At 53.3% G+C, this 230,686-nt stretch carries 210 protein-coding genes, 5 pseudogenes and 7 riboswitches (2 of these 222 running past the window's edge); of the genes and pseudogenes, 43 read left to right on the forward strand and 172 right to left on the reverse strand.

All coding sequences use genetic code 11. The annotated features are described in order from the left end of the window. The 10 genes and pseudogenes from MGLY_RS16080 to MGLY_RS16120 form a co-directional block, all read right to left on the reverse strand. Nucleotides 1-778, reverse strand: the 5' portion of a protein-coding gene (locus MGLY_RS16080; RefSeq protein ID WP_156275558.1) for a type II secretion system F family protein. It extends 146 nt beyond the left edge of the window; 778 of the gene's 924 nt are visible here — the first part of the coding sequence; it begins with the start codon at nt 776-778; the stop codon falls past the left edge of the window. Nucleotides 779-789: 11 nt separating this feature from the next. Beyond that, nucleotides 790-1,569, reverse strand: coding sequence for a type II secretion system F family protein (locus MGLY_RS16085; protein WP_211661939.1), 780 nt, complete (start codon nt 1,567-1,569; stop codon nt 790-792). A 201-nt stretch (nt 1,570-1,770) separates the two neighbouring features. Then, entirely contained in the window at nt 1,771-3,129 is a 1,359-nt protein-coding gene (locus tag MGLY_RS16090) for a TadA family conjugal transfer-associated ATPase (protein ID WP_156275560.1), read from the reverse strand. A gap of 141 nt (nt 3,130-3,270) precedes the next feature. Next, nucleotides 3,271-4,491, reverse strand: a complete 1,221-nt coding sequence (locus MGLY_RS16095) for a CpaE/TadZ family protein (protein WP_156275562.1) — start codon at nt 4,489-4,491, stop codon at nt 3,271-3,273. Between the two features lie 88 nt (nt 4,492-4,579). Beyond that, nucleotides 4,580-5,308 (reverse strand): Flp pilus assembly protein CpaB, encoded by a 729-nt coding sequence (cpaB, locus tag MGLY_RS16100; RefSeq protein ID WP_156275564.1) that lies wholly within the window; start codon nt 5,306-5,308, stop codon nt 4,580-4,582. Between the two features lie 16 nt (nt 5,309-5,324). Next, nucleotides 5,325-6,266, reverse strand: coding sequence for a pilus assembly protein TadG-related protein (locus MGLY_RS16105; protein ID WP_156275566.1), 942 nt, complete (start codon nt 6,264-6,266; stop codon nt 5,325-5,327). Nucleotides 6,267-6,272: 6 nt separating this feature from the next. Continuing rightward, nucleotides 6,273-6,509, reverse strand: coding sequence for a hypothetical protein (locus tag MGLY_RS18365; RefSeq protein ID WP_246187363.1), 237 nt, complete (start codon nt 6,507-6,509; stop codon nt 6,273-6,275). Nucleotides 6,510-6,521: 12 nt separating this feature from the next. Then, nucleotides 6,522-6,680: pseudogene (locus MGLY_RS18910) on the reverse strand (TadE/TadG family type IV pilus assembly protein); the annotation flags it as partial. Beyond that, a complete protein-coding gene (locus MGLY_RS16115) occupies nt 6,677-7,189 on the reverse strand; it encodes an A24 family peptidase (RefSeq protein ID WP_170291140.1) in 513 nt (170 codons plus the stop codon). The gene MGLY_RS16115 and the pseudogene MGLY_RS18910, both read right to left, overlap by 4 nt. A gap of 84 nt (nt 7,190-7,273) precedes the next feature. Then, nucleotides 7,274-7,450, reverse strand: coding sequence for a Flp family type IVb pilin (locus MGLY_RS16120; protein ID WP_083476437.1), 177 nt, complete (start codon nt 7,448-7,450; stop codon nt 7,274-7,276). A gap of 238 nt (nt 7,451-7,688) precedes the next feature. Here MGLY_RS16120 and MGLY_RS16125 point away from each other — a divergent pair, with 238 nt between their 5' ends. From MGLY_RS16125 to mqnC, 5 genes are read left to right on the forward strand one after another with little or no spacing between them, the layout of a single operon-like run. Beyond that, nucleotides 7,689-8,321 carry a TetR/AcrR family transcriptional regulator gene (locus MGLY_RS16125; RefSeq protein WP_156275572.1) on the forward strand — a complete coding sequence of 211 codons (633 nt, stop codon included), beginning with the start codon at nt 7,689-7,691 and terminating at the stop codon, nt 8,319-8,321. Beyond that, the gene (locus MGLY_RS16130; protein ID WP_156275574.1) at nt 8,314-9,171 is read left to right on the forward strand and encodes an MTAP family purine nucleoside phosphorylase; all 858 of its coding nucleotides are present in this window, start codon (nt 8,314-8,316) and stop codon (nt 9,169-9,171) included. Before MGLY_RS16125 ends, MGLY_RS16130 begins: the two co-directional genes overlap by 8 nt. Before the next feature lie 32 nt (nt 9,172-9,203). Then, entirely contained in the window at nt 9,204-10,322 is a 1,119-nt protein-coding gene (gene mqnE / locus MGLY_RS16135) for an aminofutalosine synthase MqnE (protein ID WP_156275576.1), read from the forward strand. A 13-nt stretch (nt 10,323-10,335) separates the two neighbouring features. Beyond that, on the forward strand, nt 10,336-11,202 hold the full coding sequence (locus MGLY_RS16140) for a menaquinone biosynthetic enzyme MqnA/MqnD family protein (RefSeq protein ID WP_246187364.1): 867 nt from the start codon (nt 10,336-10,338) through the stop codon (nt 11,200-11,202). Beyond that, nucleotides 11,171-12,241: a cyclic dehypoxanthinyl futalosine synthase gene (mqnC, locus tag MGLY_RS16145; protein ID WP_156275581.1), complete on the forward strand. Its 1,071-nt coding sequence runs from the start codon at nt 11,171-11,173 to the stop codon at nt 12,239-12,241. The genes MGLY_RS16140 and mqnC overlap by 32 nt, the downstream gene beginning before the upstream one ends. A gap of 140 nt (nt 12,242-12,381) precedes the next feature. Here the strand turns inward: mqnC and MGLY_RS16150 are convergent, their stop codons facing one another. The 4 genes from MGLY_RS16150 to MGLY_RS16165 all read right to left on the reverse strand — a co-directional run bounded on the left by MGLY_RS16150 (nt 12,382) and on the right by MGLY_RS16165 (nt 16,654). Then, nucleotides 12,382-13,188: a DNA adenine methylase gene (locus MGLY_RS16150; protein WP_156275583.1), complete on the reverse strand. Its 807-nt coding sequence runs from the start codon at nt 13,186-13,188 to the stop codon at nt 12,382-12,384. 175 nt (nt 13,189-13,363) lie between these two features. Continuing rightward, nucleotides 13,364-13,588, reverse strand: a complete 225-nt coding sequence (locus MGLY_RS16155; protein ID WP_211661941.1) for a hypothetical protein — start codon at nt 13,586-13,588, stop codon at nt 13,364-13,366. 58 nt (nt 13,589-13,646) lie between these two features. Beyond that, nucleotides 13,647-14,924: a Ger(x)C family spore germination protein gene (locus MGLY_RS16160; RefSeq protein ID WP_170291141.1), complete on the reverse strand. Its 1,278-nt coding sequence runs from the start codon at nt 14,922-14,924 to the stop codon at nt 13,647-13,649. Nucleotides 14,925-14,986: 62 nt separating this feature from the next. Continuing rightward, nucleotides 14,987-16,654 carry a spore germination protein gene (locus MGLY_RS16165; RefSeq protein ID WP_156275587.1) on the reverse strand — a complete coding sequence of 556 codons (1,668 nt, stop codon included), beginning with the start codon at nt 16,652-16,654 and terminating at the stop codon, nt 14,987-14,989. Between the two features lie 236 nt (nt 16,655-16,890). Between MGLY_RS16165 and MGLY_RS16170 the strand changes: the two genes are divergently transcribed. The 3 genes from MGLY_RS16170 to mntR all read left to right on the forward strand — a co-directional run bounded on the left by MGLY_RS16170 (nt 16,891) and on the right by mntR (nt 18,900). Further along, nucleotides 16,891-17,982, forward strand: a complete 1,092-nt coding sequence (locus MGLY_RS16170; protein WP_156275591.1) for a GerAB/ArcD/ProY family transporter — start codon at nt 16,891-16,893, stop codon at nt 17,980-17,982. Nucleotides 17,983-18,046: 64 nt separating this feature from the next. Continuing rightward, nucleotides 18,047-18,298: an alpha/beta-type small acid-soluble spore protein gene (locus tag MGLY_RS16175; protein ID WP_156275593.1), complete on the forward strand. Its 252-nt coding sequence runs from the start codon at nt 18,047-18,049 to the stop codon at nt 18,296-18,298. 128 nt (nt 18,299-18,426) lie between these two features. Beyond that, on the forward strand, nt 18,427-18,900 hold the full coding sequence (gene mntR / locus MGLY_RS16180) for a transcriptional regulator MntR (protein ID WP_156275595.1): 474 nt from the start codon (nt 18,427-18,429) through the stop codon (nt 18,898-18,900). Nucleotides 18,901-18,906: 6 nt separating this feature from the next. Here mntR and MGLY_RS18065 read toward each other — a convergent pair whose 3' ends face one another. From MGLY_RS18065 to MGLY_RS16290, 22 genes are all read right to left on the reverse strand, one after another. Then, nucleotides 18,907-20,307 carry a nucleoside recognition domain-containing protein gene (locus MGLY_RS18065; RefSeq protein ID WP_156275597.1) on the reverse strand — a complete coding sequence of 467 codons (1,401 nt, stop codon included), beginning with the start codon at nt 20,305-20,307 and terminating at the stop codon, nt 18,907-18,909. Nucleotides 20,308-20,319: 12 nt separating this feature from the next. Next, nucleotides 20,320-21,138 carry a FeoB small GTPase domain-containing protein gene (locus MGLY_RS18070; RefSeq protein ID WP_156275599.1) on the reverse strand — a complete coding sequence of 273 codons (819 nt, stop codon included), beginning with the start codon at nt 21,136-21,138 and terminating at the stop codon, nt 20,320-20,322. 15 nt (nt 21,139-21,153) lie between these two features. Continuing rightward, entirely contained in the window at nt 21,154-21,390 is a 237-nt protein-coding gene (locus tag MGLY_RS16195; protein ID WP_156275601.1) for a FeoA family protein, read from the reverse strand. A 330-nt stretch (nt 21,391-21,720) separates the two neighbouring features. Beyond that, entirely contained in the window at nt 21,721-21,990 is a 270-nt protein-coding gene (locus MGLY_RS16200; RefSeq protein ID WP_156275603.1) for a putative Se/S carrier protein, read from the reverse strand. Then, nucleotides 21,983-23,134 (reverse strand): aminotransferase class V-fold PLP-dependent enzyme, encoded by a 1,152-nt coding sequence (locus MGLY_RS16205; protein WP_156275605.1) that lies wholly within the window; start codon nt 23,132-23,134, stop codon nt 21,983-21,985. The genes MGLY_RS16200 and MGLY_RS16205 overlap by 8 nt, the downstream gene beginning before the upstream one ends. Before the next feature lie 208 nt (nt 23,135-23,342). Further along, on the reverse strand, nt 23,343-23,888 hold the full coding sequence (locus tag MGLY_RS16210; RefSeq protein WP_156275607.1) for a Uma2 family endonuclease: 546 nt from the start codon (nt 23,886-23,888) through the stop codon (nt 23,343-23,345). A gap of 79 nt (nt 23,889-23,967) precedes the next feature. Further along, nucleotides 23,968-24,708, reverse strand: coding sequence for an ABC transporter permease (locus tag MGLY_RS16215; protein WP_246187365.1), 741 nt, complete (start codon nt 24,706-24,708; stop codon nt 23,968-23,970). After that, a complete protein-coding gene (locus MGLY_RS16220; protein ID WP_156275609.1) occupies nt 24,701-25,540 on the reverse strand; it encodes an ABC transporter ATP-binding protein in 840 nt (279 codons plus the stop codon). The genes MGLY_RS16215 and MGLY_RS16220 overlap by 8 nt, the downstream gene beginning before the upstream one ends. Next, nucleotides 25,537-26,565: a magnesium chelatase ATPase subunit I gene (locus MGLY_RS16225; RefSeq protein ID WP_246187366.1), complete on the reverse strand. Its 1,029-nt coding sequence runs from the start codon at nt 26,563-26,565 to the stop codon at nt 25,537-25,539. Before MGLY_RS16225 ends, MGLY_RS16220 begins: the two co-directional genes overlap by 4 nt. Nucleotides 26,566-26,612: 47 nt before the next feature. Continuing rightward, entirely contained in the window at nt 26,613-28,622 is a 2,010-nt protein-coding gene (locus MGLY_RS16230) for a putative cobaltochelatase (protein WP_156276565.1), read from the reverse strand. An 88-nt stretch (nt 28,623-28,710) separates the two neighbouring features. After that, the gene (locus tag MGLY_RS16235; protein WP_156275613.1) at nt 28,711-29,811 is read right to left on the reverse strand and encodes a radical SAM/SPASM domain-containing protein; all 1,101 of its coding nucleotides are present in this window, start codon (nt 29,809-29,811) and stop codon (nt 28,711-28,713) included. A gap of 13 nt (nt 29,812-29,824) precedes the next feature. After that, nucleotides 29,825-33,580 (reverse strand): cobaltochelatase subunit CobN, encoded by a 3,756-nt coding sequence (cobN, locus tag MGLY_RS16240; protein ID WP_156275615.1) that lies wholly within the window; start codon nt 33,578-33,580, stop codon nt 29,825-29,827. 18 nt (nt 33,581-33,598) lie between these two features. Further along, entirely contained in the window at nt 33,599-34,384 is a 786-nt protein-coding gene (locus MGLY_RS16245; RefSeq protein ID WP_156275617.1) for an ABC transporter ATP-binding protein, read from the reverse strand. Further along, nucleotides 34,381-35,490 carry a FecCD family ABC transporter permease gene (locus tag MGLY_RS16250; RefSeq protein ID WP_170291142.1) on the reverse strand — a complete coding sequence of 370 codons (1,110 nt, stop codon included), beginning with the start codon at nt 35,488-35,490 and terminating at the stop codon, nt 34,381-34,383. The genes MGLY_RS16245 and MGLY_RS16250 overlap by 4 nt, the downstream gene beginning before the upstream one ends. Before the next feature lie 89 nt (nt 35,491-35,579). After that, on the reverse strand, nt 35,580-36,626 hold the full coding sequence (locus tag MGLY_RS16255) for an ABC transporter substrate-binding protein (RefSeq protein ID WP_156275622.1): 1,047 nt from the start codon (nt 36,624-36,626) through the stop codon (nt 35,580-35,582). A 358-nt stretch (nt 36,627-36,984) separates the two neighbouring features. Next, nucleotides 36,985-37,166, reverse strand: a riboswitch (cobalamin riboswitch). 59 nt (nt 37,167-37,225) lie between these two features. Further along, nucleotides 37,226-38,155, reverse strand: coding sequence for an ABC transporter ATP-binding protein (locus tag MGLY_RS16260; RefSeq protein ID WP_156275624.1), 930 nt, complete (start codon nt 38,153-38,155; stop codon nt 37,226-37,228). Continuing rightward, the gene (locus MGLY_RS16265) at nt 38,142-39,092 is read right to left on the reverse strand and encodes an ABC transporter ATP-binding protein (RefSeq protein WP_156275626.1); all 951 of its coding nucleotides are present in this window, start codon (nt 39,090-39,092) and stop codon (nt 38,142-38,144) included. Before MGLY_RS16265 ends, MGLY_RS16260 begins: the two co-directional genes overlap by 14 nt. Before the next feature lie 13 nt (nt 39,093-39,105). Further along, the gene (locus MGLY_RS16270; protein ID WP_156275628.1) at nt 39,106-39,939 is read right to left on the reverse strand and encodes an ABC transporter permease; all 834 of its coding nucleotides are present in this window, start codon (nt 39,937-39,939) and stop codon (nt 39,106-39,108) included. Beyond that, a complete protein-coding gene (gene nikB, locus MGLY_RS16275; protein ID WP_156276567.1) occupies nt 39,936-40,874 on the reverse strand; it encodes a nickel ABC transporter permease in 939 nt (312 codons plus the stop codon). The genes MGLY_RS16270 and nikB overlap by 4 nt, the downstream gene beginning before the upstream one ends. Next, nucleotides 40,874-42,232 carry an ABC transporter substrate-binding protein gene (locus MGLY_RS16280; protein WP_211661943.1) on the reverse strand — a complete coding sequence of 453 codons (1,359 nt, stop codon included), beginning with the start codon at nt 42,230-42,232 and terminating at the stop codon, nt 40,874-40,876. Before MGLY_RS16280 ends, nikB begins: the two co-directional genes overlap by 1 nt. 341 nt (nt 42,233-42,573) lie before the next feature. Then, nucleotides 42,574-42,767, reverse strand: a riboswitch (cobalamin riboswitch). A gap of 262 nt (nt 42,768-43,029) precedes the next feature. Beyond that, nucleotides 43,030-44,460 carry an ISLre2 family transposase gene (locus tag MGLY_RS16285; protein ID WP_156272057.1) on the reverse strand — a complete coding sequence of 477 codons (1,431 nt, stop codon included), beginning with the start codon at nt 44,458-44,460 and terminating at the stop codon, nt 43,030-43,032. 342 nt (nt 44,461-44,802) lie between these two features. Beyond that, the gene (locus MGLY_RS16290) at nt 44,803-45,759 is read right to left on the reverse strand and encodes a hypothetical protein (RefSeq protein WP_156275632.1); all 957 of its coding nucleotides are present in this window, start codon (nt 45,757-45,759) and stop codon (nt 44,803-44,805) included. 58 nt (nt 45,760-45,817) lie between these two features. On the opposite strand from MGLY_RS16290, the gene MGLY_RS16295 reads away from it, so the two are divergent. Next, nucleotides 45,818-47,248, forward strand: coding sequence for an ISLre2 family transposase (locus MGLY_RS16295; RefSeq protein ID WP_156272057.1), 1,431 nt, complete (start codon nt 45,818-45,820; stop codon nt 47,246-47,248). 97 nt (nt 47,249-47,345) lie between these two features. On the opposite strand, the gene MGLY_RS16300 is transcribed toward MGLY_RS16295, so the two are convergent. Both MGLY_RS16300 and MGLY_RS16305 read right to left on the reverse strand, forming a co-directional pair. After that, nucleotides 47,346-47,951, reverse strand: coding sequence for a transposase family protein (locus tag MGLY_RS16300; protein ID WP_211661945.1), 606 nt, complete (start codon nt 47,949-47,951; stop codon nt 47,346-47,348). Between the two features lie 2 nt (nt 47,952-47,953). Further along, nucleotides 47,954-48,868 (reverse strand): Druantia anti-phage system protein DruA, encoded by a 915-nt coding sequence (locus MGLY_RS16305; RefSeq protein ID WP_156275634.1) that lies wholly within the window; start codon nt 48,866-48,868, stop codon nt 47,954-47,956. A gap of 422 nt (nt 48,869-49,290) precedes the next feature. On the opposite strand from MGLY_RS16305, the gene MGLY_RS16310 reads away from it, so the two are divergent. The 5 genes from MGLY_RS16310 (at nt 49,291) to MGLY_RS16330 (ending at nt 53,764) form a co-directional block, all read left to right on the forward strand. Then, nucleotides 49,291-49,959: a class I SAM-dependent methyltransferase gene (locus MGLY_RS16310; protein ID WP_156275636.1), complete on the forward strand. Its 669-nt coding sequence runs from the start codon at nt 49,291-49,293 to the stop codon at nt 49,957-49,959. Then, entirely contained in the window at nt 49,946-50,626 is a 681-nt protein-coding gene (locus MGLY_RS16315) for a DUF4198 domain-containing protein (protein WP_156275638.1), read from the forward strand. The genes MGLY_RS16310 and MGLY_RS16315 overlap by 14 nt, the downstream gene beginning before the upstream one ends. 146 nt (nt 50,627-50,772) lie before the next feature. Further along, complete coding sequence (locus MGLY_RS16320) at nt 50,773-51,774, forward strand: FecCD family ABC transporter permease (protein WP_246187513.1); 1,002 nt, start codon at nt 50,773-50,775, stop codon at nt 51,772-51,774. Nucleotides 51,775-51,997: 223 nt separating this feature from the next. Beyond that, a complete protein-coding gene (locus MGLY_RS16325; protein WP_170291144.1) occupies nt 51,998-52,894 on the forward strand; it encodes an ABC transporter substrate-binding protein in 897 nt (298 codons plus the stop codon). 66 nt (nt 52,895-52,960) lie between these two features. Continuing rightward, the gene (locus MGLY_RS16330) at nt 52,961-53,764 is read left to right on the forward strand and encodes an ABC transporter ATP-binding protein (RefSeq protein WP_156275648.1); all 804 of its coding nucleotides are present in this window, start codon (nt 52,961-52,963) and stop codon (nt 53,762-53,764) included. Between the two features lie 134 nt (nt 53,765-53,898). On the opposite strand, the gene MGLY_RS16335 is transcribed toward MGLY_RS16330, so the two are convergent. The 27 genes from MGLY_RS16335 to MGLY_RS16465 all read right to left on the reverse strand — a co-directional run bounded on the left by MGLY_RS16335 (nt 53,899) and on the right by MGLY_RS16465 (nt 83,954). Further along, a complete protein-coding gene (locus tag MGLY_RS16335) occupies nt 53,899-55,008 on the reverse strand; it encodes an adenosylcobinamide amidohydrolase (RefSeq protein ID WP_156275650.1) in 1,110 nt (369 codons plus the stop codon). Further along, nucleotides 54,995-55,729 carry an ECF transporter S component gene (locus MGLY_RS16340; RefSeq protein WP_246187368.1) on the reverse strand — a complete coding sequence of 245 codons (735 nt, stop codon included), beginning with the start codon at nt 55,727-55,729 and terminating at the stop codon, nt 54,995-54,997. The genes MGLY_RS16335 and MGLY_RS16340 overlap by 14 nt, the downstream gene beginning before the upstream one ends. Before the next feature lie 63 nt (nt 55,730-55,792). Further along, nucleotides 55,793-57,511, reverse strand: a complete 1,719-nt coding sequence (locus MGLY_RS16345) for an ABC transporter ATP-binding protein (RefSeq protein ID WP_156275654.1) — start codon at nt 57,509-57,511, stop codon at nt 55,793-55,795. After that, entirely contained in the window at nt 57,484-58,413 is a 930-nt protein-coding gene (locus MGLY_RS16350) for an energy-coupling factor transporter transmembrane component T (RefSeq protein WP_156275657.1), read from the reverse strand. Before MGLY_RS16350 ends, MGLY_RS16345 begins: the two co-directional genes overlap by 28 nt. A 29-nt stretch (nt 58,414-58,442) precedes the next feature. After that, nucleotides 58,443-59,840 (reverse strand): stalk domain-containing protein, encoded by a 1,398-nt coding sequence (locus MGLY_RS16355; protein ID WP_156275659.1) that lies wholly within the window; start codon nt 59,838-59,840, stop codon nt 58,443-58,445. 24 nt (nt 59,841-59,864) lie between these two features. Further along, on the reverse strand, nt 59,865-60,632 hold the full coding sequence (locus MGLY_RS16360; RefSeq protein ID WP_156275661.1) for a DUF4430 domain-containing protein: 768 nt from the start codon (nt 60,630-60,632) through the stop codon (nt 59,865-59,867). A 132-nt stretch (nt 60,633-60,764) separates the two neighbouring features. Then, nucleotides 60,765-64,538, reverse strand: coding sequence for an S-layer homology domain-containing protein (locus tag MGLY_RS16365; RefSeq protein WP_170291145.1), 3,774 nt, complete (start codon nt 64,536-64,538; stop codon nt 60,765-60,767). A 387-nt stretch (nt 64,539-64,925) separates the two neighbouring features. Continuing rightward, nucleotides 64,926-65,126, reverse strand: a riboswitch (cobalamin riboswitch). 128 nt (nt 65,127-65,254) lie between these two features. Next, a complete protein-coding gene (locus MGLY_RS16370; protein WP_156275663.1) occupies nt 65,255-66,181 on the reverse strand; it encodes an ATP-binding protein in 927 nt (308 codons plus the stop codon). Further along, nucleotides 66,159-67,025 carry an ATP-binding protein gene (locus MGLY_RS16375; RefSeq protein WP_156275665.1) on the reverse strand — a complete coding sequence of 289 codons (867 nt, stop codon included), beginning with the start codon at nt 67,023-67,025 and terminating at the stop codon, nt 66,159-66,161. Before MGLY_RS16375 ends, MGLY_RS16370 begins: the two co-directional genes overlap by 23 nt. Nucleotides 67,026-67,040: 15 nt before the next feature. After that, nucleotides 67,041-67,211, reverse strand: coding sequence for a 4Fe-4S binding protein (locus tag MGLY_RS16380; protein ID WP_156275669.1), 171 nt, complete (start codon nt 67,209-67,211; stop codon nt 67,041-67,043). 20 nt (nt 67,212-67,231) lie between these two features. Then, a complete protein-coding gene (locus MGLY_RS16385; protein WP_156275671.1) occupies nt 67,232-67,594 on the reverse strand; it encodes a NifB/NifX family molybdenum-iron cluster-binding protein in 363 nt (120 codons plus the stop codon). After that, complete coding sequence (locus MGLY_RS16390; protein WP_156275673.1) at nt 67,588-67,971, reverse strand: NifB/NifX family molybdenum-iron cluster-binding protein; 384 nt, start codon at nt 67,969-67,971, stop codon at nt 67,588-67,590. The genes MGLY_RS16385 and MGLY_RS16390 overlap by 7 nt, the downstream gene beginning before the upstream one ends. Nucleotides 67,972-68,103: 132 nt before the next feature. Beyond that, nucleotides 68,104-68,505, reverse strand: a complete 402-nt coding sequence (locus MGLY_RS16395) for a DUF5320 domain-containing protein (protein WP_156275675.1) — start codon at nt 68,503-68,505, stop codon at nt 68,104-68,106. Between the two features lie 184 nt (nt 68,506-68,689). Then, nucleotides 68,690-69,445, reverse strand: a complete 756-nt coding sequence (locus MGLY_RS16400) for an ABC transporter ATP-binding protein (protein ID WP_156275677.1) — start codon at nt 69,443-69,445, stop codon at nt 68,690-68,692. Next, the gene (locus MGLY_RS16405; protein ID WP_156275679.1) at nt 69,442-70,515 is read right to left on the reverse strand and encodes a FecCD family ABC transporter permease; all 1,074 of its coding nucleotides are present in this window, start codon (nt 70,513-70,515) and stop codon (nt 69,442-69,444) included. Before MGLY_RS16405 ends, MGLY_RS16400 begins: the two co-directional genes overlap by 4 nt. A 40-nt stretch (nt 70,516-70,555) precedes the next feature. Continuing rightward, nucleotides 70,556-71,662, reverse strand: coding sequence for an iron ABC transporter substrate-binding protein (locus MGLY_RS16410; protein ID WP_156275681.1), 1,107 nt, complete (start codon nt 71,660-71,662; stop codon nt 70,556-70,558). Nucleotides 71,663-71,711: 49 nt separating this feature from the next. Then, the gene (locus MGLY_RS16415; RefSeq protein WP_156275683.1) at nt 71,712-72,332 is read right to left on the reverse strand and encodes an FmdE family protein; all 621 of its coding nucleotides are present in this window, start codon (nt 72,330-72,332) and stop codon (nt 71,712-71,714) included. Between the two features lie 280 nt (nt 72,333-72,612). Next, complete coding sequence (locus MGLY_RS16420) at nt 72,613-73,635, reverse strand: ADP-ribosylglycohydrolase family protein (protein WP_156275685.1); 1,023 nt, start codon at nt 73,633-73,635, stop codon at nt 72,613-72,615. Further along, complete coding sequence (locus tag MGLY_RS16425; RefSeq protein WP_170291146.1) at nt 73,628-74,584, reverse strand: carbohydrate kinase family protein; 957 nt, start codon at nt 74,582-74,584, stop codon at nt 73,628-73,630. The genes MGLY_RS16420 and MGLY_RS16425 overlap by 8 nt, the downstream gene beginning before the upstream one ends. Nucleotides 74,585-74,738: 154 nt before the next feature. After that, a complete protein-coding gene (locus tag MGLY_RS16430; protein WP_170291147.1) occupies nt 74,739-75,779 on the reverse strand; it encodes an alcohol dehydrogenase catalytic domain-containing protein in 1,041 nt (346 codons plus the stop codon). Between the two features lie 123 nt (nt 75,780-75,902). Continuing rightward, nucleotides 75,903-76,568 carry a class I fructose-bisphosphate aldolase gene (locus MGLY_RS16435; protein ID WP_170291148.1) on the reverse strand — a complete coding sequence of 222 codons (666 nt, stop codon included), beginning with the start codon at nt 76,566-76,568 and terminating at the stop codon, nt 75,903-75,905. 32 nt (nt 76,569-76,600) lie between these two features. Continuing rightward, nucleotides 76,601-77,674 (reverse strand): diacylglycerol kinase family protein, encoded by a 1,074-nt coding sequence (locus tag MGLY_RS16440; RefSeq protein WP_156275697.1) that lies wholly within the window; start codon nt 77,672-77,674, stop codon nt 76,601-76,603. Then, nucleotides 77,671-78,627: a sugar-binding transcriptional regulator gene (locus MGLY_RS16445; RefSeq protein WP_170291149.1), complete on the reverse strand. Its 957-nt coding sequence runs from the start codon at nt 78,625-78,627 to the stop codon at nt 77,671-77,673. Before MGLY_RS16445 ends, MGLY_RS16440 begins: the two co-directional genes overlap by 4 nt. A gap of 275 nt (nt 78,628-78,902) precedes the next feature. Continuing rightward, nucleotides 78,903-80,159, reverse strand: coding sequence for an MBL fold metallo-hydrolase (locus tag MGLY_RS16450; protein WP_156275701.1), 1,257 nt, complete (start codon nt 80,157-80,159; stop codon nt 78,903-78,905). Nucleotides 80,160-80,414: 255 nt separating this feature from the next. Then, nucleotides 80,415-81,644 (reverse strand): 2,3-bisphosphoglycerate-independent phosphoglycerate mutase, encoded by a 1,230-nt coding sequence (apgM, locus tag MGLY_RS16455; protein ID WP_246187515.1) that lies wholly within the window; start codon nt 81,642-81,644, stop codon nt 80,415-80,417. Between the two features lie 43 nt (nt 81,645-81,687). Beyond that, nucleotides 81,688-82,452 (reverse strand): hypothetical protein, encoded by a 765-nt coding sequence (locus MGLY_RS16460; RefSeq protein ID WP_156275705.1) that lies wholly within the window; start codon nt 82,450-82,452, stop codon nt 81,688-81,690. A 26-nt stretch (nt 82,453-82,478) separates the two neighbouring features. Then, on the reverse strand, nt 82,479-83,954 hold the full coding sequence (locus MGLY_RS16465) for an SLC13 family permease (RefSeq protein WP_211661946.1): 1,476 nt from the start codon (nt 83,952-83,954) through the stop codon (nt 82,479-82,481). A gap of 254 nt (nt 83,955-84,208) precedes the next feature. Here MGLY_RS16465 and MGLY_RS16470 point away from each other — a divergent pair, with 254 nt between their 5' ends. Beyond that, nucleotides 84,209-85,429 (forward strand): ISL3 family transposase, encoded by a 1,221-nt coding sequence (locus MGLY_RS16470; protein WP_156273076.1) that lies wholly within the window; start codon nt 84,209-84,211, stop codon nt 85,427-85,429. A gap of 142 nt (nt 85,430-85,571) precedes the next feature. Then, on the forward strand, nt 85,572-86,501 hold the full coding sequence (locus tag MGLY_RS16475; RefSeq protein ID WP_156275709.1) for a LysR family transcriptional regulator: 930 nt from the start codon (nt 85,572-85,574) through the stop codon (nt 86,499-86,501). On the opposite strand, the gene MGLY_RS16480 is transcribed toward MGLY_RS16475, so the two are convergent. Further along, nucleotides 86,434-86,778: an FmdE family protein gene (locus tag MGLY_RS16480; protein ID WP_156275712.1), complete on the reverse strand. Its 345-nt coding sequence runs from the start codon at nt 86,776-86,778 to the stop codon at nt 86,434-86,436. The two genes, MGLY_RS16475 and MGLY_RS16480, sit on opposite strands and share 68 nt — an antisense overlap. Nucleotides 86,779-87,023: 245 nt before the next feature. Here MGLY_RS16480 and MGLY_RS16485 point away from each other — a divergent pair, with 245 nt between their 5' ends. The 5 genes from MGLY_RS16485 (at nt 87,024) to MGLY_RS18920 (ending at nt 90,515) form a co-directional block, all read left to right on the forward strand. After that, entirely contained in the window at nt 87,024-87,494 is a 471-nt protein-coding gene (locus MGLY_RS16485; RefSeq protein ID WP_156275714.1) for a hypothetical protein, read from the forward strand. Further along, nucleotides 87,488-88,108, forward strand: coding sequence for an accessory gene regulator ArgB-like protein (locus tag MGLY_RS16490; protein ID WP_170291150.1), 621 nt, complete (start codon nt 87,488-87,490; stop codon nt 88,106-88,108). The genes MGLY_RS16485 and MGLY_RS16490 overlap by 7 nt, the downstream gene beginning before the upstream one ends. Before the next feature lie 18 nt (nt 88,109-88,126). Continuing rightward, nucleotides 88,127-88,258 (forward strand): cyclic lactone autoinducer peptide, encoded by a 132-nt coding sequence (locus tag MGLY_RS18915; protein ID WP_156275718.1) that lies wholly within the window; start codon nt 88,127-88,129, stop codon nt 88,256-88,258. 138 nt (nt 88,259-88,396) lie between these two features. Then, nucleotides 88,397-90,070, forward strand: coding sequence for a bifunctional diguanylate cyclase/phosphohydrolase (locus MGLY_RS16500; RefSeq protein ID WP_156275723.1), 1,674 nt, complete (start codon nt 88,397-88,399; stop codon nt 90,068-90,070). Beyond that, nucleotides 90,045-90,515 carry a protease complex subunit PrcB family protein gene (locus MGLY_RS18920; protein WP_156275725.1) on the forward strand — a complete coding sequence of 157 codons (471 nt, stop codon included), beginning with the start codon at nt 90,045-90,047 and terminating at the stop codon, nt 90,513-90,515. The genes MGLY_RS16500 and MGLY_RS18920 overlap by 26 nt, the downstream gene beginning before the upstream one ends. On the opposite strand, the gene MGLY_RS16510 is transcribed toward MGLY_RS18920, so the two are convergent. The 6 genes from MGLY_RS16510 to MGLY_RS16535 form a co-directional block, all read right to left on the reverse strand. After that, on the reverse strand, nt 90,507-91,718 hold the full coding sequence (locus MGLY_RS16510) for a S8 family peptidase (protein WP_156275727.1): 1,212 nt from the start codon (nt 91,716-91,718) through the stop codon (nt 90,507-90,509). The genes MGLY_RS18920 and MGLY_RS16510 overlap by 9 nt on opposite strands. Before the next feature lie 92 nt (nt 91,719-91,810). Next, nucleotides 91,811-93,802 (reverse strand): 4-alpha-glucanotransferase, encoded by a 1,992-nt coding sequence (malQ, locus tag MGLY_RS16515; RefSeq protein WP_246187369.1) that lies wholly within the window; start codon nt 93,800-93,802, stop codon nt 91,811-91,813. Nucleotides 93,803-93,922: 120 nt separating this feature from the next. Beyond that, nucleotides 93,923-94,279 carry a CBS domain-containing protein gene (locus tag MGLY_RS16520; RefSeq protein WP_156275731.1) on the reverse strand — a complete coding sequence of 119 codons (357 nt, stop codon included), beginning with the start codon at nt 94,277-94,279 and terminating at the stop codon, nt 93,923-93,925. A gap of 31 nt (nt 94,280-94,310) precedes the next feature. Continuing rightward, entirely contained in the window at nt 94,311-96,866 is a 2,556-nt protein-coding gene (gene glgP, locus MGLY_RS16525) for an alpha-glucan family phosphorylase (protein WP_156275733.1), read from the reverse strand. Between the two features lie 60 nt (nt 96,867-96,926). Beyond that, on the reverse strand, nt 96,927-99,737 hold the full coding sequence (locus MGLY_RS16530) for a 1,4-alpha-glucan branching protein domain-containing protein (RefSeq protein WP_156275735.1): 2,811 nt from the start codon (nt 99,735-99,737) through the stop codon (nt 96,927-96,929). A 117-nt stretch (nt 99,738-99,854) separates the two neighbouring features. Further along, complete coding sequence (locus tag MGLY_RS16535) at nt 99,855-100,307, reverse strand: DUF4912 domain-containing protein (protein WP_156275737.1); 453 nt, start codon at nt 100,305-100,307, stop codon at nt 99,855-99,857. A 236-nt stretch (nt 100,308-100,543) separates the two neighbouring features. On the opposite strand from MGLY_RS16535, the gene MGLY_RS16540 reads away from it, so the two are divergent. Beyond that, entirely contained in the window at nt 100,544-102,304 is a 1,761-nt protein-coding gene (locus MGLY_RS16540; protein WP_156275741.1) for an alpha amylase N-terminal ig-like domain-containing protein, read from the forward strand. A gap of 15 nt (nt 102,305-102,319) precedes the next feature. Here the strand turns inward: MGLY_RS16540 and MGLY_RS16545 are convergent, their stop codons facing one another. The 8 genes from MGLY_RS16545 to MGLY_RS18635 all read right to left on the reverse strand — a co-directional run bounded on the left by MGLY_RS16545 (nt 102,320) and on the right by MGLY_RS18635 (nt 109,531). Further along, nucleotides 102,320-102,739, reverse strand: a complete 420-nt coding sequence (locus MGLY_RS16545) for a Fur family transcriptional regulator (protein WP_156275743.1) — start codon at nt 102,737-102,739, stop codon at nt 102,320-102,322. Then, on the reverse strand, nt 102,730-103,515 hold the full coding sequence (locus MGLY_RS16550) for a metal ABC transporter permease (protein WP_211661952.1): 786 nt from the start codon (nt 103,513-103,515) through the stop codon (nt 102,730-102,732). The genes MGLY_RS16545 and MGLY_RS16550 overlap by 10 nt, the downstream gene beginning before the upstream one ends. Before the next feature lie 10 nt (nt 103,516-103,525). After that, nucleotides 103,526-104,287, reverse strand: a complete 762-nt coding sequence (locus MGLY_RS16555; RefSeq protein ID WP_156275747.1) for a metal ABC transporter ATP-binding protein — start codon at nt 104,285-104,287, stop codon at nt 103,526-103,528. A 61-nt stretch (nt 104,288-104,348) separates the two neighbouring features. After that, a complete protein-coding gene (locus tag MGLY_RS16560) occupies nt 104,349-105,254 on the reverse strand; it encodes a metal ABC transporter substrate-binding protein (protein WP_156275749.1) in 906 nt (301 codons plus the stop codon). A gap of 123 nt (nt 105,255-105,377) precedes the next feature. Then, nucleotides 105,378-105,800: a Fur family transcriptional regulator gene (locus MGLY_RS16565; RefSeq protein ID WP_156275751.1), complete on the reverse strand. Its 423-nt coding sequence runs from the start codon at nt 105,798-105,800 to the stop codon at nt 105,378-105,380. Nucleotides 105,801-105,804: 4 nt separating this feature from the next. Beyond that, nucleotides 105,805-106,182, reverse strand: coding sequence for an iron-sulfur cluster assembly scaffold protein (locus MGLY_RS16570; protein WP_156275753.1), 378 nt, complete (start codon nt 106,180-106,182; stop codon nt 105,805-105,807). A gap of 124 nt (nt 106,183-106,306) precedes the next feature. Continuing rightward, nucleotides 106,307-107,575 (reverse strand): L-serine ammonia-lyase, iron-sulfur-dependent, subunit alpha, encoded by a 1,269-nt coding sequence (locus MGLY_RS16575; RefSeq protein WP_156275755.1) that lies wholly within the window; start codon nt 107,573-107,575, stop codon nt 106,307-106,309. Nucleotides 107,576-107,788: 213 nt separating this feature from the next. Further along, nucleotides 107,789-109,531, reverse strand: coding sequence for a sigma-54 interaction domain-containing protein (locus tag MGLY_RS18635; protein ID WP_156275757.1), 1,743 nt, complete (start codon nt 109,529-109,531; stop codon nt 107,789-107,791). 291 nt (nt 109,532-109,822) lie between these two features. Here MGLY_RS18635 and kdpF point away from each other — a divergent pair, with 291 nt between their 5' ends. From kdpF to MGLY_RS16610, 6 genes are read left to right on the forward strand one after another with little or no spacing between them, the layout of a single operon-like run. After that, nucleotides 109,823-109,909, forward strand: a complete 87-nt coding sequence (gene kdpF, locus MGLY_RS18925; protein ID WP_422880118.1) for a K(+)-transporting ATPase subunit F — start codon at nt 109,823-109,825, stop codon at nt 109,907-109,909. Continuing rightward, nucleotides 109,909-111,615 (forward strand): potassium-transporting ATPase subunit KdpA, encoded by a 1,707-nt coding sequence (gene kdpA, locus MGLY_RS16590; RefSeq protein WP_156275761.1) that lies wholly within the window; start codon nt 109,909-109,911, stop codon nt 111,613-111,615. Before kdpF ends, kdpA begins: the two co-directional genes overlap by 1 nt. Before the next feature lie 17 nt (nt 111,616-111,632). Further along, on the forward strand, nt 111,633-113,696 hold the full coding sequence (gene kdpB / locus MGLY_RS16595; protein WP_156275763.1) for a potassium-transporting ATPase subunit KdpB: 2,064 nt from the start codon (nt 111,633-111,635) through the stop codon (nt 113,694-113,696). 35 nt (nt 113,697-113,731) lie between these two features. Continuing rightward, the gene (gene kdpC / locus MGLY_RS16600; RefSeq protein ID WP_156275765.1) at nt 113,732-114,310 is read left to right on the forward strand and encodes a potassium-transporting ATPase subunit KdpC; all 579 of its coding nucleotides are present in this window, start codon (nt 113,732-113,734) and stop codon (nt 114,308-114,310) included. A gap of 24 nt (nt 114,311-114,334) precedes the next feature. Beyond that, nucleotides 114,335-117,052: a sensor histidine kinase gene (locus tag MGLY_RS16605; protein ID WP_156275767.1), complete on the forward strand. Its 2,718-nt coding sequence runs from the start codon at nt 114,335-114,337 to the stop codon at nt 117,050-117,052. After that, complete coding sequence (locus tag MGLY_RS16610) at nt 117,042-117,752, forward strand: response regulator (protein WP_246187370.1); 711 nt, start codon at nt 117,042-117,044, stop codon at nt 117,750-117,752. Before MGLY_RS16605 ends, MGLY_RS16610 begins: the two co-directional genes overlap by 11 nt. 95 nt (nt 117,753-117,847) lie before the next feature. On the opposite strand, the gene MGLY_RS16615 is transcribed toward MGLY_RS16610, so the two are convergent. The 21 genes and pseudogenes from MGLY_RS16615 to MGLY_RS16715 form a co-directional block, all read right to left on the reverse strand. Beyond that, nucleotides 117,848-118,585, reverse strand: a complete 738-nt coding sequence (locus tag MGLY_RS16615) for a DUF364 domain-containing protein (protein ID WP_156275771.1) — start codon at nt 118,583-118,585, stop codon at nt 117,848-117,850. Between the two features lie 24 nt (nt 118,586-118,609). Next, nucleotides 118,610-119,698 (reverse strand): radical SAM protein, encoded by a 1,089-nt coding sequence (locus MGLY_RS16620; protein ID WP_156275773.1) that lies wholly within the window; start codon nt 119,696-119,698, stop codon nt 118,610-118,612. A 56-nt stretch (nt 119,699-119,754) separates the two neighbouring features. Beyond that, nucleotides 119,755-120,597 (reverse strand): MBL fold metallo-hydrolase, encoded by an 843-nt coding sequence (locus MGLY_RS16625; RefSeq protein WP_156275775.1) that lies wholly within the window; start codon nt 120,595-120,597, stop codon nt 119,755-119,757. 94 nt (nt 120,598-120,691) lie between these two features. Next, entirely contained in the window at nt 120,692-120,916 is a 225-nt protein-coding gene (locus MGLY_RS18930) for an FmdB family zinc ribbon protein (RefSeq protein WP_156275777.1), read from the reverse strand. 391 nt (nt 120,917-121,307) lie between these two features. Then, nucleotides 121,308-121,742 (reverse strand): MOSC domain-containing protein, encoded by a 435-nt coding sequence (locus tag MGLY_RS16635; RefSeq protein ID WP_156275779.1) that lies wholly within the window; start codon nt 121,740-121,742, stop codon nt 121,308-121,310. Nucleotides 121,743-121,957: 215 nt separating this feature from the next. Further along, nucleotides 121,958-122,587, reverse strand: a complete 630-nt coding sequence (locus tag MGLY_RS16640) for a DUF1847 domain-containing protein (protein WP_156275781.1) — start codon at nt 122,585-122,587, stop codon at nt 121,958-121,960. Between the two features lie 17 nt (nt 122,588-122,604). Beyond that, nucleotides 122,605-123,765, reverse strand: a complete 1,161-nt coding sequence (locus MGLY_RS16645; RefSeq protein ID WP_156276574.1) for an MFS transporter — start codon at nt 123,763-123,765, stop codon at nt 122,605-122,607. Between the two features lie 39 nt (nt 123,766-123,804). Continuing rightward, nucleotides 123,805-124,287 (reverse strand): ECF transporter S component, encoded by a 483-nt coding sequence (locus tag MGLY_RS16650; RefSeq protein WP_156275783.1) that lies wholly within the window; start codon nt 124,285-124,287, stop codon nt 123,805-123,807. A 188-nt stretch (nt 124,288-124,475) separates the two neighbouring features. Further along, the gene (locus MGLY_RS16655; RefSeq protein ID WP_156271235.1) at nt 124,476-125,714 is read right to left on the reverse strand and encodes an IS110 family RNA-guided transposase; all 1,239 of its coding nucleotides are present in this window, start codon (nt 125,712-125,714) and stop codon (nt 124,476-124,478) included. Nucleotides 125,715-126,154: 440 nt separating this feature from the next. Then, complete coding sequence (locus MGLY_RS16660; RefSeq protein WP_170291152.1) at nt 126,155-127,078, reverse strand: radical SAM protein; 924 nt, start codon at nt 127,076-127,078, stop codon at nt 126,155-126,157. Nucleotides 127,079-127,101: 23 nt separating this feature from the next. Beyond that, complete coding sequence (locus MGLY_RS16665; RefSeq protein ID WP_141262678.1) at nt 127,102-127,386, reverse strand: DUF4405 domain-containing protein; 285 nt, start codon at nt 127,384-127,386, stop codon at nt 127,102-127,104. 207 nt (nt 127,387-127,593) lie between these two features. Beyond that, nucleotides 127,594-128,937 carry an NAD(P)/FAD-dependent oxidoreductase gene (locus tag MGLY_RS16670; RefSeq protein ID WP_156275787.1) on the reverse strand — a complete coding sequence of 448 codons (1,344 nt, stop codon included), beginning with the start codon at nt 128,935-128,937 and terminating at the stop codon, nt 127,594-127,596. A gap of 295 nt (nt 128,938-129,232) precedes the next feature. Then, nucleotides 129,233-129,499: a metal-sensitive transcriptional regulator gene (locus MGLY_RS16675; RefSeq protein WP_156275789.1), complete on the reverse strand. Its 267-nt coding sequence runs from the start codon at nt 129,497-129,499 to the stop codon at nt 129,233-129,235. Between the two features lie 346 nt (nt 129,500-129,845). Next, nucleotides 129,846-131,276, reverse strand: coding sequence for an ISLre2 family transposase (locus tag MGLY_RS16680; protein ID WP_156272057.1), 1,431 nt, complete (start codon nt 131,274-131,276; stop codon nt 129,846-129,848). A gap of 180 nt (nt 131,277-131,456) precedes the next feature. Next, the gene (locus tag MGLY_RS16685; protein WP_156275791.1) at nt 131,457-132,077 is read right to left on the reverse strand and encodes an HD-GYP domain-containing protein; all 621 of its coding nucleotides are present in this window, start codon (nt 132,075-132,077) and stop codon (nt 131,457-131,459) included. A gap of 25 nt (nt 132,078-132,102) precedes the next feature. Then, nucleotides 132,103-132,387, reverse strand: coding sequence for a DUF2325 domain-containing protein (locus tag MGLY_RS16690; protein ID WP_156275793.1), 285 nt, complete (start codon nt 132,385-132,387; stop codon nt 132,103-132,105). Between the two features lie 334 nt (nt 132,388-132,721). Continuing rightward, complete coding sequence (feoB, locus tag MGLY_RS16695) at nt 132,722-134,773, reverse strand: ferrous iron transport protein B (RefSeq protein ID WP_156275795.1); 2,052 nt, start codon at nt 134,771-134,773, stop codon at nt 132,722-132,724. A 300-nt stretch (nt 134,774-135,073) separates the two neighbouring features. Continuing rightward, nucleotides 135,074-135,331 carry a FeoA family protein gene (locus MGLY_RS16700; protein ID WP_156275797.1) on the reverse strand — a complete coding sequence of 86 codons (258 nt, stop codon included), beginning with the start codon at nt 135,329-135,331 and terminating at the stop codon, nt 135,074-135,076. Nucleotides 135,332-135,350: 19 nt separating this feature from the next. Next, entirely contained in the window at nt 135,351-135,605 is a 255-nt protein-coding gene (locus MGLY_RS16705; RefSeq protein ID WP_156275799.1) for a FeoA family protein, read from the reverse strand. A 402-nt stretch (nt 135,606-136,007) separates the two neighbouring features. Then, nucleotides 136,008-137,254 (reverse strand): annotated as a pseudogene (locus tag MGLY_RS16710) (IS110 family RNA-guided transposase). A 711-nt stretch (nt 137,255-137,965) separates the two neighbouring features. Continuing rightward, nucleotides 137,966-139,621, reverse strand: a complete 1,656-nt coding sequence (locus MGLY_RS16715) for a transposase (protein ID WP_156275801.1) — start codon at nt 139,619-139,621, stop codon at nt 137,966-137,968. Between the two features lie 393 nt (nt 139,622-140,014). Between MGLY_RS16715 and MGLY_RS16720 the strand changes: the two genes are divergently transcribed. Then, nucleotides 140,015-140,221 (forward strand): type II toxin-antitoxin system HicB family antitoxin, encoded by a 207-nt coding sequence (locus MGLY_RS16720; protein ID WP_156275803.1) that lies wholly within the window; start codon nt 140,015-140,017, stop codon nt 140,219-140,221. Beyond that, a complete protein-coding gene (locus MGLY_RS16725) occupies nt 140,221-140,442 on the forward strand; it encodes a type II toxin-antitoxin system HicA family toxin (protein ID WP_156275805.1) in 222 nt (73 codons plus the stop codon). Before MGLY_RS16720 ends, MGLY_RS16725 begins: the two co-directional genes overlap by 1 nt. Nucleotides 140,443-140,447: 5 nt before the next feature. Here MGLY_RS16725 and MGLY_RS16730 read toward each other — a convergent pair whose 3' ends face one another. The 30 genes and pseudogenes from MGLY_RS16730 to MGLY_RS16870 all read right to left on the reverse strand — a co-directional run bounded on the left by MGLY_RS16730 (nt 140,448) and on the right by MGLY_RS16870 (nt 169,008). Further along, the gene (locus MGLY_RS16730) at nt 140,448-140,837 is read right to left on the reverse strand and encodes a type II toxin-antitoxin system VapC family toxin (RefSeq protein ID WP_156275807.1); all 390 of its coding nucleotides are present in this window, start codon (nt 140,835-140,837) and stop codon (nt 140,448-140,450) included. An 8-nt stretch (nt 140,838-140,845) separates the two neighbouring features. After that, nucleotides 140,846-141,910 (reverse strand): ABC transporter ATP-binding protein, encoded by a 1,065-nt coding sequence (locus MGLY_RS16735; protein ID WP_156275809.1) that lies wholly within the window; start codon nt 141,908-141,910, stop codon nt 140,846-140,848. Beyond that, the gene (locus MGLY_RS16740) at nt 141,907-142,704 is read right to left on the reverse strand and encodes an ABC transporter permease (RefSeq protein WP_156275811.1); all 798 of its coding nucleotides are present in this window, start codon (nt 142,702-142,704) and stop codon (nt 141,907-141,909) included. The genes MGLY_RS16735 and MGLY_RS16740 overlap by 4 nt, the downstream gene beginning before the upstream one ends. Nucleotides 142,705-142,721: 17 nt before the next feature. After that, a complete protein-coding gene (gene modA, locus MGLY_RS16745) occupies nt 142,722-143,549 on the reverse strand; it encodes a molybdate ABC transporter substrate-binding protein (protein ID WP_170291153.1) in 828 nt (275 codons plus the stop codon). A gap of 27 nt (nt 143,550-143,576) precedes the next feature. Then, on the reverse strand, nt 143,577-144,305 hold the full coding sequence (locus MGLY_RS16750; protein ID WP_156275815.1) for a Rossmann-like domain-containing protein: 729 nt from the start codon (nt 144,303-144,305) through the stop codon (nt 143,577-143,579). Nucleotides 144,306-144,398: 93 nt separating this feature from the next. Next, nucleotides 144,399-144,534: riboswitch (molybdenum cofactor riboswitch) on the reverse strand. A 94-nt stretch (nt 144,535-144,628) separates the two neighbouring features. Next, nucleotides 144,629-145,300, reverse strand: a complete 672-nt coding sequence (locus tag MGLY_RS16755) for a response regulator (protein ID WP_156275817.1) — start codon at nt 145,298-145,300, stop codon at nt 144,629-144,631. Nucleotides 145,301-145,302: 2 nt separating this feature from the next. After that, entirely contained in the window at nt 145,303-145,425 is a 123-nt protein-coding gene (locus MGLY_RS18935) for an ATP-binding protein (protein ID WP_156275819.1), read from the reverse strand. A 21-nt stretch (nt 145,426-145,446) separates the two neighbouring features. After that, entirely contained in the window at nt 145,447-145,986 is a 540-nt protein-coding gene (locus tag MGLY_RS16765; RefSeq protein ID WP_156275821.1) for a sensor histidine kinase, read from the reverse strand. A 68-nt stretch (nt 145,987-146,054) separates the two neighbouring features. Then, nucleotides 146,055-146,762, reverse strand: a pseudogene (gene ltrA, locus MGLY_RS16770) (group II intron reverse transcriptase/maturase); the annotation flags it as partial. 637 nt (nt 146,763-147,399) lie between these two features. Continuing rightward, nucleotides 147,400-148,785 carry a sigma-54 interaction domain-containing protein gene (locus tag MGLY_RS16775; protein ID WP_340674049.1) on the reverse strand — a complete coding sequence of 462 codons (1,386 nt, stop codon included), beginning with the start codon at nt 148,783-148,785 and terminating at the stop codon, nt 147,400-147,402. Beyond that, nucleotides 148,704-148,952, reverse strand: coding sequence for an ACT domain-containing protein (locus MGLY_RS18075; protein WP_211661957.1), 249 nt, complete (start codon nt 148,950-148,952; stop codon nt 148,704-148,706). The genes MGLY_RS16775 and MGLY_RS18075 overlap by 82 nt, the downstream gene beginning before the upstream one ends. Nucleotides 148,953-149,138: 186 nt before the next feature. Then, a complete protein-coding gene (locus tag MGLY_RS16780) occupies nt 149,139-151,040 on the reverse strand; it encodes an aldehyde ferredoxin oxidoreductase family protein (protein WP_156275823.1) in 1,902 nt (633 codons plus the stop codon). A gap of 83 nt (nt 151,041-151,123) precedes the next feature. Next, complete coding sequence (locus tag MGLY_RS16785; protein ID WP_156275825.1) at nt 151,124-152,440, reverse strand: NAD(P)/FAD-dependent oxidoreductase; 1,317 nt, start codon at nt 152,438-152,440, stop codon at nt 151,124-151,126. Nucleotides 152,441-152,446: 6 nt separating this feature from the next. Further along, entirely contained in the window at nt 152,447-154,393 is a 1,947-nt protein-coding gene (locus MGLY_RS16790; RefSeq protein WP_156275827.1) for an aldehyde ferredoxin oxidoreductase family protein, read from the reverse strand. Further along, nucleotides 154,386-154,784: a 4Fe-4S dicluster domain-containing protein gene (locus MGLY_RS16795; RefSeq protein WP_156275829.1), complete on the reverse strand. Its 399-nt coding sequence runs from the start codon at nt 154,782-154,784 to the stop codon at nt 154,386-154,388. Before MGLY_RS16795 ends, MGLY_RS16790 begins: the two co-directional genes overlap by 8 nt. Nucleotides 154,785-154,811: 27 nt before the next feature. After that, nucleotides 154,812-154,931 (reverse strand): annotated as a pseudogene (locus MGLY_RS18940) (4Fe-4S binding protein); the annotation flags it as partial. Between the two features lie 29 nt (nt 154,932-154,960). Continuing rightward, entirely contained in the window at nt 154,961-155,269 is a 309-nt protein-coding gene (locus MGLY_RS16805) for a MoaD/ThiS family protein (RefSeq protein WP_109206430.1), read from the reverse strand. Nucleotides 155,270-155,283: 14 nt separating this feature from the next. Continuing rightward, the gene (locus MGLY_RS16810; RefSeq protein ID WP_156275831.1) at nt 155,284-156,021 is read right to left on the reverse strand and encodes a GntR family transcriptional regulator; all 738 of its coding nucleotides are present in this window, start codon (nt 156,019-156,021) and stop codon (nt 155,284-155,286) included. A gap of 218 nt (nt 156,022-156,239) precedes the next feature. Next, on the reverse strand, nt 156,240-158,036 hold the full coding sequence (locus tag MGLY_RS16815; RefSeq protein ID WP_211661958.1) for a radical SAM protein: 1,797 nt from the start codon (nt 158,034-158,036) through the stop codon (nt 156,240-156,242). Next, nucleotides 158,027-158,662, reverse strand: coding sequence for a class I SAM-dependent methyltransferase (locus MGLY_RS16820; RefSeq protein WP_170291155.1), 636 nt, complete (start codon nt 158,660-158,662; stop codon nt 158,027-158,029). Before MGLY_RS16820 ends, MGLY_RS16815 begins: the two co-directional genes overlap by 10 nt. 56 nt (nt 158,663-158,718) lie before the next feature. Beyond that, the gene (locus tag MGLY_RS16825; protein ID WP_156275833.1) at nt 158,719-159,846 is read right to left on the reverse strand and encodes an ABC transporter substrate-binding protein; all 1,128 of its coding nucleotides are present in this window, start codon (nt 159,844-159,846) and stop codon (nt 158,719-158,721) included. Then, entirely contained in the window at nt 159,840-160,661 is an 822-nt protein-coding gene (locus MGLY_RS16830) for an ABC transporter ATP-binding protein (RefSeq protein ID WP_156275837.1), read from the reverse strand. The genes MGLY_RS16825 and MGLY_RS16830 overlap by 7 nt, the downstream gene beginning before the upstream one ends. After that, nucleotides 160,658-161,707, reverse strand: coding sequence for a FecCD family ABC transporter permease (locus MGLY_RS16835; RefSeq protein WP_156276580.1), 1,050 nt, complete (start codon nt 161,705-161,707; stop codon nt 160,658-160,660). The genes MGLY_RS16830 and MGLY_RS16835 overlap by 4 nt, the downstream gene beginning before the upstream one ends. After that, nucleotides 161,673-162,518 (reverse strand): DUF364 domain-containing protein, encoded by an 846-nt coding sequence (locus tag MGLY_RS16840; RefSeq protein ID WP_156275839.1) that lies wholly within the window; start codon nt 162,516-162,518, stop codon nt 161,673-161,675. The genes MGLY_RS16835 and MGLY_RS16840 overlap by 35 nt, the downstream gene beginning before the upstream one ends. 116 nt (nt 162,519-162,634) lie before the next feature. Beyond that, nucleotides 162,635-162,772: riboswitch (molybdenum cofactor riboswitch) on the reverse strand. A gap of 88 nt (nt 162,773-162,860) precedes the next feature. Then, the gene (locus MGLY_RS16845; RefSeq protein ID WP_170291156.1) at nt 162,861-163,103 is read right to left on the reverse strand and encodes a type II toxin-antitoxin system VapC family toxin; all 243 of its coding nucleotides are present in this window, start codon (nt 163,101-163,103) and stop codon (nt 162,861-162,863) included. Then, the gene (locus MGLY_RS16850; protein WP_156275843.1) at nt 163,091-163,333 is read right to left on the reverse strand and encodes a ribbon-helix-helix domain-containing protein; all 243 of its coding nucleotides are present in this window, start codon (nt 163,331-163,333) and stop codon (nt 163,091-163,093) included. Before MGLY_RS16850 ends, MGLY_RS16845 begins: the two co-directional genes overlap by 13 nt. 160 nt (nt 163,334-163,493) lie before the next feature. Continuing rightward, a pseudogene (locus MGLY_RS16855) lies at nt 163,494-164,740 on the reverse strand (IS110 family RNA-guided transposase). Between the two features lie 407 nt (nt 164,741-165,147). Then, nucleotides 165,148-166,566, reverse strand: a complete 1,419-nt coding sequence (locus MGLY_RS16860) for an Nramp family divalent metal transporter (RefSeq protein ID WP_156275845.1) — start codon at nt 166,564-166,566, stop codon at nt 165,148-165,150. An 83-nt stretch (nt 166,567-166,649) separates the two neighbouring features. Continuing rightward, nucleotides 166,650-167,870 carry an ISL3 family transposase gene (locus tag MGLY_RS16865; RefSeq protein WP_156273076.1) on the reverse strand — a complete coding sequence of 407 codons (1,221 nt, stop codon included), beginning with the start codon at nt 167,868-167,870 and terminating at the stop codon, nt 166,650-166,652. A 301-nt stretch (nt 167,871-168,171) separates the two neighbouring features. Then, nucleotides 168,172-169,008 carry an MBL fold metallo-hydrolase gene (locus tag MGLY_RS16870; RefSeq protein WP_156275847.1) on the reverse strand — a complete coding sequence of 279 codons (837 nt, stop codon included), beginning with the start codon at nt 169,006-169,008 and terminating at the stop codon, nt 168,172-168,174. Between the two features lie 194 nt (nt 169,009-169,202). Here MGLY_RS16870 and MGLY_RS16875 point away from each other — a divergent pair, with 194 nt between their 5' ends. Then, nucleotides 169,203-170,390, forward strand: a complete 1,188-nt coding sequence (locus MGLY_RS16875) for a CdaR family transcriptional regulator (protein WP_156275849.1) — start codon at nt 169,203-169,205, stop codon at nt 170,388-170,390. Between the two features lie 129 nt (nt 170,391-170,519). On the opposite strand, the gene MGLY_RS16880 is transcribed toward MGLY_RS16875, so the two are convergent. From MGLY_RS16880 to MGLY_RS16995, 24 genes are all read right to left on the reverse strand, one after another. Next, nucleotides 170,520-170,738, reverse strand: coding sequence for a sulfurtransferase TusA family protein (locus MGLY_RS16880; protein ID WP_156275851.1), 219 nt, complete (start codon nt 170,736-170,738; stop codon nt 170,520-170,522). A 28-nt stretch (nt 170,739-170,766) separates the two neighbouring features. Further along, the gene (locus tag MGLY_RS16885) at nt 170,767-171,645 is read right to left on the reverse strand and encodes an NAD(P)H-hydrate dehydratase (protein WP_156276582.1); all 879 of its coding nucleotides are present in this window, start codon (nt 171,643-171,645) and stop codon (nt 170,767-170,769) included. Continuing rightward, entirely contained in the window at nt 171,645-172,199 is a 555-nt protein-coding gene (locus tag MGLY_RS16890) for a putative Se/S carrier protein (protein ID WP_170291157.1), read from the reverse strand. The genes MGLY_RS16885 and MGLY_RS16890 overlap by 1 nt, the downstream gene beginning before the upstream one ends. A 23-nt stretch (nt 172,200-172,222) precedes the next feature. Further along, nucleotides 172,223-173,284: a YedE family putative selenium transporter gene (gene yedE / locus MGLY_RS16895; RefSeq protein WP_156275853.1), complete on the reverse strand. Its 1,062-nt coding sequence runs from the start codon at nt 173,282-173,284 to the stop codon at nt 172,223-172,225. A 336-nt stretch (nt 173,285-173,620) separates the two neighbouring features. Beyond that, on the reverse strand, nt 173,621-174,226 hold the full coding sequence (locus tag MGLY_RS16900; protein WP_156275855.1) for a class I SAM-dependent methyltransferase: 606 nt from the start codon (nt 174,224-174,226) through the stop codon (nt 173,621-173,623). Between the two features lie 39 nt (nt 174,227-174,265). Next, the gene (locus MGLY_RS16905; protein WP_170291158.1) at nt 174,266-175,090 is read right to left on the reverse strand and encodes a metal ABC transporter permease; all 825 of its coding nucleotides are present in this window, start codon (nt 175,088-175,090) and stop codon (nt 174,266-174,268) included. 92 nt (nt 175,091-175,182) lie between these two features. Continuing rightward, nucleotides 175,183-175,908: a metal ABC transporter ATP-binding protein gene (locus MGLY_RS16910; protein WP_156275857.1), complete on the reverse strand. Its 726-nt coding sequence runs from the start codon at nt 175,906-175,908 to the stop codon at nt 175,183-175,185. 12 nt (nt 175,909-175,920) lie between these two features. After that, complete coding sequence (locus MGLY_RS16915; RefSeq protein WP_156275859.1) at nt 175,921-176,775, reverse strand: metal ABC transporter substrate-binding protein; 855 nt, start codon at nt 176,773-176,775, stop codon at nt 175,921-175,923. A gap of 232 nt (nt 176,776-177,007) precedes the next feature. After that, complete coding sequence (locus tag MGLY_RS16920; protein WP_156275861.1) at nt 177,008-177,181, reverse strand: hypothetical protein; 174 nt, start codon at nt 177,179-177,181, stop codon at nt 177,008-177,010. A gap of 25 nt (nt 177,182-177,206) precedes the next feature. Next, nucleotides 177,207-178,730 carry an HD domain-containing phosphohydrolase gene (locus MGLY_RS16925; RefSeq protein WP_156275864.1) on the reverse strand — a complete coding sequence of 508 codons (1,524 nt, stop codon included), beginning with the start codon at nt 178,728-178,730 and terminating at the stop codon, nt 177,207-177,209. Continuing rightward, the gene (locus MGLY_RS16930; protein ID WP_156275866.1) at nt 178,699-179,106 is read right to left on the reverse strand and encodes a response regulator; all 408 of its coding nucleotides are present in this window, start codon (nt 179,104-179,106) and stop codon (nt 178,699-178,701) included. Before MGLY_RS16930 ends, MGLY_RS16925 begins: the two co-directional genes overlap by 32 nt. 41 nt (nt 179,107-179,147) lie before the next feature. After that, the gene (locus MGLY_RS16935) at nt 179,148-180,587 is read right to left on the reverse strand and encodes a sensor histidine kinase (protein ID WP_156275869.1); all 1,440 of its coding nucleotides are present in this window, start codon (nt 180,585-180,587) and stop codon (nt 179,148-179,150) included. Between the two features lie 348 nt (nt 180,588-180,935). Continuing rightward, nucleotides 180,936-181,502 carry a PepSY domain-containing protein gene (locus MGLY_RS16940; protein ID WP_156275872.1) on the reverse strand — a complete coding sequence of 189 codons (567 nt, stop codon included), beginning with the start codon at nt 181,500-181,502 and terminating at the stop codon, nt 180,936-180,938. 121 nt (nt 181,503-181,623) lie between these two features. Then, entirely contained in the window at nt 181,624-182,166 is a 543-nt protein-coding gene (locus MGLY_RS16945; RefSeq protein ID WP_156275874.1) for a phosphatase PAP2 family protein, read from the reverse strand. Nucleotides 182,167-182,256: 90 nt separating this feature from the next. Further along, a complete protein-coding gene (locus MGLY_RS16950; RefSeq protein ID WP_156275876.1) occupies nt 182,257-183,636 on the reverse strand; it encodes a sensor histidine kinase in 1,380 nt (459 codons plus the stop codon). Nucleotides 183,637-183,673: 37 nt separating this feature from the next. Next, complete coding sequence (locus tag MGLY_RS16955; protein ID WP_156275878.1) at nt 183,674-184,354, reverse strand: response regulator transcription factor; 681 nt, start codon at nt 184,352-184,354, stop codon at nt 183,674-183,676. A 140-nt stretch (nt 184,355-184,494) separates the two neighbouring features. Beyond that, entirely contained in the window at nt 184,495-184,860 is a 366-nt protein-coding gene (locus MGLY_RS16960) for a response regulator (RefSeq protein WP_156275880.1), read from the reverse strand. A gap of 739 nt (nt 184,861-185,599) precedes the next feature. Further along, nucleotides 185,600-186,856, reverse strand: coding sequence for a double-cubane-cluster-containing anaerobic reductase (locus MGLY_RS16965; protein WP_156276586.1), 1,257 nt, complete (start codon nt 186,854-186,856; stop codon nt 185,600-185,602). Nucleotides 186,857-187,122: 266 nt separating this feature from the next. Further along, nucleotides 187,123-188,382 carry a group II intron reverse transcriptase/maturase gene (gene ltrA, locus MGLY_RS16970; protein ID WP_277997837.1) on the reverse strand — a complete coding sequence of 420 codons (1,260 nt, stop codon included), beginning with the start codon at nt 188,380-188,382 and terminating at the stop codon, nt 187,123-187,125. A gap of 616 nt (nt 188,383-188,998) precedes the next feature. Further along, nucleotides 188,999-190,018, reverse strand: a complete 1,020-nt coding sequence (locus MGLY_RS16975; protein ID WP_156275882.1) for an acyl-CoA dehydratase activase — start codon at nt 190,016-190,018, stop codon at nt 188,999-189,001. A 5-nt stretch (nt 190,019-190,023) separates the two neighbouring features. Beyond that, nucleotides 190,024-192,183: an acyl-CoA dehydratase activase-related protein gene (locus MGLY_RS16980; protein ID WP_170291159.1), complete on the reverse strand. Its 2,160-nt coding sequence runs from the start codon at nt 192,181-192,183 to the stop codon at nt 190,024-190,026. 166 nt (nt 192,184-192,349) lie between these two features. Next, nucleotides 192,350-193,045, reverse strand: coding sequence for an anaerobic ribonucleoside-triphosphate reductase activating protein (locus MGLY_RS16985; protein ID WP_156275884.1), 696 nt, complete (start codon nt 193,043-193,045; stop codon nt 192,350-192,352). A gap of 21 nt (nt 193,046-193,066) precedes the next feature. Next, the gene (locus MGLY_RS16990; RefSeq protein ID WP_156275886.1) at nt 193,067-195,151 is read right to left on the reverse strand and encodes a ribonucleoside triphosphate reductase; all 2,085 of its coding nucleotides are present in this window, start codon (nt 195,149-195,151) and stop codon (nt 193,067-193,069) included. 108 nt (nt 195,152-195,259) lie between these two features. After that, nucleotides 195,260-195,425: riboswitch (cobalamin riboswitch) on the reverse strand. A 100-nt stretch (nt 195,426-195,525) separates the two neighbouring features. Further along, nucleotides 195,526-195,909 (reverse strand): MerR family transcriptional regulator, encoded by a 384-nt coding sequence (locus tag MGLY_RS16995; RefSeq protein WP_156275888.1) that lies wholly within the window; start codon nt 195,907-195,909, stop codon nt 195,526-195,528. Between the two features lie 235 nt (nt 195,910-196,144). Here MGLY_RS16995 and MGLY_RS18945 point away from each other — a divergent pair, with 235 nt between their 5' ends. The 9 genes from MGLY_RS18945 to MGLY_RS17040 all read left to right on the forward strand — a co-directional run bounded on the left by MGLY_RS18945 (nt 196,145) and on the right by MGLY_RS17040 (nt 207,980). Beyond that, complete coding sequence (locus tag MGLY_RS18945; RefSeq protein ID WP_170291160.1) at nt 196,145-196,450, forward strand: MerR family transcriptional regulator; 306 nt, start codon at nt 196,145-196,147, stop codon at nt 196,448-196,450. A gap of 115 nt (nt 196,451-196,565) precedes the next feature. After that, nucleotides 196,566-197,780: a (Fe-S)-binding protein gene (locus MGLY_RS17005; RefSeq protein ID WP_156275896.1), complete on the forward strand. Its 1,215-nt coding sequence runs from the start codon at nt 196,566-196,568 to the stop codon at nt 197,778-197,780. A gap of 7 nt (nt 197,781-197,787) precedes the next feature. After that, a complete protein-coding gene (locus MGLY_RS17010; protein ID WP_156275898.1) occupies nt 197,788-201,018 on the forward strand; it encodes an FAD-dependent oxidoreductase in 3,231 nt (1,076 codons plus the stop codon). Nucleotides 201,019-201,039: 21 nt separating this feature from the next. Further along, nucleotides 201,040-202,275: an NAD(P)/FAD-dependent oxidoreductase gene (locus MGLY_RS17015; protein ID WP_156275900.1), complete on the forward strand. Its 1,236-nt coding sequence runs from the start codon at nt 201,040-201,042 to the stop codon at nt 202,273-202,275. Between the two features lie 123 nt (nt 202,276-202,398). Further along, a complete protein-coding gene (locus tag MGLY_RS17020) occupies nt 202,399-202,929 on the forward strand; it encodes an NADH-quinone oxidoreductase subunit NuoE family protein (RefSeq protein ID WP_156275902.1) in 531 nt (176 codons plus the stop codon). Continuing rightward, nucleotides 202,871-204,583, forward strand: coding sequence for an NADH-quinone oxidoreductase subunit NuoF (gene nuoF, locus MGLY_RS17025; protein ID WP_156275904.1), 1,713 nt, complete (start codon nt 202,871-202,873; stop codon nt 204,581-204,583). Before MGLY_RS17020 ends, nuoF begins: the two co-directional genes overlap by 59 nt. 83 nt (nt 204,584-204,666) lie before the next feature. After that, nucleotides 204,667-206,514 (forward strand): NADH-dependent [FeFe] hydrogenase, group A6, encoded by a 1,848-nt coding sequence (locus MGLY_RS17030; RefSeq protein ID WP_156275906.1) that lies wholly within the window; start codon nt 204,667-204,669, stop codon nt 206,512-206,514. 35 nt (nt 206,515-206,549) lie between these two features. Continuing rightward, nucleotides 206,550-206,620: riboswitch (cyclic di-GMP riboswitch) on the reverse strand. Nucleotides 206,621-206,742: 122 nt separating this feature from the next. Further along, the gene (locus MGLY_RS17035; protein ID WP_156275908.1) at nt 206,743-207,108 is read left to right on the forward strand and encodes a hypothetical protein; all 366 of its coding nucleotides are present in this window, start codon (nt 206,743-206,745) and stop codon (nt 207,106-207,108) included. Further along, nucleotides 207,108-207,980 (forward strand): GGDEF domain-containing protein, encoded by an 873-nt coding sequence (locus MGLY_RS17040; RefSeq protein WP_156275910.1) that lies wholly within the window; start codon nt 207,108-207,110, stop codon nt 207,978-207,980. The genes MGLY_RS17035 and MGLY_RS17040 overlap by 1 nt, the downstream gene beginning before the upstream one ends. A 39-nt stretch (nt 207,981-208,019) precedes the next feature. Here the strand turns inward: MGLY_RS17040 and MGLY_RS17045 are convergent, their stop codons facing one another. From MGLY_RS17045 to MGLY_RS17085, 9 genes are all read right to left on the reverse strand, one after another. Then, complete coding sequence (locus MGLY_RS17045; RefSeq protein ID WP_156275912.1) at nt 208,020-209,873, reverse strand: sensor domain-containing diguanylate cyclase; 1,854 nt, start codon at nt 209,871-209,873, stop codon at nt 208,020-208,022. Nucleotides 209,874-210,178: 305 nt separating this feature from the next. After that, complete coding sequence (locus tag MGLY_RS17050; protein WP_156275914.1) at nt 210,179-211,183, reverse strand: ABC transporter permease; 1,005 nt, start codon at nt 211,181-211,183, stop codon at nt 210,179-210,181. After that, nucleotides 211,164-212,168: an ABC transporter ATP-binding protein gene (locus tag MGLY_RS17055; RefSeq protein ID WP_246187377.1), complete on the reverse strand. Its 1,005-nt coding sequence runs from the start codon at nt 212,166-212,168 to the stop codon at nt 211,164-211,166. The genes MGLY_RS17050 and MGLY_RS17055 overlap by 20 nt, the downstream gene beginning before the upstream one ends. Next, nucleotides 212,138-213,277: an NEW3 domain-containing protein gene (locus MGLY_RS17060; RefSeq protein ID WP_170291161.1), complete on the reverse strand. Its 1,140-nt coding sequence runs from the start codon at nt 213,275-213,277 to the stop codon at nt 212,138-212,140. The genes MGLY_RS17055 and MGLY_RS17060 overlap by 31 nt, the downstream gene beginning before the upstream one ends. Before the next feature lie 120 nt (nt 213,278-213,397). Next, nucleotides 213,398-214,009, reverse strand: a complete 612-nt coding sequence (locus MGLY_RS17065; RefSeq protein WP_156275918.1) for a hypothetical protein — start codon at nt 214,007-214,009, stop codon at nt 213,398-213,400. Beyond that, nucleotides 214,002-214,559, reverse strand: a complete 558-nt coding sequence (locus MGLY_RS17070; protein WP_156275920.1) for a sigma-70 family RNA polymerase sigma factor — start codon at nt 214,557-214,559, stop codon at nt 214,002-214,004. The genes MGLY_RS17065 and MGLY_RS17070 overlap by 8 nt, the downstream gene beginning before the upstream one ends. Nucleotides 214,560-214,672: 113 nt before the next feature. Beyond that, on the reverse strand, nt 214,673-215,116 hold the full coding sequence (locus MGLY_RS17075) for an OsmC family protein (protein WP_054935669.1): 444 nt from the start codon (nt 215,114-215,116) through the stop codon (nt 214,673-214,675). A gap of 59 nt (nt 215,117-215,175) precedes the next feature. Next, entirely contained in the window at nt 215,176-216,039 is an 864-nt protein-coding gene (locus MGLY_RS17080; protein WP_156275922.1) for an SWIM zinc finger family protein, read from the reverse strand. Nucleotides 216,040-216,153: 114 nt separating this feature from the next. Further along, the gene (locus MGLY_RS17085; RefSeq protein WP_156275924.1) at nt 216,154-219,429 is read right to left on the reverse strand and encodes a DEAD/DEAH box helicase; all 3,276 of its coding nucleotides are present in this window, start codon (nt 219,427-219,429) and stop codon (nt 216,154-216,156) included. Nucleotides 219,430-219,569: 140 nt separating this feature from the next. On the opposite strand from MGLY_RS17085, the gene MGLY_RS17090 reads away from it, so the two are divergent. The 3 genes from MGLY_RS17090 (at nt 219,570) to MGLY_RS17100 (ending at nt 223,103) form a co-directional block, all read left to right on the forward strand. Then, nucleotides 219,570-220,133, forward strand: coding sequence for a Chromate resistance protein ChrB (locus MGLY_RS17090; protein ID WP_156275926.1), 564 nt, complete (start codon nt 219,570-219,572; stop codon nt 220,131-220,133). A 3-nt stretch (nt 220,134-220,136) separates the two neighbouring features. After that, the gene (locus MGLY_RS17095; protein ID WP_156275928.1) at nt 220,137-222,698 is read left to right on the forward strand and encodes a cation-translocating P-type ATPase; all 2,562 of its coding nucleotides are present in this window, start codon (nt 220,137-220,139) and stop codon (nt 222,696-222,698) included. Between the two features lie 78 nt (nt 222,699-222,776). After that, nucleotides 222,777-223,103: a hypothetical protein gene (locus MGLY_RS17100; RefSeq protein ID WP_156275929.1), complete on the forward strand. Its 327-nt coding sequence runs from the start codon at nt 222,777-222,779 to the stop codon at nt 223,101-223,103. A gap of 109 nt (nt 223,104-223,212) precedes the next feature. On the opposite strand, the gene MGLY_RS17105 is transcribed toward MGLY_RS17100, so the two are convergent. The 8 genes from MGLY_RS17105 to MGLY_RS17140 all read right to left on the reverse strand — a co-directional run. Continuing rightward, nucleotides 223,213-224,403 (reverse strand): pyridoxal phosphate-dependent aminotransferase, encoded by a 1,191-nt coding sequence (locus MGLY_RS17105; RefSeq protein WP_156276590.1) that lies wholly within the window; start codon nt 224,401-224,403, stop codon nt 223,213-223,215. 174 nt (nt 224,404-224,577) lie between these two features. Further along, nucleotides 224,578-224,868 (reverse strand): hypothetical protein, encoded by a 291-nt coding sequence (locus tag MGLY_RS17110; protein ID WP_211661962.1) that lies wholly within the window; start codon nt 224,866-224,868, stop codon nt 224,578-224,580. Nucleotides 224,869-224,895: 27 nt separating this feature from the next. Next, nucleotides 224,896-226,023, reverse strand: a complete 1,128-nt coding sequence (locus MGLY_RS17115; protein ID WP_211661963.1) for a hypothetical protein — start codon at nt 226,021-226,023, stop codon at nt 224,896-224,898. A 143-nt stretch (nt 226,024-226,166) separates the two neighbouring features. After that, nucleotides 226,167-226,667, reverse strand: coding sequence for a hypothetical protein (locus tag MGLY_RS17120; RefSeq protein WP_156275933.1), 501 nt, complete (start codon nt 226,665-226,667; stop codon nt 226,167-226,169). 93 nt (nt 226,668-226,760) lie between these two features. Then, nucleotides 226,761-227,462, reverse strand: a complete 702-nt coding sequence (locus MGLY_RS17125; protein WP_156275934.1) for a formate dehydrogenase subunit gamma — start codon at nt 227,460-227,462, stop codon at nt 226,761-226,763. Beyond that, a complete protein-coding gene (locus tag MGLY_RS17130) occupies nt 227,452-228,153 on the reverse strand; it encodes a 4Fe-4S dicluster domain-containing protein (protein WP_156275936.1) in 702 nt (233 codons plus the stop codon). Before MGLY_RS17130 ends, MGLY_RS17125 begins: the two co-directional genes overlap by 11 nt. 18 nt (nt 228,154-228,171) lie before the next feature. Further along, complete coding sequence (locus tag MGLY_RS17135; protein ID WP_170291162.1) at nt 228,172-228,852, reverse strand: TorD/DmsD family molecular chaperone; 681 nt, start codon at nt 228,850-228,852, stop codon at nt 228,172-228,174. A gap of 10 nt (nt 228,853-228,862) precedes the next feature. Beyond that, a protein-coding gene (locus MGLY_RS17140) for a molybdopterin-dependent oxidoreductase (protein ID WP_211661965.1) crosses the window boundary here: on the reverse strand, nt 228,863-230,686 show its 3' portion. 405 nt of this gene lie beyond the right edge of the window; the window shows 1,824 of its 2,229 coding nt (coding positions 406-2,229); its start codon lies off the right edge, out of view; its stop codon occupies nt 228,863-228,865.

Below are 230,686 nucleotides of genomic sequence, written 5' to 3' on the forward strand. Positions count from 1 at the left end.
GGCGAATTTGTTCCGCCTGCAACCGGAGGACGTTACCGATGCTTAAGCCCAGCTGGTCGGCAAGGATTACTGCGCCTGTAAAAGAAGCCAGATCTTGTACCCCGGTACGACCTGACAAATCGCGCAGGGCTTCGGCCCTGGGCTTACCCATTCTTATCTCCTGCAAAGTAAGGCCAAATTCCTCCGCCAGGGGACCTTTGCTTTTCTCCACTACCTTAAGTAAAGCGCCGTCAAAACCGAGGCCGGCCTCAACACTTACCGTCAAAAGGTCCAAAACGTCAGGCAGGCTCTTTTCTATTGCCTGCTGTCGCTGCCGGCCTTTGACTTGCAGGTAAAAATCCGGTCCATACCAACCGGCCAGCAGCCCCAGCAAACTAAGGATAAATATACTCTGAACCTGTTGTACCAAACTCGTTCCTGCTAACGCGCCCAAAACAGCTGCCAACCCGCCGGCTAAGTATTTTATCACCAGGAGTTCCCGGGGCGCTATTTTACTTTGGAGATTGGCGTAATTTATCCTGCGGCCCAGTTCGGCTTCTTTTTCGGCCGGTAACATTTTGATCAATTTTTGGCTCCACATGCCGAGTATGGGCTTGATAGCGCGTTGGTAGAAAGGGGCTTTGAGTTCCCGTTCCCTTACCGTAGAAACCGGCTGGCTGCCCAACACCTCGCTTATCCGCCGGGTCTTCCTTGGGTTGGCTCGGGTAAGTTGCTGGTAAAGCATGACGGCTAGCAGAAAAAATAGCCCAAAAACCGCTACGGCAATGACCAAAGGCATATGCGCCACCCCTAAACTTCAATACTAATGATCCTACGAATTATGATAACGCCCATGAGCTGCGCCAGCACGGCACTAAGTAGCATGATGACGCCGGTTCTGGTGGTAAAAAGAAGGCTTAAATAGCCGGGATTTAGTAAGTAGATAACTGTGGTAAGGACAACGGGTAATAAACCGATAATCAGGCCCGATATCCTTCCCTGGGCGGTCAGGGTTTTAATCTCACCTTTGATGCGTACACGCTCCTTGATGGTATGGGCGATATTATCCAGGATTTCAGCCAGGTTGCCGCCTACCTGGCGCTGGATTAGGACCGCCGTGATTACCAGGTCCAAATCGTCGCTTTTTACTCGTTCTGTAAGGCCGAGCAGCGCTGTTTCGGTAGAACTGCCCCAATTCATCTCTAATAACGTTATACCAAATTCCTTAGCAATGGGATCGGGCATTTCCCGTCGCACCATGTCCATGGCCTGCAAAAAGCTAAAACCAGACCGTAAGGCGTTGGCCATAATCACCAGGGCATCACCAATTTGACCGTTAAATTTAATCCGGCGTTTATTTTGTTTGACCCGCACGGCAAAAAAGGGCAGGTACCCGCCCAAGCATGCCGCCGTTATCGCGAAAGGCAAGTTATTTGTAAAAAAGAAAGATATAATCCCCAGTCCTAAAAGCAATAAAAAAGTTAATCCCAGGAATTCCTCCCCTTTAAGGAGGACATCCGCCCTGGTAAGTTCCTCCTCCAGCTTAGTCTTCAAGCCCCTGGCTCCCAGTATTTTCCCGATTAATTCCAAAGCTTTACGGCTAGCTTTACCTTTCTTGCCCTGAAAGTTGCTCCAAACCCTCGGCCTTTGCTTACCTAAAATTTTTTCCAGCTGTGCTGTCACTAGCACCTGCTCCTGGTACCGTAATCCGGTTAAGTAAAAGGTCAAAAGAAACATTGCCAGGAAAACCATAACTGCAGTTACGACTGGTACCGTCAACAATCTCCCCTCCTAAAGAATTGACGAGCTGAAAATCTCAGGAGGCAAAACAATGCCGTTAGCTTCTAACTTACTTAAAAATTTGGGTCTAATCCCGGTGGCTAAAAAGCGCCCTTTTACCTTACCTCCCTGGTCATAGCCTTCCTGCCGGAAAAGAAAAATGTCCTGCAGGGTAATAATCTCCCCCTCCATACCCTGCACTTCGGTAAGGTGGGTAATCTTACGGGAACCGTCTTTGAGGCGACTCTGGTGGATGATCAGATCAATAGCCGAAGCTATTTGCTCCCGGATGGCCCTGACCGGCAAGTCCATTCCGGCCATGAGAACCATGGTCTCCAACCGGGAGAGCATATCCCGGGGTGAATTGGCATGACCGGTTGTTAAGGACCCGTCATGGCCGGTATTCATGGCCTGGAGCATATCCAAGGCTTCGCCGCTCCGTACCTCGCCAACTACAATGCGATCGGGACGCATCCGCAGGGCATTCCTCACCAGGTCACGGATGGTGATGGCTCCCCGGCCTTCAATATTTGGCGGCCGACTTTCCAGGGTAATTACATGTTCCTGGCGTAACTGGAGTTCGGCGGCGTCTTCAATGGTAACTATCCTTTCGTCACCGGGTATAAAGGAAGAAAGGATATTTAAGGTGGTTGTTTTACCGCTGCCAGTACCGCCGGATACGATGATATTTAGCCGGCCTTTAACGCACATTTCCAAGAACTTGGCTATCTCTGGCGTTAAAGTGCCTAATTGAATTAGATCCTCAATAGTTAAAGGATCTTTAAAAAACTTGCGAATGGTAATGGTGGGCCCGTTTAAGGCCACCGGCGGAATGATAGCGTTAACCCTCGAACCGTCCGGTAAGCGGGCATCGACCATGGGCATACTCTCATCAATTCGCCGCCCGAGAGGAGCAACAATTTTTTCGATAATGTGCATGACATGGGCATTATCGCGAAACCTAACGTCAGTGAGCTGTAATTTACCCCTACGCTCCACATACACTTTTTGCGGCCCGTTGACCATGACCTCGGAAATTTCCGGGTCATTTAAAAGGGGAGTAATGGGGCCAAAAGCAACCGCATCATCGGTAATTTCCCGCGCCAGGCGCTGGCGTTCTGCCCGCGGCAGGGGGTCCCCTTGATCGGCCAAAATCTCTAGAACCCGTTGTTCAATCTTAGCAGCTAACTCCCCGCCTTCATTGTCGTCTTCTAAGGCTTGTGCTTTCAATTCATCAATTATTTTCTTGTGCACCAGAAGTTTTAGCTGGGCGTAGGGGTCTTTATTAACCGGGAAATTCATTCTTTCCCGCCTGTTGCCGTTTTCCCTGGCATCCTCTATTTGTTGCTCTAAGCGGGCTAATAGGGACATGGGCTTAACCTCCCTAAAACCAGGTATAAACATGACGCTAAGAACCTTAAAAACCGGGCTTTAGTGCTTACTCCTACCTGGTCCTTCCAGGGTTTAAGGAAGGATTAGGTGGGAGAGTTAAAACAGGGTACCGGGAAAGGGTTAAAGCAGCTTACTTAGAAAGAAGAATCTTTTTTGCCTGCCTTTAATACGCTTACCCATTGCCGCAGGCATAAAATTTTCCGCTAATTCTTTAATCCTTTGGGCTATGACGCTCCCCGGGTGGGTCAGGACAAATGGATGACCCCGGTTAACTGAGGCAAGCACCATTTTTTCTGCTTGGGGTAATATTGCCAGGGGCGTAACGCCAAGACTTTGCTTGATTTCAGCCAGGGAGATGCCGTTTCCCAGGGTGGATTTGTTAAGCACCGCTTTAACCTTGCTAGCCTGATTTAAGCGTTCCAGTACTTCCAGATCTGTCTTGGCACATTTCAGTGCCGGCAAATCAGGTGTAAAAATAAGCAAAATATCGTCGGCTAAATCCAGGGCGCTTAAGGTTAAGTCATTGAAAGCAGGAGCAGTGTCTACAACTATATATGCGTAGTTACCCTTCAATAGTTTAAGAATGGCTTCTATATCCTTAACCGCCACAACTTCTGCCTGTTCCGGCTTTAATGGTGCCGGCAAAACCTTAAGCCCTGAGAGGTGAGGATAAAGATAGTTGTCTACCAGGGAAATCTCACCGCGATCTTCTTCCTGAACCAGCTCAGCAATGGTACCCTGGGGAAGAATATTAAGCATTAAGGCCACATTGCCGCTTTGCAGGTTTAAGTCGACCAGGGCAACGTTTTGCCTCGTCTCCCGGGCCAAGCTGACGGCCAGATTGCAGGCTAAGGTGGTCTTGCCAACTCCACCTTTACTGGAAAACACGACGAGCATCCGATTGGCCGGTGCCGTTGTCTGGGGAGCTTCCTTAGGCGCCGGAGCCCTCAGTTGCAATATTTGCTGTTTCTGGGTTCGCCCGACGCGACGAATAGTTTCGGCTAAATCACTGCTGGTGAAAGGCTTTACCAGGTAATCCCTGGCACCGGCGGCCATGGCCTTGCGCAGGTATTCCGACTCCTTTTGGATGGAAATGATGACCACCGCCGTTTCAGGCACCCGGCTGGTAATGGCTTCGGAGGCGGCAATACCGTCCATACCGGGCATATTGATATCCATTAGAACCACATCAGGCCGCAGGGCCTCGACGGCACGAATGGCCTCTTCACCGTCACTGGCTTCACCGATCACTTTGATATCTTCTTCGAAATAAAGTAGACGCTTAATATCTTCCCGGGTGGTAGAGATATCGTCGACTATTAAAACGCTGGTCTGGCTCATATAAACCCCTCCGCAAACTTGCATCCCTATTACCTGAGACTACTGTTAGCCGCAATTGCTGTTTGGTAATAGGTTTACCTGCCGGCTCTTAACGTACTAGCTGCGGTATTTTTATTGATGGCAGGGTAATAATGTCCTGGTCAGCAGGTGCCCTTAAGAGCAGTCTAATGCTGCCTTTTTCCGAGCAGAGAACTATAGGTTGTGCTTGCTCAGGAGTCACCATTAGCGTCACATTGCGGTAACCAATTTGCTTTTTTCCGTCAGCAACCGGCTGGCCAGGAGCGGCCAGGGTCTGATCTACGGAGAGCACTTCTACGTTTTGGACCAGTAAGGAGGTAAGGCCGGCTTTCTCCTGACCGGCTGCCGCCGGCAAATCAAAGGTCCCCAGGACATCGACCCGATCCCCGGGGCGCAACAAGCCGGCCAAACCGGAAACATCATTTACGGCCACCGTTATAGCCCTCTTACCGGGGCTTATAAGAAAAGCTAGACCGTCGGCAGCATCTTTGCCGCTGGCCAGTTTTTCAAGGCGCAGTATCTCCCCGGGTAGGATCTCCGACTTAACCGTCTTGCCCAGGGCTTCCTTGGGTTCCGTAATGGCCTTGGCACTGATATATTGGGCTGGCAGTTCTTTGACTTCGATCATCTGGGTGGTGATTGGCGTCCTGGCCGGAATCCGCACCCGCGCCACCACCACCTGGATAAAATCTCCCTTTTGCTGATAAGTCTTTTTCAAGTTATCCAGATAATAGTAAACCAAAACAGCTGCCACCAAGGCCGTCACTAAAGATAAGACCAAAAGCAATTTGTTGCGCATGGGCACACCTCTTTAGCTATTGCACCAGTTTAACGCCCTGCAAGCCGTAGTTTCGCTGGCCCGGATCCGCTTCGCCCGCTACAACGGTGCGAATAAAATAACCTTCAATAAAGTTTTCATTGCCCTCCCCGCGAACCTGTTCCACTAAAAAAGCGGCAAAGCCGGCAATAATTATGGACTTGATCTGGCCGTCTTGGACCAAATTGGGTTCATAAACCGGTAAAATCAGGATGCGGGGGCAAGCGGGAGCAAAATGTTCTGGTGTACAGGGAGGCGAATGCCGGCAGAGCTCTAGACGGTAATCAATGGCCCTCTTGGTTGGGTTGGACATATTACCCGTCTCGGTATTAACAACGTCGCCCACCGCCAACCTGCCTTCATAACCGTACTTTAAATTGTCCTCGTAATTGCTGGCGCCACCACCGCCTAAGGACAGGGCTGAGTAGGTACCCGGACCGAGGGGGGAGTCCTGGCCGGCACCTTGCTTGAGAATATACTTGCTCCCAAACTGGAAATCTTGATCTGGAACCGCCAGCGGCGCTGCACCCCTTACCGCCTTAATTCCGGCAACCATCGCCACCCCTCTGGCCCTAACCTCACCGCGCTCAAAGCCCATTAACCGGGCCAAAAAATAATTTACTTCTTTACTTGCCGTTACGGTAAGGAAGTTGCCATCTGCCGAAACTTCCGCCTGAACTGTTTCGGTGGCCCCATTCATAAGGGCGTAGTCAATAGCTGTATTCCTGGCCAAATCAGGATTGCCAGGCAGCTCCCTGGCCCCGGCCAGGGCGGCAGCATCAACGGCATTAATTAACAGGTGACGGTTTAAAGCCAGAAGACCCAGATCAATAACTAAGGCAGCAAAAGATAACATGGCCACCATATTTAAGGCCACAAAGACTGCCGCGAAGCCCTTCTCCTCCCGTAATAATTTGCCAAACTTTGATCGGCTTACCATGGCACCCTATTCCACTCGCATGTTAGTCTCGGCTGTTAAGGGAAAGGGGTTGGGTAGTAAACTATTGAGGACCGGTGTAACTAATTCTACGCCGTAAGTCACCTTCACTTTAAGCGCAGTTCCGGGGTTACGCAGTCCTTGTTCTGGAACAATGGTAATATCGCCGTCGGTGAGGCTAAGGGTAAAAGCCACTTCCTTTACCCGGTCCCGAATTTCGTCATCGCTCGCTCCAACGACCCCCATCCGGGCTCCTTCTCTGCTAGCGCTGGTTAGAACCAAATAGCTATGTAAAATCCGGCCCATATCCAAACTGCCCATTACCAGGAGGAGTAAAAGCGGTAGGATTAAGGCCAACTCCACCAGTGCTTGTGCTTGACGGCCGCTAAGAAGTTTTTGCCACCACAATTTTTTCACCAGCTCAAGTAGGTTAACAAAGTACCCAGGGCTAGAACCGCACCGTAAGGCAGCGTCTCCTCAATGCTGGTCTGATTAAGGCTAAACCTTGACCCGGTTACAGGTAAACCCCGGGACAAAAGATAGGCATTAATGAAAAAAGTATTTAATGTAATTAAAAACCTCCCTTTACGGGTTAGATAAACAAAAGCCCACACGCCACCCACCAGGGCACTGAGTAAAAAGGCACGCAAGGTAAAATATGGGCCTTGCAGAGCACCGATAACCGCCAGCATCTTGACATCGCCGGCCCCGAGTCCACCTAAATAAAAGGGCAACAATAATAGCAAGAAGCCTAAAATCATACCTGCTAAACTCTGCCCGACGCCGCCAATCCCGTTGGTCAACCAGGCATAAAGAAGGCCAAAAATAATAGCCGGTAGCAGTACCCGATTATAAATCTGGCGCTTACTTAAGTCCGTATAGGCGCAGGTAAGCAGGAAAATAATCAGTACCGCGTCTTTTAGCACTGGTATCAACCCTTTATTGCTCTTAAACCTTTTAAAAGTCGGCCCTACTTAAGAGCTTGAACTCAAGTAGGGCCGCTTTGTAAGTTAGTTGATTGCCTGTCCGGAGAGCTTATTGCCCACTCCTTCGAATATATGTTGAATACCGCCGCTTAAAATTCCCAAAGCACCAATTAGAACAATTGCCACTAGAGCGATGATTAAACCGTATTCAGCCATTCCCTGCCCGTTTTCCTCATGAACAAGCCTTTTAAGTAATTGCATTATCCCGCCTCCTTTCGCAATTGTTAATTTAATTTTAGCAATTTAGCGGAGAAGTTCCATCAGACTTCGGTCTCATTTTAAGCTATGACTTTTGTCCTATATCGTTTCAGGACCGGTCCTAATTTTTACCGCCTTAATTTAAGCTTAATTTAAGATTGACGTCCTCCCCTGAATGTTCTAGAATTGCAATTGAAGAGTTGAATGCCTGTTCATTGCTTGAAAATTGGGGGAAGGGTTTTTGGTTTACCGGCGGACGAAAAAGGTAGATCAAAAGCTGGAGGCGCGCCTGCAGGCCATAATGCAGGCGGCGAGGGAAGAATTTGCCCGGCACGGGTTTTATGGTACTTCGGTTAAAGATATCGCTCGCCGGGCGGGGGTGGGCATCGGCACGATTTACTTATATCTGCGTAATAAGGAAGCCCTCTTTACCGCCCTGGTCAACGAAGCCTATGAGATGGTCCTGGAACGTATTGCCCGGGCCCGCAAAAACGCCGCCGGTGGACGCCAAAAACTCCAGGTTTCTATGGAGGCAGCCCTGGCGGTCTTACAGGAAAACCGTGACCTGGCCCGGGTAATGCTGGTCCAATCGCCGGCGGGCCACCCGGCGGTGGCAGAACAACTCTACGACCTGTTACGGCGTCTAACGCAGCTTGTAGAGGAAGACGTGCTGGAGGGCATCCAGAGGAAGGAGCTACCGCCCCAGGATGCCCATGTCGCAGCTTTAGCCTTTGTAGGTACCTTTTACCAGGTGGTCATTAGCTGGCTGAAAGAGGGCATTCCTTCTGATTTGACGGCGGCGGGAAAAGAGCTGGTAGCCTATAACTTGCGCGGTCTGGGTTATCGCCTGGAAGGAGACATTGGGAATGGCTGAAGGAAAGATACTGGCGGATATTGGCTTTATCGGTGGCTCGGGCACTTTTAGTTTGAACTTTCCCGAGGAATTAGAGGATCCTCGAACAGAGATTCTGGCCCGGGATGTGGTTTTTGCTACCCCCTGGGGTCCCAGTGCTCCCTTAATCCTTTTTCGCACCGGTGACCCACCGCGCCGGGTGCTGGCGGCCAAAATGCATGGACGGATTCCCGGAGTCTCCTGGGGCGAGAGTTCACAGCGCCTGTTCCATGCCTTTATGCAGGCTAAAGTCCGGAAGATCATTGCTGAGGGCGGCGTAGGAAGTGTGAATCACCTCCTGGATCTGCGGGACATTGTCGTGGTGACCGATTACATTGATTTTTCCATGCGCCGGGATGTGGGGTTGCAGGAGGGCTACCTGTCAATAATGCGCCAGCCTATTTGCCCTTCCCTGCACAAAACTCTGGTAGCAACAGCTAGAGAAACCCCCCTGGGGAGGGTCTTTGACCGCGGCGTTTACCTGGTGACAGATGGGCGCCACTTTGAGAGCGTAGCCGAAGTAAACCTGTTTCGCCAGTGGGGGGCGGATGTCGTAGGCCAGACCCTCTGCCCCGAGGTCTACCTGGCCAGGGAAATGGGGGCCTGCTACGCCGGCATCTACCTGATAGTAAATTACGGGGAAGGTGTGGTGAAACCCTGGGAACACAGGGAGTTAAAGGATATCTTTTTTGATGATGCCCCGGCCTTTGGCCGCATTATCCTGAAGGCCCTGGGACGAGTGACTTTTAATGAGGACTGTGGTTGCGCTACGCTGCGTAAACCAACCCTTTTGCGCCCGGAGAATATCGGTAAGTCTTATCCTGATGCCTAAGATAGCTACACCAGAAGGGAGTTTGACAGGCCTTGTCTGCCATTGTAGAACATATCAGGACGGAACTCTCCCGGGGAGAATTGGCGGCCGTAGCTGCCAGGGTGTATGCCGGGCAAAGGCTGAGCCGGGAAGACGGTATTCGCCTGTTTGAGAGCCAGGACCTCCTGGGCATCGGGTTCCTCGCTGACCTGGCCCGGCAGCGGGCTTGCGGCGATGACGTTTACTTTATTAATAATGCCCACATTAATCATACTAATGTCTGTCAAAATCTCTGTGATTTATGTGCCTTTGGTAAACAGGCAGGCAGTCCGGAGGCATACACCCTTACCCTGAGTGAAATTGAGGCCAAGGCCAGGGCGGCGGCCGCCGCAGGGGTCACCGAGATTCACATTGTCGGAGGTTTGAATCCGGAACTGCCGTATGAATACTACCTGGACCTGATCCGTACGGTGCGCCGGGTAGCACCCCGGGCCTGCATCCAGGCCTTTGATGCCGTAGAAATTGACTATATAGCGACCCAGGCCGGGCGGCCTGTAGCTGACGTGCTCCAGGAACTCCGGCAGGTGGGCCTGGATTCCCTTCCCGGCGGCGGGGCCGAAATCTTTACCCCGGAGGTGCGCCGGCGCCTTTGTGCCAGGAAAATTGACGGCCAGCGCTGGCTCATGGTCCACGAAACTGCCCACCGCCTGGGTATACCCACCAACGCCACCATGCTCTACGGCCACCTGGAGACAGCGGCCGACCGGGTGGACCACCTCCTGGCCCTCCGGGAACTCCAGGACCGGACGGGTGGCTTTTTGGCCTTTATACCCCTGGCCTTTCACCCGGCCAACACGGCCTTTAGCAACCTGCCGGGAACCACCGGGGTGGACGACCTGAAGGTGCTGGCCATCAGCCGCCTGCTCCTGGACAACTTCCGTCACATCAAGGCCTTCTGGATTATGATGGGACCGAAATTAGCCCAGGTGGCCTTGCATTTCGGGGTTAACGACCTGGATGGTACCGTCCGGGAAGAACGTATTTTTCATGACGCGGGAGCCGCTACGCCCCAGTACCAGCCTGCCGCAAGCTTTTTGCGCAGCATCCGGGCCGCCGGCCGGATACCGGTGGAACGGGACACATTATACCGGGAAATCCGCCGCTATGCCTGAAAGGGGGATGGGGATGGGCATGGAATGGCCACGGCTGGGCCGGGTGAGTTACCTGAACTGCCTGCCACTATTTCACGCTCTGGAGACGGGGCGGGTAAAAGTACCGGCCAAAATAGTTGCTGACCACCCTGCGGTTTTAAATAAGGCCTTCCGGCAAGGGGAACTGGAGGTCACGGCCGTCTCTTCCCTGGCTTACGGGCAGTTTACAGAAGAGGCCCTGGTTCTACCGGGATTATCTATCTCCTGCCACGGCAAGGTTGGCAGCGTGGTCCTGGTCAGCCGGGTACCGGTGGCGGAACTCGGGGACCGGCCCCTTTCCCTTACACCTTATTCGGCCACCAGCGTGGTTTTGTTGCGTATCCTCCTGCAACGGTTTTATCGCGTTGCGCCAGACCTTTTTATTCGCCCGGCCGGCAGCCCCCCGGATTGGGGCCAGCCGGAAGCATTGCTTGCTATTGGGGATGAGGCCCTGCAGGTTGTCCGGGCAGGTCGCTACCCCTTTGTTTATGACCTGGGGGAAGAGTGGCGCCAATTAACCGGCAAGCCAATGGTCTTTGCCCTCTGGGTCGCCAGGAGGGACTTTGCGGCTGCGTACCCGGCGGAACTGGCCGGTATCTGGCAGGCTTTACAGGCAGCCCGGGCCTGGGGAAAAAGGCACCCGGGGTCCCTGGCGGCGGTAGGAGCCCGGCTGCTGGGGGTGGAGCCGGAATTCATCGAGGAATATTTTACCCTGTTAAACTATGACCTGGATTGGCCCCACCTGGAAGGCCTTTTAACCTTCTACCGCCTGGCCCATGCTGAGGGCTTACTACCACATCCGGTAGCTCTGGAAATTTGGGGAGGAGAAGATGAAGGAAACTATCGCCTGCAAAGTGCTTGACGGTGAGCGTTTGAGTTTTCATGAAGCGGAGCGCCTTTATCAAGAGGCCGGCTTGCTGGAACTGGGTTACCTGGCCAACCGGGTCCGCCAGAAGCTGCACCCCGAGGGGACGGTCACCTTTGTCGTGGACCGGAATATCAACTATACCAATATCTGCGTCAATGCCTGCCGTTTCTGCGCCTTCTATCGCTTGCCCGGAGATCCGGAAGGGTACCTCCTCAGCCGGGAGGAAATCGGCCGTAAAATAGAGGCTACCCTGTCTGCAGGTGGGACCCAGATCCTGATGCAGGGGGGCCTGCATCCCGAACTTGGCCTGGCCTGGTTTGAGGATCTCTTTTCCTGGATTAAATCTCGCTATCCGGTCACCCTTCATTCCCTATCCCCCGTAGAAATCGACGACCTGGCCCGGAAAGAACGGCTGCCGGTGGCCGAGGTTTTGCAGCGGCTGAAGAAAGCGGGGCTCGATTCCTTGCCCGGCGGAGGGGCGGAGATTCTGGTCGACAGTGTTCGTAACCGGGTTAGCCCTAAAAAGACCTCCACGTCCCGCTGGCTGGAGGTGATGCGTGCAGCCCATGCCCTGGGAATGAAATCAACGGCCACTATGGTTTTCGGGTTGGGAGAAACTATCGGTGAAAGAATTGCCCACCTGGAGGCTATCCGGCAGCTGCAGGATGAAACCGGTGGCTTCACGGCCTTTATTCCCTGGAGTTTCCAACCCGGCAATACCGACCTGGGTGGTGAGGAGGCAGGCGCCTGCGAATACCTGCGCATACTCGCCCTTTCCCGGATTTACCTGGATAACTTCCCCAATATCCAGGTCTCCTGGGTAACCCAGGGAACCAAGATAGCCCAGACGGCCCTTTTCTTTGGCGCCAACGATTTCGGTTCCACTATGCTGGAGGAAAACGTAGTCCGGGCGGCAGGGGCTTCCTTCCACGCCGATCAGGAGGAGCTCCTCCGCTGCATCCGGGCGGCCGGTTTCCGGCCCGCCCAACGCGATAATGAGTATCATATTTTGCGCTACTACGAGGCAGTGTAGTAATCAGCGCCAGCCCAGGCGCTTAGCTATTAGCGCGCATCAGGACCGGCGTTACCAATTAAACCTGTCGCTATGTGTTTGCCTTTGGTGTCATGTAATATTTGTTCGGGCAATAACGGCCGCTATTTGGCAATTACTCCCTAACTGTAATTCCTGATTACCAGTTCAGTTACCGGTCCGCGCCTGTCGGCGCGGCAGCTTATGACCCTCCGGGCATGTACTTCTGTAATATCATAGCCACGATAAAGCTCCCTGATAAAAGGAGTATCAGAATTACTGAGCATCACCAGACAATTTCTCCTATCAAGGAGCTTAAAGACTCCGGCCAGCCGCTCCTGATCTTCTTTGCCAAAGGATTCCGAAGTATAGCTTGTAAAGTAAGCCGTTGTTGACACGGGATGGTAGGGCGGGTCAAAGTACACAAAATCACCCGGTCGGGCATAATGTAAAACTTCGCTAAAATCCCCGGGGATAATCCTTGCCCGTTGGAGGGCGGTATTGACAGCACGGAGGTTCTCCTCATCTACTATCTTCGGGTGTTTGTAGCGGCCAAAAGGGACGTTGTATTTGCCCTGGCGGTTGACCCGCCACAGGCCGTTATAAGCCGTTTTGTTTAAATAAAGAAAACGGGAGGCCCGGCTTACTTTATCCAACTGTTCCGGGTCTTGCGACCGGATGGCATAGTAATACTCCCTGTCGTTACGATGCTTTTTTAAGTCGGCGAGCAAGAGCTCTAAACTATCCCGCACTACCAGATAAAAATTAATCAGTTCCGGATTGTTGTCCATAAGCACGGCTTCAGGGGGCATTAAATGAAAAAATACGGCTCCGCCGCCTAAAAACGGTTCTAAATAAAGGTTAAACTTTTCCGGGAAAAGGAGTTCAAATTGCAGTAATAGCTGACCTTTCCCCCCTGCCCATTTTACAGGTGGCCTGGGTTTTACCATCAGTAATACCTGGCACTCCTCACTAAGGCCAAAATTGAGCCCAGGCAACGCTGTGCGCCAGGAAATGAAGCAAAGCGATGCCGCGCTCCTGGAAAGGTTGTTTTGTTCCTCCGCTTAAATATTTTACCATACTACCAGAAAACCGGAAACCCGTAATCTCTTTTCAGCAGCTGCCTTATTCCTGGGGGCCCAGGACGAGCCGGGCCAGCGGCTCAAAAAATTTTATGAGTGCCTCCGAAGGAAAGAATATTTTATGCCCCAGGGACCAGGGGACCCCCAGGGCCAGCCCCAGGAGGGAGAGGACGGCAAAAGCGACTAGTTCCCGCCAGGCCCGGCGCCGGACCAGGGGCGGGACATCCAGGAGGAAGATAATGGTATATACAACCACTAAAATGAACAAACCTGCCATTAAGGCACTCCTTACATAACAAGTCTTAGCAGGGAGCCGGTTGCTTTAACTAGCGCGCCCCGGGCTGCCAGGGACGACCTGTCATCCCGGTACGTCTTAATTTAGCTTCCACGCTGATGGTAACAGGCAGCTTTTTAAATTCTTCGTTCCAGCGTCCCTGTAACTGGCGCCACAGTTCAAGGTGCCGGCGGTGGAGGACGCCGCCGAAGCCGAAAACATCAGTTCCTGCCGTCTTGGCCTGATTGAGGGCACTGCTGATTTCAGCCGTAATCTGATCTGCCATCCGGCTTTCTAGCGATTTAATGGCCTCTTCCCTGGTAAAGTCCAGGCTGCACTGCTGTTCCAGAAGCTCGCCCTCCACCTTGACCTTGATCTTGCCCTGGAGCTGGCCCCCTTGCATGTCGATGCTTACTTCTGCGTGGGCCTCAGTAATATCTACGGCAACCTTCGTATTATTTTCCTGACAGCTTAACGCCAGTACGGCCCGTCGCACTTTATTGCGCACCCAGGCCCAGCCGCGGGTTTGCTCTTTATCCAACCACGCCACCAGTTTGTCGTGGTAAAATAGGCCGGCGCCGTTGAGGCGCACCGTCCTTACTGTTTCCGGTTCCTTTACCCGTCCCTCTGTACCCCCGGTTTCCCGGGAACCGCCGCTGCTTGACGGCGCAGCAGTGCCAATAAGGGGCGGGAACGGCTGGGGGCTGAGCTCCACTACCGGCAGGACAGTGGTTGCCGCTTCACTGGATAAATCAAAAAAAACGTCGTTGACATTGGGAATAAAACCGTAGCCGCTGCTCTGCACCCACTTATGGAGACCGCTTATTTCCTTGCCCAGGTTAGATTCCATGTCCCCCTGCTCTTTGATTAATACCTCCCGTGCTGCTCCCCGGGTAAGCAGGATTAAAGTCGTGCGGCGTAATTCCGGGTGCCGGTCAATAAAATCGAGTAACTCTCCCAGGCCCTGGCGGGCCATTTCTTCTCCTACCAGTACAGCGTTAGTATGGGCCAGATAAACCCGGCGGGGGAGACCGGTGGTAATTTGCCGGCAGGCGGCTATAAGGGTTTCTCCCCAGCCATTGCGGAGGGTGGCCTGGCGATGAGGTAAAGTTCCCCCTCCTCCCCTTTCACCCCCGCCGGTCACACCCGGCCGAACGAATTCATAGGTTAAAAGACGCTGCTCTCCTGCCAGGTCTACCGCCATGCTGGACAGGAAGGCCAGTTCATTTATCTCCCGGCGATCCCAGCAGCCGCTCAAGAATATAGCCATCAAGATGGCTACCAGGCCATAAGTTGCATATAAAAAATTGCTCCTGTCTTTAAAAGCCAATATACCACTTCCTGTTCGAATGCGCCACTGAACGCTATAAGCCGGTCTTTTTGCAAGTATAATTAAATCTTCCTCGCCGGCTTCCCCATCTTCTTTCTCCCCTTTTTCCTGGCTGTAACGCTTTTTTTCTTATCTTCACCCAAACGCGTTTCCAGTTCGTCCCGGGCATTTTTATCTCTGGCTGTAATAAAAGGGTGCAGGCCGGGTTTTATGCGCCGCAAATCTCGCCAGCCGGTGAGTACGGGCCGCCAGAGCATGGCCCACCAGGGCACCCTCACCACCAGGTCTTTTTGCGCTTCCCAAATAAATGGTGCCAGGGGGCTGAGAAAAGGCTCACCAAAACTCCTCAGGCTCACCAGGTGGATTAAAATTACCAGCAAGCCGGCAAAAATGCCGAGCAGGCCCAAAAAACCGGCTAAAAAAACCATTGGCAAGCGGAGCATCCTCACGGCCTGGCTGAGGCCAAAAGTAGGTATAGTAAACGAAGCGATGGCCGTAGCTGCAATAACAATAACCATTGCCGCAGACATCAGCCCCGCCCGGACGGCTGCTTCACCGATAACCAGGGCTCCTACGATGCTGATCGCCGGGCCAATGGCCCGGGGCAACCTTATGCCGGCTTCAATGAGAATTTCAAAGAGTACCTGCATGATTAAAGCTTCAACAACGGCCGGGTACGGCACCAGTTCACGCTGGGCAGCGATAGAAATTGCCAGGGGAGTAGGAATCATTTCCTGGTGAAAGGTAGTCAAAGCTACATAAAGGGACGGCAGTAGCAGGGCGATAAATATTCCTAAAAAGCGGAACAGGCGAACCCCTATACTTAAAGGCCAGCGCTCATAATAATCGTCCGGGGCATGCAACTGGGATACCAGGCTACCCGGGAGGATCAGGGCAAAAGGTGTACCATCAGTCAGGACGGCTATCCTGCCTTCTAATAAATCGGCAACCAGTTTATCCGGCCTTTCCGTGCGGTTAAGCTGGGGAAAGGGGGAATGGGGAGCGTCTTCAATGAGTTCCTCAATATAGCCGCTTTCCAGGATACCGTCAATATCAATGCGCTGCAACCGGCGGCGGAGTTCTTCCAGAATTCCCTTTAATACCAGTCCTTCCAGGTAACAGATAACCACCTTGGTGCGAGTGCGCCGGCCCAGGTTCATAGCTTCAAAACGAAGCTCGGGCGCACGCAGCCGCCGCCTGATGAGAGAGATATTCGTTGCTAAATTTTCAGCAAATCCCTCGCGGGGGCCACGGATACTAACTTCATTGACAGGTTCTTCTACCGGCCTTTTTTCCCAACCTTCTATACTGAGCAGCAGGCACCGGTTGTAACCTTCAACCATTAAAACTGCCTTGCCGTCCAGTAAACCGGCGATTATCTTTGACCACAGCCGCTCTTCTTGAAGATCGCCGATGGTTAACCTGGCACGGATCAACCGGCTAAATTTTGCCTCGTCCCCCGGTAGCGGTACTGCCTGCAAGGCTAACAGGGAACGCAGGATATCCCGCTGGACCACATCCCGGTCGATCAGGGTTTCCAGGTAAACCAGCGCCAGTTTTTGGCCCGGCAGCTCTATCTCCCTGATGACCAGGTCCTCACTCCGGCCGAAGGTTTTTTTAAGGTAATCGATGTTGACTACCAGCCTGGTATTTATCGGCAGGGCGTGTTCGTTTGAAGTTTGCCTGCCGGGGGTGGCTTCGCGCCATAAAAGGCGCCATAACCAGAGCAAAGCCAGCACCTTCTCTAGCCAAAAACTTGGCACTTGATGGAACTAGTATGAAACCCATTAGGGGTTTATATACCAGGAACGCCTCGATATGGAATAGCTTGTAATATCAGCATAAAATACGCTAGAGACCGAAATTTAAAAAACCTGGTAACGGCGGTCAAGAGCAGTTGTATATTTTCCCTTTAAGCGGAAATATTAATTAGGAAATACTGACCGGTCGCCAAGAGGAAGTAACCGTGGGTGAAAAAGGCAGGATATCTCTCTGGCAATTTTTTCTGCTGGTTACCGGGTTCCTTATTGGTACCTCTACCCTGATCGTCCCTGTCGGGCCGGCCAAACAGGACGCCTGGATATCTTATCTTCTAGCGGGAACCCTGGGTCTGGGTGCTGCCTATTGCTATACCGCCCTCGGCCGGCGTTTCCCGGGGGAATCACCGGTGCAATATGCCTGCCGGGTTCTGGGGCGATGGCCGGGAATCTGCTTTAATATTATTTTTCTCTGGTACGCCCTGCACCTGGCGGCCCTGGTTTTGCGTAACGTTGTTGATTTATACAAGGTGATCGTTTTGCCCCAAACACCAATGGAAATCGTTGCCGGGGTTTTTGCCGGCCTGGCCGCCTACGCCGTTCGCCTGGGGATAGAAGTCCCGGCCCGGATGGGCGAACTGCTACTTCCTTTTATTATCGTTGCCATTTTAGTTCTCACAGCCCTGGCTGTATCTGTCCCGGGACTGGTTCACTGGGAAGCCCTCCTCCCGGTTATGGAAAGGGGGCCGCTGCCTGTCCTGCGCGGGGTCTACCCGGCCTTTGTCTTTCCCTTTGGCGAAACCGTCTTCTTTTTGGTTCTATTACCTTTTTTAACCGAACCCAAAAAAAGCTTTGCTCCCTTCGCCCGGGCCGTAATCATAGCAACATTGCTCACCACGCTGGTACTGGTGCGTAACATCATCGTCCTGGGCGCATCCGAAACGGCGCGCATTAATTTCCCCAGCCTTATAGCCATCCAGATGATTAATATTGGCGACTTTTTGCAACGCCTGGAACCGGTCATCATTTTCGTCTGGAGTTTTACCATTTTATTGAAACTGACTGTTGTCTACTATACCTTTACCCTGGGCACGGCCCAGCTTTTAGGCCTGCAGGATTACCGCCCCCTTGTGCTGCCGGCAGGCCTTCTGCTAACCTTTTTCACCATGAGCCTCTATGAAAATTTTTCCCAAATGATAATCTTTGCCGGTCGCGCCTTCCCGTTTTATTTCCTCCCTGCTTACCTGATCTACCCGGCCTCGCTGCTCCTGGTAGCTAAAATACGTAACATTAAAGGGTGAGACCACTGCTAACAGGTACATAATTCCCTGCCTGTACCGGTACAATATTGCGGGGGTGATTAAAATGGGCCACAAAAAGGATAATGACCGGCTGCGGACGGAAAGACAGCTCGACAAATTAAAGTGGGAAACAGCCAAAGAATTGGGCCTGGACGATGACCTGGCCAGCGCAGGAGATGAATTGACCACCAGGGAAGCCGGTAAAATCGGCGGCAATATGGTGCGCAAGCTGGTCAAGGCCGGGGAAAAGGCCCTGGCCGGGGAAGGCGATCGGAAAGCCCGTTTAAACCTGCAGGATAGCTATAGCCGGTCATAAACCGGCTTATTTTTTTGGGTTTTGTAGCCGCGGCCAGCTTAGCTGTACCATGGCCTTTTAGTCCGGGCAAAAAACTGTGCCTCCCGGCATAAAGTTTAGCAGGCAAGAAACTTCCGGGAGGGAGAGCCATGTTAACAGAAAGTATGGAAGATTACCTGGAGATGATCTACAGGCTAATCCAGGAAAAAGGTTATGTCCGGGCGGTCGACCTGGCCGGAGCCCTGAACGTCCAGCCTTCATCCGTGACCAGGATGATACAAAAGCTCCATGAAGAAGGTTTTATCCAGTACGAAAAGTACCGGCATATTGCCCTCACCGATAAAGGGAAGCGGCTGGGATATTTCCTCGTCTGGCGCGATGCCATGCTCAAAGAGTTTTTAACCCTCCTCAACGCCCGGGTAGGGGTGGAAGAACAGGTAGAAGGTATCGAGCATTACATCACGCCGCCTACCATGTGCCTGTTCCGCAACCTGGTCCAGTATTTTCGCACCCATCCCGAGTGCCTGGAGGAACTCCAGGCCATGAACCGGCTTAACAAGTACCCGGAAGGAGAAAAACTGGAGGACCTCAGGGCCTGGCTGTTCCGCCACAGCAGCGACTAGGGAGCATTAACCCCCAAGCGCGGCTCCTAATAGACCTGCCAGCAGCTTTGCCAGGAAGCAGGCAGCAAAGCCCAGGGCCGTCGGGATGACAGCCGCCAGGAGGGGCCACTTCAGGCTTTTTGTTTCTTTATAAATGGTCAGCAGGGTGGTCCCGCAGGGCCAGTGCAACAGGGAAAACAGCATGACATTAAGGGCGGTAATCCAGGTCCACCCGTGCCGCACCAGGATTTCTCCCAGCGCGGCCAGGCTATCCACCTCTGTGAGCATACCGGTGGCAAGGTAACTCATCAACAGGATGGGGATGACGATCTCATTGGCCGGCAGGCCCAGAATGAAGGCCAGGAGGATGTAGCCATCCAGGCCCACAGTCTTTCCTAAGGGCTGCAGCCAGCCGGCCAGGTGGTCGATAATACTGGAAGTGCCCAGGTGGACATTGGCCAGGACCCAGGTAAAGGCTCCGGCCGGAGCGGCCACCAGGACAGCCCTGGCCAGCACATAGAGGGTCCGGTCCAGGACGGAGCGGGCGATTACCCGTAACACCTGGGGCGGCCGGTAGGGGGGCAATTCCAGGGTAAAGGAGGAGGGTACACCTTTCAGGAGGGTCCGGGAGAGCAACCAGGACGTAAAAAACATCAGTACAATACCCAGCAAGATAATCCCGGCCACAGTGAGGGTTGCTACCGCCGTCTCGGCCGCCGTGGTGAGCAAACCGCCCATAAAGATAGCGGCCAGGGTAATTAGCGTAGGCAAACGACCGTTGCAGGGGGAAAAATTGTTGGTCAGGATGGCCAACAGCCGTTCCCGGGGGGAATCAATGATGCGGCAGCCCACGACGCCGGCAGCATTGCAACCGAAGCCCATGCACATGGTTAAGGCCTGCTTGCCATGAGCGCCAGCCTTTTTAAAGAAATTGTCCAGGTTAAAGGCAATGCGCGGCAGGTAACCCAGGTCCTCCAGGAGGGTAAACAGGGGGAAAAAGATGGCCATGGGCGGCAGCATGACGGCAACCACCCAGGCCAGGGTGCGGTACATGCCCAGGACCACGATGCCATATAACCAGGCAGGGGCACCCAGCCGTTGGAATAAACTGGTAAGTATATCCTGGAAAGCAAAAAGTAAGCTGGCCAGCAGCGCGGAGGGGTAATTGGCCCCTTTAAGGGTCAGCCAGAAGACAAAGGCCAGCAAAGCCAGCATGATGGGGTATCCCCAGAGCCTGGAGGTTAAAATGGCATCCAGCCGCCAGTCAAGATCCCGCCGCGGCGCAGGTGCCTCCTTGACGGCCCGGGAAGCAATGGCTTCCGCCCGGGCGTAAAGGGCCGCTACAATCCGGTCGCGGTAAGAATCCTCCAGGTCACCGGTCAGGCGCCGGGCCTCACTAAGTACCAGGTCGGTTTTCTCGCCAGTCATTATGCCAGCACCTCACTTCCTCCCTGCTAGTGCCGCGCAAGCGGCGTGTGTCATAGCGGCATGGGCATCATGTAAAGCGGGCTCAGTCAATTTTACATCTAAAAAACGTTCTATACTCGGTAATAAAGATCTGTCGCCTTCCAGCAGGCGCAGGGCCACCCACCGGGCATTGAGCCGGCCCCTTAAAAGCGGCTGCAATTGCCTTGTCAGCTGGCCTGCGGCCGCTTCAATATCGTCATCATAAATTATAGGAGTGGGAACCGGTTGAAGTGCGCCTGTAGCCACGGCAGCGATGACATCTTTCAACCGGGTAAGCCCCTCACCCTTTCTGGCAGCCGTCGGTATCACAGGTACTCCCAGTTCGCTGGCCAGGAGGGGTATGTCAATCACAATGCTTTTCCGCCGGGCTTCGTCCATGAGATTCAAGCAGACTACCACCGCGCTAGTTATTTCCGTTACCTGGAGGACCAGGTTGAGGTTGCGTTCCAGGCAGGTGGCATCGACGACCACCACCGTAACATCGGGCCTGCCGAAGCAAATAAAGTCCCGGGCCACCTGTTCTTCGACGGAATTGGCCAGTAAGGAGTACGTGCCGGGGAGATCCACTAGGGTAAAGGTATGACCCTGGTGGGTAAACCTGCCCCGGGCCTGTAAAACCGTTTTCCCCGGCCAGTTACCGGTGTGCTGCCTTAAACCCGTGAGGGCATTAAAAATCGTACTCTTGCCGGCATTGGGATTCCCGGCCAGCGCTACCACGTAGCCTTCGCTGCCGGCCGGGAGAAAGTTTTTTCGTAAAGTAGAAAACCCTGTCGCCTGCTTTGTTAGCCCCATTCTAGCCACCCTCCTTTATACTGGCCGTACCAGGACCTGCCGGCCTTCTTCCCGCCGCAGGGCAATGGTTGCCCCGCGGATAAAAAAGGCCGTAGGGTCACCACTGGGACTGCGGCGTAAGGCCACCACCCTGGTGCCCGGTACCAGCCCGAGATCCAGGAGGCGGCGCCGGGCCAGGCCCCATGCTTGTAAGGAAACTACTTCGCCGGAACTGCCCGGCCTGAGGTTGCTGAGGCTGGTGATCGCTCTCATCGGCACTCCCCTCTTCTTAACTGATACCTGATTACCCGGCTTCCTTACCGGGAATGCCCTGGAATTGCTAGAAACCCACATTTTTGCTTGCCACGCAATCCCTTGCCGGCCGGCAACTTTCTGATATCAGGCTATGCCGTTTCTCAGGCCGTTGTTACCCCTCCCTTGAAACCGGAAAAAATTTTTGCCTGGCAAAGCATGGCAACCAGTAGCAGGTTTAAATTAAAAGGCCCTGAGAGCAACCCAGGACCCACTTCCCCGCCGGTTTTCAGCGTTCCTTTCAACAGGAATAAATAAGCTTATCGCCAATCTATTCCTTCACTAATTTTTTCATACCTCAAGTTGTTCTATTACCCGTAAACGACCGCGGTCTTTGACCACCTTCACCTTTTTTTCCAACCTGACGCCTGCTGCCTGAAGAAGGGCCAGAGCAGGCACGCTTATTTCCGGCTCCAGCTCCAGGGCCAGGCCGCACAAAGAACTCAGCTCCCGGGGCATAGGTATGAGCCGCCCTTGCAGGCCGGCCCCACGGACGACTTTTTCCGCCTTTAAAGCATAATGGGTGGACGGAAAGGTCAATAATACCAGCTCGTCAGGCATCCCGCAACACCCCTACCAGTTCCTGCACTGCGGCCAGGGTGGCCTCGATTTCAGCAGCGGTGTTAAAGTACCCCGGGCTCAGGCGCAGGGTACCTGTGGCCAGGGTACCGATGGTCTGGTGAGCCAGGGGGGCGCAGTGTAACCCCGAACGGGTTACAATTTCATAATGATCCGCCAGCCAGGCGCCGGCCTCTCCTGCCGACATGCCCCGGATATTGACTGATACCACCGGCACCTGCCTTGCCGGCTCCCCAGGGCCGTAGACAGTCACTTCCGGTACCTGCCGCAGGCCCTCTAAAAGCAGGGCCGTCAACTCCATGGTATGCCGGCGGATCTCCGCCAGTCCGGTTTCCTGGATAAAGCTTACCCCCGCTCCCAGGGCGGCGATGGCCGGGGCATTGATGGTGCCGCTCTCAAATTTGTCCGGCAGTATTTCCGGCTGGGCTAACGACTCCGACCCGCTACCCGTACCGCCGTAAATGAGGGGCCTGATGGTATCCGGGTAGCGGATATAGAGGCCGCCGGTCCCGGGAGGGCCCATTAAGCCCTTATGGCCGGTGAAGGCCAGCAGGGTAATCCCGGCCGTTTCTACATCTACGGGAATTTCCCCGGCCGTCTGGGCCGTGTCTACTAAATACTGGAGGTGGTGGCGGCGGGCGATCTCGCCAACTTCATCAACGGGCATGATGGTCCCGGTAACATTGGAGGCATGGGTGAGGCAGATCAGCCTGGTGCGGGGTGTAATGGCTTCTTCTACTGCCAGGGGATTGATGGTCCCGTCGGCGGCACAGTTGACGATGGTAAAATCCACGCCCCTGTTTTGCAGGGCATATAAGGGCCTGGTCACAGCATTATGCTCCATGCTGCTGATAACGACATGATCGCCGGGTGCCAGCAGCCCCTGGAGGGCCAGGTTCAAGGCCGTCGTGGCATTGGGCGTGAAAATTATCTGTTCCGGCTCCCGGATGCCGAAAAATGCCGCCAGCAGTTCCCGGGTTTCCATTACTGCCAGGCCGGCGTCCAGTGCCGCTTTATTGGCCCCACGGTTGACGCTGCCGCTCAACTGCCGTAACCAGGCGTCAGCCGTCTGGTAGACGGCCTCCGGCTTGGGCCAGGAAGTGGCGGCATTGTTCAGGTAAATCATATGCCAGTCTTTGCGCTCCCTGTTCCGGCTGGATGAGCCAGTGTTTTTCCAGCAGGTCTCCCCTGCTGTCCATATAATATTCTCTTTTTACCTGCGATACCCTGTATACGTAATATAACTTTTCGTTATAAGTCATGTCCCGATAAAAAATCCCCCACCCGCATCCAGGCAGAGGACTTCTTCTCCCGCAGCAATAAACCGTTGAAACTTAAAAAACCCGATCTAAATCTAAATCCAATTCGGGTAAAACTGTGGAAGTAAAAGGTTGCTTGCCCCGCCGGGTGTAGAGCTCTTTTTTCTCTCCCCCGGGGGTAAAAGTGCAAACTTCGATAGTCTGGGCTACCGGGTGGACAAACCATATCTCCCGCACATGGTGGGCGGCATATAACTTTTTCTTGATTACCTGATCCCGCTCAGCGGTAGAAGGGGAGAGAATTTCAATTACCAGGTCCGGCCCGCCTTTGATATTGGCTTCAGTGATGATGGCCCGTCTTTCGTTGCTTATAAAGATTATGTCCGGTTGGACGACGTCTTCCGGTGTTAAATAAACATCAATAGGGGAGTGGAGAATTATTCCTATCTTTTGTTCTTCCACATGTTGGCGTAAAATAAACTCCAGGTTCCCGGAAACCATCTGGTGGATGACACTCGGTGCCGGTACCATATACAGCTTCCCCCCGATGAGCTCGTACCTTTTATCCTCCGGTAGCTGGCAATAGTCCTCGTAAGTAAATTTAACCTCGTTAACGGCCATGTTCATCCCTCCCGGGACATTTCCTTTAGTGGTATTGTACCATTTGTTTACCCGGCTTAAAAGCCGGCCGATTAAAACCTTATCGTACCTTCTGCACGGCTACCACTGCAGCAATGAACAATAGGGCTGCATAACCAGCCAGCACTGCCAGGGAGACGGGCAGGAGGCCCTGGCCCTGGGCCAGGGCCCGCAAAGCATAACTGGTATGGGTCAGGGGCAGGGCTTCAATGAGATAAGCCACGCCCTGGGGCAGGCGGTCCGGCAGGAAAAAGGTGCCGCTCAAAAAAGACATGGGCAAGATAACAAAGGTAGAAAAGTTGGACATGTCCTCATGGGAGTTGATGGTCATGGCCGCCACCACGCCTAAGGCGGCAAAAAGAAAACAGGTCAAAATTATAATTATGAAAAACCAGGCGTTCAGGGCCAATTTTGCCCCGAATAAAAAAGCCAGGCCCAGGATAATCAAAGAAGCAATCAGGCCGCGCACCGTACCCGCCAGGACTTGACCGAAAACAAAGGAGCCGGCGCTTAAGGGAGCAATCAGGTATTCTTCTAAGGTTTTATAGTATAAGCGGCTGATGTTCAGGGAAATGCCTACGGCGTTAAAGCTGGTGTTCATAGCCGAAAGGGCGATAATGCCGGGTACGACAAATTCCAGGTAATTACCCCCGTCTATGCGAATGCCCCGGCCCAGGCCCCAGCCGAAAGCCACCAGGTACAGGAAGGGACTCACCAACCGCGAAGCAAAAAATTTATAGAAGGTACGCTTAAGGACAATCATTTCCCGCCAGAAAACCGTATAAAACTCCATGTTAATCATTCACCTTCCGCCCTGTTAACTCAATAAAAACGTCTTCCAGGTTAGTAGCGCGAATTAAAACATTGCCTGTTACTTTGCGGGCATAATCCAGGGCCTCCTCCCGGCAGGAGAAGAGTTTATACCCTGTTTCCGTACCCGCAAAGGACTCTACAGCCACTTCCCCTACTTTTTGTTTCAGCTCGCCGGGCGTACCCAGGGCAATGAGTTGCCCCCGGTCCATAATGCCTACCCGGTGGCAGAGCATCTCGGCTTCTTCAATGTAATGGGTGGTCAAGAGTACGGTCATCCCCTCAGTATTCATCCGCCGGATTAAATCCCAGATTTTCCGGCGGGTCTGGGGGTCCAGACCCACCGTAGGCTCGTCCAGGAAAAGGACGCGCGGCCGGTGCATCAGCGCCCGGGCGATCATCAGCCGTCGCTTCATCCCGCCGGAAAATTTACTCACCAGGTCATCGGCCCGCTCCTCCAGTTCCACATAAGCTAAGAGTTCATTAATCCTTTCTTGCCGCTCTTTAGTGGACATCTTATGCAGGCGGCCATGCAGTTCCAGATTTTCCCAGGCAGTAAGTTCCTGGTCCAGGTTCATCTGCTGGGGCACTACGCCAATTGCTTGTTTCACCTTACCTAAATCCCGCGTTACATCGTAGCCGTTGATCAGTGCCCTGCCGCTGCTGGGCCTGGTTAGCATAGTCAGCATCCTCACAGTGGTAGTTTTGCCGGCACCATTTGGGCCAAGTAAAGCAAAGATTTCTCCGCTTTTGATCTGGAGGTTCAGTCCGGCTACGGCCACAATATTACCATAATGCTTGGTAAGCCCCTGGAGTTCAATCACTGCGCAAGTACCTCCTGCAGTTTTGCCTGGTCGACATGCATCTCCTGGAACGGCTGGCGGCGCATGCGGTGGAGCAGGGCGAGGTTTACTATGGCGTAGACATCGTCGGGTATTACCTCGGTACGCCCGTCCAGGGCAGCCATAGTTCTGGCCGCCTTCATCATCACCAGGTCGGCCCGGTGGCCGTCTACACCCATTTCAATGGCGATCTTCGCAATGAGATAAAGGATTTCCTCCGGCATTTCTACTTGCGGTAAAATCTCTATAGCCGTCAAAATTTGCCGGCGTAGCTTTTCCTGCTCCTCTTCCCACCGGGCAATAAACCCTTCCGGATCTTCTTCAAAGGCAACCCGGCGTTTAATGATTTCTACCCTTTCCCCGGGATCCAGGATGCCAGTGATATTTACGCAAAGGCCAAAGCGGTCTAAAAGCTGAGGTCTTAGTTCCCCTTCCTCCGGGTTCATGGTACCGACCAGGATGAAATTGGCCGGGTGGGTGAAAGATACGCCTTCCCGCTCGACAGTATTTACACCCATGGCTGCGGAATCCAGAAGCACATCCACCACATGGTCATCGAGAAGGTTTACTTCGTCTACATAAAGAATGCCCCGGTTGGCCTGGGCTAGGACACCGGGTTCAAAATGCTTTTCACCTTTTTTTATGGCCCGTTCAATGTCCAGGGTACCAACTACCCGATCTTCGGTGGCGGAAACGGGCAAATCTACTACCCGCATTCTCCGCCGGGTCCGCGGTAGTTCTTCACCGGCCTCTAGCCGCTGGCGACAACTTGAACACATGGTGGTAATATCCGCAGGATCACAGCTAAATGGACAATCAGCCACCACCTCTATCTCCGGTAGCAAAGCCGCCAGGGCCCGCACGGCGGTTGACTTGGCCGTTCCTTTTTCCCCGCGAATGAGAATCCCGGAAAGTTTAGGGTTGACGGCGTTTAAAAGCAAGCCTTTTTTCATTTCTTCCTGCCCTACCAGGGCAGCAAAGGGGTAAATAATAGTTTCGGGTTGCACGCACTTCATCTCCTATCATGAAAAATGTTGGTTTAAGGATCCCCTGGCTAGCAGATTTCTTTTAATTTTGCCACAGCACCGGAACCTTGCATCTCCCGCACTACCTGGACCAGGGTGCCGGCTTTTAGCTCGTCTATCCGGTAATATTCTGCTCCTAAAGCAGCGGCCAGTTCCCGGGCCAGGCCAAAGGTAAGCAGGCCGTCCTTTTCTACATCTACCACCAGAGTTTTGATTCTGGCATCGTTACGGATTATCTCCGCCACCCGTCGTGCCTCCAGGAGGGGCTTATCCTCCCCCATGCTCACATTGGCGCGGCCATCGGAAATAAGGATTAAAAGAGGATCAAGGTTAGGATCTTTATAAAAATGAGTTTTGATGATGTCATATGCCTTAAGTAAGCCTGCCGACAGAGGGGTCCGCCCGCCGGTAGGTAGTTCCTGGAGCAGTTTGTATCCCATTTCCACGCTGTTGGTAGGCGGCAGCAGTACTTCGGCTGTCTTTCCTTTGAAGGCTACCAGGCCGATTTTATCCCGTTTCTGATAGGCATCCAGCAAGAGGGAAAGAATCGCCCCTTTAGTCTCTACCATCCGCTGCTGGACCCCCATGGAACCGCTGGCATCCACCACAAAAAGCAGGAAATTACCGATGCGTTTTTCCCGTACTTTGGAACGAAAATCTCCTTTTTCGATGGCTATGGCCATACCATTCTTTTCCCGGTAAACCTGATGAGGGGCCGCCGCCCTTAAGGTAGCGTCAAAGGCCAGGTCGTTATTTTGTAGCCAGGCAGTCGCCCGGACATATCTGCCTGCCCTGGTAGCCGTCCTGGTGCGCGAGCGACGGCCGGAACCTTTGCGCAAAATGCGGTCCCGCCCGTGGGTAATACGCCGGACGGCAAAAGGCTGGCCCACAGCGAAAACCACGTCCTGGCCTTGAGGGGGCGCAGGAGTATTCTCTCCTTCTTCAGGCTCCCCGTTATGTTCCTCACCATGAGGTTCTTCCCCTGATTCCTGGCCGTCGTTTTCCCGGGGCTGTTCAGGTGGGGCTTCCGCCTGCTCCGGCGTTGCTTCGGGATTTTCTTCTTGCTGTGGCGGTTCCTCCCGGGTTTCAGGCGGCTGGGATTGTTCTGGAGGCGGCGCCGGGGCTTCCCGCACCCGGTGGGGCAGGACCAGTTCCGCTGCCTCCTGTACGTCAGCCTCGGTCACTTCTTCCCGCCCTGCGAGGGCGGCGATGGTGCGCGCTGTTGCCGTCATTATGATGTCAGCCCGGTGGCCGGCGGTGCAGGATTCTACGCATAACCGGGCTATTAATGCCAACAATTCTTCCCTGATAGTTACCCGGGGTAAGATTTGCCGGGCGGTAAGGATTTTTTCGCGTAAACGCTCTTCTTCTCCTGCCCACTGGGTGAGAAATCTTAAGGGGTCGGCTTCAAAGGCTCCCCGGCGTTTAATTATTTCTACCCGCTGCCCGGGGTCGTGTACACCTTCAATCTGCACGCAGAGGCCAAAACGGTCTAAAAGCTGGGGCCTTAACTCCCCTTCTTCCGGGTTCATAGTACCGACGAGGATGAATTCTGCCGGGTGGATATAGGAAATTCCTTCCCTTTCGACGATGTTTACCCCCATGGCGGCTGCATCTAGAAGGACATCCACCAGGTGATCGTCCAGCAGGTTTACTTCGTCGACATAGATGATGCCCCGGTTGGCGCGGGCCAGTATCCCAGGTTCAAAACGGGGACGTCCGTGTTTGATGGCATATTCGAAGTCCAGGCTCCCTACCAGGCGGTCTTCGGTGGCTGATATGGGCAGATCAATGACCGGGACCCTGCGCCTGACCCGGGGTAGCTTTTCTCCCCGGGCCAGTCTTTCCCTGCAGTTAAGACATAGGCGGTTATAATCTTCAGGATCACAATTATAAGGACAACCGGCGACAACCTCTATTTCCGGTAACAGGGCCGCTAGAGCGCGTACGGCCGTAGATTTGGCCGTGCCCTTTTCTCCCCGGATGAGGATCCCGCCCAGGCGAGGGTTAATGGCATTCAAGATTAACCCTTTCTGCATTTTCTCCTGGCCGATAATGGCGGTAAAGGGATATATAAATCTTTTATCAGTAAGCACTCAAACACCTCCTCAATTACTTTGCGTTTTCTTAAAGAGGAGACAAAGGAGGTAAGGACCCCTCCTCCTTCACCCATAACATGAATATTTTTCTCAACTCGCAGTCCCCCGGAAAGGCTATATCCACCCGGCCGCTATAAGCATAGGCACGGGCTAGACATCCCCCGCCGCAGAGGAGCCTCTCCGGGCAGTCCCGGCAGCCCTGCATCTTCTCAACATTGCGCCTCCACCACGCTCTCCTCACCATGGCCTCCTGGTGAGAAAAATCAGGGTCCAGGATGGAACCCAGATAAAAATCCGGCACCCCCCCCAGGGAGGCACAGGGGTAAACAGAGCCGTCGGGTAGCACCGCCAGGGACTGGCCGGTGGTGGCGTAACAGTAATACCGCCGTTCCCCGCTATGGGTCAACAGGTATTTCAGCCTCTCCACCTCCCGGAATCTAATCAGCGGCCCACCCTGGCGGGCTATTTCCCGCGCCCGTTCCAGGGCCGCCCTGACCTGACGGCGGAGCAAGTCCGGATCCGGACCTGTGCACTCACCTTCCGCACCCCTGCCCAGGGGACGAAACAAGTCCAGGGACAGGCCGTGAACGCTACCTAAATAAGCAGCCAGCTCAACCAGCCTGGGAAGCTGTTCTGTACTCGCGGCCGTTAAAACTACCGTCAGGCCTGCTTTGACCCGCTCTGCCGCCAGGTTTTGTAATCCCTGGATAGTCGCCAGGGTCGATCCCTTGCCGTCAGGAAAAGGACGCAAGGCATCGTTAACTTCAGGCATACCGTCAAGACTTACACCCAGGGCCAGGCCCAGTTTTTTTATCTCCCGAACCATAGCTGGAGTAAGCAAAGTACCATTGGTTTGCAACTGGAAGGTCGCAGCCAGGTTACGTTCCTGCATATAGGCGACTACTTTTTTGATCAGGGGTAGGTTTAATAGCGGTTCACCGCCGGAGAACTGGATTTTAAAATGGCCGCTGCGGGCGGCTACATAGTCCACTGCCCGCCGGGCCACCTCCCAGGGCATATCTCCCTTGCTTTCGCCACCGCGGGCATAACAGTAACGGCAATAAAGGTTACAGGCATCAGTTATGCGTAAAACAAGCAATTTAAGAGAATTTTCTTTATGTGCCGTCATGTTAAGACAACCTTCACTCCGTCCGGGCCTCTAATTCCCCTTCAATATCCAGGTACAGTTCCTTTAAGGCAGCAGCAGTTTCCGGCCGGGCCTGCCACATTCCCCTTTCGATGGCTTCTAAAAGCTGGGCCGTGATAGTCTGCAATGCCCAGGGGTTGACCTCCTTAAACCATTCCTGCATCCCCGGATCCAGAGCATACTTTTGCGCCAGGGCTTCATAGAGCCAGTCTTCCAGCACTTCCGCCGTAGCGTCCCAGCCAAAAGAATGCTCCACCAAAGCCGCCAGGTCTCCTGCGCCCTTGTACCCATGGCGCTTCATGCTTTCAATCCACCTGGGGTTAAGCACCCGCGCCCGGAAGATATGCCGGGTCTCCTCCTCCAGGGTACGTACCCGTACCCGCCTGGGGTCGCTGCTGTCGCCGCTGAAGGAGAGGGGTAGTTCTCCTTTAATGGCCTTAACGGCCGCCACCATGCCGCCATGGTAGGAGTAAAAGTCATCACTGTCAAACATGTCTACTTCCCGGCTGTCCTCGTTCTTTACCGTTGCGGCCACCGTAGCGAGGCGGCGCCGGAAGGTATCCTGGGCCTCCCGGCCATAAGTACGGCGGCTGTAGGCATAGCCGCCCCAGGTAACGTAGACTTCCCCCAGGTCCTTAGCATCCTGCCAGTTCCTGGCCGTGATTAAATTGCTTACCCCGGCGCCGTAGGTACCAGGCCGGTCGCTAAAAATACGCCACCTGGCTTCCTCCCGGGCCTGTTCCTCCTCTACGCCGGCGGCTATCAGCGCAGCTACTTCGGCTTTTACATGGGCAGCCACAAAATTCATTGTCTCCGGTTCGTCCAGCCCGGCTACCATTTCCACCGCCCGGTCAAGCAGGTGGATGACATTCAGGAAGGCATCGCGAAACATCCCGGAAGCCCGGATAGTTACATCAACCCGCGGCCGCCCCAGCTCCTCAAGGGGAATCACCGCCAGTCCTTTAACGCGCCCGCTTTTTTCTTCCCAAACCGGGCGTACTCCCAGCAGGTACAGGGCCTGGGCGATATCCTCGCCCCCGGTACGCATATTGGTAGTAGCCCAGATCACCATGCCGACGTTTTCCGGGTAGTCACCTTTTTCCTGCTGGTAGCGCTCCAGGAGGGCCTCCGTCAGCTTTTTCCCTACTTCCCAGGCAGCGCGGGTGGGCACGGCCTGGGGGTCAAGGGAATAGAAGTTGCGGCCCGTCGGCAGGATATCAGCCATACCCCGGGTAGGCGCACCCGAAGGACCGGGCGGAATGAAACCACCCGTCAGGGCCTTAATAGAGTTTTCGATTTCTTTTACCGTGGCTTCCAGGGCCGGTACCAGGTTGCCGGTAATATATTTACCCAGCCGGATAATTTCTTCATCCCGGCACCCCAGGATCTCTCCTGCAACTACGGGTATGGCTTCCTCGCTGAAGCCAGAGGCCGCCAGGGCTTTGATAAACTCCCTGCTTAATTGTTCGATTTCGTCCATGATTTCAGCGTTAGTACGCCCCTGCACCGGGTCGAAGAACCCCGGCTCAGCCAGCAACTGGTCGTAATTGTATCCCTTCACCAGGGCCAGTCGTTCCCGTAAGGCAGGGAAATCGTTGTTGGGCAGGCGGGTTAAAGCCAGGAGCATTTCTACCAGGGCTTCATCTCGAGGTGCCTGGCCAAGGATGTGGAGGCCATCCCGGATGAGGGTATCTTTTACCTCATACAGGTAAGAATGCAGCCGTTCCAGGAAGCCTTCCCAGTCTTGCTCAGCCTCCTCTTTCTCCAGGCCCAGGTCACGGTCCAGCTGGCTGGCCGCTGTTTTTTCCCAGATCAACTCGCGCAAAGCCGGCAGTTTCGTCTCATCCAGGGTCTTTGCCATGTGGTACTCTTTGACCAGGACTTCTATCCCGGCCAGCTCATCATAAGTATCGGCCCTGGTCATAACCGGAGGCAGGTGGGCAATGATCCCGGCATGGGTCCGCCTCTTGGCCTGGGTACCTTCCCCGGGATTGTTAATGATGTAAGGGTAAAGGTGGGGCAGGTCATTAATGGCCAGGTCCGGGAAGCAGGCCCCGGACAACCCTACCCCCTTGCCCGGAAGCCACTCCAGGGAACCGTGCTTGCCGATATGGAAAACCATATCCGCCTGGAAAACGTCCCGCAGCCAGCGGTAATAGGCGAGGTAGTGGTGGGGCGGGGCCAGGTCAGGGCTGTGGTAAATTGTGGCCGGGTCCTCAAGAAAGCCCCGGGGCGGCTGGATGCCGATAAAAACGTTTCCCAGGAAGATGCCCGGGATGAGGAGCTGGCCCTGGTAATTAAATACTTCTCCCGGCGGCTCACCCCAATTGCATGTTAAATGCTCCCGGGCCTGGGGAGGAAAGGCCTCAAACCAGGCCCGGTAGGTATCCCCGTCCACCCGAGCGGCCGCCCGGCGATCCAGCTCCCGCGGGTCGAGCCAGCCGCGCTCGTTGGTCAGCCCGGACAGGATCCTCTCCATCAGAGCCGCCCCATCCGGCGGCAAATCCTCTACCCGGTAGCCGGCGGCCTGCATGGCCACCAGCAGGCGGTGGACGCTGGCCGGGGTATCCAGGCCGAAGGCACAGCCGATGCGGTCGTTGCGTGGCGGGTAATTATGGAGGATAATGGCCACCCTTTTCTCCTGGTTGGGTTTGTGCCTTAGCCGGGCCCAGCGCAGGGCCAGGGAGGCAACCTTGCTTACCCGTTCAGGTATAGGTACATACTGGCTTAAAACAGCACCGGTCGATGGATCCTCCCCGGTCTCTTCCCGGGTGGCCACAGGTACGCTGATTAGATCCCCGTCAAATTCGGGTAAGGCCACACTCATAACTACATCCAGGGGTCCCAGACCCTGGGGGCTTTTTTGCCACTCGTCAAAGGGAGTCAGGGACACGATGGCTTTAATTAGGGGTACGCCCAGCCGCTGGTAAAGCCCTTTTTCTTCCACCCGGCTGAAGGTGGGCGTGGCCATGGTCTGGGAGAACATCAGGGTATTAACCACCACATCTACCATCGGCCGGCCGTCCCGGCTAAAATAATTTTCCAGCACCCAGGCCAGACCCCGGCTGCCCAGTTCGTCGTTCCTGGTGGCGTAAAGGAACACCGGCAAGGCTATGCCGCCTTGTTTTTCTATCTGCCGGACAAGTTCATCAATGAACGCTGTATTGCCTGCCACCCAGGCACTCTGGTAGAAAAGTATCCCCACTACCGGGCGACTTTCTTTGAGCTTCTTCTGTAAATAAAGTGCCGCCGCTTCCGGTGCCGGGCAGTCCGGGTGGTAGAAACCTTCCCAGGGTAACGGGCGGGGCTCGGCTGCCGCCACCTCTATACCACCATAACGACCGGCAGCCCAGAGAAGAAGATTTTTCAGGTTATCTTCGCCGCCATAGGCAACGTACAGGCGCAGCCGGTGGTAATCTTGCGGCATCATATTGCTAAGGGACAAAAGCTGCTGGTTATCATCTCCCATCGAGGGCAACACAGCCAGGGGGATATTCTTTTTCCTGGCCAGCTCTACCAGGTCCTGGAGCCCCGGCAGGGAATCCGGCCCACCCATGAGGTGCACGATAATCAGATCAGCGCCACCGGCAAGTTGAGAAATTTCTCCCGCCGTTCGCCCGCCTTCTCCCCGCTTCGAGGAGGCCGCAACTTCAACCAGCCGGCCATAATCCTCCTGCACCCTCCGGGCAGCCCGGCTTAAACTACCCAGCTCACCTTCAATGGCCGTATAAAAGCAAATTTTTAAAGCCATAACCCTCTCCCCTCCAGCTTAAAGCTTTGCTCTCCCGTTAGCCGGACAAATGGGCAAAACCTGGACGCCCAGGTCGTCTTCGCGCACCCGGGCTTCGACATCATAGACAGCGCGGATATTTTCCGGGGTGAGCACCGCCTGCGGGCTGCCGGAAGCAAAGATGCGCCCCTGATGCAAGAGCACCAGCTTTTGGGAAAAACGGGCCGCCAGGTTTAAATCATGCAGTACCATGAGTACGGTCATTCTCTTTTTCCAGGCCAGAAATTCAAGGATGCCCAGCACCTCCAACTGGTGGCGAATATCCAGGTTGGAGGTAGGTTCATCCAGCAAGATAACCCTGGGCTCCTGGGCCAGGGCGCGGGCGATCATTACTCTCTGTTTTTCGCCCCCGCTTAAATTGCCCAGGGTTTTGCCAGCCAGGGGTTCCAGTTGGAGGAACCGCAGAATTTCTTCTACCACCTGCCGGTCTCTTTGCCCAACAGCCCAGGTTATATAAGGCCTGCGACCCAGTAACACAGCTTCATACACAGTTAGGGGAAATACCTTCGTCCCTTCCTGGGGAACATAGCCCAGAAGCATAGCCAGGGCCCGGCCCGACAGGTTGGTTATATTGCGGCCATCCAGGTAGATTACGCCCCGGGCCGGCAGCAATATCCTGGCCAGGCACCGCAGGAAGGTGCTTTTTCCTGAACCGTTTGGTCCTATAATGGTAACTATTTCCCCCGGATCTATGGTCAGCGTTACCTCGTTGAGGACTGGTTGACTATCGTAATTAAATGACAAACCATCCACGGCCAGTTTCATGACCACCAGCGCCTCCTTTCCCGGAAGAGAAGAGAGAGGAAAAAGGGTACCCCGATTAGCGAAGTAATCACTCCCACGGGGATTTCGATGGGGCTGGCCACCGTCCGGGCCAGGGTGTCGGCCGCCAGCAAAAGGAGAGCCCCCAGCAAACAGGAAGCCGGGATCAGGTAACGATAGTCGCTGCCGACCAGGAAGCGGCCCAGGTGGGGGGCCACCAGGCCAATGAAACCAATAATCCCGGTAAAGGCCACCGTAGCGCTGGCCAGCATTGAGGCGCCGACAGCACCCTTACGCCGCAGCCGGTCAAGATTGACGCCCAGGTTGGCGGCCACTTCCTCCCCGGCTCCCAGGGCATTGAGGTCCCAGGAAGAGCGCCAGAGAAAACCCAGGGCAGCAAGGCAAACAGGAAAAAGCAAAATTAAAGGTTGCCATTTAGCCCCGGCCAGTCCTCCCATGAGCCAGAGAGTGAGTTCACGCAGTTCTTCATGGGACGACAGGTACTTCAGTAAAGAAACGCCAGCGGAAAAGAGATAACCCAGGGCCACGCCGGCCAGGATGAGGGTCTCCGGGGCCAGGCCCCGGAGACTGGCTACCCCGTAGATGACAAACGTCGTTAACAGGCCAAAGGTAAAAGCACTGGCCACGATGATATAACCTTTCGCCAGGGTGAAACCGGCGAGCTTCCCCAGGCCCAGGACCACCGCCAGGGCCGCCCCGAAGGAAGCGCCGGCGGAGATGCCCAGGATATAAGGATCGGCCAGGGGATTGCGCAAAATCCCCTGCATCACCACCCCTGCCCCGGCCAGGCTGCAGCCAGCCAGGGTGGCCAGCAGCACCCGGGGCAGGCGGAGATTCAAAATAACTGTCCGAGCCAGCTTGTTTCCTATCTCCAAGCCGGCGGGGGCGGTGGTAACCGCCTCCTTGATAACCAGCCAGAGCTCCTGCAGGCTGATATTGGCGCTGCCCAGGCCGAGGGAAATTACCAACGCAGCCAGCAAAGCGAGGCTTAAAAGAATGATTGTCAATATTTTATGGCTAGCCAGCCGGGCATAAAAATCTCCCCTGGCATCACCGGTAGCTTTTTCCCCGACCATATTACTACGCATCATTAATGCCCCCTTAAGTGGGTAGACACTTATACCCGGACTTAACCCCCGCGTCTTCCAAAGGATAAAAAAGGGATTGGCAGGTTAGCTTATTTAGCCGCCGGGTAAACCCAGGTACCCTTTAATTCCATGCGGTAGAACTCCTGCAGTAACTGGCGGTGAACAGCTTCGGGGTTGACATCGGCAAATATGTCGGGGTGGAACCACTTGGCCCAGTATAGAGAACCGATTACCGAGCGGATCCCGGTGCCCAGGCCCCAGCTCATGATATAGACCTTTTTCTGGCTGACCGCGGTTGTCTGCTGCAGTGCCGGCCTGGCCAGGATTTCCTCGTAGAGGGCTTTCATTTTATCCGCGGCGTCCCGGCTGGCCATGCAGATAATGATCTGGGGGTCTTGCCCGGCCAGCCATTCAGGAGTCAGCTCGGGATATTTAACCTTCTGGCCGGCGGCAATATTCTTCCCTCCGGATAAGGCAATACGATCGGCAGCAGGGGTTTTATCACCGGCACTGTAGTAGGGTTTTTGCCACTCGTAGTAAACCCGGGGCTTTTTGTCTTCTGGCAACCTGGCTACCCTGTCCTTAATAAGCTGGTAGTATTTATCGCTAAAGGCAATTAACTTGGCCGCTGTTTCCTCCTTCCCCGTCAGTTCACCCATTTGCTTAGTTACTAAGGCAGTTTCGTGGGGATAAGAAGTCGTATAGACCAGAACCGGCAGGCCGGCTTCTTCCAGTTTGGCCCGCAGGTCGTCCTTTAACATGGTATCGGCAATGACTACATCCGGCGCGCTCTGGATGATGGCTTCCAGGTTGGGAGCAAAAGAAGATTTAGCCATCACCGGGATTTTCTCCAGGTCTGCCGGGAAAATGGAGTAACTATCACGTCCGATGATCTTATCAGCGCTGCCTAAAGCATAAAGGATTTCTGATACACCCGAAGTAATACAAACGATTTTATCCACCGGGCAGGAAATTTTTACTTCTTTGCCGGTGCCGTCAACAAACGTTTTGACTGTTTTCCTGGTATTACTATTTTGAGTGCCAGTTTTTTCGCTACTACACCCGGTTACAAAGATCATTACCAGCATTAGCAGGCATATTACCCTGACGGCAAAACCATATTTTTTGCTCAACACTTTTTGATAGCCTCCTCCTTGAGTTTTTTATGGTCAAAAAAATCTTTATTAGTCCAGTTCAACGAGCAGGACTCCTGGCTCAGGTTCACCGGCACCACATTATTACCACCATCAAAAAACGGCCTGAACTAACACCTCCCTGCGAACTCCCCGGGTGGGTTAGAATAGGCCGTCCTTCTACCGCTCCCGGCGCATCGTGAACCCCCAGTCGTTTTCCCTTATTGGAAGTTCCTTGCCGGACCGGCTGGCTGCATTTAAGCTGGCCCCTCGGGGCCAGACACCTACCCTTATAAAATTAAAACCCCTGCTCCAAAGAAAACAGGGGACATGCCGTTTCCCCATCCTGCGTAGGGAGCACCAGCTGCTACGGCAAGCACCAGGTCTCCTGGCTCGGATTCACCGTTCCCCCACGCCTTCCCAGGTCAAAACCCAGTGGCCTGATGTGGGGTCACTCCCCCTTACAGTGGCGCGACCGCGCCGGCTTTGCACCGGCTTCCCTTGATGCTAGCCAGAGACACCATTTTTTATAATACATTCTACAAAAATAATCCAAAATCCTCCCTGACCTCGTTAATTTTATACCTTCTGCTTTAAAAGGATCATATTTGCAAGCAGGCTACTGAATGACCAGGTGCAACTTCTTTCAATTCAGGTGGATTCTTGCAAATATTTCCGGCTTGCGGACAGGAAGGATAAAACCTGCAGCCACCGAAAAAAGTTTTAATAAATCGTCTGGTGCCAGGCTCCAAAATGCTTGCACCTATATCAGAAAAAGCCCGGATCAGTAGCTGTGTATAAGGATGGAGCGGGTTTTTATATACGCTGTCCGCAGGACCGATTTCCACGATCTTTCCACCATACATGACGGCTATCCTATTACTCATGCAATGGACCACCTCAATGTCATGGGAGATAAATAAATAGGTCAGATTATAAAGGCCCTGAACATGTTTTAGCAAATTAAGCACCTGGGCCTGGACCGAAACATCTAGCATAGAGGTAGGTTCATCAGCAACGATAAAACTGGGATGCAATGATAGAGCCCGGGCCAATACGACTCTTTGAAGCTGTCCCCCGCTCAGTTCATGGGGAAATCGGTTAAGGTGTTCTTTGCTTAGCCCCACCAGTTCCACCAGCTCTGCCACCCGCTCCTTTTCTTCTAGCGAGCCTTTAATAACAATACGGTGAAGGCGCAAAGGTTCCGCCAGACAATCAAAAATACGCATACGGGGATTAAGAGCTGATTCCGGATGTTGGAAAATAATCTGCATTTTTTTCCTTATTGCCAGTATCTCTCTGGGTCCAATTGCAGTGAGATCCAGGTCATCAAAAAACACCTTGCCTGAGGTAGGCGGGATTAACCCTAATATTAATCGTGCCAATGTAGATTTGCCGCAACCGCTTTCTCCCACTAAGCCCAAAGTCTCACCCGGGCGAATAAAAAAAGTAACATTGTCCACTGCCTGCAATGGCTTCTTTTTAAAGGTCCCTACCCAATAAGTTCTAGTCAGGTTCTCAACCCTGATCAAAAAACATACACCTCACCAGATTTCCTGCTATGGTTTCCATTAAAGGGGGATGTTCCTGCCTGCATACTTCTCTGGCATAACCACACCGCGGATGAAATTTGCAACCCGGAGGTAAATTAATCAAGCTGGGACTAAAACCGTCCAGAGGTTTTAAGCCATTGACAGGCTGAGCCGCTAGAAGAGCCCGGGTGTATGGATGCCGGGGTGAATTAAAGATTTGTTCCGCAGTTCCCAGTTCAACTATTTCTCCGGCGTACATGACTGCCACTTGCTGGCATAAACGGGTAGCCACTTTCAAATCATGGGTAATAACTAATAAGGTCGCCTTTGTCTGGGAAACCATTTGGCTTAAAACAGCCACCACTTGAGAGCGTATCACAGCGTCCAGACCCTTGGTAGGTTCATCGGCTATAAGCAAATCGGGTGCTCCGGTCATGCCGATGGCAGCCAGGACTCTTTGTTTCATCCCCCCGCTCAGCTGGTGCGGGTAAACCCTCATAGTATTTTCAGGGGCTGGAAGTTTAAGCCAGGATAGAATTTCTCTTCCCTTCGCCCAAGCCTGTTCTCGCGGCAAACGGTGGTGTAATTGGAGGGCCTCTGCGATCTGGATGCCTATCTTTAGAACAGGGTTAAGGGAAGATCCAGGATTTTGGGGAATCAGGGCGATTTTCTTTCCCCTTAAACGTTGCATTTGACCTTCTGAGAACTGCAGCAAATCCTGCCCGCGGTAAAAAATCTTCCCCTCAACCCGGGCATTCCGGGGCAGGAGGCGCATAACGGAAAGGCCGAGAACCGACTTGCCACAACCCGTTTCCCCGATGAGGCCAAAGGTCTTACCTTCTTCTAAATGTAAATCTACGCCCTCGACGGCCTTGACAACTCCATTCCGCGTATAAAAACTTGTTTTCAGGTCCTGTATGCTGAGGATGCAGCCCAATGCTCGTCCTCCCTTATCCCAAGCTCCTCCAGTTACCATGCTGTTCATTTCTGGCATCCAGCAAATCTCGTAAGGCGTCACCTAAAAGATTGGCGCCAAGGGCCGCCGCCACTATGCACATGCCAGGGGCAATCACAAGGAGAGGACGGCTACGGCAGTAAGCCCGCCCGTCGTTTAACATAACCGCCCAATCGGGCGCGGGGGGCTGGATGCCTAATCCGAGAAAACTCAATGAGGCTACGGCCAGCAGGAACCCGCCAACGCGCAGGGTGGCCAGGACCACCACCGGGCCTAAAATGTTTGGTAAAATATGACGAAGAATGATGTGCGTGCTGCTTGCTCCAAGAGCCCGGGCCGCTTCTACATATCCTTCTTCACGCACGCGTAAGACCTCGCCGCGGACAACCCTGGCAAAACCGGCCCATGAGGTTGTAACCATGGCAATGAACAAACTGTTTATGCCCGGGCCAAGTACGCCAGCAATTGCGAGCATCAAACTCAACCCTGGGAGAGCCAGCAGAATATTAATAACTACAGTCAATATATCGTCAATTATGCCCCCATAATAACCGGTCACCAGGCCCACGCTCATCCCTATCAGCATAGTGCAGGTGACTGCCACCAATGACATGATCAGGGCAATACGTCCACCATAAAGCAGGCGACTCAAGACATCACGCCCCAGAGTATCGGTTCCCAGGAGATGTTCCCTGCTCACTGGTGCGAGGCGGTGAGCAGGGTCTATGGCTACTGGATCATAGGGGGCCAGCAAGGGCGCCAGCAAAGAGACGAGTATCATTGTTAGCAAAAGCCCCGCACCCAGTAAAGCCGCAGGATTGCGTTTCATTCAGCGCTCTCTCCCAGGCGGACCTGAGGATTAAGCAGGCGATACAAGAGATCTACTATCAAATTGAGTGAAAGAAAAACTAGCCCCGTAAACACAACATAACCCTGGATTACTGGATAATCGCGGCGAAAGATGGCATCGACAGCCAGGCGGCCAATACCGGGCCAGGCAAAGATTACCTCAACCACCACCGAACCCCCCAGGATATGGCCGAGGTTTAAACCAATTACTGTCAATAGAGGAATAAACGCGTTGGGAAGAGCGTGCCTTAGAACTACAACACCTGATGATAAACCCTTTGCCCTCGCGGCCCTGATATAGTCCTGCCCCAACACGTCCAGCAAAGTAGCCCGGGTCAAGCGCATTAAAGTTGCGCTGGTGCCGGCACCGAGGACTATAGCGGGTAAAAGTAAGTGCTGCCAGGTGCCGAAACCGCTGGTAGGGAGTAGATGCAGTCGTTCGGCCGTCAAGCCAATCAATAAAATAGCGAGCCAGAAACCTGGCATAGAAGTTAGCGTAAGGGCGCCCGCCCTTCCCAGATGGTCCATGAAGGTGTCGCTCTTAATCGCCATCAAGACACCCAGCGGGATGCCAAACAAAACGGCAAAAGTAACTGCGGCAAGGGCAAGCAAAGCAGTAGCCGGCAGCCGGCTCAAAAGCTCGCCAGCCACCGGCCTTCCGGTCATATATGAAGTTCCCAGATCTCCCTGCAAAGCCCTGCCTACCCAATTCATATACTGTACCGGCAAGGGTTTATCCAGGCCCATTTGCTGCCGCATGGCCTGGATCTCCTCCTGGGTAGGTTCAGTCATCCCGCCCAGCCGCAGGACTTCTGCCGCCGGGTCCCCGGGGGCGATTACCCCCAGCAGAAAAGCAATAAGTGTTATTCCTAGAAGGGTTGGGATACCGGCCCCCAGGCGTCGCAAAATATACATCACCTTGATGCCAGCTCCATTTCCGGCAAGGTAGTGCCGTAAATAGCGGCTTCATAGCCGCGCAAGCGCTTATTGTAAGCGATCAGGTTAACATCATAGAAAAGGGGTATAATCGGTAGTTCCCTGGCTGTTATTTCCTGGATACGATTATAAATCTCTTTACGTCGTTTAATATCCAGTTCCTGTTCAGCCTTTGCTATCAAATTGTCAACCTCGGGATTGTTATATCCCAAGCTATAGTTTACGTTGGAAGCCCCTTTGCTCGTCGCAAACCAGCGGAAAAGGGTATCAGGTTCACCATTGGGGAGCCCTTGAATACGTAAGGCAATATGATAATCTCCCTTTTTCATAGCTTCGTTAAAGGCTGCCCCATCCAGCACCCGGATTTCGGCATCCAGGCCAAGCTGTTTTAAGTAAGATTGGACTAGCTCTGCCTGGGCTTTATAAGGATACCGGTCCAGGGCATAGGTGGGAATTATCACTACTACTTTCTCTTTCTTATTCCCCAGGGTTTCCCGGGCGAGCCGCTTCGCTTCTTCCGGGTTGTACTCGGGTTTAAGGTCCGAATGGAAAGGAGAAGCGTTGCTGAGCATGCTGCCTGCCGGCGTGCCGTAACCATAATATAACTCTTTTACAATAAAGTCCCGGTCAACCAGCAGGCTTAAAGCCTTGCGCATACGGACATCGTTAAAAGGCGGCTTGGTGCCGTTGGTCATTATATAATGGGTAATAGTTGAAGGGGCGGAAGACACGGCAAAACGGTTGTCCTTGAGCAAATCCCTGGCCTGGGCAGGCTGGATGGCTCCCAGATCCATTACCCCCATAATTTCTTCCGCTCTAAGCGCCGCCAGCCGCGTTTCGGGTTCCGGTATCACTCTCACCCGGATGCGTTTTGTCTTGGCCGCCTTGCCCCAGTAATTCTCATATGCTTCCAGCAAAGCATACTGGTCTTTTTTATGTTCTACCAGTTTAAACGGACCTGTACCCATCGGCAGGCTATTAAAGTCGCCGTTATCATTAAAATTACGTGGGCTGAAAATGGCACTATAAAAGTTAACCATCCTGAAAGGCAAAGTGGGCTGGGGTTTTTCGAAAGTGAGGCGCACGGTGTAAGTATCAATTTTAACAACCTGCTTCAACCCCGGATAAGCTTCTTTGATGTTAAATGAATAAAAGGGCGATGTCCGCGGGCTGATCTTCTGGTAACGATTAAAATTAGCAATAACGGCATCGGCATCAAAAGCAACGCCATCATGGAACTTTACGCCCTGGCGGAGCTTAAACGTCCATTCCCGGCCATCGCGGGACATCTCCCAGGCCTCGGCCAGGCACGGCGCCGGTTGCCCGTGATTATCCAAGGTAATAAGTGGCTCCCAAACATGAAGAATAGAGCTAGTATAATAAGGGTCTTTAGCTCCGGGCGCAAGGTCACGTGGAGCGGCCAGAACAACTTCTGCAGTAACTTCTTTGCTTTCCCGTGTACAACCAGAGATAAACAAGGGAAGGCTTATAATTAAAAAAAGAATCATCAATACAACTAAACTACTGCTTTTAGCAGGTCTATAAAAAATTGATTTAGACCACTTATGCATAAATAGCAATCCTCCTTTTTAAGGTTCTTTAAAGCAACATAAAATCCATGTTTTCCTGCCGGCAAAAATGCAAAATAAAAACTCACCTCCCTATCCGCGCAGGTTGGTCAGGCAAAGGGCAACAGGCAGGTTTCCTGGCTCAGGTTCATTGGCACCCCACGTCTTCCCAGGCTATAAAAGCCCAGTGACCCATGGGTGGGGCTCCTCACCTTTACAGTGGCGGGACCGCGCCGGATTCGCACCGGCTTCCCTTTTAACTTTTACCCCTCGAGGTAAAAGCACCCGTTCCTCAGCTGATATACATAAATTTAATAAATTTAATATTAAGTTTAGCATGATTGATGACGTTTGTCTACGGTCAGGGTTTTGATAGTACGTGTCAAGATGTAGTAGGCAAAAAGAGACCTCACATAAAAATCCCATATATATCCAACACCTTTTCCGGCTCCGGAGTATTGTGCAGTAATTCTCTGCGCCTGTCAAGGTTAAAGCCTGCGGCCGCCTACGGCGACCTTGACAGGCTTCGCGAATTACTGCCTGCTCTAATTAAGCCGGAAAAGGGGTTAGAATATAGCTCCACTAATTCTTGTTAGTTGCCTCAAGGTATATTTAACCCAATCTGTTCCCGCCTCAGGGCCAACAAGGGCTGGTACTCTCTTCCTTAACCATGCTTCTACGTCTTCTTTAACTATCTTCTTTTCTTTTATTACTTTAACGGGATTCTTTTCTACTTGTGGCATCTTCTTTTCTAGCCATGCGGCTAATTCTCCATTGGCTTTGAGCATAAGTAATGCTACCATGGCCGTTGCTCCTGCTTCGCTCCAGCTCATTCCCCTCTTTTTCATGCGAATGGCTATTTTTTTGTCTACTGTTGTTTCGGCTACGCCCATCCCGTATAACTTTAGCCCTTCCAGTTGTCGTGGTAACCGCAAGCGGTAATCTAACAGGTTATCGCGATATCTTTGACAGTAGTCATATACTTTTTGGCGTTGTTGCTTGTTTTTGCGGTTCGGTGCTTCTTCTATGAGTGCTTCCATGGTGTCCAAAAAGACCTGCTCTTGACCTTTGGCTAAAATCTCCATTAATCCTCGCGCTGTTTCGTTCCCATAAGCCTGCCTTATATCCCGGTGGAGGTGGTAGCGGTCCAATTGTACAATGGCTCCTGGTAACTGTTCTTTGGCTGTCTTCTGGATCCAGCTGGCTCCGTCGCCATTGACCACATATATTGTTTTTTCGTCTATCTCGTAGTACCTGGCTATTTCCGTGGTGAGGGCTTCCCAAAATTGTTCTCCATCTTCATAGATGCCCATTACTACCCGCGGGTTCTTGAGATGCCGGGCATTCCCTTTTTCTATCCACCCTTCGTATACTATTCCTACTTTTACTTCTATCCGCTCTTGCTTGCTCCTTTGCAGGGGAATCATTATGCCATCGGCTTCGATAAATAGTGCCGGTACTTTTTTCTTTTTGCCTTGGGGCTCTTCCCCGCTCACGAATAGCTTGTTGCGCAGGGCTTCTTGCAGTCCTTTTTGTTCCAGTCCATTTCGTTTTACTTCGCTATGGATGGTCATATGGCTTAATTGGCCCATCCCTGCTTCGGCCATTATTTCCGCTGCCTGCCTGAAGGGTAACCGGGTTGCCAGCGATACGGCTAATTTGAGCAGTCTTCCTGTCAGGCGCTTTCCTTGGCGTAAGTTCAGGGCTTCGTCTAACAGAAACCTTCCCTCGCCTCTTTTCTTTTTGCGCGTCGCTTTGACATATAGTCGGCGCTTAAAGGTTATATCCCCGTACAGGCAGGTGATTGTGCGGTAGCGGAAGCCAGCTATCCTATATCTCTTGGGTTTTGCTGGCATAAGGGCATCATCCAGGGCTTCCAGTACGGCTACCAATAATCGCCTGGCTATTTGCAGGATAACTTCTTCTAGAGTGTTGAAATTCTCGATACCATCTAATAAACTAAAGATGGTAGCGGTACTGGTATTACCGTTTACCATAAAGAGACCTCACTCCTTTTACGGTGTTTTTCTTCTTGTGAGGTCTCTTTTCTCTTTTTTGCTCCTTTTTCCTCCTGCCTACTGTAATTTTACACTAACGTTTTGATACAGTGCTGACGCATGAAAATATATAAAGACAAAGTTCAGGGACCAAAATCAGGCGAACGAACAGTGAGAACTCAAAAAGGGGAGGTAGGTACCCTCTATAAACGATAAAAAAGCTCCGAACAGGAAAAAAGAGGGGTAAAATTGAGTACAGCAAAGCAAGCCATCTTTATGTAAGCGGCTATAAGCTACTTGAAGGTAAAGAATTAAGTTGTCGCTGACGCAGAGATTAAAGTTTCAAAAGGCCAAGCGTATTCTGGGCGGCTTAGTGCAGAGAGCCAACAATTGGTCGCGATCAATCCAGGGGTTGCTCCAAGTCTCCCGGAGGAACTTAAGGGTTCCCCTGAAGCCCAATTGTCGAACTTTCTCCACCAGGGCTTCCGTATGTAGTGTCAAGATATTTAACAGATGTCCCAGGTGCATAAGCAAATGCCAGTTTTTCATTGCCGTCCAGTTCAGAGAGAAAGCATGTTCATACTGATAACCTTGATGTTTTTCTACCAGGATATTTTCTTCAATGTTCCAGCGGTGGCGGGCCCCATGATTGCAGCGGGCGATGATATTCTTTTTGGTGAAAGGTCGCGAGGATACCCAGGCCCAATGGGCTTCCTTTTTTTCGCCTTTCTCTTCCCACGTCTCTGTACATCCCGCTACATGAATTTTGAACCGCCGCCAGGCTCCGGAAGCCTCCTGGAACTCATAGTCGATATCGTTGGCCCACCAGAAGTTTTGCTCTCTGTTCCCCCAATGATACTTGAGTTTCTGGTCCTTTTCCAGTTTTCTAAGGCCTCCCGCCTCTTCCCAGACACTTTTCAGGCGGTCCTGGGGTAGGATAAACATAAAGTCCAGATGTAATTGGCGGCACAGGGCCATCATGGGTCCATTGGCGTACAGGCCATCGGCTACTACCATGATACGTAGCTTGGGAAAGGCTTTGCGCAGGCGTGTCAGCAGCCTTTTGCCGGCTTTTAGTTCGCAATCCTGCTTGGTGAAGGCCTCTTTTTCCCCTATAGGGTTCTCGCAGAACTCGGTGAGCAGGGGGATGGTTACCCCCTGGGGACCGACCAGAACTGCTTCTACCGTATAGGCAATATATGATACCTCTTCCCCATGTTGCCGGTGGAGGGCTTCTTCAGCAAAAGGTAAACTGCGCGTTAGTGTAAAATTACAGTAGGCAGGAGGAAAAAGGAGCAAAAAAGAGAAAAGAGACCTCACAAGAAGAAAAACACCGTAAAAGGAGTGAGGTCTCTTTATGGTAAACGGTAATACCAGTACCGCTACCATCTTTAGTTTATTAGATGGTATCGAGAATTTCAACACTCTAGAAGAAGTTATCCTGCAAATAGCCAGGCGATTATTGGTAGCCGTACTGGAAGCCCTGGATGATGCCCTTATGCCAGCAAAACCCAAGAGATATAGGATAGCTGGCTTCCGCTACCGCACAATCACCTGCCTGTACGGGGATATAACCTTTAAGCGCCGACTATATGTCAAAGCGACGCGCAAAAAGAAAAGAGGCGAGGGAAGGTTTCTGTTAGACGAAGCCCTGAACTTACGCCAAGGAAAGCGCCTGACAGGAAGACTGCTCAAATTAGCCGTATCGCTGGCAACCCGGTTACCCTTCAGGCAGGCAGCGGAAATAATGGCCGAAGCAGGGATGGGCCAATTAAGCCATATGACCATCCATAGCGAAGTAAAACGAAATGGACTGGAACAAAAAGGACTGCAAGAAGCCCTGCGCAACAAGCTATTCGTGAGCGGGGAAGAGCCCCAAGGCAAAAAGAAAAAAGTACCGGCACTATTTATCGAAGCCGATGGCATAATGATTCCCCTGCAAAGGAGCAAGCAAGAGCGGATAGAAGTAAAAGTAGGAATAGTATACGAAGGGTGGATAGAAAAAGGGAATGCCCGGCATCTCAAGAACCCGCGGGTAGTAATGGGCATCTATGAAGATGGAGAACAATTTTGGGAAGCCCTCACCACGGAAATAGCCAGGTACTACGAGATAGACGAAAAAACAATATATGTGGTCAATGGCGACGGAGCCAGCTGGATCCAGAAGACAGCCAAAGAACAGTTACCAGGAGCCATTGTACAATTGGACCGCTACCACCTCCACCGGGATATAAGGCAGGCTTATGGGAACGAAACAGCGCGAGGATTAATGGAGATTTTAGCCAAAGGTCAAGAGCAGGTCTTTTTGGACACCATGGAAGCACTCATAGAAGAAGCACCGAACCGCAAAAACAAGCAACAACGCCAAAAAGTATATGACTACTGTCAAAGATATCGCGATAACCTGTTAGATTACCGCTTGCGGTTACCACGACAACTGGAAGGGCTAAAGTTATACGGGATGGGCGTAGCCGAAACAACAGTAGACAAAAAAATAGCCATTCGCATGAAAAAGAGGGGAATGAGCTGGAGCGAAGCAGGAGCAACGGCCATGGTAGCATTACTTATGCTCAAAGCCAATGGAGAATTAGCCGCATGGCTAGAAAAGAAGATGCCACAAGTAGAAAAGAATCCCGTTAAAGTAATAAAAGAAAAGAAGATAGTTAAAGAAGACGTAGAAGCATGGTTAAGGAAGAGAGTACCAGCCCTTGTTGGCCCTGAGGCGGGAACAGATTGGGTTAAATATACCTTGAGGCAACTAACAAGAATTAGTGGAGCTATATTCTAACCCCTTTTCCGGCTTAATTAGAGCAGGCAGTAATTCGCGAAGCCTGTCAAGGTCGCCGTAGGCGGCCGCAGGCTTTAACCTTGACAGGCGCAGAGAATTACTGCACAATACTCCGGAGCCGGAAAAGGTGTTGGATATATATGGGATTTTTATGTGAGGTCTCTTTTTGCCTACTACATCTTGACACGTACAAACTGCGCACCAACTTCTGGGTCCCATCAACGGCTATGATATAATGCTTTTCTACCAGTAAGGCCTGCAGCCGGCGGTTGCGCAGCAGTCGTTTGATAGTTTGTATCAGCACTTCTTCTAACTGCTCCGGATTGATCTTTGCCAGCAGACGATTAACGGTGTCCATATGAGGGATAGTGTCAATCTCCGGAAAAACCTCCCGCAATAGCTCCCAAAAGACGGGCCGGGTCAGTTCCCGGTTGGCTTCCCTCCTGGAGTTATAGGCGAAGACGAAGAGAAATAGCCCAAAGGTCAACAGGACAGTCAGTTTATGCTTAATACTCTGGGGACGGCGGGGGTCGGGTATGCGCGCGAATTTCTCGAGCAATACTGGTAGATACGCCCGCCATACTGGTAGCTGCGCTGCTAAAGCCCCTTGCCGGTCGTCTTTCTCTTCTTGGCTGGTGGCATAGGCGCTTTTACAAGTGGGCAGGGTAGACGGGTGGATGGACCCGGGATGCCGTAAGGCCATGCTTATTCCCCTCCCTCGTCCAGGGTTTCTTCAACAGGCTCCGGGAAGGGTTCCACCAGCCGCCGGCGCCAGTCCCGTACCAGGGGATATACCCAGATTGTTTTAACCGTGACGGCATATTGCTTAAAGGCGTCCTGGCGGCCTCGACCTGCGGTTTCGCCAATTTTAATCCAGTTGGCCGCCCGGTAACAGGTGCCCTGATACTCGGGTTCAACAAAGGTTTCTAATAAAACCGGTTCATAACCATAGCGTTCCCGCCAGTCCGCCCGAATGCGCCGCGCTACCAGGGAAAGGGAGTGGCTGGCTAGATGGGGAATGTGCACCTCCGGCAGAATCAAAAAGCGGTTGTTGTTGACTATACGCGGGCGATAGCGCCGGCGTTCCTCAGCTGTCCAGCCAATCCACTTATCCCGCGCCGCCACCGCCTTGGCAGCAGCTCCAAACAACATCGCCCCTACTATCTCCCGGCCTCTCACTCCCTTTACCCTAATCCAATACCGCTGTTGCGCCCCGATGGCCCGCAGATACCCTAAAGGATGGTAAGCCGCCATGGTGGCGTTCCAGTCCGCCCTCTCTAAAGGGGTGACCGGATCTATGGTAACCGGCGCCACTTCTTGAAGTTTAGCCTTAAGCCGGGTCTGTATCACAGTTCCCAGTCGCTCCCCGCCGACTTGGCGTACCTTATTCTTTTGCAGCGGTGGTAAGGTAATGACCCCTTTTTGTTCTAATTCCAGCAGCAGCTTTCTGCAGGCTTCCATCTTTAATCGTCCGTTCGGGGCCTTCCAAGGCAAATTCTCGCATATGGTCGCCGCGATCTCTTCACGGCTTACATGGAAAAATTCCTTTACTGTAATACGTATTAAGTTGATATCCGCCTGGGTAAACTCTCGGTCGCCAATCGAAAAAGGCACGTCCATCTGAAATTTCACCTCGCTACTTTCCCAAGGCTATTATCTCAGATCGGCTCGTGCCTGTCCAGTCCTATTTGCGATAAATTTTTTTCGAAACCTGTTATTTATTCAGGCGTCGCAAAGCCTTCTTTGTTGATGCGTCAGCACTGGTTTTGATAAGATTTTTTTGCCAACACGTCTGCAGGATTTTCAAAAATAAAAGCGAATAGATTATGATATGACATAGTTACCACGGAGGCATTTATTTTAGTTAACTCCAGTTAAGTTTGGAACCCCCACACTGTAAAAATCTTAAATCAACGGATAGGACCAAGGAGGTCTAGCTTGCAAGAAGCAAGCCGACCTCCTTATTTTTTCCGGGGGTGTTAAGGTGCCAGGTTAGAAGCAAAACTTCTATCAAGGGATGCTAAAATTTGGGGGGTAAGAGAATGAACAATTTACGGCAAGCGATGCGGGAACGATGGAATACAAAAGGTTATCATTATGACCATAGGGGCAATCACGGTACCAAAAGTCCCGCTGAAAAGGAACGATGGACGAAAATCCTTGAACAACTGGGACCCGGACCGCTGGCCGTGCTGGACGTAGGTACCGGCACAGGATTTGTAGCGTTGCTCCTGGCAGAAATTGGCCATCGCGTAACGGGGATTGACTGGTCGACCACCATGCTTGACCAAGCCAGAATGAAGGCCCGTGAGGCAGGGCTGGAGATTGCTTTTATCGAAGCAGAAACAGAATCGCTTCCTTTTGCCGCCGCGTGCTTTGATGCGGTGGTAGCCCGGCACGTGCTCTGGACCCTAACGGATCCCCGCCAGACCCTTACTGAGTGGTACCGGGTACTGAAGCCACATGGAAGGGTTCTCGCCGATTTCTCTCCCCGCCGAAGCGGCACGGCGGGCCACCACTATCCCCTTGAAATTGAAAAAAAGTTGCCGCTGAACAAGGCGCTTCATCCGGCAGAGGTGGTTGCGCTTTTTGAGGATGCCGGGTTTACTAATGTTCAGGCTGAAGCCCTCCCTCTCCATCCCGACAGCAATGCAGTAACCTACCTAATTAGCGGTTTTAAGCGCGGGGGGTGTGGACATGGCTCCGCATAACATCTGGATCGAATGCCCGCACCGGGCAAGGGCCGGTGAGGAGTTAACTGCCCGGATTGGGTTTGGCCATAACTTTATTGTCCAGGGGAAGGCCGATCCGTTGCGAACGGGTGCCTGGCTGTTTACCCCTGGAGGCAAAAAAGTTCCCCTGGCTGTAGATGCAGGCGAAAAAGAGCTTACTGTCGCCTTTGTACCCGGCGAAGGGGGTGTATATACCCTTTTATGTGAGTATGACGGAAAAATATGGAGCATTGGCCGGGATGGCCGCCACCTGCGCGGCCCACACACTGACCACCCGGGCATAGACATTACAAGATCGTTTTATGCTTACCAGTTTGCCAAGACCTTTATAAACGTTGAAACAGATTACCCCTGGCCGGGTCCGTTGGGCTTGGAGCTAGAAATTGTACCTCAACCCCCGGCCCGTGGGCAATTAGAGGTAGCGGTGCTTTACGAAGGCCGACCCTTAAAAGGCATATCAGTGCAGGCCTTCCGTACCGGTGATCCCTCTCCCTATACGACCTGTACAGGCGCACAAGGTATGGCGCGTTTCCCATTTACAAAGGGTAGCTGGATGATCCTGACCAATTATGCCAATCCGCAAAAGGGTGTACCCGGCCAGTATAATGAACGCTACCTGACCGCCATTTTTACTCTAAAAACTTAGAGGTAACAAATCAAATGCTTTTATCGGATATAAAAACCAATACCGCTGGCGTAGCGGATAACTTTTTAGACATACAAAAGATATACACCCAGCATGTTATAAAAAAGATAACCTTCCTGGGTTGCCTGGCCTTTCTTTTGGTGGCAATGATATTAGTTTCCGTTTGTGTCGGGACGGCTTTTTTAACAATTGGCGAGGTAGGGCAGGTTATTGCCAACAAACTAATTCTGTCCTCACCTGCTTCATTTAATAGTTTAGCGGATACAGTAGTCATGCAGTTAAGGCTACCACGCATTTTACTGGCCATAGTTACCGGGATAAGCCTTGCTGGCGCGGGAGCGGTGATGCAAGGCATTTTACGTAATCCCCTGGTTGACCCCTATACTCTAGGGCTATCCGGCGGCGCTGCCTTTGGTGCAGCTCTGGCTATCGTCCTGGGGACGAGTATTTTAGGCCCGGCTTTTAGTGTTGCAGGAAAGTATGTAATCGCTGCTAATGCTTTTATTTTTGGCACGATCACCATGATTCTCGTATATGGTATCGCCCAGATAAAAGGGATAGCCCCCGAAACGCTAGTTCTGGGAGGGGTAGCCCTGGGTTATCTTTTTGCGGCTGGGGTTTCTGCTTTAAAATACCTGGCCGCGCCTGAGGTTTTAAAAGATCTGGTAGTCTGGCTAATGGGTGGTATGTGGGGGGCCAGTTGGGACCAGGTGAGGTTGCTATTTCCCCTGGTACTGCTATGTTTGGCTGTTTTATTGCGTTACTCCTGGGATATAAATACCCTTGTCGCCGGGGAAGAGATAGCCGTCAGCCTGGGAGTAAAGGTAAACCGTTTACGCTTGATCTGTCTGACGGCATCCACCCTGGCAGCATCGGCCACCGTGGCTTTTACCGGAATTATTGGTTTTATCGGCCTGGTAGCGCCGCATATCTGCCGTATGCTCATCGGCAACGACCACCGCTTTTTAATTCCCTCTTCCTGTTTACTGGGGGCAGTACTACTTCTAGTTGCTGATACTCTGGCTCGTACCATCATGGCCCCTATAGAAATCCCGGTAGGGATTATTACCTCATTAATTGGCGCTCCCTTTTTTATGTACCTGCTGGTAAAGAGAAAAAGGGGGTGGTGGACTTCCAGTTCGCGCTAAATTAGGTAAAAAGTAAAAAAAACAGAAAGGGGATTTTTTAATGAAGAGAAGTATCTGTATCTTAGTCATCTTAATCGCCACAGTAATGCTATTATCAATACTTGCCGGCTGTGGGCAAAAGAATAACCAGGTTGCGACACCAGAGAAGACGCCGGCGAAAAAGATAATTACAGTTAACGATTTAAAAGGACGCCAGGTTGAGGTAAAGGCCCCCCCGGAAAGGGTGATAGTCCTGCAAACTTCTAACGGTGTGCTTACAGAAATAATCAAAGCTTTAGGTGTAGAAAAAACCGTTGTTGGTGTTAATGATAAGACAAAAACCGAAACGAAATGGCCTTCATATGTATTATCGGTCCCTTCCGTAGGAGAAACCGGTACACCTGACCTGGAAAAAATCATTTCGCTTAAACCAGATCTAATAATTGCGTGGGATTTTAAGCCAGAAGTGTTAACCAAGTTTGAGCAAGCGGATATTCCTGTAGTTTTGGGTTATGGGATGGGAGCTAAGAAATTGCTGCCCTCAATAACTAGCCTCGGCCAGATCTTCAATCAGGAAAAACGGGCGAATGAACTCCTCGGGTATATTGAGAAGCAATACCAGGCGGTAAACGAGCGAATAAAAGGGTTGTCGCCGGGACAAAAGCCAAAGGTATACCTGGAAGGTCCGGGTGAATGGATGACCTATGGTCAAGATAGGGAAGAAACCAGGTTGATTGAAATGGCAGGTGGCACCAGTATAATCAAAGAAAACACGTCCGGCCACCCGGTAATCAATTCCGAATGGGTTTTAAAAGAAAATCCCGATGTTATTATCAAGTTTGTCTGGAAAAGCGACCAGATGGGCTTCGATGTCACCAATACGGCTAGCTTAAAGGCCATTTATGAAGAAATCTGCTCGCGTCCCGGGCTTAAAGATACCAAGGCAGTAAAAAATAACCGGGTATATATCATGGGAAACTTTATGACCACGCCGAGAAATGCAGCTGGGATTTGGTATCTAGCCAGGTGGCTACACCCCGACCTTTTTAAAGATATCAACCCGGAAGCAATCCACCGGGAGATACTTAAAAAGTTCTGTAACGAAGAGTTGCGTGGTACCTGGGTTTACCCTGAAAAATAAAGATACCGGCGGCGACAGGTTCCCATTAAGTGAACCTGTCGCCGCCCTAAACATGAGGTGATTTTAATGAAAATACTTATTCAAGACATAAATTTTTCTTACGGCAGCCATGACGTACTGCAGGGTGTGAATATGGAGATATCTCCCGGACAAGTGGTATGTATCGCCGGACCTAACGGTTCCGGGAAAAGCACCTTGCTCAAGTGCTTAGCCCGGGTGCTTATCCCTAAAAGCGGGGTCGTTTATTTAGACGGCAGGGAAATATCACGCCTCGGGTCCCGGGAGCTGGCCCGGCTGGCAGGTTATGTCCCCCAAAACGGCGGGGAAATTTTCCCTTTTACAGTCCTGGAAATAGTACTTATGGGACGCAAACCTCATCTTACCTGGGGAGTTACCCGGCATGATCTAGAAGTAGTTGCTAATGTGTTGAAATTTATGGGCATTGGAGAGATGGCCCAGCGATCACTGGCAGAATTAAGCGGCGGCCAAAAGCAAAAAGTTTTTATTGCCCGGGCGCTGGCTCAGGAACCACAAGTGTTTCTCCTTGACGAGCCCACCAGCAGCCTGGACATCAAGCATCAGTTGGAGGTCCTGGAAGTGGTAAAAGCTTTAGCGCGCCGGCAAAGTTACGTAGTGATCATGGTGCTTCACGATTTAAACCTGGCCGCCAGGTTTTCGGATCATATAGTGATGCTGAAAGATGGTCGGATCTATGCGGCAGGGAAACCGCGGGCAGTAGTCACGCGGGAGAATATCGGTGCAGTTTACGGGGTGGAAGCATTAATTATGGAGAGCAGCTTTGGCCCCTATGTGATTCCTGTAGGACCCGTACAGGGAAGCGATATATGTCTGCAGGCAGCGGCTTTTTAGCTAGGCGTTCACTGGGCCTGACGCCGTACAGACAGTGAGGATCAGGGGGAGGGAGCTGACTTATGCCATCCTGAGCATGCTGCCGACCAACCTGGCACTGGAATGGGCTTTTCCCAGCGCCTGTATCCGCATGTCTACCTGCAAAGGCCAGACTCCGGACCATCATACACCCTGTCAGCTATAACCCGGTTTATCAGCCGGATAAACAACCTGCTCAAGCTACGCACCGGGTCCTCTCCGGTCGCCGCAGCAAGGCAGATTTCTCCTTCGTTATATCCCTGCAGCAACCTTAGCCCGGCCGCGATAACTGCTTCACCCGGGAGCAATCCCCATTCATATTCGTCCCACAGGTGGATGAGGCTGGCGGCCAGGGCCACCAGGCCCGGCTCGCCCTGGATGTGTTGCAGTCGCGCTAGATAGCTGTCCCGGTCCAGTCCCAGGCCTTCCTCCCCGGCCTGACGCCAGAAGTCTTCCGCACTGACGCCGTACCTCTCCAGGCGTGCCAGGAAACTGCACTGGCGCCGGGCATTCAGGCCGGTCTGCTTTTCTAAAGCTACTTTTACTGCTTCCTTCACTGTCACACCGATTAATTCCCCCAGTTTTGCGTGCTTGCCGGCATCAGTAAAATAATGGTGGCTCTGGGTATTGGCAACGGTAATGATCTGGTCGGTCCCCGAACCGGTGGCAATTCCCCGGGAATAACGGCTGGGCGCCATGAGCTCCTGCAGGGCGGCAGCTTTGGCTTCCGTAGCCGTAACTATGGAGCGCACCAGGGCGTGGGGAGGCAAGTTCCCGTTTATCAGAAGGATAATATTAATAGTGCCGGGGACAAGGACCCATTGCCCGTCCCTCTCGTAATAATCGGCCCTGTCCCCGGCCCGCCCGCCGTTAACGTCGATCCCGCCGGTGACGATAGCCGTCACTGTTAGTTCCCGGAAACCATTCGTTTTTATAGCGGCGTTTTCCATCCTGGCGGCGGTAAGCAACCCGGCGGTGTGACGGTAGGGCAGGCCGAGCTTGCCGGCCAGATACTCCAGGTAGCCTTCCGCACTGCCTCCCGGGAGGCTGGCGGGATCGTGCTGATGGGGCGCCAGGTGATGGTTAAATACCGCCTGCAGGTCTTCCCGGCAGCCGCCGTTGACCCAGGCCGTGCTTACCACCCGCCGCGGCCCGGGGAAGTAGACGATAAGGGTCTCCTCCCGCCGGTGGATTTTTTCCCCGCTGTTTAACTCACAAATTAGCATCCTCTTCTCCTTCTACTAGCGGTAGTAAAGTCACTTCCAGTTTACGGCGAAAACGCTCCAGGATTTTTACGAAGCCGGGGCCAAAAAGTAAATAAAAGGCAGCGTTGCCCAGGGCATGAAAGGTGTCAAACCAGAAGCTGGCTGCATAGGCGGCTGCAAAGGACTGCCAGTTCAAGGGGTGAACAAAGGCCGTCCAAAACCACAGGTTCATTATCCAGCCAAAAAAATAACCCCAGAGAAAACTAAAGACAGTCATAAACTTTTTCCCGGCCCGGGGAAAAAGGATTTTAACGACCCCTGCCGAGCTGCCGGCCAGCCCCCAGGCAAACATCTGCCAGGGCGTCCAGGGTCCCTGCCCCAGGAAAAAGTTGGACACCAGGGCCGCCGTAGAACCGACCATAAATCCGGCGCCGGGCCCGAAGACAAATCCGGAATTAATTACCAAAAAGGTAACCGGTTGAATACTGGGCAAAGCAGCAAAAGGAACCCGGCCCACGGCGGCAAGGGTACCCAGCATGGCGACTACGGCCACCTCCCGGGAAGAAACCCGCCCTTGCTCAAAGCCCCAGTACAGGAGGAGCAGGGCCAGGATGATTATAGCCGATGCCAGCAGTCCCCACCCCTGGCCCAGCAGGAGGACTTTGAGCTTGATGCTGGCCAGCAACAAGGCCAGGATTGCCAGCCAGGCAAGGGGAAACAGTATTTTACGCCCATAAACCACCACCAAAGCCTCCCATCTCCCGCCCGGACCCACGCCATCCACCAGGAAAGCAGGGCCCGCCGGCTAGCCCGCCGGTACGGTCCGGGCGGCGGGCCTTCCGGGTGCGTCAGCCGGCGGGCTCAGGGAACTGCAACCCGGTCCAAACCAAGCCGGCACCAGCCGCTCCAGGGCGTCCGGCACGGTCAGAACGCCGTCAACATAGCCGCGGCACATTTTCCCCATCTGGGTGGAGTAAAAAACCGACTGGCCCAGGACCTGGTGCTTGGGGCCATCGGCAACGACGCGCCCGGCAAACAGCAGCAGCACCCGCGTGGCGTAGGCGGCAGCAAATTCTACATCGTGGGTGACCAGCACCACACTAACGCCTTCCCTGCTTAAACCTGTCAGCATCTCTCCCAGTTCGTCCTTCAACCAGTAGTCCATGCCCCGGGTCGGCTCGTCCAGGACCAGCAGGCGGGGCCGGGTTACCAAAACGGAAGCCAGGGCTACCCGCTGGCGTTCGCCGCTGCTCAAATCGCGGGGATTTACTCGCCGGCAGCGCTGGAGAGCCAGTTTTTCCAGCAGGTCGTCTACTACGCCGTCATCGGGAAGACCGCAATTTTTCAGGGTGAATAATAATTCCTCTTCCACGGTATCCTGGAAGAGATAATCGTTGGGATTCTGGGAGAGATAGGCCACCCTGCCGGCCGCCGGCCGGCCCCTGCCGCTGAGGTCGCGGCCCATTAGCTGCACCCGTCCCCGCCCCGGCTTTAACAGGCCGGCCATGGTCTTCAGGAGGGTGGATTTCCCGGCGCCGTTATTGCCCAGGACAGCCACCACTTCACCGGCATTAACCTGCCAGCTGATGTCCTGCAAGGCTTCTCTACCGTTGGGATAGGTAAACCATACCTTATCCATGGTCAAAAGCGGCCCTCCCGGATTTTCGCCGGCCACCGGCTGGAGGGGAACAGGAGTTCTCACCTTAAAGCTGCTGCGCAGCAACCGGCGCCCTTCCTTGACGGTAATCGGTATCGACGGGCTCCCTGCCCGGGCGAAAAAACGGGCCACCGGGGGGACAAAGGGGATATCCCGCTGCACCGCCCAGCGGGCCAGTTCTTCCGGCGCACCTTCATATTTGATCTGGCCGTCTTCCATGAACACTACCCGGTCAGCCAGGTGGAAACACCTTTCCAGCCGCTGCTCAATTAAAATGATGGTCAGGCCCATTTCCTCATTTAACCGCTTTATGAGATTAAGAAATTCCTCGGCCGCCACTGGGTCCAGCTGGGAGGTAGGCTCGTCTAAAACCAGCACCTGCGGCTGCATGGCCAGGACGGCCGCCAGGGCCAGCTTCTGCTTCTGTCCCCCGGAAAGGTGGTTCGTAAATTCCCCTCGCGCTTCCGCCAGGTCCAGGAAACTCAAAACCTCAGCCACCCGCCGGGACATCTCCGCCTGGGGCAGGCCCAGGTTTTCCAGGCCGAAGGCGACCTCGGCTTCGACGCTGGTCATAACCAGCTGCTTTTCCGGGTCCTGGAAGACCATGCCCACTTCCCGGGCCAGTTGGCGCCGGGCCATCTGGCCCATATCCCGCCCTTGAAAATAAACCTTACCGCCAATCCTGCCGCCGTAAAAATCCGGGATCAACCCGGCCAGGGCCCGCGCCAGCGTGGATTTGCCCGATCCCGAACCGCCGGTTACCAGCAAAAACTCCCCTTCTTCGATGCTCAAATTCATCCTTTGCAGGGCCGGGCGTTCCCTGTCCGGGTAATAGTAGGTCAAATTTTCGCTTTGAAATAAGGGCACCGCTGCCACCCCCAGCTCAATACCACCGGCACGGATAAAGCAAGAAGGATAATAAGTAAAAGGATAACGGTCATGGGGCCCTTGATTAAGTAGTCCAGCTGCGGGTAAAAACTAAAAGTGCTGCACCCCCGGACCTGGCCGTAAACTGCCGCTGCCAGGGCCAGGAGGGTGCTGCCCAGGCAAAGGCTGTCCCGGGGCCGCCAGGCATCCTGCCGGTAGGAGGAACGCCGGCCGCTGCCGAAGGCCCGCGCCTGCATGGCTTCGGCTATTTCCAGGGAATCTTCCAGGGAGGACAGGAGGAGGATATTCATCAGGGCCGCATAGCGAGAGAACCTTTCGGTTAACGTTCCGGCGTGAAAGTCGACGCCCCTCAGAATCTGTACTTCCCGGATGTTATCAAGCTGCCGCACCATGGCCGGGAACATCCGGGTGGCCAGGGAGAGCACCAGCGCCGACCGCGAAGCAAAACGCGCCAGCAAGCCTAAAACCTTATCGGGGTGAACGATAAGATTATAAAGGCAAAAAACGCTCATGATGGTCAACAGGCGCACGCCCATGGCCGCGCCGTAGCAAACGGCCTCCAGGGAGACGGTTAAACGGCCGATAACCGGCAGGCGCGGCCCCCACCAGATAATAGTTTCACCGGCGCGGGCCACCAGGGAGTTGAGAATGATCACCAGTACCGCCATACCCAGGCTGATCCTTAAATAAATCTCCCAGGCAGCCAGGCCCTGGGCGGCGCCAATGGCCAGGATAACGACTAAGAGCAGCCCCAGGAGGTAAAGGGGGTTGGTAAACAGCAGGGCCAGCACAAGTAAAAGGCCCAGGTAAGTCAGGGCTGCCGCCGGGTGCAGGCGCTGTAAAAAGAGGCCTTTGTCCTGGTAAAAAAATTGCTCAAACATCTTCCGGGCAGCCCTCCAAAATGCACTCCTTAGTTTGCATTTTTTATGCTCACCGCCTGGGAAGCTGCCTCCCAGTCTACCTGGTAACCAAAGGCTTCCGCCACAAACCGGGCCGGCAGATAGGTGCGGCCCTCCCTCAGCAGGGGGGCGACGCCGAGGCTCCTGGCCCGGCCATTGACGAAGCCGGTATCCTCGCCAATAACCAGGGTTACCGTAACGCCATCTTTGCTCAGGGTAACAGTCCTGGTCTTCTCATCCCATCTGATGCCGTCCTCCCCCACCCCCAGGGCATAGGCCAAATAACGCACCGGGACATAGGTCCGGCCTTCTTCAATAAAAGGCGGCGCTTCCATGGCCCTGACGTCTTTTTTCCCGCCGGCCACAACCAGGTAGCTCCTGTCGCCAACAATAAAGCGCGCTTCATACCGGGCTGGGGCAGGCCGCGGGGAGGCCAGGGCCGTCCCCTTTTCCTCTTTTAATCGTTCGAAAAAGGGCTGGCCAAAATAAATGCCGGCCAGGGCCATTAAGGCCTGGTTGGTTGCCATTTCATTGCTGCCCGCCCCGGCAAGGTGTTCAAAGGAGCCGTCAGGCAACTGGAAGCGGAGCAGGGCTGTTAAAACATCTCCCCCGGCTCTGTTAAAATCGCCTTGAAGTGGGTCGAGGCCAACCGCTGTCAATCCTTCAATGACCATGTGGCAGCTCTCCGGGTTTTCCGCCCCCCAGGACTCAAAACTGCCATTTGCTTTTTGGGCCTTTGCCAGGTAAGCCACTGCCCGCTGGACAACCGGGCTGTCGCTTTTTTCGCCCAGAGCCCCCAGGGCCATTAATGCCATGCCGGTAGAGTCCACATCGGCAGTTTCCTGGTCCCTCACGTCCCAGTAAAAGGAGCCGTCGGCGTGCTGCCTGGCCGCTAACCAGTTGAGGGCCTTATTTTTATCGGGAATATCGGCGCCGGCGGCGTGCAAGGCCAGAATGGCCCAGATGTGGGTGTTAAGTAAAACCTCACCACCCTGGCTTAGATTGTCGGCAAACTTACCGCTGGGCAGCTGGGCCTCCTGGATCTTTTTTATCAGATCCTGCCCGTGATAATTATAAGGGTTCCCCCCGGCAGCCAGGACGGCCAGGACCAGGGTGGCATAATCATTCATTTCCCCCGACTGGACAGCCTGGGCCAGCACTTTTTCACCGGCCAGCCCGGCCCGGGTGCCCTTTAAATCCCTTCCCGCAGCTGCCAGGGCTATATAGCTCCAGGGCTGCAGCATCCCCCTGCTTTTCTCCCTGTTTAACAAGTAATCGGCAGCCCTGTTCAACGGCGTGCCGGCCCTCTCTTTAGCTCTGAGGGCTGCGGCGGGCTTGGCAGCGCCGGCCATAAGCAAAAAGAAAAGCAGAAGCGCCGCTGCCAGGGGGGATATCCTGCCCTTGTCCATGCCTTCCCAACCTTTCCAGGTAAATTAGGGTGAAACCGCCTTTAAGTCCTGCCAGGCAGGCCCGGGGTTATCTATGCTTTCGCTGTACCACCAGATAATCTTGTCGCCAGGGTTAACGACCTTCTCGCTGGCTGCCACCATAGGGGTTTCGCCGTTTACTTTATACATCCAGCCGCGCATGCCTTTGTTGGCCTGGCCGGCTATGCTCTGGACCAAATTGCCGTACACGGGGCTCAGGCTGTATTGCACGCCGGTGGCGTCCAGGGCACCCAGGGCTGTTAACCCCCATTTGTTGTCTTTATCAACCGTCACCGGGGCAGGACCATACAGGATCTGGCCTTTCATGCCCACTATTGCTATCTCCACCAGGCAGCCCCCGGCGGCAGGACAGGCCCCTTCCCCACTGCTGCTGCTTTTACTAACTGCCGCCTGGAGAGCAGCGCCCTTGCCGGCATCATTCTGGCCGCCCGCCTCCTTTGCGGGCGGTGCCGGGCGGGGAACGCCGCCAGGCGCGGCGGCTTTCACACCGCCGCTTATAGTGCCGGTACCCGCCTTTCCCCCCGCCGTTTTTTCTATCCTATCAGGGGTTGCAGTTCCCTGGGGGTTTCCGGCACCATCTGGAACGCCGGCGGCAGCAGCCCTGCCCGCCGGTAAAGAGACCCCGGCGGGTGTGGGGGCAGCGCCACCCTCGCGTGGCCCGGTGTTGGCGGTTTGCTGCTGGTAGACCAGCGGCCCGATTAAAGCCAGCAGGATTACCAGGACCGCCAGGGGGTAAAGAAATTTCTTCTGCACCTAACAATTCCTCGCTTTGCCGGTAATCTCAGGTCCTTTAAGTACCTCCGGCCGGCATGAACTACAGCAGCGGTGAGGAGTACCGCAAGGCACACCGGCGCTCCTCACCGTTTTAAGCCTACCTCATTTCCTTTACTCAGTCACCAGCATCCGGTAGACCATCACCGCGCATTCCGCCCGGCTGGCCGCAGCTCCCGGCCGGAAGGTGCCGTCTTCGAAGCCTTTCACTAACCCGCTGGCGGCGGCGGCAGCCACGCTGTTTCTTGCCCAGGCAGAAATTTTATCTTTATCCTTAAAGGCCGGCTTTACTTCGCCGGTGGGCAGGTTCATGGCCCGGACCAGCATGGCCGCCACTTCCTCGCGGGTTATGGTTCTATCGGGGCGGAAGGTGCCGTCTTCATAACCTTTGACCAGGCCGTTGGCGGCGGCGGCAGTTACCGCCCCTGCGTACCAGGCGTCACCTTTGATGTCCTTAAATGGGTTCTTATTATCTTCCTGCGCCTCCAGGCCCAGAGCCTTGACCAGAAGGCTGGCAAATTCCGCCCTGGTCACCGCCCGGCCCGGCTCGAAGTGGCTGCCGTCTACCCCGGCCACGACGCCGGCGCCGGCCAGCTCTTCAATGGTATCTTTCGCCCAGCCGTAGCTGGCAGGGGTCACATCGGCAAAGGACTTCCGGGCTTCCCTGACAAATACGGCAAAGTCGGAGAAGTGGTTTACCCGGGCCACAATCAGGCCCTTGGAGACATCGACCACCGCCGGGATAGCCACCCACTCGCCTTTGACCTTATCATACCAGGCCAGGGCCAGGTTTTCCGCCCTGGCCAGGGGCGGAAGGGCAAACTTCAGGGTTATGGTCACCGGGACAGCAAAGGTCGTGCCCTCGGGGCCGAAATTGTAAACTGCCGTGATCGGCCGGTATCCTGCCGGCGGCGGGGCTGGGGCATTGCTACCGCCGTTGCTGCCGGGAGTTTCGCTAAAGGCAGCCTTCTTAACGGTTATTTCTACATCCTTCGTCAACGCTCCAGCCGGTATAGCCAGGGCTATTTCCTCCTGGCTATCCGTTATGGTAGCTCCCGCTGCAGCCGCGACCTTGCGGGCCAGGTCAATTGTGTTTTGCGCCAGTTCCTTTTTCAGTTTAGCCATTTCAGCCCGGTTCATGGCCTTATCGCTGCCGACTACTACCACTGCCTTTGCAACTTCCCCTAAGGGCCCCACTTGAGCTGCACTTTCTTTCAGCTCCAGCAGCCGGTCGATCTTTTCCAGGGCCTCCAGGGCGGCGTCAGAGGCCTGCAAAGTACCGGGCAGTCTTTTATTCTGCTCCTGGAGGCTGGCCGGTGTAGCCTCTGCCGGCGTAACGGACGTACTGCCTTTAACCAGGCTCTCCCAGGTCGGTCCAGGGGAGCTCCAATCCGTGCTGTACCACCAGATAATCTCGTCGCCGTCCTGGATGGTTTTCTGGGAAGCACCCACCATGGGCACGCTGCCGTTTACCTTGTACATCCAGCCGTTCAAGCCGCTGTTGGCCTGGCCGGCGATGCTTTTGACAAAGCCGTTATCATCGACATAAGGGAGGCCGGTGGCGTCCAGGGCCCCCAGGGCCGTCAGGCCCCACCTGTTGTTTTTGCTCACCATAACAGAACCGGGCCCGTAGAGGAGCTCGCCGTTCATGCCCACCACGGCAATATTGACGGTACAGTAGTTGCGCTCCGGCGCCGAAGTTGCAGGTGCAGCAACATTGAGCGTGGCCGTCGCCGTCAGGCCGTTGTAAGTGGCCGTGACTACCGTCTGCCCGGCCTGAAGGGCGGTGACCAGGCCGTAGACGCTGCCAGAAACACTGGCGATACCGGCATCGACCACCGACCAGGCGGCATCGTTGGTCACGTCGCTGCCGGCGCCGTTAAAATAAACCTGCACCGCCTTAAACTGCTGCTGGCCGCCAGGGTTGAGGCTGGCAGCAGCCGGCCGGACGAGGAGGCCCAGGGAAGTCCCGGGGTCGATTGTTCCAGCCAGGATAAGATAGGTATAAAGGGCTTCGCTGGCGTCTAAAACATTTCTATAGGCGCCAAAGCTGCCGTCTTCGTTCAAGGCCTTGAGAATCATATAGGACACCGGCGATAACCCCGCGGTGCTGCGCCAGCTCAGAGGATCCTGTCCCAGTCTTTTGAGAGTGATGATCGCTTCGGCGCTATCCACTACCGGATCGTCGGCCCAAAAATCAGTAGTATAACAAACGCTACCGTCAGGTTGCAGCCACTTCTTTAGATAGGCCAGGCCCTTATCGATGGCGCCCAGGATTTGCGGGTCTTTTTGTTGATAGCCTGGCAGGTAAGTCAAGGCCCGGATGGCCTGGGCGGTAGACATGAAGTCGGGACCCCAGCTTTCCCCCCAGGCGCCGTAAGTGGCCTCGGCCACGCTTTGCTTGCCCAGGATGTAATCGCGGGCATAAACCTCATTGATTACGCTAATCTGCCCCGCTTCGCCCAGGGCGATATAGGCCCACATGTCGCTGTAAACGCTGTTGTCAAAACCGCGAGGCGAGTGCCGGTCCTTTAAAAGATTTACCAGCTTACTTGCTCGGCTTGTATCATTCCAGCTATTTAGGGCCAGCAGGCACTGGGCTATGGTTTTCGTCCGGGAGCTTTTCACCCAGGGAGAGCCGCCGCCGGCATAGTCGGCATACGTTTTACCTAAAGATTTCAGGGCAATCAGGGTTTCGGCCGTAGCAAAGGTGCTGTCCCACCGGGCCGGGATGGCTCCGGTATCTACGTCCTGGATATCTTCGAGGTAAGCCAGGCCCTCCTGGATGGCTTTATAAACTTCGCTACCTTCTATCTTCGCCCCGTCGAAGTAGCTTAGAGCCGTAAGCACCTGGGCCGTTAAATCCGGCTCTTCCGGGTAATAACCACCCCAGGCCGCCCCGGCTGCCTGCCCCCAGGCGTTTTTATGTTCATGTTTAAAACCATTAAGGTAGTTTAAAGCCGATGCCTGGTTAATTCCATTGAGCTTGCCCGCTTTACCCAGGGCGGTTAGAACCATGACATCGTCATAGATGCTGTTACCAAAGTAGATTGCGCCGTTGCTGCTTGTATTTTGCTTGCTAATAATAGCGTTTGCAAGGGTTGTAAGGGTGTCAATGTAACTTGAATCCGAATCTACAGCATGAAGGGCTGTTAGTTCCTTCGCCAGGTAAACAGCGTCCAGTCCTGAAGGATTGCTGGCAGCAGCCCGGGCCGAGTTAATAATGGCATCCTTCAAAGATTTACCATTATAAACCCAGCCGCCTACCGAAAGGTTTTCACCGGCGTTGACCAGAGCTTCGACGCAGCGGTAATCAAAGTTCCAGCCGTTAACTTCATAGGGCAAGCTGCCGTTCTGGTAACGGTTCTGGAAAAAATAAACCGCCCTGCTGATGCTGTCTTGAACCTGGCTATAAATAGCATCATTAACGGGCAAATCCGGTTTTACCAGGGCCAGGGCCTGCAGCGGCGCCTTGGTGCCATAATCATTGCCCAAAGGGCCAAAGCTGCCATCGGCATTCTGGGTGGCCAAGATGTAGGTAAGTAAATTATTATTACCCAGCATGTCGGCCAATTTTTCGAGGCTACCCTTTAGGGTTTTATCATCCTTGGTCCATTGCTTGCCGCCTGTCCATTTCTGCTCATCGCCCAGATTTTCGCCCGCCCGGGTAAGAACGTAAGCCGCATAGCCGTCAATCTTTTCTCCGGCCTGGTAGCGGTCGGATATAAATTTTACGGCCTTAGTGGCCAGATCCTGGGCACTATAGATCGTAGCCGCATCGGCGGCCATAGCCTTGCCCGGGACCAAGAGGGGGACCAGAAAGCTAAAAAGAAAGCATATCGTTACTGCCAGGGCTAGAAAGCGCCTGTTACACCTTTTATAAAACACGCTGTTCCCTGCCTTTCCGAAAATTTAGCCCCTTAAATTTAACGGTTTAACGAGCACCACCCCTGGACAACGGCGCCATCAAACATCACCGCTGCCTTCAATCATCGCCCTGCGGCCACCAAAAACGAATAAACGGCCTCAACTAACACCTCCCTGCGAACTCCCCGGGTGGGTTAGAATAGGCCGTCCATAACAGTCCGGGCGCATCGTAAACTTCCAGTATTCCCTTTTTGGAAGTTCCTTGCCGAACCGGCTGGCAGCATTTAAGCCGGCCCCTCGGGGCCAGGCGCCTACCCTGCTAAAAATAAAACCCCTGCTCCAACTAGAACAGGGGACATGCCGTTTCCCCATCTTGCGTAGGGAGCACCAGCAATTCCGGCAAGCACCAGGTTTCCTGGCTCGGGTTCACCGTTCCCCCACGCCTTCCCAGCCTGCCCTCAGCCCCGTTAACTGCCCCGTCCGGGACACTTTTTAAAAAAGTTAACCCGTTAGGCGGTTAAAACCTGCTGAGGGCCGGACCAGTGGCCTGATGCGGGGTCACTCCCCCTTACAGTGGCGCGACCGCGCCGGCTTTGTACCGGCTTCCCTTGATGCCTGCGTGGATATTTAAATTCCTTAATAGTTAACATCATTCTACAAATAAAGCCGGAATCCTCCCGGCCAATGTTTTTTTAAATTGCATCTTGGAGTTTATTTTTTTGCAAATCGCGCCCGCCTTACTGCATTTTTATTTTTTCCATTCGTACCAGCAGGCTATCCCACATGGCCTTGACGGCATTGGCTGCCGCCCCGCGGGAACAGGCCGTAAGCGGCACGGCATTGACCAGGGCCCTGGCCACGTCGGCATCAAAGGGTATTTTACCGGCTATGGTAAGGCCCTCATCATAACAGTAAGCCTCGATCTCCCGGCTTTTCTCCGGGGCCAGATCATATTTGTTAATACAAACGGTAACCGGCACTTTGAAGTGGCCGGCCAGCTTCACCACCCGCTCCAGGTCGTGCCAGCCGGCCACCGTCGGTTCCGTCACCACCAGGGCCAGGGTAACCCCCGTCAGGGAGGATATGACCGGGCAGCCGATGCCCGGCGGGCCGTCGGTAATGATCAGCCGCGCCTTATTTTCCTCCGCCAGCCGCCGCGCTTCCTGGCGTACCTTCGTCACCAGCTTGCCGGAATTATCCTCGGCCAGGCCCAGCTGGGCGTGCACCAGGGGGCCGTAAGGTGTTTCCGAAATATACCAGTACCCGGCCAGGTTGGGTTTCATGGTAATGGCCCCGGCCGGGCACATCATGGTGCAGACCCCGCACCCTTCACATGATAGAGAATCCACCTGAACAATGGAGCCCCTGGACCCGGAGGCGCTGTTTTCTCCCCCTGCTACCGGCGCTGCCTTCGTGATAGCGCCAAACCGGCAAACTTCAATACAGCGGCCGCAACCGGTGCAGCGCCCGGCCTCGATAACTGCTTTGCTGGAGCCGTAAAATTCATTAACGCTCTCCACCTCCGGCCGCAGCAGCAGGTGCAGGTCGGCGGCGTCAACGTCGCAGTCGGCCAGGACTTTATCCTCCGCCAGGGCTGCCAGGGCAGCGACGATAGAAGTTTTCCCCGTCCCGCCCTTACCACTAATTACCAGTAGCTCTTGCACGCTGTGACACCAGCCTCTCTATCTCCTGCCAGAGGCCGATAAAAGGCGGCACCCAGTCGGGATACTCTTCCACCAGGCACTTGCCCCTGGCATAGGTGGCGGCATATCTTTTGTCAAAGGGGATTTTCAGCAGGATGGGGATTCTCTCCTGGCGGCAATAACGCTCCACCCGCAGGTCCCCCAGGGTGGAACGATTGATGACCACCGCAAAAGGAACACCCACTTCCCGGACCATGCCGACGGCGAGCTTCAGATCGTTAAGGCCGAAAGGGGTGGGCTCCGTTACCAGCAGGCAGAAATCGCTGTCCTTCACGGCGGCTACCACCGGGCAGGAAGTGCCCGGCGGCGCGTCGATAAGGGTGAGCCCTTCTTTGCGGGCAAGCCTTTTCACGGCCCTGATCACCGGGGGTGCCAGGGGTACGCCCACATCGATCTTGCCGTGAGCAAAATCAATCCTGCCGGCCTGCCCCCGGGCCACTATCCCGATGCGGTGCGGCTTTTCGCTAATTGCCCCCGTTGGGCATGCAATAGCGCAGCCGCCGCAGCCGTGGCACATTTCCGGAAAAGTAATGACCTTACCCCCGGCTACGGCCAGGGCGTGAAAGGCGCAAACTTCGCTGCACTTGCCACAGCCGTTGCATTTAGTATTGTCCACTTCCGGGACCGGCAGAGTCACTTCCTCTTCTTCCTGGAATACCGGCTCCAGGAAGAGATGGGCATTGGGCTCTTCTACATCGCAGTCCAGGACCTGGACCGGCATTTTCCTGGCCAGGGCCAGGGCCAGGTTGGTCACAATGGTCGTTTTCCCCGTGCCCCCCTTGCCGCTGGCCACCGTGACAAGCATCCCCTTCACCACGCTTTAATCAAGACTGATTGCTTCATTAGGGCACTCCTCAACGCAGGCGCTGCACTCCAGGCACTCATCGGCATTAATAACAGCTACTTCTTCCACGGTAATGGCTTCTACCGGGCAAACCTCGACGCAGCTACCACAACCGGTACACTTTTCCTCGTCAACCCTAGCTGCCATGTTAAACTCCTCCGTTTATTTTAATGTTCGCAGCCTTCGTGGCCGCCATGGTCATGGCTGCAGGTACTGCCGCTACTCTTGAGATTACCGCTCAGGTAAGCATTCACTGCCGCCTCTACCGGGCCAGCAACACCGCTTATGACCTCAATGCCCCGCTCACCAAACAATTCCACGGCGCGCGCGCCGATGCCGCCGACAATAACGCAGTGAACACCTAAATTTGCCAGATAACCAGGTAAAAAGCCAGGCTGATGCCCGGGATTGGCAATAACTTCTTTACTTATTACTTTCCCGTCTTCAACGGTAAACAGGCTGTACTGGGAACAATGGCCAAAATGCTCGGCTACCATTGTTCCCTCAGTTGCTACGGCGATCTTCACCATCTGTTACCTCCCCGACCCATACCAAAATGGGATCCTACGTTAGCCTGGGATAATAGCGTGGCCTCTCCGGTCTGCCACTGTTGCAGCGCCTTCTCAACCGTCGGTGCTGTAGTTGCGTAAACCTTGACCCCGGCACCCTGCAAAACCCGCAGGGCATTGGGCCCAACATTGCCGGTAAGGACAACCTCCACACCCCGGTTGACCAAGGCCTGGGCTGTAGCCACTCCCGCCCCGCCGCCGGCGGCCAGGTTATCGTTGGCTACGGCCTCAAAGTTATTTTTTTCGGTATCGGCTATAACAAAATACTGGCAGCGCCCGAAACGGGGATCCACCGCTGCCGAGGCATCTTTACCCTGGGCCGTAATAGCCACTTTCATTAATTTCCCCCCTTCTATAACGGTCATTTGTCCAATAACATTATATAGTTATTTTGACCTTATGTCAATAAAATATTAAACAAAAAGAGCCGGGAGGTAAATTTATGACCCGGCCCCGCATTTTGGGTTTACCTACAGGTCCTCATTTTCCGCATCGTCGGCCTTATCTTGCCGCTCTTCCTGCTGTAAAGCCTTCAGCTGTTCTTTGACCGCTTTGAGCTGGCCTTCCAGCACGGCCGCCTGCTGCTTTAAAAATTCCACTTCAGGCGCCGCGCCCTGGGGCGGTACGGCACCGGGAAAGGGTGCGCCCCACCAGCCCCCGGGAAACCAGCCATAAGACGGCGGGAAAAAACCCCAGGCCCACCTGCGGCCCAAGCCCAGCCCCCGGCCGCGACCCAGACCCAGACCCAGGCCCCGTCCAAAGCCGAAAGCAGGATTCATAAAGCCCGGTACGGGGAAACCGTTACAATATCCGGCGCCGCGACCGGTGCGTGGCCCGAGGCCCCACGGGCCGGTCCTATCTCCACGTGGCATTTTTACACCCCCTTTCGGTCTTATGTTCATTATTAGTATAAACCTATTATGGCCATTTGTCAATAATAAAATACAAAGATACGACAGGTTTAGCAACCAAAATTTTAAAAACCCGGAGGGCATCCCCCGGGATAGACGGCATCAACCTGTGGCTGGCGGAACATTAACATTTACCCCAGAGCATTTACCCCAGCGGCACAACTACCGGTATGTTCCTCATTCTCTCAAGCGCCACCGGCACGCCGTAGACGCTGGCGATATTTTCCGGAGTCATGATTTCCTCTCCCCCACAGGCAAATACGGTGTGATTTTTCAGGAGCAAAAATTTATCGGCAAAACGTAAAGCCAGGTTCAGGTCATGCATGACCACCACCGCCGCTAAGTTTTGTTCCCTTACTGCTTTTTTTACTGTTCGCAAAACCTCAAGCTGGTTTTTCAAATCCAAATTGCTGGTAGGTTCATCCAGGAGCAGGACCCGCGGTTCCTGGGCCAAGGCGCGGGCCATGACCACCTTTTGCAGTTCGCCGCCGCTTAGTTCGTCAAGGTAGCGTAAAGAGAGCTCTCCCAGATCCAGAAGCCTTAAAACCCGGTGCACAACTTCCAGGTCTTGGGAGGAAACGTCCCACTTGATGTGGGGTTTCCGGCCTAAAAGAACGGCATCAAAAACGGTAACCCGGCTGCTTTCACCTCTCTGGGCCACATACCCTATTTTACGAGCCACATCCAGCCGGCTGAGCTGGCAAAGGTTGTCTTTTTCAATTAAAATCGTCCCACGTTCAGCCTTTAGTATTTTATTCAGGCACTTGAGCAGGGTGGATTTCCCGGCGCCGTTGTTGCCTAATATCGCCAAAAATTCTCCCCTGGCCACGGTAAAGCTGATCTCTCTTAAAACAGGGCGGCTGCTGTAGCTGAATTGCACCCCGTCTACCACCAGAATCATCTTTTGCTGTACCCCCTGGCGAGAAGATAAAGAAACAAAGGGGCACCCATAAAAGATGTTATGGCCCCTACCGGCAAAACAACCGGCGCCATGACGGTCCTGCCCAGGGTGTCGGCGGCCAGCAGTAAAAACCCGCCCATAACGCTGGCGGCCGGGATTAAAAAGCGGTGGTCGCCGCCGATCAAACGCCGCATCAAGTGCGGCCCTACCAGGCCGATAAAGCCGATGATCCCCAGAAAAGAAACCACCGTGGCCGTTATCAGGGAGGCTAAAAACATTCCCGCCAGCCTTATTTTTTCTACACTCACGCCCAGCCCTTTGGCCGTTTCCTCGCCGCTGTCCAGGGCGTTGTAGTTCCATCTATTGGCCATAAAGTAAAGAAAGGCAACCCCAACCACCGCCGCCATGATTTCCAGATCCCGCCAGGAAGCCCTGCCAATATCGCCAAAGGTCCAGAAAACTATGGCCGCCACCTGCACGTCGCTGGCAAAATACTGCAGGATGATCGTCCCGGCGGAAAAAAGAGAACCCAGGGCGACCCCGGCCAGGACCATGGCTTCGGGAGAAAATCCTTTGTACCCGGCCAGGAAAATGATCACCAGGGTCGCCGCCATAGCACCCAGGAAAGCAGTCAAAGTTACCAGATAAGGGCTATTAATCAGCACTGCATCGGCACCGCTGCTGTGCGTGCTACCCGCCCCCATGGCGATGATAGCCAGGGCGGCGCCAAAGGCTGCCCCCTGGGAAACACCCAGGGTGAAAGGGGAAGCCAGGGGGTTGCGCAAGATGTTTTGCATCACGCAACCCGCCACGGAAAGGCCCACCCCGGCAGTGAACGCCGCCAGCACCCGGGGCAGGCGGATATTCCAGATTATGATCCGGGTCCGTCCTTCAACCTTGCCCAGCAGCGTCATAATTACCTGGGCCGGCGTAAGCTCTGCCGACCCGGCGTTGATGGCGTAAATACCCAACAAAACGCTTAAAACGATAAGAAAGCCAATGACCAGGACTTTTCTCCGGGTGTACTTTAGATAACTTACCGGGATGTTTGTTACTGCCGCGTGGCGCACAATTTTCTATCTCCCCGCGTCGTGAAATTGCCAAACTATTCTACGGCGTGGTCAGGTTAAGCTGTTTAAAGCCGCCGAAATCCTTGGCCATTTGTTCATATAAGGGCTTCCCCAGAAGAAACTGGTAAATCTCGTCGGCTTTCCCGGCCGGGTCTATATCCTTAAACTGGTCGGGAAAAATCACTTTACCAGCGAAGTAGGCGTCGGCAATGGCGGTATCGATGTTCGTAGTGTAGTGATTGTAGGGAATCTGGCCGTAAACCCGGCCTGTTTTCACAGCCTTCAGGGACTGGTAAAACTGCGGGTTTTTCCGGTAATCTTCCTGCACCAGGCTCAAGCCGCCTTCATCGATAAAGATGATATCCGGGTCCCAACTTAACAATTTTTCCTTATCAATCATTATGCTCCCGGTTTTGGCCGTTTCGTCCGCCACATTGCGCGCGTTAATGGCCGCAAAAGGCTGGTACCGGGCCTGGGTGCTTTCGATGCCGTGGGCACCCTTCATACCCAGGGCGCCTACATAGACCCTGGGCTTCTTGTCTTCCGGTATATCTTTTGTCCGCGCTTTTAAATCCTGCTGGCAATTTTTCAGGTAAGCGACCACTTCCCCGGCCCTTTTTTCATTGCCAATAATCTTACCAATCAACTGCAGCGATTTATAAACGTCCTCGTCAAAGGTGGCCACTTTGCCGTAGCTCAGCACCACCACCGGGATGTTCGTTTTGGCCTGGAGTTCATCTGCCCGCGACCTGTCCACCAGTGAGGCCACAAAAATAACATCGGGTTGGACGCTGGCCAGTTTCTCCGCGTCCGGGGTGGAATCAGGCCCCCCCGGTCCGATTACAGGTTTACTTGTTAATTCGGGATGGGCCAGCATGTAAGGCTTACCGGCAGGCTTTTGCTTTTCCACGTTTTCGATACCTGCCACCTTATCCGTCCCGTTTACGTAACAAACCAACCTTAAAGCACCCGGTCCAATGGCTACAATTTTATGCGCCGGGACAGGAACTTCCACTTCCCGGCCCACGAGGTCAACGATTTTGGTTTTGGGGACCCCTGCTCCGGGGGCCGTGGCTTTCGACCCGCAGCCGGCGAGGACTATTAATATCAACAAAGCTGTAACCAGGCCTGGTATCCTCTTAAACATTTCCCTTCCTCCCACGGTTAAAATTTGGGATAGCATACCGGGGCAAAAATCATACGGTCGCACCCCAGCCGCGGCTGTAGCTTTCAGCACAGGGGATGCAGGCGTATCGCCCCTCCTTTACCCTGGCCCGGACTTCTGCTACCGGCTCCCCGCAATAAGCGCAGGTCACGGAATTAAAAAGGCGGGCTTTCTCCGGCAGCTCCAGTTTTACATGTTCCGTTTTAAATATTTCCTCCTCCGGCGCTTCCAGGATATGTTGTAAACGCTGTTGCTGGTAACGGCCGTAAAGCTCCTTTTCCACAGTTGTGGCCTGGCCGCTGAAAATGCGCGCCCGCAGGTCCCTGTAGGCCTCGTCTTCCTTACGGCCGCCACTTTTTAAAGCGACCCTGACGGCAGCGCCCGTCTTCCTATCGCCTATAGTAAATACATGCTTGCCGTAGTCCCGGTAAAGGAGATTGCCTTTCCCCAGGGTGCAGCCGGTAAGGACCTGGATGGCATCCACGCCGCAGGCATCGGTTTCTACGATGGCCACCAGTTCTTCATCGCCCGCCCGCCCGGCAGCCAGCTCCCGCAGGGCGATTTTGGCTGCCCGGTAGCCAATGGCCAGGCCCGGGCAGCTGTGCCCATGAAAGGCCACGGCCCTTTCCCATTCGCTTGAGGAAAAATCCATTATTATCGGCTCCTTCCTGTTTGAAATAAAAAATAACCACTTTAGGCACCCCTCCAGGGGCTCGCGTACCCTCCGTGGTTACAGCAGCAACCTTCATGGTTGCTTTTACTTTTTTCGCTATGCAACCCTGGATTCCTGCTGATTAATTATAAAAGTCCTGGAACATAAGTTCAGTTCGCGGCTGTTACAATGAAATATAAGGTAAAATTACCATGCAGAACCCTTAAATAAAAATGGCCCCGGAGTTTACCTGCAGGACCAAGGCGGTATTTGCCGTCGGCTAGCTGAAATTTTCCGCTTTCCTGAGCCGCAATAGCTTTATTGCCAGTCCTCTGCAATCCAGGTTATTAACACTTTCTACCTGGGAAACCATAGCAACATCAAAAGCCCGCGTGCCCTTTAAAGCCCCACAGATGGCCCCGGCGATGGCCGCTATCGTATCCGTATCGCCACCCATATTGACGGCTTCTATAATGGCCGGCATTGGTTCACCGTCAGTAATTGCCACCAGGGCCAGGGCGGTAATCACGCTTTCGGTGACTGTCATATCCACACCAATGAACTCATAAAGTGCCCGTATCCGGTCCGCCCTTTCGGTATAACGCGCAATAATTTCCAGGGCCAGATCCAGGCGCCTTTCCAGCAACGGAGTCCAACACCGGCAACCATAATCGCGGCCGGCTACAGCGCCCAGGCGTGCGGCCTTCAGGACACTCTCCACACTGGCTCCAGGTGCTAGCGCCGCGGCTATAGCCGCACTAACAGCTGCGGCTCCCGAAATAGCCAGGCTAGTGCCGTGGGTGGGCAAACAGGCAATAGCAGTTTGTTCCATCAGCAACTGCCAGTTTTTGCGAAAGACAAGGGCCACTGGAGCTACACGCATCGCCCCGCCATTTGTTCTCCCTTGGCAACCCGCCTCGGTTGGTGTTGCACCCCTTTGCAATGCCCTTAGCGCGTTAGCCGTTGAAGGGCTGATAAACCCTTTGGCAAAAGCATCTGCTTCCACCGCCCATTGCAATAAAGTATTAGCAACTAGCTCTGGAGTCAAGCGACGATGGTTAATAAGGGCCCTGGCCAGGGCAACGGCCTGACCTGTGTCATCCGTCACTGCGCCAGGCGGCCAACCTGCCCGAGGATGGGAGGCTAAGGGCACCCGCAATTCCCGCACCCTGCCCCCAAAGCTGCTAGCAATCTCTTCTGGAGTCAAAAATTCCGTCGGCATACCCATGGCATCGCCTAGAGCTAACCCCCACAGGCAGCCAATGGTTTTATCCAGCTCAACCGTAAAATCCTGCTCAACCACCAGCCATGCCACCCTCCAATTGTAACCTGGTTGTTACTCTCTCCAACGTAAGCTGCCCTGAACGCGGCCCCTGACCCTCAATGGCCAGAGAAGCGCAGGCAGTGGCAAATTTTAACCGCGTTTGCACCGGCCACCCTTTTAAATAAGCCGCCAGGTAACCCGCCGTAAAAGCATCGCCGGCTCCAGTAGTATCGACTACCCTGCCTGGCATCGCCGGTTGCCAGGACAAATCATCCGGAGCTAGCCAGATACAGCCTCGGGCGCCAAGGGTTACAACTATCTCCTCCAGCGCTCCCTGCCACCAACCCGCTTCTTTAATCACCAAGGCCAACCACTCGGCTAGTGCGGGTAGTTGAGAGGGCACCCTTGCTTCCTGGCCCAGTAAGAGCATACATTCTTCCCAGTTAAGGAAAAGGCCCTTAATTCCCCGGCTGGCCTCAGCCAGGGCGGCCCAGCCCTCCCGCACAAAAATGCCACCTGGCCCGTAGAATACCTGCTGGTCCCGGGAGCAGGCTCCGTTTACCAATTGGCGGACCAGCGGTAAATAGGCCTCGCCAATATACAGTAGCTTGCTTTCCCATACCCCGGCCGGAACCTGGGCTATTTCGCTATACAAAGCGGTCCCTCCCAAAGAAAGGATGGCTCGCTGCCCCTCCGGGTTGACCATCACCACAGCACTCGCTGTGTTACCATTCGTCACGGTAGTGATCAGTTCGGTAGCCACCCCTTCACTGGCAAAGGCTTGCTTCAGGTATTGCCCGCTCGCATCGTCGCCTACTAAACCAGCAAAAGCCACCCGTTCCCCTAACTGGGCCAGGCGGACAGCTATATTAGCTGTCGATCCCCCCGGTTCCCGTCGCACTTCCCTGGCCAGGACCAGCTGATCGGCCCCGGGAAAAGTGTCCACCTGGGCTACCAAGTCAACAGCAGCAGCCCCAACTGTAACCACACTATAAGGGAGGGTTGGCTCTCCCGGTTGATTATTATACCGAGTTCCTTCCAGCTGTTGACTCTCTGCCCCTATCATTTTAGATTTCCCCTTAGAAAAGTTCGGGAATAATCCGAAATCATACCGTTGTAACCTCAGGGTAACAGCCATACCCCTATACCTTATCTCCCCAAGGAAGTATCACGCTCTTAAGACCTTTACCGGCCAGCGCGTCCTTCAGGGCCTGCTCTGTGTCTGACAAAAGGTAGTATCCTGTAATGAGGTCATCCACGTATATCCGTCTGGATGCGATAAATTCAAGTGCTCGCGCAAATTGTCCAGGGCTGAAACCAAAAGTACCTATAAAAGTAACTTCGCCATAATGAACCTGCTCCAGTTCCAGCGGAAAGCTCATACCCTGAGGGAGCCCGGCAAAAAAGTTAACTATCCCACCCCGGCGCACATTCCGTACACCCTGGCTGATCGCTTCCTGTACGCCTACGGCAATTAGTACAACGTCGGCCCCGCGCCCCCCGGTATAAGGGCGCAGGTCAACTTCTTCCCGGCTGGCGTCGAAAATGCCATCCAGGCCTTGAGCGGCAATTTTCAGACGATGGGGCAGCATCCCGCTTAAAAAAACGCGGGCGCCAAAGGCTTTAGCCAGGCGGGCCAGGAGGATGCCCATCGGTCCATCGCCAATAACAAACACCGTTTGCCCGGCCTTGATGCGAGAGGCCTCGATGCCATGTAAAGCACAGGCCACCGGTTCGGTCAAACTGGCCTCAGCATAATCTAGTTCGCCCGGCAGGCGATAAAGACCTCGCCCCCCGGTAGCTGCTGGTACACGTACATATTCAGCAAAACCGCCAGGTTCAATGCTAACAGCAAAAAGGTTGGTACACTGGGTCGGCTGGTCATTGCTGCACCAGTAACAGTGGCCGCAAGGGATATAAGGCGCCACCGCCACCCGTTCCCCTTCCCGAGGCCCGTCTTTGTTATTAATCGCCCCCGGGGCAGCCACAACTACTCCCGCTACTTCATGACCGAGAACCGCCGGCGGCTTTTTAAACGGATGGCCCCGCAAGTAAGTCTTGGAGTCAGTAGCACATACTGCACTCGCCATTACTTTGATTAGCCAATCTCCTTTTTCCAAGCGAGGCAAAGGCTCTTCCCGTATTTCCAGTTGCTCCGCTCCCACATAAAATGCTGCCTTCAATGTCATACATCCTCGCTTTCCATAGCTAAGTATTGTTCATAAGCTTCACCAGGAGTTAAATTCCCTTGCCAAACAGCATTGATCGCTCTAATAATTGCCCGGGGTCGGGAATGGGCCCAGATATTACGGCCAAAAATCAGACCGGCCGCCCGCGTCGCAGATTCCACGTACTAACTCCAGGAGTTTTAATTCTGCGGCCAAAGGTTCACCTCCGGCAACGGCAATGGGAATGGGGCTATCTGCAATTAAGCTGCTAAAACCGGCAAAGTCATCTTGAACCGGCGGATAGAAAATTTTGGCGGCATCAAAGCCCAGTTCAGCACTAATTCGCAAGGCATCCGGCATGGGTAAGCTATCACGACCTGGCATCAATTCCACTATAGCCGGCAGGCCGTTGGCATGGGCCTCCTCCGTCAGTAACCCCAGATACCGCAAAAGGTTATTGTTTTCTCCCTGCCGAAACAAACCCATCGTTAAGATGCCATCTGCCCCCAGGCGCAGGGCGCAGGCCGCGCTGGTAACCTGCACCGTGTCTGGCACTGCAGGAAATGACGTAGCGGCATCCACTCGTAATAAAAGGGCTTTAGGATAACAGTCCGGCGGTAACAGTTCCCATAGCCCCCGGCTCACCAGCAAACCGGTCACCGGCTCTGACACAAGCTTCCTGATTATCCTCTGGGGGTCTGCCGGTCCTCCTTGCTGGCCTTGAAAAAGGCCATGATCCAGCGCCACAATCAGGCCGCCTCCTGGCGGCAACAAGCGGCGCAAACGTAATTGCCTGCCTGTCAAAACGTCCCCTCCTCCTTTATGGACTGCGGCCATCAATGTTTGTTAACTGGCTTGAGACAGGTTACCAGGCCAGTATCTACTGCCACCGTCACTTCTTGCTCCATACTTACTTTGCTTAAGGGATTGCCATCGACGCAGATTACAGTATTATTGAGTAAACCTTTTACTGCTACCCTGTCGCCGGTAAACAAACTGAAGCAGCGGGTTGTTACCGGTTCTAAAGCCTCCATTTTGCCGGCGTCAAGGTTAATCCGCGTTAAGGGTTTATCGGCCACCACCAGCGCTGCTGGCGCCCTTGCCAGGGCTGTTAGACAGACACCCCCGGCTACTGCCTTGCCGATATAACGCTCATCAACTGTGCCAATAATTATTTGGCCTGCTTCGCAACCTCTAGCTACCAGCAACGATTGCTGATTGCGCCTCAGCCAGACTTCCGTTTCCGGCCCGCCAACCGGCCTGACTGTACCCTGCTCATGTCGGCCTACCATCATGGCCGCTGCATCGACATCCAGCCGTTGGCCCTGCACCGTGGCTGGAACGGTAAAGCCAAAGGTACAATCATTAAATCCTACCCCTAAAATTTCGTCAGTAACTCCAGCCACCAGCGCCGGAGGATTAAAGGGCTGCAAAGACTGGAACCACTGGTCGAGCTGCGCCGCAGTAGCGCCAGCTAATTCCTCACCTTTAAAGGCGACAAGCGCCCCGACGTTGGTCGTCCCAATCCCCACACCCAAAAGCCGAATCTTAGTTTTCAGGCCACCAGCCGGTAACATCTTTTGAGCTAATAGAATGCCCAGCGCAGCATCAGCCAGGGTACCATCTCCCCCCATAACCACTAAAACTTCTGCTCCCGCCTGATAGGCCAACCGCACGGCTGTGACAGTTTCGTCGCGATTACCCCTTGGCGTTATAGCCAGGGTTACAAGCGGTAAATTATTTTCCCGGGCGATAATCGCTGCCAGCGATTCCTCTGGAACTAGCACCGCCGTTACGGGCATGAGAGCCCTTAAACCTGAAAATAGCCGCGGTAAAAGGGTAGCAACAAACGAGCGATTATATGCCGGGCCACGGCCAGCTTGCAGATTGAGTATTAGGCCAATTTTCACTCTGTTCTATCCTCCCTGGCACTGCGCATTAACTCCTCGGCCGTGCTGAGGTCTGTAACCAGGATATTGATCCACCGGCCGCGCAGGGCTCCCAGGATGCTTCGTACTTTTTCAGGCCCACCTGCCACTCCGATTACAGTAGGCACTTGTTGCAGCATCTCTAAATCCACAGCGATAATGCGTTCGTTTACCGGTGCCTGGCATAGACGACCGTATCCATTGAAGAAGCGGGCACAAATATCCCCCACTGCCCCCTGGTGCATCAAAGCAAGAACGTCGTTGTCGCCAAAGTAATTAGTCGATAACATGGGGGACACGGATATGGGCGGCCCAATACCCACTACCGCTACTGTAACCTGGGACCACAAACCTATTTCTGTGCTTAAACTGGAATCGTTAATTAACGCTTTTTTAACTTCAGCAGAGCCTACCAGGGCCGGAGCATGAAGGGCGTAGGCCGTACCACCAAAAGCCTGGGCAATCATATGGGCCAATTCATTAACCTGGAAATGACGCGGCAATTGGCCCATTCCACCTAACAACGGAACCACCTGGACTGCCCTTGGGGTTACGCCGTTGAGATTTATTGCCAGCTCATAAAGGGTAGCACCCCAGGAAATACCAAGTACATCGCCTCCCTTGAGAATTTCATTGAGCAGGCCTGCCGCCGCTAAACCGATTGCCCGCCTGGAAGTACGCTCGGAAACCCCGCTCGGTGTTATGACACAAGCCTTAAGATTAAAGCGCCGCTGTAAAGCCCTGGCAAGATCTTGGTCATGGTCATAAGGATTAATCACACGAATTTCCACAAAACCTTCTTTACGGGCCCTTTCAAGCAAGCGGGAAACAGTAGATCGCGAAAGTTGCATTTCAGTGGCAATTTCTTGTTGATTTAGACCTTCTTCATAATATAACCGGGCTACCCGGATGATGTTTTTCGCCTCGCTATTCATATTATATCTCCTCAATTTGCACATTTGTGCTGGTAATGTGTTCACGTTAAAAGTATATTCGCTATGTTTTGCTTAATTCCTGCTAATATTAAATAAAAAATTGACTCCTCGTCCTGGGCAACTTTTACCCATGAAAGGAGTCCACCTTGATCGACCATGCCATTAAGCCTTAATGCAGCACACTGATACTGGGCTTTAAACTCTAAAACGTCTCTAAACCGTACAGTAAGCGCTACTGAACTGGCTTGTACTGGGATGAACTGTTATTTTTATTTTTACAGATTTATAATCTCGCCTATATGGGGAACGATGGCTTTAACCCCTTTCTGACGGAGCAGACGAGCCAGTTCCATCCCTTTTTCGCGTGCCACATGGGTTATAATTACCGCTGGATCGCCTTTTATCCTCCCTAACATATCCTCGATGTCTTTCCGATCTGGGTGGACTTTCCACGTGAGCATAATTACTCTGGCCTTGATCCCATCTAGTGTACCCTTTAGGACCTGCTCGCCCTTCGTTCCCTCGTATAAGAAGCCCGTAAAAATTATGGTATTTTTTTCTGAGGTTCCTAAGTAGTCTATCAGTTCCTTTGTCGCGTCGGAGCTACCCATGGCATCGGTAGCCAATATTATAGCCCGTTCCTTCTGGCCCATTTCTAAAGGGCGGTGAAATTCTTTAACTTTTTCGTTGTAAACGATATTTATTATTTCCCCCGGACATTTCATTCCGCTGCTTTCCTGGTCCCGCAGGAGATTTCTTAATGACTCAAGAATAGGAGCCTCCACATATATAGGCACCTCAGCCACCAGTTCGCGGTTTAATAACACCAGGATCTCTTGGGAACGTCCAACACGGGGAACGGGTAGAAGGACGCTTCCCCCGTTACTAACCGTAGCTGTAATTGTTCCCAAGAGCTGTTCATAAATATTATTCTGCCTTACAACAGCAACTCCATAGGCTGCGTCCAATACTATGGCGTCAGTATGGCCGCTGAACTGAACATGAGGAAATAGAAGGCTCGATGGACACCAATCACCTGTGTATATTATTCTTTTTCCCTTTACCGCAATATCAAACCAGGCCGAACCCGGTACATGGCCACTGGAATTAAGGTAAATCTCACTTTCTTTAATTTCCACTTTCTCGCCAAAGCCAACTGCGCATAGGGGTAAAGAGAGTATATCCTCTGTTTGGTAAGGCTTTTTGTGCCCTGCATTATCAATTGCCTGCAACCAAGCAGTACAGCTTTTGGCAACCTCCGGTACGACCCAATGGTGCGTGTATATCGGCCTTCGAATTCCCAGTTTACTCAGTAGAGGCAGGGCACCACAGTGATCTTCATGAGCGTGGCTCAACAAAGTGGCTTCAATACCATTTAAAAGATTAACTTCCCAGTGAGGATATTCTCCCGCTTCAGAAGCAGTAAATGTACGTTTAACGCCGCAATCTAGTAGTATAAGGCAATTTCCTTCTTGCAACAAAAAACAGGAACGTCCTTGCTCGGATACTCCACCCCAGCAGTGTAATTTCAACGTACGTTTACCTCCTGTTACCGCAAAGGTTTAGCAAGAAAATAGCCCTAATCAAGTGCTATTTTCATGATTGATTGTGCCCCTCTGGGCATGGCCGGTTAGTACGAAAATAGCCCTATTTTCATGTTTGGTTGTGCCTCCCGGGCATGGCCGGGTAGAACAAAATCTCGCTTCATCCTACTTATTTGAGTGTTCTTTTGTTTATTATTCTTTTGGCAGCATGCCGGTGAGTAACATTAAGGGCAAAACTCTATTTTATGCCCCCAATTTAGATGTAAAGCCTAGCAAATCCATAAGAACATTGAAAAAGGCCGAACCGGTAATTCTACCTAGTCCACCCCCAGCGCAACTTCTCTCTCCGAAATAGGTCTGAAAGTCGCTGCGTACAGCAGGGCCCCATATAGCCGTTGGCACCGGGTCCCCTGAATGATCACGTACGCTACATGGAGTGGAGTGATCGCAGGTTATAGCTACGTGAACCCCTGCCGGCAAACCTTCCATCAAGGCCCCCACCAGCAAGTCTAATTTTTCTACGACCTTTATCTTGAGGTCCCATCTTCCATCATGGCCTGCTAAATCTGCGGCCTTAACATGAATTATTACTAGATCGACTTTATTTACTAAATCGAGAGCTAGTCGGGCTTTGGCGACAGGATCAAAATCATAGGAGCCGGTTATACCTTCACCTGAAAAAATATCTAACCCAACCATTTTTCCTATTGCAAGCACTGTCTTTTCACCGGCTACAAGAGCCCCTTTAATCCCTTTATAACGCTTGGCGAGAGGAGGGATAGTATTGATAATCCCCGCGCCGCGCGTCAGGATGGCATTGGCTGGCGGCAATCCTGCCGCCTCTCTGGCGAGGTTGACCGGGTGCCTTCTTAATTTTTCTTGCGCTATATCGAGGAACTCTTGGAGTAATCGAGCAGTTTTGGCGGCTTCAGGCGTGTTGTCCAACGGGTAAATCTTACGCATTGGCCGTCCTTCACAAGCAGTACCGGGATCCGAATCGGAGACAGCCGGGCTTAATCCGGACCCGCGGAGTGCCAGTACAGCTCTATGTTCCGTCCCGGGAGCGAAAAAGGCGACCGTATCTTCACCCAAGCATATGTTGTTAAGGGAGGAGGCTAGCTCACTTGTTCCTTCCCTTATGCGGCCAGCCCTCCTGTCAACTACCAGACCCTGCTCATCGATGGTAGCAAAATTGCACCTAAAAGCCACGTCGCCCGCCTCAAGCTGTAACCCGGCCCCCAAGGCCTCAATAGGCCCACGACCTTTATAGTATTTAAAGGGATCGTACCCTAAAGCACACAGCGTTCCTACATCCGTACCACAAGGAACACCTGGAGCGTAAGGGTCCACTATGCCAACTATACCGCCATAAGCCAGCCGATCCAGGTTGGGGGTGCTGGCCGCTTCTAATGGGGTCTTCCCGTCCAACTCTAAAATAGGACGGTCCCCAAGACCGTCCGCGATTATTAACATACCTCTTGTCTTCACCGACTACATCTCCTTGTAAGTGTTATTATTACCTGATTGAAAGAACCAGGTGCCTCCGGAAATATAAGAAAGCTCCGGCAATAAACACGCTTGCCACCCAAAAAACCACTGTCCGGGCAACGGATAGGCCTTTAACATAGTTGAATTCAAGGCTGACAGAGGATCCCGTGGGAATGGCCGGAGTATCCTTTTTCCCGGACATATCTACAATTATGCTCCCCGAATTCTTATCTCGTGTTACTTTAAAATCTTTCTTGGGCGAAGTGACGTTGAACACCTCATAACCTGGTGGCAAAACAACGCTAAAAGTGTATTTCCCTATACCAAACGGAGTGTTGTTCTTAAAGTTGTAAGTAAAATTTCTGAGATCGCCCCTCGCTGTTGGACCACCTTCTGCGCTCGCTTCACTTTTCGTTTCTTTAAAGAGATCCGGCACAAGATAAATTACTCTAAGACTTATTTCTTTACCTTCGTTGTTGCCTGTGACATTCCATTGGTACCATTTATTGCCGCCATATTTTACTTCCTTGGGATTGGGTTCCTCTATTGCTGCACCTGTAGCCTCAGTTTGCAGCCACTTAGCCTTTAAAGCAGGCTGGGGTAAAACTATAGTCCCTTCGGGTCCGAGCTTCCCTTTCCAGGTAACTTCTAGTTTTGCCTCACTGCCGGATGTAGCCATTATCTTTTCTTGTAGTTCACTGGTAATTTGCTCCGCTTGCGCCACCGGTGCCTGCCAGACCAATAAAATCAGCACGAGGGGGATAACAATTAGTAATATAAATAGCCTCTTCACGGTGCACCCTCTCCTTGTCTTGGCCTTTAATATAAACCAATCCATCTAAACCACGTCAAAGCGGCCAGGCACATAAATGCCCATTTTACGAGCAACACGATTATTCCGTAGAAGAGCTGGTTAGTAACGGTGAACTGGCCTGTCGAATAGAAAATCAGATTCGGTTTGCAATTAGGAGGCAATGTAATGCTGTCAGCAATGGTGAAGGCTGCCGGCAGCGCTAAAGCCAGCGGGCTGTAACCCGTCACTTTGGCCAGTTGGATTATGGCCGGTATTAAAATCACAGTACGTACTGTCTTGGAGGTAAAAATTATATGGCTGAAACTCGCTATAAATAATACTGCTGCGAATACCAGTATAAACGGCTGCTGTGATAAGTTGGCCACTCCAAAAATACGGTCGAGCGCCCAAGCAGCGATGTTCGATTTTTCTATGGCCATACCTGCCGCGTAGGCTCCACAGCTAAAAATCATAAGATCCCAGGGGATCTTGGTTTCTTTCCAGCTCAGCAAACCTGTCAGATACATAAGAGTTGCAGCCAGAATAGCCACCATCACGAGAGAGATATTAAATCCAAACATCTTTATATGATAAGGGCCCGTGGCCCATAGGAACACTGTAAGGACGAAGATGCCAAGCGCCTTCCATTCCTCTTTATTCAAGTGCCCCATATTTTTCAATTCTGCTCCCATTTCTTCTATTCTTTGACCCCGGGGAGTGCTGACCTCTGGCGGATAGAGCAAAAGATCGATAAAGTAACTAGATATCAAAGTAATGAAAGCTATAGGCATGGAGGCCAGTAACCATTGCCCCCAGCTTACGTTAATACCTGCAAGGTCTTTAATCAGTCCTACGGCCATTATTTGCGGAGCGGTAGCCGTCAATATGCCGGAGGTGCTAATATTATTTGCCTGAAGCTCTTGAATCATCAATAATCTGCCAAAATTAGATCTGCCAGGGATAGCTCCATACGCCTCGGCCAGGACTACGGCCAGGGGCAACATGATAGCCGCTCGCGCCGTAGTGGAGGGGACAACAAAGGTAATTATAAAATTGGTAACAATCATTACCAAAAGAGCCATCTTGGCCGTCTTACCGAATCTCGTTATCATAAACAATGCGAACCTTTTGGCTAATCCCGTTTTTTCCTTACCCGAGGTAATAATAAAGGCCGCCACCATGAGCCATATCACGTCATACCCGAAAACACCAAGAATAGAGTTCTCATCCCACGCTCCTGTGACTGCCAGCAAAAAAATAGCTACCAGAGCTGTTACGTACACAGGAATAGCTTCTGAAACCCACAGAACCAGGGCTAAAGAGAATACCGCAGCGGCAGCTTTGCCCTGCATCGTTACTCCTACCGGCGTAGGCATAGTGTAAAATAAGGTAAAAACTATAACGGCTAGGGGCAAGCCTAAATAGGTGAGCCATTTTTCCAAAGGGCTCTTCTGCCTTTCTGGTAATAAATTTTTGGGGCCGATTTTTTCACTCATCGTCATGCCTTTAAACCTTACCTCCTTTACATTTGTTGCATGATCGCAACCTCATTTTTCTGGCTCCTCGCTATTTCGTGTGGGTAAAACCAATTATCGAAAAGGAAGTAAATTATTTCTAGCATGTTGAGATTCCATAAATGGTAATTTTAGCCTACAAGACTTGCTAACATTTATGTAAATAAATGACAACAAGAAGGAATATCGCCTTATAGTGTAGAAATGCTGGTCAATACTGGTGGTAAAGGAAGTGGCCAGCATTGCCCGACCAAAACGCCTTATTTGCCCATGCCCTGGGTCTAACCCCTCCCTGGAAGGTTACCGAAGTTATTTTCTCAAAACAAAAAGGGTGCCTCGATATCCATGTTGATTTTGAGCGCGGTGCAAGCTTTAATTGTCCAGTCTGCGGCAAACCTGGAGCCAAAGCCTATGATACGGAGAAGCAGGTTTGGCGCCATCTGGACTTCTTTCAATATCAAGCCTTCATCATCGCCCGTGTACCCCGGGTAGAGTGTAAACACGGCTGCGGGGTCAGGCGAGTTGAGGTACCCTGGGCTCAAGGGGAGGGCGGGTTTACCCTCTTGTTTGAAGCCCAGCTCATGCGCCTGGCCAAAGATATGCCTATGGCTGCCGTAGCCAGATTATTAAACGAACACGATACCCGGCTGTGGCGGGTAGTAAAACATTACGTGGTGGCCGGCAGAGCCAAGGCCGACTTTAGTGGTGTAACCCGCATCGGTATCGATGAAACCTCCGCCCGGAAAGGACACGATTATATCACCCTGTTTGTGGATTTAGATAAGGGCGCATTACTGTTTGCCACCCCGGGCAGAGCTAAGGATACCATTGCCGCTTTTGTAGAAGATTTTATCCAGCATAACGGTAATCCAGAAGCCATTAAGGAAGTGTGCTGCGACCTTTCACCGGCATTTATTGCCGGCCTTAAGGAGCACCTTTCCCATGCCACCATAGTTTTAGACCGTTATCACCTCATGCAAATAGTCAATCAGGCCCTTGATGAAGTACGACGCCAGGAGAGCCGGGAGACAGACCTTTTAAAGAAGACCCGTTATCAATGGCTTAAGAACCCTGCCAATCTGACCAGTAAACAAAAAGCAAGCATAGAGGCCCTTAGCCGTTGCCATCTAAAAACCGGGCGAGCCTATCGCATCAAGCTGGCCTTCCAGGATCTTTTTAACCAGCCTGATCGGAAGAGTGGCGAAGCCCATCTCAAGCGGTGGTATTTCTGGGCGACCCATTGCCGCCTGCAACCGATGATTGAGGCTGCTAAAACGATTAAACGCCACTGGGAAGGAGTGCTAAGTTGGTTTAACAGCCGTATTTCTAACGGCCTCCTGGAGGGTACCAACAGTCTATTGCAAGCTGGAAAAGCAAAGGCTCGTGGCTATCGTAATAAGGCTAACTTTATTACCATCTCTTATCTTATTGCTGGTAACCTGGATTTTGGTTTACCCACTTGATGTAGCGAGGAGCCATTTTTCTTCTGAAGCTACGTCATGTCCTTTCAAGTAAAAGTCTATTAGAAGGAATTTAGACGTACAATACCGAATTATTTATCTGCGCGATAAGATAAATCTTATCAAACGGAGAGGGATACAGTAAATGACTTTAAAACAGCTACGCACTTTCTGTAGTGTAATGGAAGAGGGGTCTTTCCACGGCGCTGCGGACCGCTTGTTCATGACTCAACCTGCCGTAAGCCAACAGATAAGTGCTCTGGAACAATATTGTGGAACTAAATTATTAGTGCGGGGGGGTAAGAAACTTTCCCTAACCCCGGAAGGTCGCTTTTTGTATGAGCTAGCAAAACAAATTTTATCCGCTATCGATGAGATTCCCATGAGGTTTGAAAAGGCCCGTAGTGCCGGTACGAAGGCTATATCTATAGGGGCTTCCAGTTTAACAGGAACCTATATATTACCCCTTGCTATAAACAAATACAGGCAATTATACCCTGGCGACAAGATCTCTCTCGAGATTGGTTATGCCCGAGATATAATTGAAAAGCTTCGCGAGTGCAAACTTGATTTCGCCTTTTTAGGGGAAAATCCCGGCTGGGCAGAAGGCGAAGAATTAGAGTTTCTGCCGGTAGGGAAGGATAAACTGGTGTTTGTTGTTTGGCCCGGGCACAGGTGGGTCGACCGGGATATGGTTATGCCCGCAGAATTACTGGAGGAAACCTTTATCCATTCCAAGCAAGGTTCTGGTATGCGCGCGTTGGTTGAAGCCTATCTTCAAAAAGAGGGGGTAGGGAAGCCCAACTCAATAGTAGAAATGGGTAATATTGAAGCTATTAAAAAAGGAGTGGCAAGCCGACTAGGCGTAACAATTGTAAGCTATTTTGGCGTCCGCGAAGAAATCTTGAGAAAAGAATTAATATCGATACCTCTCTTCCGGTTAGATAAGGTATGCAGGGATTTCGTTTTGGTACACCATAAAAATCATAAAATGAACAGTTCTGATATTAACTTGTATGAAATATTGAGGGAGGTTGTAGTAAAAGCAGATCCAGTTTTACATGTTCCGTTTTAAATATTTCCTCCTCCGGCGCTTCCAGGATATGTTGTAAACGCTGTTGCTGGTAACGGCCGTAAAGCTCCTTTTCCACAGTTGTGGCCTGGCCGCTGAAAATGCGCGCCCGCAGGTCCCTGTAGGCCTCGTCTTCCTTACGGCCGCCACTTTTTAAAGCGACCCTGACGGCAGCGCCCGTCTTCCTATCGCCTATAGTAAATACATGCTTGCCGTAGTCCCGGTAAAGGAGATTGCCTTTCCCCAGGGTGCAGCCGGTAAGGACCTGGCTGGCATCCACGCCGTAGTAACGGGGTTAAATCATACTTAACCCTCCATCCCCCTTATTCTCCCCGCTTTTCCTCCACATCAACTCCGCTTTTGTGCTTGTTTTCACAATTAAGTATGGTTTAATTTTCTCGCAAGAGCTGGTTAACGCCAATTGCCGAGGGGCAAGATAACTTTGCTTTTTTTTGGCAGGAGAAAAGTCTTTCCTGTCGAATAAGCTTTTCATGGGGAAAAAACCGGCGGTCGAGGTGTCCTAAAATGTTTAAGGAAAGTTTTCCAAATATAATATATGCTTTGCTCCTCCAGGATTTTCCCGAGAGCCTGGTACTAACGATGGCGGTCTTTAGCCTTTTGAACCTGCGGATAAAAGATAGAAAGGTTCTTGCCATTGCCCTGTTGCAGACCCTCACCAACCTGGTACGCCTTCTGCCCATCACCTTTGGCGTGCATTCGGTAATTTTGATCTTATCCTTAGCTGCCTATACCCGGCTTTTCACCCGCGCCCAACTGTCCAAAATATTTTTGGCCGTCCTGCTCTGCTTTGCTCTTATAGCCACCGCCGAGCTTATTTACTCGCAACCCCTTTTAAACCTTACCGGGTTGGAATATGAGGAAGTCTTCGCCAATCCTTTTTTGCGAGCAGCCTTTGCCCTCCCCTACACAGTACTATTGTTGATCCTGGCTTTAGTCAAGAATTATTATAACCAAAAGAGGGGATTGGTTTGTTAAGGCTTAACCTGACCCGACCGGCGGCAGCCTACTTAAAGGAGAAGCTCAATTTAACCCCCGATGAAGAAGAGATCGCCATCTATGGGCTGCAAGTTATCATCTATCCCCTCATAAGCTTGCTGTCCATCAGCCTGGTAGGCTGGCTGTTAGGCTGCCTGTATACCACCCTGGCCGCTACCTTAACGGCAGCTTTCCTGCGCCTGTGGTCCGGCGGGGCCCACAGCCGGTCGCCCCTAACGTGCACCCTGCTGGGGGCATTTGTTTCCCCGGCCCTAGGGAAAATATCTCTAGTGTTGGCGCCTCTTTTGAGCCCTTTTCACCTATTATTAACAATTATCCTGGGTTCGCTCTTATCCTTGTTCTTCGTCGGGCGCCTGGCCCCGGTTGATTCTCCGGCCAAACCCCTTCTTTCCCCCCAATACCGCCAGAGAATGCGGCGTTTATCCATCACCAGCGTTTTTTTAATCGCCGCCGTACAAATTACCCTGCTGGCTACGGCCGAGGCCCCGGCCGTAGTCCTGGCCCTGAGCCTGGGTCTATGGTGGCAGACCTTTACTTTGACCAGGGCGGGACACCGGTTTGCCACTCTCATAGACGAAATAATCTCAGCGTAAGCAGGGAGGTGAAAGAGGATGAAGCGTTTACTTAACCGCCTTTTGCCTGCCGCATTCAGCGTCTTGGTCTTTGCCGCTGCTATTGGAGTCAAGCCAACTTGTGTATTCTTTTTCCATCAGCCCGAGGTGCCCAGGTCCCTCCGCAAATAGGTGGCTCTTCAGAATAATCTGTACCGGGAAGCCCCGCCCTTCCCGGTACCCATTTTTGAGGAATTGCGGGGGCTCGCTGCTCCAGGCAAATGAAAGAGATGACGTCTCAGCTTTAACTCTGGCAAGGGAGAAGCGTCGATGCGTAAATGGGAGCAAAAGAGGGCGCAAGAGATATCCGAGTATATTTTAGTTACCCATATCGTCAGCCTTTTGATTTTTTTAATGATCGTTTTCAGCTTCTACAATCTACCCTTAGGCTTTCATCTGCGTTTGTACTTGCTATTTATGTTTATTATTTTCGCTGCAACAATCATAGCGTATACTGCCAGCAAACTCCTCCCCAGAATAACCAATCTGGAACAGCCGCAGATAGATGAGATTTTGCTGCTGGCCGTCATTTTCCCGTTGGCCTTTATCTTTCTCTGGTACAGCCATAATTTTTTCGGGGCCAAGGTTTTGATCTTGGTCCCCTCCATAATCGCCGCCACCAGCCTGGGCAAGCTGGGGGGGACAGCGGCCGCTGTTGTGGCCAGCGCACTCCTTTTTTTTCTGGATTACCGCTTGCACAACCACTTGCCTCCCGAAATTTTCCAAACGAACTCTCTCATCACCAGCGTTAATCTCCTGCTCACCTGGCTGGTGGGCGGGCTGATGGAAGTAGAAAGGAAAACCCGGCAGGAGTTGCTCCAGCTTGCCGATTACGATCAATTAACCGGACTGCACAACCACCGCTACCTGCAAGAAAAGCTGGCCCTAACCTTGCAAAAAGCGGCAGCGGAAAATCTTCCTGTATCCTTTGCCTTATTAGACATCGATCAATTTAAGTACTTTAATACGGTTTACGGTTACCAGAAGGGGGATGAAATTTTAGCCAACATCGGGCAATTATTAGGGGAGGAAATCAAAGAGCCGTGTTATGCAGCCCGCTACGGCGGGGATGAATTCGCCCTTATTTTTCCAGGGAAAGAAAAAAGCGAGGCCGCCAGGGTGACTTTCTATATTAAAGAAAAAATAGTGAGCCGCGCCAACATCTCCTTGCTGGAGAACGAAAGCACGCCGCCTTTCAAGCCTTTTACCATTGTTGTTGGCTTAGCGAGTTACCCGGCTGACGCTGACGGGATTTCTTCTCTGGTGAGGGCGGCAGAAAATGACCTTTACAGAGGCAAGTACTCGCGAGGCGACGCTTACCTTTATTATTCTATAATCAGCGAGATAACCCACTTAAAAGTCAAGGAGGCCTTCCCTACCCTCCAGACCCTGGTGGCGCTGATAAATATCAAAGACCGCTACACCTTCGGTCATTCGGAGAGGGTTATGTCTTACTCTCTAGCCCTAGCGAAAAAATTACCCCTCTCCGAGGAAGAAAAAGATACCTTGCGCTACGGTGCCTATTTACACGACCTTGGGAAGATCGAAGTCGAGAGCGCCATCCTAAATAAAACAGGCTTTTTAACCGCAAGAGAATGGGAGATCATGAAAATGCATACAATATATGGTAGCGAAATAGTCAAACCTTTACTATTTTTCCAAGATATATCACCGATTATTCGCTCCCATCATGAAAACTACGATGGCTCTGGCTATCCGGATGGCTTAAAGGGAGAGGAGATCCCGCTCCCGGCGCGCATTGTGCGCCTGGCCGACAGCTTCGATGCCATGACTACCGACCGCCCCTACAAAAAGGCGCTGACCTTTTCCCAGGCCAGCCAAGAATTGCAGCGGTATGCTGGTAGCCACTACGACCCCTTGCTCGTAGACCTTTTTCTGGAAGCGGTGAAAGAAGCATATGAAAAACGGCAGAACTATCTGTAGAAAGGGTGTGGGGGTGTCCGGCCCGAAAAAATCTGCTGCTATACCTTTTCGTCTCCTGCCCGATCCCGGTTCCTGGGCCATACCTTCCCCGGAAGCGCTTTTTTTGGTGCTCACTGAACAAAACTATCAAACGTATTACCCTGCAGCCCCCGAGGGAGCAGACTTCCTCCAAAATGTTTATCTCCTAGCCTGCTGGGGAATAAAACCCAATCCCGGTTATAAGCTCTCCATTTCGCAGATAGCCCAACATGCGCGGGAAGTCATTATAAGCATAAAGTTTATCGAGCCGGAACCCCCTAAATTTTATCCCCAGGTTGTCACTAGCCCCCTCGTGGTCTCTGAGGTAGCTAAAGCTGCTTTTTCTCCCCGCGGGCTGCTAACTTTTATCTTTATGGCAGAAAAGGGTTTGGAACTAGCCCGCCTCGAAACTAATGTTTCACCGTAAAGCCTTATAGGCGTTAGCCCGCCCTATAGGCGGATCAAAGCCCCCTGCGGGATCCGCCCCTTCTTCGATCCTCTTCCTTACCTCCACATTGCTCAAGCCAGGATACTTGGCCCAGACTAAAGCCGCTATTCCGGCCACGTGCGGGCTGGCCATAGAGGTCCCTGACAGGTAGTCGTAGCCCAGGGCTATGCCATAATTGTGAATATAGTTGTCGTGGTTGGGGGTGGTAGAAAAGATGTTTAAACCCGGTGCGGCAATGTCCACCCAGGGCCCATAATTAGAAAAGAACGTGCGGCTGTCGTTTTCGTCTGTAGCTCCTACTGCGATGCAATTGGTATAAAAAGCGGGATAAAAAGGAGCTGAAGAATTGTCATTGCCGGCCGCGGCAACCAGGACCACTCCCTGGCTCCAAGCATAATTAATAGCTTTTTCTAATACCTTAGACGGCCTGTTGCTACCGGCGCTAATATTAATAACCCTGGCCCCATTTTTTGTGGCCCATATAATACCTTTGGCCAGCCAGCTATAGTAACCGCTCCCGTCATCGCCCAATACTTTAACGTTCATGAGGCTGCACTTAAAGCCGACACCTGCCACCCCTTTGCCGTTGTTGGTGGCTGCTGCAGCGATTCCCGCCACGTGAGTACCATGACCGAATTTGTCATCTACCGTCTTGCTGCGGGTAAAATTAACGTTGGCCGCAATTTGGGAGCTCAGGTCTTCGTGATCCTGGTCAATCCCGGAATCTAGAATGGCGATTTTCACTTCCCGGCTCCCCTTGGTCACCTTCCAGGCATCCGGTGCCTGAATCTTGGCCATTCCCCACTGTTTCTCAAAATAGGGATCATCAGGAATGAAAACGGCGCGGGCTATGTAGTCTGGCTCGGCAAATTCTACCTGGGGGTTGCGACTGTAATTGGCCACCTTCTCCCCGGCTTTTCCCTTTGCTACTTTAACTACTTCTATTCCTATCTCAGGGATAGCGTCGATTATCTGGGCATCATTTTGAACATGCACCCTCTCCTTAACGTCTGGAGGGATGCCGGGTTTAAATTTAACGAGAATCTGCTCTGCCGCGTGGGTATCATCCTGCCCGGGAATTAAAAAGGGGTCGGTGGCCGAGAAACTGCTAGTAGAAGCGAATAGTAAAGTTAAAATTAAACCTGCTAAAGATAAAAACAAACGCGTCCACAACTTTTGCAAAGCCTATCCTCTCCTTTCCGTTAAAACTGGATAGTGTCCTCAAGACAGCGCCCCTGCCGGGCGTGGTCAATAATAGCTTCCCGCCAGGGAAACTATTCCTCTGCAGCACCGCGCCAGTAGTTAACTTCTTGCAAGAGAGATATTACTCCTGCATTCCGGGTGAACTCTTCCAGGCTGTAGCGAGCTTTACGCCGCCAGTTGGGGTAATGGACCTCCGTGCCCGGGATATTCTGAGGCTCCGTTTCCAGCCACAGGTCCTCCAGGTTGACCAGGAGCAAATGCGCCGGGCTGGCGGCCAGGTACGCCAGGCATCCCCGCAGGAGACTATCGGTCGCTGTAGTCGGCACCTGCAAAAAGCCGCGGTTATATAAGAAGACCGGTAAGGCCGCGCGCTGGCGGCCGCTCTTTTGCCCTTCCCGCCTGAAGGCGGCAAAGGGCGGCATATCATGGGTGTTCAGGCAGGCCAGGCTCTCGCGAGGTACCGGCCTCAGGGCCCGGCCCGGATTTCCTGTATGCTCCGCGGCCAGGACATACATGCGCTTAATCTTGTGCCTGGTCATGGCCTGGCGCACGTAACCCGGCACTGTTCCCAGGTCTTCGCCCACCAGGATAGCCTTGTGGCGCCGGGACTCCAGCGCCAGGATGGCGTAAAATTCCCCGGCGTGGTAGCGAACATAAACTCCCTCCGTGGCCGCCAGCCCCTGGGGTATCCAATAGAGGCGGTGGAGCCCCATGACGTGGTCGAGGCGCAAGATACCGGCGTGGCGCAGGTGATGGCGCAGGCAGGCGATGTAATAGCGGTAGCCGTCTTCCCGGATCCCCTCCGGGTGCAGGGGGGGAAACCCCCAGTCCTGCCCCTGGCGAAAAAAGGTATCCGGCGGGGCGCCGCTGCTGGCCGCCAGGACGAAATTCCGGCGATGGCGCCAGACATCATAACCCTCACGGTGAACCCCCAGGGGCAGGTCCAGGTATAAGCCCGGGCCGGAGCGCCGCGCGCGGGTCGCCAGGGCTTGCACCTGCCGCTGGGCCTGCCACTGGACGTAGAGGTGATATTGCATGGCTTCCGTATCGTAATCGCCTTCTTTAAGGCAACCCTCCCGCATGCGGGAGGGCCACTCAGTCCAAGCGGCGCGCTGTTTTTCGACGGCGGCCCGGAAACGGGCGTAGTCCCGGGCTGCCGGCTTGCCGGCCAGCCAGGCCTCCATCTCCGCTCGCCCGCCGGTGTCGCTGGCAAAAAAATGGCGGGCACAAAGGGCCAGCAACCGTCTTTTCAGGCCCATCCCCCGGCGATAGTCGACCAGGCGCCCGGCCCGCAGAGAGGCGATCTCCTCCCGTACCGCCGCCGAGTTCAGCAAATCTCCAACTTCCCGGCACTGCCGTGCCTCTTCCAGGCGGGAAATATCCAGGTAAAACTCGTTCCAGAAAAGGCGGCTGACCGGCTGGTAGGGGCTGGGATCAAAGGGTTCATCCAGGAAAGCCGCCAGCAGCGGTAAAGTGCCGGTGAAGCTGCCCCCCAGTTTTTTGACCCAGAGGGATAAGGCCTCCAGGTCGCCAAAATCCCCTGCCCCTATGCTCCGGCGTGAATGAAGGGCATAGAGGGGCAAAAAACAGCCCCAAAGGTGTTCTCCCTGGCCTGCTGCCGGGTACCAGGCTTGGGCAGGGGCGGCAATAATCAATACCTTCCTGGTAAGGCCGGGCAGGGATATTTGGAGGTGGTGGTAGCCCCAGGGCAACCGCGCGGGAAGGTTGAGCTGCCGGGCTACAAAGGCTACCCCTTCCACCTCGCTGACCCGGATTAGCGGTAGGCGGTCCAAGTCGATTACCTGCTGCCACAAGCGCCCGTCTTCCAGGCGCAGCCTGCATTCCAGGGGTCCGGCCGCCCTCCCGGCGGGGAGGCGCAGCTCCAGGCGCGGCGGCCGGCCGGCCCAGGCCACGGCTACCGGCTCGCAGAAACGCCGCCAGTATTGCAGCCGCCCTTCCCGCAGGGCGCCGGCAAGGTCCCCCGGACGCGCCACCGCCACCCCCAGGGCCCGCAGCACCGCCAGTAACGCTTCCGGGCCGGCCGCCCGCAATTTACCCTCCACGTCGCAATAGGCTGGCTCTACCCCATACAGGCGGCATAACCGGTACAAAAGACGCAACCATTTTCCTGACGAAATCTCCTTCATCCCCCCAGGCAGCTATATCCTCGCAGACATTATTATTTATCTCCTGGCCATGGCGGCCACAATGTTGGCCCGGCTAATGATGCCCACCAGGCGGCCGTTACTGTAAACAGGTACCCGTTTGATTTTATTTTCATGTAAAACAGCGGCCACCTCTTCTACCGGCGTCTCGGCGTCGACGGCGATGACCTCCCGGGTCATAATATCCCGTACCAGCTCGCCATTCTTTAAACCGATTAAATCCCCTTCCGTTACGATTCCCACCACGCGATTGCCCTCATCGCATACCGGCACCCCGCTGATCTTGTGCTCCGCCAGCAATCTGGTCAGCTCGTAAATCCGGGCCGAGGCATTGATTACTATTACTTCCGTGGTCATGATATCCCTGGCCAGCATAATATTTTCCCCCCTTTCCGCAAAAAAATTTTTATCCCCACAGGATCAGACCGGCCTGCAGCGGATGGGCCAGGTCAACATGGTAGGGTAACACCCGCACGTTATAGCCCTGGCGCCCGGCCCGGCGGCAAGGAATCGCGCCGCTATATAAGTACCTGCCTTCACCCAGCTCCTCTTCCAGCTTCATTGTTTCCTTTTCGGCAGCCGTTATTTCTGCCGCCGCCTCCAGCAAGCCGTAGTAGATTTCTACCTTTACGTCAGGCGGCTGCAATTCACCCAAAAAAATCCAGGCGCGCACGGTTAAAGTGCTCCCGAGATCCAGCTCCCCACCCCCATCATCTTCTACCCTTTCGACTCGCACGCGGGGCCAACCCGCCTGCACCCTGTTCTTCCAGGCAGCGAGATTCCTGGCCCTCTCCTGTCTCCCCGCTTCCAGGCGCTGGTAAAGGGCGGCCGCCGGGAGGTAAAACTGCCGGCTGTACTCCTGCACCATGCGGTGGGTGTTGAAAACAGGCCCGTAGGTCTTGATGGACTTTTTCATCCTCTCCAGCCAGCCTGCCGGCAAACCTTCCTCGTCGCGCGTGTAAAAAAGAGGGATAATCTCCTTTTCCAGCAAGTCATAAAGCTGTGCTGCTTCCACGGCATCCTGGTAAGGAACATCATCAAAAACCTCTCCCCGGCCGATGGCCCATCCTGTAGCCGGGGTCCAGGCTTCATCCCACCAGCCGTCCATGGTGCTGACGTGAAGGGCGCCGTTGAGAACCGCCTTCATGCCGCTGGTACTGCTGGCTTCCAGGGGCCGGCGCGGGTTGCCCAGCCAGATATCGACGCCCCCGACAAGGCAACGGGCCATCTCCAGATCATAATCTTCCAGGAAGACCACGGAGCGACGAAACTCTTTCCGCCCGGCATAAGCTACAATTTGCTGGATCAGTTTTTTCCCTTCTTCATCACCGGGATGGGCCTTGCCGGCAAAAATGATCTGGACCGGCCGCTGCGGGTCGCCGAGAATCCGCGCCAGGCGTTCCGGGTCGCTGAAAAGAAGGGCCGGCCGCTTGTAAGCAGCAAAGCGGCGGGCAAAGCCAATGGTTAAGGCGCGAGGATGCAGGACTTCCGTCGCGGCGGCAATCTCCAGCGAGCCCGACCCCCTGGCCTCCAGTTGCGCCGCCAGCTTTCTCCTGGCATAAACCACCAGTTCTTCGCGCTGCTCTTCGTGGGCTTGCCACAGTTCCCGGGCCGGTATATGCTCCACGCCGGCCCAACTGGCCGCCTCCGCCGGTTCTTCCCGCCAGCCGGGGCCAAGGTAGCAGTCGTAAAGGGCGGCCATCCTGCTTCCTACCCAGCTGGGGGTATGAACGCCGTTGGTAATGGCCCCGATAGGGATCTCTTCTTCCGGTACTTCTGGCCACAGGTTCCGCCACATCCTCCGGGCCGTCCTGCCGTGGAGGCGGCTGACGCCGTTGGCCCAGGCCGACAGGCGCAGGGCCAGGACGGCCATATTGAAAGGCTCCTGCTGGTTATTGGGATCCTGGCGGCCCAAAGCCAGGAATTCCTGGCGGGAAAGCCCCAGCGACTGGTAGTAGCCGGTAAAGTACTTGTCCATCAAATAGGGTGGAAAGAGGTCGATACCGGCTGCCACCGGGGTATGGGTGGTAAAGATGTGGCCGCTGGCGGCCAGCTCCCGGGCCGCGGCAAAATCCAGGCCGTGCTTTTCTTTTAACTGGCGGATGCGTTCCAGGGCGAGGAAAGCCGAATGGCCTTCGTTTAAATGGCAGATTGTTGTTTCCCTGCCCAAAGCCGCCAGCGCTCGTACCCCGCCAATACCCAGGAGGATTTCCTGCTGGATGCGCTTTTCCAGGTCACCGCCGTAAAGCCGGTCGGTAATGCCGCGGTCGCTTTCCCAATTGTCCCGGCAATCGGCGTCCAGGAGGTAGAGGTTCAGGCGGCCGACCCTGGCCCGCCAAACCTGCGCCTTAACCTCCCGGTCGGGGAAAGCCACCTGAACGGTAAGGGGAGTGCCGTCGGCCCGGCGTTCCAGTTCCAGGGGCAAGTCATAGAAATTATAACGGGGATAAAGCTCCTGCTGCCGGCCCTGGCGGTCGAGGCGCTGGCGGAAGTAGCCTTCCCGATACAGGAGGCTGACGCCTGCCAGGGGCAGGCCTAGATCGCTGGCTGATTTCAAAAGATCCCCTGCCAGAAGGCCCAGGCCTCCGGCATAAATGGGCAGGGCCGCGCTCAAGCCAAACTCGGCTGAGAAATAGGCGATAGCCACATTTCCGCTCAGGTTATGCTCTTGGAGCCAGGTAACCTGGCGCTCCTGGTAGGCCAGGTGCTCCTGCCAGACCCTTTCCACTTCCCTGGTATAATCGCCGTCCCCGGCGTAGGCCTGTAACCTTTCCTGCGGCAAGAGGTGCAGGAAGAGGACGGGATTGTGTCCGGCTTCTTCCCACAGCCCGGGATCAAGGCGACGGAAAAGGTAGGCTGTTTCCTGTTCTCGACGCCAGTAGAGGTTTAAGGCCAGTTCCAGGAGGGGCCGGAGCTTCTCCGGTAAACTTAGCCGCACATAAAACGAATGGGGTGGATGCATCTTCACCTCTCCTAAAATGAAAGTCGGCAACCGTTGCGTAAGTAGGCGGAACCCGGCCGGCTACTTTGGAAAATGCCGGTCGCCCTCCGGCGAGGGTTCCCGGAGGAGTTCCTGGTAAAGGCTCAAGGTTTGCCGGGCTACTGCGGTCCAGGTATAGTCCCGTTCCACCCTGGCCCGGGCCTGCCGGCTCAGTTCAGCAGCCAACTCCGGGTTCTGGAAGATAGTCACCAGGCAGCGTAATAAATCTTCTACATCGCCCGGGTTAAAGACTAAGCCGGTTACGCCGTCCTCAACAACCTCGGCCAGCCCGCCGGTGCGGGCGACAATCACCGGTACCCCGGCGGACATAGCTTCCAGGGCCACGATGCCAAAGGGTTCATAAAGGCTCGGGAAAACGGCGACCCGCGTCCGCGCCAGGAGCTGGTTGCGCTCAGCCTCCGAGACAAAGCCGGTGAACTCGACCTGACCCGCCACCCCAAGGCGGGCGGCCAGGGCCTGCAACTCCCCGGCGTAGGGGCCGGCGCCGGCTATGATCAACCTGGCCTGGGGGTAAAAACCGCGCAGCCTGGCCAGGGCTTCCAGGAGTACCTGGACCCCCTTCTCCACCACCAGACGGCCGATGAACAAGATGTCGTGCCCCGAGCCGGGATTGGCCGCCACTTTGATAGGCACGACGCCGTTGGGAATCACCTTTACCGCCGCTCGGGGCTGAAAAAGTTCCCGGATTTCCTCTTCCATATAGCGGCTGCAGCAGATTACCCGGTCGGCCCTGGCCACCAACCCGGCCTCGATCTGGTGAATAGTCCTCTGGATGCGGTTATGTAGACCTTTGTTACGGCCGTACTCCGTGGCATGGATAGTTGCTACCAGGGGCACCCCACATGCTTCCTGCAGCTCCCCGGCCGCCCAGGCCACCAGCCAGTCGTGGGCGTGAAGGAGCATTGGTGTTCCCGGCAGGGCGGCCCGCAACTCGCGTCCATAGTCGGCTAAAGCCATATTGAACTGCAGGACCCAGGAAAGAAAATCAATTTCTACCCCCGGCTGCTGGTAGGTAGGCAGATGGTGGATGGCTACTCCTTCTTGCACCGTCGTGAACGCTTCCCGGCCCGGTACCCGGGTGATAACGTGGACCCTTACCCCCATTTGGGCCAGGGCTGCCGCCAGATCGCGAACGTGGATGCCCAGGCCGCCGACATGATGGGGAGGAAACTCCCAGCTCAACATGAGGAGTACCGGCCCTTCCCCGCCCGGCCAATTCAACGCCTGCCGCTGCCTCTCCGGGCGATAAAGGCGGAAATCCAGGCGTGGGAAAAGGTTGTCCTTAACTTCCAAAATACGTATGAAATCCTCTTGCAGGTCGCCCTTTTGATAATCCCGGCAGATTTTAAAAAAATTACCTAGATGTTCCTCCAGACGACGGTGGGCATAAGCCGCCGTCGTCTGGCTGGTAAGGATAAAGGGCCAATCGCTGCTCTGGGCCAGGAGCAACTCCCTGGCGGCCTGGTTTAAGGCCCGTTCCTGCAACGGTGTGGGTTGAAAGCAAGTAGCAGCCAGGTTGACCATTGTTTTTTCCGCCCTATGAAGGTGAGGGTACAGCCAGTCATTGGCAGGATTCAGCCAGACCCGGTTGTAACCGCCTTCTCCCCAACTGGAAAGCCCTAAAGCCACCTCCTGGCGGGGCGGGTATTGCTCCAGGTAAGCGGCCAGGGTAGTCAACCCGGTCTGGTAATCTTGTCCGGCTGCCAGGCGTAAAACTTCTTCCAGCCATACCGGTCCTTCAAACCACCAGTGTCCGAACAATTCGGCGTCATAAGGTGCAACTATCACCGGTTTGTCAGGTATAATACCGGCCCAATAGCTTAGCTGCCGGTCCCTGGCGGCCAAAAAATCACGGGCGTGTTCGCGGGCTCGCTCCCGGGCGGCCTGAAAGTCATAGGGCTCCTTGTATTCGGTCTTGCCGGTGATGCGGTAGTATTTGAAACCGGTATCACCCCGGATGCCGCCAATGAGGTAAGGCTCGAGATAGCTAAACTCCAGGTCGTAGCCGATATCGCGGTAAAACTCCCGATACAGAGGATCGCCGGGATAGCCCTCCGTCCGGCTCCATACCTGGTGAGAGGTCTCCCAGTCCCGGCCAAAAACGGCTACGCCGCCGGGGAGTTTGACCGGCGCATAAACGGCCGTTTTCACCCGAGGAACGGCGTTTAACAACCCGTGGCTGGCGACAATAAAGTATTTAATGCCTTCGGCTTGCAGGCATTTCTCGATACCGGGAGTGTAGCCGCACTCCGGCAGCCACATCCCCGCCGGCAGGCGACCAAAGATATCGGCAAAAAGATCTAAAGCTGCCCGGACTTGCACCCGCCAGGATTCCCTGGTCAGCATCAAGGGAAGGTAGCCATGAGTGGCGCAGGTTGTTATAATTTCCAGATGCCCCTGCTCCTGTAATCTTTTTAAGGGCGAAAGCAGATCGCCCCGGTAAGCTTCATTGAAGGCTCCCTCTATATCCGCAAGGCGCCGGTGATAAAAATCGGCCACGGGGGAAAAGACGGGATCATTTTGCGTCCGCTCCACCTCCCGGGCGGCCAGTCTTTTAAGGTTATCCAGGTAGCGGCCATAACGCTCCGGGAGGCGCGGGTCAATTAACATGCTGATTAAAGGCGGGGAGAGGGACAAGGTGAGTTTAAAGTTTATTCCCTCACGGGCCAAGCGTTCCCAGCTCAAGATGAGGGGAAAGTAAGATTCCGTCAGGGCCTCGCAAAGCCATTTTTCTTCCAGGCTTATATAGTCCTCCTGATTCCGCACGAAAGGCAGATGGGCATGGAGCAGGAGGGCCAGGTAGCCGGTATGATTGTCTGCCAGGGCAGCCATTTTTAGAAGCCCCCTCTACAACGCTCTCTACTTTTCGGTTCTACCTTTTTCTGGAAGTTGCTCAGCCTTCCAAAGAAAAACTTAAGAAAAACTTGTAGCCAAACCCGAAACGCTTTTTCAGGACCAGCTAAAAATTCTGTCCGTTGACCACTTTTCCGGGGGAAGCGGCCGGCACTTCTCCTCAAGAAGCCCCTGGCTGTCAATTGGCGGTTGGGGGAGGCTTTCTGCGGCGAGCGGGCTTGCTGATACCAACGTCTGATAAAAGAGGACGAATTCACCTTCCTGGCTTACGGCGCCAAGCTCGACGTAGTAACCCGGATGGATCTCGAGGTTGTAAAAATAGCATCCACCAGATTGAAGGGTAGTTAGGGTTAGTTCTTGCTCTGGGAGGAGGGCATCCAACCGGCGCAGGCGTAAGGTTAACTTCATTTCCGGCTTTACTATCCTGAAAAAGTACTCTAAGGTCTGGATTCTTTGAGGAGTAAAGTCCCAATATACGTAGAGGGTGTGTAAGTCCTGGGGTAAACAGACCAGCGCATTTTGACGGAAACCGTCACCAAGTTCCAGCACCCCTTTCACCCCCCTTTAGGCATTTTCCTTTTCATTTTTACCTTGATTTAATCTCACTTAACTTAAATGTAACTTAATGATAATTATAACCATTCGCTATTTATATCGTACCATATTTTTCTTGGCCCGTCAAACTCCTTTAGGCTTGCTTTTTTCTGTCTTTTCCGGCATAATAATCTCTACCGGTTTACCAGGTTCATCTCAACGAAATACCCTGGCAGGAGGTGCATCTGACCTTGTTCTTCCACCGTACTTCGCCGCGTTTTTGCCAGCCCCTGGCGCCCGGTAAACTCCTCTTGCGCTTGAAAACCCGCCGTCGGGAACAACAACGCTGCCAGGTAATCTATGAAGACCGGGGCCTAAAGACCGCCAACATGCATATCTGCGCCCGTACCCCTCATTACCTCTATTACCAGGCAGAAGTCGAGCTTTCCCGGCCGTGGGAGTGCCGTTATTTTTTCAGGCTGCAGATAAAAGGGGAGGAGCCTGGGTACCTATTTGCCGGCAATAACAAGCAGGTACACCGGCCTTTTTCTTATCATTGGACGCCAGCGGATATATTTACTGTACCGGAATGGATTTATGACGCCGTCTCCTACCAGATATTTTCCGACCGCTTTTATAACGGCAACCCGGCCAATGACCCTCCCGGGACGCGGCCCTGGGGTGAAGCCCCCACCAGAGAAAACTTCTTCGGCGGGGACCTGGAGGGCATCCAGGCCAAAATACCTTATTTAAAATTTTTAGGGGTCAACGTCCTCTGGCTAAACCCCATCTTTGCTTCTCCTTCCAACCATCGCTATAATACCAGCGATTACCTGGCCGTTGATCCCGCCCTGGGGGATACGGCTACCCTCCGCCGCCTGGTGGAGTCTCTCCACGCTAATGGCATGCACCTGATCCTGGATGGAGTGTTTAATCATACGGGCACGGAGTTCTGGGCCTTTAAGGATGTAGTCGCCCGTGGAGCTGATTCTCCCTATAAAGACTGGTATTATTTCCATGACTTTCCCGTAAGGAGCGAACCCCAGCCAAATTATACCTGCTGGTGGGATATACCCAGCCTTCCCAAGCTAAAAGTCAGCAACCCCGACGTGCGCAATTACCTGCTCCACGTCGCCACCTACTGGCTGCGGGAGGCGGGTACCGACGGCTGGCGCCTGGATGTCCCTAACGAGATTGAACCATCCTTCTGGCGGGAATTCCGGCAGCAGGTTAAAGAAACCGATCCCCAAGCCTATATTGTGGGTGAAATCTGGCGCGATGCCCGCTTCTGGCTCCAGGGTCGGCTTTTCGACGGCGTCATGAACTATCTCTTTCGCGACCTGGTCCTTGATTACTTTGCCAGGCGGCGTTTTCCCATTTCTACCCTGGACTTCCTGCTGGGCCTTATCCGCCTGCGCTACCCTGAGGCAGCCAACTTCGCCCTGCTAAACCTCCTGGGCAGCCATGACACGGCCCGGGTGCTTACCGCCTTTCAAGAGGGTCTGGGCAGGCTCCCCGGCCATACCGGCAGCTATGCCGAAGCCGTCGCCCACCTGCGGCCGGCGCTAATCCTGCAGTTCACCTATCCCGGCGCCCCTTTGATTTACTACGGGGATGAGGTGGGAATGACCGGCGGCCCGGATCCCGACTGCCGCCGGACCATGCCCTGGGAACCCCGGGCCTGGAACCAGGACCTGCTCAACTTTTACCGGCGCCTGATTGTCCTGCGGCACCGCTTGTTACCTTTAAGGCGCGGTTATTTCCAGCCCTTGTTTACCGATGACCGGGCCGAGGTTTACGCCTATGCCCGCCGTCTGGCCGGGGAAAAGGTGATCGTGATTTTAAATGCCGGCGATTCCCCCCAAACCATCACCCTGGCAACAGGAGAACTGGAAATAGCCGATGGTACCTTCTGGCGGGAAGTCTTAAGCGATCGTTGTTTTGAGGTCCAGGAAGGACAACTCAGCCTCCCCCTGGAAGCCAATTCGGGGGCTATACTCATTGCCTGTTAACCTACAGGCCGTTTCTTATTGCTTCCCCTTCCTGCACCTGCTGCACAAGCCGTAAACCTCGAAGCAGTGTCCCGTCGGGAGAAAACCCTTCCTGCCCAGCTCTTTGGCCAGGCTTTCCATAGGACAAAAATCAACAGCGATGGAAGCCCCGCAAGTTTTACATACCGCGTGGTGATGGTGCCCTTCCTCCCGCCGCAGTTCATATAAATCAGCGCCGCTATCCGAGGGAACGCGGCACAAAAGGCCCTTCTCCAGCAATACATCCAGGTTGCGGTAAACCGTGGAAAAATTTGTCCCCGGGAGGATCTTGATAACCTCCTGGAACAACCCCTGGGCGCTGATGAAGGAGTGAGTATTTTTTAGTACCGCCAGGATGGCCTTGCGCTGGGGGGTTACCTTGAGCTCATTTTGCTTTAACAATTCTTCTATTTCCACCTGTTTATTGCTCCTTTCGCTACCATGGCTGCTACCAGGATGGCCGCGGCAATAAGCACAATGGTTCCTCCTGGAGCCAGGTCAAAAATAAAGGAGGCATAAAGGCCGGTAATGACCGCCAGGCAAGCCACAACGACGGCTATCCCAAAAGCCGCCTTGAAACTGCGGGCAATCTGCAGGCTGACTGCCGGCGGGATAACCATCAGAGCTGATACCAAGAGCGTTCCCACCACCCGTACCGCCAGGGCCACCGTAAGGGCCGTGAGCAGGGTAAAATATATGCTTACGGCGGTTACCGGGATCCCCACGAGGCGGGCCGCCTCTTCGTCGAAGGTAATGGCAAAAAGCTCGCGATAAAGAAAAGCTAAAGATGTAAGAATAAATATACCCGCGCCGGCAATGAGTGCCACGTCGGCAGGGGATACGGCCACCAGGCTGCCGAATAAATAAGAAAAAAGATCGGCATTAAAAGCTTTCTTCCAACTGATCATTACCACCGCCAGGGCCATGGCGCTGGCCATGACTACCGCCAGCGCTACTTCAGCATATCTGGGGAAAGCCCGGCGGATGAACTCAATCAGCAGGGCGGCGCCGGCGGCGGCCAGCAGGGCGCCGTAAAAGGGGTAAAAACCTAAAAGCATACCACCGGCCACGCCGGCCAGGCTGGCATGGGACAGGCTATCTCCCACCAGGGACAGGCGTCTTAAAACTATAAAAACACCCAGCGTGGCAGCCAGAACAGCGGTAATCAGGCCGGCTATGAACGCCCGCTGCATGAAATCGAAACTAAAGATAACCATGGTTCTCCCCTATCCGGTAACCCAGTACCTCGGCAATGTGGTCCTGGTCCACTTCGCTGAGCTTTTCGTGGATATAAACGCCCCGGTCACGCACGCAGCCTATCTTTTGCGCCCTGGCAAAAGCAGCTCCTATATCATGGGTAACGATAATTACCGTCAGGCCCTTTTCGCGGTTCAGATGCGCCAGGAGCCGGTAAAATTCTTCCCGGGAAGCAGCATCTATGCCGGTGGTAGGTTCATCAAGAAACAGGGCCGCCGGCCTTTTTACCAGGGCTCGCGCCAGGAAGACCTTCTGGCGCTGGCCGCCGGAAAGTTCCCCGATAAGGTGGCCGGCCAGCTCCTTAATGCCCGCCAGTTCCAGCGCCTCAGCAACCATTCTTTTTCTGGCGCGCCCGTCAAACAGCCCCTTTAAGCCGCTGTAATATCCCGAAGCCACCACCTCAGCCACGGTTGCGGGAAAGGAGGTGTTGATGTGGCCGGCATTCTGGGCAATGTAACCTATCCTGTGCCAATCCCGGAAGCGCCTGATATCCCGGCCAAAAAGCCTTACTTCTCCGACTTTTGGTCGCAAAAGACCCACCATAATCTTGAGCAGGGTGGATTTAGCAGCCCCGTTGGGGCCAATGAGAGCCAAAAATTCCCCTGCCTCTACCGCCAGGTTGACTCTCTCGAGGACAGGGCTACTGTTATAGGAAAAGGTAACATCCACCAGCCGTACTACTTCCCTTTTTTCGTGCAGATAGGACATGCCGTCATCAACTCCCAGCCGGCGCGCCCTGTTAACGGGGGCTATGAAAAGCCTTTGAGCGCTATTCCAGGGCTTGCTTCAGTGAGGCCAGATTTTTAGCCATTATGGAGAAGTAGTCCTCGCCCGCCTTTATCTCTTCGGGTGTAAGTCCACCGATAGGATTTAAGACCAGCGTCCCGGCTCCCGTTTCCCGGGCCAGGGTTTCGGCCAGTTTGGGGCTGGCCAGGGTTTCAAAAAAGATATACTTTACACCTTTGCTCCGGCAAAGGGTAATAAGCTCTGCCATCTGCTGCGCCGAGGGCTCTTGCTGGGGGGAAAGCCCGCTGATGGGTATCTGTTCAAGGCCATACCTTTTGGCAAGATAACCAAATGCCGCATGGGAGGTTACAAAATCTTTCCTCGTCACGCCGGCCAGGGCTTCCCGGTACTGCTTATCCAGCATAGTAAATTTCTGCTCCAGCTCCTGCAGGTTTTTTTCATAATACCCTTTATTGTCCCCGTCGACTTTTACTACCGCTTCATATATCCGCCGGGAAATCTCCCCGGCAAGGACAGGGTCCAGCCATATATGCGGGTCGTTGTTTTCTATAAGGCCCTTGCCCGCTTCCAGGGTCATAACCCCTTTGGCATTAAGCTGGCCTTCTATTTTCTTGGCCCAGGGGTCCATAGGTTCACCCAAAAAAATAAATAATTTACCGGTGTAAATTGAAGCAATCTGCTGGGGTGAAGGTTCATAACCGTGGGGTTCGACGCCTACCGGCTGTAGATTCTCTACTACGGCCCTATCGCCGACGATTTTTTGGGTAAAATCATAAAGCGGGTAGAAGGTAGTATAAATCTTTAACGGACCTGCAGCGCTCTCCGGCTGGAGTGGGCTTTTGCTTGCCCGGCAACCTCCGGCAAAAAAAATAAGGCTAAAAATAAGTAAGACCAGGGCAACACTGCTTAATCTACGCCAAACATTCATTTATGTTCCTGGCCTCCTGCAAGTAATTTGCATTTGCATTATAATTATATACCTTCACATTGAAATAATGTCAAGTAAGGATGTAAAGAGCGCTGTTGCTTTAAGCACATTTCGCCCCTCGGTTTATTCACGACAGGTCGGACAATAACCAAAGAAGATCATCGACGCACTGATAACCTCAAACCCTTCTTTTTTTATTTTCCTGTCAATTACAGGTTCCTGTTGCCTGTGAAATTCGTAGGTACGGCCACACTTCAGGCACACAAAATGATTATGGGGGGTTTTATTCATCTCATACCGGGCTGTCCCATTCAAGGTTGGGGCCTTGACAATAATACCCATCTGCACGAAGAGCTCCAGCGAACGGTAGACGGTGGCCATCCCTACCGTCGGGCAATGCCGGCGTGCCGCCTGGTAAATAGCTTCTGCCGTCGGGTGTTCCTGGGATAATTCCAGGAAGGCCTTAAGTACCGCCTGGCGCTGGGGTGTTAAACGCCGCTCACTTTCTTGAAACTTCTCCAGGTCTAAAATTGCTCCGGCAGGCATTTTTCTAACCACCAGCCTTCATCCTGGTTTGATAATTGCGGATGGCTTCATGAAGGGCGCTGGCGCCCAGATTAGAGCAGTGCAGCTTGATTTCCGGTAAACCCCCGATGGCTGCCGCCACATCGGCATCCGTGATCTTAAGGCCTTCCTCCAGGGTTTTCCCTTTAGCCATTTCCGTAAGGATACTGCTGGTAGCTATGGCTGCCGGGCACCCGTACACCTGAAACTTAACGTCAACCAGGCGGTTATCCTGAACTTTGATATAGATACATAGGTAGTCGCCGCAGCCAGGATCGCCTATACTGCCAATTCCATCTGCGTCTTTAATGATGCCTACATTACGCGGATTTATAAAATGATCGAGAAGCAGTTCGCCGTACATTATCTCTTGCCCCCTGAAAATCAGCTTCAACCTGCTTATGAGCATTTGTTCATTAATATTATACCCGCATTATGACTTCATGTCAATAAACATTAAAGGCCTTACCCTTGTAAGGCCTTGCCGTCTATCCTAAATTAAGATAATCAATCTTGCCTAAATAATAATCAACCTCATCCATCCCTATTTGGAGGACCGTTTTAATTAAACCCAGTGTATCTTCCAGGCTCTTGCCAATAATACCCGCCCCTGCTTCCGGGTTTATACCCAGGTGGGCCATCTGCCCCGCCTGAACGGCTTCAACTGCGGCGGTACTGATTTTTAAAGAGCAATTTTCTTTGGCGCCATCACATAAAACACAGCACAGGTTCCCCAGCAAGATTTGAGCGGCATTTATCATCTGCTGGCGGCTACCCCCCAACAGCCAGGACACTGCCGCCGCCACACCCGCCCCGGCGGTTACGGCGCCACACAGGGGGGATAGCTTCCCGGAATAAGCCCGCAGGTACATATTGGTGTAATGCGCTACGGCCAGGGCCCGGCTTAGAAGTTCCCGCTTCGTTTCCAGCGCCTCTCCTACTAAAAACAAAGGTACGGCTATCAATATCCCCTGGTTGCCGCTGCCGGCGCTGGTTAAGACCGGGTAAACAGCCCCGCTCATGCGTTCAGCAACGGCAATACCCGTCAGGGTACGGATCTGCTCCGCCGGCGCACCAGTTTTTGCACCTGCCCGCCGGAAAAACCGGCTTAAGCTAGACCCTGGAACCTTTATTCCCTCTGCTACCTCACGGGCGAAGATTACAATTCCTCTTGCGCCTTGATATAAAAAATCAATTTCTTGCCCGGGCAAAGTTAAAACCGCAGCCAAAAGCGACGGGTAGTCCTGCTTAAGCAATGCTTTCAGACTTAAATTGAACTGCTCCCCGGGTTTGTCGATTAATTTACCGTTTTTCCACACACCGCTAAAGTTTTTATGGTTGTCCTGCATTTCTACCCGGACTTCGTTGTTGCCCGCCCGGGCCCAGACCCCGGTATACAAGCCTTCTTTATTCAGGAGCACCCTTGCCTTTACCGCTCCTTCCAGGACGAGCTTTTTAGCCTGCGTTATTTGTCCAGGTTCTAAAAAGGCCAGTAACCGCTGGCCTTCCTCCAGAGGGGCCAGCAGGCCCATTGCTGCGGCCATGTCCAGGCCCCTCTCCCGCGTTCCTGGTAACCCCACCCGGCGGCCATTCTTCCAAACCGCCGGGCTGACAACTACCTCTACTTGTTCCGGCAAAACACCCAGGACCTGCCTGGCCCGCGCGGCGGCCATAGCTACCATCACCGGTTCCGTGCATCCGATTGCCAGATCGGCTTCCTGGTGCAGCAAATTAACTAAAGCTCGCTGGTCAAGCATAATTCTTTTCCTCCTCACATTAGCCCACCCTCTTAGCAATAATCTAAGCAAGAATCATGCCAGCGAGCTGATGGGGACTAAAAACACCGCTTCACGGCTTCATTATCCATCGTTTTATCACTTTGATAACGGCTGCGGGAAAGGCTTTCCCCTTCTCCTCCTCCCCTTCTCATCAACTTCTTGTCAATCTGATAACGGTTTATCAATTTGATATTATTGCTCCAGGCCATACTTCTTTAACTTGCGGTAGACGGTAGCCAGGCCGATACCCAGGGCCCGCGCTATCTGCTCTTTCCCTTCTTTACTGGTACCATAAACGGCCAGAGCTTTTTGCAGTTCCCGACGCTCCAGCTCGCGCAACGGCGTGAGGCGATTATTGCCTTGCGTCGATAAATTTTCCTGCAACCATAAAGGTAAATGGGCACAGGTTATGACCGTACCGCTAAACATATTGACGGCATATTCAACGGCATTTTCCAGTTCCCGGACATTACCCGGCCAATCATAAGCCAGGAAAGCTTTTTCCACCTCCGGTACCAGCCTGGGTAAAGGTTTTTGCAGCCGCCGGCAATACAGGGGCAAAAAATGAGCCAGCAAAGCCGGGATATCCTCTTTGCGCCGGCGCAACGGGGGAATTTCAATAGGAATAACATTTAAACGATAATACAGGTCAGCCCGGAATTCCCCTCGCTGCACCTTCCTGGGTAAATCCTGGTTGGTAGCCGCAATAATCCTTACATCTACCGGTATCTTCTCCAGGCCGCCAAGGCGTTCAATAGCTCCTTCCTGGATAACCCGTAGCAGCTTCACCTGCAGGAAAAGCGGCATATCGCCAATCTCGTCTAAAAAAAGGGTACCGCCGTCGGCAAGCTGGAATTTGCCCGGCTTGCCTCCCCGTTTGGCCCCGGTAAAGGCGCCTTCCTCATAACCGAAAAGTTCACTTTCCAGTAAAGTTTCCGGGATAGCCCCGCAGTTAATGGCAATAAAAGGTTTTTCCCGCCTGGAGCTGGCAGCATGAATGGCCCGGGCCAACAATTCTTTGCCGGTTCCTGTCTCCCCGGTAATCAAAACAGTAGAATTCCCTGCCGCCGCAGTGGCAGCCTTTTCTTTACATTTTGCCAGGGCAGGGCTCGCGCCTATTATATTCTCAAACCCGTGGCCCGCATGGCCGCCGGTGACTTCTCCCACCAGGCGATGCACATCCTGAAGGGAAGTAAAGGTTAAAACCGCCCCGGCATAACTACCGTTGGTAATTACAGGCTCGAGGGAAGCCAGGCACCTGATCGTCGCCCTTTTGTTTATGCGGGCAACTTCCCGGCGCCACCGCCTGGTAAGATCAAAGCTGGTGCCGTTAAAAATCTGCGTTATTTCCTTGCCGGTTAGACCTTCCTGTTTTAACCCCAGGATGGAGGCTGCCGCCTGGTTGCCAGTAACCACTCGCCCTTCCTTATCTAAAAGGAGCATCCCTGCGGTGACAGTCTGGAAAATGGTTTCAATCTGGCTTTGGGCAATTTTAAGCTGCTCGATCCTGCTGTCTTCGGCCATTTTGCTGGCGATAAGGGCTGACATCTGCCCGATAAAATCCTTGTAATCCTCTACCCTGGCCAGGAGTTGCTGTTTTTGCAGCCCATCAAAGGCAATCAAGCCTATAACTCCGGCCGGTCGCCCTTCAATAATAATGGGACTGCACACATGAGCCGTTTCTACGCATTCCTGCCGCCACTGGCAGGCATGGCAGATCCCCTGGCCGGCTTCACATACTATTGCCTCCTGGCCCGTCCGCAAAGCATAAGCAAAAGATGAGCCCTCTGGTAGCCGGCAACCTATTTTTTGCTGGTATTTACCTGTCCCGGCCACCCGGACCAGCTCATGGTTCACAATGGTGACATCCAGTTTTAAAATGCTGGCCATGATCACGGCTATTCGTTGTAAATAATCGTAATTTAGAACGGTCAAGTCTACCAACTCCAGTGGAGGAATCGTATCTCATTTTTCAGGTTCTCAGCTCAGGCTAAATATTCATAAAGTGCTCTATTTCACCGCCGGCCTGCAGTAGCATATTAACGACGCCTTTTTATATTTTTTTTACGCCGGAGCGGAGTTTTTTAATAGCTAATTAACAGGTAAAGGGGTTAAAATAATCCTGCCGCTAATAATGCTGGGTGTATGTTGGCGGCCGGAAGGTTAATACCCGCCCGTGTCCTTGCCATACCGTCAAAAACGATAATTAGCAGGGAGTGATTTATGATGTTGGATCTTATCCTGGGTGGTCTAGTTACCCTGGGATTACTCATTTACTTAATTTACGCCTTAATGAAAGCGGAGGGACTCTAATGCTCAGCATCGATATCCTGCAAATGACTTTTTTCCTGCTGTTACTTATCCTTTTAGCTATACCGGTGGGTTTTTACATGGCCCGCGTTTTCAACGGCGAGAAGACTTTTTTAGACCCGGTGCTGAAACCCCTGGAACGACTGGTCTACCGTCTTGCCGGGGTTGAAAGCGGGCGGGAGATGAGCTGGCACGAGTATGCCGCAATGCTTCTGGTCTTTAATTTCCTGGGAATGGTCGCTGTTTACCTGATCCAACGCTTCCAGGGGCTACTGCCCTTTAATCCACAACATTTGGGTGCCGTGCCCCCAGACCTGGCCTTCAACACCGCGGCCAGTTATATGACCAATACCAACTGGCAGGCCTACAGCGGTGAAAGTACCATGAGCTACTTTACCCAGATGGCCGCCTTGACGGTGCAGAACTTTCTCTCCGCCGCTACGGGCATAGCGGTGGCCATCGCCCTGATTCGCGGCCTGGCCCGGCGGACAGCCACGACCATTGGCAATTTATGGGTTGATCTGACCCGCAGTATCCTTTGGGTTTTATTACCCCTTTCCCTGGTGTTGGCCCTGATCCTGGTTTCCCAGGGAGTCATCCAGAACCTGTACCCGTACCTTACCGTAACTACCATAGAAGGTGGTCGACAGACCCTGGCCATGGGACCAGTTGCCTCCCAGGAGGCCATTAAGCTGCTGGGCACCAACGGCGGTGGTTTCTTCAACGCCAACTCCTCCCACCCCTTTGAAAACCCTACTCCCCTGACCAACTTACTGGAGATGCTGGCCATCCTGGTCATCCCGGCGGGATTAACCGTTACTTTTGGCCAGATGGTAGGCAATCGCCGCCAGGGGCTGGTGATCCTGGCCGCCATGCTGCTCCTTTTTGTCTTCGCTTTAAGTGCGGTTTACGGCAGCGAGCGTTATGGCAACCCCCAGGTTGCTGCCCTGGGTATCAGTGGTCCTACTGCCATGGAGGGTAAAGAGGTCCGGTTTGGTATCGGTAACTCTTCCCTCTTTGCCACCGTTACTACCGCCGCTTCATGCGGTGCCGTTAACGCCATGCATGATAGCCTTACCCCCCTGGGAGGGCTGTTCCCTATGCTACAGATGATGCTAGGGGAAGTGGTTTTTGGCGGGGTAGGTGCCGGCCTGTACGGGATGCTGGTCTTTGTCATCCTTACTGTGTTTATCATCGGCCTGATGGTAGGCCGCACGCCAGAGTATCTGGGTAAGAAAATTGAAGCCCGGGAGATGAAAATGGCCACCCTGGCGGTACTTATCCCGGCAGCCACCATATTGCTGGGCAGTGCCCTGGCGGCGGTAACCAAGGCTGGCAACTCCTCTATCTTAAATCCCGGCCCTCACGGCTTGAGTGAAATACTCTATGCCTTCGCCTCCGGGGCTGGCAATAACGGGAGCGCCTTTGCCGGCTTAAACGCCAATACTCCCTTTTACAATATAGCTCTGGGTCTGGTCATGCTCATTGGCCGTTTCGGCGTCATTCTGCCGGTACTGGCCATCGCGGGGAGCATGGCGGGTAAAAAAGCTGTACCGCCCGGCCCCGGCACTTTTCAAACCACCAGCTTACTATTTACCGGCTTGCTGGCGACGGTGGTACTCATCGTCGGCGCCCTTACCTTCTTCCCGGCCCTGGCCCTGGGACCCGTGGTGGAACAACTATTAATGCTGGCCGGTAAAACTTTTTAAAGTGAGGAGGAACACTAATGCCCCGTAAAGACAATCTCGCCCCCAGGTTGGCCGGAGGCAGGGGCGGTTTTAACCGTGCCCTCCTCATACCGGCCATTAAAGACGCTTTTCGCAAGCTCGATCCCCGGCTTCAGTCGCGCAACCCGGTAATGTTCGTCGTTGAAATCGGCGCCTTGCTAACGACCTTTTTCACATTGCGTGATTTAGCGACCGGCATGCGCACCCTGGTTGCTCTAAATATCCAGTTGACCGTCTGGCTGTGGCTCACCGTCCTTTTTGCCAATTTTGCCGAAGCCCTGGCCGAAGGCAGAGGCAAAGCCCAGGCCGAATCCTTACGCCGTACCCGCCGCGAAACCATAGCTAAAAAGCTGATTAACGGTAAGGTGCAACAGATCCCGGCCTCTCAGCTTCGCAAAGACGACATTGTCCTGGTCGAGGCCGGGGATATTATCCCGGGTGACGGCGAGGTTATCGAAGGCATCGCTTCGGTTGATGAGAGCGCGGTAACCGGCGAATCGGCGCCGGTTATCAGGGAGTCGGGCGGTGATCGTAGCGCCGTCACCGGTGGTACCCGCGTCCTATCGGACAGGATCAAAGTACGCATAACGGCTAATCCCGGGGAAACTTTCCTCGACCGCATGATCAACCTGGTGGAAGGGGCGCGGCGGCAAAAAACGCCCAACGAGATCGCCCTGACCATCCTCCTGGTGAGTTTGACCATAATCTTCCTGCTGGCAGTAGCCACCCTGGAGCCCTTTGCCCTGTACTCTGGCGCCCTGGCGCCGGTACCCATTTTAATCGCCCTGCTGGTGTGCTTGATCCCGACCACCATCGGTGGCCTTTTGAGCGCCATCGGCATCGCGGGTATGGACCGCTTGCTCAAGCGCAACGTCCTGGCCATGTCCGGCCGGGCCGTGGAAGCTGCCGGCGACGTTGATGTCCTGCTCCTGGATAAGACCGGGACTATTACCCTGGGCAACCGCATGGCAACGGCTTTTTTACCGGCACCGGGAGTCACGGAAGCAATCCTGGCAGATGCTGCCCAGCTCGCCTCCCTCGCCGATGAGACGCCGGAGGGGCGAAGCATCGTTATCCTGGCAAAAAACAAATTCCAGCTCCGGGAAAGAGATTTGAGCAGCTTAAAAGCCACTTTCGTACCTTTCAGCGCCCATACCCGCATGAGCGGTGTTGACCTAGAGGGAAGGGAGATTCGTAAAGGTGCTGCCGATGCCATTGAGGCCTACGTCCGCGAACGTGGCGGTACCCTGCCCCCGGAAGTTAAAGCTGCCGTAGAAAAGGTGGCCAAAGAAGGCGGTACTCCCCTGGTAGTGGCGGAAGGCGCCCGGGTCCTGGGTGTCATTTACCTTAAAGATGTGATTAAAGGCGGTATAAAAGAGCGTTTTAACGAACTGCGCCGCATGGGGATTAAAACGGTAATGATTACCGGTGATAACCCCCTTACAGCGGCGGCTATTGCAGCCGAAGCCGGCGTGGATGATTTCCTGGCCGAAGCCACCCCGGAAACCAAGCTGAAACTAATCCGCGATTACCAGGCCAGAGGACACCTGGTAGCCATGACCGGGGACGGCACCAATGACGCTCCCGCCCTGGCCCAGGCCGATGTGGGCGTGGCCATGAACAGTGGCACCCAGGCGGCCAAAGAAGCCGGCAACATGGTTGACCTGGACAGCAACCCCACCAAGCTCATTGAAGTGGTGGAAATCGGCAAGCAGTTGTTGATGACCAGGGGGGCCCTGACTACTTTCAGCATTGCCAATGACGTAGCCAAATACTTTGCCATTATACCGGCCCTGTTTGCCACCACCTACCCTGAACTCAAGGCCCTGAATATAATGGGCCTGGCCACTCCGCAGAGCGCGGTTCTTTCGGCCGTAATTTTTAACGCCCTGATTATCATTGCCCTGGTACCCCTCGCTCTACGGGGAGTTGCTTACCGGCCCCTGGGAGCCAACGTCATCCTCCGCCGCAATCTCCTCCTCTACGGCCTGGGGGGGCTGATTGTACCCTTTCTCGGCATCAAAATCATCGACCTTTTGTTAACAGCGCTGCGGCTTGTCTAAAAGTCTTAAAACTGTTATGAAAGGAAGAAAAGCCCATGACCAGAAAGGTCCTTTCTGCTTTCTTAATGCTGATAATAATGACGGCCCTGACAGGCATCGTCTATCCCCTGGTTACAACCGGCCTGGCCCGGGTGCTATTCCCCCACCAGGCCAGCGGCTCCCTGGTTTTACAGGGCGGGCAGGTGATAGGGTCGGCCTTAATCGGCCAAAAATTCACCGGCCCGCGCTATTTCCACGGTCGGCCCTCGGCAGCAGGAGAAGACGGTTACGATGCCGTCTCTTCCGGCGGTTCCAATCTTGGGCCCACAAACAAAAAACTGCTAAAAACTGTTAAAGAACGCTTGGCTGCAATAAGGGCTGAAAATGACCTGTCGCCCGATACACCGGTACCATCCGACCTGGTAACTGCCTCGGCCAGCGGTTTAGATCCAGATATCACCCCCCAGGCAGCCTATTTACAAGTACCCCGCGTTGCCCGGGCCAGAAATCTCCCCGAGGATAAGGTCCGGCTCCTGGTTGACAGGAATATTACCGGACGGCAGTTCGGCATTTGGGGTGAACCCCGGGTAAATGTGTTAAAATTAAACGTGGAGCTCGATAACCTCTCCCCTTAAGTAAAATGGAAAGAGGTGAACCGGATGGAGAAAGAAATATCCCGTCCCGATCCTGACGACCTGCTGGCAGAAATAAAGGCGGGACAACGCGGCCGGCTGACCGTTTTCCTCGGGGCCGCTGCCGGCGTCGGCAAGACCTATGCCATGCTGGAAGCTGCCCACGAGCGCCTGGCCGATGGCATTGACGTGGTCATCGGCTGGGTGGAAACTCATGGCCGCCCGGAAACCGAAGCCCTGGTTAAAGGCCTTCCGGCCATACCACCCAAACAACTGGTCTACCGAGGCAAGATTTTCCAGGAAATGGACCTCGACGCCCTTTTAAAACGCAGGCCACAGTTGGTCCTGGTAGATGAGCTGGCCCATACTAACATCCCCGGCTCACGTCATAGCAGGCGTTATCAGGATGTAGAAGAATTACTGGCCGCAGGCATCAATGTTTATACTACCCTAAACATCCAGCACCTTGAAAGCCTCAACGATATCGTCGCCCAGATTACCGGCGTCCGGGTGCGAGAAACCGTACCCGACCGACTGCTGGAAGCAGCCGACCAGATCCAGCTCATTGATGTACCTCCGGAAGAACTAATCGAACGTCTTAAAGAAGGCAAGGTCTACGTACCGCATCAGGCCGAACGGGCTCTGCAAAAATTTTTTCGGCCGGGAAATATCAACGCCTTGCGGGAACTAGCCTTGCGGTACACAGCCCGGCGGGTAGAAGGGCAACTGGATCACTATATGCGCCTGCACGGCATTGTCGGCCCCTGGCCGGCCGGTGAACGGGTTATGGCCTGCATCAGCCCCAGCCCCTTTTCCGCCCAGGTCATCCGCACGGCCAAACGCATGGCTGCCGGCCTCAAGGCAGAATGGCTGGCCGTCTATGTGGAAACACCCGAGGGCCTTCCTACCGATGAAAGCCGGCGGGACCAGCTGGCGCGAAATTTGCACTTGGCTGAAGAACTGGGAGCGGAAGTAATTACTTTGACGGGCAACGATGTCGCCCAAGAATTGCTGGCATTGGCCTGTCGCAAAAACATTACCCAGATTGTCATCGGTAAACCTTTACATCCCCGCTGGCAGGAGTTGTGGCAGGGCTCGCTGGTGGACAAAATTGTTCGCGGCAGCCAAGGGATCAGCGTGCATATCATTCCGGGAAAACCCAGACCCCGGGAAGGCCACCGGGCACCTAAATGGCGTTACCGCCCGCAGGCCTCTTCCTGGCCCTATGCCGGGATGCTGATAGCCGTCCTGCTGGTTACCGTCCTCAATAAAGCCTTACAACCGGTTTTTGATTTAACTAATATCGCTCTACTTTATTTATTACCGGTACTGTTCAGTGCCGCCCGCTGGGGCCGGAAACCTTCAATCCTGGCGGCGGTGCTGGGTGTCCTGGCCTTTGATTTTTTCTTTGTACCACCAGTCTTAAGTTTTACCATCTTTGATCTCCGCTACTTGCTCAGCTTCGGGGTCTTTCTGGTAGTTGCCGTTATCACCAGTACCATGGCTACCCGGCTTAAAGCTCAAGCTGAAAACGCCCGGCGCCGGGAAACAAGGACGGCCGCCCTCTACGCCCTGAGCCGGAAAATAGCGGCGGAGACTGATATCGACGGCATATTAAAGACCGTAGTTCAAGCGGTAGCAGAAACAATTAACGGCGAAGCCGTTATCTTCATGCCCGACGCTACAGGCAAGCTGGCGGCCAGGGCCACAGCACCTTCCCCACCCGAGAAATGGCTGGACAGCAATGAATACGCTGTAGCCGGGTGGGTTTTTGCCAACGGCCAGCTTGCCGGTAGGGGAACCGATACCCTGGCGGGCGCAGAGGGCCTGTACCTGCCCCTCAAGGCAGAAGAAAAAAGCTTGGGTGTCCTGGGAGTAAAAGTTAGCCAGCCTGAGCGCCACCTGGCGCCGGAGCAGCGCCGGCTGCTAGAGGCTTTTGCCAGCCTTGCCGCCCTGGCTATCTTACGCGTGCAACTGGCGGCCGAAGCCCAGCAGGCCCGCTGCCTGGCGGCATCAGAAAAATTACGCACGGCTTTGTTTAATTCCATTTCCCATGACCTGCGGACACCCCTGGCTTCCATTACGGCAGCGGTTACCAGCCTCCTAGAAGGCGGGGAGGTCTACCAAACGGAGGCCCGACAGGCCCTCCTCCAGACTATAAAAGAGGGTGCGGCGCGCATGAACCGTTTGGTCGGTAATTTACTTAACATGGCCCGCCTGGAAAGCGGCATGCTGCAATTAAACCAGGAATGGTGCGACGTTGAAGATATTATCGGCGTGGTGTTGCGCCAGATGCGAGAAACCTTGCAAAATCGCCCCTTGAAGGTTGAAATTCCTTCCGGAATTCCCCTGGTGAAGATGGATTTTTCCCTCATTGAGCAGGTCTTGGTCAACCTGCTGGATAATGCCGTTAAGTATTCTCCACCCGGCAGTGAAATCGCCATTACCGTACGCCAGGAAGAACAAGAATTGCAGGTGGCCATCGCCGACCGGGGTACCGGCATTCCTCCAGGGGACCTGGAGCGGGTTTTCGATAAGTTTTATCGCCTGCATTCTCCCCGCCACGTCAGCGGCACCGGGTTGGGACTTTCCATCTGCAAGGGGATTATCGACGCCCATGGCGGTAAAATCTGGGCTGCACCGCGTGCCGGAGGTGGGAGCGTGTTTACCTTTTCCTTGCCGCTGAATGAACCTCCCCCGACCCGTGTCCCCTCTGCCAGAGGAGGTGTTGAGGGTGACCGCTAATGGCGCCCGCGTCCTCATAATTGACGATGAGCTTCCCATCCGGCGTCTATTAAAGGTAGCCCTGGCGGCTTACGGTTACGAGCTTGCCGAAGCTTCTTCAGGGCAGGAGGGGCTCCAGCAGGCTGCCGTCTTGCACCCGGATTTAATTATTCTTGACCTGGGTTTGCCTGACGTGGACGGTTTGGAGGTAATCAAACGCTTGCGGGAATGGTCCCAGGCCCCTATCATCATTCTTTCCGTGCGTGAACAAGAGAGTGAAAAAATTAAAGCTTTGGATGCCGGCGCAGATGATTATGTCACTAAACCGTTCAGCATGGGGGAACTCCTGGCCCGGATGCGAGTAGCGTGGCGGCACGCAGCTAAAACCACCGATGAACCCGTACTTTCCCTTGGCGAACTCACCATTGACCTGGCCCACCGCCTGGTAAAAATGAAGGGGCGCGAGGTAAAGCTGACGCCCATAGAATATGAGATTCTGAAAAATTTAGCCCTCCATGCCGGGCGGGTATTGACTCACCACCATCTCCTGCGTACCATCTGGGGCCCGGAATACGAAGAAGAAACCCATTACCTGCGCGTTTATATAGGCCAGCTTCGCCGTAAAATTGAACCCGACCCGGCTAACCCCCGCTATATTATCACCGAACCGGGTGTCGGCTACCGGCTAGCAGTTAAGGAAGAAGGTGCCAATCCGTGCTAGGCGCCGGATGCCAACCCATGCTCTCCATATTTTTGCCCTGTCTTCGGGGTGGCGCCCGCCCACCCTTCGAGCCGGCATTCTGGGGTCCTCATTTTCTATTTCCACCTCTTTTTTGCCATGGTGAGCAACCTTACGCCCCGCCCATGCAACTGCTTGAATACCACGCCTTCAGAAACAAACCTGAGCACCACTTCCGGCTCCAGCACCCGCGTCCCGGAAATCAGGTCCACGCCGTAGTCAAACCACAAGGGTGTAAGGGGTGTAGTCGGACCAAGCACCATTACCAGGCTGTCTTTCCGGCAGAGCTTCAGGAGACTTTCCATAGTGCCGTTAATAAGGGCGGTGCCGGTTATGGCCACCACGTCGGCCCTTGGAATAACGATCCCCGCTGTATCAGCCGGGAGATCGCCGCTTTGGGGCCTTCTTTCTAGCACCCAGAGTTCTTTTGCTACCCGCCGTAGTCGTGGAACGAAAGGAAAATGCCCCACCACGGCAACCCGCTTCCCCGCCCCCCTTTCTATCAGTAATTCTCCGGCATTAATATCTTGGCATTGCTCTATATCCACCTCTAACAAAGAGTTGATCGCAGCTAGCCCAATAGTGGCTTCCAGGAGACTTGCCGAGGTAGCATAGCGGCAGAGCTCGCGGGCGCTTCTACCTGTCAAAGAGCCTGCTTCGCCTACGGGAAAACAGTTTTCATGTTCATGATTAAAAGTTGTCGAGGCCAGGCCGCAGTAACGGCTCCACACGCCGGTCCAAAAAGGACCAACTCGTACTTCCTTTACAACCTCATCGCCCGATAGGCCGGCAATAATAGCATCAATAAGGCTCATGCATTCGCCTCCTTGAAGGTAATGCTACAAACCAAAGAGTTTATAGCAGTTAGTGCAGGGCAGGGGCGGCAGGGGTACTTCCGGGTTATCCAGGAGAAAAGGTTTAGTCAGGTCCAGGCGGTAACGAAAGGGCTGTTTAAATTCCCGGGCGGCTTTATTGTTAGTCACCCTGGTCAGGCCTTCGGTAATTTTACCATAATTAAGAGGTGTAAAGGGCGCTTCCTGGCGGCAAAAGTAACGGGGTACCACACCTTTATAAGGCAGTCCCAGGTAAACACAAGGGGCTACCTCGCCGTGGCTATTAATGAAAATGTGTTTTAAGGGCCAGGCATCGCAGACCATGACGTCAGGATTAAACTGCAGGGGATAAACTCTTAAAGAAAGACCCAGACGTCCGGCCTGTTCTTCAGCCTCCTGGACGGCAAGAAGATAGTCTTCAGGAATTACTTCTCCCGGGCAGGCAAAGGCCCTTAACTCTTCCATCTCCGGGGAAAGGGTGAAATCCAGGTTGGTGGCCACCACTTCATCGGCCCCGGCGCCGGCAGCCAGTTCCACGAAAGCCGGCAGTTCATGTAAATTTCTCCTGGTCATCAGATAAGAACAGATAATTTTGGGCAAAGGGCTACCTTGCTTTTGTTTGATATCCGCCAGGCGGCTAATATTAGTGAGCAATCGCTTGAGATTGGAGCCGGAACGTAACATAGCATGGGTAACCTGGTTGCCGCCGGCTACGGAAAGGCCCAGGATGTCACTTTGTATTTCCACCAGCCGCTCCAAAACAGCGGGTCCCAGGAGGACGCCATTGGTGGTAAAGCCTACCCGGCAGCCTTGTTCCTTGGCCAGCTGCAACATGTCAAAAAGCCGCGGGTGCAGCAGGGGTTCGCCCCAGCCCTGGAAGTAGATTAGCCCCACCTGGCGCAAGTAGGGTACAATATAGCGTTCAAAAACATCCCACCGGATGTCAGTATCATACCAGCCGTCTTGCAAAAGAGTGTGGGGACAAAAAGAACATTCCAGCTGGCAGCGGCTGGTGACCTCCAGTTGGAGGACCGGTATTTTCCGTTTTGATGGGAAAAGTCTTTGGAAAAAAGTTTTGAGATTTGGCCATGGCATCAGCTATCATACTGCTTTCTTTTGTGTTTAAATGAGCCTCACAAGTCAGTATTGCCTTAACGGGCAAACCTGAAGGTACGTCCTGCTTCATTGTAAATAAATTTATCTCCCAGGGCCTGGTAGAGGCTGGCGCTGGCCCGAAAACCGGTGCAGTGGCAGGCTACTAAGTACTGGAGACCAAAACGCGGCAGGGCCTTGATTGTCTCCTCCAGCCGTTCCGGGCCGGCGTCCTTCAAGTGGGTGCCGCCGATGACGGCGAAGATGCGGCCGGCACCGGTAAGGTCCAGGACGTGCTCCAGGGTGCTGATTAGCCCGGAGTGGGCGCAGCCCAGGAGCACCACAGGCCCTTCTCTCGTAGTAATAATTAAAGACTGGTCGTCCCAGAGGCTGTCCTGGAGGTACTCGCCACCGGCAAGGAGGCGAAATTCCCGGCTCAAGGCTTCAAAAGCCTGCCGGCGACGGACTTCACCGGTCAAAATAACTCCTCCGGTCAACTCGACCGGCTGCCGGGAGAGGTGGAAAACCGCCCCGCTTGTTTCTAATTCTGCCCGCGACCAGGGGATACCAATATACCTGGCTTCCTCTCCTTCCCGGAGGCGGTATTTGGCCGTGAAGACATCGGGGTGGGCGTATACGGGAAGGGGTCCGGTAATCTCACAGATCTTTTTCAGGCCACCGGTATGGTCGTCATGACCGTGGCTTAAGGCAATAGCTGTAATTTCCCGGGGATCGAGGCCCAGGCTCAACATGTTCTGGACAACGGCACCCCCGGCCCCGGTATCGAAAAGGATGGTCCTTTCCCCGGTTCGTACCAGGAAAGCCAGGCCATGCTCGGCTATCAAGCCCCTAGCGGTGACCGTATTGTCTACCAGGCTGATGATTTCAACGGTTCCAGCCATACTTATTTCCCCTCCCGCAGGTATTTTCCCCATTAAACTTTTACCCCGGCAGGCAGTAGCCATTTCCTACCCGGGGTACAAACATAAGGGTTTTTTAAGCGCGGCAGCAACCGCCGGGCGGGCAGCTATCCGGCCGGGAATCCCTCCCGCAGCACAGCGTTTTCCCGCCAGCCCCCGAACGGCCTTTTACTATATGCGGCGCCGAGAATATCCTTACTAATCTCGTGCTGCCGCAGTTAGGGCAGCTATTAGCGTCCTCCCGCTTGTTAAAAGTACTTATTGCCCCGCACTCGCTGCATTTGAATTCAAATTCCGGCATTTACTATTCACCTCCGGCTGCTTCTAGTATAAATCTATAAAGAACATACGTCAATATTGTGTTGCAAAAAAGCCCCCTTGCCACACAAGGGGGCTACCGGGAAAATTATACTCCTTCAATTCCCCTTAATCATTCTTGCCCCACATTGGGGGCAGATTGTGTCAGTACAGGGCTTCCCCAATTGGTGCGGCACCTGCAGGCCACACTGAGGACAAACGCAATTTCCGGCCCAAGAGCTCTGGCCCTTCCCGCCTGTTGGTGAGATGCCTTGGCCCCTACCCCTGCCTCCTCCCATTCTTCTCCCTCTGCCGCCACCTGTACCCCTTCCCCATCCGCTCCCCATTCCTGCACTCCAACCGCCTGGCATATTTATTCTCCCTTCGTTTTAAGTTTACGTAATTATGGTCACCCAGTCACCTGTTTTTACCCAGCCGCTTTTTGCCACCCGGCAATAAATACCTTCGGTCTTTAAAGGAGCCGGCTCTAGAAACGAGAAAGATGACGATTCATCGTCCTTTTTCCCAATTTGTGTGACTTCAACAATCGCTTCTCCCACCAAAATCCTGCGCCCAACTTTAATCCCTTCCAAATTAATGCCTTGAACGGTAATGTTTTCGGCAAAATCACCCGGTTGAAAGGGAAGGCCTAAGGCCCCGGCCAATTCTTCGGCCCTTTCACCCATAAAAATGCTCACCTGCCGGCTTGTTCCCGCATGGGCGTCCCCTTGCAAACCGTAATCAGCAAGCAAGTAGCCTGACCCAACGTTAATTTTCTTCGCTCCTCTCCGCGCGCTAAGATTAACACCGATAACTTTGCCTGTCGACATACCCTCTACCTCACCTTTACAAATTAAAAATTAGCAGGGTTCTAAGGTTCGTAGATTTTAAAGGGTCGTTTATAGGCGACCTGAATATTTACTGTATGCGCTGCCAGTTTAAAAATAGCGCCTCCCAGAGCCATCCAGATAAAGCGCCCAGCACGCCACTATAACCGCGACCACTACCGGAGAAACGGTTGCCAGTGATAAGGGCCATAAAAATATTACAAGCGATGACTGCTTAATTTCTTTTGAAAATAGTGGCTTGCATAGACCGCACCCAAAGGATTATGCGCTAAAACACGATCTTTAGCCGCTAAAACCGTCACCGGAGCCTTGGAGTACTTGATAAATAAGGTATCGTGCCCTACACACAGGCAGACAATCACGTTCAAATCGGTCCCGGCCGCATTTAAAAGCTTAGCCTGACCTATGGGATTGCACATGGGTTCATAAGAACCGGGGCGCACTTTTTCTTCGTTGGTAATACCCAATTCTTCTTTAGGCAGCGACCCTGTTTTGCAGATAAGCGAGTAGACCTCAAAGCCGTTACTTTGCAAAACGGCTGCAATACGTTTGGTCTCTTCTCTTACGCCCGCACAAAAAGCCAAACCTAACTTACGAAAACCTGCCCGCCGGGAAAACTCCATGATTTCTTCCAACCGTGTCCAGACGCCATAGCCGGCAGCCTCTGTTCGAGCGGCGTTCAAGGCAATATTATTTATCTCCGGCTTTTGGTATTCAGCCCTGGCTTCCTGGTAAATGGTGTCGTTCTCCTGCATGGGACAATTAGCCGGTAACCGCTGCAGTTCCCCAGTCCTACAGGCATAAACTCCACATTGATCACAGCGCATTTTTTTAAAAAGCCTCCTTAATTGTGTTGATAGTCCGTTATACCCGGTCGCAGGATCCACCACATGCCCAGGGAAGCTAGCATACCTGCTACGCCTCCGAAGTAGAAGGGCGCCTGGGGACCGAAGGTATCCCACAAAAAGCCGGCCAGGGTGGAAGCCGGCAGGAGGCCTATGCCCACAATGGTGGCGTGGAGGCCGATAAGGGTAGCCTTCTGCTCCGGAGGCGCGATATCCGCCACCAGGGCCTTTTCTACACCTTCGGTAAAACCGATATAGAGGCCGTATATGGGAAAGAGCCACCACATAGCCGACGGGTTTTTGGCCACCGCAAAACTTAGATATACCAGGCCATAAGCCAGGTAACCGAGGACCAGCAACGTCCGCCGGCCGATGCGGTCCGACAGGCGACCGGCGGGGTAAGAAACCAGGCTGTAGACGAGGTTATAAACGAGGTATAAGAGTATGACCGTTTCCGGGGCAAATCCCAGATTCTCGGCCCGCAACAGCAAAAATTGGTTAGAGGAGTTACCCAGGGTAAAGAGGAAAACAACCACCAGGAGGGATCGTAAGCGCGGGTCAAGGACCCGCCAGTTAAAGGATATTTTCTTTGCCTGGAGCCCGGCGGAGCCCCTTTCCCGCACCAGGAACAGGACAGCAACCCCTAAAACAGCGGGGATAAGGGAGTACAGGAAAACCGCCCGGTAATCTCCCCGGTAACCTGTTAAGAAATAATAAGCCAGCACCACCCCCAGGCTGGCCCCTAGGGTATCCATGAGCCGGTGCAAGCCAAAGGCGGCCCCGCGCTGCCCCACCGCGGCAGCTTCAGCGATAATGGCATCTCTGGGAGCAGTGCGCACCCCTTTGCCAAAGCGGTCGGCCAAACGGCCGGCCAGCACCCAGCCCCAGGAGGTCGCCAGGACGAGAAAGACCTTACCCAGGGCCGAAATGCCGTAGCCGCCGATAGCCAGGGGTTTTCTGCGTCCCAGACGATCGGAAATAGCACCGGAAAAAACCTTGAGGAGGCTGGCCAGGCTTTCGGCCAATCCTTCAATAACACCGACGATAGCAGGGCTGGCCCCCAGGGCCGTGGTCAGGTAAAGGGGTAACAGAGGATAAACCATCTCCGTGGAAATATCAGTTAGCAGGCTAGTGAGGCCGGTGATGAGGACGTTAAACATGAAAAGAACCCCTTGCAATTTAATGAGCCGTCCAAAGATTTAACGGTTCTTCCCCATCTCTGGCAAGGCTTTATACACTATAACCGCTATAACCCCTCCTGCCAGGGCCGTGAGCAATTGGGGAATCTGGAAAGCCTGCGCCAGCTTGGGGGGCAAGACCAGAATGAATTTCAGCGCTAACACGAAGACCCCATACTTGCATACCGCGGCTGCAATGACGCCGACCCAGGGGTTAAATCTTACCAGCAGGCCGAAGACTATCACCAGCGTAGCGTTGGCTGCCATTATGAACGGCGTTATGGGCTGGGCGAGCGGGGGCACGATGCCCCGCATGAGGGCGATCCACGGCGTCAGGGCGCCTATGACGACCCCGCCCCCTATACCTACAGTAAAAGTCGCTAAAAACAGCATCGCGTTTACCAGCGGGCCTGTCACCGGCTGCGGCAGCCCGACCATCTGGACGGCGACCGTCAGCGCCAAAAGCATGGCGGTCGTAGTCAGAAACCTGGTATTTCGCCACATGACACACCTCGCCTCCTCCGAAATCACTAAGGCTTACAGTTCAGCCCATATTTCACTTTAGTGGAAATAATTAGTGTGCGTTATTGCTGTATAAACTTTACTCTGGCGGTATAGCTATACTAAAATGTGTCTTTTTACCATTGCATGCTTGCACCTAGCATTTATCTTTCCTTTGGCTTTTTTTAAAACTAGGCAACAGAAGGCTTTTCTTCTAGAGTTACTGTGTAACCTTGGGCTTCTATTTGCTTTACTAACCGCCTTATTCGGCGTTCTCGTTCTTCTTTGGTATAGTAGTTTGGTCCTGGATCCTGGTAATGGGCTTTATCTTTTAGGAGATGGTAGATAATTTTTATCAGACTATGGGCGATGGCTAGCAGGGCTTTTTTCTTGCCTAGTCGTGGCGCTAATCGACGATATTTCGCGGAGAGATAGCTGTCTTTTGTTCGTATTGCGGCCCAGGAACATTGGACTAATATTGCTCTTAAGTGTTGATTTCCTTTACGGGTTTTCCCACTCTTTCGTTTACCGGCACTTTCGTTGTTACCGGGACAGACCCCTGCCCATGAGGCTAAATGGTCAGCATCAGGAAAGGGGGTCATGTCGACGCCTATTTCGGCAATTATATCCTGGGCTGCTTCTTTTTTTATGCCGTTTACTTCAGCTAGTCTCCCCGCTTCTTCGAAAAAAGGCTCCATCCTTTTTTCGATTTCGGCATTTAGTTCTTCGATTTGTTGCTCTAAAAACTCCAGGTGCTCTAGTTGTTGTTTCAACAATAGCCGGGTATGTTCTTCTATTTTCCCCTCCAGGGCTTTTTCTAGTTCTGGTATCTTCTTGCGTAATTTCCCCCTGGCCATTTGCGCTAGTTCTTTTGGATCTTCGTTCCCGTTAAGCATCGCTTTTAGTATCTCTCGCCCTGATACGCCCATGATATCTGTGGCTACTGAACTTAATTTGATATTGCTGTTTTCTAGCTGCTTTTGGACCCTTTGCACCTCGCGGCTGTGTTCTGCTACCAAAGCCGCCCTATACCTGGTTAACTCCCTTAATTCCCTTATTTCTTTCGGCGGGATAAAGCTTCCTGCTAGCAGGCCATGCCTTAAAAGTTCGGCTAGCCACACCGCGTCTTTGCAGTCGGTTTTCTTCCCCTTTAAGGCTTTAAAGTGTTCGGGGTTGATCAATATTAATTCTGGTATTTGGCCTTCTAAAATGTTGTATATCGGTTTCCAATATACTCCGGTGCTTTCCATGGCTACGGCAGTAACTCCGTTTTCTAAAAGCCATCCCCGTAACCCTTCTAAGTCTTCGGTCATGGTGCCAAAGGTTCTTATTTCTTGTTTTAGTTGTTTTTCTCCTGGCGTGATCAGACACGCCACTACCTTTTTCTTGTGGACATCTAGCCCACAGCAGCGTTCATACACTACTTCCATTTCGTGGTTTCTTGCTTTCCCCTCTTTCTTTTTTATTTTTTATTTAACTACTGCCAAGAGACACCTCCATGGTCTAAGAATCTCCTCCACGTGCTCAGCCTTCCAAGGCGGGTACTTTACCTTGTTGAGGCCTGCTTTACAGTTCGTGGTTCCTAAAGGTGTCTGGATCAGACTCCTCCTCGGGCTCCTTGTCCGGCACCAGAGCGAAATCGATCCTTTTCATGGCAGTGTTTTAACTTATACTATCACCTATTTCATGTGTCGTGGAGGGGGCGCCAGCCCCCATGGGGGGCTCCTCAGTTTTTCCAGCAGCGTCCCATTTCCTTCCAAACGCCTGCAACAGCGCTTCTACGTCTCCCTCCTCCACCGCTTCTGGTCTATGGACAGGCGGCCGGGAACCAGCGCATCATCTCATAAACACGTTCTAACAGTTGCCATCTTTACTGTCGAACCCTATAATAAACCTCTTCCTTGTAAACCACTTGGATAAGGCCAGCTTCTACCAACCGGCCAATATATTTTGTAACCTCCGCCTGATGTAAGCCGGTTAAAAAAGCAATTTCCGTCAAGGTACAGGGGCGCCGCCCCAAAAGGGTCACAATCTCCCTTTCGATATCCTGCTGGCTCCCGTCCCCGTACACCTTGCCGGCAAAATGGCCAATAATCTCTGTCCTATTACCCAGCCGGGCAGCTATTCTTTCCATTTGCTCCCGTTCCAGGGGCCTGGCAAATGCCTCCGCCGGGGGGCGACTAACGGTATTAAGCTGGATCTTCTCTGCCGGCAGATCTTTTAAAACGGCAGCGAGGGCAGCAATCTCTTCTTCCCCATCATTGAGCCCGCGGACCAGCATCACTTCTATCCAAAGGCGGCCCCTGAACATGTCTGCGAAATCTTGCAACCCTTTGATAACCTGCTCTAAACTAATCTGATCGCAGGGTCGGTTGACCCGCTCAAATACCGGAACTGTAGCCGCATCGAGGGAAGGTATCACCACATCTGCCGTCGCTAACTCTTCCCGTATATTCTGATCATGCAGGAGTGATCCATTGGTTAGCACGGCCACCGGTATGGACGTTAATTTTTTTAAACCCCGGATTACCCGGCCGAGCCCTGCATTAAGGGTGGGCTCACCGGAGCCAGAAACTGTTACATAGTCCGGCCGGGGATTTCCTTTAAGTTTTGTCTCTATTTCCTGTAGCACAGCCGCTACCGGTACATATTCCTTGCGCTGGACGGTATGTAATGTGGTTCGGCCCAACTGGCAGTAAATGCAATCATAGCTGCAGGTTTTAAAGGGAACAAGGTCGATACCCAGGGACCACCCCAGCCGTCGCGACGGGACAGGGCCAAAAACATAACTCATTTTCCCTCTACCCCTTTTTTGCATTAGCGCAACTTATCCCTGCCGCCGAAAACACGCCTGGTCATACCTGCAATCCAGTCCCAATGCAAGTAAAGATGGACTAAAACCAGGACCACCGTCACTATCGCCAGCCAGCGGTGTATCGCTCCCCATTCCTGGCGGCTAAAAATAAAAGTGGGAGCAAAAGCTTGACGGCCATATCTCCCTGCCGGCAGAATCAGCCACGGAATAAAACCAGAAAGGGCTACCCCCAGGGCACTCAGGAAAAGGGCTAAATCGACAAAATAATTAACTTTCCATTTATACAACTTCCCACTTCCTTCCCGGATCACATTCTCAATTCAGGATGGCATATAACTTTGCTATATCTCCCTACCTGCTTCCAGTATAAATCTATAAAGAACATACGTCAATATTGTGTTGCAAAAAAGCCCCCTGCCAAAAAAGGGGGCTACCAGAAAAAATTGTATCCCTGAAAAATCGTGCTCCCTGAAGGAGAGTTTGATAGGCTGGAATTAGCTCCTTAACTTTAGCACGGCATCCTCGGCGGCATTGGTTACCTGATAGGCAATAGGCGAAGCGGTAAGGGCCGGGTGGGTCCCGACCTGCATGGTTTCCAGTTCGTCGGCCCGCATCTTGTGCTGCACGGCAGCCGCCAGCAGGTTGGTCAGTTCGCCCACCGCAGTACCGCCATAAGCCTGTCCGCCTACAAGAATCCCCGTATCTTTAGTGAAGATCAATTTTACACCCATCTCCCTTGCCCCCGGCATACTCCCCGGGTGCCGGTCAGGCGCCTTCGCGTTGCCTGTAACGACCTCTATACCTGCTTCCCGGGCCGCCCTTTCCGTCAGGCCTACCGACCCTAGGGCCAGGTCGCCCACAATTGTCGAAAACACCCCTACAGCCGCCCCCCTGGCCCGCCTGAGGCCAAACAGGTTGGCTCCAGCCACCCGGGCTTCATGGGTGGCTACGGAAGCCAATTTAATCATAGACGGCCCGTGACCGAAAAACGAGCTTTTTTCGGCGCAATCGCCAATGGCGAAGATACTGGCGTCACTGGTGCGCATATAATCGTCAACCCAGATACCAAAGCGTTTATCAACTTTCAGCCCAGCATTTTGGGCCAGTTCAATATTAGGCACCACGCCGATACTAAAGATAACTGCGTCGGCAGGCAGGCTCCGGCCGCTTTCAAGTCTAACTTGCTCTACTTTACCTTCACCCAGAAATTCTTCTACTTTAGTCCCGGTGATAATGTTTATCCCCTGAGAACGCAGCTTTTCCTCTGCCAGGGAGCAAATCTCATCATCAAATGCCAGGGCCAGGCAATGGGGCAAAAGCTCGACAATAGTAATATTCAATTCTCGCCCCTTCCTGCACTCATCAGCAAACTCAACTCCAATAAAGCCGCCGCCGACGATAACCAAATTTTTTGCTTTGTCCAGGGCCTTTTTTAGCTGTTCAAGATAGGCCACGTCTTTTTTGACTACGAAAACGCCCTCCAGGTCGGCACCCTTTATCGGGGGGACGATAGGAGATGAACCTGTCGCCAGGACCAGTTTGTCATAGGTGATATCGCCAGAATTTGATGTAGAAACCGCCTTTTTTTGATGGTCTATACCGGTAACTTCATCGACTATCAAGTCAATGCCGCTGTTAATCACCATGGCGTCCGGGATGAGGTTTTTATCAGGGCTTCCCACGGTTCCAAAAATGTAAGGAATACCGCAGGGCACCAAAACCTTTTCTTCTTTCCGTACCACGGTAACCTTCTTGTCCTTAAAATACCTTTTGGCCGTAATGGCTGCCGTAAGACCCGCTGCACTCCCACCGATAACCAATACATCTGTTTGCTTCAAACCTGCCGCCCCTTTCCATGTAATTTGTGGGTTTTAGAACTTAGGATGCTAAACCCCTTCCTCTGTTTTGTGGGTTTTGAACTTAAGATAGCTTAAAAAAGATAGCTTAAAAAGGACTCTCTCTTGGTAAGCAACGCCCCCCACCCCCGGGGGAGGGGTGTTATCTAATTCCCATTCTAACGGCTATCCCAAGTTATTGTCAAGTGTTCTTTATATCTAAAAAATAAAAAGACCTGATATCCCTCTCAGGCCTTCCCCTTTCTTCCCTGTCTAAAAGATCTTTGCAAACACGGATCTATTTTAAAAACTGGCATAAAAGTTTTACCAGTTCCTGGGCGCTAGAACCGGTGCCTTCTTTTTCTTGAGAAAGCTTATCCAGACAATCATCCGCGTAAATTACTAGTACCATCTCCGTAATTTTATACACAGCTGAGCGAATGGCCGCGAGTTGGTGCAAGACGGTGGGACAAGATTCCCCCCTCTCTACCATGCGCACCAGGCCGGCCACATGCCCCTGGACAATGTGCAAACGTTTTATTATCTCTTCACGTGTCTCATCCATCAGCAACTAAGCCCCCCCTTTTTCCATCACCTCTTGGCCGGCAATTCCCTAACCTTAAAGCTCCCTCTTGCACCGCCAAATATCTATGAACCATACCCTTACCCTAATGTATTATATCACGACCAGCAGGCTTTGAAAATGGAAAAGGGGAACGTGTACGTGTCAAGATGTAGTAGGCAAAAAGAGACCTCACATAAAAATCCCATATATATCCAACACCTTTTCCGGCTCCGGAGTATTGTGCAGTAATTCTCTGCGCCTGTCAAGGTTAAAGCCTGCGGCCGCCTACGGCGACCTTGACAGGCTTCGCGAATTACTGCCTGCTCTAATTAAGCCGGAAAAGGGGTTAGAATATAGCTCCACTAATTCTTGTTAGTTGCCTCAAGGTATATTTAACCCAATCTGTTCCCGCCTCAGGGCCAACAAGGGCTGGTACTCTCTTCCTTAACCATGCTTCTACGTCTTCTTTAACTATCTTCTTTTCTTTTATTACTTTAACGGGATTCTTTTCTACTTGTGGCATCTTCTTTTCTAGCCATGCGGCTAATTCTCCATTGGCTTTGAGCATAAGTAATGCTACCATGGCCGTTGCTCCTGCTTCGCTCCAGCTCATTCCCCTCTTTTTCATGCGAATGGCTATTTTTTTGTCTACTGTTGTTTCGGCTACGCCCATCCCGTATAACTTTAGCCCTTCCAGTTGTCGTGGTAACCGCAAGCGGTAATCTAACAGGTTATCGCGATATCTTTGACAGTAGTCATATACTTTTTGGCGTTGTTGCTTGTTTTTGCGGTTCGGTGCTTCTTCTATGAGTGCTTCCATGGTGTCCAAAAAGACCTGCTCTTGACCTTTGGCTAAAATCTCCATTAATCCTCGCGCTGTTTCGTTCCCATAAGCCTGCCTTATATCCCGGTGGAGGTGGTAGCGGTCCAATTGTACAATGGCTCCTGGTAACTGTTCTTTGGCTGTCTTCTGGATCCAGCTGGCTCCGTCGCCATTGACCACATATATTGTTTTTTCGTCTATCTCGTAGTACCTGGCTATTTCCGTGGTGAGGGCTTCCCAAAATTGTTCTCCATCTTCATAGATGCCCATTACTACCCGCGGGTTCTTGAGATGCCGGGCATTCCCTTTTTCTATCCACCCTTCGTATACTATTCCTACTTTTACTTCTATCCGCTCTTGCTTGCTCCTTTGCAGGGGAATCATTATGCCATCGGCTTCGATAAATAGTGCCGGTACTTTTTTCTTTTTGCCTTGGGGCTCTTCCCCGCTCACGAATAGCTTGTTGCGCAGGGCTTCTTGCAGTCCTTTTTGTTCCAGTCCATTTCGTTTTACTTCGCTATGGATGGTCATATGGCTTAATTGGCCCATCCCTGCTTCGGCCATTATTTCCGCTGCCTGCCTGAAGGGTAACCGGGTTGCCAGCGATACGGCTAATTTGAGCAGTCTTCCTGTCAGGCGCTTTCCTTGGCGTAAGTTCAGGGCTTCGTCTAACAGAAACCTTCCCTCGCCTCTTTTCTTTTTGCGCGTCGCTTTGACATATAGTCGGCGCTTAAAGGTTATATCCCCGTACAGGCAGGTGATTGTGCGGTAGCGGAAGCCAGCTATCCTATATCTCTTGGGTTTTGCTGGCATAAGGGCATCATCCAGGGCTTCCAGTACGGCTACCAATAATCGCCTGGCTATTTGCAGGATAACTTCTTCTAGAGTGTTGAAATTCTCGATACCATCTAATAAACTAAAGATGGTAGCGGTACTGGTATTACCGTTTACCATAAAGAGACCTCACTCCTTTTACGGTGTTTTTCTTCTTGTGAGGTCTCTTTTCTCTTTTTTGCTCCTTTTTCCTCCTGCCTACTGTAATTTTACACTAACGGGGAACGCTCCATCACCCCTACCCAGTATCATCCAGCCGCATCAGAAAACCGCAGCCCTTGCTCTGCCAAATGTTCTCACTTACCCCGCCTTTTCCGCTGACCACTTTTCCTCCCACATGGGCCACAATGCCTCCGCCGCTTCCACCAGCACCGCATCGAACTGGATGGCTTTGTTGGCCACAACTTCTTCCCAGCAGTGGTGCCAGGTAAATGCCGGGCGGTAAGGTCTTTCTGAGGTCATGGCGTCGATGGCATCGCATAAGGCAATAATCCGTGAACCTAAAGGAATAGCCTCGCCTTTTAAACCAGCCGGATAACCCTTACCGTCCCAGCGTTCGTGATGGTACAGGACCAATCGAGCTATCGAGCTCAATCGCCGCGATTTGGTCAAAATGTTAAAACCTATTTCCGGGTGGCGTTGGATAACTGCCCATTCGTGAGGTAAAAGGCGGCCCGGTTTGCGTAAAATCTGCTCCGGGACGCCAATTTTCCCGATATCATGCAAATGGGCGGCCATATGTATATTCTCGAGTTCTGCGCCTTTAATCCCAATTCTCCTAGCAAGGTCCAAGGACATATCGGCCACGCGCACTGAATGGGCTTTACAATAAGGATTCTTGACTTCCAGGGCGGCCGTTAAACATTCAATAATGTCATGGTAGATTCCATACAGTTCACGCCCGCATATCCAAGAAAGCATCCCGGTTCCCCCCGTCGCCGCTATTTTAGCCGTTTATAAAGCCCTGCCAGGCTTTAGCTATATAGGCCCAAGAGCGCCGAGCAAAAATAGTTCTAACCCCCTTTTTCCGGGCATCCTTTTTGATCTTTGCGGCCAGCCCATGATTGACATAGTCAGTAAACACCAGCACGACATCAATCTCGTGGGGCAAATCTACAGCTATATGGCCAATTTTACGCCCGCTTAAGTGTTCGATTTCAGTGAAACCCAGGCTTTTAAGGTTATCAGGGATGTTCCCCAAACGGTCACCGCCAACGATTAAAATAGACAAAGCTATGTCCCCCTTTGCCTAATTGATAATTCTTCTCATTTGTTCCTGTTAAAATATGGGGTTAATTTCCTCAGCAGAGAAGGCTGGGATTTCAGGCTTCCCTGCTGAGGTCCCCTTCAGACTGTAAAGGCTACAGGTTGTATTATCTTCCCGATCTGGCTCCTTTACCACCGTTACAAACCTGATCACAACCTGGGCAGCCTGCACCTCTGGCAGTTTCCAACAGATGACGCGCCAAGATAGCACCCGCTATAATACCTGCTCCGGTTAAAATGGCTATCGCCATCGCTCTCCGTCTCCTTTAGCCGCACGCTTAAACATCCCCGTTCCCCTTTTAGCCAAGCCCGAGGAGCCTGCCTGCCTGGAAAACCAGCACCGCCATCACCCAACCCAGTACCAAACTGTAGCCGATGGCAAAGGCAGTCCAGCCCCAGAAATTGGTTTCCCGGCGTATGGCCGCGATGGTAGCTGCGCAAGGAATGTAAATCAGGGTCATAACCATAAAAGCGTACGCTGAAAGGGGTGTCCAGGAATGTGCAATGGCGGCTGTCAAGCCGTTTTCCTCTACTCCGTAAAGCACCCCCAGGGTGCCGACGACCACTTCTTTAGCCAGGATGCCAAATACCAGGGCTACCGCCGCTTCCCAGGTGCCAAAACCGGCTGGTTTAAAGACCGGCGCCAGTATAGTTCCTAGTCTCCCGATCAGGCTCTCCTGGCTGGCGTATGCCACGCCCAGGGGCAGGTTAGAAAGGACCCAGATCAGCACCACGACACCGACAATAACGGTGCCGGCTTTGCGGACAAAAGAACTCCCTCGTTCCCACATGTGGATCAAAGTGCCTTTTAGAGTCGGTACCCGATAAGGCGGCAGTTCCATGACAAAGGGAGCCGTTTCTCCTTTAAATAGAAAGGTCTTAAAGATTTTGCCCATGATAATGGCCAGCACGATACCTAAAAGGTACAGGGAGAAGATTACCCAGCCCTGGTTGGCGGTAAAGAAGGCGCCCGTGAAAAGGACGTAAACCGGCAAGCGGGCCGTGCAGGACATCAAGGGGTTAATAAGAATAGTGATCAAGCGGTCCTGCCGGCTTTCCAGGGTTCTGGTAGCCATGATGCCCGGTACGTTGCAGCCAAAGCCAATCAAAAGCGGGACAAAGGATTTGCCGTGCAGGCCCAGGGCATGCATCAAGCGGTCCATAATATAAGCTGCCCGGGCCATATAACCGCTGTCCTCCAGGAGAGAAATGGCCAGGAAGAGCAAGAAGATGGGGGGGATAAAGACAAGCACCGAACCCAGACCGCCGATTATCCCATCCGCTATGAAGGAAGTCAGGAGTTGCGGGGCACCCAGGGCTTCCAGCCAGCCGGCAGCAAGGCCTTTTAAACTCTCAAAGGCGCTTTCCACCAAGCCAATCATGGGGTCACCCAGCTTAAAGGTAAATTGAAAGACAGCCCACATAGCCAGGAGAAAGATCGGCAACCCCAGGTAACGATTAGTTACTACGCTGTCAATCTTATCAGATATAGTAAGCCTTTGCTCCAGGGTCTGGTGTCTGATAACAGCCTCTTTAACCAGGCCGTTGATAAAACCATAGCGCCGGTCGGCAATAATGGCTTCTACTTCTTCTCCTAAAATCTCGTGTAGTTGTTTTTTGCTTTTAGCTACCGCCTCCAGAACCGGCCTGGATCCTTCTTTTTGGAGCTCTGCCTCTAGGCGCTCATCGTCTTCCAGGAGTTTTATGGCGAGCCACCTGGCAGGGTATCTCATTGCCAGCTTAGCGTCCTGCTTAATGATTTGTTCCAATTTATCTAACTCGTTTTCAATTTCCCTTCCATAGTTTACTTTTAACGGCCGGCATGTTGACTCTTGGATCTGCTTCGCAACCGTAGCCACAAGTTCCTTTATGCCCTCGCCACGCGTGGCAACGGTCGGCACCACCGGCACTCTTAAAGCTTGCGCCAGGCGGGGGATATTGATTTCGATGTTGCGTGCCCGGGCCTCATCAACCATATTTAAGGCGACAACGACGTTGGCCCCCATTTCCAACAACTGAATAGTCAAATATAAGTTGCGTTCCAGGTTCGAGGCGTCGACGACATTGATAACGGCCTCGGGCTTATCAAAGAGGATAAAATTGCGAGCGATAAGCTCGTCCTCGCTGTATGCCCCAAGGCTGTAAGTCCCGGGCAAATCAACAATATTGAAAGTTTGTCCTTGATAGCCGAGCTTGCCCTCTTTTTTCTCTACCGTCACGCCTGGCCAATTGCCGACATGCTGGCGTGCTCCGGTCAAATCATTAAAAATGCTGGTCTTACCTGAATTGGGATTGCCGACCAGGGCGATAACCTTTTCCCTTTCAGGTTTAGCCAGTGCTGCTATACCCATGATTTCTCCCTCCTTAAAATACCAGTTTAAATACCGGTCACCAGGAAATTATTAAGTATGCCTTTTCTTAACTAACCCGCCATGCCTGAAAGGCACAACCAACTATGAAAATAGAGCTATTTTCGTGCTAACCGGCCATGCCCAGAGGGGCACAATCAATCATGAAAATAGCACTTGATTAGGGCTATTTTCTTGCTAAACAAATCCTCATCCTCCAAACGTTATCCTCCTCCAAACGTTATCCTCCCATCAACTCCAACCTCCTGCGGAGACTGGCTGTGCTTTCAACCTTACTTCTTCTTATACTTCTTTTACCATTTCAACCATAATCTTATGGGCCATGCCTCTGCCGATTGCCAGGCGACCGCTTCCTGTGCCGTTCCCTAGCGAAATGATTATGGGTCCAAAGTTGTCATTGCGAATAATCTTAATGGTTGACCCGCGGACTAGTCCCAGCTCTGTTAGCCGGCGACGCAAGCTCATGCCACCAGCGACTTCTTTAATAACTGCCTCCTGGCCCGGACTTAAAAATTCCAGGGGCAATAACCCGTTGCTCATACCCGAACACCTCTTTACATTATTTAAGATGCTCTACAAGAATAGCGGCCGCTTCTTTTTTGCGCAGGCTCAAGTGGTAACCCTTAACTTTCACTTCTATCGGGTCGCCTAAAGGAGCTACTCCTGCGATGGCTACTTCCGTGCCGGGAACTACTCCCATGTCCAAGAGCCGGCGACGGAGTTCCCCCTTTGCGGCGATTTTAATCACCCTGGCGCGGGCGCCTTTCCCCAATTCGCTCAAGGCCCGTGTGCTAACGGTTTCTAAAGCCTCCATGATAACACTCTCCTTTCTCTCTTTAAGCAAATCAAGGCTGCTTAATTTTTCATTAAAAGATAATGACATTCATTCTCATTAGGTTAATAAAAAAATACCACACAGGTAAATAAATTGTCAAGCCCCTTCTTGGTTAATCAACTTATTAGCAAAAAAATAGCCCTAATCAAGTGCTATTTTCATGATTGATTAGCAAGAAAATAGCCCTAATCAAGTGCTATTTTCATGATTGATTGTGCCCCTCTGGGCATGGCCGGTTAGCACGAAAATAGCTCTAATCAAGTGATCTTTGCCAAGTAAATATGTCTGCTGAGTAAGCATAAAAAGGCAATAACAAACTAACAGATGCATGAGCTTGCATCAGCGGGGTTAATCATTTTGGAAGATATAGCCTTACTTTTATTAAACGACCTGGGTGACTTCCCTTATCTCGAGACCCAGCTTCCGGGCCTCTGCAATAATTTTTTTGATCCGAAACCTTTCTTGCTTTTGTTTGGCTTTCTCAAATGAAGTCTCGTCGTAGTCTGTACCGTTTTTTAGTAAGTTGTAAATAATCACCAAAAGCTTTCTGGCTAAGGCAATGAGGGCTTTCTTGGCCCCGCGGTGTTGCTTGACCTTCCAGTACCAGGACGATAAATAGCTGTCGCGTACCCGGGTGATGCACCAAGCAACTTCGCAGAGGATCCGCTTTAGATAGGTGTTACCGTGGGTGGTGCGAGTGGACTTTTTTTTCCTGCACTTTCATTATTGCCGGGACTTAAGCCCGCCCAGGAACAGATATGTTCCGCGGTTTTAAAGCGGCTCATATCGATGCCGATTTCCGCCAGAATAGCGGCGGCAGCGGTTTTGTCAATCCCCGGGATGCCATCCAGTTGTTCCAGTTGTCTTTGGTATTGATTAAGTTTTTCCTCTAGCTTTTGTTCTACCTGGCGAAGATGCTCGTAGTGCTGATCCAGCCAGCCCAGCAAAAGCTTGAGGAACTCCCTTTGGTGAACATCCATTTTGCCATTGACAGCCTGCTTGATTTCATGGAGCTTGCACCTGGCACGACCCTTTACCAAAGTCTCTACTTCCCGGGCGGATATCTTCCCGTGACGGCAAAGGTGTTCCATAATCGCCCGGCCCGATACCCCGAAGATATCGGTGAGGAAGGTGGAGAGCTTGAAACCGCAGCTTTGTAAGTGCTTTTCGATGCGGTTCTTTTGCGACGCAATCTCTTCGATAATACTTTTGCGGTACCGGGTCAGATTACGGAGCTCCCGGATAGGTTTGGAGGGGATAAAACTTCCTTCCAACAGTCCGGCGCGCAAAAGGGTGGCTATCCATTCGGCGTCCTTCATGTCGGTCTTTTTCCCGGGAACGTTTTTCATGTGCCGGGCGTTGGCAACAATTAAAACCATACTGCCGTCAAAGGCTTCTTCCAGGACGTTATATACAGGCTGCCAATAAACCCCGGTGCTTTCCATGGCCACATGCCGGCAGTTCTCCGCTTCCAGCCAGGCTTTCAGTTCTTCCAGCCCGGCCAGAAGGGTGGAAAAGGTGCGGATGGTTTTTGTCGGTTCCTCGCCAACATTGCCTTTTAATAGGCAGGCGACGACAGTTTCTTTGTGGACATCGAGACCACAACAGATTTCCAGGATGTCTTGCATGAGCTTCCTCCTGTCTCATTGGATTTCAGGGATGATTGCCCGAGAAAGTAAGAAGTTTAGCACCCGTGCTGTTCCCAAGTCCTTAAGAACAAGGGGCGACAATTGGCTGTGCTCAAAGGCAATCAGGTTAGGTTAGAACACGAGGTTATACCATCAAAATATACTCAACCTTTGTCCCTGATAAGTCCAATGTAGCAGAAAATCTAGCCGTTGTAATCACTTCTTCCTATTTTCATGATTGGTTGTGCCCCACTGGGCATGGCCGGTTAGTAAGAAAAGTTAAATTGCACTTTAATCACATCCTCCCTATTTCCCCCGCTTTCACTCCACATCAACTCCGCTTTTGTGCTTATTTTCACAATTAAGTATAGCTTAATTCGCTTTTGCTGGTATACCGCCTCTCAGGCGCCCGGTACTTAATAAATCCAAAAAAGAAGATTGGCAGCAGATACTTGAAGAAACAGCAGGAATCTGGCCACATGTAGACTCAACTCTAGCAAGGCCTCTGCGCTAGCCATTGATTTAATCCTGCCAAAAACATCCGAGGCATAATTTATACATTTAAGATTCTGGTGCAAGAACCCCAAAATAACTAACTCACTCCAAGTACGTAATAGCTCTTTGACATCAAAAATGGCATTTTATAGGTGATATAGTCGCATTAGTGGCGAGCCTAAAACTGCAATCCGCCCCTTTTTCCTGGTTTTTCCATCAAATAGGGATACTAACCCCTTGCAAAGGCATTTTTGTTTTGACAGATATTTCCTTAACCTCTTTGGCTTTAATCTGAAACCAGCTTTTAAGCTGCTGGAAATTATGGGCGATACATTTCAGGCCCATTACCAGGGCACTCTTTACTTGACCACGTACGGCCAGCTTGGTGGCGCCGCGACCGCGTTTTATGGCCGAAACGGTTCCTTCGATGGCCGCCCGTTTGCTGGTGTTTTGCCGCCGGCATTCGCCACTGGCCAATTCTTTACGAGTCTCTGCTGCCAGCAGGGCGCTTTGATTAAATTGCAGCAAAGCTTTTTTCTTCTGGATCTTCACCGGGCACTGTTCCCGGCGAGGGCACTCCCGGCAAGTTTTCGGGTCAAACCAGGCCGTAATTTTTCCTTTGGGTTCGTCATAAAAGGTGTGGGTGGGGGTCTGCCCTTGCGGGCAGGCTAAGACCTTCTTATGGTTTTCTACGTTAAAGTCAGTCAGGGGTATTTTATCTGCCGCCGGCTGCCGTCCGGTTAGATTGGTATAGTGCATCTTCACCCCGAGCTCTTCTGCCTTACGGTGGGTGTCTTCGCCGAAAAAGCCGCCGTCGGTGTAGAGATCGGTTACTCCGGTGCGCTCTTTAATTTCGGGTAGCCTTTCGGCGGCCATCTCGACATCGGCTTTGTTGTTCTTCTCCAGGGCGTAGTCGGTGAGGAACTGGACGTCATTTTCTTCACTGCAGGTCTCGGTAAGGTTACAGGTGTAACCCACCTGCTCTTTGTGTCCTTTCTTGCGAAAGGTGGCGTCCGGGTCAGAGGCCGACTGTAAGGAGTCCGGGCCGATGTCTTTGTTTTCTTTGACTACCCGCCGCTTTTGTTCCGGGTCATAGGTGGTCTGCTCGGCAATGAAGCGCTGGACGAGTTTGAGCTCCGGTTTGCTGGCGAGCTCCGGTAAGGTAGCGGTCCAGGCCACCAGCTGCTCCTGCAGTTCCAGGAGCTTCTCCAGCCTGGCTCCTGCCTCCTGGCTGCGGGAGCGATAGAGGACCTCGGTTTTAAAGGCTGGCTCTAAAACCTTTTTGAGGGTCTCCGGCAACAGCTCCTGGGGGCAGGCGGCCACCCCTTGTTTTAAGACGTCGAAGGCCAGGGCCAACCTGCCGGCGCGTTTGATATTGGGCATGATGGCGGTGGAATCCATGCGCTGTTCGTTGGTCTTGATTTTGGTGATGGCGATGAAGTGGTCAAGGAGTCCTTGGAATTGCTGGCATATCAGGTCTTCTTCTTCAGGATGCTGAATGGTATACTCATAAAGCCGGCGGCGGAAGTCATAAAGGGTCCTTTCGCAAATATAGAGTTCGCCCAGGTTACGCTGGCCCAGGGCATAGGCTATCTGGTAGTTGAAGTAGTACTGCTCCAAAAGTTGCTCGTCGGTATAGTCGTAGAGGTGCTTGATAAACTCCAGGGAGAGGAGGATGTTCACCGGTTTGTTAGGGCTGCCGTTATCCCGGCAATATAGGGGCGCAAACTTCTTCTCGTCGATCCGGCAAAATACGTGCTCATAGTAGATGGGCACCCAGCTCTTCTTTAGTTGCGCCATTGTCCTGGGGTGCATTAAGGTGGTGGTATTGAACAGCTCGGTTTGTAAGTGTGATTTGTTCTCCCTGAACATGACCTATCCTCCTGGAACTAAACGTGGTTACTATTGCTTCGCGTATCTTGCTATATCTTTATGATTCGCCATGATGGCAAATATTCCTGCTACATTATGTCGATTTGTAGATATTTTGAGAGGTTTTTGCACCGGAATCATTTAAATATAATAAAATTTTCTTGTATAAAGATAGCCATGTAGAATATCGACGTTAAAATATTAGTAGGCTAGCAGATAGAACTTATCCAGTTTATGGATGCGGAGGGATGTAACTATGCTATTTGTAGATTGTAAAAAGTATATCCATGGTGTATTATAAGTATATAGAAGGAAACCTTATGGTTATAGATTTGTTTCCCAAAGATTTTACGAGAATCGAAAGCGAAAAAACAAAAAGGGAGCGACACTGAAATGAAATTCCCGGTAACTATTTATCCTGGTGAAGATGGCTGGCTTATAACTGAATGTCCCATTATTCCTGGATGTGTATCCCAAGGAAAAACAAAAGAAGAAGCCCTGGCAAACATCAAAGAAGCCATAGAACTCTGTCTCGAAGTCCGTAAAGAAGAAGGACTCCCACCCTTCCTGCCCCTGCACGAAATTGAGGTGGCCATTTAATGGCCCAATTACCTGTAATATCCGGCCTTGAGGCAGTGCAAGCCTTCCAGAGGGCCGGCTGGAGGATTTCCCGTCAGAAAGGTAGCCATATTATCCTTGTCAAGCAAGGCGAGATAGCCTCCCTTTCTATCCCCGATCATAAGACCCTTGATCGCGGTACCCTGCGCAGCTTAATTCGCAAAGCAGGAATGTCAGTAGAAGATTTTATAGAGTTCCTCTGACTTTTCTACACCTGCGATGACGATGCGGATGTGGGGGTAAGCACTTCTAGCCCGGGTACCCGTTTAAAATGTTCTACATTTAATGTAAACAGGGACAGGTTGCGCGCCAGGCAGATGCCGGCAATAAGGGTATCAGGCACCCCCATGACCTCTCCACCAGACCGCAATCTATTTTCGATCATAGCCGCCGCCAGAGCTGCCTGGCCATCAAAAGGCAAGATGGTAACCTGCTGAAAAAATTTAGCCAGCAGCCTTTCCCTTTTACTGTTGGCAGCAAGACCTACCTTAAGTTCAAAAACTGTTATAGCTGTTATGGTAAGCGTACCATCTCTTAAAGCATGTTCGACATAATCAACTTCCGGCTGGTGCCCTTTCCTGCGGCATCCCGGCAGCATTCAGGATTTTAAAGCGGGAAAACATTAATGGCAGCCGGCGGGATAGAACAGTAAACTATACTACCCGGTAATAAGAAGCAACCTTTATCTTCCCCGGCCACAACCAGGGCGACGAGCCTTTCACCGGCGTCGATTATTACCCTGGCCAGTAAACCCCGGGGATAAATCGCGAGCACCTTTCCCGGCAGGCAGTTTCCAGGCTGCGGCAAACTGCTCACCAGGACATGCTCCGGCCTGACGGAAAAACCCGCCCGGCCGGTTAAATCCGTCTCTACTTGCAGCAGCGTCTCTCCCAGGGTCACGTATTTCCGGCCGCCGCGCAGGATAATCTCGCTGTGATAAATATTCTCCGCCCCGACAAAGCGGGCTACAGCGGTCGTCCGCGGCCGGGTAAATATTTCCTCCGGGGAACCCACCTGGAGCAAACTGCCTCCCATGATGACGCCAATGCGGTCGCCCAGGTATAAGGCTTCTTCAAAATCGTGGGTTACATGAATAATCAGGGTGCCGGTAAGCCGGTGCAGGCGCTTCAGCTCCTGCTGGAGCGTCTCTTTTGTACAGGGATCCAGGGCAGATAAAGGTTCATCCAACAAAAGAACCTCAGGTTTCATTATGAGTGCCCTGGCCAGGGCAACCCGCTGTTGCTCGCCGCCGCTTAAGGTATAAGGAAAACGCCGGAGAAGACGATCGATGCCCAACAAAACCACAACGGCATCTAATTCTCTTTCCATCTGCCCGGGAGGCAGTTTTTTATTTTTAAGCCCAAAGACAATATTTTCCCTGACGTTTAAATGGGGAAATAAAGCATAATCCTGGTAAACAAAACCGAAGCACCTTTTTTCCGGCGGCCAAGCGGTAATATTATCTTCCCCCAGCCATATTTCACCGGCATCCGGCGCATACATGCCGGCAATAACCTCTAAGAGGACTGTTTTACCGGCACCCGTGGGCCCCAGAATAACGAAGTACTCTCCCGGGAAAAATTCCAGGGAGATGTCCCGGAGCTGAAACTCCCCTATCTTTTTAGTTATCCGGGATAGCCGCAGCGAGCGCGCGGGCAATCGTTCTTTCACAGGCCCGGCACCCGTTCGTAAAGCTTTACCCCTGCCCGTTCAAAAACGGCCAGGGAAATCACGGCGATCAGGATCAGGATGGCCGCCGAAGCCATCAGGGCTTCCATATCACCGGTAGCCATATTCAAATAGATAGAAATAGGCAGGGTTTCCGTTTTAAACCTGGTAGCGCCGGCCAGCATAAGCACCGCCCCAAATTCCCCCAAGGCCTTACCCCAGGTAAGAACCAGCCCTGCGAGGATATTATTTCGTATTAATGGTAAAGTAACCTTTAGAAAAGCCCGGGCCGGAGTACAGCCCAGGGTCCTCGCCACATATTCGAGGCGGATATCCACGGCCTCGATAGCAGCCTTCAGGACGGTAATCAAGGCAGGAAGATTGACGAAAAATTGGGCCAGGATGATCCCGGTCACGGTAAACACAAAACGTAAACCCATCCTGGCCAGGATTTCGCCAAAGGTCGTAGTGCCAAAAAGCAGGAGCAGGCAAACGCCGGAGACAATGGGCGGCAGGGTTAAAGGGATTCTGAGAAGATTGGCTGCTATACCCCGGCCCGGCAGATTGTAACGAGCCAGGGTATAGGCCACCGGCATAGCTACCAGCAGGCAGGCGGCTGTTGAAACAATGGAGGTCAAGAGGCTGAGCCTGATGGCGAAGACCAGTTCCGGCATCTTTAGCGATAGAGGTATAAAGGGCAAACCCCTTACCAGGACGGTACCTACGGCGGCTAAAATAAATAGCAGTACCAGGAAAGTTACCAGCACGTTAAAGGTTTTAAACAACCTTGAACCCAAGTTTTCGCGCCTCCCCACTAACGGGCCACCGGTTTGTATCCCCATTTTTGCCAGATCTGGTAGGCCGCCGACGAAGTGAAAAATTCGGCCAGTTGCTGGGCCAATTCTTTTTCCTTGGAACAGGTCAGTACTGCCACCGGAACTGTTTTGACATATTCCTTTAGTTCGGGCACTGGTACCAGCTCAAGCTTGTCTTTTGCCCCCTGGCAATTTTCTTCCCAGATCACGGCAGCGTCGGCCTGCTTGGTGCTTAGATACACCACCAGCTCGTTTGCCGTCGGCGTCCTGACTACCACATTTTTATTGACGTTTTCCAGAAGGCCGTGCTTTTGCAGAAGCTGGTCGGCCAGCTTGCCGATAGGATTGGCCTGGGGGTCCCCCAGGGCTACTTTCACTCCCGGACGAGCCAGGTCGGCTAACTTGCGGATGCCGGCAGGATTCCCCTTGGGAACAGCCAGTACCGGTAGGTGATAAACGACATTCTTTTCCCATGCTACCAGGTTTTTTTCTTTAACAGGCTTTAATTCCGCTATATCCCCCGGCAGGTAGACGTCTCCCTGCCCGGTTAACAGGATCTGGTTGTTAAGCTGCGCTGCGCCGCCAAAGGTATAGGTAAGCTTTAACCCGCTTTGAGCTTGAAAAGCGGCACCGATTTCCTCGACCGGGTTTTTCAGGCCGGCGCCGCTATAAACTAAAAGGGAGCGCCCGGCCGCGTTGTCCGCCTTATCATTCGTTCCTGCCTGGCCCTTCGGACTCTCATCTTTACTGCTACCGCAGCCGACCAGCACCAGCAACCCAAACAAAAGTAGACCCAGTAATAGCGTGACAGATTTTGAAACCCTCACTGTTATTCCCTCCCATAATTCCAATTATCAATGCCCAAAAGAGCAATACTGCTCGTAACCGGCCAGGCAGGCTATGCCGCTGATGGTTACCCCGTAAAAGACAATCGGTTTCCGGCCCATTATCGCCGCCAGGGTATCGTTTACCGCGGTTGTACCGGTCGCCAAGACCAGTTCGCTCCATTCAATAATTTCTTCTGTATGCCGGGCGTCTTCTATCATAACTCCGCCTTTACGTTGCCCGACGTTATCCGGGTCCAGGTCGGTTACCCGGATCGGGAAATGACCGGCCAGGCTGGCCACCATGGCCGGCTGCAGGCCGATAAAGGCAATCCGGGGGTTGCCGAAACGTTCCCGGACGTATTCTACCAGGCGGGAGGCACATTGGGCCGGTTCTTGGTCGCGGCAGTGGACGGTCTTGTCTACCAGTTTGAGATGCCGCATCACGGCATTCAAAGTGGCGATAAATACGGCTCGCTCATAGTTATTACGTAACGGCAGGGCCAGAACTTCCTTCAGGGTGCCCTGGTAATTCCCCGGCATATCGGTATACGCCTGCCCACAAGCGTCTTTAAAGTTGGCCTGGATCATAAATTCTTTACCCTTTAAAAGAGGAAAGTCCTGGCGTTCCGGCCGGCCGATGGCTTCCTCGGGGGTCAGGGGCCGGGCGCTGATCACCTGTATTTCTTCCTCCCCGGTCAGGTGCCTGTCTTTTACCAGCCCGTAAAATTTTTCTCTGATGCCTTCTAAGAATTGCATCTGAAGCCATCCCCTTTCCTGGCTAATTAGCAACAAATTAAAAACCCCGTCTCCACGGCGGAGCGGGGTTTAACTGAAAAAGCCATAGCTCTCTCTTATAGCTAACCCCCTCCTTTTCAATACCTGGAAGGCATACCCGTTTCCCGGTACACCCCGTGGACCAGCGGTCCAGGCCAGCCTGCCATAGGTTGCTCCTTTAGGCCAGGAAGGCTCGGAGGATATTTTATGTTATGTCCATCTTTCTAATTTGTCTATTCTCCGCCAAGCGGCAAATTCCTGCCGCGGCCGTTAAAATATCGTGCCAGGAGGCGAAGTATTTTTTACTATATATCAGTGTCTAAAATTCCTATTTTAATAGCGTGCTTAACCAGTTCGGCATAATTATGGGCGCCTAGCTTACGCATTATATTAGCCCGGTGTTTTTCGACCGTCTTCTTGCTGATGGTTAATAACCTGGCGATATCGCGGTTACTTACTCCTTCTACTACCAGCCTAAATATCTCCTGCTCACGGTGGGTCAAACGTTCATAAGAAGGCTCTGCCCGTTGGTTCCTGCACTGCTTTAAGTACTCCGAAATAAGTGTGCTTGATATATCGCTGCTAAGGAAATATTTCCCCCGCGTTACACTCCTAATTGCCTCTACGATTTCTCTCCCGGGAGAATTCTTGTGTACATAACCGAGGGCGCCGGCGTCCAGGGCCCTAAAAACAAATTTTTCATTGCTGTACATGGATAAAATCACAACCTGGGTTTGCCAGCCGTCATTTTCCCTGGCAACTTTTAGTTGGTAGGCAACCTCCAAGCCGTTGAAATCGGGAAGGGAAATGTCAAGCACCATAACTTGTGGCTTTAAACGTTTGGCGATTTCCAGGGCCTCGCCTGCTTGGCCAGCTTCCCCAATTACCTCCATATCAGACTGGGCATTAATTATTCCCAGCAGGCCGTCGCGGACTAAAGGGTGGTCATCAACAATGATAACATTAATTTTGTCCATGATTAATCATTCCTGCGCTCAAATGGTATTTCCACTCTCACGGTTGTTCCCCTGCCGGGCTTTGAGTGTATATACAAAGTGCCACCTAGTTCTGCGACCCTCCGCCGCATACATTTAAGGCCCAATCCCTGGTAGTTGCTGCCTTCCTAAGGTTCAAACCCTTGTCCGTCATCAGCAATCACTGCAATCAATTTGGGATAAACATAACTCAGCTTTAAAGATACCCGGCTTGGTTGAGCATGTTTGGAGATATTATTTAATGCCTCCTGGAACACCCGAAAAAGAGCTACTTCAATATTGGGAGGCAATCGTTCCGGCCCGACGCCGTATATTTCTAAATCGACTTTTAAACCACTGGCAATTGAAAACTGCTCGCTCATCCACTCTAAAGTATTCTTAAGTCCCAAGGATTCCAGCATCGAAGGCATCAAGTCAAAGGAAATACGCCTTACTTCTTCGCCTATCCTCTCAATTCCGCCAATGATTTCTTTGATATTTAATTTTATTTGGGGCAGGTTTATTTTTTCTTTATGGGACAACGCGGCTAGTACCGATTCTAATTGCAATTTCTGAGCTACGATATCCTGACCAAGCCCGTCATGTAAGTCCCTGGCAAGCCGCTCCCGCTCTTTTTCCTGCATGCTTATCAACTGGCCGGAAAGCCAATTCAATTCCTTTTCCGCCAAAATACGTTCGGTAATATCAAAATAAAGTTCTACCCTCCCTTCACGGAAAGGTCCAGCGCCGATCTGGCCAGGACCCTTTCTCCTGCCCGTTTGCTTTTGACGTAGATGTTGCAGTCATCGGCGTAACGGACGAACTTGTGGCCCCTCTTTTCCAGTTCTTTGTCCAGGTCGTCCAGGAGTATGTTGGCCAATAACGGGCTTAAGGGTCCGCCCTGGGGCGTTCCTTCTGCCGTCTCCATGACCACTCCGTTTACCATGACGCCTGCCTGGAGATAGCGGCGGATAAGGGTAAGTACCCTCTTATCTGCCACTTTCCGGGCCACCCGGGCCATGAGGATGTCGTGGTTTACCCGGTCGAAGTATTTCTCGATGTCCAGGTCCACGGCCCATTCGTATCCTTCTTCTACGTATTGCCGCGCCTTCTTTACCGCATCATGGGCTTTCCTTCCGGGACGGAACCCGTAGCTGGCCTCTGAGAACTGCGGTTCGAAGATGGGCGTCAATACTTGCAGGAGGGCCTGCTGGATTAGGCGGTCCATTACGGTGGGTATCCCTAACATCCGTTTGCCTCCCCCGGGTTTCGGGATTTCGACCCGGCGCACGGGCTTCGGTCTGTAGGTTCCCGCGAGCAGTTCTTCCCGGATGCGCGGCCACTCGGCGCGTATTTGGTCCCGCAACCGTTCGGTCGGGATGCCGTCCACACCGGGCGCGCCTCCGTTCCGCTCTACCCGTTTCAGCGCGGCCAGCATGTTCTCCCTGGCCACCACCTGCTCCATCAGGCCGCTACCTTGGCCTCCGCGAGGTGACGTCCCGCTTTGTGCCGGAGAAGAACTCGGCCCTCCCGCGCTCCCCCGTGGCTTCACCACTTCTTCCCGCGGGCAGGCCCCTTGCGGGGTTTTCTGCTGTCTCTGTCCTTCTCGCGAACGCACCGGTTTCACCTCTGACTTGATGTTCGGGCCTTCCCCTGGAGTTCATGACCCCCAGGGTACTATGCCCTCTGCTGACTCCTGCCGGTTCAGCCGTACCTTCCGATACGGTTTACCAGCTCTCCCTGGCTTATCCGGCAGGCCTCCCCGGGTAAGAGCGTTAACCTTCGCCCCGCGCCCGCCCCATATACTCTACCGTCCCTTGGCAGCCTGGGATTTCGCTGTGTTCCGCCAGCTTATCCGAACGGTCTAGCCTCGTATGGGGTTCTTGTTCATCGGGCCGTGGCTTTGCCTCCGGCTTCCTTCGGATCCCACCTCGCGATGGACACCCTTGCCTTTGGCTAGCAGACTGGTGCTGCCTCGCCTGCAGTGGACTTTCACCACTAAGTTAACGCCCATGCCGGGCGCACAGAAAATGCCATCCCCTTTTAAGGATGGCATTTTTTAAAGGTCCCGCCTGGTGGAAACTATTGTTACCACCTGGAAACTATGCCGGCCACTTTAAGCCTAACTTTTTGATCTTGCCCAGGAGGGCCGTATGGGAAAGTCCCAGGGCGCGGGCGGCTTTACGGGCCGAACCATGGCGTTTCAAGGCCTCCTGAACGGCGTTCGCCTCGACGGCCCGGACGATCGCCGCCAGGGTCTTTAGCTCCGGTTGCGGGTTCCTGCTGAGTAACGGCCCTTCCCAATTATAAAGCCAGATATGCTCCGGCAGGATTTGGGGGCCGTTGACCAGGTTGACAGCCCGTTCCAGGACGTTGACCAGCTCCCGGATGTTGCCCGGCCAGGAGTAAGCAGTTAGTTTATTCAGGGCAGCCGGGGTTAATTCCGGGACTGCTCGGTTGAGATGCCGGGCCAGCTTATCCAGGAAATGTCGGGCCAGCAGGGGGATGTCTTCCCGCCTCTCCCGTAAAGGCGGCAGGAAGATAGGGACCACATTAAGACGGTAATAAAGATCTTCTCGGAATAGGCCCTGCCGGACCATGGTTTCCAGGTCGCGATGGGTGGCGACGATCACCCGCACATTGACGGGCTCTTCGCTATTAGAGCCCACCCGGCGGATCTTGCCTTCCTGGAGGACCCGCAGCAGCTTGGCCTGGATGGCCGGGGAGGCCTCGGCGATTTCATCAAGGAAGATAGTTCCCCCTTCAGCGGCGGCAAAGAGGCCGGCCTTACCCCCCTTACGCGCTCCGGTGAAGGCGCCGCCGACATAACCAAAGAGTTCGCTCTCCAGCAGTTCTTCCGGCAGGGCGGCGCAGTTGACGGGTATGAAGGCTTTCTGCCGCCGGGGGCTCTCCGTATGCAAGGCCCGGGCGAAAAGCTCCTTCCCGGTACCGCTTTCACCCCGGAGAAGAACGGTGGAGTCTCCCAGGGCGACCATGCGTCCCATGGCGACGACGCGGTTGAAAGCCGGGGTGTTGCCGATGAGATCGCTGAAGGTGATGGCCTCTGGTTGGGCCAGGGTATAAACCATCTGCCTTAATTCGGCAATATCTTTCATGGTGGCCACGACGCCGACCACCGTACCGGCAGGGTCCCGCAGGCAACGGCCGCTGGTCAGGTGGCAAATCCTGCCCCGGGGGCCGGTGATATCCAGTTTGATATTGTTGTAAGGCCGACCGTCAGCCAGGCAGCGCAGGATGGGCAAATCCGACCCCAGGAAAGAAGCAATGGGCTGTTCCAGGGCCTCGGCGCGGGTAACCCGCAACATTCTCTCGCCTATGGGGTTGAGGGAGGTAATGCGCCCGTCGGCATCGATGGCGACAATGCCGTCACTTACAGAATCCAGGATTATTTGCAGGCGTTGCTCCCTTGCTTCATGGGGCAGGAGCCGGATGGTCTCGAGGTGGCGGACCCCCTGAATGGCCGCCAGCTCGACCTAGAGTTCTTCCCTGGAGAGGCCGGACCGGCCTCTATTTCCAGGTACATATTGTCCGGGATGACTTCTAGGGAAAGGATATTCAGGCCATGGCGGGATACTACCCGGGCCACATCGGCAATCATACCTACCCGGTCGGCAAACTGGAGGCGCAGGCGCATGGGGTCACCTTCTTTACCAGGTTCGGGATCGAATATCTAACTGGCAGAAGTCTTCTCCGCCTTCCCTAGCCGGACTCCTGAAGACAGAGGTATATGATCAGGGTTCCAGGTGCATAAGCCGGCAAATCAGGCGCTCAACCTTGAACAGAGCACATTTTATTGGTTGCCGGCGAAGACGTTGGCCCTTCAGAAGGGATCTGCTGCAGGCAAATCTTTAACCAATTCTTCCAGACCAAGTTCCTTCAGCCTGGCGGCAGTAGGAATACCATCCCCGGTCCAGCCGCCCAGGGCGTAGTATTCATCCAGCATGATGTCCAGGTTGATGGTCAGACCCCGGCGGGAGAGTTGGGCCTTACCCGGCGGTATTTTTTCGATCTCCTCCGGGTTGACGTAGACGTCCAGGGGTTCCTGCAAAGAACGCGGCGGCAGGTAATCGTCTTTGCGGTTGAAACCGTGGCGGACGTTATACATCCGTTCCAGGTTGACGATGCGCTGGCCGATGCGCATGATCTCTTCGTCGCTGATTGGGATACCTAAAGCCCGCAGTCCTTCAGCCAGGTCGGCCGGGAGAATGGCGTAGGTTTCGGTGAAGGCGAACTTGCAAACGCCGGCGGCGTCGGCCAGGGCGTTGCAGGCTTCCGTGAAACGCACCATATGGGCTTTGAATTTCTCCGATGTAACCTCCATGAGTTCCGGGCCGCACTCCGGCAATACTTTAGCGGCCACGTCGGTCATCCCGGCCACGTCGATGGTCGGCAGGGCGTAGAGATGGTCGGCGCCGCGGTTGCTGGTGGCGTGTCCCAGGCCGAAGGCTTTCAGCACCCGGCCTTCCTGCCGCGGCAGTTCCACCCCTTTGACCTCCATGGCGAAAAATTCGCTGCCGCGGCCCAGGCGGGCGCTGGCTGCCTTGACACCGTCGGCCAGCAGGTCACCTGTGCCCCGGCGGTAGGCGATGTCTTTGATCAGGCCGATAATGGTTTCCGGATCGCCCCACGCCAGGCTGTACCTGGGGTCGTCCAGCAGGCCCCTTTCGTGGGCTTCCATGGCGAAGGCGATGACCAGGCCGGTGGAAATAGTGTCCAGGCCTAGTTCGTTACAGAGCTTGTTGGCGTAAATGACCAGCTCGATACTGCCATTCCAGAGATTGGAACCCAGGGCGTTAGTGGTTTCATACTCCGGTCCCTCGTTCAGCGGTGTCTTAAAGGGGCCGTCCGGTACTTCGGTAATCCGGGAGCAGCGGATAGGGCAAGCGTAGCAGCCCTGGGTTTTTACCGTGTAACGGGCCACCGCCGCCGCGTTAATTTCTTTGCCCAGGGGGAATTGCCCCCAACGGTGGTTCTTGCTGGGCATGTCGCCGCTCATATTCTTGGAATCAATCAGGCAGACGGTGCCCCACTGGCTGTACATCTGGCTCTCCGGGTGGTTGCGGACGGCCGCCGTTACCCGGCGGACCACCTCTTTGAACTCCGGCGGGGTTTCTACCCGGTGGCTGCCTTTGACTACCAGGGCCTTGAGGTTTTTCGAGCCCATGACGGCCCCCATGCCGGTGCGGGCCGCAGCCCGGGCGTAGTCGTTGATAACGCCGGCGATACGCACCAGGTTTTCGCCTGCCGGGCCGATGGCGGCCACCCGGCTGCCGGGGTACCGTTCCCGCAGGGTCTTTTCCGTTACTTCTGTAGTCTGACCCCAGAGGTCGCCGGCGGGGAGCAGCTCCAGGTGGTCGTCCTCAATATGCAGGATCACCGGGCGGGCGGCGCGGCCGCGAAAGACGATGAGGTCGTAGCCGGCTTTACGCAGCTCGGGGCCGAAGAAGCCGGAGCTGTTGGCGTAACCGTAGGCGCCGGTGGCCGGCGACTTGGCCGTTACCGTATAGCGGGCCGCCGAGGGCCAAGAGGTGCCCGTCAGGGGGCCGGTGGAAAAGATGAGCAGGTTCTCCGGGTCAAAGGGTTGGACTGCCGGGCCGACATGGTCGTAAAGCACTTTGGCCGCCAGGCCGCGGCTGCCCAGGAATTTTAGCAAATCCTCCTCCGGCGTCGGTTGAAGCTCGATTTTGCCGGTTGTTAGATCTATCCAGGCTGTTTTAGCCATGGGAATCACCTCTTTGATCTTTTTATAATAACGGCATACATAACGATAAAAAGCGTATTATAAATCATTACGTGGCGTTGCTCTTACCATGAAAAAAAGCCCTTTGCCATTTTCATCCTTCTAGGTGGCGCCGCCGGGGAGGTAGGGGCGTCTTGTAATAAATCCGCCCCTACTTTAGCCCGGTAAGTGCTGAAATTGTAGACCTTCCTGCCCGCTTCCCGCCGCAAAAAACCGGCGGGTTTTTCTTCGGCCACCAGCCATCGATAGTAGCCTATATTCCTAACGTCGCCAATGACGACCGCGCCGACCAATTGTTCCCCGCGGAATATAAACTTAAGATAGCTTTCTTCCCTATCGATTACCGTAATTTCTTCGTCCCCCTCCCGGGGGCGGGTCCAGCCTACTGATGCGGCCTGAAGGCCGAAAAAGGAAGCCGCGTTTACCCGGACACCTATATGGGCCAATTCTTGCGCGCCCGCCATATTAGCGCCTGCTGCGGCGCCCTGGAAAACGGCATTAGGCCACATGGCGTTAACTGCTCTTTGTTGCTTAAGGGGGTCGTAAGTCTCGCAAACATCACCGGCAGCGTACACCACTTCACTATTGGTCCGCTGGTAACCATCTACTACTATGCCCTTATTTACATGCAAACCCATTAACTTGGCCAGGTCGGTGTTTGGCATTACACCTTTGGCAATAATAGCCAGCCTGGAGGAAATATCTTCGCCGTTTTCCAAATGAATGCCTTCCAAGCGCTCCCGGCCCGTAAAGGCGCTAACATCGTAGCCAAAGGTTATCTTAATACCGGCCCGCTCCATTCTTTTTTGGATAATGGCCGCCGCCTTTTCGTCCAGCATTTGTGAAAGTATTTGCCTCGACTTCACCACTAAAAGGACCTGGCCCCCACGGCGGGCCATGGCCTCGGCCGATTTTAGGCTGACCAACCCTCCTCCCAACACCACCACAGGAGCGCCTGGAGCTTCATCCAGTATTTTTATTACCTTTAAAGCATCTGCCATGGTCCGCATTCCAGTGACGCCCTTCAGGGAGCTGCCGGCCACCCGGGGAAGCTGGGGAGAAGCCCCGGTAGCCAGGAGCAAACGGTCAAAAACCAGGGCTTCTCCATTTTCTAAATAAACCGTGCGGCCCTCAAGGTCAGCCCCTACCGCCCTTCGACCAAGGAGCGCCTTGATGCCGAGCCTTTGATAAAAGTCCGGCGGCCGCATGAGGATATCTTCCCATCGCGCCGTGCCGGCCACTATATTGGTAATAAATATCCTGGAATAAGCCGGGTAGGTTTCATCCGCTATAAGCGTTATTTCTCCCCTTTGATCTGTCCTTCTAATGGCTTCGGCCGCTGTTACCCCGGCCGCACTGTTGCCGATAATTAGATAACGCATTTAAAATCACTCGCTTTGTCCTGTCTTTATATCCCGGCGAGAGTAAATTAATTTTTCGGCTCCAATCCTGTCTATCGCTTCTTCCAGGCCCAATTCTTTTAGTTTGCTAATGGTAGGATAGCCTGTTCCGGCGTCCCAATCGCGTAGATAATAATACTCTTCGAGCATTGGTTCCAGCCGGCATACCAGTCCCTTTGCCGCCGCCGAGGGGCTTGGTTCTTCCAAAAAACGGCGGGGTAAGGTGTCGTCTTTCCGGGAAATGCCGCAAAGGATGTTGTAACAGCGCTGCAAATTGTAAATGCGCTCGCCGATTTTTTTCAAGTCCGGCACGTCGAGGTCCATCCCCGTGGCGTAACGAATTGCCTTCGCTATGTCCTCCCAGTAAATCTCCGCTAAGACGAAGGTGCCGCCGGATTTACAATTGCCGGAGCTGTCCACTACAGCCGCAAAGTCTTCGCCGTCTTTCACCAGGAACCCCTTGTACTTAATGCTGCGGGGGTCAGCCATCTCCGGCAGGTACTCTTTACCATAGCGCCGCTCGGCCTCAGCCGGATACCCGGTTTCATCTATCGTTGGAAAACCTTTTAAGTGATCGGCCCCCCTGTTAGAAGTTGCGTGGGCCAAACCCATGGACTGTTGGGCCCTCCCGTCCTGGGCTGCAATCTCCTGGCCTTTGACGTGCATGGCATAATACTCGGCCCCTCGCCCTATTTTTGCGGCGGCCCTTTTAACCCCTTCCGCCAAAAGGTCGCCCAGGCCCTGCCTATAGGTAATCATTTCCAAAAGCTTAAAGGTAGTATCCATATTGCCCCAGGAAAGATCCAGACCCTCAGCTTCTTCCCTGGTAAGGATCCCTTTCTCCCACAATTCCATGGCAAACGATATGGCCCGGCTTGCGGATATATTATCTAGTCCCAGCCGGTCCGTCATATCGTTGGCCTTGAGGATGGAAGGCAAATCGCTATTTAAAATATTGGCCCCAAAGCCATTCAAGGCTTCGTATTCAAAACTCCGGCCGGCCAGTCCTTGATAGGCTCCCTCGTTTACCCTGAACAATTTATCGCAGGCGACCGGGCAGGCGTAACAGGCCAGGTGTTTGACAAAATACTTTTGGTGCAGGGTCTCGGCATTAATGGCGTCGGCGAGTTCATAGGCACCATATTGGAAATTTTTAGTGGGAAAGCGGCCGATCATGTTCATTATCGAAACAATTCCTGGCGTCCCGTATTTAGAGACCGCCGGGTAAATCTCATTAGCCCGCAGGCGCCGGTGCAATTCTAAAGCCAGGTTGTAAAACTCCTCCGGCCGAGCAATGGTCACTCCCTTAGTACCCCTGACTACTACCGCTTTTAAGTTCTTAGAGCCCATCACCGCGCCCATGCCGCCCCTACCCAGGGAGCGCTGGGGAGTAACTTGGACACAGGCATACCGCACTAAGTTTTCCCCCGCCGGACCGATACAAGCCGTTTTAATATCAGGGTCGTGAATTTCTGCCTTTAGGGCTGCTTCAGTTTCCATGGTATCTTTTCCCCAGAGATGGGAGGCGTCACGGATTTCTACCAGGTCGTCTTCGATATACAGGTATACCGGTTGGGAAGCGCGACCCTGAAAAATTATCATGTCATAACCCGCAAACTTTAGTTCCGGCCCAAAAAAACCGCCCGAATTGGAATCACCGTAAATATTTGTCAGCGGTGATTTGGCTATTGCTTCAACCCGCCCGCTGTTGGGGATCAGTGTCCCCCCTAAGGGGCCAGTAGCAAGGATAAATATATTGTCCGGGGAAAGGGGGTCGACTTCAGGAGGCACCATTTCCCACAAAAACCTGCTGCCAAAACCGTTGCCGCCCAAAAATTTTTCCGCCAAACCTTCATCCAGCGGCATCGTCTTCACCTTCGCAGCAGTAAGATCGACCTGTAATATATTGCCGGCATAGCCCTTGTATTTAAACACCCTGTTCCACCTCCCGCAAACCTTTAAAGGAATCGGCCAAACGGGCAACCGCCCGGCGCCGCTTGGCTAAAACAGCCTCAGGGCCTTTCACCAGCTTAATGGCACTTGGAGGGCAAACCTTGACGCATTCCGGATCCCCGCCGCACAGGTCGCATTTAAACGCCCGGCCGCGTAAGGAATCAAAGGCCACGCCGCCAAAGGGACATGAAGCCACACACATTTTGCAACCCATGCAACGGCCACTGTCGATTTCCCAAGCGCCGGTTGCATGATTTCGTTTGATGGCCTGGACGGGGCATACTTCAGCGCAGACGGCCTTCTCGCACTGCTGGCAAGTGAAGGGCAGATAAAAGGCCTCTTCTTCATACTTTAATACTGATATGCACGACATGCTCGGCCAAATGGCTTTTTCCCTCCGGTAAGAGCAAAAAGCCTCACAAAGACGGCAACCGGTGCAAACTTCCGGGTCAATATCCAGGTACAATGACTTGTCCCCCTTTCCAATATAAGGCCCGACAAGGGCAAAATTCCTTGCCAACTCCAGCGGCTATGCTACCCCCTACCGGCCTAACCACCTGCTACGGCAAAAAGCAAAACCAATTCCGAACCAGCAGGGACAACCTTGTTGAGGACCTCCCCTCCTTCCCCGGTTATTAGTTGCCCATCAACTAATATCAGCAGCCCGGGATTAAGCTCATCCCGGCTGCGAAAAACAAGCTCCGCCAGCGCCGCACCATATTCCCTCGTGAGAAAAACCAGTATTTCCTTTAAAGTTACCCCTTCACCTTGCCGCCCCGCCTCCGGCACAGCGATCTTCTCGGACATTTTTCCCGTAGCAGCGGCAATTAAATTGTAATATTTAACTGTAATTTCCATCCCTGACTCGCCCTCTAAACCAGATTAACCACCATGGTTATGGAGGTTGCCCCCGGATTAAAGTAAATACTGGCGTAACATGCGGGCTCATCCTCTAAAGTCAGCCACTTCTCTTCCCACCATAAAAGCGGCGTTGCCATATCGACTTTAAATAACTCAGCTCCCCGCGGGTATATCCGCGATTTAATGTTAATGACCATTTTTACCAGTTCCCCGGCGCAATAGGTTTCGTAAAAATCCTTAAAGGCAAGGTTATCAACCTCTCCATCAGGTAACTGTTGCAGACGCTGGGAGGGTATCTCAATTTCCGCTAAAATTGCCGGCCGGTCGTCGAGGTAATATATCCTATCGAGTTTAATCACCTCATCCCCGGCCGTCAGTCCCAACGCCGCTCCGGCTTCAGGAGAAAAATTCCTGGTACGCCTTAAATCCCGGTGCACCACCCGCGGCGACCACCCCTGGCCGTTTAATAAATCTAAAAAATCGGTCGTCATATCCAGGCGAGCCGGGAGATTGGCAATAGTTGGATGGCCGTAATTCCCCTTGCCATGCTTTTTGGTTATATAGCCAAGGCGCGCTAATGAGGACAAGGCCTCCCGCACCGTCGCCCTGCTTACCCCCATCAGCCGCGCCAATTCTTCTTCCCCGGGCAGTTTGTTGTCTGGAAAATGTTTTTCTTTAATCATCGCCAGGAGCAAATCCGCCGCCTGACCTCGCAGGGTATTGCGCTCCAGTTTTAAATTAAGGGCCATCAGTTGCTAAATCCCCTTTATACTTTTATACTTGTACTTACGTCTATCGAGTACATTTAAATATTTCTCCCTTGACTTTAATTTTCCTGCCGCCATTCATAAAAAATTTTAAGGTGGATTATTTTCTTGATGTTTTTTCCGGCCCCAAAAAAATAAAGGCGGACTATCTCCGCCCTTCAATAGTTAATCCACACTAGCTGCCAGTTAATGGCTCCCGCCTATTTCCACATCCATTTATTACTAGGTTTTCCAAAAGAGCGGTTAATGTTGGATATACTAAAATCCGTCGCATAAAATTTCTGATAAAACTCTTCTGCTTCGGCAAAAACATCAAAATTAAATATTTCGGGATGAAGAATATTGGCCATATACATCAAACCCAATATCCACCTGGGACTCCCGAAATCCCAACCCGGAGCCGGATGATTATATACTCTTTTATTCCTTACCGCTTCGACGTCAACACCGGCCTCACAACAATCGGCATAAAAATCTTCAACAGGAGCAGATATAAATGCTGAGATAAATATAATTTGCGGGTTGAGGGCATTCAGTTTTGCAACTGAAATTTTCATGCCCGGCCTGCCGCTGCCTTCTATTTCTTTATTAACGCTAATTCCGCCTGCCGCTTCAACCAATTGATTTTCAAAACGTTCCCCTTTAATGCAAAAAAGTGGTTTGCCCATGGCGTAATATACACGGGGTTTATTGCTGATAAAACGTAAACTTTTTGTAATCAAAGCAACTCTTTCTTCCAGGTAGGATGCCAGTTCTTCAGCTTTGTTCTCTAGCCGGATTACCCTGCCGAAATATCTGATTGTTTGCATGTACGTTTGCAGGTTTTGCAGGTCACGATGTAGTTGCGACAACATATTATTACAAAGTACCTCTTCCCAAACCTGCAATACTTTCTTTTTATCGCTAACACCCATGGTAATTAATATTGCTTCCATCATTTCTAAAGCCCTGGTAAAAGGGTAGCCCCCCTGAAAATCACCTTCCTGGTACTTTGTTTTTGCTAACGTCCCCCTAATACTTTTTAATTCTTGCCCACACCCAGGACACGTATTTCCCCTGATTGAACCCGCATCTGCAAATCTCAGTTTTGCCCCCATTGGCCCGTAAAAGTCCCGCTTATAGATGATTTCCCCGCAGCCGGGACAAAAGGTATTAAGATAATCGGTGCCGGGAGAATTGAAGAGGTATATATAACTAAGATGTTTTTTCAAGCGCTGGCAAAGTTTTTCCGCCTCCCGTATTGAGGGCTCCAATAAAGGATCGGCATTTTCCAGCGGGATAAATCGCATTATATGCAGGGGTATATCCTTGGATATTTGAGCTATATGCCGGGCGAGACTTAAAATTTCTTCTTCATTATGGCGTTGATAAATACAGGAGATCTCAACATGAATACCGCTTTCATAAAGTTTTTTTATATTGCGCAAAACCGGCTTGACCGTGCTGCCGCCACAGCCACGATACGCCTGGTCAGACAGGCCTTTAACCCCGACATTGATAAAATCCAAATCGCTAATTATTTGAGCTAATGAGGTTTCAGTGAAATAGGCATTCGTAGAACAACCTACCAGCAGGCCGCAGCTTTTGGCAACTCTGGCGACTTTAATAAAGGTTGGCAAGGAAGCCAGGGGATCGTTCATCAGAAAAGCAATTCCTATACAATCGTTTTTTATTGCTTCGCTCACTACTTCTTCCGGCGATAGTTTACGTAAGGCTCTGCTGGCAGGATCCATTTCTTTAGCAATGACTGTTGAAACACATCCATTGCAATTAAAATTGCACCCCGCCGTGCTAATCTGGAGGAACTTCCCTCCGGGATAAAAATGTAAAATGGGCATTGTTTCTATCGAAATCGGACAAACAACAAGATAGTTATCGGGATAAAGTTCCGTTATTTCTTGCCCGTTATTTTTATAAAGGCCACACGCCCCTGTTTTGCCTTCTGGAATTACGCAAGCTCTTTCGCAAATACTACACTTCATAAATCTTACTTCCATATTGTTATCCATAATCCGGCTTCACCCCTGTTTATTTCAAATTTAGAGATTCCCGCTGCCCCCAATGTCTTTACAAAACTCTCCACAGCATTCTCGCCAATATTTTTGTTAATTCTTTCCTGCCAGTTGCTATCTTTTTGCACCATCCTGGCATCAATTAACTTTTTTAGTTCGGCATTACCAAAGCCCCCGCCAATAAAGGCTGCGCCCTGGGGAGCGAGTACCCTGTATATTTCTTGAAACGCCTTTTGCTGATTTTCCCAAAAAAATATTGAACCTCTACTTATTACAAGATCCACTGATTGATCTTTTAACGGGATTTCGTGGACATCACCAAGCAACGTTCTGGCTCTTTTTTGCAAACCATGACCGGCGATATTTCGTGTCGCTATTTCCAGCATTTCAGGAGACTTGTCAAATAAATATATATACAACTCTGTAATACCAGCCAGGGCAATCCCCAGATAACCGCCACCGCAGCCGATATCCAGGCAGGTCCCTTTAGTTATGCCCGTTTTTTGTTTTATTTGTTCCGCAATGACAGGATAAACCGGAGCAAATACCTCCCGGGCGACCCTATCAAATTCTTCGACATTAATTTCCACTTTAAAGCCCTCGCTTTCCATATAACAACGTCATGTTCCGGCCGGAAAACTGCGGGACGGGTAAACCCGCCCCTTCTCTATTTCCCCCTGGCCCCGGCCAGAAGGGCATCAGTTTCCTGCTCGGATAAATTATAGTGGTAGAACCTGGCATAAAAATCCTTGACCGTTGCCACCAGGTTATAATTAAAAACATCCGGATAAAGGAGGTTGGCCAGCCACTTCACCCCGATGATACGGTTGACAGAGGGCGGCCGGTCGAACCAGTTGAAGGGCCCGTGAGGAACCTGGTAGACGCGGTGGTTTTTCACAGCTCTAAGGCTCTGCCATTTAGGGTCTTGCAGGATAGTTTCGTAGGCGCCTCCCTGGGCTACATTCCAGGAGAGAATCACATCGGGATCCCAGGATAGCACCTGTTCCAGGGAAACGGAGCTCATCCCCATGCCCCCCGGGCCGCGCTGGGGTGGAATGGCCGCCACGTTAATACCGCCGACAAAGTCCAGTACCTGGGTATGCTGGGAAGTAGCGGGATCCGTTTGCAGGCCGTTGGACCCTTCGGCGTAGTAAACCCGTACCTTCCTATCCAGCGGTATTGCCTTAACTTTAGCGGCAACCTCATTGATAGTGTCCCGGCAATAAGCCGCCAGTTCCTGTGCCCGCCGTTTATCTCCCAGCAGGTCGCCCATGAATTCATAGGCTTGATCCAGTTTCGTGAGTTCGCCGTCAACCATAACCACCGGTATCTGCAACTGCTTCTGGATCTGTTCAGCCTGGGAAAGGGCCGTGTTGTCCATGTAGCCCATGGAAACGATGACCTGGGGGTGGATTTTTAAGATCTCCTCGATATTGGCCGTGTTTTTAGCATACCAGCCCCCCAGGTTGGGCAATTTCTGGTACTCGGGCAGGATAAACTTTCTCTCTACCTCGTTTAAATCATAGTTCCACCCCGCCAGTTTCTCCGGCGCCAGGGTATAAACCATGATGCTCCCCACCGGGCTGGTGGCGAAGACCTTGTTGACTTGGGTTGGAACGGTGACCTGGCGACCAGCCATATCGACTATAGTCCTGTTAGCTGCTGCTTGACCGGCAGGAGCCTGGCCGGTTGCTTTCTGGCCACTCCCTTGCGAGCCGCAACCCGCCAGGGTGGCAGTCAAGATCAGGATGGCCAGGAGCAGGCTAACCCATTTGCAGGCAAAACGCTTCAACATGTTTCTTCCCTCCTGGTGTCTTTCGGTAATATTTGCCTACTTACCGGGACGCATACCCGTGTCTCACTGCAACCCGGTATTTCGGCCCGGATTATTTTTACGTCTACGCCGTACAGGCTTTTCAGGTTCTCTTCGGTCACCGTCTCCTCCGGCCGGCCCAGGCTGTAGACCTGACCCTTCTTCAGAAGCATTACTTTGCTGGCATACAGGAGAGCATGGTCCGGAAAATGCGAGGCCATAATAATGGCCAGGCCGGTATGAGCCAGCCTCTTAATGTGACTCAGGACCATAACCTGGTTGCCAAAATCCAGGCTGGAAGTGGGTTCATCCATAATTAAAACTTGAGGTTGCTGGGCTAGAGCGCGGGCGATGAGTACCAGTTGCCTCTCGCCGCCGCTGATCTCGGTATAAACCCGGTCCTGGAGGTGGGAGATATTTAACGCAGCCATGGCCTCTTGAACGATTTCCTTATCTTCCGGCGATGGCACGGCGAAAATTCCCAGGTGAGCCGTCCGGCCCATGAGGACCACGTCCAGAACTTTAAAGGGGAAGGGTGGGGTATGGGCCTGGGGGATATAGCCCATGACCCTGGCTATCCGGGCCTGGGACCAATCGCAGATATTTTCACCCCCGAATAGGATTTCTCCCGCCTGTGGTTTTATCAGGCCCAAGATAGTTTTAAAAAGCGTCGTCTTCCCCGAACCGTTGGGCCCCAGCAGGCACATTATTTCCCCGGACTCTACCTCCATAGATACCCCGCTGACGACCGCCCGGCCCCAGTAGCCACAGGTTACATCTTTAAGCGTCAGCTTCATGACCATCCCCTCCGGGTATGCTGTAACAAATACAGGAAAAAGGGGGCGCCAATCAAAGCAGTGAGGATACCCAGGGGGATTTCCACCGTTGCCAGCACCCGCGCCAGGTCGTCAACCAACAGCAGGTAGGCGCTGCCCATCAGGATGGTGGCCGGCAATAAAACCTTATAATTGGGCCCTACCACCATGCGGGCCAGATGGGGAACCAGCAATCCCACCCACCCAATCATGCCGCTGATGGAGACGCAGGCTGCGGTCATCAGGGTGGAGCACAGGATGACAATCAACCTTAACCCGGCGGTTTCCAGGCCCAGGGCGCGGGCTTCCTCTTCCCCCAGGGAGAGGACGTTAAGGCGCCAGCGCAGGAGGTAGAGGGGTATTATTCCCAGCAGCACAGGCACCAGGGCCGCATAAACGTCCCGAGGAGAAATAGACGCCAAGCTGCCCATGAGCCAGAAGGTAATGGCTGGTAATTTATCGTAGGGGTCGGCCAGGTACTTGATTAAGGAAGTACCGGCAGAAAACAGGGTACCGGTGAGGATGCCGGCCAGGACCAGGACCAGGGCAGGGTCGTGGCGGATCCTGCTGCTTAAGGCGTAAGCCAGAAATACGGCCAGGAGGCCGAAGAGAAAGGCGCTGACCTGGATGCCGATTACCCCCAGGGAGAAATAAATTGCCAGGGCGGCGCCGAAACCGGCGCCGGCCGAGGCTCCCAGGATGTCCGGTGAGACCAGGGGGTTTTTAAACATCCCCTGGTAAGCGGCACCGGCGGTCGCCAGGGAGGCCCCGACCAGCATGGCAGCGATAATACGCGGCAGACGCACCTGGAAGACTACTGTTTCCATAGTGGCCGGCCAGGTGGGTTCGATGGGAAATACCTTTGCCGCCAGAATGGTTAGGAGTTGCCCGGGGGATATGGCATAACGGCCCAAGGGAAAAGAGAGCAGGAATGCCAGCAGGGGCAGGGCCGGCAAAGCGATTTCTTTCCAGCGATCCCTGACCAGGGATATATCAGGCGAAGTTTTCCTGGCCAGCGCCAATCGCAGTAAACCTCCCCCCAACCGTTACCTGAACGGCCTGTTCCCGGCTCTGCCTGCTCCTTGCTACAGCAAGCCCTTCATCCCGGCTCACCTGAACCATACGGCCGCCGCGCTTGAATATCTCCAGGCAGCCGCCTTCCTGCACCACCCGCCGTATCATCTCTGGTTCCACAACCACGGTCCCCGCTAGAGTATCAACACCATAATGAAACAACACAGAAGTCAGCGGGGTGCTGGGGCCCACTAGAATAACCCGCGCCCGGCGGCTGAGCTCCACGAGCCGGGGGAAGGTTTTATTGATCAGAGTGGTAGCGGTGATAAAGACATAATCCTGCTCCGGGAGGATATACTCACAGGCCGGGTCGGGTAAATCGCCCTCGCGGGGACGGCGTTCTAAAATCGTAAGTTTACAGCTGCGCGCCAGGGGGTCCAGGTCGGGAAAATGGCCGATAACAGTTACCTTTTTACCCCGCACCTGTTCCTGAAAGCCGGTAAAAGCGCTCACCTGGGGCTGGCTGCGCAAAGGCCGGCCACCGAGGCTCTCTACTTGTTCGGGCGTGTTCAATACAGAATTTATGGCCGCCAGGCCCAGGGCGGCTTCGAAATTGTTCCAGGACTTAATGTACTTCGCCAGTTCCCGCACGGGCATGCCTTTTATTTCCCCGGCCAGCTTGATGCGCGGATGGCCCTCCAGGGGCGTCATCACCAGGCCGGTAGCCCGGGAACGGACCAGGATCCAGTTAAGGCCGACGATGCAATCTTCTACCTCCAGATCCGGCGGTACCGCCGCGATTAATTCATCATAGATTTCCCACATAGCTTTGCCTCCTTATCTTGGCTCTACCATCTGGCAGGAGGCGCCCATAACGGGAGGGCGTCACCTAAAACTAAAGCCCCACCTCAGGAGGGTGGGGCTAATAAAAGCCATAATCAGCCATTGATCAGCCACCTCCTTATACACGAACCTGGGAAGGCATACCAGTTTCCCGGTATACCCCGTGGGCCTCGCAGCCCAGGCCGGCCACCATAGATCGCTCCTTAGGTTATTCCGGCTCGGAGATGAGAATATTTTATTTTATGACCTTAAGTCTAGTTAGACTATATTCCACATACGTTTTAAAATTCCTGCCTATCGGCGTTAAATTCTTTCCTCTGCGTTTTAAGCGACGGCCGCCGCCAGAGCTGCCTGGCCATCAAAAGGCAAGATGGTAACCTGCTGAAAAAATTTAGCCAGCAGCCTTTCTCTTTTACTGTTGGCAGCAAGACCTATCTTCAGTTCAAAAACTGTTATAGCTGTTATGGTAAGCGTACCATTTCTTAAAGCATGTTCGACATAATCAACTTCCGGCTGGTGCCCTTTCAAAAAGCCAATAATTATCGAAGTATCGGTTACAACTCCCACCGCGACCAGAACTCCTTCACGCGGGCTGCATATTTTTGGCCTTCTTCTTCGCTTAAACTACCGGCCAGTTTTAGAATCTCGTTAATCTCTTTTTCCCGGTTCTCCGCCCTTGCTAAATATTCCTCAAGGGCTTCATTTACTATTTCTGAATAACCCCGTAATCCTCGCCTGGCCGACAGGGCTACCAGTTTAGCGCGGGTTTCATTGCTGATTTCAATGGTAGTGCGCATATTTAATCACCTCATATAAAGTATTTTAACACGAAAATAACCTAACAAATGATCTTCATCAAGTAAATAACCCTACCAGGCAGGGCGTAAAAAGGCAATAATAAGCTAGCAGATGCATGAACTTGCATCAGCCAGGTTAATCCTTTTTGAGGGTATAGTGTTAAACGACCTGGGCGACTTCCCTTACCTCGAGTCCCAGCTTCCGGGCCTCAGCAATAATTTTCTTGATCCGAAACCTTTCTTGCTTTTGTTTGGCTTTCTCAAATGCAGTCTCGTCGTAGTCTGTACCGTTTTTTAGTAAGTTGTAAATGATTACCAGGAGCTTTCTGGCTAAAGCGATAAGGGCTTTCTTGGCCCCGCGGCGTTGCTTGACCTTCCAGTACCAGGACGATAAATAGCTGTCGCGTACCCGGGTGATGGACCAGGCAACTTCGCAAAGAATTCGCTTTAGATAGGTGTTACCGTGGGTGGTGCGAGTGGACTTTTTTTTCCTGCACTTTCATTATTGCCGGGGCTTAAGCCCGCCCAGGAACAGATATGTTCCGCAGTTTTAAAGCGGCTCATATCGATGCCAATTTCCGCCAGAATAGCGGCGGCAGCGGTTTTGTCAATCCCCGGGATGCCGTCCAGTTGTTCCAGTTGTCTTTGGTATTGATTAAGTTTTTCCTCCAGCTTTTGCTCTACCAATCGAAGATGCTCGTAGTGCTGATCCAGCCAGCCCAGCAAAAGCTTGAGGAACTCCCTTTGGTGAACATCCATTTTGCCATTGACAGCCTGCTTGATTTCCTGAAGCTTACTCTTGGCACGACCCTTTACCAAAGTCTCTACTTCCCGGGCGGATATCTTCCCGTGACGGCAAAGGTGATCCATAATCGCCCGGCCCGATACCCCGAAGATATCGGTGAGGAAGGTGGAGAGCTTGAAACCGCAGCTTTGTAAGTGCTTTTCGATGCGGTTCTTTTGCGACGCAATCTCTTCGATAATACTTTTGCGGTACCGGGTTAGATTACGGAGTTCCCGGATAGGTTTGGAGGGGATAAAACTTCCTTCCAACAATCCGGCGCGTAAAAGGGTAGCTATCCATTCAGCGTCCTTCATGTCAGTCTTTTTACCGGGAACGTTTTTCATGTGCCGGGCGTTGGCAACAATCAAAACCATACTGCCGTCAAAGGCTTCTTCCAGGACGTTATATACAGGCTGCCAATAAACCCCGGTGCTTTCCATGGCCACATGGCGGCAGTTCTCTGCTTCCAGCCAGGCTTTCAGTTCATCAAGCCCGGGCAGAAGGGTGGAAAAGGTGCGGATGGTTTTTGTCGGTTCCTCGCCAATATTGCCTTTTAATAGGCAGGCAACCACGGTATCTTTATGGACGTCCAAACCACAGCAGGTTTCCAAGATGTCTTGCATAAGAACTCCTCCTGCTTCATTGGATTTCAGGGATGATTGCCCGAGAAAGTAAGAAGTTTAACACCCGTGCTGTTCCCAAGTCCTTAAGAACAAGGGGCGACAATTGGCTGTGCTCAAAGGCAATCAGGTTAGGTTAGTACTCGAGGTTATACCATCAAAATGTACTCAACCTTTGTCCCTGATAAGTCCAATGTAGCAGAAAATCAGATGTTTGTAATCACTTCTTTCTATTTTCATGATTGGTTGTGCCTTCCAGACATGGCCGGTTAGTATGCAAATACTTACATGTCAATAATGCCGCTTGCCCGGCTGGAATCTAGAGGGGGCGGGTAACCCCGCCCCCATCGGCCAGCATAAGCACCACCCTAAATTCGTTAATAAGCAGTTTCTACAAGCTTGTTTTAAACTTACAGGAAGAAGGAGTAAATTATAAGCCCGGCATAAAAGCAACCAGCCAGAATGGTGCCGGCAGTGAAAATCCAGTTCGGCTTCACCTTGATTGCATGTTCCTTACTATATAACCCCGGCAACACTTTATAAGTGAGATAGGCAATAGCGAAAGCGACAACCGGCAACATAAAGGTGCCTTCCACCCAGGATGCGGCCTGGAGAAATTGAACGGGAACAGCATTAAAGAGATAAACGAGGAAGAAATTGCACAGCGTCCCGTATAAAAACCAGATACGGTAACGCCATAACGGATTAATACGGTTATATAATTTCCAGTCCGGCAAAACGATGCCAATGGAATTATCGATTAGCCGGGCGTAACCATCATATAAAGTTGCCATAGTGCTGTACAGGACGGCGAAGGCACCAACAAGGTACAACTCCCTCGCCCAGGGACCAAGGGTCTCGGTGAAGGTTTTGGAAAGGGTTAAGATGAATCCCACCCCTGCCGGGGCTTGCTTTAAAGGATTCAATATGACAACGGCGTTGACTATGAAAATTGCTGTAACAAGCATGGTGACCAGGTTGGCCCCCCACCAGGAATCGTGGAGCATTACCCGGAACCATCCCTTGAGTTTGTTTACTTCTTCACTGGTTACGTTTTTGAGTTCCCCCAGAATAGCTTTATTACTACTACCGAGTTGATACTTAGCCGAAACACCGAAACCCTTGGCCAGTATCCAGTCCGAATACCACAGGCTGTTGATGGCACCGGCGCCCGCGAAGGCCATGGCCGGCAGAATTTCTACCAGGGGATTCCTGGAGATTTTAAAGCCTGTTACAGCCCACTCGGGAGTAACGGTAGGGATCTTAAAGGTAAAGCCCTGAAGGATAAAATCCAGTCCCGGCCAGATCTTAATAAAAACAACGAAAGTCGTTAGGGTTAATAATGCCACACTAACCATCATAGCTTTTTCAAGAACTGAGTATTTTCCACTCCAGCTTAAGGCCACAAAGGAAACCATGATCAAAATTGACCATAAATAAGGCGGCAAAAAAGGCAGTAAGTTGCTGGTAACAATGCCGATCATGGCTACCAGCCCGCCTATATGCACGGCCCCCAGGTAAAGTCCGATAAAAAGGATGAGCCAGTTCAGCCATTTGCGAGGGCCGGGTAGCAGTTCAAAGCCTTCACGGATAGAGGTCCCGGTATAAATGGACCACCTGCCTATTTCCACGGTCATAAACCACTTGAGAAATATGGCCAGTAGCGGCATCCATAAGGTAACAATGCCAAATATTGCTCCTACCCGCGGGTTAAGGGTCAATTCGCCGCCGCCAATGGCCATGCCGGCCCAGACTATGCCGGGACCGAGCATACGGACGAGTTCCCACCCTTTGGGAGCTTCCGGAATTGAATACCTGGGTTCAGACATAAACTTTTTCCACCTCCATTAAAATCGATTTTTAAAGCAATGACTATAGTATGAGGGGTGCTTTTTTGTGGCTCCTCGCTACATCAAGTGGGTAAACCAAAATCCAGGTTACCAGCAATAAGATAAGAGATGGTAATAAAGTTAGCCTTATTACGATAGCCACGAGCCTTTGCTTTTCCAGCTTGCAATAGACTGTTGGTACCCTCCAGGAGGCCGTTAGAAATACGGCTGTTAAACCAACTTAGCACTCCTTCCCAGTGGCGTTTAATCGTTTTAGCAGCCTCAATCATCGGTTGCAGGCGGCAATGGGTCGCCCAGAAATACCACCGCTTGAGATGGGCTTCGCCACTCTTCCGATCAGGCTGGTTAAAAAGATCCTGGAAGGCCAGCTTGATGCGATAGGCTCGCCCGGTTTTTAGATGGCAACGGCTAAGGGCCTCTATGCTTGCTTTTTGTTTACTGGTCAGATTGGCAGGGTTCTTAAGCCATTGATAACGGGTCTTCTTTAAAAGGTCTGTCTCCCGGCTCTCCTGGCGTCGTACTTCATCAAGGGCCTGATTGACTATTTGCATGAGGTGATAACGGTCTAAAACTATGGTGGCATGGGAAAGGTGCTCCTTAAGGCCGGCAATAAATGCCGGTGAAAGGTCGCAGCACACTTCCTTAATGGCTTCTGGATTACCGTTATGCTGGATAAAATCTTCTACAAAAGCGGCAATGGTATCCTTAGCTCTGCCCGGGGTGGCAAACAGTAATGCGCCCTTATCTAAATCCACAAACAGGGTGATATAATCGTGTCCTTTCCGGGCGGAGGTTTCATCGATACCGATGCGGGTTACACCACTAAAGTCGGCCTTGGCTCTGCCGGCCACCACGTAATGTTTTACTACCCGCCACAGCCGGGTATCGTGTTCGTTTAATAATCTGGCTACGGCAGCCATAGGCATATCTTTGGCCAGGCGCATGAGCTGGGCTTCAAACAAGAGGGTAAACCCGCCCTCCCCTTGAGCCCAGGGTACCTCAACTCGCCTGACCCCGCAGCCGTGTTTACACTCTACCCGGGGTACACGGGCGATGATGAAGGCTTGATATTGAAAGAAGTCCAGATGGCGCCAAACCTGCTTCTCCGTATCATAGGCTTTGGCTCCAGGTTTGCCGCAGACTGGACAATTAAAGCTTGCACCGCGCTCAAAATCAACATGGATATCGAGGCACCCTTTTTGTTTTGAGAAAATAACTTCGGTAACCTTCCAGGGAGGGGTTAGACCCAGGGCATGGGCAAATAAGGCGTTTTGGTCGGGCAATGCTGGCCACTTCCTTTACCACCAGTATTGACCAGCATTTCTACACTATAAGGCGATATTCCTTCTTGTTGTCATTTATTTACATAAATGTTAGCAAGTCTTGTAGGCTAAAATTACCATTTATGGAATCTCAACATGCTAGAAATAATTTACTTCCTTTTCGATAATTGGTTTTACCCACACGAAATAGCGAGGAGCCTTTTTTGTTAATCCCGCCACCTCACTCCTTCCTCAAAATATCCTCTTGCAATATTCTATTATTTTCCCTGATAACCCACATAAGTGCCTGCCAGGCTCCTGGCTAATCAAAAATTACCGTTGTGCCTGTGGTATTAAAAAAGACCCGTTCTCCCAGCACCTCCTTAAGATAGTGACCTGCCGCCTCCCCGGTGCAGTGGGAGACGCCCACATGTTGTACATCCAGGGCCAGGAGCGCGGCAGCGGTCTTAAAAAGCCGGTCACCACCAGCCCCGATCAAATGCATTCCTCCAATTACCGCCCTTACCTCCCTTCGTTCAAGTACCTTAACGGCGCGCTGGATAATGTTTATAATGCCCGCATGGGCACACCCCGAGATGATTACCAGGCCCCGGGTAGTTGTGGCAACCAGGGCCAGTTCATCTTTAAAATCATCTTTAACCCACCGGTCATTATCAAAAATGAAAAATGGTTCATCTATCTTTTCAAAGTCGTTGGTGGCTTCGAAATCAGTAATGATATACAAGCCGGGTTGTATTTCGACAAGGGGTTCGTCAACCCGGATGATATTGAGCTCCTGCCTTTCAAGTTCCTCCGGGAGAAAATTGTTGCCGAGAAACTCAATACGCATACCTTCCTTCTGGTACTTGGGCCGGAAAAAATGATTGGAAACGAATAACCTGGGCGGCTTCACCTTCTCCAGGAGGTACCGTAACCCGCCGGTATGATCATAGTGGCTATGACTTAAAATCACCGCTCCCAAATGCCGGAGATCAATATTAAGTTGGGCAGCGTTATCAAGAAAACCCTTGCCCTGGCCGGTATCAAAAAGGATTGGCCCCCCGGTATCCGTTTCAATGTAAAACGAGAGGCCGTGCTCTGCTTTGAGGCCCTTATGACTCCCCTGATTATTTTCGATAATTGTAGTAATCTTAATCATTATCTATACACCTGCGTTTTCGTTGTATTGATTGTTTAAATCTATTTTAGTATTATTTAGATAGAGAGCTCAATGCACAAAATATCTGTTATTATAGTTCTCCTTTAAGGTTATTATTGTATGTTTTGCATAATATACAAAGATGCCAGAATGCCCTTCCGGGCATTCCACCGTGGAATGAAGGAGGCAAACAAATGATCCTTACCCATGAACTGGCGCAAAAGATTGTGGATGCCACTATGGAGCTTGTCAACCGGAATGTCAATATCATGAACGACCGCGGCTATATCATCGCCTCAGGCCATAAGCATCGCATCAACACCTTTCATAAAGGAGCCCTGGATGTCCTGGTAACCGGCCAGGCAGTAGACATATACCCCGAAAACCTGGAAAAATACCCCGGTGCCCTCCAGGGGGTAAACCTTCCCATAGTTTTTGAAGGCAAAACTGTTGGTGTTGTCGGCGTATACGGCAACCCGGACGAGGTCCGCGTCACCGCCTTGCTGGTAAAGATGGCTACCGAACTTTTACTGGAAAGGGAGATCATCCTGGAGCGTTTCTCCTCCCGCCAGAAGGCCAAGGAGCATTTGGTACTTAATCTAATTTCGCGAGAAACAACCTTAAACGCGGGAAGCCTGGCGTCCCTGGAGGAACAGGCCAGCTTGCTGGGCTACAACCTTTACCTCCCCCGTGTCGTAGTTACAGGTAGCATGGAAATCGCCAGAGGGAGTTCTCCGGGATACCATGACCTGGTACAAAATAAAATAAGGGAGAAAATTCTCTCCCTCATGGAAAAACCTCCTCTCGCCGGTGAACAGGATCTGGCCGTTATCCTGAATGATAACCTGGTATTCCTTAAGGCCTTACCATCCGGCCCTCAGTCTATGGGGGAGCTGGTCTCCTGGGGCCAGGACATGGTGCGCCTGATAGCTACTACCTATCCTCAGGTAAGGTTTAAACTGGCTGCCGGCAGTATCTTTAGTGAACCCTGTGATACCTTCTTCTCCTATCACCAGGCCAATTTTGCTCTCGGATTATGCCCCGAGGGGCATTTTGTAAGCATCTATAATCATGAGGTATTGCTGGCCTACCTGCTAAAAAATGTTGAAACGCCGGAAAATGAAAGAATCATGGAGTCTATAACTAACAAACTGGAGGGTTTAGCCGAAAGGAAATATAACATCATAAACACCATCCGTATCCTCTTGGAATGCAATTTGAACCTGGCGGAAACCGCCCGCTCCCTTTACATCCATCGCAATACCCTTCTTTTCCGGCTCAAAAAATTTAAGGAACTCACAGGCCTTGAACCCCATCGTAATTTTAATGACGCCTTGTTATGTAAAATAGCATTAACCTTTCTCAATAAAAAAAGCCCTTAAAAATGAGCCGTCATTCTATCTGCCGGCGGTAATCCCTGAGCCGGCTGGTAAAGTCAGTAGGCCCCATGCCAGTAAAAAAATTTCCCCTGGCGACTATTCCCCAGGGGATTAATATTGGGGGAAGCCAATTTAGCTTTTACCGGGGGTCAACACTAGCCGGTAGCCGCCGGCCACCTTTTCCACCTGGACCTGATAACCCCGGTTTTCTGCCAGCCGGGATACGTTTTCTCTGGAGGTTTCATTATCGGTTAAGACTTTCAGTGGCTGGCCGGGATTTTGCTCCATAGCCTTTTTCGTCTTTACTACCGGTATGGGGCAGGAAAGCCCGCGTACATCAACTTCCACCATAAAAACATCGCCTCCTTTTATCCTGAAATTACCTGGTGCAAATACCGCTCCAACTGCAGAGACTTTCCCTGAAAATGCCGGGCAACTGGTCAATGATTTCGGCAACACTGGTGGCAGGCGTCGGGTTTGCCCTCCGGCCTGCTGCCCGGTTTGCTTTGGCGCTGATGCTGGCCGCCTGGTCCGGATCCAGCCCGGCATAAGCAAAAGCAGTGACCATACCGGTGATGGTATCGCCTGTGCCGCCTATGCACTCCATTTGGGGAATATCCGGCTCTTTAATCTCATCAACGATAACTCCATCTTTTACTATATAATCGACAGCTCCTTTAACCAGGAGGCATTTGGCCGCACCCCCGTTAGCATAAGCGCGTTTAATTAGGTCGGGTACGCGGGCGAAGGCATCCTCGAACAGATGACGGCTGATATAAGCCGGGTGGACGGCTTCCGGGTCGGCCAGGAAAGCAATTTCACTGGGGTCCGGGGTGAAAATATCAAAGTGTGGCGCTACACCTGCCGCCTTGGCCGCGTACATGGAACCGGCATCGGCAATTAGCACCGCCCGGGGGTGGTATTTTTCTACTGCGGTATAGAGCTTTTGCATTAACGTAACGATGGGCAGACAATAATGGAGAGCTAAAACCCTGGGCGCCAGTTCCTCTATATGTTCTATCAGATACTGGTAAATCAACCTGCTTCCTTTCCCCGTGCCAATATCGCCTGCCAGCAGTACCCGCGGTGGTTCCAGCCCAAGGTAAGAGGTAGTGGCCAGAGCCGCGCTTACCATGGCCATTGTGCCCTGGGTACAGGGCAAGCTATAGCCGTCAACGCGCAGATTTTTCCCTTCTCTTTCCACCCGGCCAAAGGTCAGGGGCATGTCGGTTACCGGGACGGTCCCGGCAATGAGCATCACGTAGACGCTGCCTCCTTCCAAATTTCTAAAGCCTTTTCCAGGGCGCGGTCGAGCATCAGGGCGCACAAGGTACGGCCCTCGTCCCTCGGCCGGGGAGCTGCCTCCAGGTGGGTGCCCACCAGCCGGGTGTAAAGGTAGGGGATATCAGGACAGCCACCACCGGAAATATTAACTATCACGCCTGTCTTTCTATCGAAAACGAGTTTCATATTGCCCGCCTTGACCATAACGTGCCCGGTAAACCAGGTTACTTTTTCTACCTGCAGGAGTTCTATTTCACCTTTGAAGGGATAGATACCCATGTAGGACACCCTGCCGGTAAGGGCCCTGGCCACTGCCGTTTGCTCGACCAGGTCGATTTCCAGGGCCAGGTCGCAGCCTTTGCGCATACCGGGCGGGGGCGCTACCAGTTTGCAGTCGAAGCCGGCTTTTTTCAACACCTTTTCGGCGTGCATAGCCTCTTCCACCGTGGCGAAAATTATCAAACCCCTGGCATCAGCAGTTCCGGCCCGAGCTGCAACGGCTTTATTTTTCAGCCAGCTTAAAACCATTTGGCATTCCCCTGCTTATTACGTTAATCCAGAGTCTCCCGCATAAAGAAACCGACGCCGGCGGCGAAAACCAGACCTATTATTACGGCTGCGGGGCCGTAGGGCCCGGGGCCTTTAGGGCTGGAGGCAAGAAGGAAATTATGGGCGAAGGCGGCCCCCACCAGCATGCCCATGATGGCCACTCCAGCGTCGGTATCGCCTTCACCGGCGAGAACAGTTTGCCGTAAGGGACAGCCGCCCAGCAAGGTAGCGGTAAGTCCGGCCAGGGTCATTCCTAAAAAATTCCACAATTGATTTGTATGGGCCACGGGCTGGCCCGTAAAGCCGATATTAATTTTACCCAGGACAGCGTTAACCACCAGCGCACCCACAAAAAAGGCCGCAATACCGCTGAAAAGGTAGGTATCTTTTACCAGGAAAAGGTCGCGCCAGCCGCCGACAAAACACATCCTGGTTCTCTGGGCTAAAAAGCCGATAAGTAAGCCTGCCGCCAGGGAAACTCCCACCAGGGCATGGGCAGCGCCGGGGCCTTCCTTGCTGAAGAAAATAAATGAGGGCCTGGCAATAGCAAGGAGGAGCAACCCCAGCATGAAGAGCGGCATCAACCAGCCGGCCGCTGTATAGGTAGATTGCCAGCGGCCCAGGTTGAAACCTCGCTTGAGAAAATAAATACCCATCAAAGCACCTGCCACTACCCCCGCCAAGCCGGCGACAGCGTTCAAATCACCGCCGGCAAGGCGCAATACAGCCCTTACCGGGCATCCTAAAAACACCAGGGCACCGATCATGAAAAAGGCGCCCAAAAAGAACCGTACCAGGGGTGCCGAGCCACCGCGGGCCCGGAATTCACCGCAAACAAGGGCGGACAGGAAGGCTCCTAAACCGATCCCCATAATTTCCGGCCGTAAATACTGGACTATCGCTGCCCGGTGCAGACCCAGGGCGCCGGTAATGTCCCGGTAGAAACAGGCGATACAAATGCCCATATTGGCGGGATTGCCAAGGTAGGTCATAAAGGCTGCCAGGGCCCCGCCAACCAAACCTGCTATAATCATGAAGTTTTTGGAGGAAAAAGACCTGTTCATTTATTTAAACACCTCCGGTTATGAAATTAAGAGGGATATAAATGGTTAAAGGATTTGTTCCACCCCCTTTGCGTCCTCTTTTGGTCGGGATATTGGTCACCTGTTTATAACATTCTATCCGTCGGAAGGATATTCCTTCATGTTTTATATGACTTTTTGTTATACTTATGAAAAAACAAGTCCCCTAAAATAAAAAATGGTTCAGAAGCCTTTTTAGCAAACGCTAAAGGGTTTCTGAACGGCATCGCCGGCCAGCAGGGCTACGGCCTCCCCTATTTAAAGAAAACTCTCCAAGGTTTCTAACCGTATAAAAAAATCCTCCTGGTAGTTTGGCGACTACTCATACCTCGCCTTGAACCCAGAGGCCAGGTAATAATCAAGACCCTCGTCAATCTCTATTTCCGTTAGCCCGGTAGCTACCAGCATGCCCAGCATTTCGTTGCCCGGCGGGATCTGGTCCCCGGCCACAACGCCCCCCAGGGATCTATGCAAATTATTTATGGTTTCCCGCGCTGCCGTATGGCAGATAATAACCCGGCCGCCCGGTTTCACCACCCGGGCCATCTCTTTTAGGGCCTTAAGTTTATGGGGAAAATGGGGGAAAGCCGAGTTGCAGATGACCTCGTCGAAAGTAGCATCCGGATAGGGTATGGAAACTACGTCGGTGCAAATGAACTCCACATTAGCGGGAAACCCTTTACTTCGCGCCCGTTCCAGCATGGCCTCGGCTATATCCAGGGCCACTATCCGGCCGGCGGGTCCCACGGCGGCCAGTAAATAGGGAATTAATATCCCCGTACCGCAACCCACATCTAGCACCGTGCTGCCGGGAGCAATGTTTAATTTTTTAATAATATTTTCCAGTTTGGCTTTTTCTTCCTGCGTACACAGGTTGTCCCAAATATCAGCCTTGCTGTTAAAATACTCGCGGTGGGTAAGCATATAACTCCCTCCTGCGCTCGCATATTGTTTAACCTGCAATCACTCATTTTCTTGCCACTGTTTTACCTTGCGTTTCGGGGAGAAAATTGTTGCCAGGACAAAAATAACGGCCGAAGTAAGAACGATTGCCGCCCCGCTGGGAACATCCAGGATATAAGAAACACCAAGCCCGGCCCAGCAGGAAAGGACGCCAAAAAGCACCGCCAGGAAAAACATGCCTTTCAAGCTGTAGGTGAGCTGGTAAGCAGCGGCTGCCGGATTTAAAATCAGGTTAAAAATTAACAGGCCGCCGATGCTGCGCAGGGAAGCGGTTACAGTAGCGCCGGTAAGAAAAAGGATACTGTAAAAGATCTCGTGGGCAGGTATGCCTACCGCCCGGGCCATTTCCCGGTGAAAGATAACCGCCTGGATCTCTTTAAAAAACATGACTACCAGCCCGGTAACTATGATCGTCACGACGGCCAGGAGCCAGAGATCGGTTGTCGTAACCGTCAGGATACTACCCCACAGGAGTTCTAAGGCCTGGGTTTTGGGACCTGGGAGCAGGCCCATAAAAAGGAAAGCCAGGCCCATGGTGATGGAGAATATAATGCCGATGGGCGTATCGAGGTTAAATTCGCCCCGGTCGGCCAGGGGCCCGATGGCAGCCGCCCCGGCCAGGCTGAAGAGTGTGGCTCCCAGCAAGGGATCAAATCCCAGCCAGGTAGCAAAGAGGGCCCCGGCAAAGGCGGCATGGGCAAGGGAAACCCCAATAAAGGAAAGGTGCATAGTAACGACAAAAACACCGATCAGGGAGCAGCCTATACCGGCCAGCAGGCCGGCCAGCAAGGCCTCCTGCATAAACTTGTAGCTTAAAATAGACATTTCCTACTTCTTCCTAAAATTAAATTGAAACACTCATGTCGACAAACGGCACTAATAGAGGATGAAAATGGCAGTTGCTATTTTCAAGCAAGTTAAAATAGCTGCTCCAACACCCTGTCCTGGAGTAGCTCTTCCGGGTTTCCTGTTTTCCAGATACGCCCTTTTTTCATGAGCACCAGGCGGTCGCACAATCCAGTCAACCCCGCCAGGGAATGGGTAACCATTAAAGTAGTTAACTTGCGTTCCTTGTGAATCCGTTGTACCAGCTGTAATATTTGCTGCTGCGCCCGCCGGTCCAGGGAAGCGGTGGGTTCATCCAGCAGGAGAATTGACGGTTCCTGGGCCAGGGCGCGGGCGATGGCTACCCGCTGCTGTTCGCCGCCGGAAAGATGGCCGATGGGACGCCCGGACAAAGCCGTCATACCTACCAGCTCCAGCATGCGGTCTACTACCTGCCAATCGCCGGGTCCCGGCCGGCGGAAAAAGCCCAGTCGGCCGTAACGCCCCATCATGACTACTTCCCTGGCCGTTACCGGCATGCGGGGATCAATAACCGGCAACTGAGGAACGTAGCCAATTCTACTGCGGAGGTCCGCCGGGCAGCCACGCGCCAGGTTATGGCCCAGGACCCACACCTCTCCCTGGAGCAAATGTCCCAGGCCATTGACCAGGGTTAGCAGTGTCGTTTTCCCGGCCCCGTTGGGACCAATGATCCCTATTATTTCCCCTGCTTTAATCTCCAGCGACACGCCGCGCAGCGCTACATCTTCACGATAGGATACTACTGCATTTTTAATTTTAATAACTACTGGTACCATTGCTTTTCTTCCCTAGTGGGGGATGGACGCCAGCAGCAATTCGACGTTTTTTTGTACAGCTTGGTCCCATTTGTCTGTTCCCGGAAGGCCGCCGGGAAAGTTGGAAATAGTAACCCTGGGTATTCCCAGTTCCCTGGCAATGCCGGCCCCGGCATCCGGCCCGCTCTGGAGATTGTCAATTATCAATTTTACTCCTGCCTGCCGGCCCTTATCTACCAGCTCTTTTACCCGCTGTGGCGTAAGTTCTTCCGGACGGCCATAAGTAGCTACCACCTGAAAACCGGCCCAGCGCACAAAGCCCTCTTGCTGGTCGGAACAAAGAACTTTCAACTTTCCCGCACCCGCTGCCTGCAGGCGGGCCCGCATTTCTTTTTCCACCTTGGCTGCCTGATCCATTGCTTCCCGGGCATTGGCCTTATAGTAATCTTTATTAGCCTGGTCTTTCTCAGCGAGTATATCGGCTACGGTCTGGAGGGCCTGCTGCCATACCGGCGGTGCCATCCAGTTACCCTTTACGGCTACCGGAACCACTTCTAACTGGGGATTTTTGGCGGAGGCCACTAATTCTTTGGTAAAAAGTTTGCCCTGCCAGTCATGCATCAGGAAAACCCGGGCCTGGCTAAGCACTGCTACATCGGAAGGCTTGATGTCGAAGTGTCCGGGGCAGGAGGCCGGCGGGATAATATTCTTTACTTCCACCCTGTCCTTACCTACTTCCTGCACAGCAGTCATCCAAAGAGAGGTGCCGGTTACTACCTTGAGCTTATTACTCGTTTGCCGGGAATTACAACCAGTAGCAACAAATAGCAAAAGGAATAGCAAAACGATATTGACCAGGAAACGACTCATGGTTCTTGAGGAAAACATAATATCTACCTCCCAAAATTTCGAAATGCAGTTCTGGCCCGGAGCCTATTCCTGGCAAACAAAAAACCATGGAAGCAGCTCCGCGCCGGCGAAGAACCTCCATGGTTCTCTTTTTTACCCTGGCTCCCTGCCAGGTAATTTAGCCACAAATTATATTCGTCACTGGTTTAAAAATTCCTTTTCGGTCAGCACTAGGATATCTTGCAACAACACCTTATTAGCGTCGTTATCTTCAATTTATAAGATTGGCCTCTTTTTCCTCCTCTCGGGTCAGGGTAAGGCCGTCCCCGGCCAGGATGCGGCAGAAAACATCCACTATTTCCGGATCAAACTGGCTGCCGGCGCAGCGCCGCAATTCCTTCACGGCAAATATTTTAATGATAATGTCGCCAAACAGAGCACCCATCCAAACCGCCAGTATACCGGTGCCTTCAATCCTTTAAGATTTCATAGATTTCCTCAAGGTGGGAGGCAACCCGTTGGAAAGTCGCTAAAACCGCCGGGTCAAAATGCTCTGGCCGGACCCGCCCGTCGCCGATAATGATTATCTGGCAGGCTTCTTCGTGGGAAAAGGCCGGCTTATAACTGCGCTTATTTCTCAAGGCGTCATAAATGTCAGCCAGGGCGACAATCCTCCCCGCCAGGGAAATCTCTTCACCCTTTAGCCCCGCGGGATAGCCGCTGCCGTCCCATTTCTCATGGTGATGCAGGGCCACCTCCCGGGCCATTTTTAAGTGCAAGGCATCGCCAAGGATCCTGGCGCCATAGATCGTATGCTGCTGCATTATTCGCCATTCAGCAGGTGTTAACCGGTCGGGTTTTCGTAAAATGTCCGGATGGATGTGAACCTTCCCTACATCATGCATCTGGGCTGCCAGGGCAATCTCCCGGCAAAAGTTTTCCGCACAGCCAAGGTCCCGGGCCAATTCCCGGGCAAAAATCCCCACCCTGGTGATGTGATTGCCGGTGTCTTCGTCGTTGGCCTCGGCGGCCCGGGCCAGGGCTTTAATGGTATAATGAAAGGCTTCTTCCTTTTCCCTTATTTGCCCGCCTACCAGTTGCAAAAACTGGCTGTAGGTAAGGAGGTTGCGCAGGACGTCCAGTTCATAGGCCGTCACCCCGGCGGGATAGTTAAAGGCCACTACCAGGAAGGGATGATGATAATAGCCGGCGTAATTGTACCAGGGACCAGGGCCAGCCGGCAAACTGGTCTTCACAAAAGTGAAGACGGCTTCTCCCTTCTCGTCCTCCCGGTTGCCAAAAACGCCTTCCCTTCCTGCCCGGAGGAGGAGCTCCCCGGCGGGAGAATCTTCGGGCAGAGCGAAAGCCACGGCCTCACTATGGATAGTGCCGCCCTGACGGCGATAAAGCCACCCCTCCCAGCTCTCCGGCCCGCTCACCGTGGCTACCAGAACTGCCTCCGGCGCCCTTTCCTTTAAGCCAAGCAATTGCTGTAATAATTCCTTCCTGGCTGTTTCCAGTTTAAACTGGAGGGGATCAAAACTCCCGAGGAGGCCTTCCACATGGCGGGTTATATAGTTGATATGCTGGTGAGCATAGCGGAGCTGGTCGTTTAAATGCTTGACCCGTAATAATGACCGCACGCGGGTCGTCAGTTCTAACTCATTGAAAGGTTTGCTCAAAAAGTCGTCGGCCCCGGCATTCAGGCCCCGCACCCGGTCTTCTAGCTGATCCAGGGCGGTGACCATGATAACGGGTATAAAGCGCGTGGTCTCATCATCCTTTAGCATCCGGCAAATGGTGAACCCGTCCAGACGGGGCATCATCACATCCAGGAGTATCAGGTCGGGGTTTTCCCGGGCGACCTTGGCCAGGGCGCCCTCGCCGTCCTTTGCCGTTAAAACTTCATACCCCAACGGCGCCAGCATGGCCTCCATTAAGACCAGGTTCATCTCTTCGTCGTCAACGACCAGGATTTTGGGCCTCTTCTCCACCCGCTTTTTCTCCTCCCAGAAAGCTGGTTAAAGCCTGTAAGATAGCGTCAATATCAATCGGTTTGGTCAGGTAGGCATTACCCCCGGCGGCCCGGAAAAACTCCTTCTCCCTTTCATAGGCATAAGAACTGACGGCAATAACAGGAATATCCCGGGTCAAGGGATCATTTTTCAGGATTTTAGTGGCGCTGATGCCGTCCAGGCGGGGCAACTGAATATCCATGAGGATCAAGTGTGGGCGCCGCTCGCGCGCCAGGCGGACACCTTCTTCTCCATTGGCCGCTTCTAAAACCTCATACCCGTTAATAGCCAGAATGTCTCGCAGCAAAACGCGGTTGGCTTCATTATCTTCTACTACCAAGATTTGCGCCGCCATAATGTTTGCACCTCCATTAGCGGCATGATCCCTGACAGGTGTTATCTTTGCTCCCCCGTTTCCGCTTGCACCGGCAGGGTAAAATAGAAGGTGCTGCCTTTACCAAGGCCGGCGCTTTCCACCCATACTCTGCCCCCATGCAGTTCAACCAGGCGGCGGACCAAGGCCAGCCCCAACCCTGTCCCTTCGTACTGCCGGGTATAACTGCCATCGCCCTGGACGAAAGCCTCGAAAATCCTCTCCTGGTCTTCCGGCGCGATGCCGATGCCCGTATCGGCGACGCTCACTTGTACCTGATCACCGCCCAGGAGCCGGGCCTGGATGGTAATCTTGCCGCCGTCGGGGGTAAATTTGACGGCATTGCTCAGGAGGTTATAAACAATCTGCTTGACTTTACGCTCGTCGGCGGTAAGTTCCGGTATGTCCGGGTCGACCTGTAAAGTAATCTCCAGCCGGTGCCGCGCCGCCTTCTCTTTCACCATAATCAAGCTGTTCTGCAGCAATTTTTGCAGGGAGAAGGTAGACAGGTCTAATTCCAGTTTGCCGGCTTCGATCTTTGACAGGTCAAGGACGTCGTTGATCAAGCTTAACAGATGCTGGCCGCTGGTTAAAATGTAATCGATATACTTGCTTTGTTTTTCAGTTAAGGTCCCATAGTATTGCTTCTGCAATACCTGGGCAAAGCCGATAATGGCGTTCAGGGGCGTGCGCAATTCATGGCTCATATTGGCCAGGAACTCGGATTTCATCTGGGAGGCGGCAACAAGTTCCCGCACGGCCTGCTGGAGCTTCTTTTCTCTATCAATTAAATCGAGGTTTTGCCTTTCTATTTGCCGTGTCTTGATAAAAAGCATCCACCCCAGCACGCCAATTACAATCAGGAATACTACCGTTGCAACCAGAGTATGGACGGCAAGGCGTTGATGCATGGACTGCATGGCCTGCACCTGTTGCTCCCGGTAACCCTGAATAATCCTTTCTAATTCATCAAAATCATCCCGCAGGGCGTCCATCACTTTTTTGCTCCCGGCAAAATCGACTGCCGCAGCCAGCGATTTTACTGTTGCTTCCGGAGCCATTCCCTGCCGTTGGGCAATGGCCGGTTCAACAATCAGGGTAATCCAGCTACTAATTTCGTAATTAATTTTGTCAAGGGAGGCCAGGAAACCGCTATCCCCGGCCATGAGCTCTTTTAATTTACTGAAGCAATCCTTAATTTCCTGCCGGGCTTCATAATAAGGCTCAAGATACCTGCGGTCGCCGGTTAGGAGGTAGCCCCGTACACCGGTTTCCATGTCCACGACCAGCTTTTCAAGGCTTTTCAGATCGTAGAGGACCGCGTAACCTTCCCGGCCCACCAGGTAATACTTCCCGGCCAGTTCATTTAGCTGTTTATGTAGCCAGACAGTCTGGGCTATGACGCCGATGATTAAAAGTATTAGAATAATAATCAGCAACCGTGAATTAAAGTACTTTTTCATTGCCGGAACAACCACCTCTTACCCTTTCGTTCGGCATGAATAAGCTCTTGCATCCGTATCAAGTAGTTCTTTACCATCAGCGTCTACTCTGACACTGTAATTATATGAACACCTTTTCTTATCGTCAAGAAAATTTTTCCCTTCTTAACTTATTTATCCTTTCATTCGATTGCTTAACACCCATGCCTGGAAGGTGCAAACAATCAGGAAGCCATTATGCTTTCTTTTGGTGTTTCGCTTTTTTACTCTTCGATAAAAACCGAAGTTGTTGTGTCTAAGTCAACCATTGACCAGAAAAAATAAGGACAGCGATTTAGCTGTCCCCATCGGTCTTATTTTTATATTCTCTTACTCTTCCTGCTGAATATTATCATTGTCTACGCTGTGACGTCCCTCTTCCAACCGTCCTTTTTCACCGTCCCTGCCATTATCCCGGGCCAGCACTTGGCCGTTGCCGGCATCCACCTTTACATCTACTATACCGCCGGCAGTCTGGACTTCTACGCTGTAGACCAGGTTGCCATTTTCGTTGTCCAGGGAAACTTTTTTCACCGTTCCCGGCACTGCCTTCAAGGCGGCATCCTTGGCGGCGTCAGCGGTAATCTTAGCTTTAGCCTGCAGGGCCTGGCTTTCGGCGGCTTCGCCCTGTTTTTCATTAGCGTCGTTAACTTCGGTATCGGTGTCATTTTGCGGGTTGGCTACTTTGATGCTGGCGTTGTATGCCGGCTGCTGGTTGTCTGGCGTCTGCTGGTGGCCGGTTGCCGGCGCTGTACTGACTGGGGAGGCACTCTGGACTACGGCCGGGAGGGGAGTAATAGCCGCTTTTGCGGGCTGGTTGTAAAATACGCCCATACCTGCGACCGCGCCCAGCAACATCACTCCTGTCGTTAGCGAGGCAAGCAATTTTTTGTTCATTTTTACCTTTCCCCTTTCTGCAATTTAGTTTATCGGGTACCCGATGCTTATAAAATAAGCCCTTGAAATTAAAGGGCCATTAAGGGACGATTAGACTTTTTTAATAGGTGGCCGGCTTGGCTTAAGGCAGCATCAGGGCCAGGCGTTTCGCCCAGGGCATTACATAGGGCCATAAATTTTCCACTATTATGCTTGCCCCTACACCAACTACAGCGCCGCCAAGCACGTCGAGGGGATAATGGACGCCGACATAAACCCTGGCCAGCATTAACAAAAAACTCAAAGCCATCATACCATAATGTACCTTTTTAGCCCGCATGCTCCAGGTTAGCCCCCAGGCGCCGGCCGCGTGGTCGCTGGGAAAAGAGGCATCCTGGCTGGGAGGAATCAATAGCTTGACCTTATGATGCATAAAAGGACGGGGCCGGTAATAGCAGGCATTGATGAGGACATTAAAGCCCAGCGCCAGGGCGGCTGCTGTCATGGCTCTGAGAACCGTAAGCCGCTCCTCCACCAAATTTTCTCCCCGGCTGCCAAACCATAAGTAAAGTAAGGGTAATAATAAAACAAAGGGACCATAAAGGGCCAGATAACGCATTACCAGATCAATACTATGCCACTGCCCGGCTAAATTATTTATAGCCACAAAGAGACGCCAATCCATTTTAAAATCCCCCTTTTAACCTTTTCCTCCTGTTATTTTTGATAGTCCCCTGGCTGAAATCAGAAAAAATAGGGCGCGGAAATTGTCTCTTCACACAGCCGGTAACCGCACCTTAAAGGTTGTCCCCTGCCCCACCGTGCTTTCTACCTCAATTTTGCCACCATGGGCCCGAGCAATCCACTCGCAAATAGACAGCCCCAGGCCAAAACCGCCTTCCGACCGGGAACGTGCTTTATCGACCCGGTAAAAACGCTCAAAGATATGGGGCAGGTGCTCCGGGGGGATACCGGCTCCCGTATCTTGCACCTTTAGCAGGGCTTGCCTTCCCCGCCGTTCCAGGCTGACGACCACCTCACCTGCCGGCGTGTATTTAATGGCATTATCCACCAGGTTGGCCAGGAGCTGGGTCAGGCGCGTCTGGTCACCGCGAACGACCACGTTTTCCTTTATTATCTTTTTCAGCCGCAAACCCTTTGCCGCCGCTATCCCCTGCCATTCGGCCGTGACGCCTTCCACCAGTTCACCCAAATCCAGGGGTTCCATCTCCAACTGTTCCATCCTGTCGTCACTCCGGGCCAGGAGCAATAACTTGGCGACCAGGTTACCCATCCACGCCGCCTGGTCGCGGATGATTGCCAGGGCCTGGCGGTATTCTTCCGGCGAATGTTGCCGGTTTAAAACCGCCTCGGCCTGGCTGCGGATGACGGCCAGGGGGGTGCGGAGTTCATGGGAGGCGTCGGCGGTAAACTGCCGCTGGCGCTGGAAGGCCCGGTCCAAGCGATCCAGCATCTCGTCCAGGGTGGCCACCAGGTGACCCACCTCGTCGTTACCGTGGGGCAGGTCCAGGCGCCTGCTGAGGTCAGTAGCGCTGATCTGGCGCGCTTTGGCGGCAATTCTATCAATAGGCTTTAGCGCCCGCCGGGCCAGGAAAATACCACCGCCGGCCGCTACCACCAGGGTTAAAGGTATGGCGATGAGGATGAATAATAGCAGCTTGTTCAGGGGAGCCTCGGCTTCTTCTTCGGAGCGTGCCACCGCGAGCCAGGCGAGTTGTTGGCCCTGCTCCTTAACAGGTACCAGAAGTACCCGCCATTCGTTTCCTTGAGCCTCTACTGTTCGCGGTTGATTGACGGGAAAACTCTTTACCTGTAAACGGGTAAGCGGGTTCGCCGGCATGTTTGTACTGAGGATTTTGCCCCCGGCGTCGTAAAGGCCGATATATGTTCCCGGTAAAAGGGGTAATGTCGGGTCCAAGCGGAGCTGGCCGTTTTCAGCATCCAGGCTGCTTGAAACCTGCTCCCCCTGGGACATTAGCACGGCGTCCAATTCCCGTTGCAGGCTTAAGGACATATTGAAATAGATAAAGGCGCTGAAACCGGCTAATATCAAGGAAAGCAAGAAGACATACCAGGCCGTCAACCGCCAGCGCAAGGGAATGTCGCGGAGCCGGGTTAAAAATTGTTGCTGCAAGTCAAGGCCTCCCATACCGGGTTTTGCGCAGGTTGTTTCAGCTTGCGCCGGGCTCTCGCAGGCAATAGCCGCTGCCGCGAATGGTATAGAGTAACTTGGGTTCAAAATTATCGTCGATTTTCCGCCGCAGGTAGCGGATATAGACGTCGACAATATTGGACATGCCGCTGAAGTCGTAATCCCAGACGTGTTCGGCTATCTGGGTCCGGGTCAACACCCGGTTGGGATTGCGCATCAAGTACTCCAGCAGGGCGTATTCTTTATTGGTCAGTCTAATTTCCCGGCTCCCCCGGCGCACTTGATGGGAAACCGTATCCATGACCAGGTCCCCGACCTGGAGGATAGTGCTCTTATTCTCGCTTTCCCGGCGCAGTAAAGCCCGGACACGGGCCAGGAGCTCGTCCAGGGCAAAGGGTTTGGTGAGGTAATCGTCGGCCCCAGCGTCCAGCCCCTTTACCTTGTCGGCCACCGTATCCCGGGCTGTAAGCATGAGGACGGGAGCGTTGATGCGCTCATTTCTCAGGCGCCGGATAACTTCCATCCCGTCCAGCCGGGGCAGCATCAGATCCAGGATTATCAAGTCGTAGATGACCGTTTCCGCAAAGGCGACCCCCTCCTCGCCGTCATAGGCAATATCGACAGCATACCCTTCTTCTTGCAAACAGCGGGCCAGGGTACGGGCCAGGAAAGTTTCATCCTCGACGACCAGGATACGCATGATACGTGCCTCCTTGCAGCTCCTGCCATTTATTACTTATTGTAAAGCATAAACATTAAAATAAGATGAAAAACCCGGCCTTCTTGTCGGCCGGGTAGGTCCGCACGGTAATAGCTAAGCTAATCGGCTCTGCGGGGAGGCTAAATGTCGGGCAAAAACCGCCTTACTGTCGCCAGTACCAGCTCGACATCTATAGGTTTGCTCAGGTAATAATCGCCTCCATTTGCCAGGAAAAGCCTTTTTTCTTTTTCATCATAATATGAACTGACGGCAACGACCGGGATATCCCTCGTCCTGGCGTCTTGTTTTAAAATTTTAGTTGCCGTTATGCCATCCATGCCGGGGAGCTCCACATCCATAAAAATTAATTGCGGTTTATGCTTTTGCGCCAGCCGGACCCCTTCTTCACCGGTGCCGGCTTCTAAAATCTTATTGCCGGTCAGCGTCAGGATGTCTTTCATCAGCACCCTGTTAGCCTCGTTATCTTCAACCAGTAAGATTAGCATCTTTTTCCTCCTTGGTGTTCTGGGTAAGGCCTTCCCCGGCTATGACGCGCGGGAATCGTCCACTATTTCCTGGATTGGCTGTCGGCGTCGCGCTGCAATTCCCTGACGGCTTCAGCCAGGACCAGGTCCGGACGCTAAAACCCTTTCGCTGGTCATGGCATCAAATCTAGACCTATACCTTTTCCCATTTTATTAAGCGCTATGCATTATATGCCTAGCGTTGTATAGCCACATTATGCTCTTAAAAGCTCTAACAACTCGTTTATGCGTTTAGCATCCGGGGGCGCGCGTAGTAGGGATTTCAAAAGGCGGACGGAATTGCAGATGGCGTTGCAGGTTTGTCTTTTGAGGCTGGCAGTTAAGATGAGATTATGGAGGCGGGAGGGATTGCTTTTTACAACAAATAGATTTAATATCATTCTTTGGTATATATGGTATAAATACCCCCCCCCCCCCGTTTTGGCATTTATTGGCAACAACAATTTGTTCTTTCATTTTTCTCGCCTTCTTTATTTTGATTTATTAATTTCTTAATTTCTCTATTCGACAAAAGGAATTTTTCTCCTCCTTTGCCAACTAATCTTTGCTCCAGATTGCGTTATTTTCTAAATTATGGCAGAAACATTTATAAACAAAAGCACCAAAAACAAAGGCACCAACAAAAAAACGGCTACAGGACTTCCTGCCTGTAGCCTACCGCTTGGTCGGTGAGGTGTAGATACCCCGGCCATCGCCAGTGTCATGCTGTAATCATTTCCAGGAAAGCATCGATCCGCGTCTTTAGCTGGGCCGCGTCTTCCTCACTGTAGTCGCTCTCCAGGCGCAGTACCGGCAGCCCCGCCTCCTGGAGGGCTTTTTCCACCAGCCGACCCTCGACGCTGAAGGGCTGGCAGAACTGCAAAGAGAAATAGATCACCCCGTCGGCTTTGGCCTCCCGTGCCAGGCGCAGAATGTCTTCCACCCGTTCTTTGTTGGGGGTGAAGCAGGCGCAATTGATGGCCATCAGTCGCCGGGCGAGATTTTTGAGGTGCTCGTCTACCGACCGACCGTCTTCAGCCACCTGGCCGGCAAAATACCGAGTGCCGGTGCAGGTCTCTTCGCCGACGATTACCGCCCCGGCCGTCTCGACCAGGTGATGCAACTTCCAGTAAGGCAAGGCCATGGGCGTACCCGTGACCAGGAGGCGCGGCGTCCCTTTCCAGGCCACGCCCTCTCCCCTGGCGATGCGTTCTTCCAGTTCGTCACAAAGGCTGTTGACCTGGCTCGTAAAGCGTTCCGGGTCATCAAAGAAAGCGAGCTGGGAAATCAGTAGGGCGTCTTTGCCGCTGATGGGAGCCGGGTCGGCCTGGCGGGCCCGGTACAGGCGCGCCAGTGCCGTCCGGCGGGCATTGGCCCTCTTAATTCCTGCCGCCAATTTTTCTGCCATGATGGCCTGGCCGGATCGCCGCTCGATCTCTTCCTTAAGGCGGTTAATCTCTCCTTCCCAGAGGGTTAGATCGGCCTCAGTTTTCTTCTGGGGCAACTCCATGACGTAAGTCGGCACGTATTCATTAAGTATTTCCCAGGTCTTCTTTTTGCCGTCACAAGTAGTCTCGCCGATGAGGAAGTCGACGGCCTGGAAGTAGGGACAGATCCGGTCCAATTTAAAGCCCATAAAGGACTTAATCAACGGGCACAGATTGCGAGGCAGTACCTGCTCACCGGTGGGCACGGTAAACTGGGCGCCGCCGCAAAGGCCGATGCTGATACCATCCACGGCGAAGATAAGTTCTTCGGGCACAAAGACGCAAAAGGTCCCGACCACCGGCCGCCCGGTCTTTTTTTGTTCCAGGATTTCCTTAATCCTGCCGCCATGGGCTTCGGCTAAGGCATTATCAAAATAGGCCATCCCTGCCGGCCGGTTTTCCTGCTGCAAAAACACCTCGCTGAAGGCTCCCGGCAGGCCCCCTAGAAAAACGTCGTGTTTTTCTAAATCCATGTCCAGGGCACGCCACATTTCCCGGTAAGCGTCGCTCAAGAGAATCCACCCCTTCTAAACATTAAATTGATAAACTATATGTTCTTGATGTACTTTAATTTTCCTTTATGTCTTATTTTCCATTTTGTTATACCAGCGTTGCCAAAACCACCGGCCGCAGGCGTTATTCGCTACAGGCATAAGCCCCTGAGTAGACGATATTTAATCAGGCAAAATCGAGTAGGAGGGGGCGGCTAGCCCCCGTCCTCTCACACCACCGGACATGCGGGTCCGCATCCGGCGGTTCACCAAGCTTGACGAAGATAAGAATAGCGCTCGGTTAAGCTCATCAGGCCCTGGGATTGCCAGTAGGCATTGCCCAGGGCTCTATTCATTGGCCCATGGGCCATCCGCCACAGCCCTTTGCGGGCATTGGCGAATTCATGCACTACCCATTCCGGCAATCCCAATGCGCGTAGTTCGCGGTACCTGGTCCGTACTCGCTTCCACTGCTTCCAGAGACACATGCGCAGCCTCCGCCGCGTCCAGCTTTCTAAGTTCTTAAAGATGCTGGGCGTGTCGGCCAGGGCGAAGTACCCTATCCAGCCGCCCAGGTAGGCGTTCAGGCGCTCTATGCGCTCGGCCATCTTTAAGGGTTTATTCCGGGCGGTTATCTCCCGGATTTTCGTTTTCACCCGGTCGATGGTCTGCGGCGCCAGGCGGATAAGGATTACTCCTGCCTTGTGTTTGTACATGCTGAACCCCAGAAATTTCAGCTTCCACGGCCGGTCTACCGCGCTCTTCTGCTCGTTGATCTTGAGCTTCAACCGCTCCTGCAGGAAGTTGCGGATACTGGCCATGACCCTTTCTCCTGCCCGTTTGCTTTTGACGTAGATGTTGCAGTCATCGGCGTAACGGACGAACTTGTGGCCCCTCTTTTCCAGTTCTTTGTCCAGGTCGTCCAGGAGTATGTTGGCCAATAACGGGCTTAAGGGTCCGCCCTGGGGCGTTCCTTCTGCCGTCTCCATGACCACTCCGTTTACCATGACGCCTGCCTGGAGATAGCGGCGGATAAGGGTAAGTACCCTCTTATCTGCCACTTTCCGGGCCACCCGGGCCATGAGGATGTCGTGGTTTACCCGGTCGAAGTATTTCTCGATGTCCAGGTCCACGGCCCATTCGTATCCTTCTTCTACGTATTGCCGCGCCTTCTTTACCGCATCATGGGCTTTCCTTCCGGGACGGAACCCGTAGCTGGCCTCTGAGAACTGCGGTTCGAAGATGGGCGTCAATACTTGCAGGAGGGCCTGCTGGATTAGGCGGTCCATTACGGTGGGTATCCCTAACATCCGTTTGCCTCCCCCGGGTTTCGGGATTTCGACCCGGCGCACGGGCTTCGGTCTGTAGGTTCCCGCGAGCAGTTCTTCCCGGATGCGCGGCCACTCGGCGCGTATTTGGTCCCGCAACCGTTCGGTCGGGATGCCGTCCACACCGGGCGCGCCTCCGTTCCGCTCTACCCGTTTCAGCGCGGCCAGCATGTTCTCCCTGGCCACCACCTGCTCCATCAGGCCGCTACCTTGGCCTCCGCGAGGTGACGTCCCGCTTTGTGCCGGAGAAGAACTCGGCCCTCCCGCGCTCCCCCGTGGCTTCACCACTTCTTCCCGCGGGCAGGCCCCTTGCGGGGTTTTCTGCTGTCTCTGTCCTTCTCGCGAACGCACCGGTTTCACCTCTGACTTGATGTTCGGGCCTTCCCCTGGAGTTCATGACCCCCAGGGTACTATGCCCTCTGCTGACTCCTGCCGGTTCAGCCGTACCTTCCGATACGGTTTACCAGCTCTCCCTGGCTTATCCGGCAGGCCTCCCCGGGTAAGAGCGTTAACCTTCGCCCCGTGCCCGCCCCATATACTCTACCGTCCCTTGGCAGCCTGGGATTTCGCTGTGTTCCGCCAGCTTATCCGAACGGTCTAGCCTCGTATGGGGTTCTTGTTCATCGGGCCGTGGCTTTGCCTCCGGCTTCCTTCGGATCCCACCTCGCGATGGACACCCTTGCCTTTGGCTAGCAGACTGGTGCTGCCTCGCCTGCAGTGGACTTTCACCACTAAGTTAACGCCCATGCCGGGCGCACAGAAAACCCGCCTCCTTCCCGGCAGGCGGGTATTCCTTCACAGGTGTCTTTGAGAGTCACGCTCCCCGGCGCACCAGCCGGAGTTTTTCACGTTGATCCTGGCGCCCGGCTGAGGATAAACGCAGGTTCGCCCATTTGCCGCAGCGGCTTCCCCAGCGGCCGACAATTTCCCCGCCAAGGTAAAGCTCGCTGATCTTACAGTTGTTGGTACAATCATTGCAGATGAAACTGCGTGGAGAGCAGTCAAAAAGGGAAATCGCCCTTGCCCCTCTGAAGGCAGTCGGGCTTTTTGTTTTTAACCATCTCTCCCGGGCCAATAAAGCCGCCCCGATGGCCCCCATGACACGATAATAAGGCGGCACAACTACTGGCAGCCCCAGTAAAGTTTCAAAAGCGGCTCGCATGCCTACATTGGCTGCCACGCCACCCTGAAAGAGAACTACCGGCCGGATTTCTTTCCCCCTGGCAACATTGGCCAGGTAGTTGCGGGCCAGGGCCAGGCACAGCCCGGCTATTAAATCTTCTTTGCTGTAACCCATTTGTTGCTTGCTGATAAGGTCCGATTCCGCAAAAACGCCACACCGCCCGGCTATACGGACTGGGTTCCTGGAACGCAGAGCCAGCTCACCGAACTTTTCAATGGGGACATTGAGGCGGGTGGCCTGGTGGTCCAGAAAAGAGCCGGTGCCCGCAGCACAGACACTATTCATATTGAAGCCACAGGACACACCGTCTTTCAGAAAAATAATTTTAGAATCCTGCCCGCCGATATCTATTACTGTCCGTACCTCAGGGTTTATCTCCCTGGCTGCTACGGCATGGGCGGTAATTTCATTCTTGACGGTATCGGCCCCGATCATCACTGCAGCCAGGTGGCGGCCCGACCCGGTGGTCCCGGCAGCTAACACTTCCAGGTCTGGCAATTTCTCCTGCAGGTGCTGAAAACCGCCCTGCAGGGCTTCTACGGGGCTGCCATGGGTACGCAGGTAGGTTTCAAAGATCACCCTTTTGTCCATATCTAAGACCGCTATCTTGGCGCTCACGCTGCCGACATCAACGCCTATAAAGCACTCCACCTTTTTCACCTCCAGGCAGGTAAAGCCAACTTTTCCCGGCGTTCGGCCAGCACTTCCAGAAATGCTTCCAGGCGAGTTTCCCAACCTACAGTATCCGTCTTCTCGTTAATAACCAGCGATAGGAAAGGTAAATCTAGCTTTTCGCTTAAGGGTACGAGGATATTCTGGGCCACGATTTCGGGCATGCAGGTGAAGGGTAAAAGCTGGATTACCCCGTCGTATCCTTCTCTGGCTGCCAGTACAACCTCGCCGACGCTTTCTTGCCCATGACCGCCAACACAAACATTAAGATAAGGCGCAGCCGCGGCAATGACTGCTTCATAAATATTCACTTCCCTGCGTCGGCGCAGTACATTGAGATCGAACCACTGGGTGGCGGAAAGATCGCGTACCACCTCCACCCGTAGTTCCGGTCGCGAGGCCAGAAACCGCTCTATTTCCTGGTTGACAAAACTCTCCAGGACGGTATAAATTTCGCCGATAATTTTAACCCGTAGCGGCCGGATTGCTATCTCGGGGATGGCGGCGAGTTCTTCCTGGAAGGTCTTAAATATTCGTGCCGTCTCCCTTACACTGGCAGTCTTTTTGATGCGCTTGACAAAATCACGCCATACTTTATCTGCTGCGCCGCGCCGGCTTTCATAAGCGCGCTTCCGTCTTAGCAGTTTTTCTGCCTGGTCCAGAGCGGCCATTTTATGATAGCCGAGGTATAACCCCCTGGCAATAAGCCAGAGAGGGGCATTATTAGTTGCTTCCCGTAAAGCCTGCCGGAAGGACGGCCAGCGTTCCCGCCAAGGTAAAGGCGAATCGATAATAATGAGACGAAAATCCAGGTCCACTCGCTTTAATAAAAGCTCCTGCAGCTGGGCGTACCAGCCGAACCGGCACCTGCCTTTTCCCCCTACCATGACAATGGTGTTTGCCCCCTGTTCCAGGACTTCCCAGATCTGCCCCAGGGTGGTAACCAGGGGATAACAGATAAATTCGGGGGCCAATTCCTTACCCAGTTCTACCGTGCGTTTCGTTACGGGGGGCGTTGGTACCATCTCTACTTTACATTCGTTCAGTACCGTCTCCAAAGCGATATCCAGCAGCCCCATGCCCGGTGCCCCTATTTTTAACTTTTCACTACGTGCCGCCGGTATGCAGAAACTATCTTTATCTTTTGAGGGGTTATTCTTAAGGTTCGTGCTGGTATCTATGAAGGCTTCCAAGCGGGTTACCAGCCCAGCTTCACCTGTATGCTCGTCCACCGTAAGCAAAAGAAAAGGTATAACCAGCTTTGCGGCTTCTTCTTCCAGGAAAGATTCGATTACCGATGCCGGGCCGCACTCGAAGGCCTCAACTAAAACGAGTTTATTGATTATACCCTTGCGCAATAAACTAAAGCCGGCTCCCAGGATGCGGGCTTCATAGGCCCACATCCTGGTGCCTTCGTAAAGGGTAGCCACCTCTTGCCGGCAATCTTCCCCGGGGACCATTTCCGCCGTGATGACCTGGCCGTATTCCCGCAGCCGGTCGACCACATGATGGCCTGCCAGGTCATATAAGACATAGGGGTGGCCCAGAACACCAATAACCTGCTGCCCATCATATTGCGCCCCCGGGTCAAAACGTTGCCGGCGCGGTTTATCAATACCATAAAGCCGATGGTAGACTTCAGGAAGGGTCAACCCCTCTAACGCCAGCTTCTCGCTGGCAGCCTGCTCCGCTAAACCGGCCCGGATGGCCGCCTCGCCAAGTTCCCGGCCGGCACCCAGACGGGAAGCTACGGCCAGCAGGTTGTGCCGCCAGGTGCCGGGCTTTTCCCGTTCGTTCCATTCCGGAGCCAGGACCTGCTCTTCCTGCAACCCCAGGCCGTTCCGGATCATGGCTGCCGCCCCGATAATCTTCGGGCAGCAATAATTATCCTTTTCCACGCTGGACAAAACTGGTATGAACAGGTAGTCTACCCCCGCGTCAACCAGTCTTTTAGCATGGGCAAAGTAAAGTTTTACGGAAACGCAGGGTTCATCTGTTGGGCAGCAGTTCATAGCCTCTACGGTTAAGGCGTCCGACAGTGGCGAAACAACAACTTCAGCTCCTAAAGTGCTTAGAAACCCCTTCATAAAGGGGAAAAGATAATAATAGGCGAGGCCTCGTGGTATGCCTACTCGATATGACAAAATCCGTCACCTCTTGCTATGCCCAATTATACCTCCTGTTGCAGGTTTTGTTAAGTTAATTTTTTCCTGCTGCTCCAAGGGTTTAGCGTGTTTCATCCCAGGGTGGTAAAGAAGGCCACAGGAATTCCTTCCTGTGGCCCGCATCTCTTTTGGCGACTTAGCATCTTCAAGCCCTGACTTCCACTTTAGCAGAAAAGGGCTGTAATTTTTGCGCGATATTGTTTAAAGTTGCCCCGGGATAAGGCCGGAGCGCCTGGAAATCTGCATCCAGCAATGTTCCGGCAGGCTGGTACTGCTGTAGTACATAACGCCGTGCTCCCCGCAGCAGCCGGCCTATGGCCAGGAGATCTTCCTCCAGTAACAGGCCGGGAACTACCGTGGTACGAAATTCGTAAGCGATCCTACTATTTTTAATGAGGGCAATGCTTTCCCTGACAGACTCCAGATCAACCTTAGTACCGGCTAAAAGGTTATACTTCCCCGGCGGCGCTTTCACGTCCATGGCCACGTAGTCCAGGAGGCCATCAGTCAGTAGTCTGGCCAGAATTCCCGGGTGCGTGCCGTTGGTATCCAGTTTGACTTTAAAACCGCAGGATTTCAGGGAGCGGATAAATTCCTCCAGGCCTGGCGCCAGGGTTGGCTCTCCTCCGGTTATACAAACGGCCTGCACCCAGGAGCGGCGCCGACTCAACAGGTTTAAAACCTCCTCAGGGCTGATTTCCGGCAAAGTAAAAGGACGTAGCACCAGGTCGGCATTGTGGCACCAGGGGCAGCGGAAATTGCACCCGCCATAAAAGACGGTGGTGCAGACCTCGCCGGGGAAGTCCACCAGGCTCGTTAACTGGATGCCTCTAATGGTTATGGGTACCGCCCCCTTAAAACATCAGGTGACAGGACGGAAGCTCCGCCGCTCCCGGAACTCTTCCTGCTTGCCTTTATTCCAGTTCTTTACCGGCCGGTAATAGCCGACGATCCGGCTCCAGACCTCCGTCTCCCGGCCGCATTCCGGGCATGTCCACTGCTCGCCGGAAAGATACCCGTGCTCGGGGCAGATGCTGAAGGTAGGCGTAATGGTTAAATACGGCAGGCGGAAATTATGCATCACCGTCTGCAGAAAACGCCGGCAGGTGGCGGTATCAGTCACCCTTTCCCCCAGGTAGGCATGAAAGACCGTGCCACCGGTGTATTTCAGCTGCAACTCGTCCTGGTGCTCCAGGGCGGTAAAAACGTCGTCGGTGTAGCCGACCGGCAGGTGGGTGGAATTGGTGTAATACGGTTCGTTGGCACCGGAAGTGATAATATCAGGATAAAGGCGCCTGTCCAGCCGGGCCAGACGGTAAGAAGTGCCTTCCGCCGGCGTGGCTTCCAGGTTGAAGAGCTGGCCGGTTTCCACCTGGTAGGTGGCCAGGACAGAACGCATGAAGTCCAGGATTTCCAAAGCCAGGCCCCTTCCCTCGCGGGTGTCTATGCCTTTCCCCCAAAAGTTTAAGAGGGCCTCGTGCATGCCGACAATGCCGATGGTATTGAAATGGTTCTCCCAGTACCTGCCGAAGCGTTCTTTAACCCGCCGCAGGTAGAACCGGGAGTAAGGATAAAGCCCCTGCTCCGTCAGCTTCTCCAGGATGTTGCGCTTGAGGAGCAGGCTTTCCTTTGCCAGGTCCATCTTCGCCTTTAAGCTGCTGAAGAACTCTTCTTTAGTTGCGGAAAGGTAACCCAGGCGCGGCAAATTTATGGTCACCACGCCGCACGACCCCGTAAGAGGGTTGGCGCCGAAAAGTCCGCCGCCGCGTTTCTTGAGTTCCCGGTGATCCAGTCGCAGATGACAGCACATGCTGCGGACATCCTCGGGCTTTAAATCGGAGTTGATAAAGTTGGCGAAGTAGGGGATGCCGTATTTGGCCGTCATGGCCATGATCTTGTTTGCCACCGGGCTTTCCCAGGGAAAATCAGGCGTGATGTTGTACGTGGGTATGGGGAAGGTAAAAATGCGGCCCCGGGCATCCCCCGCCATCATCACCTCGCAAAAGGCCATATTCAGCCAGTCCATCTCTTGCTGAAAGTCGCCGTAGCATTCCTCGCGCCGCTCGCCACCGATAATGACCGGCTCGCCGGCTAAAACCTGCGGCACGACCACATCCATGGTCAGGTTGACAAAGGGTGTCTGGAAGCCCACCCTGGTGGGCACATTGAGGTTAAAGATAAACTCCTGCAGGGCCTGCTTGACTTCCCGGTAGTCCAGGCCGTCGTAACGGATAAAGGGAGCGAGGTAGGTGTCGAAACTGGAAAAGGCCTGGGCCCCGGCGGCTTCCCCCTGCAAGGTATAAAAGAAATTGGCTATCTGCCCCAGGGCCGTCCGGAAATGCCGGGGCGGCGCGCTTTCCACCTTTTGCCCCACGCCGGCAAAGCCGCTTTCCAGCAGATCGGCCAGGTCCCAGCCACAGCAATAGGGCGCCAGCAACCCCAGGTCGTGGATATGGAGATCGCCCCTTTCATGGGCCTCGCGGATGGCCGGCGGGTAGACCTTTTCCAGCCAGTACCGGGAACTGACGGCAGCAATGATATGGTTGTTGAGGCCCTGGAGGGAATAATTCATGTTGCTGTTCTCATTAATCCGCCAGTCCTGGCCGTCAAGGTAGCCCTGGACCATTTCCTGCACGTTAACCAGGAGGTGGCGGAAATCCCGCCATTCCGCATGTTGTTGCCGGTAAAGGATATAGGCCTTGGCCGTCCGGGCATGGCCGTTCTCAATTAATACTTTTTCTACCAGGTCCTGCACGTCTTCGACGGTAGGCAGCCTGTCGACAAATTTTTCCGCTAGAAGGGCCGTCACCTGGTTGGCCAGCCGGCTAGCCAGGCGGCGGTCCTGGCCCCCGACAGCCAGGGCCGCTTTGTAAATAGCATTGATAATCCTTTCCTCGTCAAAGTCCACTACCCGGCCGTCGCGCTTGATGATCTTCCTGGGTATCATGATAAAATTTTAATCTCCTTTCGCCTGCCTGAATTAAAAACCCCAACCACGCCTGCGTAGCTGGGGTAAATTTCTCCCTTTACCTCACCTTCACCATGGCCGTGGTTTAACGGTGCAATCCCACGGGCAGGTCTCCTGGCTCGGGTTCAACGCTCCCTGCTGCCTTCCCGGGTTTAGACCCCAGTGGCTCCTTTAGCAGGTACTCCCCCTCACAGTGGCGGCACCGCGCCGGACTTGCACCGGCTTCCCTGGCACCCGCGAGAATCGTTTTCTGGTAATGTTCGACAAAGAAGAGGCAAATTCCTGCCGTTATAACTATCTCCCCTGGTCAATAATGGTTTTTATTCACCAGGAGCTATTTTTTCCTGTTGGAATTACTTTATTTCCCGGCTTCTATGGGGGCATGTATTACAAAGGGAGGGATCGTCAAAGGAGATCTGGCAGTAAGTCCCTTCCTCCTTCCAGCATGGCTTGGCGCACCCTATGCGTTCAGTCTTACGGGAGCAGGCCGGGCAGTCCTCATATAACCAGCAAGGATAAAAAGCCAGGTAGTGTTTGATGGAGTTTAAATTAAAGCCTTTATCGATGAGCTTTTGAATGAAGCGCAGCCGTTTCAAGTCATTATTTGAGTAAAGGCGCCGCCCGTTCTTGCGTGCGGGCTGGATGAGTTTATGTCTTTCCCAGACCCGCAGGGTGCCCGGCTGTATGCCCAGTAAATCGGCGACCACGCTGATGGTATATAACATTTGTTCCGGCATGGGAAGCCGCCTCGCTTAACAATCAGGTTATAATTATTTACAGTTTTATTTTACGTTAACTTATCATCCCAGATCAAGTATCGCTTTTCTCCTTTTGAGAACATATTTTTGCTATATCTAAATAACTTTGCTGTAATATTTTTTATAAGTTTATTGACATGATTATGTTCAAGAAATATGATATAAGTAAGATCAATAGTAAGCGGGGCGAAGAAGGCCGGTGTATCCCATCGGTATGGTTATCCAGGTCTTAGATATTTCTCCCCACCGCCTGCGTCGCTGGGAACGAAAGGGACTGGTCGTTCCCACGAGAAAAAACGGCCGGCGCTGCTATTCGGAACTGGATTTACAGCGGTTAATGTTTATTAAGCGCCTCCTTGATGGCAAGCACTGCCGGCTTGCAAACCTCCCCCATTATCTCGCCTTTTACCCCTGCTGGCAGGACGGTAAATGTATAAGCACCCCTCTAAAAGAGCCACATGAAGGGGCGCGTCCTTGCTGGCAAAAGAAAAACTGGTATTGCCCGGGACAGGTCCCATAACATCAAGACTGGCTACCAGTTCCACCGGAAAGTATAGTCAGGGTTACAAGGCAAGGAAATATCCGTTTTTTAACTTCTAGCACCATTCATTAAATTTTATACAGGAGTGTTGTTTATGTCCATTTTGCTGGCTGCAGAAGTGCCTGGCCCTGCAAAAATCTCCCGGGCCATGGGCGGGGCCAGCCTGCAGGCCTGCCTGGCCTGCGGCGTGTGCACCGGCGGCTGCCCTGCCGGCAACATCGGCGCACCGGTAGACCCCCGTAAAATGGTGCGCCTGCTCCTGCTGGGGATGGAAGACCGGCTCCTGGCGTCAGATATGATCTGGCTGTGCACCATGTGCGGCCGCTGTACAGTCTACTGCCCGGTGGGTGTGAATATGGGTGACCTGGTCCGGGCCGTGCGGTCGAAACTGGCGGCAGAAGGCCGCGTCCCCGTAAACCTGCAGAAAGTGGTAGACCTGGCTCTAGAGTCCGGCAATAATATGGGGATCAGCCAGGAGGATTACCTCGACACCCTGGACTGGATGCAGGAAGAGCTCCAGGCGGAGTTCGGCAGTGAGGCGGAAATACCCGTTGATAAGAAGGACGCCAGGATATTGTACGTTATCAACCCGCGGGAAGCGAAGTTCTTCCCCCTCTCCATCCTGGCGGCGGCCAAAGTGTTCCATGCCGCCGGCGAAAGCTGGACCCTTTCCAGCCGCTACTGGGACGCGACCAACTACGCCCTTTTCTCCGGGGACGACAAAGCCGGCGCTATCCTGGTGCAGCGCCTGGCCGATGAGGTGGAGCGCCTTGGCTGCCAGGAGTTGATCATGACCGAGTGCGGCCATGCCTTCCGCGCCATTCGCTGGGGGCCGGAGCAGTGGCTGGGGCACAAACTCCCCTTCAGCGTGCGCAGTATCGTCCAGCTCATGGCCGAATACCTGCAAGACGGCCGTATCCGCCTTGACCCCTCCCGCAACAGCGAACCGGTAACCTATCACGATCCCTGCAATCTGGGCCGCAAGGAGGGCATTTTTGAAGAACCGCGGCAGGTATTGCAGGCGGCGGTAGCAGATTTCCGGGAGATGACACCCAACCGTGAGAATAACTACTGCTGCGGCGGCGGTGGCGGCCTGCTCTCTTTGAGCGAGTTTGGCCAGGAACGGATGGCTAAAGGAAAGGTGAAAATAGAACAGATCCAGCGCACGGGAGCAAAGATTATCGCCACTCCCTGCCATAACTGCGTTGACCAATTGAACGATTTGTGCCGTCATTATCACCTCGATGTTAAGGCGAAAAACATAGTCGAGCTGGTAGCCGACGCTCTCGTAATTAATGGCAAGGAGTGAGGTATTGATGGATAAAAATGGTTCGTTGCCGGTAGCCGTATTGGGAGCAGGCATCGCCGGAGTCCAGGCGGCCCTGGACCTGGCCTGCCTCGGCCACCAGGTAATCCTGGTAGAACGCGCTGCCCGGCCGGGCGGTAAGCTGGCTATTTTGCCCAAGACCTTTCCCACCAACGACTGCAGCGCCTGCGCTTTGACGCCCTGGAATGGTTTCTTCTGTATACGCTCCCCGCACTTTATCAGGCTGGCTGGGGAAGATAAAATCGCCCTCTTGACCGGTGCTGAAGTTAAAAACTTAACCGGGAAAGCAGGCCATTTTTGTCTCCAGCTTAACCGGCAGGGCCGGGAAGAAACCATCAATGTGGCTGCCATCATCCTTTGTCCCGGTTATGAGGAATATTTACCCCCTAGTTTAAACGCCCGTTACGGTTATGGCCGTTATAGCGGTGTCTTGACAGGCCTGGAACTGGAGCAACAGCTGGCTAACAGTGGGTACCCGCACCGTCCCCCGGGCAAAGAGCCGGTGCAACGGGTGGCTTTCATCCAGTGTGCCGGCTCCCGCGATCCTGCCAACGGAGTGGCTTACTGCTCGGCCGTCTGCTGTATGTATGCCCTGAAGGAGGCCCTGATGCTTTATGAGACCGCTGCTGCTTTGAAACTCCCTTTACCACAAATAACCCTATTTTACATGGACCTGCGTACCTACAGCAAAACTTACCAGGAATATCTGGAGCAGGCCCGGCGGGAATACGGGTTAAGGCTTGTTCGTTCCCGCATTCACAGCATTATCCAGTCTCCAGGAGATCCCCGGCTGGTCATTCGCTATGCCCCGGAAAGCGGCCAGGCCCGGGTCGAAGAATTTGACCTGGCAGTACTGGCTACCGGCTTGCGATCGCCTGACGGCGCCCGGGACCTCGCTGCCAGGCTGGGCATTAAGGTCGATACCTATGGTTTCTGCCAGTCCCCTGCCCTTTCTCCCTTGGCCACCACCCGGGAGGGAGTATTTGTCGCCGGGGCCTTTAGCGGCCCCTGCGACGTAATCGACGCCGTCACCCAGGGCTCGGCCGCCGCCGCTGCCTGCGCTTCCTGGTTAAAAGAAGCAGGTTTATTTTATTGGAGTTCCCTGCCCCCTAAAATACAATTGGTTTCACTTCCTGGCGGCAATAGTATCCCGCCGCGGACCGGCGTCTTTGTCTGCGGGTGTGACCATCTGTCTGCCGGCCTGGATTTAAAGGAGCTGGAAGAATATAGCCGCTCCTTGCCCGGGGTTGCCTGGGTGGAAAGATTATCCCTTTGCGCCGGGGGGGCGGGCGAACAATTACGCCGGGCCATAAAGGAACACAACTTAAACCGGATTGTAGTAGCCGCCTGCAGTGCGCGTGCCCTGGAACCCCTGGTAAACACTTATTTGCGGCAGGCTGGCTTGCCGGGCAACGTAGCAAAGGTGGTTAATGTCCTGGATCATGCGGTCCGGATTTACAGTGGCCGGAAAGATCGCGCTACCAGAAAAGCCAGGGACCTGATGCGGATGGCAGCGGCCAGAGCATTGACTGCTCCTGCCGGCATGGTGGAGGAATGGTCAATAACACCCGCCGCCCTGGTTATCGGTGGCGGGGTGGCCGGCATGGTTGCCGCCCTTACCCTGGCCGATCTGGATTTTGAAGTCCACCTGGTAGAAAAGGAGGGACGACTGGGTGGTAATGCCCTGCGCCTGCAGTACACCTTACAGGGCGCCGATGTTAAGGCATATCTGGCCCAGCTAAGCCAGCGTCTCAGCAAACACCCCCGCATCCATATCCACCTGAACGCTCAAGTCAGGGCCATAAGCGGCCGGCCGGGAAGTTTTGCTACAGAGATAGAAGGAACAGATGGGAGAAAGGAAAACATCCGGCACGGCGTAATTATTATTGCCACCGGTGCCGCAGAAAAGAAGCCCCGGCAGCACCTGTACGGCCAGCACCCGGCAGTAATTACCGGTCTGGAGTTAGAAGACCTGCTTAAAACCAGGAGCCGGCGACTGGACAGCCTGCAAAAGGTCGTCTTTATCCAATGCGTAGATTCCCGCGATAGCTCCCATCCTTACTGCAGCCGGATCTGCTGCAGCGCGACTTTAAAAAATGCCCTGGAACTCAAGAAAATCAACCCGGAAGTCGCTGTATACGTCCTCAACCGGGATATTATGACCTACGGCCTGCAGGAGCAGTGGTACGAGACCGCCCGCTCCCAGGGCATCCTGTTCCTGCGTTATAACCTGGAAGCGCCGCCGGAAGTAACGGTGCCCGCAAAGAAAGCAGGACCAGAGGGCAAGGTACAAGTCCGGGTTGACGATCCCATCCTGGGCGAAGAAATTGTCATTGAGGCCGATCTCCTGGTGCTGGCAACCGGGATGGAGCCACGGGCGGAGAATTGGTGCCTGGCGTCTTTATGCCACATCCCCCAGGACGAGAATGGTTTCTTGGCTACCAGCCATCCCAAATTAAAGACTGTTGAGACGCCGGTGCCAGGCATCTTCACCTGCGGGCTGGCAGAAGGGCCTAAGAATCTTAAAGAAGCCATAGCTTCAGCACAGGCTGCGGCCGCGAAGGCGGGCGCCCTCCTGATGCAAGAGCGCCAAACCCTTCCCGAGCGGGTAGCCCGGGTTGAAGGCGCCTGCGCGGCCTGTCTTACCTGTGTGCGTGTTTGTCCCCATGGTGCCCCTGCAATTAAGGAACACCGTTCCTATATCGATCCCCTGCTCTGCCAGGGATGCGGCGCCTGCGTGGCGGCATGCCCGGCGCAAGCCATTACCCTTACAGGTTACAGTCATACTGAAATGGAAGCTGAACTCAAGGCCCTGCCAAAAGAGCAGGGGAAGGTGTTGCCTACCGTTATCTTCACCTGCAGCTACTGCGCTTATGCCAACTTTGAAAATGCTGCCGGCCTGGACTGCCAGAATGACGTTTTTGTATTGCAGGTACCGTGTTTAAGCCGGATTGGCACCCTGGAGGTGCTTAAGGCCATTGAAGCCGGCTCGCAGGAGATTTGGCTGACGGGCTGCCTTGAAGGCCAGTGCCACTTCCGGCCGGCCAGGGCCTTCGGCAGCCAGCGCTCTGGACCCGACCCTATGCTTTGCCAGGAGCAGGCCTGGCGCCGTGTCAAGAAGATACTGGGTGAAATCGGGATTGACGAAGAAACGGTAAAGGTTCTGCGTCTCCCTCCACCGGCGCCGGATAACGGGCGCCTGGCCAGTTGCCTGGGTTAAAAACCGGAAAGGGGTGCAGCCATGAAACGGACGGATGTGCTGGTTGTGGGCGGGGGTATTTGCGGGTATACGGCAGCGCTGGCTGCCAGGCGCTACTATGGCGGCAAAAAGATCACCCTGGTGCGTAAAGAAGTCCGGGCTTTAATCCCGTGGTGCCTTGCTTACAATTGCGCTAAAGGTACGCTCTCTAACAATGTCTTGCGGGACGACCGTCTTTATGATGAGGGAATTGAACTGGTAATCGATGAAGTGACTGCCATTGACCGCCAGGGCAAATGCGTCACCACCGCCTTTGCTGAAGATATTATTTATGATAAATTAATCCTGGCTACCGGTTCCCTCCCGGCAACGCCTTTTTTTAAAGGCGCCGACCTGCAAGGCGTGTTTGCCTTAAAAAAAGAGTTCCCCTACCTGGAAAACATTCGCGCTTCTCTGGCTTCTGCCAGGTCCCTGGTCATTGTGGGTGCCGGACCCGCCGGCATAGAGTTTGCCGAGGCATGCACCGCCAACCGGCAGCTAAAGGTCACCATGGTAGAACTTCTCCCCCACTGCCTGGCCTGGGCTTTTGACGATGAGTTTTGCACCCTGGTGGAGGAAAACCTCCGGCAGCGAGGTATCAACATTATAACCGCAGCCGGAGTAGAAGAATTGCAGGGCAATAAACGGGTTGAACAGGTGAAGCTCACCAGCGGCCGGACTTTACCTGCTGATATGGTTATTCTGGCCACAGGTGTCGTGCCCAATACCAGGCTGGCCCGGGAGGCCGGTCTGGCAACCCACGAACACGCTGGCATCCTTGTTGATGAGTATATGCGCACCAGTGATGAAGATATCTTTGCCGTTGGCGATTGTGCCGCGAAAATCTCCCCTTCCGGACCAGGGGGCGCTATTGCCAGACAGGCTATCGCGAGCGGCCGCGAGGCCCGCGTGGCCGCCGCCAATCTCTTCGCCCTCAAGCGCCCCAGGGAAATAGCTTTAGAGAAGTTCTCTGTCACCATTGGCGATCATGCCTTTGGCTCCGTGGGTCTCATTCAAAGAACCAACCCGGAAACGGGTAGAGAAATGCTAACAGTCGATATTGCTCCTGGCGTGATAGCCAGAGATGTGGCGGTAAAGGTGGCTTATGCCCGGGAAACCGGGGCAACTATTGGTGCTCAAGTCCACGGTAAGCCCCTGGGCCTGGTCCGGGAAATAATAGACCGGTTAGCGACTGCTATTCAACACCAGGCACGTTTCGACGAGCTGGCCCTGGCCTGATAAAACTCCAAAGGCCCTACCGTTCTAAAAGGTGGCGTTAATTTACGCCACTTTTCTTGTTTTTGGGCTATGAGAGTATGAAAAAAAACTCCCTGCTTCAAACTAAGGCCGGAGGTAAGTCTTATGCTGGATAAATACAGCCGCCTCGATAAGGTCGTTAAAGTCTACGGCCGGCAGCCGGGGCAGCTCATCCGCATCCTGCACCAGGCCCAGGAAATCTTCGGGTATCTCCCGCCGGAGGTCCAGGCCTACCTGGCAGCCAGGTTAAATATCCCCCTCGCGGAAATCGCCGGTGTGGTATCCTTTTATTCTCTTTTTAACTCCGAGCCCAAGGGCAAGTATACCATCAGCGTCTGCCTGGGTACGGCCTGCTATGTCAAGGGCTCCCAGGAAATTTTCCAGGCCTTTAAAAACGAAATGGATCTCGACGACGACGATACCACCCCGGACCGTCTCTTCACCCTGCGGTCCACCCGCTGTATGGGAGCCTGTGGTTTAGCGCCGGTGGTGGCCATCAACGACGACATCTACGGCCAGGTTAAGGCTGGCGATGTAGCCGGCATTTTATCTCGCTACCAGGCAAAGGAGTTAGCAGATGATCACGAGTACCAGCGACCTGTTGAACATCCGGCAACAGCACCTCCCCCTCATTGAGGCCCGCCTGGGCAGGGAAGAAGCTGCCGGGGAGCATCAAATCCTGGTCTGCGCCGGTACCGGCTGCAGCTCTTCGGGAAGCCACGGCCTGCGCGAGGAGTTAAAAAAGCAGGTGGAGGCCCACCAGCTCCAAGAAAAAGTAAAAATTATCAAGACCGGCTGCTTTGGTTTTTGCAAACTGGGCCCCATTGCCGTGGTCTACCCGGAAGGCATCTTTTACTGCCGGGTCCGGAAGGAGGATGCCGCCGCCCTGGTCAAGGGCTTGGCTTCCAGCCAGGTAATTACTCGCCTTCTTTATCGTGACCCGGCCACCGGACACCTGCCCCGGCGTATGGAAGAAATCCATTTCTTCCAGGCCCAGCACCGCATCGCCTTACGCAATTGCGGCCTCATCAACCCGGAGGATATTAACGAGTACATCGCCCGCGACGGTTACCAGGCCCTGGCTGAAGCCCTGACGCGCCGGCCAGAAGAGATCATCGCCGCCATCAGCGCCTCGGGTTTACGGGGGCGCGGCGGGGCCGGCTTTCCTACGGGTCGCAAGTGGGAGCTGACGGCCGCGGCCCCGAGCCGGCCCAGGTATGTGGTCTGCAACGCCGACGAGGGCGATCCCGGTGCTTTTATGGATCGCAGCATCCTGGAGGGTGATCCCCACAGTGTCCTGGAAGGGATGGCCATCGCTGGTTATGCTATTGGCGCTAAGCAGGGCTATGTCTACGTCCGGGCCGAGTACCCCATCGCCGTTGACCGTCTGGAAAGGGCTATCCGCCAGGCGTGCCGCGCCGGCCTCCTGGGGGATAACATCCTTGGTACAGGGTTTTCTTTTAACATTGAGATCCGGCTCGGAGCCGGGGCCTTCGTGTGCGGCGAAGAAACGGCACTCCTTCGCTCCATCGAAGGCCGCCGGGGCGAACCGCGGCCACGGCCTCCCTACCCGGCCCAGGCCGGCCTCTGGGGCAAGCCCACCGTAGTCAATAACGTCGAAACCCTGGCCAACGTACCGGTGATTATCCGTAAAGGTGCGGAATGGTACGCCTCCTTCGGTACCAAAGGCAGCAAAGGCACCAAGGTCTTCTCCCTGGCCGGCAGTATCAACAACACCGGGCTCATCGAGGTGCCCATGGGCACCACCCTGCGGGAGATAATTTTTGGCATCGGCGGTGGTATTCCCGGCGGGAAAAAGTTTAAAGCCGTGCAGACGGGCGGTCCTTCCGGGGGTTGCCTCCCGGAGGAGATGCTGGATACCCCTGTTGACTATGAAGCCCTGACGGAAGCCGGCTCCATTATGGGCTCCGGCGGGCTCATTGTCATGGATGAAAGCGACTGTATGGTAGATATTGCCCGCTTTTACCTGGAGTTTTCCCAGGACGAGTCCTGCGGCCGCTGCACTCCCTGCCGCGTGGGAACCAAACGCCTGCTGGAGATCTTAAAGCGCATTACTTCCGGAGAGGGCTCCATGGGTGATCTCAAGCTCCTGGAAGACTTGAGCCACGACGTTAAAGAGGCCTCCCTCTGCGGTCTGGGCCAGACGGCGCCCAATCCCATCCTTTCTACCCTGCGGTATTTCCGCCACGAGTACGAGGCCCACGTCCGGGATAAATACTGCCCGGCCGGGGTATGCCGCAATTTAACGCAACGGCCAGTTCTTCACTAAACCCGTGCCCGAGAGTAAGCCCCAGATCGCTTCGTGAGGATTTTGTGCGAGCGCAAACCAAGCCAGGGTAAAGGAGCAATCTTATGCCTGCTGACAAACTCACCTTCGAACCAGTTTCCCCCGTTGGCCGGGAGGAAGACGCCACCCGCCCCGTCGCAAGGAAAAAGGTACGCTTCTGGATTGACGGCCGGGAAGTCGTGGCTGAGGAAGGTATTTCTGTCCTGGAGGCCGCCCACCGGGTGGGGATTGAGATTCCCAGCCTCTGTTACCTGAAAAACATCAATGAGATCGGCGCCTGCCGGGTGTGCCTGGTGGAAATAGAGGGTTCCAAAAACCTCCAGGCGGCCTGCGTGTACCCTGTCTCTGCCGGCCTCAAAGTCCGTACCAGCACGCCCCGGGTCCTCCGGGCCCGCCGCACCGTGGTGGAACTCCTGCTCTCCGATCACCACCGGGAGTGCACTAACTGCATCCGCAATCTCAACTGTGAGTTGCAGCACCTGGCCGATACCTTGGGGATCCGCAACATTCGCTTTACCGGCGAAACCTCCAACTACCCCATTTTCAATAACAACCCTTTTATCGTCCGCGATTATAATAAATGTATTAAATGCCGGCGCTGTGAGGCCATCTGCAGCAAGGTCCAGGAAGTCCATGTCTATTCTGCCCAGAACCGGGGATTTAACACCGTCATTGCCCCGGCCTTTATGAAAGACCTTGCCGAAGTCGCCTGTATCACCTGTGGCCAGTGCGTCATCGCCTGCCCCACGGCTTCCCTGGTGGAAAAGGAGTGCATTGATGAAGTCTGGCAAGCCCTGGAAGACCCGGACAAATATGTGGTCGTCCAGACCGCTCCTTCCATCCAGGTTACCCTGGGAGAAGTGTTTGGTCTACCGGTGGGCACTGTGATTACGGGTAAACTGGTAGCCAGCTTACGACGGCTGGGCTTTGACCGGGTTTTCGCCACCGATTTTACGGCTGATCTGACCATTATAGAAGAGGCCCATGAACTCCTGGAACGGCTGGAAGGCCGCGGCGGGCCCCTCCCTCTCCTCTCCTCCTGTAGCCCGGGGTGGATCAAGTTCTGCGAGCATTTCTACCCGGAATTTATCCCCAACCTTTCTACCTGCAAGTCACCCCATGAAATGTTCGGGGCCATTACCAAGACTTATTTTGCCCAGAAAGAAGGCCTGGACCCGAAAAAAATAGTGGTTGTGGCCGTCATGCCCTGCACGGCCAAAAAGTTTGAAGCCAGCCGCCCGGAAATGGGCAGCGGCGAATGGAAGGATGTCGATTTTGTGCTGACTACCAGGGAGCTGGCACGGATGATCCGCCAGGCCGGCCTCAACTTCCGCCAGCTACCGGATGAAGAATACGACACCCCCTTAGGGATAGCCAGCGGCGCCGGCACCATTTTTGGCGCCACCGGCGGCGTCGTGGAAGCAGCCGTCAGGACGGCCTATGCCCTCACCCATGGCCGCGAAATGGGGGTAATCGACTTTGAAGAATTCCGGGGTATCAGCGGCGTCAAAGAGGCCTGGGTAGAGTTAAAGGGAAGAAGGATCAAAGTGGCCATTGCCCACGGTACCGGCAATGCCCGGAAAGTCCTCGACCGCATGAAGGCCGGTGAGCCGTTTGATTACGTGGAAATTATGGCCTGTCCGGGCGGCTGTGTCGGTGGCGGCGGGCAGCCTATCTTTGGCAGCCGGGACCACAAGGAGATCTCCTTGGACTACCGCCACAACCGGGCCGATGCCCTCTACCGCATCGACTACTCCCGCCGCATCCGCCTGTCCCATGAAAACCCGGCGGTGCAAAAAATATACGCCGAGTTTCTGGGCGCGCCCTTGAGCGAGACTGCGAATAAGCTTTTGCATACCCACTACACACCGCGGGGGCCTTTGCCGGGGTATGCGGTAAATCCAGTCCAGTAAATTCGCGACCAGGCAAAGATGCCCCGGGGCGGCAGAACCCGCCTGCCATGGCCTGTTAAGGCTTTAGGCCCGTGGCTTTGCGCCCGCGCCTTTCGGTCGGGTTCGGGTCAAGACCACCGGCTAACCTAAAAACTTAACTAAAAATTAATATAAAACTCCATGGGCAAATTTAGTAAAAAAGGGTATAATAGATGATGTGTTTTTAGGCAGGAAAGGAGGCCATCTTTTTTGTTACCCCAGGAAACGTCCCGCTCGCCGGAACCACAGCGTAAAGCCGACATCACCATAAAATTATCTGAATTCGAGATTCCTCCTATGCAGGACATCTTGCTCGTCGGTAAAAGAGCCCCTATCGGTCCCGAAGCCGTCAGGCGGATGGTTGATGCAGTCTCACCGGAACAGTATGAGATAGTCCGTCTCAACCATGAAGTTTTTGAAGCAGTAGTAGTAAAAAAATCTCTCTTAAAACTTCTACCCAAAGAAAAGCTTTTGCCAGTTGTAATCGATGAAGGAAACCGCATCGCCGACGACAACATGGTGGTTAAAGCCCAGATAAATATTACCATCCAGATCAGCAGGACGGTGGATTTGTAGTGCCCACGGTAGAAGGCCTGATAAGCCAGAAGCTTTATACCATCGACCCTCTGGCCAGTGTCGGCCGGGCGGCATCCATCATGGAACGTTATGGTATAGGTAGTCTACCGGTAATAGAAGAGGGAAAACTGGTAGGCATCATCACTTCCAGGGATATAAGAAGATCTCACCCCAACCGCCTGGTTGCCGATGCCATGACCAGCAAAGTGATCACTGTACCGCCAACAACTTGCCTCACAGAAGCGCAAAAATTAATGGCAAAATATAAAATCGAGCGTCTGGTAGTTACCAGAGAAAGTGATATTATTGGCATCGTTACCCGCGCCCAAATTATGTCGGAATTGGGGAAACATACCGATAGTCTTACCGGGTTAAATAAAGCCGAAATCTTTTACGAAAAGGCCCTGGAGTTATTAAAAGAAGGCCAGGAGATTGCGGTAATCTTCCTGGACTTAGATAACTTCGGCTTCATTAATAAAGAGTATGGCCATATCTATGGCGACAATGTCCTGCGCCAGACTGCTTTAATCTTAAATAGCTTAATCGACAGCAATAGGGATACTTTATGTCGTTATGCCGGGGACGAATTTGCCGCCGTTACTACCAGGCCCCTGGCCGAAGCCGAAAAACTTGCCCGGCAAATGGTCCTGGACCTTGCTAATGAAAACTGGCCAGGGAAAATAAAGGTCGCCATTTCTGCCGGCGTAGCCGGAGGCCGCTGCTCAGAACTACGCAGTTCTGGTGAAGATAGTAGTTACATAGTCAAATACCTGGTCAATATGGCCAGCCTGGCTTCAACCAGAGCCAAAAAACTGAAAAAACCGGTAGTAGCTGTAGAGGCAATTGAGCTTAAAGAAACTGTAGGTATGTAGTATATTAGCCTGCGGGAGGTACTGGCCGGCAAAAACTGATTACCAGGAAATTTTCTTTCCCATCTTCTCCTGGTACATTAAGAGGTCGCTTTCTTTAAGCACTTCTTCCCATTTCCTGGTGCTTTCCGGTTCCCAGGTGGCAATCCCAAAGCTCAGGCTTAACTTGAAGCCCTCAGGATATCCCTCTTCCCTGGCACCAGCATTAAATGCCGCAATTTCTTCTTTTACCCGCGCAATTACTTTGCTAGCTCCCGGGCCATCCGTTTCCGGTAGTACCAGGAGGAACTCATCGCCGCCATACCGGAAAGCCAGGTCGCTTTCCCGGACTGAGCTTTGCAAATAGCGGGCAACCAGCTTGAGCACTTCATCGCCCATCAGGTGCGAGTAACGATCGTTAATCTCCTTAAAGTCATCAATATCAATCATGATAAAAGTGATGGGGTGACCGTACCGGCCAGCCCGCTCCACTTCCTGTTTTATCCTGTTGTTAAAATAGCAACGGTTATAAAGACCTGTTAGCGCATCCTCTGTAGCCTGCCTGAGGAGTTCCTGTTCCAGTTCTTTTAGCTGGGTAATATCGCTGAAGACGGCCAGCTTTTTGTTGCCCGTAGTTTCCCCCTCTTTAATGGCCACCCAGGTAACTTTAACGGTCTTAATCTCCCCCGACCTGGCCCGCATTTGCCCTTCGTAAGACAACGCCTTGCCTCCCGGATGAGCCGGCACCAGTTCCGCCGGTTCCGCCTGGCGCCGGACGAGAAAATTATCCATATTTTTCCCTAGCAGTTCAACCTCCGCGTAGCCAAGGAGCGAACTAAGGGCCGGGTTTACATATTCAATATTGTTAGCGGCATCTATAAGCGCTACGCCTTCCCCCAGGGCTTCAATAAGGGTCCGGTAGTGTTCTTCCGATTTTTTTAAAGCCCTTTCAGCTTCCTGCCGCTTCTCTTCGGTTTCCAGGGCGCAGAGGGCATAGGCCAGGGCTCCGGCCAGGCGTTCCAGCAGCCTTATCTCTTCGTCGCCAAAGGCGTTCTTTAAAAACGAGTAAACGGAAATAATCCCCAGAACCCTGTCCCTGTAAAGCAGGGGTATCGAGGCCGTAGAGGCATACCCCCTTTTCAGGGCTTCCTGGCTGTAAAAGCGATAGCGGGGATCGGTGGCTATATCTTTAATGACAACCGTACGCTTCGTTTTTATCGCCGTACCCGTGGGACCCCTGCCGGTTTCTGTTTCATCCCAGGTGACAGTTATGGTGTCCAGGTAACCCGCCTCAAACCCGGCATAAGCTGCGGGCAGGACTCTTTTGCTTTCTTCTTCGATCAGGCCGATCCAGATAAATTTGTAACCACGCGCTGCAGTCAGCCCACGGCAAACTTCTTGCAACAGCCGTGTCTTGTTTTTTGCCATGATGATGGATTGTAAGACTTCGGTAACACAACTGTATATTCCCTGGAGATAGTCTCTTTGTTCTTCCGCAATTTTAAACTTGCTAATATCGCGTACCGTGATAAATGCTCCCAAAAATTTGCCTCTGTTAAAAATAGGATTTGCCACCACTGATAGATAGGCAGCTTTTCCGTAAATGGATTTGAAAGGAATTTCTAGAAATTGTGGCCAGTTTTCCGGCGGCCTGGCTAACAGGTTCTCGAGCTGCGCTTCCTGGATAGAAGGAATAGTCCTTATATCAACGCCGATGGTTACTGGTTCCTCATGCTCTTGCAGGCCTAAGATTTGTTTCATTGCCGGGTTCATGTACATAATCCTGAACTGGCGATCCAGCCTGATTATCCCCAGAGGACAACAGGTCATAAATTTTTCCAATTCTTCCCTGGCCTTAAGATTGTCGCGAACTTCAGAGAACAGGCGATAAATAAAACTCCGGATTCTTCCAATCATTTTATCCCTCTTCTACGGCAAAACAACCCTTTAAGCGTAAATGGCAGCAGTCTTTTCTATAATATCCTGGTATGACAAAAATATGTAACCGCTTTGCATATAAAAACAGCAGGCGGCTTCATCATTCCTGCCGTTGAGGCACATCTGTCCTGGTTTAGCTGGTAAAGGTACTCCACCAGTTATTAAATCCTGTTGGCTTACTTTCTATCATTATTTTATCCTCACGGGTGTAATAATGCAATTAGAAAATGGAAAAGAAAAAGCCGGTGAAGATTTATCACCGGCAAAAGGAAAGATATGGCCGCCTAGCCGGCCCGTATTTCCTGGCGCATAAAGAAGTAATAGGCCAGGGCAAAGATCAGCATAGTAGCGGCGATAAGCCCTACCAGGTGCGGCCAGATGAGCAGCAGGCTCTGGTCCAGTGGCAGGCTCCCCGGGATGGCCCCTTCCAGCTGCTGCACCAGTACCGGCCCCAGGGTCCGTACCCCCGGGTTGAGGAGGGTTACCGTAGCCTCATCATAAAGGGTTGTCGGCGACAGGCGGCTGAGATCCTGTTTTAAGGTGGCGTTATGCAGGATCCGGGCCGGCGCGGCGTCTTCACTTACCGGGAAGAGGCCGTCGGCGATGAGCCCTGCCAGCATCCCGGCGAAGAGGGCAAAAAACAGCCACACGGCTATACCCGCCAGGGCCGAGGTGGCCGTCTGGCGGAACAATAAAGAAAAGAGGAGGGAGACACTCAACCAAAAAGCCACATAAATAATGGTGACCAGGAGGTAGATAAACAGCCGGCCGATTTCCTCCCCCGTGGGCGGAACGCCGATTAGCAGCAGCCCCAAACCGGCCACCAGGAACCCCAGGGCCAGGATGACCACGGCCAGAACTACCAGGCCGGCCAGGAACTTGCCGTTGATAACATCGTCCCGGTAGATAGGCTGGGCCAGGAGACGGCTCAAGGTGCGCTTATTATGCTCGCCGTTGATGGCGTCAAAGCCCAGGGCCAGGCCCAGCAGGGGTCCCAAAAAAGAAATGAAGGTGATAAAAGGTGGCAGGGACCCGCCGCTGGTGGTAAACAGGCGCAGGAAGACAAACTGGGGGTCTCCTTCCCCGGCTGCCTGGCGGATGCTCTGGGCTGCTACGTAAAAGGCGCCTACGCCGGCTACGGCCACCAGGGAAACTAGAATCGTAAAGCGGGTGCTGCTCAGGTTGTCCGCCAGTTCCTTCTGGAAAACAGTTTTCAGCCCGCCGCTGAACCACTCCTGCTGCCGGAACCAGTCCAGCCAGTCTTTTGCCTTATCCTGCCATCGTGCCATGGTATCCCTCCCCCTGGAAGTACTCCCGGTATATATCGTCCAGGTCATAACCCCGGGCGCGTAAATAGAGCAGGGTAAAGCCATGGTTGGCCAGGTATGGCACCAGCTCGGGACGGATATCGCGGCCTGCGGCGCAGCGCAGCCGGATAAAGGCCCCGTGGCGCTCGACGGCGGTGACGCCCTGCAGGGACCGGAGGGCCGCTAAGAGGTTGTCATTGTCCGGCTGTGCCTGTAATTCTATCTCCAGGGGCTTGCCGGCCATGACCTGGTGCCCGAGTAAAGCTACCGGCCCGGCTGCCAGGAGCCTGCCGGCGACAAAAATCCCCACCCGGTCACAGATTTGCTGCACCTGGTGCAGCAAATGGGAAGAGAGGAGAACGGTTTTCCCTCCTTCCCGGGCCAGCCGGACAATAAGGGCCAGCAACTCCCGCACGCCCTCGGGGTCAATGCCCAGGGTGGGCTCATCAAGGATAATAATCGCCGGGTCCTTGACCATGATATCGGCAATGCCCAGCCGCTGGCGCATCCCGCGCGAAAACTCCTTCACCCTGCGGTGGGCGAAATTGCTCAAACCCACCTGCTCCAGGCTTAAAGCCACGCGTTTTTCAGCTTCGTCCGGGGGAATCTGATTCAGCCCGGCGGTATAGAGAAGATTCTCCCGGGCCGTCAGGTCGTCATAGAAGCCGACATTATCGGGCAGGTAGCCAACTATTCTCTTAACCTCCAGGGGGTGGCGGGTAGCATCCAGGCCATTGACCAGGGCCTGGCCGGACGTCGGCTCGGTCAACCCCAGGAGCATCAATATCGTCGTCGTCTTACCGGCACCATTGGGCCCCAGGAGGCCAAAGATCTCCCCCTGCCTGATTTCCAGGTTGAGGTCCTGGACGGCAGTTATGGAGCCATAGCGCTTGGTAAGGTTGCGGGTGACAATGACCGCTGCCTGTCCTGCCATGGCTATCGCCGCCCGTACTTCCGGAAGGTCCACCCAACGGCACCAATAACGATGAGGACCAGGATTACCCCCACCAGGCCCCAGAGGGTAGAAGTCCGCACACTGACCCGGAAATCAGCGCTGCCGCTGGTTTCCTGGGCATTGGCCGAAAGGCTCACCACGTAATCACCGGCTATGGCCTTGGGCGAAGGTTTGATAAACGCCGTTACCTGCTGGCTGGCGCCGGCCGGCAGCAGGTCAATCTTCTCCGGTTTGAAGGTGACCGCCCACCCGGTGGCTGCGTTGGCGGCAAAGGTAATGTTGGCCAGGTCAGCGCTGCCGGTATTTTTCACCACCAGGGTTACCGGGCTCTCTTTACCGGCAATGGCGTCAGCGTTCAAGCGGCCCGAGGGTGTAGTCAATTCCAGGCTGTAGTTACCGGTAATATTGACTTTGAGAACAACACCCGCTTTACTGCTCCCCGAAGTGGCCTGGATGGGAATATTATAAGTACCGGCCTTGACACCCTGGGGCGGCTTGACGGTCACATCCAGACCCTGGCTCTTGCCGGGCTTCAAGCTAAGACTAGCAATCTGCTTGCTGTCATAAGCCGGGCTAAAGGTCACCTGCCAGCCGGGAGGCGCCTGGGCGGCCAAGCTGTAGGAGCGCTCCTGGGCGCCGTTGTTGGTCAGGTCAACCCGGAACTGGAAGCTGGTACTGCTGGTACCGCTCAACACCGGGTAGTCGGTGGTCATCTTGTCGCTGCCAGTGGCCACTTCTTTAATAACCACCTGCAGGCCAAGGCGGGAAGTGGCGCCGGGTCCGGCGGCCTGGACCACAAAGTTGTAGCTGCCCGGCTGGGCAGTTGCAGGCACTTCTACCTGGAAATCAACGCTGGCCGGCTTGTCGTTACCGGCAAAGGCCTGGGTAACAATCATGCCGCCGCCTTTAAACACGGTCTGCCATTCTTTGGGGGCGGAAACAACTTTCAGATCAACCTTCTGGGGCACGCCACTATTGCGTAACTCCAGGGGAAAGGTGACCGTTTCCCCGGGTTGGGCCTCAATGCCCGGGAAGGCCGTGGACAGGAGCAGGCCGTTATCTGCCCGGGCTGGACCTACAAAGGGACTGAAGGACAGAGCCAGGGTAAATAAAAGTGTCATCAGGACTAACCATGGGCGTTGGCGAAGCAAAGCAATCCCCCCATCCAGTATAAATAATGCCACCTTAATAGACGACCAGGTCATGCGAAAGGTTACAACCTACTCAAAAAAATGGGCGTTTTAACGCCCGGTGATGGTAACTATATCCTGTTCCTGGTAAGGTATTACCTTCTCGCCATCGAACTCTAAAATCAGGTAGTGGTACTCCTGCCCCCACGGTTCCTGGTAGGTAATCAGGATCAGGGCGCCCCGGCTGGCCTCCGAACGCATGACCTGCAGGGGTAAAACCAGGTAAGCGTTTAGGGGCTGGGTATAGATAAGCTGCCAGCCTGCGGGCTCCCGGCGCTTGCTGATGGAAGCCAGGAGCTGGTTGGAACCCTCCACCTGGCCGATGCTCACCAGGGCTTCAGGCTCCGGGCCATTGAAGCTGACTACCTGGTACTGGAGGGGCTTAACTTTAAACCCTGCCGGTGGTCCGGGGGAAGTAACCGGCCATTGCCACCAGACCAGGAATAAAAAGGCCAGCACCAGGGCCACTGCCCCGGCTAGAGACCACTTTACCCTTAGCTGCCGGGAAGACCTCCCAGGTACTTCTGGCACCGGTAAGGAGGCCACCCTGTTTTGTACCCGGTGCCGCATGGCAGCCGTAAAATGCCAGCCGGCCAGGGGCGGCGGGACTTTCCCCGGCAGTCCGGCCAGCAGTTTATCCAGGCGGTCCCGGTATTCAGGCATCACCCTCACCTGCCTGTAAAACTTGCTGCAGGTGCTGGCGGGCCCGGTAAAGGCGGATTTTTACTGTTGGCAGGGAAATGCCCAGGATTTTAGCTATATCTTTAAGGGTCAACTGCTCGTAATAGTGGAGCCAGATTACCTCCCGGTAGATAACCGGCAAATTTAAAATGGTCTGCCATAATTCCTGCTGCTGCAGGCTGTCCAGGACCCGGTCCTCAACATCGGGCCAGGTAGGCCCCTGGAGTTTTACGGGTTCCAGGCGCCGGCGGCGGGTCTGGGCCCGCAGCTGGTCGCGGCAGAGGTTGACGGTAATATGATAAATCCAGGTGTAAATGGAACTGCGGCCCTGGAACTTATCCAGGTTGGTGTAAACCCGGATAAAAACCTCCTGGGCGACATCTTCGGCCCAGTAGCGGTCATGGAGATAGGAATAAGCCAGGTAAAGGACTTTATCGCCGAAACGGCGCATCAAATATTCCAGCTGTTGCTGGCGATTATCCAGTTCCAGGGAAGCCGCTTCCGGCTGGATAAAAGGCTCTGACATACCCATCTCCGTTTTCCTCCCCAGGGAGCTACCTGAAAATATTTTAGCATTTCTTTGTCCTTCTTCAAAGCCTGCTGATAAAAACGGCCAGGGGGGATAGCCTCTGGCCGCGGTTTGCCCTAAGGTGCCGGTGTTACCGGGCTGCGATTGCCGTTGATCTCATAACAGTAACTGACGGGCATGGCTTTCTTCAGCGTATTGACCATGCCACAGTATTTGCTTAAAGATAACTCGATGGCATGCTTGACCTGGTCTTCAGGCAGGTCGGGTCCGGCCAGGCGGTAAACCAGGGTAGCAGCGGTAAAGACTTTAGGATGCTCTGGAGCCCGTTCAGCCTCGACGTCAATGGCAAAGGAAGCCAGGGACAGGCGTTTTTTCTTAAGGATGCTCAGGACATCCAGGGCCGTGCACCCGGCCATACCCATGAGCAGGACCTCTGAAGGCCTGGCTCCCAGGTTCTGGCCGCCGTGCTCGGGGGCGGCGTCCATGGTTACCGGCTGGCCGGAGGGCCCCAGGCCCTTTAAACACATGTGTTCCCCTTCCCAGGTTACGGTTACTTTCATCCTTTTCCCTCCTGGTGCTATTTTTTGCTATTATACACCAGGGGCGGGGCAGAAGCAATTTAGGGTTTAGCATGACTGGAATTGGCTGCGTCGCCTTCTCCTGCATCATAAGCCAGCTCATAAGCCCGGCGGGAGATTTCCTGGTAATAGCTATTTAAAAGCTGGTAAAAATCCCGGGCATAGCGTCCTAAAGGAGGAGGACCCAGGCGCTTTAAAACCCCCTGGGGCACAGCAGGTGGGTGCATCTTAACCTGAAAGGCAGTCAACCCCTCCCCTGCCTGCCAGAACTCAACCGGGTGGACCGGCAACTCTGGTGGGAACCTGTTTTCTTCTGCAACCGGCTCCTTCTTTTCTGCTTCTTTAACCGGCAGGGATGGGCCACCGCCGGCAAGGGCTGCGCGCTTCTCCCTAAGAGCCCTGATTATTGCTTCTTTTTCCCGCCCGCGCAAGAGGAAAAGTAAGAAAGGGTCGCTATCAAACTTCTCCCCCAGCAAGTAATAGACGGCGGCGATATGCTTGCAGGGGTTGGCCCAGTCGGGACAGGAGCAGCTGGTGACGATATCCCCGGCAGCGCGGGGGAAGAGGGACAGGCTCACCCCGGTAAAGGCCGTCTCAATATCCTCCGGCATCTCGCCGGCCAGCAAGCGGGCAGCAAAAGCCGCCTGGCTGGCCAGGGCCTCAATTACCCGGTTCCATTCCCCGTCTGACAGGGGCTTAATTTTAATTTTAACGCTGTAGGGCCTGGGCCTGGTCCCCTGGACTTTAGCATTGACCACCCCCGGGGCGAGATCAATACTTAAGACGTTGCCCTGCCGGGCATAAGTCCGGCCCCGCTGCAGGCGGCTGGCCCAGCCAAAGGACTCCAGCACATCCAGCCAGCGCCTGGCCCACCAGTTGCTGCCGAAGTTGCGTCGTGAAGCCATTTTTTAACCTCCAAAAAGCCTGCCCACCAAAGCCTTCGCGAAGTGGCCTGCGGCTCAACCGTGAGGCTTAATGTGAGGTTCAGCCCGGCGCAGGCAAAGGCCCGGTCACTACGCTTAAAGATCTATCCCTTTTTCCTTTAACGCCAGCAGTTCCCGCAACTCTCCTATTGACAATTCCGTGAGCCAGCCTTCGCCGGTACCAATAATTTGCTGTGCCAGGGCGCGTTTTTCCTCGATCAGGGTGTCAATTCTTTCTTCCAGGGTCCCGGCGCAGATAAATTTATAAACCTGGACATTTTTCTTCTGGCCAATGCGGAAGGCGCGATCGGTGGCCTGGTCTTCTACGGCAGGGTTCCACCAGCGGTCAAAGTGAAACACATGGTTGGCACGGGTGAGGTTCAGCCCCACCCCGCCGGCCTTGAGGGAAAGGATGAAGAGGGGCGGCCCATTGTTTTTTTCCTGGAAACGCCGGATTAGCTCCTCCCGCCTGGCCCTGGCCAGGCCCCCGTGCAGGAAAAGGACTTCCCGGCCAAAGGTGGCCTCTAAATATTCCTGGAGCATTTGACCCATGACGGCAAACTGGGTAAAGATGAGGGCCCGTTCCCCTGCAGCCAGGACCTCTTCCAGCATCTCCTGGAGCCGGGTCAGTTTCCCGGACCGTCCGTCCAGGAGGCTGCCGTCACCCAAGAACTGGGCCGGGTGGTTGCAGATTTGTTTTAGTTTGGCCAGGGTGGCCAGGACCAGGCCTTTGCGTTCGATGCCGGTGGCGGCTTCTATCTTTTGCAGCATGTCCTGGACCACAGCTTCGTAGAGGGTAGCCTGCTCCCGGGTCAAGTGGCAAAAAACCTTGATCTCCTGCTTTTCCGGCAGGTCCTGGATGATAGCCGGGTCAGTCTTGACCCGGCGCAGGATAAAAGGTTGGACCAGGCGCTGTAACCTGCCCGCCCGCTCCCGGTCCCGGTAACGTTCGATGGGGATCATAAAACGGCTGCGAAAATCGGCCTGGCTGCCCAGGTAACCAGGGTTTAAAAATTCCATGATGGACCAGAGTTCTCCCAGGTGGTTTTCCACCGGTGTACCGGTAAGGGCGATCCTGAAGCCGGCCCTTAAGCGGCGTATACTCCGGGTTTGCTTGGCTTCTGCATTTTTAATATTCTGGGCCTCGTCCAGCACCACCCCGTCCCAGTCTACGGCCACCAGGTCCCTTTCATCCCGGTGCACCAGGGTATAGGTGCTGATTACCAGGTCCTGCCAGGCCACTTTCCGGGTAAAAGCGTCACCGGCGAGGCGCTCACTGCCGTGGTGGAGGAGGACCCGCAAGGAGGGGGCAAAACGTGCTACTTCCCGCTGCCAGTTACCGGCCACTGAGGTGGGACAGATAAGGAGAACCGGGCCGGTTGCCATTCCCTGTTCCTTGCGGTGGAGCAGTAAAGCCAGGAGCTGGATAGTCTTGCCCAGTCCCATATCGTCGGCCAGGCAGGCCCCCAGGCCCAGTTCCGTAATAAACTTAAGCCAGGAAAAACCCCGCACCTGGTAAGGGCGGAGGCTACCGCGGAACCCGGATGGCTGGGGCAGGAGGGTAATTTTCAGGTTGTCGTGCACCTTTTCTAGAAGGGCAGCAAGGTAACCCTCGGCTTCAATACCCAGTAGCGGAAGACTGGCTGGGGCTATTTCGCCATCAGGTATTCCCTCACCTTGCTCTAGAGTTACCCCGCCCAGCAGGCTAACACGTAAAGCCTCGCCCAGGCTCATGGTCCCCGGGCCCGGTTGCTTTTTCCAGAACCTGTCCAGGGCCGCCAGTTCCTCTGGCCGGAGCTCCACCCACTGGCCCCGCACCTGGACCAGGGGAACCTTTAAAGCAGCCAGCCTGGCAAATTCCTTCCTGTCGATCACGGTATCCCCCAGGGCTACTTCCCAGTCATAATCAACCAGGGCTGCAGAGCCCAGCCTCCCGGGTGTAGCCGGCCTGGTCGTCCGGGAAGCGTTTTTGCCCCGCTCGCTGGCCTTCAGCTTTAAGCGCAGCCCCAGGCGGGATTTATGCTGCCCCCACCAGGAAGGTACCAGTACGCCAAAGCCGCTTTCAGCCAGGAGGCTAGCCGCTTCCCGCAAGAAAATATAAGCTTCTGCCACCGTCAAGAGACAGCTTTCCGGGGAAGGGTCTTTCAGGCTTCTTTCCAGGGGCGGGAATAACCGTGCCGCCCGGCCCAAGTCGGCCAGGAGCCTTTCCTGGGGATTGGCGAAGCGCCGGTTCAGGAACTCCAGCACGCTGCCCCTTTCGCGCCAGACCTCCCCAGCGGGCACCAGGAGGCTGGGATCATCGCTGGCCTGGAGTAAAAACTGCAGCTGCCAGGAAGGTGGGCCTTCTTCTCCCATCCCTTCCGGTGGTTCCAGGCGGAAACAGGTGCGAAAGGCTACGGTCCCCGGCTGGCTGAACAGGGTCTTCGTCCAGCCATTGATTTGCTCCTTCAGGTCTTTCATTTCCAGCAACGGCCCGCTAAAGGTGGCTTTTTCTGCCGCCAGGGCCGCAGCCCACCTGGCCGGGGTATTATCGTCGCCGAGCCCCTTGGTCCTCCCCTCCAGGGGCGAATTCATTAACCAGTACCGGGCCATGGCATCGACGGCGCCGTGCAGGAAATCTTCCACCAGGAAGTGAGGATGCGGGAGCGGGGTACTCGCCTGGGACCGGCAGGCGGGCGGCATGCTGGCCGCCAGCAAGTCCACCCGGCGGGCATCTTCCGGCTGGTCTACCAGGGCCCGCCAGGCTGCCCTTAATTCCTGCCTCAGCGGAGTTTTAGCCCTGGCCCTCTTCCCCGCCGGCGCTTTTACCTCCTCCATCACCACCGGGACAAAGCGTTCCCGGACCAGGAGTTCCAGGGCTAGCTTGGCTGCCAGGCTCCAGAACAGGAAATCGGGGGCTAAAATATTACCTTTAATTTGCCCTTGACTTCCTTCCCCCAGCCGGGTCAGGACATTGATAACCCATACTGGTGATACGGCCAGGCCTTTGACCTCCCAGGGGGTTAAGGCCGGGGAGCTTTCCCGTAAAGATTGACCCCTCCGGGCAATCTCGCCGCTACCGGGCAGATACCTTAGTTGCGGCGAAGGTAGCGGTCCAAGATTGGTTGAGGGGAGTAACAACTGGATTTTATCCAGGCCCGGCGGAATAAGGGGTATGCTTTTATAAAGGCCCGCGCTTAAATTTAGCAGGACGGTGATAAGTTCCTGGTCGGAAGCCTGAAAAGGATGAAGGGGCACTTTATTTTTAGCTGGCCTGGGCAGGTAGAGTTCCTTCTGCTGACGGGCGGCGGCCAGGGATTCCCCCCAGACAAAAAAGCGGCCATTTACTTCTTTATTGCTATCTTTAACCCAGGTCCCATGGACGACAATCATTGCCAGTATGCTCCTGCTGAAATATATCCTGCAATTATTCGCCGCGAGGATTAATTTTTCCTGCCGTTCCCCCTTTAACCTTGACTTTCAATGCAACATCTGTTACATTGTAACCAATGTTACATCTATGGGTGAGAATAATGAACCAGGACACTACCGGCCCCGGCAACAAATGGCACCTGTTCATCTATAAAGTACCCGGTGAACCCTCGAGCAAGCGCATTTACCTCTGGCGGGAACTCAACAGGCTGGGAGCCCTCTACCTGCAGCAAGCCGCCTGCCTGCTCCCGGCACGCCCCGGCCTACTGGAAAAACTGGAACAACTAAAGACACGGGTAGAAGAATTCGCAGGCACTGCCTATCTCTTCCCCAATCTCAACCTTGATCCCGGGCAAGAAGCACAGGTAATAGAGCAATTCAAGGAAATGCGCAATAAAGAATACCAGGAAATAATTAAAGAGATTAACAAATACCTGGCGGAACTGGAAAAGGAAGTGCGTATCCAGAACTTTTCTCCGGCGGAAATAGAAGAGGAGGAAGCCGAACTGGAAAAAATCGAACGCTGGTACCAGCGGGCCCGGGAGCGCGACTGGTATAATGCCCCCCTGGGTGAACAGGTCGCCTCCCTTATAGACGAAGCCCGGGTAGCCCTGACGAGGTTTACCACTCTTACCTATGGAGCCTTAAAAGAAAGGGAGGGTTAATTTATGCCGGCCCCTTGCCCCTGGAGCCAGGCGCCGGGAGATGTTCTGGCCTGGCAGCAAGTAGACCCGGAGCAGGGTCTAAGTACCGCTGAAGCCCAGAAGCGCCTGAAAATTTACGGTCCCAACCGCACGCTGGCCCGTCCCGTCCTATCCTTCTGGCATATCTTTGCCAAAGAAATCCGCGAGCCCATGATCCTTTTGCTCCTGGCGGTAGCTGCCGCCTATTTCCTCCTGGGCGAACTGGGGGAAGCCCTGGCCGTAACGGCCATTATCCTGGGTATCGTCTTCATTGAGGTAGGCACCGAGTTTCGCGCCAAGAAGGCCATTGCCGCCCTCCAGGACCTGAACGCCCCCACTACCCCGGTCCTGCGCCAGGGCAAAGTAGAGGCCATTAATACTGAAGACGTTGTCCCCGGCGATATCCTGGTGCTCCAGCCCGGTAACCGCGTGCCGGCCGACGCCCGCCTCTTGGTGAGCGCCGGCCTGGCCGTCGATGAGTCCCCCCTTACCGGGGAATCCCTGCCGGTGGAAAAACACACCCGGCCCCTGGACCCGGCGACCCCCCTGCCCGACCGTCACAATATGGTTTATCAGGGTACGGTAATATCCCGGGGTGAAGGCCTGGCCTGCGCGGTAGCCACAGGTCTGGAGACCGAATTGGGGCGGATTGTTGGCCTTACGCGCCGGGCCCGTGAGCCCCGCACCCCCCTGCAGCAGTTTATGCGGGAACTAAGCCGGGTCCTGGCACTAGTTGCCCTGGCTTTTGCCGTGCTTATCCCTTTCCTCCAGTTCCTGGTGGCCAGGGAACCCTGGCCCCGGGCGGTCCTCACCGGCCTGAGCCTGGCCTTTGCCACCATACCCGAAGAGCTCCCCATCCTGGTGACCATGGTCCTGGGCCTGGGTTCTCTAAAGCTCGCCCGGGAAAAGGCCCTGGTCCGGCGCCTGCGAGCCGCTGAAACCCTGGGACACATCACCACCGTGGTCACCGACAAGACGGGTACCCTGACGGCCAACCGCCTCACCCTGGAAGCCCTCTGGCTTCCGGGGGAAGGAGAACTCCTATCCCCTGCCCTGGCCAGGCAGGATAACGCGGCCGGGGAATTACTCCTGGCCGCCCTCCTGACCCAGAGCCCGGTTACTGCCTTGGAAGCCTGTGACCCCCTGGAAAAGGCCCTGGCCGAAGGGGGAGGGCACCTGGACCTGCCCCGGGAAGAGTTGCTGGCCTTTTACCCTTTAAACCAGGATCAGCGCTGGGTAGGGGCCCTGCGCGCTAACCAGGCCGGGGCTACCCTATACGTCAAGGGAGCGGCGGAAGAAGTGCTGGCCATGTGTACCGGTCCCTCCACCCGGGAGGCTACCGCCGCCACCCTGGCGCAATTTGCCGGCGAAGGCAAGCGGGTCCTGGCAGTAGCCAGGCGCTTTTTCTCCAGCCAGGACCTGCCGGCAGGGGCTGCTGCAGCCGGCCAGGACCTCACTTTCCTGGGATTTTTAATCTTTGCCGACTCCTTACGCCCTGAGGCTGCCGCGGCAGTGGCCGCCGTGCAGCGGGCCGGGATCAAGGTCTACCTGGCCACCGGCGACCACCCCGAGGCAGCCCGCAGTATTGCCCGCCAGGTAGGTATCCCGGCAAGGAAATTGCTGTCCGGCGCCGAACTGGAGCAATTAAACCCGGAGGATTGGGACCCCTTTCTCCAGGAAACCCGTGTCCTGGCGCGCATAACGCCGGAGCAGAAACTCCAGTTAGTCCAGGCCCTGCAGGCTAAAGGGGAAATAGTCGCCATGATCGGCGATGGTATTAATGATGCCCCGGCCCTGGCCGTGGCCCACGTGGGCCTGGCCATGGGCCGCCAGGGTACCGATGTCGCCCGGGAGGCCGCCGGCGTGGTTTTAAGCGACGACTGCTTTTCTACCCTGGCCACGGCCATCCGCCAGGGGCGGGGCCTCCTGGCCAACCTGCAAAAGTCGGTGCGCTATTACCTGGCAGTGAAGATAGCCCTCATCGTCACCATGCTGGTACCTGCCGCCCTGGGGCAACCGGCTCCCTTTTCGCCCCTGATGATTATTCTCCTGGAACTGTTCATGGACCTGGCGGCCTCAACTGCCTTTGTCATCGAGCCCCCGGAAGAGCCTCTCATGGAGCGCCCCCCGCGCCGGCCCGGCCGGCCCTTCCTGGACCGGCCCATGGTCCAGGTGATCTTTGCCGGAGGCCTGCTCCTGGCCCTGGCAGTAGGGCTGGCCTACCAGGGCCTCGAACTCTGGTGGGGACCGGCCCCTGTACCTATAAGGCAAACTGCCGCCTTTGCCACCTGGATGCTGGGGCATGTTCTCCTTGCCTATTCCCTGCGGACCCAGAGCCTGCCTCCTTACCGCCAGGGGTTCTTTGCCAACGGTGTCCTTAACCTCTGGGCCCTGGGAGCGGCAGCAGTAACCCTGATGGCTGTCTACCTGACGCCCCTGCAGGCTGTCCTGGGTACCGGCACCCTGCCCACCGGGGCGTGGGGGCTGGTGGCCGGGGCCGCCCTGCTGCCCGGCCTGGTGATGCTGCTCTACCGTCCCGGACATTGAAGGGAGGTTTGCAGTAATAAGAACTGCTATTGCCCGTCCCGGGAGATAATGGTACAATTGTATCAGGGAGGGAAAAATATGCCTGAAGAAGCCAGGAAAGAAATAGCTGCCGGGACAGATGAAATATTCTACCCCAGAGGTTTTGACCCGTTTAATTACCTGGTCCAGCAGCTTAATAACATGGATGCACGCTGGGAAACCAGGGATAATAAATACGAAAACCGGTTTACCAGAATAGAAACAGAAATGGGGACGCTGCGGCAAGCGATTGGTATTCTGCGGGAGGAAATGCATCGTGAATTCCGCAGTGTTCAGCGCTGGTCTTTTGGTACTATCGCAGCAGTAATAGTCGGATTTGTCGGTGTTATCGCTTCCCTGCTCGCTATCCTGGCCAGGTTACCCTAAAATTAGCTCTGGTAATTGAGCATTATTCGCCTGGAGTATATTTCCAGGCGATCGTTTTTATAGCTTATATACAAAAGCCCGGGACACCCCGGGCTCAGGAGCGATGGTTTTATTGCAATTCGCCGATAAAAGCCTTTAGCCGCTCCAGGCCGACTTCGATCTGGGTCATCGAGGTAGCATAGGAAAGGCGCAAGTACGGGTCGGCGCCAAAGGCAATGCCGGGGACCACGGCTACCTGGTATTCATTGAGGAGAACTGTGGCCACGTCGGTAGAACTGGCCAGCACCTGGTCATGGAAGCGGCGGCCAAATAGCTTGCCAATGTACGGGAAAACATAGAAGGCACCACCGGGCTGGCTGCACTCTACCCCCGGCAGTTCCCTTAATCCTGCCAGGATGCGGTTGCGGCGCTGTTCAAACTCGCAGCGCATTGCTTCCACCGCTTCCTGGCTGCCGGTCAGGGCGGCCACAGCTGCCTTCTGGGCTATGGATGTGGGGTTGGAAGTCGAGTGGCTCTGCAGGTCGGTCATGGCCGTAGCAATGGGCCGGGGAGCGGCGGCATAACCAATCCGCCAGCCGGTCATAGCATAGGTCTTGGAGACGCCGTCGATCAGGATGGTGCGCTCTTTTATTTCCGGCCCCAGGGCGGCGATGCTGGTATGGGTGAGGCCGTCGTAAAGCAGGGCGGCGTATATTTCATCGGAAATAACCATCAGGCCATGGGCCAGGACTACTTCCGCCAGGGCTTCTAATTCGTTCCGGCTGTAGACCACCCCGGTGGGATTGCAGGGCGAATTGAGGATTAAGAGTTTGGTCCGGGGAGTCAGGACTGCCTTCAGGGCCGCCGGGGTTAACTTGCAATCCGTAGTAGCATCAGTATTTACTACCACCGGCACCCCGCCGGCCAGTTTAATTTGCTCGTAATAACTTACCCAGTAGGGCGCGCTGAGGATTACTTCATCCCCTTCATTAAGTAAGACCTGCATGGCGTTGTAAAGGGAATGTTTGGCGCCGCACGATATCACTATGTCGGCCGGCTCATAGCTTAAACCCCGGTTTTTCAGGCTGTCGCAGACTGCCTGGCGCAGTTCCGGGATCCCGGCCACTGGCGTGTAACGGGTAAAGCCGGCCTTCAAGGCGTCAATGGCTGCTTGCTTGATATGTTCGGGCGTGTCGAAATCAGGCTCGCCGGCACTGAAGTTGATTACCTGAATACCCCTGGCTTTCATGGCTTTGGCCTGGGCATCTATAGCCAGGGTAGGGGATGGGCTGATGCCGGCAGCCCGCCGGGCAAGTTTCACCATAAATCCCTCCAGCGTTGATGATATTTTTATTATTTACCTCATTGCCCATTTTGTAAAGGATTTTTTCTGTTAATGATTTTTCTGCAGTGTTTTAGATAAAGATTTACCCCCCGGTATTTAAACCAGGGGGTAAGCAAGTATTTCCAACTTATCAAGCTTTTTCTCTCGCTTTTATTGTTCTAAATTAGTGATTGCAGTTTCCAGTTCTTTAATCAGAGTCGTCGCTATACGGTTCCCAAAGTGCCACACCGTGCGGTTATCTGCGTTGATTAAAACGTCAATGTGTTTGCCTTTGGCCCTTTCCGCCAGGTTGGGTGTCCTGTTCCCATTAGCATCTTCTACGTGCCAGGCCTTCACCGTCTGCCCGTCAAACTCATCAATGACTACCTTGAAATAACCGTCCGGACCAACAAACACGTTGTTGGTGCTATCGAGGATAATCTCTTGATCGTTCTCAAGCATTACCTCGATAAGCAAGGAGCAGGTGCTTCACGTGTCGGGTCTCGCTATGAACCGCGGGTCACTAGGCCACTTATCTGGATTGTTCAGTTTAAATAAATCGGTGTACCCCACCAGGGCTACCTTGCCATCCCGGAAGGGAGTCCGGTACAGGTCTAACTGCACTTGCACATCTTCTTTGGCCGGCCTTACAACCATCTTGTTCCTGTTAACTTCGTCGGCAGGGAGATATTTTAATACTTCAGGTGTTACCGGACCCAGTACCTTCTTTGTTACAGTGCCGTCTTTGGCAATTAATTCTACTGTCGCCGAATTGGCTGTGACCTCGGTAACTTTGACGGTATAATCGCCTAAGGTAGCCGTCTCTCCCGGGCCTAACACCATTTCCACCGGGTCTTTTTCAGTTAACAGCATCCAGTTAATAGCCCCGGTGCCGAACTCCTTGACTTTCGCTCCTCCGGTAGTCACTTCATCGACTACCAGATAGGATTGGCCGCTGGTGGCAACTGGAGAATCGTAATATTCAACCTGCCAGTTCTGGCCTTCTTCTCCGGGTAAATAAGAGCCCGCGTGTTTACTGGTACCGTTATTCAAGGTACCGGTGGTTATGTTTATAAGTTTTGCATCTGTGGCAACCGGGAAGGAGTGTCCGTAGTAGTTGCCCGATGGTTTCAATATCTGGAACTCGGCTTTGGGAGCTTCAAAACCGTCCCCGTCAAGGCTGATGGACGATAATTCTAAAACCTTCGTCCCGTCACCAAGGGGCACCGAACCGCCTTTTTTGACTTCCACATCTTTGATCACATCAAACCGGGTACCGTTATCGACAAGGGTATAAATCTTCCCCAGGATAAGTACCTTATCCCCCTGCAAAACCTTGGCCAGGTTGGTCCGGGTGGTATAGTACAATCCTGAGGGCGGGATAATAATCTTCCCGTTTTCGATCCGGCTCTGCCTGATCACCAGCCCTTCCTGCAGTCCTATCTTCCTCACAAATGTGTCGACGCTCATGTTCTTAAATCCGGGAAAACTGGCCACAAAAGCGGCGTCTTTGGCCGGCGCTTTCATCAATACCCGGCCCTCAGCCGCAAAGCTGGGGGTTATAGCCGTAAACATGATGGCCAGTATGCCCAGCAGGGCTAATAGCCTTTTACGCATTCCTTGCACTCCTTTCATAAATAATTGGTTTTAGGAATGAAAATTTATTTTCCAAACTATTTTCACCCCCCTGGAAGCTAAAGTAATAATTCAGGTAATTTCACCTCCTTTTAGGCAGCGCTAAATTTTATCTTCTACTCCTTCTAGCACCCGCAATCTTCCTCTTCAGAGGCAGGGGAAGAAGGGGTTTTACCAGCAGTACCAGGGGCGCTGCCATTGGTTTGTGTTTTGGGGGAAGTTGTAGTTGAAGGAGCTACCGCTTTAGTTTCATCTTTTGTTGGCATAGAAGGTGTCTCCTTGGCTCCTGTTTGGGGTTGAGTAGAAGCAGTTCCAGCTTGAGTTGCCTTTTTTGTTGAGGAGGAAGTTGTCGCAGGTGTTGATTCTACCTCGCCTTTAGGAGTACTACTAGTTGTTGTAGATTGGGTTTTATCTTCTGTTTTGTCAGCTGTAGAGGGAGCGGAAGTTTGCTGCCCTTCATTTTTAGTGGCAGTAGAAGAGGGGGAATTGGTTGAATCTGATTGGGTTACCGCCGGAGAATTTGGCTGTCCCTGAGGCTCAGCCGGACTTTTTTTCCCCCCGCATCCGGCCAGAACCAGGCCGGTAATAACTAAAATGGCAACAACTGTAATAACCTTTTTGCTCATTATTCCATCCTCCCTTATAGATTTCTCTTTATTAAATTACTCAGAGCAAAACCATCACCTCCGCCTATTGCTTTATATAATTGTGATATTGCTTTACACATTTGTATTGTTAGCCAGGTAATAATCTTTTTTGAGGGATTTGCCTTGTGCCGCAGTTATCTCTTCATACCATAGGGCATGGTGCTCCAGGGCAAATTTTTGGGAGACTGTCCCCCACAACATACCTTTGATACTTTCCCGCGAGTTCGGATGTAACAAAGCCAGGTAAATATGGCCCAACAAAACAGTACCAATTATCAGGGCACCTGCGGAGTGCAATGTATAAGCTAAAAGCAAGGTTTTTCTAGAAAACCCTTCGGAGAAAAGCATAATCCAGCCGCTGGCCACCATTACCACAAAACTTGCCATGGTCAACAGGGAATTGACTTTCTCGCCACCATTAAATTTTCCCTGTCGGGGTAATTTAACTTTAAGTCCAAAAAATTCACGGGGAAAGGCAAACAGGAAGGCTACATCATTTCGGGTCCAGTTAAAACAGGCTTTAATCCAGGCCAGAAAGGTTTTATGAGTACCAAGTAATAGAATTACTAGGGATAAAAACGTAAATATAAAACCCATCCCATGGTGAATATTCCTGAAAGCACGTAAAGTATCTGTTCCCAGGAAGCTCCCATAGCGGCTAAAGACCAGGGCCAGGCCGGTAATTAAAAGAACAACACAGGAAATGGCGTGGGTCCAGTGACCAAGGCGTTCGGCTAAATTAAACCGCTTAACCCTCTCGGCATTACTCTTCATCCCGCTTCCCTCCCTTAAAGGCGTTTATAGCCGTACCAACTACTACTGCTGCGGCGGCAGCTCCCATCAGGGCTTTACCGGCAGGATGAACGATGTTTTTCCACAAGTTTATCAGTCCTTCTTTTTCTAAATCCTTGGGAAGAAGGGAGCGGTCCAGGCCTTCTGCTAGAACATAAAAAGTACTTGTGCCAGCAACTTGAAGGGCCTTATGTTCGCGGATATACTGGTTAATATAGCTTTCCGGGTCATTTAGATCTCCAAAAATGCGGGCATGGGAGACACAGGTGCTCACGCATACCGGCACCAGACCGGCTGCCAGCCTGTGGTAGCAATAGGTACACTTGTCTACTATCCCGGTTCGGGCGTCTTTGAAACGCGCTCCATAGGGGCAGGCGGCTATGCAATAACCGCAACCTATACACTTATCTGGGTCGACTAGCACCACGTCTCCCTCAGCATGGTAGGTTGCCTGCACAGGGCAGACCTGCTGGCAGGGGGCCGCCTGGCAATGGTTACACAGGGTGGGTATTTTTATCTTTGTAACCATGGGGTAATCACCATAATCCCTTTCCCAGACCCTGGTTCGCCATTCGCCGCGGACAACCCCGTTTTCCATCTTGCAGGCAACCATACAGGCATCACAGCCAATGCATTTACGTAAATCGATTACCATGCCGTACTTTACGCTCATTTGCCTACCTCGCTTATTTTAACTCTGAAAATTATTTTGATAGTCAGCATCTACCCAGGCTGAACTTATTTTAGCGATTTCCCCAAAGAAGCCCCCGGCTGTCTGGCAGGCTAATAAAGCATAGTCATTGATCCACCTGCCCAGATGCTGTTCTAAAAAACGCTGCTGCCATTGCCGCCATTGCAACCCTTGCTGGAGACGGTTTGTTTTATAGGCCTCCAATTCGGCAAAACTTAAGTAGGCCATGAATGCCAGTTCAAAACCCAGGTAGTCCGCAATTGGGATTTCTTGTAAGGGTTTAAATATGTCCAGCTTCCAAGGATCAAAGCGGGATACTTGATAACAATCCCTTACATGTAATGTTAGCGGTCCATTCAAAGGTCCAAAACGTATTCTATTGCCGTTTAATTCCCTCTCTACGATGGCAGATTCAAAGGGAGGTACATACTTAGCGGATACATTCACAAAAAAGCGGTCATAAAACTCTTGTTTTATTTCCCCCATATCGATATTCACGGTGACAGTTAAACCTTCAGGGATGTACAGGTCATCTTGCAGCAGTTTAACCATTTTTGCCAGTTCTTCTATATAGATGGCGGTTGGTTCTTGTAAATAGCCCCTGGCCAGCAATTCGTATGTACGCGCCCGGATTTCAGTTGTTGCCGCAACCTCAACATCTAAGTCCTGGTAAAACGGCATCGTCTCACCTCTAAACCCTGACAATTTTATAACGCCCACCATTGCGGGCCGGTACCCCTGTTGCCAGATCACTCAGGCCGAACACTTTTTGTAAAGACTTATCCAGTGGTGAAACTTTGCCTGCCATAATACCGCCGCCCCGGGAGGCATCGCCGGCAACTTTCTTCTCGCCAACTTGATAACCCCTGGCACCATAGGCCCAGTGGCCATAACCGAAGTAAACGTTAACGGTTCCCCGGGCTATCCCAGGCCGTACCAGCAACTCACCTGTAACTTCACCGCCAGTTGCTGCCACCAGTTTTACTTTAGTACCTGTTTTCAGGCCCAGGACCCCTGCATCCAGGGAATTAATTTCGATATAATTGGTACTGCTCAAGTCCGTTACTACCGGTGCGTTGGCAATTAAAGAGATTGAGCGCAGTTTTGCTTTGCAATTTACCAATTTAAAAGGCCATTCATCTGGATTAAATGCTTCATCGACAGGTTTACCATCAGCAAAAACTTCCGGCTGCCAGCAAGCAGTACCTGCGAAAAATTCCCCCGTCATGGAATTACGACTGGTAGCCACCGTCTCATTGTAGATGGTAATTACCCCAGTATAGGCATCTTTTTGCCTTTCACCTTTCCAGTCTGAATCGTAAGGAGCAAACCTGCCGCCCCGGGCCATAACATAAGCCGCCCTGGGCCACTCTTCATTTTTGATTGCCCCGGCAACATTGAAAAATACTTTACCAAATTCCTGTAGTTTATATTCTTCAGGACTTATTTCAGGAACCGGGTTTTCATCATAAGCCACATTGACAACCGCTTTTAAGAAATAATCCTCAGGGTTATTAAGGGGATAACTGTTACCTGTAACATCTTTGATGGCGTCGTCGCCAAAACCGGGCAGGCCTATTTTTTTAGCTACATCAATGATGTAAGTCTCAAAACACGGATACCTGCCTGGACCGATCTCCTGCATAGGAGGCCGGACTACCGGCCAGCGTATAGAAGTGGCCTTAATCCCTGTATAGCCATAGATTGAAAGCAACCCCCAGCTTTCGTACTGAGTAGTATCAGGAAGGACATAATCAGCAACTGCGGCCACCTCCCCCATAAAAGGATCGATGGCAATAATCAAGGGGATGCGCTCAGGATTCTTAAATTCATTTATTATTTCTTCCCTGGCGGCACCTGGGGTGGCGAAGAAGAGATTGGCCATCCAGCTAACTAATATTTTTGCTTTATAGGGATACTCGTTAATAATGGAGTAGACAGCCTGATTATCCATACTGCTATTTAAAGGATACCAGGGCAATTTGGAGGGATAAGGGTTTTCGCCTTTTTTAACCTTCTCCTGGTACTCGGTGGTATACTCATATGGAAAATCACGGCTTAACCTCACACCGGAACGCCTTGGTGCATCGCTGATAGTATTTAGATCATAGCGTGGCCCCCGGCCAAAAGCAGCGTACCCTTGAGGGTCTTTGATCATGCCTCCACGTAAATTCCAGGAACCCATCAAAGCCGACAGCAAATATAGGGCCATGCCGGTATAAAACCCATTGGCCGCCGCGAGATTGCCCATCCCATCCACGCCTACTTTATACCCATGGCTGGTATATTCCCGGGCCAGTTCCTCTATTTTCTCCTTAGGAACGCCACAGATGCGGGCATAATCTTCCATAGAATACCTGTAAGCATTTTCTTTAAGAATATTCAGGGCCGTGGTGACTTTAATGCTCTGGCCATCATTATTTTGAATTACCCCGGAAAAGAAAAGTTCACCTGCTTCCACTCCGGTATTTTTGGCTGGTTGTCCCGTAACCCTGTCAATGACTATGTATTCATC

Source organism: Moorella glycerini (genome assembly GCF_009735625.1).
GTDB classification, from domain to species: Bacteria; Bacillota; DSM-521; order Neomoorellales; family Neomoorellaceae; genus Neomoorella; species Neomoorella glycerini.

Excerpts from the sequence above, each read along its gene's own strand:
- MGLY_RS16090 (WP_156275560.1), bottom strand. The coding sequence starts at position 3,129 with ATGTCCCTATTAGCCCGCTTAGAGCAACAAATAGAGGATGCCAGGGAA.
- MGLY_RS16095 (WP_156275562.1), bottom strand. The coding sequence starts at position 4,491 with ATGAGCCAGACCAGCGTTTTAATAGTCGACGATATCTCTACCACCCGG.
- cpaB (WP_156275564.1), bottom strand. The coding sequence starts at position 5,308 with ATGCGCAACAAATTGCTTTTGGTCTTATCTTTAGTGACGGCCTTGGTG.
- MGLY_RS16105 (WP_156275566.1), bottom strand. The coding sequence starts at position 6,266 with ATGGTAAGCCGATCAAAGTTTGGCAAATTATTACGGGAGGAGAAGGGC.
- MGLY_RS18365 (WP_246187363.1), bottom strand. The coding sequence starts at position 6,509 with ATGGGGGTCGTTGGAGCGAGCGATGACGAAATTCGGGACCGGGTAAAG.
- MGLY_RS16120 (WP_083476437.1), bottom strand. The coding sequence starts at position 7,450 with ATGCAATTACTTAAAAGGCTTGTTCATGAGGAAAACGGGCAGGGAATG.
- MGLY_RS16130 (WP_156275574.1), top strand. The coding sequence starts at position 8,314 with ATGGCTGAAGGAAAGATACTGGCGGATATTGGCTTTATCGGTGGCTCG.
- MGLY_RS16140 (WP_246187364.1), top strand. The coding sequence starts at position 10,336 with ATGGGCATGGAATGGCCACGGCTGGGCCGGGTGAGTTACCTGAACTGC.
- mqnC (WP_156275581.1), top strand. The coding sequence starts at position 11,171 with ATGAAGGAAACTATCGCCTGCAAAGTGCTTGACGGTGAGCGTTTGAGT.
- MGLY_RS16150 (WP_156275583.1), bottom strand. The coding sequence starts at position 13,188 with ATGGTAAAACCCAGGCCACCTGTAAAATGGGCAGGGGGGAAAGGTCAG.
- MGLY_RS16175 (WP_156275593.1), top strand. The coding sequence starts at position 18,047 with ATGGGCCACAAAAAGGATAATGACCGGCTGCGGACGGAAAGACAGCTC.
- mntR (WP_156275595.1), top strand. The coding sequence starts at position 18,427 with ATGTTAACAGAAAGTATGGAAGATTACCTGGAGATGATCTACAGGCTA.
- MGLY_RS18065 (WP_156275597.1), bottom strand. The coding sequence starts at position 20,307 with ATGACTGGCGAGAAAACCGACCTGGTACTTAGTGAGGCCCGGCGCCTG.
- MGLY_RS18070 (WP_156275599.1), bottom strand. The coding sequence starts at position 21,138 with ATGGGGCTAACAAAGCAGGCGACAGGGTTTTCTACTTTACGAAAAAAC.
- MGLY_RS16195 (WP_156275601.1), bottom strand. The coding sequence starts at position 21,390 with ATGAGAGCGATCACCAGCCTCAGCAACCTCAGGCCGGGCAGTTCCGGC.
- MGLY_RS16200 (WP_156275603.1), bottom strand. The coding sequence starts at position 21,990 with ATGCCTGACGAGCTGGTATTATTGACCTTTCCGTCCACCCATTATGCT.
- MGLY_RS16205 (WP_156275605.1), bottom strand. The coding sequence starts at position 23,134 with ATGATTTACCTGAACAATGCCGCCACTTCCTGGCCCAAGCCGGAGGCC.
- MGLY_RS16210 (WP_156275607.1), bottom strand. The coding sequence starts at position 23,888 with ATGGCCGTTAACGAGGTTAAATTTACTTACGAGGACTATTGCCAGCTA.
- MGLY_RS16215 (WP_246187365.1), bottom strand. The coding sequence starts at position 24,708 with ATGATTAACATGGAGTTTTATACGGTTTTCTGGCGGGAAATGATTGTC.
- MGLY_RS16230 (WP_156276565.1), bottom strand. The coding sequence starts at position 28,622 with ATGCAGAAAGGGTTAATCTTGAATGCCATTAACCCTCGCCTGGGCGGG.
- MGLY_RS16235 (WP_156275613.1), bottom strand. The coding sequence starts at position 29,811 with ATGACGGCACATAAAGAAAATTCTCTTAAATTGCTTGTTTTACGCATA.
- cobN (WP_156275615.1), bottom strand. The coding sequence starts at position 33,580 with ATGGCTTTAAAAATTTGCTTTTATACGGCCATTGAAGGTGAGCTGGGT.
- MGLY_RS16245 (WP_156275617.1), bottom strand. The coding sequence starts at position 34,384 with ATGAAACTGGCCGTGGATGGTTTGTCATTTAATTACGATAGTCAACCA.
- MGLY_RS16250 (WP_170291142.1), bottom strand. The coding sequence starts at position 35,490 with ATGCGTAGTAATATGGTCGGGGAAAAAGCTACCGGTGATGCCAGGGGA.
- MGLY_RS16270 (WP_156275628.1), bottom strand. The coding sequence starts at position 39,939 with ATGAAACGCAATCCTGCGGCTTTACTGGGTGCGGGGCTTTTGCTAACA.
- nikB (WP_156276567.1), bottom strand. The coding sequence starts at position 40,874 with ATGTATATTTTGCGACGCCTGGGGGCCGGTATCCCAACCCTTCTAGGA.
- MGLY_RS16285 (WP_156272057.1), bottom strand. The coding sequence starts at position 44,460 with ATGGTAAACGGTAATACCAGTACCGCTACCATCTTTAGTTTATTAGAT.
- MGLY_RS16295 (WP_156272057.1), top strand. The coding sequence starts at position 45,818 with ATGGTAAACGGTAATACCAGTACCGCTACCATCTTTAGTTTATTAGAT.
- MGLY_RS16300 (WP_211661945.1), bottom strand. The coding sequence starts at position 47,951 with ATGGCCTTACGGCATCCCGGGTCCATCCACCCGTCTACCCTGCCCACT.
- MGLY_RS16305 (WP_156275634.1), bottom strand. The coding sequence starts at position 48,868 with ATGGACGTGCCTTTTTCGATTGGCGACCGAGAGTTTACCCAGGCGGAT.
- MGLY_RS16310 (WP_156275636.1), top strand. The coding sequence starts at position 49,291 with ATGAACAATTTACGGCAAGCGATGCGGGAACGATGGAATACAAAAGGT.
- MGLY_RS16315 (WP_156275638.1), top strand. The coding sequence starts at position 49,946 with ATGGCTCCGCATAACATCTGGATCGAATGCCCGCACCGGGCAAGGGCC.
- MGLY_RS16320 (WP_246187513.1), top strand. The coding sequence starts at position 50,773 with ATGATATTAGTTTCCGTTTGTGTCGGGACGGCTTTTTTAACAATTGGC.
- MGLY_RS16330 (WP_156275648.1), top strand. The coding sequence starts at position 52,961 with ATGAAAATACTTATTCAAGACATAAATTTTTCTTACGGCAGCCATGAC.
- MGLY_RS16335 (WP_156275650.1), bottom strand. The coding sequence starts at position 55,008 with ATGCTAATTTGTGAGTTAAACAGCGGGGAAAAAATCCACCGGCGGGAG.
- MGLY_RS16350 (WP_156275657.1), bottom strand. The coding sequence starts at position 58,413 with ATGTTTGAGCAATTTTTTTACCAGGACAAAGGCCTCTTTTTACAGCGC.
- MGLY_RS16355 (WP_156275659.1), bottom strand. The coding sequence starts at position 59,840 with ATGGACAAGGGCAGGATATCCCCCCTGGCAGCGGCGCTTCTGCTTTTC.
- MGLY_RS16375 (WP_156275665.1), bottom strand. The coding sequence starts at position 67,025 with ATGCTTGTCACGGTGGCCAGCGGCAAGGGGGGCACGGGGAAAACGACC.
- MGLY_RS16380 (WP_156275669.1), bottom strand. The coding sequence starts at position 67,211 with ATGGCAGCTAGGGTTGACGAGGAAAAGTGTACCGGTTGTGGTAGCTGC.
- MGLY_RS16385 (WP_156275671.1), bottom strand. The coding sequence starts at position 67,594 with ATGGTGAAGATCGCCGTAGCAACTGAGGGAACAATGGTAGCCGAGCAT.
- MGLY_RS16390 (WP_156275673.1), bottom strand. The coding sequence starts at position 67,971 with ATGAAAGTGGCTATTACGGCCCAGGGTAAAGATGCCTCGGCAGCGGTG.
- MGLY_RS16395 (WP_156275675.1), bottom strand. The coding sequence starts at position 68,505 with ATGCCACGTGGAGATAGGACCGGCCCGTGGGGCCTCGGGCCACGCACC.
- MGLY_RS16400 (WP_156275677.1), bottom strand. The coding sequence starts at position 69,445 with ATGATTCTGGTGGTAGACGGGGTGCAATTCAGCTACAGCAGCCGCCCT.
- MGLY_RS16410 (WP_156275681.1), bottom strand. The coding sequence starts at position 71,662 with ATGTTTAAGAGGATACCAGGCCTGGTTACAGCTTTGTTGATATTAATA.
- MGLY_RS16415 (WP_156275683.1), bottom strand. The coding sequence starts at position 72,332 with ATGGATTTTTCCTCAAGCGAATGGGAAAGGGCCGTGGCCTTTCATGGG.
- MGLY_RS16445 (WP_170291149.1), bottom strand. The coding sequence starts at position 78,627 with ATGAATAGCGAGGCGAAAAACATCATCCGGGTAGCCCGGTTATATTAT.
- apgM (WP_246187515.1), bottom strand. The coding sequence starts at position 81,644 with ATGTTAATAATCGCGGACGGTCTTGGGGACCGTCCTATTTTAGAGTTG.
- MGLY_RS16465 (WP_211661946.1), bottom strand. The coding sequence starts at position 83,954 with ATGACGATGAGTGAAAAAATCGGCCCCAAAAATTTATTACCAGAAAGG.
- MGLY_RS16475 (WP_156275709.1), top strand. The coding sequence starts at position 85,572 with ATGACTTTAAAACAGCTACGCACTTTCTGTAGTGTAATGGAAGAGGGG.
- MGLY_RS16485 (WP_156275714.1), top strand. The coding sequence starts at position 87,024 with ATGTTTAAGGAAAGTTTTCCAAATATAATATATGCTTTGCTCCTCCAG.
- MGLY_RS18915 (WP_156275718.1), top strand. The coding sequence starts at position 88,127 with ATGAAGCGTTTACTTAACCGCCTTTTGCCTGCCGCATTCAGCGTCTTG.
- MGLY_RS16500 (WP_156275723.1), top strand. The coding sequence starts at position 88,397 with ATGCGTAAATGGGAGCAAAAGAGGGCGCAAGAGATATCCGAGTATATT.
- MGLY_RS18920 (WP_156275725.1), top strand. The coding sequence starts at position 90,045 with ATGAAAAACGGCAGAACTATCTGTAGAAAGGGTGTGGGGGTGTCCGGC.
- MGLY_RS16520 (WP_156275731.1), bottom strand. The coding sequence starts at position 94,279 with ATGCTGGCCAGGGATATCATGACCACGGAAGTAATAGTAATCAATGCC.
- glgP (WP_156275733.1), bottom strand. The coding sequence starts at position 96,866 with ATGCATCCACCCCATTCGTTTTATGTGCGGCTAAGTTTACCGGAGAAG.
- MGLY_RS16530 (WP_156275735.1), bottom strand. The coding sequence starts at position 99,737 with ATGGCTGCCCTGGCAGACAATCATACCGGCTACCTGGCCCTCCTGCTC.
- MGLY_RS16550 (WP_211661952.1), bottom strand. The coding sequence starts at position 103,515 with ATGCAGCGGGCGTTCATAGCCGGCCTGATTACCGCTGTTCTGGCTGCC.
- MGLY_RS16555 (WP_156275747.1), bottom strand. The coding sequence starts at position 104,287 with ATGTCCTATCTGCACGAAAAAAGGGAAGTAGTACGGCTGGTGGATGTT.
- MGLY_RS16560 (WP_156275749.1), bottom strand. The coding sequence starts at position 105,254 with ATGAATGTTTGGCGTAGATTAAGCAGTGTTGCCCTGGTCTTACTTATT.
- MGLY_RS16565 (WP_156275751.1), bottom strand. The coding sequence starts at position 105,800 with ATGCCTGCCGGAGCAATTTTAGACCTGGAGAAGTTTCAAGAAAGTGAG.
- MGLY_RS16570 (WP_156275753.1), bottom strand. The coding sequence starts at position 106,182 with ATGTACGGCGAACTGCTTCTCGATCATTTTATAAATCCGCGTAATGTA.
- MGLY_RS16575 (WP_156275755.1), bottom strand. The coding sequence starts at position 107,575 with ATGCTTGACCAGCGAGCTTTAGTTAATTTGCTGCACCAGGAAGCCGAT.
- kdpF (WP_422880118.1), top strand. The coding sequence starts at position 109,823 with ATGTTGGATCTTATCCTGGGTGGTCTAGTTACCCTGGGATTACTCATT.
- kdpA (WP_156275761.1), top strand. The coding sequence starts at position 109,909 with ATGCTCAGCATCGATATCCTGCAAATGACTTTTTTCCTGCTGTTACTT.
- kdpB (WP_156275763.1), top strand. The coding sequence starts at position 111,633 with ATGCCCCGTAAAGACAATCTCGCCCCCAGGTTGGCCGGAGGCAGGGGC.
- kdpC (WP_156275765.1), top strand. The coding sequence starts at position 113,732 with ATGACCAGAAAGGTCCTTTCTGCTTTCTTAATGCTGATAATAATGACG.
- MGLY_RS16605 (WP_156275767.1), top strand. The coding sequence starts at position 114,335 with ATGGAGAAAGAAATATCCCGTCCCGATCCTGACGACCTGCTGGCAGAA.
- MGLY_RS16615 (WP_156275771.1), bottom strand. The coding sequence starts at position 118,585 with ATGAGCCTTATTGATGCTATTATTGCCGGCCTATCGGGCGATGAGGTT.
- MGLY_RS16620 (WP_156275773.1), bottom strand. The coding sequence starts at position 119,698 with ATGCCATGGCCAAATCTCAAAACTTTTTTCCAAAGACTTTTCCCATCA.
- MGLY_RS16625 (WP_156275775.1), bottom strand. The coding sequence starts at position 120,597 with ATGGCTGGAACCGTTGAAATCATCAGCCTGGTAGACAATACGGTCACC.
- MGLY_RS18930 (WP_156275777.1), bottom strand. The coding sequence starts at position 120,916 with ATGCCGGAATTTGAATTCAAATGCAGCGAGTGCGGGGCAATAAGTACT.
- MGLY_RS16635 (WP_156275779.1), bottom strand. The coding sequence starts at position 121,742 with ATGTCGACAGGCAAAGTTATCGGTGTTAATCTTAGCGCGCGGAGAGGA.
- MGLY_RS16640 (WP_156275781.1), bottom strand. The coding sequence starts at position 122,587 with ATGCGCTGTGATCAATGTGGAGTTTATGCCTGTAGGACTGGGGAACTG.
- MGLY_RS16645 (WP_156276574.1), bottom strand. The coding sequence starts at position 123,765 with ATGTTTAACGTCCTCATCACCGGCCTCACTAGCCTGCTAACTGATATT.
- MGLY_RS16650 (WP_156275783.1), bottom strand. The coding sequence starts at position 124,287 with ATGTGGCGAAATACCAGGTTTCTGACTACGACCGCCATGCTTTTGGCG.
- MGLY_RS16655 (WP_156271235.1), bottom strand. The coding sequence starts at position 125,714 with ATGGAAGTAGTGTATGAACGCTGCTGTGGGCTAGATGTCCACAAGAAA.
- MGLY_RS16660 (WP_170291152.1), bottom strand. The coding sequence starts at position 127,078 with ATGAGTTATGTTTTTGGCCCTGTCCCGTCGCGACGGCTGGGGTGGTCC.
- MGLY_RS16675 (WP_156275789.1), bottom strand. The coding sequence starts at position 129,499 with ATGGATGAGACACGTGAAGAGATAATAAAACGTTTGCACATTGTCCAG.
- MGLY_RS16680 (WP_156272057.1), bottom strand. The coding sequence starts at position 131,276 with ATGGTAAACGGTAATACCAGTACCGCTACCATCTTTAGTTTATTAGAT.
- MGLY_RS16685 (WP_156275791.1), bottom strand. The coding sequence starts at position 132,077 with ATGCTTTCTTGGATATGCGGGCGTGAACTGTATGGAATCTACCATGAC.
- feoB (WP_156275795.1), bottom strand. The coding sequence starts at position 134,773 with ATGGGTATAGCAGCACTGGCTAAACCTGAAAGGGAAAAGGTTATCGCC.
- MGLY_RS16700 (WP_156275797.1), bottom strand. The coding sequence starts at position 135,331 with ATGAGCAACGGGTTATTGCCCCTGGAATTTTTAAGTCCGGGCCAGGAG.
- MGLY_RS16705 (WP_156275799.1), bottom strand. The coding sequence starts at position 135,605 with ATGGAGGCTTTAGAAACCGTTAGCACACGGGCCTTGAGCGAATTGGGG.
- MGLY_RS16715 (WP_156275801.1), bottom strand. The coding sequence starts at position 139,621 with ATGTTCAGGGAGAACAAATCACACTTACAAACCGAGCTGTTCAATACC.
- MGLY_RS16720 (WP_156275803.1), top strand. The coding sequence starts at position 140,015 with ATGAAATTCCCGGTAACTATTTATCCTGGTGAAGATGGCTGGCTTATA.
- MGLY_RS16725 (WP_156275805.1), top strand. The coding sequence starts at position 140,221 with ATGGCCCAATTACCTGTAATATCCGGCCTTGAGGCAGTGCAAGCCTTC.
- MGLY_RS16730 (WP_156275807.1), bottom strand. The coding sequence starts at position 140,837 with ATGCTGCCGGGATGCCGCAGGAAAGGGCACCAGCCGGAAGTTGATTAT.
- MGLY_RS16750 (WP_156275815.1), bottom strand. The coding sequence starts at position 144,305 with ATGCAATTCTTAGAAGGCATCAGAGAAAAATTTTACGGGCTGGTAAAA.
- MGLY_RS16755 (WP_156275817.1), bottom strand. The coding sequence starts at position 145,300 with ATGGACAAAATTAATGTTATCATTGTTGATGACCACCCTTTAGTCCGC.
- MGLY_RS18075 (WP_211661957.1), bottom strand. The coding sequence starts at position 148,952 with ATGCGCCTGCGCCTCCAGTTTGCCGACCGGGTAGGTATGATTGCCGAT.
- MGLY_RS16780 (WP_156275823.1), bottom strand. The coding sequence starts at position 151,040 with ATGGCTAAAACAGCCTGGATAGATCTAACAACCGGCAAAATCGAGCTT.
- MGLY_RS16785 (WP_156275825.1), bottom strand. The coding sequence starts at position 152,440 with ATGCGTTATCTAATTATCGGCAACAGTGCGGCCGGGGTAACAGCGGCC.
- MGLY_RS16795 (WP_156275829.1), bottom strand. The coding sequence starts at position 154,784 with ATGTCGTGCATATCAGTATTAAAGTATGAAGAAGAGGCCTTTTATCTG.
- MGLY_RS16805 (WP_109206430.1), bottom strand. The coding sequence starts at position 155,269 with ATGGAAATTACAGTTAAATATTACAATTTAATTGCCGCTGCTACGGGA.
- MGLY_RS16810 (WP_156275831.1), bottom strand. The coding sequence starts at position 156,021 with ATGGCCCTTAATTTAAAACTGGAGCGCAATACCCTGCGAGGTCAGGCG.
- MGLY_RS16815 (WP_211661958.1), bottom strand. The coding sequence starts at position 158,036 with ATGGAAGTAAGATTTATGAAGTGTAGTATTTGCGAAAGAGCTTGCGTA.
- MGLY_RS16820 (WP_170291155.1), bottom strand. The coding sequence starts at position 158,662 with ATGGAAAGCGAGGGCTTTAAAGTGGAAATTAATGTCGAAGAATTTGAT.
- MGLY_RS16825 (WP_156275833.1), bottom strand. The coding sequence starts at position 159,846 with ATGTTGAAGCGTTTTGCCTGCAAATGGGTTAGCCTGCTCCTGGCCATC.
- MGLY_RS16830 (WP_156275837.1), bottom strand. The coding sequence starts at position 160,661 with ATGAAGCTGACGCTTAAAGATGTAACCTGTGGCTACTGGGGCCGGGCG.
- MGLY_RS16840 (WP_156275839.1), bottom strand. The coding sequence starts at position 162,518 with ATGTGGGAAATCTATGATGAATTAATCGCGGCGGTACCGCCGGATCTG.
- MGLY_RS16850 (WP_156275843.1), bottom strand. The coding sequence starts at position 163,333 with ATGCGCACTACCATTGAAATCAGCAATGAAACCCGCGCTAAACTGGTA.
- MGLY_RS16860 (WP_156275845.1), bottom strand. The coding sequence starts at position 166,566 with ATGTCTGAACCCAGGTATTCAATTCCGGAAGCTCCCAAAGGGTGGGAA.
- MGLY_RS16870 (WP_156275847.1), bottom strand. The coding sequence starts at position 169,008 with ATGATTAAGATTACTACAATTATCGAAAATAATCAGGGGAGTCATAAG.
- MGLY_RS16875 (WP_156275849.1), top strand. The coding sequence starts at position 169,203 with ATGATCCTTACCCATGAACTGGCGCAAAAGATTGTGGATGCCACTATG.
- MGLY_RS16880 (WP_156275851.1), bottom strand. The coding sequence starts at position 170,738 with ATGGTGGAAGTTGATGTACGCGGGCTTTCCTGCCCCATACCGGTAGTA.
- MGLY_RS16885 (WP_156276582.1), bottom strand. The coding sequence starts at position 171,645 with ATGCTCATTGCCGGGACCGTCCCGGTAACCGACATGCCCCTGACCTTT.
- MGLY_RS16890 (WP_170291157.1), bottom strand. The coding sequence starts at position 172,199 with ATGGTTTTAAGCTGGCTGAAAAATAAAGCCGTTGCAGCTCGGGCCGGA.
- yedE (WP_156275853.1), bottom strand. The coding sequence starts at position 173,284 with ATGAACAGGTCTTTTTCCTCCAAAAACTTCATGATTATAGCAGGTTTG.
- MGLY_RS16900 (WP_156275855.1), bottom strand. The coding sequence starts at position 174,226 with ATGCTTACCCACCGCGAGTATTTTAACAGCAAGGCTGATATTTGGGAC.
- MGLY_RS16905 (WP_170291158.1), bottom strand. The coding sequence starts at position 175,090 with ATGTCTATTTTAAGCTACAAGTTTATGCAGGAGGCCTTGCTGGCCGGC.
- MGLY_RS16910 (WP_156275857.1), bottom strand. The coding sequence starts at position 175,908 with ATGGTACCAGTAGTTATTAAAATTAAAAATGCAGTAGTATCCTATCGT.
- MGLY_RS16915 (WP_156275859.1), bottom strand. The coding sequence starts at position 176,775 with ATGTTTTCCTCAAGAACCATGAGTCGTTTCCTGGTCAATATCGTTTTG.
- MGLY_RS16920 (WP_156275861.1), bottom strand. The coding sequence starts at position 177,181 with ATGGGTGCTCTGTTTGGCGACATTATCATTAAAATATTTGCCGTGAAG.
- MGLY_RS16930 (WP_156275866.1), bottom strand. The coding sequence starts at position 179,106 with ATGGCGGCGCAAATCTTGGTAGTAGAAGATAATGAAGCCAACCGCGTT.
- MGLY_RS16935 (WP_156275869.1), bottom strand. The coding sequence starts at position 180,587 with ATGAAAAAGTACTTTAATTCACGGTTGCTGATTATTATTCTAATACTT.
- MGLY_RS16940 (WP_156275872.1), bottom strand. The coding sequence starts at position 181,502 with ATGAACAAAAAATTGCTTGCCTCGCTAACGACAGGAGTGATGTTGCTG.
- MGLY_RS16945 (WP_156275874.1), bottom strand. The coding sequence starts at position 182,166 with ATGGATTGGCGTCTCTTTGTGGCTATAAATAATTTAGCCGGGCAGTGG.
- MGLY_RS16955 (WP_156275878.1), bottom strand. The coding sequence starts at position 184,354 with ATGCGTATCCTGGTCGTCGAGGATGAAACTTTCCTGGCCCGTACCCTG.
- MGLY_RS16960 (WP_156275880.1), bottom strand. The coding sequence starts at position 184,860 with ATGCTAATCTTACTGGTTGAAGATAACGAGGCTAACAGGGTGCTGATG.
- MGLY_RS16965 (WP_156276586.1), bottom strand. The coding sequence starts at position 186,856 with ATGTGGCGTGCCCTGGACATGGATTTAGAAAAACACGACGTTTTTCTA.
- ltrA (WP_277997837.1), bottom strand. The coding sequence starts at position 188,382 with ATGGAGCAGGTGGTGGCCAGGGAGAACATGCTGGCCGCGCTGAAACGG.
- MGLY_RS16990 (WP_156275886.1), bottom strand. The coding sequence starts at position 195,151 with ATGATACCCAGGAAGATCATCAAGCGCGACGGCCGGGTAGTGGACTTT.
- MGLY_RS16995 (WP_156275888.1), bottom strand. The coding sequence starts at position 195,909 with ATGCCGGAACAAATGTTATATACCATCAGCGTGGTCGCCGATTTACTG.
- MGLY_RS18945 (WP_170291160.1), top strand. The coding sequence starts at position 196,145 with ATGGTTATCCAGGTCTTAGATATTTCTCCCCACCGCCTGCGTCGCTGG.
- MGLY_RS17005 (WP_156275896.1), top strand. The coding sequence starts at position 196,566 with ATGTCCATTTTGCTGGCTGCAGAAGTGCCTGGCCCTGCAAAAATCTCC.
- MGLY_RS17010 (WP_156275898.1), top strand. The coding sequence starts at position 197,788 with ATGGATAAAAATGGTTCGTTGCCGGTAGCCGTATTGGGAGCAGGCATC.
- MGLY_RS17015 (WP_156275900.1), top strand. The coding sequence starts at position 201,040 with ATGAAACGGACGGATGTGCTGGTTGTGGGCGGGGGTATTTGCGGGTAT.
- MGLY_RS17020 (WP_156275902.1), top strand. The coding sequence starts at position 202,399 with ATGCTGGATAAATACAGCCGCCTCGATAAGGTCGTTAAAGTCTACGGC.
- nuoF (WP_156275904.1), top strand. The coding sequence starts at position 202,871 with ATGATCACGAGTACCAGCGACCTGTTGAACATCCGGCAACAGCACCTC.
- MGLY_RS17030 (WP_156275906.1), top strand. The coding sequence starts at position 204,667 with ATGCCTGCTGACAAACTCACCTTCGAACCAGTTTCCCCCGTTGGCCGG.
- MGLY_RS17045 (WP_156275912.1), bottom strand. The coding sequence starts at position 209,873 with ATGATTGGAAGAATCCGGAGTTTTATTTATCGCCTGTTCTCTGAAGTT.
- MGLY_RS17050 (WP_156275914.1), bottom strand. The coding sequence starts at position 211,183 with ATGGCACGATGGCAGGATAAGGCAAAAGACTGGCTGGACTGGTTCCGG.
- MGLY_RS17060 (WP_170291161.1), bottom strand. The coding sequence starts at position 213,277 with ATGACACTTTTATTTACCCTGGCTCTGTCCTTCAGTCCCTTTGTAGGT.
- MGLY_RS17065 (WP_156275918.1), bottom strand. The coding sequence starts at position 214,009 with ATGCCTGAATACCGGGACCGCCTGGATAAACTGCTGGCCGGACTGCCG.
- MGLY_RS17070 (WP_156275920.1), bottom strand. The coding sequence starts at position 214,559 with ATGGGTATGTCAGAGCCTTTTATCCAGCCGGAAGCGGCTTCCCTGGAA.
- MGLY_RS17075 (WP_054935669.1), bottom strand. The coding sequence starts at position 215,116 with ATGAAAGTAACCGTAACCTGGGAAGGGGAACACATGTGTTTAAAGGGC.
- MGLY_RS17080 (WP_156275922.1), bottom strand. The coding sequence starts at position 216,039 with ATGGCTTCACGACGCAACTTCGGCAGCAACTGGTGGGCCAGGCGCTGG.
- MGLY_RS17085 (WP_156275924.1), bottom strand. The coding sequence starts at position 219,429 with ATGATTGTCGTCCATGGGACCTGGGTTAAAGATAGCAATAAAGAAGTA.
- MGLY_RS17090 (WP_156275926.1), top strand. The coding sequence starts at position 219,570 with ATGAACCAGGACACTACCGGCCCCGGCAACAAATGGCACCTGTTCATC.
- MGLY_RS17095 (WP_156275928.1), top strand. The coding sequence starts at position 220,137 with ATGCCGGCCCCTTGCCCCTGGAGCCAGGCGCCGGGAGATGTTCTGGCC.
- MGLY_RS17100 (WP_156275929.1), top strand. The coding sequence starts at position 222,777 with ATGCCTGAAGAAGCCAGGAAAGAAATAGCTGCCGGGACAGATGAAATA.
- MGLY_RS17110 (WP_211661962.1), bottom strand. The coding sequence starts at position 224,868 with ATGCTTGAGAACGATCAAGAGATTATCCTCGATAGCACCAACAACGTG.
- MGLY_RS17115 (WP_211661963.1), bottom strand. The coding sequence starts at position 226,023 with ATGCGTAAAAGGCTATTAGCCCTGCTGGGCATACTGGCCATCATGTTT.
- MGLY_RS17120 (WP_156275933.1), bottom strand. The coding sequence starts at position 226,667 with ATGAGCAAAAAGGTTATTACAGTTGTTGCCATTTTAGTTATTACCGGC.
- MGLY_RS17125 (WP_156275934.1), bottom strand. The coding sequence starts at position 227,462 with ATGAAGAGTAATGCCGAGAGGGTTAAGCGGTTTAATTTAGCCGAACGC.
- MGLY_RS17130 (WP_156275936.1), bottom strand. The coding sequence starts at position 228,153 with ATGAGCGTAAAGTACGGCATGGTAATCGATTTACGTAAATGCATTGGC.
- MGLY_RS17135 (WP_170291162.1), bottom strand. The coding sequence starts at position 228,852 with ATGCCGTTTTACCAGGACTTAGATGTTGAGGTTGCGGCAACAACTGAA.